The organism is Desulfurococcus amylolyticus Z-533 (assembly GCF_000513855.1).
Taxonomy (GTDB): Archaea; Thermoproteota; Thermoprotei_A; order Sulfolobales; family Desulfurococcaceae; genus Desulfurococcus; species Desulfurococcus amylolyticus.
Genome location: NZ_KI911318.1, coordinates 1,033,856 through 1,259,288, shown reverse-complemented (window position 1 = coordinate 1,259,288; position 225,433 = coordinate 1,033,856). Strand labels below are relative to the sequence as shown.

Annotated in this window: 263 protein-coding genes, 17 tRNA genes and 2 rRNA genes (2 of these 282 cut by a window edge); 166 read left to right on the top strand and 116 right to left on the bottom strand. The window is 45.3% G+C overall.

The genetic code is table 11. The features are described 5' to 3' along the window. On the bottom strand, window positions 1–1,394 hold the 5' portion of the coding sequence (locus tag SPHMEL_RS06765; RefSeq protein WP_042667838.1) for a hypothetical protein. Its footprint begins 94 nt before the window's first position; the window shows 1,394 of its 1,488 coding nt (coding positions 1–1,394); its start codon is at window positions 1,392–1,394; the stop codon falls past the left edge of the window. Window positions 1,395–1,532: 138 nt separating this feature from the next. Here SPHMEL_RS06765 and SPHMEL_RS06760 point away from each other — a divergent pair, with 138 nt between their 5' ends. From SPHMEL_RS06760 to SPHMEL_RS06750, 3 genes are read left to right on the top strand one after another with little or no spacing between them, the layout of a single operon-like run. Beyond that, window positions 1,533–1,925 (top strand): metal-binding protein, encoded by a 393-nt coding sequence (locus tag SPHMEL_RS06760; protein ID WP_042667837.1) that lies wholly within the window; start codon window positions 1,533–1,535, stop codon window positions 1,923–1,925. A 29-nt stretch (window positions 1,926–1,954) separates the two neighbouring features. Next, on the top strand, window positions 1,955–2,314 hold the full coding sequence (locus SPHMEL_RS06755) for a hypothetical protein (RefSeq protein WP_012608859.1): 360 nt from the start codon (window positions 1,955–1,957) through the stop codon (window positions 2,312–2,314). Continuing rightward, a complete protein-coding gene (locus SPHMEL_RS06750) occupies window positions 2,304–3,050 on the top strand; it encodes a phosphoglycerol geranylgeranyltransferase (protein WP_012608858.1) in 747 nt (248 codons plus the stop codon). Before SPHMEL_RS06755 ends, SPHMEL_RS06750 begins: the two co-directional genes overlap by 11 nt. Here the strand turns inward: SPHMEL_RS06750 and SPHMEL_RS06745 are convergent. After that, on the bottom strand, window positions 3,031–3,288 hold the full coding sequence (locus SPHMEL_RS06745; protein ID WP_012608857.1) for a MazG nucleotide pyrophosphohydrolase domain-containing protein: 258 nt from the start codon (window positions 3,286–3,288) through the stop codon (window positions 3,031–3,033). The two genes, SPHMEL_RS06750 and SPHMEL_RS06745, sit on opposite strands and share 20 nt — an antisense overlap. A 73-nt stretch (window positions 3,289–3,361) precedes the next feature. On the opposite strand from SPHMEL_RS06745, the gene SPHMEL_RS06740 reads away from it, so the two are divergent. Further along, window positions 3,362–3,541: a preprotein translocase subunit Sec61beta gene (locus SPHMEL_RS06740; protein ID WP_042667836.1), complete on the top strand. Its 180-nt coding sequence runs from the start codon at window positions 3,362–3,364 to the stop codon at window positions 3,539–3,541. Between the two features lie 197 nt (window positions 3,542–3,738). On the opposite strand, the gene SPHMEL_RS06735 is transcribed toward SPHMEL_RS06740, so the two are convergent. From SPHMEL_RS06735 to SPHMEL_RS06720, 4 genes are read right to left on the bottom strand one after another with little or no spacing between them, the layout of a single operon-like run. Beyond that, window positions 3,739–4,671, bottom strand: a complete 933-nt coding sequence (locus SPHMEL_RS06735; RefSeq protein ID WP_198011726.1) for a 3-methyl-2-oxobutanoate dehydrogenase subunit beta — start codon at window positions 4,669–4,671, stop codon at window positions 3,739–3,741. Continuing rightward, window positions 4,650–5,831: a pyruvate ferredoxin oxidoreductase gene (locus SPHMEL_RS06730; protein WP_042667835.1), complete on the bottom strand. Its 1,182-nt coding sequence runs from the start codon at window positions 5,829–5,831 to the stop codon at window positions 4,650–4,652. Before SPHMEL_RS06730 ends, SPHMEL_RS06735 begins: the two co-directional genes overlap by 22 nt. A 1-nt stretch (window position 5,832) precedes the next feature. After that, window positions 5,833–6,114 (bottom strand): 4Fe-4S binding protein, encoded by a 282-nt coding sequence (locus SPHMEL_RS06725; protein ID WP_042667834.1) that lies wholly within the window; start codon window positions 6,112–6,114, stop codon window positions 5,833–5,835. A gap of 3 nt (window positions 6,115–6,117) precedes the next feature. After that, on the bottom strand, window positions 6,118–6,699 hold the full coding sequence (locus tag SPHMEL_RS06720; RefSeq protein ID WP_042667833.1) for a 2-oxoacid:acceptor oxidoreductase family protein: 582 nt from the start codon (window positions 6,697–6,699) through the stop codon (window positions 6,118–6,120). Window positions 6,700–6,840: 141 nt separating this feature from the next. Between SPHMEL_RS06720 and SPHMEL_RS06715 the strand changes: the two genes are divergently transcribed. Continuing rightward, the gene (locus SPHMEL_RS06715) at window positions 6,841–7,596 is read left to right on the top strand and encodes a DNA polymerase sliding clamp (protein WP_042667832.1); all 756 of its coding nucleotides are present in this window, start codon (window positions 6,841–6,843) and stop codon (window positions 7,594–7,596) included. Window positions 7,597–7,613: 17 nt separating this feature from the next. On the opposite strand, the gene SPHMEL_RS06710 is transcribed toward SPHMEL_RS06715, so the two are convergent. Further along, the gene (locus tag SPHMEL_RS06710; protein ID WP_084322175.1) at window positions 7,614–7,886 is read right to left on the bottom strand and encodes a hypothetical protein; all 273 of its coding nucleotides are present in this window, start codon (window positions 7,884–7,886) and stop codon (window positions 7,614–7,616) included. An 84-nt stretch (window positions 7,887–7,970) separates the two neighbouring features. On the opposite strand from SPHMEL_RS06710, the gene SPHMEL_RS06705 reads away from it, so the two are divergent. Then, a complete protein-coding gene (locus SPHMEL_RS06705) occupies window positions 7,971–8,345 on the top strand; it encodes a hypothetical protein (protein WP_051401026.1) in 375 nt (124 codons plus the stop codon). Between the two features lie 40 nt (window positions 8,346–8,385). Here the strand turns inward: SPHMEL_RS06705 and SPHMEL_RS06700 are convergent, their stop codons facing one another. After that, window positions 8,386–8,730, bottom strand: a complete 345-nt coding sequence (locus SPHMEL_RS06700) for a hypothetical protein (RefSeq protein ID WP_042667829.1) — start codon at window positions 8,728–8,730, stop codon at window positions 8,386–8,388. 162 nt (window positions 8,731–8,892) lie between these two features. Here SPHMEL_RS06700 and SPHMEL_RS06695 point away from each other — a divergent pair, with 162 nt between their 5' ends. The 38 genes from SPHMEL_RS06695 (at window position 8,893) to SPHMEL_RS06510 (ending at window position 36,736) form a co-directional block, all read left to right on the top strand. Beyond that, window positions 8,893–11,691, top strand: coding sequence for a DEAD/DEAH box helicase (locus SPHMEL_RS06695; RefSeq protein ID WP_042667828.1), 2,799 nt, complete (start codon window positions 8,893–8,895; stop codon window positions 11,689–11,691). 82 nt (window positions 11,692–11,773) lie between these two features. Then, window positions 11,774–13,723, top strand: coding sequence for a phosphoadenosine phosphosulfate reductase domain-containing protein (locus SPHMEL_RS06690; protein WP_042667827.1), 1,950 nt, complete (start codon window positions 11,774–11,776; stop codon window positions 13,721–13,723). Window positions 13,724–13,875: 152 nt separating this feature from the next. After that, window positions 13,876–14,706, top strand: a complete 831-nt coding sequence (locus SPHMEL_RS06685) for a putative RNA uridine N3 methyltransferase (RefSeq protein ID WP_042667826.1) — start codon at window positions 13,876–13,878, stop codon at window positions 14,704–14,706. 80 nt (window positions 14,707–14,786) lie between these two features. Further along, window positions 14,787–15,977, top strand: coding sequence for a 50S ribosomal protein L3 (locus SPHMEL_RS06680; RefSeq protein ID WP_042667825.1), 1,191 nt, complete (start codon window positions 14,787–14,789; stop codon window positions 15,975–15,977). Between the two features lie 9 nt (window positions 15,978–15,986). Further along, window positions 15,987–16,805 carry a 50S ribosomal protein L4 gene (gene rpl4p, locus SPHMEL_RS06675; protein ID WP_042667824.1) on the top strand — a complete coding sequence of 273 codons (819 nt, stop codon included), beginning with the start codon at window positions 15,987–15,989 and terminating at the stop codon, window positions 16,803–16,805. After that, window positions 16,802–17,071 (top strand): 50S ribosomal protein L23, encoded by a 270-nt coding sequence (locus SPHMEL_RS06670; protein WP_198011725.1) that lies wholly within the window; start codon window positions 16,802–16,804, stop codon window positions 17,069–17,071. Before rpl4p ends, SPHMEL_RS06670 begins: the two co-directional genes overlap by 4 nt. An 11-nt stretch (window positions 17,072–17,082) precedes the next feature. Further along, the gene (locus SPHMEL_RS06665) at window positions 17,083–17,802 is read left to right on the top strand and encodes a 50S ribosomal protein L2 (RefSeq protein ID WP_042667823.1); all 720 of its coding nucleotides are present in this window, start codon (window positions 17,083–17,085) and stop codon (window positions 17,800–17,802) included. A gap of 94 nt (window positions 17,803–17,896) precedes the next feature. Continuing rightward, complete coding sequence (locus tag SPHMEL_RS06660; RefSeq protein ID WP_042667822.1) at window positions 17,897–18,814, top strand: AAA family ATPase; 918 nt, start codon at window positions 17,897–17,899, stop codon at window positions 18,812–18,814. Next, window positions 18,798–20,708, top strand: a complete 1,911-nt coding sequence (locus SPHMEL_RS06655) for a VWA domain-containing protein (protein ID WP_042667821.1) — start codon at window positions 18,798–18,800, stop codon at window positions 20,706–20,708. The genes SPHMEL_RS06660 and SPHMEL_RS06655 overlap by 17 nt, the downstream gene beginning before the upstream one ends. Before the next feature lie 36 nt (window positions 20,709–20,744). Continuing rightward, on the top strand, window positions 20,745–21,188 hold the full coding sequence (locus tag SPHMEL_RS06650; protein WP_012608838.1) for a 30S ribosomal protein S19: 444 nt from the start codon (window positions 20,745–20,747) through the stop codon (window positions 21,186–21,188). A 13-nt stretch (window positions 21,189–21,201) separates the two neighbouring features. Then, window positions 21,202–21,675: a 50S ribosomal protein L22 gene (locus SPHMEL_RS06645; protein ID WP_042667819.1), complete on the top strand. Its 474-nt coding sequence runs from the start codon at window positions 21,202–21,204 to the stop codon at window positions 21,673–21,675. A 2-nt stretch (window positions 21,676–21,677) separates the two neighbouring features. Then, entirely contained in the window at window positions 21,678–22,349 is a 672-nt protein-coding gene (locus tag SPHMEL_RS06640) for a 30S ribosomal protein S3 (RefSeq protein WP_042667818.1), read from the top strand. Then, window positions 22,330–22,584 (top strand): 50S ribosomal protein L29, encoded by a 255-nt coding sequence (gene rpmC, locus SPHMEL_RS06635; protein WP_420865881.1) that lies wholly within the window; start codon window positions 22,330–22,332, stop codon window positions 22,582–22,584. The genes SPHMEL_RS06640 and rpmC overlap by 20 nt, the downstream gene beginning before the upstream one ends. Beyond that, window positions 22,581–22,859 (top strand): ribonuclease P protein component 1, encoded by a 279-nt coding sequence (locus tag SPHMEL_RS06630; RefSeq protein ID WP_012608834.1) that lies wholly within the window; start codon window positions 22,581–22,583, stop codon window positions 22,857–22,859. Before rpmC ends, SPHMEL_RS06630 begins: the two co-directional genes overlap by 4 nt. A gap of 6 nt (window positions 22,860–22,865) precedes the next feature. Beyond that, the gene (locus tag SPHMEL_RS06625; protein ID WP_042667816.1) at window positions 22,866–23,216 is read left to right on the top strand and encodes a 30S ribosomal protein S17; all 351 of its coding nucleotides are present in this window, start codon (window positions 22,866–22,868) and stop codon (window positions 23,214–23,216) included. After that, entirely contained in the window at window positions 23,216–23,644 is a 429-nt protein-coding gene (locus tag SPHMEL_RS06620; RefSeq protein WP_012608832.1) for a 50S ribosomal protein L14, read from the top strand. The genes SPHMEL_RS06625 and SPHMEL_RS06620 overlap by 1 nt, the downstream gene beginning before the upstream one ends. A 13-nt stretch (window positions 23,645–23,657) precedes the next feature. Beyond that, window positions 23,658–24,059 carry a 50S ribosomal protein L24 gene (gene rplX, locus SPHMEL_RS06615; RefSeq protein ID WP_012608831.1) on the top strand — a complete coding sequence of 134 codons (402 nt, stop codon included), beginning with the start codon at window positions 23,658–23,660 and terminating at the stop codon, window positions 24,057–24,059. A gap of 2 nt (window positions 24,060–24,061) precedes the next feature. Beyond that, window positions 24,062–24,820, top strand: coding sequence for a 30S ribosomal protein S4e (locus SPHMEL_RS06610; RefSeq protein WP_042667815.1), 759 nt, complete (start codon window positions 24,062–24,064; stop codon window positions 24,818–24,820). Then, window positions 24,820–25,383 (top strand): 50S ribosomal protein L5, encoded by a 564-nt coding sequence (locus SPHMEL_RS06605; RefSeq protein ID WP_042667814.1) that lies wholly within the window; start codon window positions 24,820–24,822, stop codon window positions 25,381–25,383. The genes SPHMEL_RS06610 and SPHMEL_RS06605 overlap by 1 nt, the downstream gene beginning before the upstream one ends. Before the next feature lie 9 nt (window positions 25,384–25,392). After that, window positions 25,393–25,557: a 30S ribosomal protein S14 gene (locus SPHMEL_RS06600; protein WP_042667813.1), complete on the top strand. Its 165-nt coding sequence runs from the start codon at window positions 25,393–25,395 to the stop codon at window positions 25,555–25,557. Between the two features lie 12 nt (window positions 25,558–25,569). Continuing rightward, window positions 25,570–25,971 carry a 30S ribosomal protein S8 gene (locus SPHMEL_RS06595; RefSeq protein ID WP_042667812.1) on the top strand — a complete coding sequence of 134 codons (402 nt, stop codon included), beginning with the start codon at window positions 25,570–25,572 and terminating at the stop codon, window positions 25,969–25,971. A gap of 11 nt (window positions 25,972–25,982) precedes the next feature. Then, window positions 25,983–26,537 (top strand): 50S ribosomal protein L6, encoded by a 555-nt coding sequence (locus tag SPHMEL_RS06590; protein ID WP_042667811.1) that lies wholly within the window; start codon window positions 25,983–25,985, stop codon window positions 26,535–26,537. Further along, on the top strand, window positions 26,534–26,947 hold the full coding sequence (locus SPHMEL_RS06585; protein WP_042667810.1) for a 50S ribosomal protein L32e: 414 nt from the start codon (window positions 26,534–26,536) through the stop codon (window positions 26,945–26,947). Before SPHMEL_RS06590 ends, SPHMEL_RS06585 begins: the two co-directional genes overlap by 4 nt. A 1-nt stretch (window position 26,948) precedes the next feature. Next, window positions 26,949–27,407, top strand: a complete 459-nt coding sequence (locus tag SPHMEL_RS06580) for a 50S ribosomal protein L19e (RefSeq protein ID WP_042667809.1) — start codon at window positions 26,949–26,951, stop codon at window positions 27,405–27,407. Window positions 27,408–27,422: 15 nt separating this feature from the next. Then, on the top strand, window positions 27,423–28,013 hold the full coding sequence (locus SPHMEL_RS06575; RefSeq protein WP_042667808.1) for a 50S ribosomal protein L18: 591 nt from the start codon (window positions 27,423–27,425) through the stop codon (window positions 28,011–28,013). 5 nt (window positions 28,014–28,018) lie between these two features. Next, window positions 28,019–28,663, top strand: a complete 645-nt coding sequence (locus SPHMEL_RS06570) for a 30S ribosomal protein S5 (RefSeq protein WP_173361978.1) — start codon at window positions 28,019–28,021, stop codon at window positions 28,661–28,663. A gap of 11 nt (window positions 28,664–28,674) precedes the next feature. Then, window positions 28,675–29,163 (top strand): 50S ribosomal protein L30, encoded by a 489-nt coding sequence (locus SPHMEL_RS06565; protein ID WP_012608821.1) that lies wholly within the window; start codon window positions 28,675–28,677, stop codon window positions 29,161–29,163. A gap of 11 nt (window positions 29,164–29,174) precedes the next feature. Further along, window positions 29,175–29,642, top strand: a complete 468-nt coding sequence (locus tag SPHMEL_RS06560) for an uL15 family ribosomal protein (RefSeq protein ID WP_012608820.1) — start codon at window positions 29,175–29,177, stop codon at window positions 29,640–29,642. A 409-nt stretch (window positions 29,643–30,051) separates the two neighbouring features. Beyond that, window positions 30,052–31,476 (top strand): preprotein translocase subunit SecY, encoded by a 1,425-nt coding sequence (gene secY, locus SPHMEL_RS06555; protein WP_042667806.1) that lies wholly within the window; start codon window positions 30,052–30,054, stop codon window positions 31,474–31,476. Between the two features lie 2 nt (window positions 31,477–31,478). Further along, window positions 31,479–31,934, top strand: coding sequence for a hypothetical protein (locus tag SPHMEL_RS06550; protein WP_042667805.1), 456 nt, complete (start codon window positions 31,479–31,481; stop codon window positions 31,932–31,934). A 64-nt stretch (window positions 31,935–31,998) separates the two neighbouring features. Continuing rightward, window positions 31,999–32,271, top strand: a complete 273-nt coding sequence (locus SPHMEL_RS06545; protein ID WP_042667804.1) for a 50S ribosomal protein L34e — start codon at window positions 31,999–32,001, stop codon at window positions 32,269–32,271. A gap of 28 nt (window positions 32,272–32,299) precedes the next feature. After that, on the top strand, window positions 32,300–32,857 hold the full coding sequence (gene cmk, locus SPHMEL_RS06540) for a (d)CMP kinase (RefSeq protein ID WP_012608816.1): 558 nt from the start codon (window positions 32,300–32,302) through the stop codon (window positions 32,855–32,857). Window positions 32,858–32,885: 28 nt separating this feature from the next. Then, window positions 32,886–33,176, top strand: coding sequence for a 50S ribosomal protein L14e (locus tag SPHMEL_RS06535; RefSeq protein WP_012608815.1), 291 nt, complete (start codon window positions 32,886–32,888; stop codon window positions 33,174–33,176). Between the two features lie 69 nt (window positions 33,177–33,245). Further along, window positions 33,246–33,515 carry a hypothetical protein gene (locus SPHMEL_RS07580; protein ID WP_042667803.1) on the top strand — a complete coding sequence of 90 codons (270 nt, stop codon included), beginning with the start codon at window positions 33,246–33,248 and terminating at the stop codon, window positions 33,513–33,515. Between the two features lie 18 nt (window positions 33,516–33,533). Beyond that, the gene (locus tag SPHMEL_RS06525) at window positions 33,534–34,304 is read left to right on the top strand and encodes an RNA-guided pseudouridylation complex pseudouridine synthase subunit Cbf5 (RefSeq protein WP_042667802.1); all 771 of its coding nucleotides are present in this window, start codon (window positions 33,534–33,536) and stop codon (window positions 34,302–34,304) included. Then, entirely contained in the window at window positions 34,301–34,882 is a 582-nt protein-coding gene (locus tag SPHMEL_RS06520) for a class I SAM-dependent methyltransferase (RefSeq protein ID WP_042667801.1), read from the top strand. Before SPHMEL_RS06525 ends, SPHMEL_RS06520 begins: the two co-directional genes overlap by 4 nt. A gap of 5 nt (window positions 34,883–34,887) precedes the next feature. After that, window positions 34,888–34,971, top strand: a tRNA-Ser gene (locus SPHMEL_RS06515). A gap of 529 nt (window positions 34,972–35,500) precedes the next feature. Next, window positions 35,501–36,736, top strand: a complete 1,236-nt coding sequence (locus tag SPHMEL_RS06510) for a S8 family peptidase (RefSeq protein WP_042667800.1) — start codon at window positions 35,501–35,503, stop codon at window positions 36,734–36,736. On the opposite strand, the gene SPHMEL_RS06505 is transcribed toward SPHMEL_RS06510, so the two are convergent. Beyond that, window positions 36,728–37,618, bottom strand: a complete 891-nt coding sequence (locus SPHMEL_RS06505; protein ID WP_042667799.1) for a hypothetical protein — start codon at window positions 37,616–37,618, stop codon at window positions 36,728–36,730. The two genes, SPHMEL_RS06510 and SPHMEL_RS06505, sit on opposite strands and share 9 nt — an antisense overlap. Before the next feature lie 57 nt (window positions 37,619–37,675). Next, a complete protein-coding gene (locus tag SPHMEL_RS06500; RefSeq protein WP_269479115.1) occupies window positions 37,676–38,125 on the bottom strand; it encodes a pyroglutamyl-peptidase I in 450 nt (149 codons plus the stop codon). A gap of 130 nt (window positions 38,126–38,255) precedes the next feature. Between SPHMEL_RS06500 and SPHMEL_RS07615 the strand changes: the two genes are divergently transcribed. Next, on the top strand, window positions 38,256–38,456 hold the full coding sequence (locus SPHMEL_RS07615; RefSeq protein WP_051401025.1) for a P-loop NTPase family protein: 201 nt from the start codon (window positions 38,256–38,258) through the stop codon (window positions 38,454–38,456). Between the two features lie 102 nt (window positions 38,457–38,558). On the opposite strand, the gene rbcL is transcribed toward SPHMEL_RS07615, so the two are convergent. Beyond that, a complete protein-coding gene (rbcL, locus tag SPHMEL_RS06490) occupies window positions 38,559–39,896 on the bottom strand; it encodes a type III ribulose-bisphosphate carboxylase (RefSeq protein ID WP_042667798.1) in 1,338 nt (445 codons plus the stop codon). A gap of 122 nt (window positions 39,897–40,018) precedes the next feature. Between rbcL and SPHMEL_RS06485 the strand changes: the two genes are divergently transcribed. Next, entirely contained in the window at window positions 40,019–40,486 is a 468-nt protein-coding gene (locus SPHMEL_RS06485; RefSeq protein WP_042667797.1) for an archease, read from the top strand. On the opposite strand, the gene SPHMEL_RS06480 is transcribed toward SPHMEL_RS06485, so the two are convergent. Beyond that, window positions 40,475–41,041, bottom strand: coding sequence for an archaemetzincin family Zn-dependent metalloprotease (locus SPHMEL_RS06480; protein WP_042667796.1), 567 nt, complete (start codon window positions 41,039–41,041; stop codon window positions 40,475–40,477). The genes SPHMEL_RS06485 and SPHMEL_RS06480 overlap by 12 nt on opposite strands. 70 nt (window positions 41,042–41,111) lie before the next feature. Further along, window positions 41,112–41,184 (bottom strand) — tRNA-Phe (locus tag SPHMEL_RS06475). A 137-nt stretch (window positions 41,185–41,321) separates the two neighbouring features. Between SPHMEL_RS06475 and SPHMEL_RS06470 the strand changes: the two genes are divergently transcribed. The 3 genes from SPHMEL_RS06470 to SPHMEL_RS06460 all read left to right on the top strand — a co-directional run bounded on the left by SPHMEL_RS06470 (window position 41,322) and on the right by SPHMEL_RS06460 (window position 43,906). Further along, window positions 41,322–42,047 (top strand): nucleotidyltransferase family protein, encoded by a 726-nt coding sequence (locus SPHMEL_RS06470; RefSeq protein WP_051401024.1) that lies wholly within the window; start codon window positions 41,322–41,324, stop codon window positions 42,045–42,047. Between the two features lie 2 nt (window positions 42,048–42,049). Next, on the top strand, window positions 42,050–42,595 hold the full coding sequence (dcd, locus tag SPHMEL_RS06465) for a dCTP deaminase (RefSeq protein WP_042667795.1): 546 nt from the start codon (window positions 42,050–42,052) through the stop codon (window positions 42,593–42,595). A gap of 75 nt (window positions 42,596–42,670) precedes the next feature. Further along, window positions 42,671–43,906 carry a glycosyltransferase gene (locus SPHMEL_RS06460; protein WP_232216790.1) on the top strand — a complete coding sequence of 412 codons (1,236 nt, stop codon included), beginning with the start codon at window positions 42,671–42,673 and terminating at the stop codon, window positions 43,904–43,906. A gap of 510 nt (window positions 43,907–44,416) precedes the next feature. On the opposite strand, the gene SPHMEL_RS07455 is transcribed toward SPHMEL_RS06460, so the two are convergent. Together SPHMEL_RS07455 and SPHMEL_RS06450 are read right to left on the bottom strand one after the other, a co-directional pair. Then, entirely contained in the window at window positions 44,417–44,872 is a 456-nt protein-coding gene (locus tag SPHMEL_RS07455; protein WP_042667793.1) for a hypothetical protein, read from the bottom strand. Window positions 44,873–45,355: 483 nt separating this feature from the next. Further along, window positions 45,356–45,465: transfer RNA gene (locus SPHMEL_RS06450), tRNA-Glu, on the bottom strand. Between the two features lie 110 nt (window positions 45,466–45,575). Between SPHMEL_RS06450 and SPHMEL_RS06445 the strand changes: the two genes are divergently transcribed. Then, on the top strand, window positions 45,576–46,580 hold the full coding sequence (locus SPHMEL_RS06445; protein WP_042667792.1) for a zinc-dependent alcohol dehydrogenase family protein: 1,005 nt from the start codon (window positions 45,576–45,578) through the stop codon (window positions 46,578–46,580). Between the two features lie 2 nt (window positions 46,581–46,582). Here the strand turns inward: SPHMEL_RS06445 and sfsA are convergent, their stop codons facing one another. Genes sfsA through SPHMEL_RS07395 form a run of 3 tightly spaced genes read right to left on the bottom strand, consistent with a single transcriptional unit; the run spans window position 46,583 to window position 47,812 of the window. After that, the gene (sfsA, locus tag SPHMEL_RS06440) at window positions 46,583–47,308 is read right to left on the bottom strand and encodes a DNA/RNA nuclease SfsA (RefSeq protein WP_042667791.1); all 726 of its coding nucleotides are present in this window, start codon (window positions 47,306–47,308) and stop codon (window positions 46,583–46,585) included. Continuing rightward, a complete protein-coding gene (locus SPHMEL_RS06435) occupies window positions 47,277–47,642 on the bottom strand; it encodes a hypothetical protein (protein WP_156915452.1) in 366 nt (121 codons plus the stop codon). Before SPHMEL_RS06435 ends, sfsA begins: the two co-directional genes overlap by 32 nt. 2 nt (window positions 47,643–47,644) lie before the next feature. Further along, the gene (locus SPHMEL_RS07395) at window positions 47,645–47,812 is read right to left on the bottom strand and encodes a hypothetical protein (RefSeq protein ID WP_156915451.1); all 168 of its coding nucleotides are present in this window, start codon (window positions 47,810–47,812) and stop codon (window positions 47,645–47,647) included. 487 nt (window positions 47,813–48,299) lie between these two features. On the opposite strand from SPHMEL_RS07395, the gene SPHMEL_RS06430 reads away from it, so the two are divergent. Continuing rightward, window positions 48,300–48,375, top strand: a tRNA-Gly gene (locus SPHMEL_RS06430). 700 nt (window positions 48,376–49,075) lie between these two features. Here the strand turns inward: SPHMEL_RS06430 and thyX are convergent. From thyX to SPHMEL_RS06405, 4 genes are all read right to left on the bottom strand, one after another. After that, window positions 49,076–49,975, bottom strand: coding sequence for an FAD-dependent thymidylate synthase (gene thyX / locus SPHMEL_RS06425; protein WP_042667790.1), 900 nt, complete (start codon window positions 49,973–49,975; stop codon window positions 49,076–49,078). Beyond that, window positions 49,975–50,727, bottom strand: coding sequence for an anaerobic ribonucleoside-triphosphate reductase activating protein (locus SPHMEL_RS06420; RefSeq protein WP_012608786.1), 753 nt, complete (start codon window positions 50,725–50,727; stop codon window positions 49,975–49,977). The genes thyX and SPHMEL_RS06420 overlap by 1 nt, the downstream gene beginning before the upstream one ends. Before the next feature lie 42 nt (window positions 50,728–50,769). Further along, window positions 50,770–53,271 (bottom strand): anaerobic ribonucleoside triphosphate reductase, encoded by a 2,502-nt coding sequence (locus SPHMEL_RS07070; protein ID WP_051401023.1) that lies wholly within the window; start codon window positions 53,269–53,271, stop codon window positions 50,770–50,772. A 143-nt stretch (window positions 53,272–53,414) separates the two neighbouring features. Beyond that, window positions 53,415–54,119: a 16S rRNA methyltransferase gene (locus tag SPHMEL_RS06405; protein WP_084322171.1), complete on the bottom strand. Its 705-nt coding sequence runs from the start codon at window positions 54,117–54,119 to the stop codon at window positions 53,415–53,417. Window positions 54,120–54,173: 54 nt separating this feature from the next. Here SPHMEL_RS06405 and SPHMEL_RS06400 point away from each other — a divergent pair, with 54 nt between their 5' ends. From SPHMEL_RS06400 to SPHMEL_RS06305, 21 genes are all read left to right on the top strand, one after another. Continuing rightward, the gene (locus SPHMEL_RS06400; protein WP_014767995.1) at window positions 54,174–54,506 is read left to right on the top strand and encodes a ribonuclease P protein component 4; all 333 of its coding nucleotides are present in this window, start codon (window positions 54,174–54,176) and stop codon (window positions 54,504–54,506) included. Further along, window positions 54,452–54,751, top strand: coding sequence for a YhbY family RNA-binding protein (locus SPHMEL_RS06395; protein ID WP_042667789.1), 300 nt, complete (start codon window positions 54,452–54,454; stop codon window positions 54,749–54,751). The genes SPHMEL_RS06400 and SPHMEL_RS06395 overlap by 55 nt, the downstream gene beginning before the upstream one ends. A 51-nt stretch (window positions 54,752–54,802) precedes the next feature. Next, window positions 54,803–55,276, top strand: a complete 474-nt coding sequence (locus tag SPHMEL_RS06390; RefSeq protein ID WP_012608781.1) for a 30S ribosomal protein S19e — start codon at window positions 54,803–54,805, stop codon at window positions 55,274–55,276. 30 nt (window positions 55,277–55,306) lie between these two features. Further along, on the top strand, window positions 55,307–55,660 hold the full coding sequence (locus SPHMEL_RS06385; RefSeq protein WP_042667788.1) for a DNA-binding protein: 354 nt from the start codon (window positions 55,307–55,309) through the stop codon (window positions 55,658–55,660). A gap of 10 nt (window positions 55,661–55,670) precedes the next feature. Further along, complete coding sequence (locus SPHMEL_RS06380; RefSeq protein ID WP_012608779.1) at window positions 55,671–55,829, top strand: 50S ribosomal protein L39e; 159 nt, start codon at window positions 55,671–55,673, stop codon at window positions 55,827–55,829. Window positions 55,830–55,842: 13 nt separating this feature from the next. Then, on the top strand, window positions 55,843–56,121 hold the full coding sequence (locus SPHMEL_RS06375; protein ID WP_012608778.1) for a 50S ribosomal protein L31e: 279 nt from the start codon (window positions 55,843–55,845) through the stop codon (window positions 56,119–56,121). A gap of 79 nt (window positions 56,122–56,200) precedes the next feature. After that, on the top strand, window positions 56,201–56,890 hold the full coding sequence (locus SPHMEL_RS06370) for a translation initiation factor IF-6 (protein WP_042667787.1): 690 nt from the start codon (window positions 56,201–56,203) through the stop codon (window positions 56,888–56,890). Beyond that, complete coding sequence (gene rpl18a / locus SPHMEL_RS06365) at window positions 56,890–57,150, top strand: 50S ribosomal protein L18Ae (RefSeq protein WP_012608776.1); 261 nt, start codon at window positions 56,890–56,892, stop codon at window positions 57,148–57,150. Before SPHMEL_RS06370 ends, rpl18a begins: the two co-directional genes overlap by 1 nt. Next, window positions 57,147–57,617 carry a prefoldin domain-containing protein gene (locus SPHMEL_RS06360; RefSeq protein WP_012608775.1) on the top strand — a complete coding sequence of 157 codons (471 nt, stop codon included), beginning with the start codon at window positions 57,147–57,149 and terminating at the stop codon, window positions 57,615–57,617. Before rpl18a ends, SPHMEL_RS06360 begins: the two co-directional genes overlap by 4 nt. A 5-nt stretch (window positions 57,618–57,622) precedes the next feature. Continuing rightward, the gene (gene ftsY, locus SPHMEL_RS06355; RefSeq protein WP_042667786.1) at window positions 57,623–58,513 is read left to right on the top strand and encodes a signal recognition particle-docking protein FtsY; all 891 of its coding nucleotides are present in this window, start codon (window positions 57,623–57,625) and stop codon (window positions 58,511–58,513) included. Window positions 58,514–58,530: 17 nt separating this feature from the next. Beyond that, on the top strand, window positions 58,531–58,710 hold the full coding sequence (locus SPHMEL_RS06350) for a protein translocase SEC61 complex subunit gamma (RefSeq protein ID WP_012608773.1): 180 nt from the start codon (window positions 58,531–58,533) through the stop codon (window positions 58,708–58,710). Window positions 58,711–58,715: 5 nt separating this feature from the next. Then, the gene (locus SPHMEL_RS06345) at window positions 58,716–59,207 is read left to right on the top strand and encodes a transcription elongation factor Spt5 (protein ID WP_012608772.1); all 492 of its coding nucleotides are present in this window, start codon (window positions 58,716–58,718) and stop codon (window positions 59,205–59,207) included. Window positions 59,208–59,209: 2 nt separating this feature from the next. Further along, window positions 59,210–59,722, top strand: a complete 513-nt coding sequence (locus SPHMEL_RS06340) for a 50S ribosomal protein L11 (RefSeq protein WP_012608771.1) — start codon at window positions 59,210–59,212, stop codon at window positions 59,720–59,722. After that, window positions 59,722–60,369, top strand: a complete 648-nt coding sequence (locus SPHMEL_RS06335) for a 50S ribosomal protein L1 (RefSeq protein ID WP_042667785.1) — start codon at window positions 59,722–59,724, stop codon at window positions 60,367–60,369. Before SPHMEL_RS06340 ends, SPHMEL_RS06335 begins: the two co-directional genes overlap by 1 nt. A 5-nt stretch (window positions 60,370–60,374) precedes the next feature. Continuing rightward, the gene (locus SPHMEL_RS06330) at window positions 60,375–61,373 is read left to right on the top strand and encodes a 50S ribosomal protein L10 (protein WP_051401022.1); all 999 of its coding nucleotides are present in this window, start codon (window positions 60,375–60,377) and stop codon (window positions 61,371–61,373) included. Window positions 61,374–61,839: 466 nt separating this feature from the next. Next, window positions 61,840–62,163, top strand: coding sequence for a 50S ribosomal protein P1 (gene rpl12p, locus SPHMEL_RS06325; RefSeq protein ID WP_042667783.1), 324 nt, complete (start codon window positions 61,840–61,842; stop codon window positions 62,161–62,163). Between the two features lie 109 nt (window positions 62,164–62,272). Further along, window positions 62,273–64,999 (top strand): alanine--tRNA ligase, encoded by a 2,727-nt coding sequence (gene alaS / locus SPHMEL_RS06320; RefSeq protein WP_042667782.1) that lies wholly within the window; start codon window positions 62,273–62,275, stop codon window positions 64,997–64,999. Window positions 65,000–65,175: 176 nt separating this feature from the next. Further along, entirely contained in the window at window positions 65,176–65,688 is a 513-nt protein-coding gene (locus tag SPHMEL_RS07650) for a TRAP transporter large permease subunit (protein WP_338084909.1), read from the top strand. After that, window positions 65,649–65,723: transfer RNA gene (locus tag SPHMEL_RS06315), tRNA-Arg, on the top strand. Before SPHMEL_RS07650 ends, SPHMEL_RS06315 begins: the two co-directional genes overlap by 40 nt. Before the next feature lie 395 nt (window positions 65,724–66,118). Then, window positions 66,119–67,573, top strand: a complete 1,455-nt coding sequence (locus SPHMEL_RS06310) for a TrkH family potassium uptake protein (RefSeq protein WP_042667781.1) — start codon at window positions 66,119–66,121, stop codon at window positions 67,571–67,573. A 161-nt stretch (window positions 67,574–67,734) separates the two neighbouring features. After that, window positions 67,735–68,154: an EamA family transporter gene (locus SPHMEL_RS06305; RefSeq protein WP_012608756.1), complete on the top strand. Its 420-nt coding sequence runs from the start codon at window positions 67,735–67,737 to the stop codon at window positions 68,152–68,154. Between the two features lie 75 nt (window positions 68,155–68,229). On the opposite strand, the gene SPHMEL_RS06300 is transcribed toward SPHMEL_RS06305, so the two are convergent. The 6 genes from SPHMEL_RS06300 to SPHMEL_RS06275 are packed head-to-tail and all read right to left on the bottom strand — an operon-like array spanning window position 68,230 to window position 71,832. Continuing rightward, a complete protein-coding gene (locus tag SPHMEL_RS06300; RefSeq protein ID WP_042667780.1) occupies window positions 68,230–68,865 on the bottom strand; it encodes a KH domain-containing protein in 636 nt (211 codons plus the stop codon). Beyond that, the gene (locus tag SPHMEL_RS06295; protein WP_012608754.1) at window positions 68,838–69,641 is read right to left on the bottom strand and encodes a serine protein kinase RIO; all 804 of its coding nucleotides are present in this window, start codon (window positions 69,639–69,641) and stop codon (window positions 68,838–68,840) included. Before SPHMEL_RS06295 ends, SPHMEL_RS06300 begins: the two co-directional genes overlap by 28 nt. Continuing rightward, on the bottom strand, window positions 69,638–69,988 hold the full coding sequence (locus SPHMEL_RS06290) for a translation initiation factor aIF-1A (RefSeq protein ID WP_042667779.1): 351 nt from the start codon (window positions 69,986–69,988) through the stop codon (window positions 69,638–69,640). Before SPHMEL_RS06290 ends, SPHMEL_RS06295 begins: the two co-directional genes overlap by 4 nt. Then, window positions 69,985–71,055, bottom strand: coding sequence for a 60S ribosomal export protein NMD3 (locus tag SPHMEL_RS06285; RefSeq protein ID WP_042667778.1), 1,071 nt, complete (start codon window positions 71,053–71,055; stop codon window positions 69,985–69,987). Before SPHMEL_RS06285 ends, SPHMEL_RS06290 begins: the two co-directional genes overlap by 4 nt. Window positions 71,056–71,070: 15 nt before the next feature. After that, window positions 71,071–71,397, bottom strand: coding sequence for a DUF424 domain-containing protein (locus SPHMEL_RS06280; protein ID WP_012608751.1), 327 nt, complete (start codon window positions 71,395–71,397; stop codon window positions 71,071–71,073). Window positions 71,398–71,406: 9 nt separating this feature from the next. Next, window positions 71,407–71,832: a translation initiation factor IF-2 subunit beta gene (locus tag SPHMEL_RS06275; RefSeq protein ID WP_012608750.1), complete on the bottom strand. Its 426-nt coding sequence runs from the start codon at window positions 71,830–71,832 to the stop codon at window positions 71,407–71,409. Between the two features lie 113 nt (window positions 71,833–71,945). Between SPHMEL_RS06275 and SPHMEL_RS06270 the strand changes: the two genes are divergently transcribed. Next, window positions 71,946–73,244 (top strand): tRNA (N(6)-L-threonylcarbamoyladenosine(37)-C(2))-methylthiotransferase, encoded by a 1,299-nt coding sequence (locus SPHMEL_RS06270; RefSeq protein ID WP_042667777.1) that lies wholly within the window; start codon window positions 71,946–71,948, stop codon window positions 73,242–73,244. A 46-nt stretch (window positions 73,245–73,290) separates the two neighbouring features. Here SPHMEL_RS06270 and SPHMEL_RS06265 read toward each other — a convergent pair whose 3' ends face one another. Further along, window positions 73,291–73,824, bottom strand: coding sequence for a hypothetical protein (locus SPHMEL_RS06265; RefSeq protein WP_338084905.1), 534 nt, complete (start codon window positions 73,822–73,824; stop codon window positions 73,291–73,293). Between SPHMEL_RS06265 and SPHMEL_RS07565 the strand changes: the two genes are divergently transcribed. Beyond that, a complete protein-coding gene (locus tag SPHMEL_RS07565) occupies window positions 73,814–74,191 on the top strand; it encodes a hypothetical protein (protein WP_232216827.1) in 378 nt (125 codons plus the stop codon). The two genes, SPHMEL_RS06265 and SPHMEL_RS07565, sit on opposite strands and share 11 nt — an antisense overlap. 73 nt (window positions 74,192–74,264) lie before the next feature. Here the strand turns inward: SPHMEL_RS07565 and SPHMEL_RS06260 are convergent, their stop codons facing one another. The 3 genes from SPHMEL_RS06260 to SPHMEL_RS06250 form a co-directional block, all read right to left on the bottom strand. Further along, window positions 74,265–74,921 carry an NAD-binding protein gene (locus SPHMEL_RS06260; protein WP_042667776.1) on the bottom strand — a complete coding sequence of 219 codons (657 nt, stop codon included), beginning with the start codon at window positions 74,919–74,921 and terminating at the stop codon, window positions 74,265–74,267. 139 nt (window positions 74,922–75,060) lie between these two features. Beyond that, window positions 75,061–75,333: an elongation factor 1-beta gene (locus SPHMEL_RS06255; protein ID WP_042667775.1), complete on the bottom strand. Its 273-nt coding sequence runs from the start codon at window positions 75,331–75,333 to the stop codon at window positions 75,061–75,063. Between the two features lie 11 nt (window positions 75,334–75,344). Beyond that, complete coding sequence (locus tag SPHMEL_RS06250; protein ID WP_051401021.1) at window positions 75,345–75,566, bottom strand: zinc finger domain-containing protein; 222 nt, start codon at window positions 75,564–75,566, stop codon at window positions 75,345–75,347. A 128-nt stretch (window positions 75,567–75,694) separates the two neighbouring features. Here SPHMEL_RS06250 and pth2 point away from each other — a divergent pair, with 128 nt between their 5' ends. Then, window positions 75,695–76,042: a peptidyl-tRNA hydrolase Pth2 gene (pth2, locus tag SPHMEL_RS06245; protein WP_012608743.1), complete on the top strand. Its 348-nt coding sequence runs from the start codon at window positions 75,695–75,697 to the stop codon at window positions 76,040–76,042. Window positions 76,043–76,070: 28 nt separating this feature from the next. Further along, window positions 76,071–77,183 (top strand): tRNA pseudouridine(13) synthase TruD, encoded by a 1,113-nt coding sequence (gene truD, locus SPHMEL_RS06240; protein ID WP_042667774.1) that lies wholly within the window; start codon window positions 76,071–76,073, stop codon window positions 77,181–77,183. A 2-nt stretch (window positions 77,184–77,185) separates the two neighbouring features. On the opposite strand, the gene SPHMEL_RS06235 is transcribed toward truD, so the two are convergent. Further along, on the bottom strand, window positions 77,186–77,683 hold the full coding sequence (locus SPHMEL_RS06235; RefSeq protein WP_042667773.1) for a transcription elongation factor: 498 nt from the start codon (window positions 77,681–77,683) through the stop codon (window positions 77,186–77,188). A 167-nt stretch (window positions 77,684–77,850) separates the two neighbouring features. On the opposite strand from SPHMEL_RS06235, the gene SPHMEL_RS07380 reads away from it, so the two are divergent. Both SPHMEL_RS07380 and SPHMEL_RS06225 read left to right on the top strand, forming a co-directional pair. Then, a tRNA-Trp gene (locus tag SPHMEL_RS07380) sits at window positions 77,851–77,994 on the top strand. Window positions 77,995–78,233: 239 nt separating this feature from the next. Further along, a complete protein-coding gene (locus SPHMEL_RS06225; protein WP_042667772.1) occupies window positions 78,234–79,391 on the top strand; it encodes an ABC transporter ATP-binding protein in 1,158 nt (385 codons plus the stop codon). Window positions 79,392–79,399: 8 nt separating this feature from the next. On the opposite strand, the gene SPHMEL_RS06220 is transcribed toward SPHMEL_RS06225, so the two are convergent. Then, window positions 79,400–79,474, bottom strand: a tRNA-Val gene (locus SPHMEL_RS06220). A 112-nt stretch (window positions 79,475–79,586) separates the two neighbouring features. Between SPHMEL_RS06220 and SPHMEL_RS06215 the strand changes: the two genes are divergently transcribed. The 4 genes from SPHMEL_RS06215 (at window position 79,587) to fen (ending at window position 83,667) form a co-directional block, all read left to right on the top strand. Next, window positions 79,587–79,862, top strand: coding sequence for a hypothetical protein (locus tag SPHMEL_RS06215; protein ID WP_042667771.1), 276 nt, complete (start codon window positions 79,587–79,589; stop codon window positions 79,860–79,862). A 202-nt stretch (window positions 79,863–80,064) separates the two neighbouring features. Then, complete coding sequence (locus tag SPHMEL_RS06210) at window positions 80,065–82,257, top strand: CDC48 family AAA ATPase (RefSeq protein WP_042667770.1); 2,193 nt, start codon at window positions 80,065–80,067, stop codon at window positions 82,255–82,257. A 31-nt stretch (window positions 82,258–82,288) separates the two neighbouring features. Next, the gene (locus SPHMEL_RS06205; protein ID WP_042667769.1) at window positions 82,289–82,549 is read left to right on the top strand and encodes a helix-turn-helix domain-containing protein; all 261 of its coding nucleotides are present in this window, start codon (window positions 82,289–82,291) and stop codon (window positions 82,547–82,549) included. 56 nt (window positions 82,550–82,605) lie between these two features. After that, the gene (fen, locus tag SPHMEL_RS06200) at window positions 82,606–83,667 is read left to right on the top strand and encodes a flap endonuclease-1 (protein WP_042667768.1); all 1,062 of its coding nucleotides are present in this window, start codon (window positions 82,606–82,608) and stop codon (window positions 83,665–83,667) included. A 160-nt stretch (window positions 83,668–83,827) separates the two neighbouring features. Here the strand turns inward: fen and SPHMEL_RS06195 are convergent, their stop codons facing one another. After that, window positions 83,828–84,511, bottom strand: coding sequence for a protein-L-isoaspartate O-methyltransferase (locus SPHMEL_RS06195; RefSeq protein ID WP_042667767.1), 684 nt, complete (start codon window positions 84,509–84,511; stop codon window positions 83,828–83,830). Window positions 84,512–84,571: 60 nt separating this feature from the next. Here SPHMEL_RS06195 and SPHMEL_RS06190 point away from each other — a divergent pair, with 60 nt between their 5' ends. Next, window positions 84,572–85,048: a DUF371 domain-containing protein gene (locus tag SPHMEL_RS06190; RefSeq protein WP_042667766.1), complete on the top strand. Its 477-nt coding sequence runs from the start codon at window positions 84,572–84,574 to the stop codon at window positions 85,046–85,048. On the opposite strand, the gene SPHMEL_RS06185 is transcribed toward SPHMEL_RS06190, so the two are convergent. Further along, window positions 84,980–85,981 carry a class I SAM-dependent methyltransferase gene (locus tag SPHMEL_RS06185; protein WP_042667765.1) on the bottom strand — a complete coding sequence of 334 codons (1,002 nt, stop codon included), beginning with the start codon at window positions 85,979–85,981 and terminating at the stop codon, window positions 84,980–84,982. The two genes, SPHMEL_RS06190 and SPHMEL_RS06185, sit on opposite strands and share 69 nt — an antisense overlap. A gap of 120 nt (window positions 85,982–86,101) precedes the next feature. On the opposite strand from SPHMEL_RS06185, the gene SPHMEL_RS06180 reads away from it, so the two are divergent. Both SPHMEL_RS06180 and SPHMEL_RS06175 read left to right on the top strand, forming a co-directional pair. Then, window positions 86,102–86,929, top strand: a complete 828-nt coding sequence (locus tag SPHMEL_RS06180; RefSeq protein ID WP_042667764.1) for an NAD(+)/NADH kinase — start codon at window positions 86,102–86,104, stop codon at window positions 86,927–86,929. Then, window positions 86,919–87,437 carry an NOB1 family endonuclease gene (locus tag SPHMEL_RS06175; RefSeq protein ID WP_012608731.1) on the top strand — a complete coding sequence of 173 codons (519 nt, stop codon included), beginning with the start codon at window positions 86,919–86,921 and terminating at the stop codon, window positions 87,435–87,437. Before SPHMEL_RS06180 ends, SPHMEL_RS06175 begins: the two co-directional genes overlap by 11 nt. Here the strand turns inward: SPHMEL_RS06175 and SPHMEL_RS06170 are convergent. Next, on the bottom strand, window positions 87,412–88,572 hold the full coding sequence (locus SPHMEL_RS06170; RefSeq protein ID WP_232216789.1) for a PUA domain-containing protein: 1,161 nt from the start codon (window positions 88,570–88,572) through the stop codon (window positions 87,412–87,414). The genes SPHMEL_RS06175 and SPHMEL_RS06170 overlap by 26 nt on opposite strands. Window positions 88,573–88,666: 94 nt before the next feature. Here SPHMEL_RS06170 and SPHMEL_RS06165 point away from each other — a divergent pair, with 94 nt between their 5' ends. Both SPHMEL_RS06165 and SPHMEL_RS06160 read left to right on the top strand, forming a co-directional pair. Then, window positions 88,667–88,984, top strand: coding sequence for a hypothetical protein (locus tag SPHMEL_RS06165; RefSeq protein ID WP_042667762.1), 318 nt, complete (start codon window positions 88,667–88,669; stop codon window positions 88,982–88,984). 12 nt (window positions 88,985–88,996) lie between these two features. Then, complete coding sequence (locus SPHMEL_RS06160; RefSeq protein ID WP_042667761.1) at window positions 88,997–89,218, top strand: DUF2283 domain-containing protein; 222 nt, start codon at window positions 88,997–88,999, stop codon at window positions 89,216–89,218. An 11-nt stretch (window positions 89,219–89,229) separates the two neighbouring features. Here the strand turns inward: SPHMEL_RS06160 and SPHMEL_RS06155 are convergent, their stop codons facing one another. Both SPHMEL_RS06155 and SPHMEL_RS06150 read right to left on the bottom strand, forming a co-directional pair. Further along, window positions 89,230–89,508, bottom strand: coding sequence for a hypothetical protein (locus SPHMEL_RS06155; protein WP_042667760.1), 279 nt, complete (start codon window positions 89,506–89,508; stop codon window positions 89,230–89,232). Window positions 89,509–89,514: 6 nt separating this feature from the next. Further along, window positions 89,515–89,799 (bottom strand): dinitrogenase iron-molybdenum cofactor biosynthesis protein, encoded by a 285-nt coding sequence (locus tag SPHMEL_RS06150; protein WP_042667759.1) that lies wholly within the window; start codon window positions 89,797–89,799, stop codon window positions 89,515–89,517. Window positions 89,800–90,220: 421 nt separating this feature from the next. Between SPHMEL_RS06150 and SPHMEL_RS06145 the strand changes: the two genes are divergently transcribed. Genes SPHMEL_RS06145 through SPHMEL_RS06135 form a run of 3 tightly spaced genes read left to right on the top strand, consistent with a single transcriptional unit; the run spans window position 90,221 to window position 92,643 of the window. Continuing rightward, a complete protein-coding gene (locus SPHMEL_RS06145) occupies window positions 90,221–91,069 on the top strand; it encodes an N-glycosylase/DNA lyase (protein ID WP_232216788.1) in 849 nt (282 codons plus the stop codon). A gap of 21 nt (window positions 91,070–91,090) precedes the next feature. Continuing rightward, complete coding sequence (locus SPHMEL_RS06140; protein ID WP_042667757.1) at window positions 91,091–91,717, top strand: HD domain-containing protein; 627 nt, start codon at window positions 91,091–91,093, stop codon at window positions 91,715–91,717. A 59-nt stretch (window positions 91,718–91,776) separates the two neighbouring features. After that, window positions 91,777–92,643 carry a hypothetical protein gene (locus tag SPHMEL_RS06135; RefSeq protein WP_042667756.1) on the top strand — a complete coding sequence of 289 codons (867 nt, stop codon included), beginning with the start codon at window positions 91,777–91,779 and terminating at the stop codon, window positions 92,641–92,643. An 8-nt stretch (window positions 92,644–92,651) separates the two neighbouring features. Here SPHMEL_RS06135 and SPHMEL_RS06130 read toward each other — a convergent pair whose 3' ends face one another. Then, on the bottom strand, window positions 92,652–93,347 hold the full coding sequence (locus SPHMEL_RS06130) for a metallophosphoesterase family protein (protein ID WP_232216787.1): 696 nt from the start codon (window positions 93,345–93,347) through the stop codon (window positions 92,652–92,654). A gap of 62 nt (window positions 93,348–93,409) precedes the next feature. Between SPHMEL_RS06130 and SPHMEL_RS06125 the strand changes: the two genes are divergently transcribed. Further along, window positions 93,410–93,649 (top strand): hypothetical protein, encoded by a 240-nt coding sequence (locus tag SPHMEL_RS06125; RefSeq protein WP_014767935.1) that lies wholly within the window; start codon window positions 93,410–93,412, stop codon window positions 93,647–93,649. A gap of 2 nt (window positions 93,650–93,651) precedes the next feature. Here SPHMEL_RS06125 and SPHMEL_RS06120 read toward each other — a convergent pair whose 3' ends face one another. Next, entirely contained in the window at window positions 93,652–93,831 is a 180-nt protein-coding gene (locus tag SPHMEL_RS06120) for an indolepyruvate ferredoxin oxidoreductase subunit alpha (protein WP_042667754.1), read from the bottom strand. A gap of 60 nt (window positions 93,832–93,891) precedes the next feature. Here SPHMEL_RS06120 and SPHMEL_RS06115 point away from each other — a divergent pair, with 60 nt between their 5' ends. Continuing rightward, window positions 93,892–94,578 carry a PHP domain-containing protein gene (locus SPHMEL_RS06115; RefSeq protein WP_042667753.1) on the top strand — a complete coding sequence of 229 codons (687 nt, stop codon included), beginning with the start codon at window positions 93,892–93,894 and terminating at the stop codon, window positions 94,576–94,578. A 3-nt stretch (window positions 94,579–94,581) separates the two neighbouring features. On the opposite strand, the gene SPHMEL_RS06110 is transcribed toward SPHMEL_RS06115, so the two are convergent. The 3 genes from SPHMEL_RS06110 to SPHMEL_RS06100 all read right to left on the bottom strand — a co-directional run bounded on the left by SPHMEL_RS06110 (window position 94,582) and on the right by SPHMEL_RS06100 (window position 98,603). After that, window positions 94,582–97,020 (bottom strand): valine--tRNA ligase, encoded by a 2,439-nt coding sequence (locus SPHMEL_RS06110; protein WP_042667752.1) that lies wholly within the window; start codon window positions 97,018–97,020, stop codon window positions 94,582–94,584. A 70-nt stretch (window positions 97,021–97,090) separates the two neighbouring features. Beyond that, window positions 97,091–97,462 carry a hypothetical protein gene (locus SPHMEL_RS06105; protein ID WP_012608719.1) on the bottom strand — a complete coding sequence of 124 codons (372 nt, stop codon included), beginning with the start codon at window positions 97,460–97,462 and terminating at the stop codon, window positions 97,091–97,093. Window positions 97,463–97,472: 10 nt separating this feature from the next. Next, a complete protein-coding gene (locus SPHMEL_RS06100; RefSeq protein ID WP_042667751.1) occupies window positions 97,473–98,603 on the bottom strand; it encodes a radical SAM protein in 1,131 nt (376 codons plus the stop codon). Between the two features lie 411 nt (window positions 98,604–99,014). Here SPHMEL_RS06100 and SPHMEL_RS06095 point away from each other — a divergent pair, with 411 nt between their 5' ends. Then, window positions 99,015–100,172 (top strand): hypothetical protein, encoded by a 1,158-nt coding sequence (locus tag SPHMEL_RS06095; protein ID WP_012608717.1) that lies wholly within the window; start codon window positions 99,015–99,017, stop codon window positions 100,170–100,172. Window positions 100,173–100,187: 15 nt separating this feature from the next. On the opposite strand, the gene SPHMEL_RS06090 is transcribed toward SPHMEL_RS06095, so the two are convergent. The 6 genes from SPHMEL_RS06090 to SPHMEL_RS06065 form a co-directional block, all read right to left on the bottom strand. Continuing rightward, window positions 100,188–101,078, bottom strand: coding sequence for an ATP-grasp domain-containing protein (locus SPHMEL_RS06090; RefSeq protein ID WP_042667750.1), 891 nt, complete (start codon window positions 101,076–101,078; stop codon window positions 100,188–100,190). Between the two features lie 3 nt (window positions 101,079–101,081). Continuing rightward, window positions 101,082–101,414: a hypothetical protein gene (locus SPHMEL_RS06085; protein ID WP_156915450.1), complete on the bottom strand. Its 333-nt coding sequence runs from the start codon at window positions 101,412–101,414 to the stop codon at window positions 101,082–101,084. Window positions 101,415–101,730: 316 nt separating this feature from the next. After that, window positions 101,731–102,636, bottom strand: coding sequence for a hypothetical protein (locus SPHMEL_RS06080; RefSeq protein WP_012608714.1), 906 nt, complete (start codon window positions 102,634–102,636; stop codon window positions 101,731–101,733). Further along, the gene (locus tag SPHMEL_RS06075) at window positions 102,606–103,427 is read right to left on the bottom strand and encodes an S-methyl-5'-thioadenosine phosphorylase (RefSeq protein ID WP_042667749.1); all 822 of its coding nucleotides are present in this window, start codon (window positions 103,425–103,427) and stop codon (window positions 102,606–102,608) included. The genes SPHMEL_RS06080 and SPHMEL_RS06075 overlap by 31 nt, the downstream gene beginning before the upstream one ends. 3 nt (window positions 103,428–103,430) lie before the next feature. Next, a complete protein-coding gene (locus SPHMEL_RS06070) occupies window positions 103,431–104,114 on the bottom strand; it encodes a phosphoribosyltransferase (protein ID WP_042667748.1) in 684 nt (227 codons plus the stop codon). 106 nt (window positions 104,115–104,220) lie between these two features. Further along, window positions 104,221–104,772, bottom strand: a complete 552-nt coding sequence (locus tag SPHMEL_RS06065; RefSeq protein ID WP_042667747.1) for a flavin reductase family protein — start codon at window positions 104,770–104,772, stop codon at window positions 104,221–104,223. A gap of 71 nt (window positions 104,773–104,843) precedes the next feature. Between SPHMEL_RS06065 and SPHMEL_RS06060 the strand changes: the two genes are divergently transcribed. The 5 genes from SPHMEL_RS06060 (at window position 104,844) to ppa (ending at window position 108,765) form a co-directional block, all read left to right on the top strand. Continuing rightward, window positions 104,844–104,928 (top strand) — tRNA-Leu (locus SPHMEL_RS06060). 527 nt (window positions 104,929–105,455) lie between these two features. Next, on the top strand, window positions 105,456–106,595 hold the full coding sequence (gene sucC, locus SPHMEL_RS06055; RefSeq protein ID WP_042667746.1) for an ADP-forming succinate--CoA ligase subunit beta: 1,140 nt from the start codon (window positions 105,456–105,458) through the stop codon (window positions 106,593–106,595). A 2-nt stretch (window positions 106,596–106,597) separates the two neighbouring features. Further along, window positions 106,598–107,473, top strand: a complete 876-nt coding sequence (gene sucD, locus SPHMEL_RS06050) for a succinate--CoA ligase subunit alpha (protein ID WP_012608707.1) — start codon at window positions 106,598–106,600, stop codon at window positions 107,471–107,473. A 278-nt stretch (window positions 107,474–107,751) separates the two neighbouring features. After that, entirely contained in the window at window positions 107,752–108,156 is a 405-nt protein-coding gene (locus tag SPHMEL_RS06045; RefSeq protein WP_012608706.1) for a hypothetical protein, read from the top strand. 81 nt (window positions 108,157–108,237) lie between these two features. Continuing rightward, the gene (gene ppa, locus SPHMEL_RS06040) at window positions 108,238–108,765 is read left to right on the top strand and encodes an inorganic diphosphatase (protein ID WP_012608705.1); all 528 of its coding nucleotides are present in this window, start codon (window positions 108,238–108,240) and stop codon (window positions 108,763–108,765) included. Window positions 108,766–109,091: 326 nt separating this feature from the next. On the opposite strand, the gene SPHMEL_RS06035 is transcribed toward ppa, so the two are convergent. From SPHMEL_RS06035 to SPHMEL_RS06015, 5 genes are all read right to left on the bottom strand, one after another. Further along, on the bottom strand, window positions 109,092–111,131 hold the full coding sequence (locus SPHMEL_RS06035) for a DNA topoisomerase I (protein WP_051401019.1): 2,040 nt from the start codon (window positions 111,129–111,131) through the stop codon (window positions 109,092–109,094). Window positions 111,132–111,159: 28 nt separating this feature from the next. After that, window positions 111,160–112,257: a site-2 protease family protein gene (locus SPHMEL_RS06030; protein WP_042667744.1), complete on the bottom strand. Its 1,098-nt coding sequence runs from the start codon at window positions 112,255–112,257 to the stop codon at window positions 111,160–111,162. Beyond that, the gene (locus SPHMEL_RS06025; protein WP_042667743.1) at window positions 112,214–112,534 is read right to left on the bottom strand and encodes a DNA-directed RNA polymerase subunit K; all 321 of its coding nucleotides are present in this window, start codon (window positions 112,532–112,534) and stop codon (window positions 112,214–112,216) included. The genes SPHMEL_RS06030 and SPHMEL_RS06025 overlap by 44 nt, the downstream gene beginning before the upstream one ends. A 267-nt stretch (window positions 112,535–112,801) precedes the next feature. Beyond that, window positions 112,802–114,451 (bottom strand): thermosome subunit alpha, encoded by a 1,650-nt coding sequence (gene thsA, locus SPHMEL_RS06020; RefSeq protein WP_042667742.1) that lies wholly within the window; start codon window positions 114,449–114,451, stop codon window positions 112,802–112,804. 269 nt (window positions 114,452–114,720) lie between these two features. Further along, window positions 114,721–115,182, bottom strand: a complete 462-nt coding sequence (locus SPHMEL_RS06015) for a hypothetical protein (RefSeq protein ID WP_157857613.1) — start codon at window positions 115,180–115,182, stop codon at window positions 114,721–114,723. 100 nt (window positions 115,183–115,282) lie between these two features. On the opposite strand from SPHMEL_RS06015, the gene SPHMEL_RS06005 reads away from it, so the two are divergent. Beyond that, on the top strand, window positions 115,283–115,633 hold the full coding sequence (locus SPHMEL_RS06005; protein ID WP_012608697.1) for a thioredoxin domain-containing protein: 351 nt from the start codon (window positions 115,283–115,285) through the stop codon (window positions 115,631–115,633). A 13-nt stretch (window positions 115,634–115,646) separates the two neighbouring features. Here the strand turns inward: SPHMEL_RS06005 and SPHMEL_RS06000 are convergent, their stop codons facing one another. The 5 genes from SPHMEL_RS06000 to SPHMEL_RS05980 are packed head-to-tail and all read right to left on the bottom strand — an operon-like array spanning window position 115,647 to window position 119,859. Continuing rightward, window positions 115,647–116,486, bottom strand: coding sequence for a hypothetical protein (locus tag SPHMEL_RS06000; protein ID WP_042667740.1), 840 nt, complete (start codon window positions 116,484–116,486; stop codon window positions 115,647–115,649). Between the two features lie 13 nt (window positions 116,487–116,499). Further along, entirely contained in the window at window positions 116,500–116,823 is a 324-nt protein-coding gene (locus SPHMEL_RS05995) for a hypothetical protein (RefSeq protein ID WP_232216786.1), read from the bottom strand. A gap of 54 nt (window positions 116,824–116,877) precedes the next feature. After that, window positions 116,878–117,804: a metallophosphoesterase family protein gene (locus SPHMEL_RS05990; RefSeq protein ID WP_042667738.1), complete on the bottom strand. Its 927-nt coding sequence runs from the start codon at window positions 117,802–117,804 to the stop codon at window positions 116,878–116,880. Between the two features lie 52 nt (window positions 117,805–117,856). Next, window positions 117,857–118,990 carry an ATP-NAD kinase family protein gene (locus SPHMEL_RS05985; RefSeq protein WP_042667737.1) on the bottom strand — a complete coding sequence of 378 codons (1,134 nt, stop codon included), beginning with the start codon at window positions 118,988–118,990 and terminating at the stop codon, window positions 117,857–117,859. Window positions 118,991–119,019: 29 nt separating this feature from the next. Beyond that, complete coding sequence (locus tag SPHMEL_RS05980; protein ID WP_042667736.1) at window positions 119,020–119,859, bottom strand: class II glutamine amidotransferase; 840 nt, start codon at window positions 119,857–119,859, stop codon at window positions 119,020–119,022. Between the two features lie 128 nt (window positions 119,860–119,987). Between SPHMEL_RS05980 and SPHMEL_RS05975 the strand changes: the two genes are divergently transcribed. The 3 genes from SPHMEL_RS05975 to SPHMEL_RS05965 all read left to right on the top strand — a co-directional run bounded on the left by SPHMEL_RS05975 (window position 119,988) and on the right by SPHMEL_RS05965 (window position 120,630). Further along, window positions 119,988–120,062 (top strand) — tRNA-Val (locus SPHMEL_RS05975). Between the two features lie 209 nt (window positions 120,063–120,271). Then, window positions 120,272–120,371, top strand: a tRNA-His gene (locus SPHMEL_RS05970). 31 nt (window positions 120,372–120,402) lie between these two features. Further along, window positions 120,403–120,630, top strand: a complete 228-nt coding sequence (locus SPHMEL_RS05965) for a hypothetical protein (RefSeq protein ID WP_156915449.1) — start codon at window positions 120,403–120,405, stop codon at window positions 120,628–120,630. Window positions 120,631–120,988: 358 nt separating this feature from the next. On the opposite strand, the gene SPHMEL_RS05960 is transcribed toward SPHMEL_RS05965, so the two are convergent. The 9 genes from SPHMEL_RS05960 to SPHMEL_RS05920 are packed head-to-tail and all read right to left on the bottom strand — an operon-like array spanning window position 120,989 to window position 129,301. Continuing rightward, window positions 120,989–121,372 (bottom strand): NADH-quinone oxidoreductase subunit B family protein, encoded by a 384-nt coding sequence (locus SPHMEL_RS05960; protein WP_232216785.1) that lies wholly within the window; start codon window positions 121,370–121,372, stop codon window positions 120,989–120,991. Then, the gene (locus tag SPHMEL_RS05955; protein WP_042667735.1) at window positions 121,365–121,880 is read right to left on the bottom strand and encodes a 4Fe-4S dicluster domain-containing protein; all 516 of its coding nucleotides are present in this window, start codon (window positions 121,878–121,880) and stop codon (window positions 121,365–121,367) included. The genes SPHMEL_RS05960 and SPHMEL_RS05955 overlap by 8 nt, the downstream gene beginning before the upstream one ends. Further along, window positions 121,877–123,514 carry an NADH-quinone oxidoreductase subunit D-related protein gene (locus SPHMEL_RS05950; protein WP_012608688.1) on the bottom strand — a complete coding sequence of 546 codons (1,638 nt, stop codon included), beginning with the start codon at window positions 123,512–123,514 and terminating at the stop codon, window positions 121,877–121,879. Before SPHMEL_RS05950 ends, SPHMEL_RS05955 begins: the two co-directional genes overlap by 4 nt. Continuing rightward, window positions 123,514–124,389, bottom strand: a complete 876-nt coding sequence (locus SPHMEL_RS05945) for an NADH-quinone oxidoreductase subunit H (RefSeq protein ID WP_042667734.1) — start codon at window positions 124,387–124,389, stop codon at window positions 123,514–123,516. Before SPHMEL_RS05945 ends, SPHMEL_RS05950 begins: the two co-directional genes overlap by 1 nt. 6 nt (window positions 124,390–124,395) lie before the next feature. Further along, on the bottom strand, window positions 124,396–124,677 hold the full coding sequence (locus SPHMEL_RS05940; RefSeq protein WP_042667733.1) for a hypothetical protein: 282 nt from the start codon (window positions 124,675–124,677) through the stop codon (window positions 124,396–124,398). Continuing rightward, window positions 124,674–126,182 (bottom strand): proton-conducting transporter transmembrane domain-containing protein, encoded by a 1,509-nt coding sequence (locus tag SPHMEL_RS05935; protein ID WP_042667971.1) that lies wholly within the window; start codon window positions 126,180–126,182, stop codon window positions 124,674–124,676. Before SPHMEL_RS05935 ends, SPHMEL_RS05940 begins: the two co-directional genes overlap by 4 nt. Window positions 126,183–126,184: 2 nt before the next feature. Beyond that, window positions 126,185–127,702, bottom strand: a complete 1,518-nt coding sequence (locus SPHMEL_RS05930; protein WP_042667732.1) for a complex I subunit 5 family protein — start codon at window positions 127,700–127,702, stop codon at window positions 126,185–126,187. Window positions 127,703–127,712: 10 nt separating this feature from the next. Then, on the bottom strand, window positions 127,713–128,204 hold the full coding sequence (locus SPHMEL_RS05925) for a 4Fe-4S dicluster domain-containing protein (protein ID WP_042667731.1): 492 nt from the start codon (window positions 128,202–128,204) through the stop codon (window positions 127,713–127,715). A gap of 5 nt (window positions 128,205–128,209) precedes the next feature. Beyond that, on the bottom strand, window positions 128,210–129,301 hold the full coding sequence (locus SPHMEL_RS05920) for an FAD-dependent oxidoreductase (RefSeq protein ID WP_042667730.1): 1,092 nt from the start codon (window positions 129,299–129,301) through the stop codon (window positions 128,210–128,212). 160 nt (window positions 129,302–129,461) lie between these two features. Between SPHMEL_RS05920 and SPHMEL_RS05915 the strand changes: the two genes are divergently transcribed. The 6 genes from SPHMEL_RS05915 (at window position 129,462) to SPHMEL_RS07225 (ending at window position 137,952) form a co-directional block, all read left to right on the top strand. Further along, window positions 129,462–130,193, top strand: coding sequence for a phosphoglycolate phosphatase (locus SPHMEL_RS05915; protein WP_232216784.1), 732 nt, complete (start codon window positions 129,462–129,464; stop codon window positions 130,191–130,193). Then, window positions 130,186–130,833, top strand: a complete 648-nt coding sequence (locus SPHMEL_RS05910) for an HAD family hydrolase (protein WP_232216783.1) — start codon at window positions 130,186–130,188, stop codon at window positions 130,831–130,833. Before SPHMEL_RS05915 ends, SPHMEL_RS05910 begins: the two co-directional genes overlap by 8 nt. 347 nt (window positions 130,834–131,180) lie before the next feature. Then, window positions 131,181–132,676: ribosomal RNA gene (locus SPHMEL_RS05905) — 16S ribosomal RNA — on the top strand. A gap of 199 nt (window positions 132,677–132,875) precedes the next feature. Beyond that, a 23S ribosomal RNA gene (locus SPHMEL_RS05900) occupies window positions 132,876–135,972 on the top strand. The 16S and 23S rRNA genes sit together here, the layout of an rRNA operon. A gap of 70 nt (window positions 135,973–136,042) precedes the next feature. Beyond that, entirely contained in the window at window positions 136,043–136,966 is a 924-nt protein-coding gene (locus tag SPHMEL_RS05895) for a geranylgeranylglycerol-phosphate geranylgeranyltransferase (RefSeq protein ID WP_232216821.1), read from the top strand. A 104-nt stretch (window positions 136,967–137,070) separates the two neighbouring features. Further along, window positions 137,071–137,952: a phosphatase PAP2 family protein gene (locus SPHMEL_RS07225; RefSeq protein WP_084322168.1), complete on the top strand. Its 882-nt coding sequence runs from the start codon at window positions 137,071–137,073 to the stop codon at window positions 137,950–137,952. On the opposite strand, the gene SPHMEL_RS05885 is transcribed toward SPHMEL_RS07225, so the two are convergent. The 3 genes from SPHMEL_RS05885 to SPHMEL_RS07375 all read right to left on the bottom strand — a co-directional run bounded on the left by SPHMEL_RS05885 (window position 137,934) and on the right by SPHMEL_RS07375 (window position 139,219). Further along, window positions 137,934–138,008, bottom strand: a tRNA-Pro gene (locus SPHMEL_RS05885). The two genes, SPHMEL_RS07225 and SPHMEL_RS05885, sit on opposite strands and share 19 nt — an antisense overlap. Before the next feature lie 40 nt (window positions 138,009–138,048). Further along, window positions 138,049–139,029 (bottom strand): SIS domain-containing protein, encoded by a 981-nt coding sequence (locus SPHMEL_RS05880; RefSeq protein ID WP_232216820.1) that lies wholly within the window; start codon window positions 139,027–139,029, stop codon window positions 138,049–138,051. Beyond that, on the bottom strand, window positions 139,022–139,219 hold the full coding sequence (locus SPHMEL_RS07375; RefSeq protein WP_156915448.1) for a hypothetical protein: 198 nt from the start codon (window positions 139,217–139,219) through the stop codon (window positions 139,022–139,024). The genes SPHMEL_RS05880 and SPHMEL_RS07375 overlap by 8 nt, the downstream gene beginning before the upstream one ends. A 102-nt stretch (window positions 139,220–139,321) precedes the next feature. Between SPHMEL_RS07375 and SPHMEL_RS05875 the strand changes: the two genes are divergently transcribed. Further along, window positions 139,322–139,963: a hypothetical protein gene (locus SPHMEL_RS05875; protein WP_042667725.1), complete on the top strand. Its 642-nt coding sequence runs from the start codon at window positions 139,322–139,324 to the stop codon at window positions 139,961–139,963. 18 nt (window positions 139,964–139,981) lie between these two features. Here the strand turns inward: SPHMEL_RS05875 and SPHMEL_RS05870 are convergent, their stop codons facing one another. Continuing rightward, window positions 139,982–140,455, bottom strand: coding sequence for a hypothetical protein (locus tag SPHMEL_RS05870; protein WP_042667724.1), 474 nt, complete (start codon window positions 140,453–140,455; stop codon window positions 139,982–139,984). Window positions 140,456–140,458: 3 nt separating this feature from the next. Then, window positions 140,459–140,698: a hypothetical protein gene (locus tag SPHMEL_RS05865; protein WP_232216782.1), complete on the bottom strand. Its 240-nt coding sequence runs from the start codon at window positions 140,696–140,698 to the stop codon at window positions 140,459–140,461. Between the two features lie 106 nt (window positions 140,699–140,804). Here SPHMEL_RS05865 and SPHMEL_RS05860 point away from each other — a divergent pair, with 106 nt between their 5' ends. Beyond that, entirely contained in the window at window positions 140,805–141,596 is a 792-nt protein-coding gene (locus SPHMEL_RS05860; protein WP_012608673.1) for a DUF2258 domain-containing protein, read from the top strand. Here the strand turns inward: SPHMEL_RS05860 and SPHMEL_RS05855 are convergent. Next, window positions 141,585–142,562 carry a DHHA1 domain-containing protein gene (locus SPHMEL_RS05855; protein ID WP_042667723.1) on the bottom strand — a complete coding sequence of 326 codons (978 nt, stop codon included), beginning with the start codon at window positions 142,560–142,562 and terminating at the stop codon, window positions 141,585–141,587. The genes SPHMEL_RS05860 and SPHMEL_RS05855 overlap by 12 nt on opposite strands. 202 nt (window positions 142,563–142,764) lie before the next feature. Between SPHMEL_RS05855 and xerA the strand changes: the two genes are divergently transcribed. Continuing rightward, the gene (gene xerA, locus SPHMEL_RS05850; RefSeq protein WP_042667722.1) at window positions 142,765–143,769 is read left to right on the top strand and encodes a site-specific tyrosine recombinase/integron integrase; all 1,005 of its coding nucleotides are present in this window, start codon (window positions 142,765–142,767) and stop codon (window positions 143,767–143,769) included. Here the strand turns inward: xerA and SPHMEL_RS05845 are convergent. Then, window positions 143,766–144,233, bottom strand: coding sequence for a hypothetical protein (locus SPHMEL_RS05845; RefSeq protein ID WP_042667721.1), 468 nt, complete (start codon window positions 144,231–144,233; stop codon window positions 143,766–143,768). The two genes, xerA and SPHMEL_RS05845, sit on opposite strands and share 4 nt — an antisense overlap. Before the next feature lie 83 nt (window positions 144,234–144,316). Here SPHMEL_RS05845 and SPHMEL_RS05840 point away from each other — a divergent pair, with 83 nt between their 5' ends. The 3 genes from SPHMEL_RS05840 to SPHMEL_RS05830 all read left to right on the top strand — a co-directional run bounded on the left by SPHMEL_RS05840 (window position 144,317) and on the right by SPHMEL_RS05830 (window position 147,633). Further along, on the top strand, window positions 144,317–145,831 hold the full coding sequence (locus tag SPHMEL_RS05840) for an aminopeptidase (protein ID WP_042667720.1): 1,515 nt from the start codon (window positions 144,317–144,319) through the stop codon (window positions 145,829–145,831). Continuing rightward, complete coding sequence (proS, locus tag SPHMEL_RS05835; RefSeq protein ID WP_051401018.1) at window positions 145,821–147,260, top strand: proline--tRNA ligase; 1,440 nt, start codon at window positions 145,821–145,823, stop codon at window positions 147,258–147,260. Before SPHMEL_RS05840 ends, proS begins: the two co-directional genes overlap by 11 nt. A gap of 124 nt (window positions 147,261–147,384) precedes the next feature. Next, the gene (locus tag SPHMEL_RS05830) at window positions 147,385–147,633 is read left to right on the top strand and encodes a hypothetical protein (RefSeq protein ID WP_042667719.1); all 249 of its coding nucleotides are present in this window, start codon (window positions 147,385–147,387) and stop codon (window positions 147,631–147,633) included. On the opposite strand, the gene SPHMEL_RS05825 is transcribed toward SPHMEL_RS05830, so the two are convergent. The 13 genes from SPHMEL_RS05825 to SPHMEL_RS05765 form a co-directional block, all read right to left on the bottom strand. Then, window positions 147,625–148,317 (bottom strand): diphthine--ammonia ligase, encoded by a 693-nt coding sequence (locus SPHMEL_RS05825; RefSeq protein WP_042667718.1) that lies wholly within the window; start codon window positions 148,315–148,317, stop codon window positions 147,625–147,627. The genes SPHMEL_RS05830 and SPHMEL_RS05825 overlap by 9 nt on opposite strands. Window positions 148,318–148,408: 91 nt before the next feature. Next, window positions 148,409–149,812, bottom strand: coding sequence for a V-type ATP synthase subunit B (locus SPHMEL_RS05820; RefSeq protein ID WP_042667717.1), 1,404 nt, complete (start codon window positions 149,810–149,812; stop codon window positions 148,409–148,411). A 2-nt stretch (window positions 149,813–149,814) separates the two neighbouring features. After that, window positions 149,815–151,569, bottom strand: a complete 1,755-nt coding sequence (locus tag SPHMEL_RS05815) for a V-type ATP synthase subunit A (RefSeq protein WP_042667716.1) — start codon at window positions 151,567–151,569, stop codon at window positions 149,815–149,817. Window positions 151,570–151,628: 59 nt separating this feature from the next. Then, complete coding sequence (locus SPHMEL_RS05810; protein ID WP_042667715.1) at window positions 151,629–151,946, bottom strand: hypothetical protein; 318 nt, start codon at window positions 151,944–151,946, stop codon at window positions 151,629–151,631. 1 nt (window position 151,947) lies between these two features. Then, a complete protein-coding gene (locus SPHMEL_RS05805; protein ID WP_042667714.1) occupies window positions 151,948–152,898 on the bottom strand; it encodes a hypothetical protein in 951 nt (316 codons plus the stop codon). A 9-nt stretch (window positions 152,899–152,907) separates the two neighbouring features. Next, on the bottom strand, window positions 152,908–153,483 hold the full coding sequence (locus SPHMEL_RS05800) for a V-type ATP synthase subunit E (protein WP_232216819.1): 576 nt from the start codon (window positions 153,481–153,483) through the stop codon (window positions 152,908–152,910). Between the two features lie 9 nt (window positions 153,484–153,492). Further along, a complete protein-coding gene (locus tag SPHMEL_RS05795; protein ID WP_042667712.1) occupies window positions 153,493–153,966 on the bottom strand; it encodes an ATPase in 474 nt (157 codons plus the stop codon). Between the two features lie 82 nt (window positions 153,967–154,048). Next, the gene (locus SPHMEL_RS05790) at window positions 154,049–156,022 is read right to left on the bottom strand and encodes a V-type ATP synthase subunit I (protein ID WP_042667711.1); all 1,974 of its coding nucleotides are present in this window, start codon (window positions 156,020–156,022) and stop codon (window positions 154,049–154,051) included. After that, window positions 156,023–156,316 carry a hypothetical protein gene (locus SPHMEL_RS05785; RefSeq protein ID WP_042667710.1) on the bottom strand — a complete coding sequence of 98 codons (294 nt, stop codon included), beginning with the start codon at window positions 156,314–156,316 and terminating at the stop codon, window positions 156,023–156,025. Window positions 156,317–156,327: 11 nt separating this feature from the next. Beyond that, window positions 156,328–156,750, bottom strand: coding sequence for a DUF61 family protein (locus SPHMEL_RS05780; protein ID WP_012608657.1), 423 nt, complete (start codon window positions 156,748–156,750; stop codon window positions 156,328–156,330). Next, window positions 156,747–157,361 carry a V-type ATP synthase subunit D gene (locus tag SPHMEL_RS05775; protein WP_012608656.1) on the bottom strand — a complete coding sequence of 205 codons (615 nt, stop codon included), beginning with the start codon at window positions 157,359–157,361 and terminating at the stop codon, window positions 156,747–156,749. The genes SPHMEL_RS05780 and SPHMEL_RS05775 overlap by 4 nt, the downstream gene beginning before the upstream one ends. A gap of 23 nt (window positions 157,362–157,384) precedes the next feature. Continuing rightward, a complete protein-coding gene (locus SPHMEL_RS05770) occupies window positions 157,385–157,741 on the bottom strand; it encodes a hypothetical protein (RefSeq protein ID WP_232216781.1) in 357 nt (118 codons plus the stop codon). Continuing rightward, a complete protein-coding gene (locus SPHMEL_RS05765) occupies window positions 157,732–158,268 on the bottom strand; it encodes an NUDIX hydrolase (RefSeq protein WP_042667708.1) in 537 nt (178 codons plus the stop codon). The genes SPHMEL_RS05770 and SPHMEL_RS05765 overlap by 10 nt, the downstream gene beginning before the upstream one ends. Window positions 158,269–158,334: 66 nt before the next feature. Here SPHMEL_RS05765 and SPHMEL_RS05760 point away from each other — a divergent pair, with 66 nt between their 5' ends. The 6 genes from SPHMEL_RS05760 to cas4 all read left to right on the top strand — a co-directional run bounded on the left by SPHMEL_RS05760 (window position 158,335) and on the right by cas4 (window position 163,236). Then, on the top strand, window positions 158,335–159,201 hold the full coding sequence (locus tag SPHMEL_RS05760) for a TIM barrel protein (protein ID WP_042667707.1): 867 nt from the start codon (window positions 158,335–158,337) through the stop codon (window positions 159,199–159,201). After that, window positions 159,191–159,775, top strand: coding sequence for an archaetidylinositol phosphate synthase (gene pgsA, locus SPHMEL_RS05755; protein ID WP_232216780.1), 585 nt, complete (start codon window positions 159,191–159,193; stop codon window positions 159,773–159,775). Before SPHMEL_RS05760 ends, pgsA begins: the two co-directional genes overlap by 11 nt. A gap of 59 nt (window positions 159,776–159,834) precedes the next feature. Continuing rightward, on the top strand, window positions 159,835–160,854 hold the full coding sequence (locus tag SPHMEL_RS05750) for a DHH family phosphoesterase (RefSeq protein WP_012608651.1): 1,020 nt from the start codon (window positions 159,835–159,837) through the stop codon (window positions 160,852–160,854). Between the two features lie 16 nt (window positions 160,855–160,870). Beyond that, entirely contained in the window at window positions 160,871–161,905 is a 1,035-nt protein-coding gene (locus SPHMEL_RS05745) for a histone deacetylase family protein (RefSeq protein ID WP_042667706.1), read from the top strand. Window positions 161,906–161,918: 13 nt separating this feature from the next. Further along, window positions 161,919–162,500 (top strand): class IV adenylate cyclase, encoded by a 582-nt coding sequence (gene cyaB / locus SPHMEL_RS05740; protein WP_012608649.1) that lies wholly within the window; start codon window positions 161,919–161,921, stop codon window positions 162,498–162,500. A gap of 109 nt (window positions 162,501–162,609) precedes the next feature. Then, window positions 162,610–163,236: a CRISPR-associated protein Cas4 gene (cas4, locus tag SPHMEL_RS05735; protein WP_042667968.1), complete on the top strand. Its 627-nt coding sequence runs from the start codon at window positions 162,610–162,612 to the stop codon at window positions 163,234–163,236. 61 nt (window positions 163,237–163,297) lie between these two features. On the opposite strand, the gene SPHMEL_RS05730 is transcribed toward cas4, so the two are convergent. Then, window positions 163,298–164,539 carry an MFS transporter gene (locus SPHMEL_RS05730; protein ID WP_042667705.1) on the bottom strand — a complete coding sequence of 414 codons (1,242 nt, stop codon included), beginning with the start codon at window positions 164,537–164,539 and terminating at the stop codon, window positions 163,298–163,300. A gap of 302 nt (window positions 164,540–164,841) precedes the next feature. On the opposite strand from SPHMEL_RS05730, the gene SPHMEL_RS05725 reads away from it, so the two are divergent. Then, entirely contained in the window at window positions 164,842–168,279 is a 3,438-nt protein-coding gene (locus SPHMEL_RS05725) for a glucodextranase DOMON-like domain-containing protein (protein WP_232216779.1), read from the top strand. Between the two features lie 342 nt (window positions 168,280–168,621). Here SPHMEL_RS05725 and SPHMEL_RS05720 read toward each other — a convergent pair whose 3' ends face one another. Continuing rightward, the gene (locus SPHMEL_RS05720; protein ID WP_042667703.1) at window positions 168,622–169,428 is read right to left on the bottom strand and encodes an SAM hydrolase/SAM-dependent halogenase family protein; all 807 of its coding nucleotides are present in this window, start codon (window positions 169,426–169,428) and stop codon (window positions 168,622–168,624) included. A gap of 332 nt (window positions 169,429–169,760) precedes the next feature. On the opposite strand from SPHMEL_RS05720, the gene SPHMEL_RS05715 reads away from it, so the two are divergent. Then, window positions 169,761–170,648 carry a hypothetical protein gene (locus SPHMEL_RS05715; RefSeq protein WP_012608644.1) on the top strand — a complete coding sequence of 296 codons (888 nt, stop codon included), beginning with the start codon at window positions 169,761–169,763 and terminating at the stop codon, window positions 170,646–170,648. An 11-nt stretch (window positions 170,649–170,659) separates the two neighbouring features. On the opposite strand, the gene SPHMEL_RS05710 is transcribed toward SPHMEL_RS05715, so the two are convergent. Both SPHMEL_RS05710 and SPHMEL_RS05705 read right to left on the bottom strand, forming a co-directional pair. Next, entirely contained in the window at window positions 170,660–171,028 is a 369-nt protein-coding gene (locus SPHMEL_RS05710; protein WP_042667702.1) for a DUF120 domain-containing protein, read from the bottom strand. Between the two features lie 64 nt (window positions 171,029–171,092). Next, the gene (locus tag SPHMEL_RS05705) at window positions 171,093–172,919 is read right to left on the bottom strand and encodes an aldehyde ferredoxin oxidoreductase family protein (RefSeq protein WP_042667701.1); all 1,827 of its coding nucleotides are present in this window, start codon (window positions 172,917–172,919) and stop codon (window positions 171,093–171,095) included. Window positions 172,920–173,081: 162 nt separating this feature from the next. On the opposite strand from SPHMEL_RS05705, the gene SPHMEL_RS05700 reads away from it, so the two are divergent. Further along, window positions 173,082–174,377, top strand: a complete 1,296-nt coding sequence (locus SPHMEL_RS05700) for a phosphoadenosine phosphosulfate reductase domain-containing protein (protein ID WP_042667700.1) — start codon at window positions 173,082–173,084, stop codon at window positions 174,375–174,377. A 7-nt stretch (window positions 174,378–174,384) separates the two neighbouring features. On the opposite strand, the gene SPHMEL_RS05695 is transcribed toward SPHMEL_RS05700, so the two are convergent. The 8 genes from SPHMEL_RS05695 to SPHMEL_RS05660 all read right to left on the bottom strand — a co-directional run bounded on the left by SPHMEL_RS05695 (window position 174,385) and on the right by SPHMEL_RS05660 (window position 178,633). Beyond that, window positions 174,385–174,458: transfer RNA gene (locus SPHMEL_RS05695), tRNA-Ile, on the bottom strand. 96 nt (window positions 174,459–174,554) lie between these two features. Then, entirely contained in the window at window positions 174,555–176,117 is a 1,563-nt protein-coding gene (locus tag SPHMEL_RS05690) for a proton-conducting transporter transmembrane domain-containing protein (RefSeq protein ID WP_042667699.1), read from the bottom strand. A gap of 16 nt (window positions 176,118–176,133) precedes the next feature. Beyond that, on the bottom strand, window positions 176,134–176,619 hold the full coding sequence (locus tag SPHMEL_RS05685) for a Na+/H+ antiporter subunit E (RefSeq protein WP_042667698.1): 486 nt from the start codon (window positions 176,617–176,619) through the stop codon (window positions 176,134–176,136). Next, window positions 176,616–177,020: a sodium:proton antiporter gene (locus SPHMEL_RS05680; RefSeq protein WP_042667697.1), complete on the bottom strand. Its 405-nt coding sequence runs from the start codon at window positions 177,018–177,020 to the stop codon at window positions 176,616–176,618. The genes SPHMEL_RS05685 and SPHMEL_RS05680 overlap by 4 nt, the downstream gene beginning before the upstream one ends. After that, on the bottom strand, window positions 177,017–177,754 hold the full coding sequence (locus SPHMEL_RS05675) for a Na(+)/H(+) antiporter subunit B (RefSeq protein ID WP_042667696.1): 738 nt from the start codon (window positions 177,752–177,754) through the stop codon (window positions 177,017–177,019). The genes SPHMEL_RS05680 and SPHMEL_RS05675 overlap by 4 nt, the downstream gene beginning before the upstream one ends. A gap of 2 nt (window positions 177,755–177,756) precedes the next feature. After that, window positions 177,757–178,005, bottom strand: a complete 249-nt coding sequence (locus SPHMEL_RS05670; protein ID WP_012608636.1) for a hydrogenase subunit MbhD domain-containing protein — start codon at window positions 178,003–178,005, stop codon at window positions 177,757–177,759. Next, on the bottom strand, window positions 178,002–178,358 hold the full coding sequence (mnhG, locus tag SPHMEL_RS05665) for a monovalent cation/H(+) antiporter subunit G (protein WP_042667695.1): 357 nt from the start codon (window positions 178,356–178,358) through the stop codon (window positions 178,002–178,004). The genes SPHMEL_RS05670 and mnhG (SPHMEL_RS05665) overlap by 4 nt, the downstream gene beginning before the upstream one ends. After that, window positions 178,355–178,633: an MrpF/PhaF family protein gene (locus SPHMEL_RS05660; protein WP_042667694.1), complete on the bottom strand. Its 279-nt coding sequence runs from the start codon at window positions 178,631–178,633 to the stop codon at window positions 178,355–178,357. The genes mnhG (SPHMEL_RS05665) and SPHMEL_RS05660 overlap by 4 nt, the downstream gene beginning before the upstream one ends. A gap of 188 nt (window positions 178,634–178,821) precedes the next feature. On the opposite strand from SPHMEL_RS05660, the gene SPHMEL_RS05655 reads away from it, so the two are divergent. The 9 genes from SPHMEL_RS05655 to SPHMEL_RS07065 all read left to right on the top strand — a co-directional run bounded on the left by SPHMEL_RS05655 (window position 178,822) and on the right by SPHMEL_RS07065 (window position 185,685). Then, window positions 178,822–179,769: an ABC transporter ATP-binding protein gene (locus SPHMEL_RS05655; RefSeq protein ID WP_042667693.1), complete on the top strand. Its 948-nt coding sequence runs from the start codon at window positions 178,822–178,824 to the stop codon at window positions 179,767–179,769. Next, complete coding sequence (locus SPHMEL_RS05650; protein WP_042667692.1) at window positions 179,769–180,566, top strand: ABC transporter; 798 nt, start codon at window positions 179,769–179,771, stop codon at window positions 180,564–180,566. Before SPHMEL_RS05655 ends, SPHMEL_RS05650 begins: the two co-directional genes overlap by 1 nt. Beyond that, on the top strand, window positions 180,566–181,333 hold the full coding sequence (locus tag SPHMEL_RS05645; protein WP_042667691.1) for an ABC transporter permease: 768 nt from the start codon (window positions 180,566–180,568) through the stop codon (window positions 181,331–181,333). The genes SPHMEL_RS05650 and SPHMEL_RS05645 overlap by 1 nt, the downstream gene beginning before the upstream one ends. Window positions 181,334–181,338: 5 nt before the next feature. After that, window positions 181,339–181,863 carry a DUF998 domain-containing protein gene (locus SPHMEL_RS05640; protein ID WP_232216778.1) on the top strand — a complete coding sequence of 175 codons (525 nt, stop codon included), beginning with the start codon at window positions 181,339–181,341 and terminating at the stop codon, window positions 181,861–181,863. A gap of 70 nt (window positions 181,864–181,933) precedes the next feature. Next, a complete protein-coding gene (locus SPHMEL_RS05635; protein WP_012608629.1) occupies window positions 181,934–182,200 on the top strand; it encodes a 30S ribosomal protein S25e in 267 nt (88 codons plus the stop codon). 105 nt (window positions 182,201–182,305) lie between these two features. Beyond that, window positions 182,306–184,771 carry a thermonuclease family protein gene (locus SPHMEL_RS05630; protein ID WP_042667966.1) on the top strand — a complete coding sequence of 822 codons (2,466 nt, stop codon included), beginning with the start codon at window positions 182,306–182,308 and terminating at the stop codon, window positions 184,769–184,771. Window positions 184,772–184,853: 82 nt separating this feature from the next. Next, a tRNA-Gly gene (locus SPHMEL_RS05625) sits at window positions 184,854–184,929 on the top strand. A 128-nt stretch (window positions 184,930–185,057) separates the two neighbouring features. Then, on the top strand, window positions 185,058–185,387 hold the full coding sequence (locus tag SPHMEL_RS05620) for a helix-turn-helix domain-containing protein (RefSeq protein ID WP_051401017.1): 330 nt from the start codon (window positions 185,058–185,060) through the stop codon (window positions 185,385–185,387). Then, window positions 185,359–185,685, top strand: coding sequence for a hypothetical protein (locus tag SPHMEL_RS07065; protein WP_051401016.1), 327 nt, complete (start codon window positions 185,359–185,361; stop codon window positions 185,683–185,685). The genes SPHMEL_RS05620 and SPHMEL_RS07065 overlap by 29 nt, the downstream gene beginning before the upstream one ends. A 523-nt stretch (window positions 185,686–186,208) precedes the next feature. Here SPHMEL_RS07065 and SPHMEL_RS05615 read toward each other — a convergent pair. After that, a complete protein-coding gene (locus tag SPHMEL_RS05615) occupies window positions 186,209–187,702 on the bottom strand; it encodes a carboxypeptidase M32 (protein ID WP_042667690.1) in 1,494 nt (497 codons plus the stop codon). A gap of 320 nt (window positions 187,703–188,022) precedes the next feature. Between SPHMEL_RS05615 and SPHMEL_RS05610 the strand changes: the two genes are divergently transcribed. The 13 genes from SPHMEL_RS05610 (at window position 188,023) to SPHMEL_RS05550 (ending at window position 197,540) form a co-directional block, all read left to right on the top strand. Then, window positions 188,023–189,273 (top strand): M20 family metallo-hydrolase, encoded by a 1,251-nt coding sequence (locus tag SPHMEL_RS05610; RefSeq protein WP_042667689.1) that lies wholly within the window; start codon window positions 188,023–188,025, stop codon window positions 189,271–189,273. A 208-nt stretch (window positions 189,274–189,481) separates the two neighbouring features. After that, window positions 189,482–191,029 (top strand): proton-conducting transporter transmembrane domain-containing protein, encoded by a 1,548-nt coding sequence (locus SPHMEL_RS05605; protein ID WP_042667688.1) that lies wholly within the window; start codon window positions 189,482–189,484, stop codon window positions 191,027–191,029. Window positions 191,030–191,036: 7 nt separating this feature from the next. Then, window positions 191,037–192,050 carry an NADH-quinone oxidoreductase subunit NuoB gene (gene nuoB / locus SPHMEL_RS05600; protein WP_042667687.1) on the top strand — a complete coding sequence of 338 codons (1,014 nt, stop codon included), beginning with the start codon at window positions 191,037–191,039 and terminating at the stop codon, window positions 192,048–192,050. Beyond that, the gene (locus SPHMEL_RS05595; protein ID WP_232216777.1) at window positions 192,025–193,146 is read left to right on the top strand and encodes an NADH-quinone oxidoreductase subunit D; all 1,122 of its coding nucleotides are present in this window, start codon (window positions 192,025–192,027) and stop codon (window positions 193,144–193,146) included. Before nuoB ends, SPHMEL_RS05595 begins: the two co-directional genes overlap by 26 nt. Before the next feature lie 6 nt (window positions 193,147–193,152). Then, window positions 193,153–193,629: an NADH-quinone oxidoreductase subunit I gene (locus tag SPHMEL_RS05590; RefSeq protein ID WP_042667685.1), complete on the top strand. Its 477-nt coding sequence runs from the start codon at window positions 193,153–193,155 to the stop codon at window positions 193,627–193,629. A gap of 1 nt (window position 193,630) precedes the next feature. Beyond that, a complete protein-coding gene (locus SPHMEL_RS05585; RefSeq protein WP_042667684.1) occupies window positions 193,631–193,903 on the top strand; it encodes a monovalent cation/H+ antiporter complex subunit F in 273 nt (90 codons plus the stop codon). A gap of 7 nt (window positions 193,904–193,910) precedes the next feature. Next, the gene (gene mnhG / locus SPHMEL_RS05580) at window positions 193,911–194,279 is read left to right on the top strand and encodes a monovalent cation/H(+) antiporter subunit G (RefSeq protein WP_042667683.1); all 369 of its coding nucleotides are present in this window, start codon (window positions 193,911–193,913) and stop codon (window positions 194,277–194,279) included. Further along, window positions 194,279–194,518: a Na(+)/H(+) antiporter subunit B gene (locus tag SPHMEL_RS05575; protein ID WP_012608617.1), complete on the top strand. Its 240-nt coding sequence runs from the start codon at window positions 194,279–194,281 to the stop codon at window positions 194,516–194,518. The genes mnhG (SPHMEL_RS05580) and SPHMEL_RS05575 overlap by 1 nt, the downstream gene beginning before the upstream one ends. Continuing rightward, entirely contained in the window at window positions 194,508–195,299 is a 792-nt protein-coding gene (locus tag SPHMEL_RS05570) for an MnhB domain-containing protein (protein WP_042667682.1), read from the top strand. The genes SPHMEL_RS05575 and SPHMEL_RS05570 overlap by 11 nt, the downstream gene beginning before the upstream one ends. Beyond that, on the top strand, window positions 195,296–195,709 hold the full coding sequence (locus tag SPHMEL_RS05565) for a Na+/H+ antiporter subunit C (protein WP_012608615.1): 414 nt from the start codon (window positions 195,296–195,298) through the stop codon (window positions 195,707–195,709). The genes SPHMEL_RS05570 and SPHMEL_RS05565 overlap by 4 nt, the downstream gene beginning before the upstream one ends. Continuing rightward, window positions 195,702–196,202 carry a Na+/H+ antiporter subunit E gene (locus SPHMEL_RS05560; RefSeq protein ID WP_042667681.1) on the top strand — a complete coding sequence of 167 codons (501 nt, stop codon included), beginning with the start codon at window positions 195,702–195,704 and terminating at the stop codon, window positions 196,200–196,202. The genes SPHMEL_RS05565 and SPHMEL_RS05560 overlap by 8 nt, the downstream gene beginning before the upstream one ends. Window positions 196,203–196,212: 10 nt before the next feature. Further along, window positions 196,213–196,551, top strand: coding sequence for a hypothetical protein (locus tag SPHMEL_RS05555; RefSeq protein ID WP_232216776.1), 339 nt, complete (start codon window positions 196,213–196,215; stop codon window positions 196,549–196,551). Between the two features lie 5 nt (window positions 196,552–196,556). After that, window positions 196,557–197,540 (top strand): complex I subunit 1/NuoH family protein, encoded by a 984-nt coding sequence (locus SPHMEL_RS05550; protein ID WP_042667680.1) that lies wholly within the window; start codon window positions 196,557–196,559, stop codon window positions 197,538–197,540. 52 nt (window positions 197,541–197,592) lie between these two features. On the opposite strand, the gene SPHMEL_RS05545 is transcribed toward SPHMEL_RS05550, so the two are convergent. Together SPHMEL_RS05545 and SPHMEL_RS05540 are read right to left on the bottom strand one after the other, a co-directional pair. After that, window positions 197,593–198,627: a deoxyhypusine synthase gene (locus SPHMEL_RS05545; protein ID WP_042667679.1), complete on the bottom strand. Its 1,035-nt coding sequence runs from the start codon at window positions 198,625–198,627 to the stop codon at window positions 197,593–197,595. Between the two features lie 134 nt (window positions 198,628–198,761). Further along, a tRNA-Met gene (locus SPHMEL_RS05540) sits at window positions 198,762–198,874 on the bottom strand. Window positions 198,875–198,979: 105 nt separating this feature from the next. Between SPHMEL_RS05540 and SPHMEL_RS05535 the strand changes: the two genes are divergently transcribed. Next, a tRNA-Arg gene (locus SPHMEL_RS05535) sits at window positions 198,980–199,054 on the top strand. A 412-nt stretch (window positions 199,055–199,466) separates the two neighbouring features. Here SPHMEL_RS05535 and SPHMEL_RS07370 read toward each other — a convergent pair. Beyond that, a complete protein-coding gene (locus SPHMEL_RS07370) occupies window positions 199,467–199,736 on the bottom strand; it encodes a hypothetical protein (RefSeq protein ID WP_156915446.1) in 270 nt (89 codons plus the stop codon). A 208-nt stretch (window positions 199,737–199,944) separates the two neighbouring features. Beyond that, window positions 199,945–200,196, bottom strand: a complete 252-nt coding sequence (locus SPHMEL_RS07560) for a DUF5320 domain-containing protein (RefSeq protein ID WP_042667678.1) — start codon at window positions 200,194–200,196, stop codon at window positions 199,945–199,947. 104 nt (window positions 200,197–200,300) lie between these two features. Between SPHMEL_RS07560 and SPHMEL_RS05525 the strand changes: the two genes are divergently transcribed. The 6 genes from SPHMEL_RS05525 (at window position 200,301) to SPHMEL_RS05500 (ending at window position 205,148) form a co-directional block, all read left to right on the top strand. Continuing rightward, window positions 200,301–200,678 (top strand): DUF134 domain-containing protein, encoded by a 378-nt coding sequence (locus SPHMEL_RS05525; protein WP_042667677.1) that lies wholly within the window; start codon window positions 200,301–200,303, stop codon window positions 200,676–200,678. Between the two features lie 116 nt (window positions 200,679–200,794). Beyond that, complete coding sequence (locus SPHMEL_RS05520; protein WP_042667676.1) at window positions 200,795–202,378, top strand: LVIVD repeat-containing protein; 1,584 nt, start codon at window positions 200,795–200,797, stop codon at window positions 202,376–202,378. After that, complete coding sequence (locus SPHMEL_RS05515; protein WP_042667675.1) at window positions 202,366–203,130, top strand: chromosome partitioning protein ParB; 765 nt, start codon at window positions 202,366–202,368, stop codon at window positions 203,128–203,130. The genes SPHMEL_RS05520 and SPHMEL_RS05515 overlap by 13 nt, the downstream gene beginning before the upstream one ends. Before the next feature lie 80 nt (window positions 203,131–203,210). Continuing rightward, window positions 203,211–203,313: transfer RNA gene (locus tag SPHMEL_RS05510), tRNA-Cys, on the top strand. Between the two features lie 238 nt (window positions 203,314–203,551). Continuing rightward, window positions 203,552–204,586, top strand: a complete 1,035-nt coding sequence (locus tag SPHMEL_RS05505; RefSeq protein ID WP_042667674.1) for a phosphate signaling complex PhoU family protein — start codon at window positions 203,552–203,554, stop codon at window positions 204,584–204,586. Between the two features lie 340 nt (window positions 204,587–204,926). Then, entirely contained in the window at window positions 204,927–205,148 is a 222-nt protein-coding gene (locus SPHMEL_RS05500) for a DUF3096 domain-containing protein (RefSeq protein ID WP_012608602.1), read from the top strand. 49 nt (window positions 205,149–205,197) lie between these two features. Here SPHMEL_RS05500 and SPHMEL_RS05495 read toward each other — a convergent pair whose 3' ends face one another. After that, window positions 205,198–206,523, bottom strand: coding sequence for a TldD/PmbA family protein (locus SPHMEL_RS05495; RefSeq protein ID WP_042667673.1), 1,326 nt, complete (start codon window positions 206,521–206,523; stop codon window positions 205,198–205,200). Window positions 206,524–206,528: 5 nt separating this feature from the next. Continuing rightward, the gene (locus SPHMEL_RS05490) at window positions 206,529–207,962 is read right to left on the bottom strand and encodes a TldD/PmbA family protein (RefSeq protein WP_042667672.1); all 1,434 of its coding nucleotides are present in this window, start codon (window positions 207,960–207,962) and stop codon (window positions 206,529–206,531) included. A 189-nt stretch (window positions 207,963–208,151) separates the two neighbouring features. Here SPHMEL_RS05490 and SPHMEL_RS05485 point away from each other — a divergent pair, with 189 nt between their 5' ends. Further along, window positions 208,152–208,844, top strand: a complete 693-nt coding sequence (locus tag SPHMEL_RS05485; protein WP_042667671.1) for a CdvA-like protein — start codon at window positions 208,152–208,154, stop codon at window positions 208,842–208,844. 46 nt (window positions 208,845–208,890) lie between these two features. Here the strand turns inward: SPHMEL_RS05485 and SPHMEL_RS05480 are convergent, their stop codons facing one another. Beyond that, window positions 208,891–209,454, bottom strand: a complete 564-nt coding sequence (locus tag SPHMEL_RS05480; RefSeq protein WP_042667670.1) for a chromate transporter — start codon at window positions 209,452–209,454, stop codon at window positions 208,891–208,893. 98 nt (window positions 209,455–209,552) lie between these two features. Here SPHMEL_RS05480 and SPHMEL_RS05475 point away from each other — a divergent pair, with 98 nt between their 5' ends. The 3 genes from SPHMEL_RS05475 to SPHMEL_RS05465 are packed head-to-tail and all read left to right on the top strand — an operon-like array spanning window position 209,553 to window position 212,572. Continuing rightward, window positions 209,553–210,938 (top strand): acetate--CoA ligase family protein, encoded by a 1,386-nt coding sequence (locus SPHMEL_RS05475; RefSeq protein ID WP_042667669.1) that lies wholly within the window; start codon window positions 209,553–209,555, stop codon window positions 210,936–210,938. Between the two features lie 15 nt (window positions 210,939–210,953). After that, on the top strand, window positions 210,954–211,652 hold the full coding sequence (locus SPHMEL_RS05470) for an acetate--CoA ligase family protein (protein ID WP_012608596.1): 699 nt from the start codon (window positions 210,954–210,956) through the stop codon (window positions 211,650–211,652). Window positions 211,653–211,663: 11 nt separating this feature from the next. Then, window positions 211,664–212,572 carry a coiled-coil protein gene (locus SPHMEL_RS05465; protein WP_042667668.1) on the top strand — a complete coding sequence of 303 codons (909 nt, stop codon included), beginning with the start codon at window positions 211,664–211,666 and terminating at the stop codon, window positions 212,570–212,572. 7 nt (window positions 212,573–212,579) lie between these two features. Here the strand turns inward: SPHMEL_RS05465 and uppS are convergent, their stop codons facing one another. After that, window positions 212,580–213,365: a polyprenyl diphosphate synthase gene (uppS, locus tag SPHMEL_RS05460; RefSeq protein ID WP_042667965.1), complete on the bottom strand. Its 786-nt coding sequence runs from the start codon at window positions 213,363–213,365 to the stop codon at window positions 212,580–212,582. Window positions 213,366–213,526: 161 nt separating this feature from the next. Here uppS and SPHMEL_RS05455 point away from each other — a divergent pair, with 161 nt between their 5' ends. Then, window positions 213,527–213,913 carry a 30S ribosomal protein S8e gene (locus SPHMEL_RS05455; protein ID WP_042667667.1) on the top strand — a complete coding sequence of 129 codons (387 nt, stop codon included), beginning with the start codon at window positions 213,527–213,529 and terminating at the stop codon, window positions 213,911–213,913. Between the two features lie 50 nt (window positions 213,914–213,963). Beyond that, the gene (locus SPHMEL_RS05450; RefSeq protein ID WP_042667666.1) at window positions 213,964–214,260 is read left to right on the top strand and encodes a signal recognition particle protein Srp19; all 297 of its coding nucleotides are present in this window, start codon (window positions 213,964–213,966) and stop codon (window positions 214,258–214,260) included. 58 nt (window positions 214,261–214,318) lie between these two features. On the opposite strand, the gene SPHMEL_RS05445 is transcribed toward SPHMEL_RS05450, so the two are convergent. Then, window positions 214,319–214,549 (bottom strand): hypothetical protein, encoded by a 231-nt coding sequence (locus SPHMEL_RS05445; protein WP_042667665.1) that lies wholly within the window; start codon window positions 214,547–214,549, stop codon window positions 214,319–214,321. Window positions 214,550–214,919: 370 nt separating this feature from the next. Between SPHMEL_RS05445 and SPHMEL_RS05440 the strand changes: the two genes are divergently transcribed. Both SPHMEL_RS05440 and SPHMEL_RS05435 read left to right on the top strand, forming a co-directional pair. After that, window positions 214,920–215,186 (top strand): H/ACA ribonucleoprotein complex subunit GAR1, encoded by a 267-nt coding sequence (locus SPHMEL_RS05440; protein ID WP_042667664.1) that lies wholly within the window; start codon window positions 214,920–214,922, stop codon window positions 215,184–215,186. After that, complete coding sequence (locus SPHMEL_RS05435; RefSeq protein WP_042667663.1) at window positions 215,183–216,052, top strand: transcription initiation factor IIB; 870 nt, start codon at window positions 215,183–215,185, stop codon at window positions 216,050–216,052. The genes SPHMEL_RS05440 and SPHMEL_RS05435 overlap by 4 nt, the downstream gene beginning before the upstream one ends. On the opposite strand, the gene SPHMEL_RS07060 is transcribed toward SPHMEL_RS05435, so the two are convergent. Beyond that, entirely contained in the window at window positions 216,049–217,302 is a 1,254-nt protein-coding gene (locus tag SPHMEL_RS07060; protein WP_156915445.1) for a hypothetical protein, read from the bottom strand. The genes SPHMEL_RS05435 and SPHMEL_RS07060 overlap by 4 nt on opposite strands. Window positions 217,303–217,377: 75 nt before the next feature. On the opposite strand from SPHMEL_RS07060, the gene SPHMEL_RS05425 reads away from it, so the two are divergent. Both SPHMEL_RS05425 and SPHMEL_RS05420 read left to right on the top strand, forming a co-directional pair. After that, window positions 217,378–217,467 (top strand) — tRNA-Val (locus SPHMEL_RS05425). 166 nt (window positions 217,468–217,633) lie between these two features. Beyond that, window positions 217,634–217,978 (top strand): hypothetical protein, encoded by a 345-nt coding sequence (locus tag SPHMEL_RS05420; protein ID WP_042667662.1) that lies wholly within the window; start codon window positions 217,634–217,636, stop codon window positions 217,976–217,978. Between the two features lie 186 nt (window positions 217,979–218,164). Here the strand turns inward: SPHMEL_RS05420 and SPHMEL_RS05415 are convergent, their stop codons facing one another. Continuing rightward, complete coding sequence (locus SPHMEL_RS05415) at window positions 218,165–218,698, bottom strand: hypothetical protein (protein ID WP_042667661.1); 534 nt, start codon at window positions 218,696–218,698, stop codon at window positions 218,165–218,167. Window positions 218,699–218,851: 153 nt separating this feature from the next. On the opposite strand from SPHMEL_RS05415, the gene SPHMEL_RS05410 reads away from it, so the two are divergent. Beyond that, window positions 218,852–219,541: a UBA domain-containing protein gene (locus SPHMEL_RS05410; protein ID WP_232216775.1), complete on the top strand. Its 690-nt coding sequence runs from the start codon at window positions 218,852–218,854 to the stop codon at window positions 219,539–219,541. A gap of 213 nt (window positions 219,542–219,754) precedes the next feature. Here SPHMEL_RS05410 and SPHMEL_RS05405 read toward each other — a convergent pair whose 3' ends face one another. Beyond that, window positions 219,755–220,900, bottom strand: a complete 1,146-nt coding sequence (locus SPHMEL_RS05405) for a pyridoxal-phosphate-dependent aminotransferase family protein (protein ID WP_042667659.1) — start codon at window positions 220,898–220,900, stop codon at window positions 219,755–219,757. A 375-nt stretch (window positions 220,901–221,275) separates the two neighbouring features. Between SPHMEL_RS05405 and SPHMEL_RS05400 the strand changes: the two genes are divergently transcribed. After that, window positions 221,276–221,683 (top strand): hypothetical protein, encoded by a 408-nt coding sequence (locus SPHMEL_RS05400; RefSeq protein ID WP_042667658.1) that lies wholly within the window; start codon window positions 221,276–221,278, stop codon window positions 221,681–221,683. Here SPHMEL_RS05400 and SPHMEL_RS05395 read toward each other — a convergent pair. Next, complete coding sequence (locus SPHMEL_RS05395) at window positions 221,655–221,870, bottom strand: hypothetical protein (protein ID WP_048058867.1); 216 nt, start codon at window positions 221,868–221,870, stop codon at window positions 221,655–221,657. The genes SPHMEL_RS05400 and SPHMEL_RS05395 overlap by 29 nt on opposite strands. A gap of 85 nt (window positions 221,871–221,955) precedes the next feature. On the opposite strand from SPHMEL_RS05395, the gene SPHMEL_RS05390 reads away from it, so the two are divergent. Continuing rightward, window positions 221,956–223,062 carry a M24 family metallopeptidase gene (locus SPHMEL_RS05390; protein WP_042667656.1) on the top strand — a complete coding sequence of 369 codons (1,107 nt, stop codon included), beginning with the start codon at window positions 221,956–221,958 and terminating at the stop codon, window positions 223,060–223,062. A gap of 4 nt (window positions 223,063–223,066) precedes the next feature. Here SPHMEL_RS05390 and SPHMEL_RS05385 read toward each other — a convergent pair whose 3' ends face one another. Next, window positions 223,067–223,909 carry an inositol monophosphatase family protein gene (locus tag SPHMEL_RS05385; protein ID WP_042667655.1) on the bottom strand — a complete coding sequence of 281 codons (843 nt, stop codon included), beginning with the start codon at window positions 223,907–223,909 and terminating at the stop codon, window positions 223,067–223,069. An 88-nt stretch (window positions 223,910–223,997) separates the two neighbouring features. Here SPHMEL_RS05385 and SPHMEL_RS05380 point away from each other — a divergent pair, with 88 nt between their 5' ends. Next, a protein-coding gene (locus SPHMEL_RS05380; protein WP_042667654.1) for a hypothetical protein crosses the window boundary here: on the top strand, window positions 223,998–225,433 show its 5' portion. The gene runs 94 nt beyond the window's last position; only the first 1,436 of its 1,530 coding nucleotides appear in the window; the start codon lies at window positions 223,998–224,000; the stop codon falls past the right edge of the window.

Sequence of the window (225,433 nt, the reverse complement as noted above, 5' to 3'; positions counted from 1 at the left end):
ACTATGGGTTCTTGTAATATGTATGTCCTGGTGTTGTTAACACCCTTTATTGTGATGGTTTCAGTTGTTGTCACTATAATGCTTGTAGTTGATGTTATCACATATGGAACGGAGAAGGGGTAGTAGATAGTTCTCCTCTCAGTTAATGTGGTGGTGACCGTATATGTATAAGATTCCGTCTTAGTCGTTGTCACTGTTGTCGGTGATGGGATTGTCACAGTGGTTGTCGTGGTTTTCGTGGTCGTGGCTGTCACAGTATAGTATGCCCTACCCCCTGTGCTAAAGGAGTATATTATCCAGGAGTACGAGTTTACCTCAGGCTCTATAACGTATCCCGCGATATACACTCTATCGGAGTCACTGGATGCTTTACCAATAAATAGGAAGCCACCCTGCATCAGGCTTTTGAAAGCCACCGTGTTAAGGTTTTTATCCAATACCTGGAGGTATTGTTTTCTTTCCCCGTATAATTCATTTGTTCCGAAGACATAGATTAATTCCCTGGCATACGCTATTTTAATCGCTGGGGAGAAATCGAGTTTCAAGCTACCAACGACATCTCCATACATGTCGATTTTCAACACGGCCCCGCTATACCCTAGCGTGATATACGCGTACCCGTCTTCATCGAATACTATCCCGGTTGCACCGTAATAACTTGTCGAGCTAATACTGCTTATTCTCGTAAGGTTAGCGCTTAGGATTTCGATCAATAACATATCACCTGAATTATTAAACCCCATCGAGCCAACTACCCATATGTCCCTGGTCACAGGATTCACCCCTATAGCTCTCGGCAAATCACTCATTACACCATTGATACTAGGATTCGCGTTGTACGTAGCTAAGACTACTCCTAGAGCACTGGGATCTCGTTTCTCAACCACCCACTCCTCTCCCCCGGGATCGCTCCCGAACCCAGATACATAGACGTAGCGTCCATCATACGTCACACTCAATGCCCCTGAGGGTGGTTTATAATTACCGAGGTAGCTTTCCATGAGGTTTAAGTCTAGGTCGAAGCCTAGAATAATCCATCTTCCAGCATACCAGTTGGATCCTTCCACCCCTACAACAATTAGTTTATCCCCGGCTACCGTGCAATCACTTAGGAGTAAGGGTTTGCTGTAGCTACTGCCATTCCAGGAGCTAATTAGTGAACCATTATATACGCTCCTCTTCTCGATTACTGCTGGATACCCTATAACGTAGAGGTAATTCCCGCTGACGCAGGTGCTTGTAGCATAACTCGTTGGAGAGGAATTAGAATACTGTATCCATAGTGTATCTGCTATATCGTACACAGTTTCACCAACCATTGTAACGATGGATGAAAGTAGGAGTAGCATTGTAAATATCGTGGCTAGGAAACCTATTGAAACATCTAGGCTCATGCTCCCACAAACATCTAATATACTCCATAACTATATATTCCTTAAGGATGTATTAACAATTTTTTATGGCGATATCCAGGTATCTAGGACTGGAGTGATTGGGAAATATTATATACCTAGTAACAAGTCGTGGGGATCATGGATCTACATGAGACTAGATCCAGGCTCTCTGCAGACTCCACACTGGATAAACCCGGTCTGAGGAAGGATATACTATCCCTTATTTACTCCTATAGATTCACTAAGATAAAGGTGAAGGGTGGAGGTAGGGAAGTATGGATCTATGGCGGCCCTGAGAGAGACTACGTGATCATACCTGGATCTTTCTGTAGTTGTATGGATTTCACTATCAGAGTTGTCTCCCGTGGGGAGACGCCATACTGTAAACACTTACTGGGGCTTGAGGTAGCACGTAGACTAGGTAAGTATAGGGAGATAGAGATGGAGGTGCAGGACGTAATCAAGGTTGTCAGGGAGGTGTTTGCCAAGGGATTCTCGAGGACTCTGCATAGAATACTATATAAATACTGAGCTAATGGTTAGATTAATCGGTGAGTGATATGGGTAGAAGAAGGAAGAAGAGAAAGATTATCAAGAAGGCGGTAAGAATCCCCGTGCTCTTCCAGTGCCCTAACTGCGGGTCTCCCACGTTATCAGTGACATTCAGGAGGGAGGATTCCAGCAGGAAAGCCATAATCTCGTGCAGTAGGTGTGGGCTCTACTATGAGTATAATAATGTGCCCTCGATATACCAAAGCGTCGATGTATACAACAAGTTCATTGATTTATTCGAGGAGGGTAAGATAAGCGTTGAGTTTAAGCCGGTGACAGGGGCTGAGGGGGAAATAGGAGGAGAGGAGATAGTAGAGGAGCTGGAGGAACTCAGTGAAGAAATCGGTGAAGAGCGGGATGAAGAATAAGGTGTTTAATTACATAGTTGGAAAAATAGCGGGAGGAGAGAAACTACACTTTACCCTAATAGACCCTGATAAGGTAAGTAGGCTCGATGAATTAGAGAAGTTAATGGATATAGCCAGTAGTGCCGGTACCGATGCCTTTCTAATAGGTGGGAGCACTAGTGTAACCCCGGAGGAGGCTGGGGCTACAGCTGAAGTACTCAAGAAGAGCGGTCTCCCCGTGGTGGTTTTCCCAGGTAATTTAAATTGTTTAACGCCTAAAGCTGATGCAGTATTATTCATGGTCCTAATGAATACCATGGAGCCATACTACTTAATGCAGGTGCAGGTCCTAGCCGCCCCTTTAATACGTAAATATAGTCTTGAAACCATTCCAACAGGCTACATAGTCTTCAACACTGATACGGCTGTAGGGCATATTGGCAGAGTGTATTCAATACCATACTCGAAGCCCGAGCTTGTTCTAGCATATGCGTTGGCAGCTGAAATGATGGGGTTTAAACTACTCTACCTAGAGGCTGGCAGTGGTGCCCAAAGCCACATACCACCAGCCTTCCCAGGGATCGTTAAGAAGCACACCGAGTTGATCACTATGGTCGGCGGGGGCATTAGATCCCCTGATGCAGCACTAGAGTTGATTAGAGCCGGGGCCGACATCATAGTTACCGGTACTATAATGGAGAAGGATCCTGAGAGAGGGGTAAATATTATAAAAACGATCAAGAAGTACCGGGGCTGAGATACTTCTTTCTAAATGCCTCCTCTAGATCTATATTTACCAGGTTAGCTATGCTGAGAAGCCATGCAAATACGTCGGCTAGTTCTTCCTCAAGCATAGATTTATCCATGTGTAGTAGTGCCTCAGCTAACTCGCCTACCTCCTCCGTGAACCATGTAAAGGTAGCGAATACGCCTCTCGCGTTGTCTCTTTCATAGTATTGTCTCCTAATGTAATCCTGTGCACTCTTTATATCCATTCAGCCACACCATGCCCCTTGACAATATATAAAACCCTCAATGGGGATTAATTATTTCTCGGAGGCGGTGTCCATGAGTAAGAAGGGTAGGCGTAGAAGGGATGTCCCGGGCATGTTTTCGGCAGCTGGACTGGTTAGATATTATGAGGAGAGCGATGTAGGCTTAAAACTAAAACCCCATATATTAATCGCTATTATGGTGGCATTCACGGTTACGGTAATAGTTTTATCGAAGCTTGCCCCCTTGACTTAGATATAGGGTGTATTGTTGTCTCTATATACGTGTTCGATGGGGAAGTCGTTGGGGCAACTGGCAAGCACATCATATATCCATCAAAAGAATACCAGGAAAAACTATCAAAACTACACGGAAAGAAGGGCAAGGTAAATAGTCATAGAGGAAAGCGATTAAAAGTAATCAGAATTGAAGTAATACAAAACCCTAAACGTCTACATATGTTTCTTGATCCACTCCCAGTTTGCATCCATCTGCCTCTTTATCTCGCTTAGCAGTTCTTCCGTTATATTCCTGAACCTACCTTGTAGCTTAATATATTCCTCGATAGGTTTTCTCTTACTTGGATCCATGTAGGCCCTACTCGGGCTGGATATCGTGAGTTTTCCATCATGATACTCGTAGAGTATCCATAATCCTGTTTCAACAGCTAGCTTGGCAATTCTTACTGTATATCTTGGATCGAATCTCCAGCCTATTGGGCATGGTGCATGGAGATGTATGAACTTGAATCCCCTGATCCCTTTTGCTTTCTGTAACTTATTGTAGAAGTCGTGGGGATACCCTATACTTGCTGTTGCAACGTATGATACGCCATGGGCTATCATTATCTTTGCCACGTCTTTCTTGGGCTCTATTTTACCCTTGATAGGTGTCGTAGTAGTCCATGCACCGAGCGGCGTTGACGAGCTTCTCTGTATACCAGTGTTCATATAAGCCTCGTTATCATACATTATGTACAATATATTGTTATTCCTCTCGGCTGCACCGCTTAAACTAGCCATGCCTATGTCAGCTGTACCACCATCCCCTGCCCATGCCACCACCTGGACATCCAGGATACCCCTTCTCTCGAGGGCCTCAGCTGTCCCGGATGCTACAGCCGCTGCCGAGGCGAATGGGACATGTATTATACTTGTCTTCAACGAGTGAAACGGGTATGTTCCCACGACTACTGAGGAGCAGCAGGCCGGTATAACTAGTATCATTTTTTCTCCAAAGACAGCTGAGAGAACCTTCCATGCCATCGGTATAGGGCATCCAGGGCAGGCGGCGTCTCCCGGTAATACCACGTCCCTCATATTATATGGTATAGGGGGCTTGGGTCTACCTGTAGACACATATATCACCTCCTGATCATCACCCATTTAAAGCCGGGTGGTTGGCCATTCTTTTCAACCTCGTCTATGAACTCCTTTGTAAGCTTGTAGAAGTCCTCGGCTGTAACATTGACGCCGGCGATTCCTGCCACGATGTTGGATACATAGGGGGGATTCCTTGTGTAGGTTAGTAATCCACCTGCTAGATCCGTGAATATTGGGCCATATGAGCCGAAGCTTATTGATCTATCGTATACAAGCACTCCTTTACTGCTTCTAATTACCTCCCATATGTCTTCCATTGGGAATGGACGGTAGTATCTTATACGTATTGATCCGATGGGGTATCCTTCACTACGTAGCTTTTCCACTGCCTCCATGAGATCACCACTCCAGGCACCTATTGATATAGTAATGTATTTTGCATCACTGCAGTGGAAACATTCTATAAGTCCACTATATTTTCTTCCAAATAGCTTATTGTACTCATTAGTAACCTCCTTGATCACTTTCTTCGCCTCATTCATTGCCTCCTGTATTCCATAGAAAATATTCTCCGTGTCCTCAGGCATTGTCAGCCCGCCTACTGCAAGTGGGGTACTTCCATCGATAATGTACCCCTGTCTACGGGGACCAAGCCACTCTCTAACCATTGATTCATCAGGTATGTCGACAGGCATTGTAGTGTGTCCTAGTATGAAGCCTTCAAGCCCAACCATGACTGGGAGGTATACCGAGGGGTCCTCACTGATCTTGAAGGCCTGTAGCACTAGGTCTAATGCCTCCTGGTTATCCATAGCGTAACTCATTACCCAGCCTGCGTCGCGTTGATCCATGAAGTCGCTGTGGTCGGGCCATATATTCCATGGGGCATTAATTGTCCTGGATACTATAGCCATAACCATAGGTATCCTGGCCCTGGAGGCCCAGTGTACTACCTCATGCATGTAGAGGAGCCCCTGGCTGCTTGTTGCGGTGAATACTCTGGCGCCGGCTACGGCTGCACCGAAGCATGCAGCTAGTGCTGAATGCTCTGATTCAACCCTGATCATCACTGAATCCAATTCACCGTTCTCTATCATTTCCGAGAGTTTCTCAACTATGCTTGTCTGAGGTGTTATCGGATAGGCAGCTATTACGTCCGGTCTTGCCAGTTTCACCGCGTATGATACGGCGTAGTTACCTGTTAAAGCCTTCTTCATGCCCACACTACTTCACCTCCTCAACCATGCTTATCGCGTTAACGGGGCATACGTCGGCGCATACCCCACATCCCTTGCAGTAGTCATAGTCTATTTTTACACCGGTTTCGGGTTCAACCCTTATAACGTTCACTGGGCAGAATATCTCACACTGATAGCATCGGGTGCACTTGGATTGGTCTACTATAGGCTTGGATGTCCTCCAGAACCCTGTTTTACCAGCGACTCCTATGTCAGGCCTTGTTAGAGGTGGTTGCCCGGTTTTAGGTGGTGTTACACGTATACTCATAGCCTACACCTCGAGAATTAGTTTGGTCTCATGGTAAGCACGCTCGGCGGCTCTCATGTTGAGCTCGCCAGCCTTGCCACCTTCAAAATAATTCATAATCGCTTTCTTAACGCTTTCAATTGTGAGCAGCCCTGTAGCTTTCACGAAGGCGCCCAGCATGCTCGTGTTGACTACAGGCCATCCAGCGATAACTAGCCCTAGGTCTCTAGCTATCTTCGTGGCATCAACCCTGTATATTCTTGCCCTGCCACGGTGGTTAATGCTTTCCGGCAGCACCTTATCCTTCTCAGTGTTCACTACAACTATACCGTTCTCTCTTAGTAAACTCCTCTTAACGACACCTAGATCCAGTAGCCCAGGATCCAGCACGATGATCACGTCGGCCTCATTAAACATTCCGTGTCTAAGTATCGGCTTATCGCTTAACCTGGCGAACGCTGTTACAGGGGCGCCTCTTCTCTCAGCGCCGAAGAATGGGAATCCCTGGCCGTGTTTACCCTCGAACATTGCTGCCTCTACTAGTATATTGGCTGCTGTTACAGCTCCTTGCCCTCCTCTCCCATAGAATAATATCTCATATAGCATTCTATACACCTATATACCGATCGATACAATACATATTTTGGGCTAATAAATTCAACGGTTATGACTACCTATCTATATTGATCCCTTATGGATGAATATATTTTAATCCACGTATAAAATTAGTTATCAGGGGTGGGTCAATTGTTTAAAGCCGTCTACCCTAACGCATCAAAGATGAAATATATCACACAGGCTATCGCGAAAATCACTGATGAGGCACCAATCTACGTGACACAGGAAGGATTAGAGGTCAGGGTATTAAGTCCTGATAAATCGATGCTTAGCATAGTTAGAATACCTGCCATGAGCTTCGAGGAATATAGTGTTGAAGGGGAGGAGTCCTTTATTGTCGCATCAACGGATTTAAACAAGATAATGAGGCGTGGGACAAGAAACGATGTATTAGTTATGGAGCTTGACAGGGCTGGCAATGTGTTGAATATGGTGTTTAGGGATAGGAAAACAGGGCTTGAAAGGGTTTTCCAGCTAGAGCTACTGCCGAGAACACCGGAGCCGGTTCCAGAATTAAACATTGAGCTGGGGGTAGTCGTTAAAATGATGGCTGAAGACTATATGAATATAATCGGGGACTTGAAAACCATCGGTGAGGAAGCAATATTCGCTTATGAGGAAAACAAGCTAAAGATATCCTCCTCGGAGCAACAGAAGGAGTATGTAGGCGTATTCACAGAGGGATCGCCACTCCTATACGTGTATTCATCGGTTGAGAAAGCAAGGGCGGTCTACAGTATTGACCTGCTAGCTGTAACAGTCAAACCGGCTTCGGCATCTAAGCAGGTGACTATATCCTTTGACACGGATAAACCAGTGAAAGTAGAGTATGAGCTAGCTGGGGGAGGCCAACTAATATACTGGGTTGTCCCAAGAGTAGGCTAGCTGGTTAGAGGGGTTATCTAGGCTGAGGGCGTCCTGCTCTCACTGCTTAATTTACCAAGTAGCTCCATTAACAGCCTCCTACGCTCCTCGGGGCTGGCAAGTCTTGGTTGAGCAGGCTTCTCTAGAACGGCTTCAACACGCCAAACCGGTCTAGGGCACTCGCTCCTCTTCGGGCATGATATACAGCACATGGCATCAACTAGTAGGTTCTGGAATAGAGTGCATTGTTTAACAGGTCTGTAGTAGCCGCATACATCACATCTCTCCCAATATATCGTCAATGCTGGCACCCCTGAGTTTAATAATAGCTTATGAAAATATTATAATGATGACGTAAAATACGTTATTCTAGCTGGTTTAAGGTGGTTTCAACTGTGTTGAAGATTTTAATCGACCTAGCTAAAAGCCCTCGGATAGTGCTGGATAAGGAAGAGGCTCTACGGTTGCTCACGGAGTATGCAGTCTTAAAGAAGTCGAGGGATCTAGAGGAGGCGATTAGGATAGTGAGAAATTTCACTGAGTACCTGGGTTACTCTAGGAGGAAGTTCGAGGAATACATTAATGTACCAAAGGATCCGGGGGATGCACTGAGGGGCCGGGTCGTAGTGCATAGGATCAGGTTGTTTATGGATGGTGCTAGGGAGATGGTTGAGATAGTTTTCGATAGAAGAATTAATATCGATGAACTCGTCTTCATACTTAAAAAGATGGGCTTTACCGAGGTTGTCATTGAGGAGCAGAGGATCTAATCTTCTCTCAACCCTAAAGAGCGGGGCTTTCAGTTGTAAGTTACTTTTTCCTCTCCTTCCTGCTTTTCTTCCTCTTGCTTTTACTTGTCTTTCTCTTCTTCCCGCCACCCTTCTTCTTAGCCTTCTTCCCAGTAGTCTCCTTTGAGGTCTTAGGGATGTTCTCATGTTTACCATGGGATGATTGAGTCGGGATTATTTTGGCCAGCTCCTCTATGCTCGCCTCCCCCTTCAGTATCCTACGCCATGTTTTCGTGACATCTAGTAATAGCTTCAACTGCTCTATTTGTACCTCCTTTTCTTCTTCCTCGTATTCTTCCTCAATCATCTCTTCTTCTAGGGCAACGTCTTCCTCGTATTCCGTCTCGTTTTCATTAAATAAAAGCATGACTTACACCCCTCTCTTGTTTAGAAAATGTTTTTATCTAGATTTTAAATTAAGATTATTGATAATATAATTGCAACTGGGAGCCCTAAACCTCGATATGATGTTTCCTGAGCGTTTAAACTGATTTAAAGCTCTTAGATTAAAACGGGTAGCTGAGTAGCCATGAGCGGTATTGTAGAATGCATCAGGAAGCTGGGATACAAGAGTTTCACAGAGCTTCAGAAAAAAGCTTTTGACAAGGTGGCTGGAGAAGGCAGGTCAGTGTTAATACTGGCTCCAACCGGTAGTGGTAAAACAGAGGCTGCTGTGATACCGGTTTTCTACAGGGTTAGAATTGAAAGATTGAAACCCATCGCGGCAATCTACATTACCCCCCTAAGGGCTTTAAACAGGGATATTGAGAGGAGAATCAAGAAGATTGCATCCTGCTTCGGGCTTAGCGTCGCAGTAAGGCATGGCGATACGCCTGAGAGAGCGCGCAGGGAGCTAGCTGATAACCCGCCCCATGTATTAATCACCACGCCCGAGTCGTTCGCGTACATAATTGTCAACGAGAAGCTCCGTCATTACATCGCTAACACAAGGTACTTGATAATCGATGAATTCCATGAAATGGTGAGGAGTAAGCGTGGACTATTATTCCTGACGATGCTATACCTACTCTGGGAGTACCATGGTTTTAAACCATTAAGGATAGCGCTATCTGCAACCCTCTCCAACCCTAGTGAGTACCTTAAACTGTTGACCCCTACGGGTGAAGATGTAGAGGTCATCGGGGATGAATACGTTAAGAAGATGGATGTAAAGGTTGTAATACCCGGTAAACCCAGCTCGCTGAGTCTACTGGGTGACGACTCCGTTGACCCTAGGTTATCCTATATACTGGATGCTGGGAGAAGGTATAATGGGGTACTGGTTTTCACGAACACGCGCTCGCTTGCGGAAATGCTTGGTTCCCTACTGAGGAAACTCATCGGGAAGCATGGTTTAGACCTAAAGGTGGGCGTGCATCATGGTAGCTTATCCCGTAGTCACAGGGAGGAGGTTGAGGCTGGATTTAAACAAGGAGAATTGAATATATTGGTTGCTACATCGAGCATGGAGCTCGGTATAGATATCGGGCACATCGACTTCGTTATCCAGTATTTATCACCTAGACAGTCCTCGAGGCTTATTCAAAGGATTGGGAGAAGCGGGCACAGGCTTAAAGGCATTAGTCGTGGTGTAGTGTTGAGCACGAGCAATCTACTACACCTATTGGAATCCCTGATCCTCGTTGACGAGGCTTTGAGAAGTAAAGTGGAGAGGGAAGAGGTGATATTTAAACCGCTTGATGTCCTAGCATACGCCATAGCACTACTAGTCCTCTTGAATCCTAGTGGCGTCAACAGGGATGAACTATATGATAGATTGGTGAGACATGCTCTATACCGTGATCTATCCCCCGAGGAATACAATGGGCTAATCGAGTACATGGTCTACGCGCACGTCTTAAGGGATGATGGAGGATTACTTAAGCCCACTAGAAAGACCAGGCTTTATGTCTATAGGACATCGATGATCCCTTCTACAAGGGACATCCATGTTGTAGAGGTTTCAACAGGTAAGACCATAGGCTCCCTAAACGAGGAATACGTTATACTGAGGCTTAGGCCGGATGACGTGATCATTCTAGCAGGGGAGGCATGGAGGGTAATAGGATTCGATGATGAAAAAGGGCATCTCTATGTTGAGAAAACAAAGGGCGACTACGCTGAGTCGCTCATACCACACTGGGAAGGCGAGAATATACCGGTTGACACGCGTGTAGCGTTGAGAATCGGTGAAGTAATAGATTATGTAAAGAAGAATAAGAGCCTCCCAGAAGAGCTTAAGAAGCTGTTGGAGACTAATGTGGAGATATCTTGGGGCCTCGCCGAGGAATTGAGCGGGTATAGCAGGATATATGTCGACTACGTGGAGAAAATGAATCTCCTCATCATAAATATTAATGCTGGAAGCAAGGTGAATAGTTTAATACGTGACGTCATCACGTACCTGCTTAGACAGAGATTCCCCATCATGGACTTCACATCGTACTCCTCCCCCTATGCTGTCTTGGTGAGGGTGAAGGGCTATATATACCCGGCTGAATTGATCAATGCTGTTAAAACGATAATCATAAACCTGGGGAAATACATTGACAATAACGCGTTTCTAAGGAGTGTTGTGAAGGATAGCCAGGCATTATACTGGAGGATATACCAGGTTGCCCAGAGATTTGGAGCTATAACGCCTGGGGAGACCAGGGTGACGAAATCCATGCTTAATGCATTGGCTGACACCATTATAGGTGAGGAGGCATTTAAGGAAGTCCTTATAAAGGATTATGACTTAGAGTCGGCTCGGAGCATAGCTTCATTAATTACCGGGGGAGGTATAAGTGTTGAAACCAGGGTCTACGATGACCTAGCTAGGCACCACTTGGAGATACTTGGGTATATTGAGCTACCTATTAGGAAGGATGTTGTAAACATAGATATATCCCAGTACTTAGAGAGACTCCTTGAGAGAGAGCTAACACTACTATGCATTAAATGCGGGTACATCAAGCAAGGCAAGGTGAGGGAGTTACTCGAGTTAGGTAAATACTCATGTCCCAGATGCGGCCTTGCCACGTTAACTATTATTAAAGGAGATGTAGAGGAGGAGAAAGGCATCGTTGAAAAGCTGAGGAGAGGGATGGAATTAAAGGGCGGCGAACGCCGCCTCTTAGACGACCTCGCCAAGAGAGCGGTTATACTTTATAAATTCGGTAAGCAAGCCCTCCTGGTTTTCGCTGGAAGAGGAGTGGGAACCAGTGAGGCCGTAAGAATACTTAACAATGCCTCGAGGGGCTCGGATTTAGTTAGAGAGATATATGAGAGGGAGAAGACATTCCTACGGGTTAAGAAATATATTGACAGCAAGGATGATGAGTAGCCCCATGCATCAACCTGGTTCAACTCAACCTAAATTAGGTTGATTGGATAGATGATAATCTAGGTAAGTCTAGTGATGCTGTATGGTGAGGATCTGGCCTAAAACAGCGAAGATATACTGGGATCCATGGAGAAACATACCTGTTGTCAGGCCTAGGCAGGAAGAGTTGGATTTATACTATGCGGTAAGGCTCAGCGAGCCCGGTGACGCCAGGCCTGTCTTCCCCGGTGACCTGGAGAAGCTCAGGGATGCCATACTATACGAGTATGGGAGCGATAAAGTATATACGAGGTTCTTCAACACCGGCTTTATGCTATTTAATAAGGTCCCGCACTGGGACCTAATGTATGAGATAGTGTCATCGGGAAACGTTCTCGGCCAATTATATTATGATCCATTCAGAGAGAAATGGAGATTTAGGCTGACATACTCCGGAGCATACATTGCTAACGAGGAGGGATTAGTCGATAAAGCTGTGCTGGAGGGGCCGATCTACACTGGTAGGGAGGTTAAGCCAGCTCCGAGTACTAGTATGAGACAATTGATCATCGCAGACAAGAAGGGGAATATAAGGGGTCTTGGGGAGGTATACGGGGATAGTTTAATAGTTGTTAAGACGTTCCATGATACAACAATGCCCGTGGAGACCAGTGGTAAATCAGCCTCTCTCGAAGACGTGTTAAAGCATAATGAAGAGGGCTTGGAGGCTTTAGCTGGGAAATCTATTTCATACCTGAAGAGGCTTAGAGGAAAGTATAGACTCCCAGTCTCAGTCTCATACTCCGGCGGTAAGGACAGCCTTGTCGCGCTTGACCTAGCATACAAGGCTTTCGGAGAGCTTGAAATGGTTTTCAACGATACAGGGCTTGAACTACCTGAGACAATAAAGAATGTGTATGAAGTCTCGGAGAAATATGGTGTGAGACTGCATATTGCATCAGCCGGAGATATATTTTGGAGAGCTGTAGCAGTCTTCGGTCCCCCCGGTAAAGACTATCGCTGGTGCTGTAAGGTCGCTAAGCTGGTTCCAATAGCCAGGTTAACGAGGACTCTATGGCCTAACGGGGCTTTAAACATAGTGGGGCAGAGGGCTTTCGAGTCGCTTGACAGGGCAAAGAGCCCGAGGGTGTGGAGGAATAAGTGGATACCCCACTTAGTATCAACGTCGCCTATACAGGAGTGGAGCCAGCTGGAATGCTGGCTCTACATATTCAAGCATAGGCTACCATACAATAAACTCTACGAGCGTGGATTCGATAGGCTGGGATGCTTCCTATGCCCTTCAAGCGCTCTAGCCGAGTTCAAGGATGTCGAGAAGGAATATCCAGAGCTCTGGGGTAAATGGGGAATGATCCTGGAGGAGTGGCGTGTTAAGCTGAGTCAACCAGCTGAATGGGTGAAGCTGGGATTGTGGAGATGGCTTACACCGGCATCGGCTAAGAGGAGGATTGCTAGACATATTGAAAACTATAGTATGGACTGGAGGAGGGAGTATACTAATAGATTACTGGGGAGCAGTATAAATCTAGTGCCTCTTGAAATAGTGGAGTCGAATAATGAGTTAAAGATATTGTTTAACAGGGAGGTTCTGGCACCAAGCATAAGGGAGGTTGTTAAGGTGAATATGGGTAGGCTGGGATACAGTGTGGAGGAGCAGGGAGACGTGTTCAGGGTTTCATCAGTGAACACGGTTATAACGGTCTCGGGGAGAAGCATTCATGTAAAACCGTCCATGAGTAGTGAGAACACAGAGGATCTTGTAGACCTCCTCAAGGTAATTTATAGGGCATATGGATGCGTTAAATGTGGGAGTTGCATACTCTGGATACCACCAGGCAATGCCATGCTTACACAAAATGGGCCAATACCTTTAAAGAACCTGGATGATAAAACCAGGAGGTTCTACCTGGAGGCATGCCCTATAAGCGATCAACTAGTGGAGAAGACACTGGTACCACTCATACTTGGAACCCCTAAGGCGTTCAAGCGTAAGACTCGTAGAAGGATAATCACTAGTGAACACTATGGCTGAGAACGTATAGTTGTGAAGCATTATTATAAACCTCGGTAATGCTTAAACTGTAGAGGGTGATTTAGATGGGTGGACGGCAGAAAACAACTATTTTCATGATTAAGGAAAGGAGGAGGGAGTCCCAGAGTAGTCAGAAGAAAGGGTAGGGTTAAGTGGCCAGGATAGGTTTAAGCATCGTTCTACCTACAAGCATCCTCTCGGTGGAGCCCACCCTGTTTTTAAAGTCCCTCAGGATACACCAGGTTGCTCGTTGGTCCTCTATATTCGGTGTTAACAGAGTGGTGTTTTACCGTGAATATGAGACATCTCGAGACGAGTTCCGTGAGCATAGAGAGATCATAAGTATTCACTGGAGATACTTCTTCACACCCCCATACTTGAGGAGAAGGCTTGTTCCACGCAATCCCTTACTCCGCTACGTGGGGGCTCTGCCCCCTATAAGGCTCTCAGAGTTCAATGTATCAGGTAAACCGGTTGATGGGGAGGAGAGAATAGGGTTTATTACTCTTGAGGAGGGCAAGCTTACCGCATACTTGGATAACGTTGAGAAATATAGCTTAGTGAATCCAGGTGACTGTAAACAGGGGTTTTCAAGGGTCAAAGTTGTCGATTCCAGGAGGAAGCTTGCTGAGTGTATTGATACAGAGTACTATATTGGTCCATCACTAGTATTCAGGAACTCACTTAGAGAGGCCCTGGATGAGGCTGGTGAGAAAGTATTCATAATTGCAACAGATAAGACTGGGGAGGCACCCTCGTTGAGTAACCTTGCCTCTCTCAAGGGGAGGACGGAGTTGATGCTGTTATTCGGGAGTCCTGAGCGCGATTTATTCGAGATATCACAGGGTGAAGGATTCAACCTATTAGAGTATGTTGACGCAGTGTGGAATACTGTACCGGGTCAGCATGTTGTATCCGTTAGAACCGAGGAGGCAGTTATAATAACCCTTGGACTCCTAAATTACTGGTTGAAAAAAGAGTAGCGTATATAAGTGCTCATACATTATCTAACACTATGCTTTTAAAACCTGTTTACCTATAGAAGCCTTGAAGGTGTTTAGGGATGGGTCATAGGAAGCTGCATGCGCCAAGACATGGCAGTCTAGGTGTAAGGCCAAGGAAGAGGGCTGAAGAGCTGACTCCCAGAGTTAAGAGATGGCCTGAGAAATCATGGTTTGATATACTAGTTGAGAGGCTTGGAAACGAGGCTGCATCACAGGGTGTAGTAGCTAGACCAGTGCTCCTGGGGTTCCCAGTATACAAGGCCGGGATGACTCATGCTATAATAGTTGAGGATAGACCCAACACTCCGGTGACAGGTAAGGAGGTATTTACGCCTGTAACTATACTTGATGCTCCACCGATAGTGGTGCTCGGTGTGAGAACCTACATTATTGATGAGGAGGGATACTTGAAGACCAAGGGTGAGGCTTGGAGGAGCCCCTACGACGCTATTGCAAAAGCTTTCGAGGAGCTCTATGCTGGTATCCCATTGATAGGAATTAGTGTAAAAGATGTTGTGAGGAAATATCTACATGGATTAAGAAAGGTGAATCATGGACTAGTTAGGCCTGAGCCATCAAGTGAATATGGCTTCAAGTTTGTTGCCGAGAGTAGTGAAAGCGAGTTAAGGGATGCTCTTAGCGGTGAGATAGCCGATGTGAGGGTAATAGCTTCAACGATACCGGTGTTATCTGGTATAGGTAAGAAGAAGCCTGAAATAATCGAGTTGAAGATCGGTGGAGGCAGTATAGATGAGAGATTGAAGTATGCCGAAGGCATTCTAGGCGGCTACGTTAGAGCATCGGATGTCTTCATGGAGGGACAGTTCGTGGATGTCATCGGTGTAACAAAGGGTAAGGGTTTCCAGGGAGTTGTAAAGAGGTTTGGTGTCAAGGAGCTACCCAGATGGCATAAGCACAGGAAGGGTAGTAGGAAAATTGGTGCCAGGAGCCCGGGCTTCGGTACTATGAGTGAGCCACCACAGGCCGGTCAAACGGGTTTCCATAGGAGGACCGAGTATAACAAGAGAATACTTAAGATGGGGTTGAATGGGCTGGAGATAACTATTGAAGGGGGCTTCCTACACTACGGGCTTGTTTACGGCCCATATATAATGCTTAAGGGCACAGTATTCGGGCCTGCAAAGAGAATGCTTATACTGCGCCACCCGATTAGACCTAACTTAAGATGGCTACCTCTCTCAGGCCCTAAGATAGCTTATTTAAGCCTTGAGAGCAAGCAGGGCATTTAGGTGGTGGTTATGACTCTCGAGACAATTACTCCATTAGCCTTTAAGGAGAAAATAAAGGTCAACGTATACGGTGTCAACGGCAACGTGGTCGGCGAGATTGAGCTACCGGAGTTATTTAATGTACCAATACGTAGAGACCTCATTAGAAGAGCCTTTCTATCAGCGTTTACTGCGATGCTGCAGCCGAAGGGAAGGGATCCCTTAGCTGGTAAAAGAACCACGGCTAAATACTGGGGTGTTGGATATGGTTTAGCCAGGGTGCCAAGGCTACCCAATGGTACAGCAAGGTTTGTTGTAAGCACTAGAAAAGGACATGCAGCGTTTCCGCCGAGACCCGATGAGAGGATACATGAAGAGGTGAATAAGAAGGAAAGAGTTATGGCTATAATCTCAGCGCTTGCGGCCACCTCGAGACCCGAGCTAGTAAGGGAGAGGGGACATGTATTTACACCTGGCAGGCTTCCTGTGATCATAGTGGATGAAGCCGAGTCAAGTATTTCTAAAACTACACAGGTTAGGGAATACCTGGAGAAGATAGGATTGTGGAGTGATGTAGAGAGAAGCTTGGATGGCATGGGTATAAGGGCTGGTAGAGGTAAGATGAGGGGGAGGACCTACGTGGAGCCACGCAGTATATTATTTATTGTGTCAAGCTACAGTATACCACTTGCGAAAGCTGTAAGGAACCTTCCTGGGGTAGATATAGCGACACCTGGGAATCTAAGCATCCTGCATCTGGCCCCAGGTGGTGTGCCGGGTAGGTTAACGGTTATATCTATGAAGGCTCTTAACGAGCTTGCTTCAAAATATAGGGTGAGACCGCTATGAGTATGGATAGACTATACAAGGTCATTATTAGGCCTCTCCAAAGCGAGAAAGCTTTAACGCTCATCGATAAACAGAACACTTTGACATTCATTGTAGATATAGATGCAAGCAAGACCGAGATTAAGAGGGCTGTCGAGGAATTATTTAACGTCAAGGTCGAGGATGTCAGGACGCTCATTACCCCGAGAGGGGAGAAGAAGGCATATGTTAAACTAGCCCCAGAGTATAAGGCTAGTGAGGTTGCTTCACAGCTGGGATTAATCTAGGGTGGTGATATATGGGTAAGAGGATTATACCTCAGAGAAGGGGTAAGGCTTCCCCGGTATTCAAGACACCTGATCACATACATGTAGCACCAGCCAGATACCCGTTGCTAGACCCCTCTAAAACCTATAAAGCTGTAGTAGAGGACTTAGTCCATGACCCCGGTAGATGGGTGCCTCTGGCCCAGGTTAAACTGGAGACGGGGCTAGTATTCTACGTTCCCGCTGTAGAGGGAATGTATGCTGGTCAAATAATAGAGATAGGTCCTGGAGCCAAGCCCGTCAACGGCAATATACTCCCGGTAGGCACGATCCCCGAGGGAATGCAGGTTGCAAATATAGAGAAGAGGCCTGGTGATGGAGGTAAATTTGTCCGAGCAAGTGGTACATACGCCGTTATTGTTGGCAGAGCTGGCGGTAAAACACAGGTTCAACTACCGAGTGGTAGAGTAATCGAGGTCCCCAACGAGTCCAGAGCCATGATCGGCGTGATAGCTGGGGGCGGTAGATTAGAGAAGCCCTTATTGAAAGCTGGTGCAGCATATTATAAGTGGAGCGCTAAAAGTCGCGTGTGGCCTAAGGTTAGAGGCGTAGCAATGAATGCAGCGTTCCATCCCCATGGTGGTGGTAGCCACCAGCATGTGGGTAGGCCGAGCACAGTGGCACGTAATACTCCACCAGGTAGAAAGGTAGGGCACATAGCTGCTAGGAGGACGGGTAGGAGAAAGGGCTAGTCTTTTCGTAGACATTATTTAATAAATCCCTTTAACTACTTCCTTGTAATTGGATAATGTTTAACGCTTCCACATTATTGAATGGGTTGTAATCATGGTAGCCGATTCCATGGATCTCATTGTTAGAAAGGTTTATGATATATATGGCCAGGTGATTGAGGCTAGGCAACCCGTCAGGGATCCCGAGGGGATGATAAGAGCTTTAAGGGAAGAGTTTAAGCTCGTGGTTAAACCCTATGTTGTTTACCTAACTATCTCAGCCTTCATCAATAACAGGCCCGTCCTCTACGAGGGTCCTCCGGGTACCGGTAAGACCGAGATAGGTGAGGCCATATTATATTTATGGAGCGGTAGGAAACCCTTTATACTCCCATGTAGCGAAAACTATGATGAGTACAGGGTCATAGGGGACTTCCACCCGGCAATAGCCATGTCAAAGGGTTTTAATGAGGAGAGCTTCATACCTAGGCCGTTGCTAGCCGGCTTAATAATGGAGACCGGTGTCCTAATAGATGAGATAAGGAGAAGTAGTGAGGAGTTCCAGAATCTCTTGTTAGATATCATTGATAAAAGAAGGATAATAATACCGGAGTTGAAGAGGGTTTACAGGCAGAATGGATCAGGGTTCCAAGTAGTATTCACAAGCAACCCCTACGATATCGCCCAGGGAGAGCTCAGTGATGCCTTCCTAAGGAGGGTTGTTAGGATAGAGTTCCAGTATCCATCCATGGAAGAGGAGTATGAAATAGTGGAGTTGAAACTAGGTGGCTTAAGCAGTAGGCTCAGTGATGCGGTGATATTTAAGGCTCTTGAATCTGTTAGGAAGCTGAGGAGTAAAGCAGTATACAAGCCCGGGATCTCCGACACGGTTGCATGGCTCACTCTAACCGCGTTGTTATCCAATATCAAGGGTAAGAGCAAGGCTAGTGAGGAAGAACTACGTGAAGCCGGACGGGCTGTGCTCTATAAGAATCCAGAGGATGAGGAATTAGTCAATGAGATACTCGGATAACGTTGAAGAGTTGAGAAGGCTCATCGATGAGAGGATCCGGGTTGAACTAGATGAGCTTAAGGAGACCCTAGGGGAGTTTAAGAAGGCCTCCATCGACAAAGTGGTATTATATATTGGAATGAAGCTTGCCCTCTCAATGATCACCAGTAATCCCATCCTCCTCGCTGAGTTAAGGGGTAAACTGATTGAATCCCTAGGACTCACAGATAGAACGCAGGGTGAGCCAAGCGGTACAGTGGAGTTATTTGCACTGGATGAGAAACTATACAGGAGGCTAGGTAGGACACGGTTTTTAACCATTAGCAGTATGCTCAGCGAGGAGTCTTCGAGGAGAGAGATACTCACATACATATGGATGAGGAAGGCAGGGATTCTGAAGAAGCGATCCAATGGCTCCCTAGTAGTCGATAGAGACGAGTTGTCGAGGTATCGGGCTGGCTCCACATATAGGTTAGAGTTAAATGATATAAAGCGGTTCCTCGGTGAGATACCTAGTAGGCTCTGGAGTAAAGTACTCACCGAGGACTTATTGAATAGTGTTAAGATAGAGGACCTAGTATCTCTAGCCGAGAAGTTCTACGGGTTCAACCATAGCGTGGATAATAGGATAATCGGTGAGTTGAGGAGGCGTATAGTAGAGGGATGGACGCCTTCGTTCAACGATGCACGTAGACTCGAGAAAGTATTAGGGAGGGTTCTTAAAGGGGTTAAAGCGGATATACCCCCGCATCTACTTCAATATATGGATAACGCTGCCGAGTATGTGAAAGGAAAGGAAAGGGTGCTTGTTGAAAGAATAGAGGAGCTCCCATTGAAGGAAAGATGGGGGGTTTTAAGAGGGCTTAGACAAAGGGTGAGGGATGCCGATTTCTATAGGCGCCTTAACCCCTTATCATTAATGGAGTTAAAGAGCCTTGGTAGCCTGGATAAAGCTCTCGCCAGCAAGATAATGCTGGGGGAGGTTATAGGGAGTTATGTGGAGTACATGTTGACCCGTGATACCTCCTTCAAGGTGTACGCCTTATACATCGCTGAGAGGATTGATCCATCTATGCTGGAGCCTATGTACAGGCCAGTGCTCGAGAGTATTATTGTAGGCGATGAGAAGAAGCTATTGTTCCATCTTGGTAGGGGGATGGGCTTCGACCTAATAGAGCTTATCTCGATAAAGCTCACCGAGGAGTATTCCAGGAGTGGAGTCATTGATCAAGCCCTCGTGAAGCGGGCAATAGCCATTGGCATGAGGCTGTTGAACTACATGAAGGGCGGGGAGGGTCATGCGCGGAGGATCGAGAAGACAGGTTTAAGGGGTAGGCTTGACACCAGGGGCACGGTGTATAAGAGGATTCGTTTAAGTAATGAAATAGTCTACAGGAGACATAGGAGAAGGCAACGCATGATAGGCATTGTAGATGTAAGTGGTAGCATGGCTAGGTTCGCTCTATGGTCGATCCTCTCTCTGGCAGTGTTATTCCCAAGCGTCTCATACATAGTGTTGTTTAGTGAGAGAAGCAATGTATATAGATCCCCAGTTAAGAAGACTGCCCGGATGCTCGCAGGCTTCCTAGAGAAACTATATACGGAGGGATTCAAGGGGTATACTAATATATCTGATGCATTAAGGAGAGCCGGCGAGTTAGCTCTGAGAAGCAACTCTAGGACCATGGTGTTATTCAGCGACTTAAAGCAGACGATCCCCGATGTAGACCCATGGATCGTGGCGGGCGAGCTTGTTAAGAAGGGATTGAAGGTGATCATCGTAGTACCACGTAGCATCGAGGAGGAAACTATAGAGAAGTACAGGAAAGAGGGATGCGATGTAGTGGTTGTCGAGAACCCTGAGAACATAGCAAACATTTTAAAAAGGAGGATAAATCTTAAAAATAGAGTCTAGTAGTGTCTATTACGTTAGTGCTTAACGTGTGAGGGGATGATGGATTTGGCGGTGAATTTACAGGATCTCCCGGTGGAATGGAGGAAGTTCAAGTATAGAGGTAAGAGCCTTGAGGAACTCTTAAATATGTCGATGGATGAACTCGTGATGTTGCTACCGGCTAGGCAGAGAAGAAGCTTGAAAAGAGGTTTAACAAAGGCCCAGATAAAGCTGCTTGCGAAGATAAGGAAGATAGCCAGGAACCCTGAGCTAGCTAGGAAAGCCGTGATAAAGACGCATGTAAGGGATATGGTGGTTCTACCGGAGATGGTGGGGTTGACGATTGCTGTGTATAACGGGAAAGAGTTTATCCCAGTTAAAATCACGCCGGAGATGATAGGCCATTACCTTGGTGAGTTCAGTCCCACTACCAAGAAGGTTACTCATGGTGAGCCAGGACTTAAGGCTACGAGGGCAAGTCGCTTCGTAGCCATGAAGTAGAGGTGTTATATGTATGCCTACATGGCATTACTCTGTAAAACTCGAGGATGAATCAAAAATCGCTAAGGCAGTCAGGTATGATATACCTGTCTCGATAAAATATATGCGTGAAATAGCTTACACGCTTAAAGGAATGAAGTTGAGCGAGGCCATCAAGTTCCTCGAAGACGTCGTGAAAATGAAGCAGGCTGTCCCATTCAGAAGGTATCATGGAAAGCTGAGCCATAAGAAGGGTTTAGCTGATAGGTTTAAGTGGCCTATTGGCAGATACCCTGTTAAGGGGGCTAGATATACTTTGGAAGTCCTCAGGAATGTTGAGGCTAATGCTGAAAACAAGGGGCTTGATAAGGATAAACTGGTGATAATCCATATAGCGGCCCATAAAGGGATCACGTTAAAGAGGTATATGCCGCGTGCTTTCGGTCGGGCCACTCCTAAGTTCCGTAGAATGAGTAACCTGGAGGTTATCGTTAAGGAGGTTGGCTAAGCATGGTCGGGCCCCGGGTTAAATCATACTTCCTTGAATACGGGTTGAAGAAACTAATGATCGATGAGTTTCTAGCACACTACTTCAAGGATGCAGGATACGCTGATGTAGAGTTATATAGGACTCCAACGGGCTATCGTGTAGTCATACATGCTGAGTACCCTGGTAGACTAATAGGTAGGGGAGGTAGCGTTATAAAGAAGCTGTCCACGATACTCCAGAATAAATTTGGCCTCGACAATGTTAACATAACGATATCGCCTGTAATAGACCCTGATTTAAACGCTAGGGTGGTGGCATTCAGAATTGTTAGAGCACTGGAGAAAGAGATACCTTTCCGCCGGGTAATGATGTATATGCTTAAAAGGGTGATGGATGCTGGTGCAATTGGTGCCGAGATCATTATAAGCGGTAAGCTGAGGGGCGAAAGGGCAACATATGAGAAGCTCAAGGCCGGGAAAGTGTATAAGGCTGGTGAGCCAGTGGAATACATGGTTGACAGGGCAGTAGTCAAAGCGCTCTTAAAGCCTGGTATATTCGGTGTTGAAGTCGTCATTGTTAAACCAGGTATAAGGATGCCCGACCACGTTGAGATAAAGACCCTGAAACCCGAGGAACTGGAGGCTTTAAAGCCAGCTAAGACAACAGAGGGTGGTGGTAGTGAAGGCAAGTGAGATAAGGAGGATGGCCCCGGAGGAGAGGCTTAGGAAACTAAATGAATTAAGGCTAGAGCTGGTTAAGCTAAGGCTCCAGGCTAAAATGGGTACTCTGACAAATACTGCTAGAATACGGAATGTGAGGCGCGATATCGCGAGGATATTAACGGTGATCAATGAGGAAGGTGGTGTATCCGTGAGCGAGGCAAGCACTACTAGTGGAGAAACTGGTTCAGAGGGTCAGGCGTCATGAGGGTGAATAGTAGGAACATTGCCTACCATGAGCTCATAGGACTGGAGGTCAGGATCCTACAGTATCCTGATCCATCGCTTGTGGGGTTGAAGGGTAAGGTGGTTGATGAGACGTTGAAAACCCTTGTTATTGAGACTCCATCTGGTAGAAGGGTGAGGATTTTTAAGTTCAACAGTATACTCGAGTTCATGCTCCCTGACGGGGAAGCCGTGGTTATTAAAGGGTCTACGATTATTGGTAGACCCTGGGATAGATTGAAAATGGTTTCGAGGTAGGTTTCCATGAGTCAGAGCAGGGTTAATAACATAGGTATAACGGGTATTAATCCCCCCGAGAAAATATGTAATGACCCCAAGTGCCCCTGGCATGGAAGACTTAAGGTTAGGGGAGTAATTTTAACAGGTGTTGTAGCCAAGAAGAAGATGCAAAGGACTGTTGTTGTTAGACATGAGTACTTACACTACGTGAAGAAATACATGAGATATGAGAAACGCCATAGGAACATACATGCCCACCTACCTCCATGCATAGATGTTAAAGAAGGCGATACAGTAGTGATCGGTGAAACACGTTCCCTCGCAAAAACAGTTGCCTTTGTAGTCCTAGGAGTGATCAAACGAGGTGGTGAGTGATGGGTGCAAAGAGAGCTGTAGCCGGTAAACCAGCCTTCTCGAGGCGGAGGGTGAACACTGGCCTCCAAGTGATGTCTATAGCTAAGGCAGCTGATAACAGTGGGGCAAAGGAGGTAATGATCATAGGTGTCCCTGGATACCATGGTAGACTGAGAAGGGTTCCGCCAGCCGGTGTTGGAGACCTAGTTGTCGTGAGCGTTAAGAAGGGTATTCCAGAAATGAGGAAGAAAGTGTTTAAGGCTATAGTGGTGCGTCAAAGGAGACCCTATAAGAGGCCTGATGGTACATGGGTTGCCTTCGAGGATAACGCTGTAGTGATATTGACGCCTGAGGGCACGCCTAAGGGCACGGAGATCAGGGGGCCTATAGCCAGGGAGGCAGCCGAGAGATGGCCCCAGATAGCTAATCTTGCATCAATGATTGTGTGAGGAGGTGTATACTATGCCGTTAACAAATTCTATTAAGCCCGGTAAGCAGAGGAAGCAGTTGGCTTTAATGCCCCTCCACCTAAGGCATAAATTATTTAATGCACCACTCTCAGATGAACTGCGTCAGAAACTTGGCGTGAAGAGGTTGCCGGTTAGACAAGGCGATACTGTTAGGATCATGAGGGGGGAGTTTAAAGGGCATGAGGGGAAGGTTGTAGAAGTCGACTTGAAACGCGTCAGGGTGTTCATCGAGGGTGTGCAGAGAAAGAAGGCTGATGGATCGCCGGTTTACATTCCGATTCATCCTAGTAAAGTCATGATTATAAAGGCTGATCTAAGTGATAAAAGAAGGCTTGAGATAATTGAGCGGAGGAAGGCTGGTACTAGTAGTGAGCACAGTCAAGAGGTGGCTTAGAAATGGGTAGCATGGGTGGTAGCAGACATTTAAAAGCGATCAACGCGCCTAGGTATTGGCCTATACTTAGGAAGGAGTATAGGTGGGTCGTTAAGTCATCGCCCGGCCCACACCCCATATCTAGGTCGCTTCCACTATTAATCCTTGTCAGAGATGTGCTGGGTTATGCTAAAACAGGTAAGGAGGCTAGGAGGCTCATAGCCGAGGGATACTTTAAGATCGATGGGAGAGTGAGGAGAGATTACAAGTTCCCTGTCGGCGTAATGGATGTAATCGAGATCGTGGGGGTCGATAAATACTACAGGGTCATCCCAGTACCAACCAGGGTACTGGGGTTGATTGAGATATCGAGGGAGGAGGCATCCTTCAAGCTGTGCAGGATAGAGAATAAGACCACGGTGAAGAACGGTCATATACAGTTAAACCTGCATGATGGACGAAACGTGTTAATTAGGGTCAATGATCCAAGAAATCCTGTTGAAGACACGTATGATACACTAGGCGTGTTAAAGTTATCAATACCTGTTCAACAAATCCTCGACTATGTCCCCTTGAAAGAGGGTGTTATAGCGATAGTGTCCGGTGGTAGAAACGTTGGGAGAGTGGGTAAGATTGTATCGATACACAAGGGCATGAGGAGATATAGGAGTATAGTCACGCTTGAAGATAAGCAAGGCAATAAGTTCCAGACTAGCTTGGACTACATATTCCCAATAGGTGTTGAAAAACCATTAATAAAACTGCCTGAGGGTGCATGGTAATGAGTATCCTCACACAGGATGTTGAAAGCAGGATCCTCGAGAAATGGAATAGTAATCCAATGCTTAAGCCTTTCATAGCTAAGGTAACAGTTAACATAGGTGTAGGTACTGAATCCGATAGGCTTCCAAAGGCTATGAAAGTGCTTGAGGAGTTAACAGGTGCGAAGCCTGTCCCAAGGAAGGCCAAGAAGACCATTAAGGACTTCGGGATCAAGAAGGGCGATAACATAGCCGTTGTAGTCACGTTGAGAAGGGGGAAAGCTATTGAATTCCTGAGGAAAGTATTCGAGACCATAGGGTACAGAGTAAGGGAGTCAAGCTTCGATGACTACGGGAATGTCAGTATAGGCGTTAAGGAACACATACACATGCCTGGTGTAAGATATGATCCAGAGATAGGGGTATTCGGAATGGATGTAGCCATAACTATTGAGAGACCCGGATACAGGGTGATGAGGCGTAAGCGAGCTAGATCCCGTGTACCGAGGAGGCATAGGGTGAACAAGCTGGAGGCAATGGTGCTTTTAAAACAATTATTCGGCGTTGAAATAGTTAGTGAGTAGGTGGTTTAAATGGCTAAGTATAAACCTCCAAAAATATACAAGCACGGGCGTGGGGTACAGGTTTGCAGGAGATGCGGTTCACGTGACGCGGTCATACAGGCTTACGGGCTTTACCTGTGCAGGCAGTGTTTTAGAGAAGTAGCCTCCGTAATAGGCTTCAAGAAATATGAGTAGGGGTGTTAAGCCATGGTGGTCATGGATACGCTTGCAAATGCTCTTTCAGCAATATATAATGCCGAGATAAGGGCTAAGAAGGAAGTAGTTATATGGCCCGCCTCAAAGCTGACGCTAAACGTCTTAAAGGTCCTCCAAAGGGAGGGCTATATCGGCGAGTTCGAGTACATTGATGATGGTAGATGGGGTAAGATAAAGATACAGTTGCTCGGCAGGATAAATAAGATCGGCGTTATCAAGCCTAGATACCCTGTTAAACACCGCGAGCTCGCCGAGTTCCCTGAGTGGCTTAAGAGATACCTACCAGCATATAATATAGGTGTAATAATAGTGTCAACACCTTATGGTGTCCTCTCTCACAAGGAGGCTGTTGAAAAACAAACCGGTGGGGTATTACTTGCATACTGTTACTAGGTGATGTATGTATGGTCAGGGTGTTTCATGTCGCTGAGAAAGTAGAGATCCCTGAGAACGTCACTGTTGAAGTGGATGGCTTAAGGGTAACAGTTAAGGGGCCCAAGGGCATTATTACAAGGGACTTCAGTCATGCCAGAGGAGTATTCATAAGGCTTGAGGACAGGGTTGTCATCGTTGAAACATTTGTTGCTGATAGGAAGCAGAAGGCCCTAGTTGGGACGATTGCTGCGCATATACGTAACATGATTACAGGTGTTGTAAGGGGCTACCGCTACAAGTTAAAGATAATATTCTCTCACTTCCCGATCACAGTATCTGTTGATGAGAAGAACAAGGTTGTCAGGATAAGGAATTTCATGGGGGAGAAATCAGATAGGATAGCCAAGATATACGGTAATGCCAAGGTGAAGGTGAGTGGTGAGGATATAATTATTGAGGGAGTCGATATTGAGGAGGTTGGGTTAACGGCTGCATCAATTGAGAGGGCTACTAGGGTCACTGATAGAGATAGACGTGTTTTCATGGATGGAATATATATTTATGAGAAGGGTGAGGCCTTATGAGCACGGGGCTGGATCGTTTACTCAGGTTAAGACAGGAAATGAATAAGAGGAGGCCGGTTTTCCTCAGGTATCTATGGTGGAAGAAACCGAAGTTCAAGAACGACCTTAAGTGGAGGAAGCCAAAGGGGATAGACAACAAGGTGAAGCACCAGCTTAAAGGATACCCGCCCCTAGTTAAAATAGGATATAGAGGACCGAGCCTGGTCAGGGGGCTCCATCCATCAGGCTTGGAGCCAGTTGTGATTAATAATCCAAGAGACCTCGAGGGACTGGATCCAGCCAGATACATAGTATACATTGGTGGGAGCGTTGGATTAAGGAAGGCTATTGAACTATACAGGATAGCTGCCTCAAAAGGCTTTAAAGTAGCTAATCCACCTAAAACAACACAGTTAACACAGGGTGCTTAACATGAGTGACCTAACACTCCAGAAAAGATTGGCAGCTGATCTACTTGGCGTGGGTGTGTCGAGGATTAGAGTGGATCCTGGTAGAATAGAGGATATCGAGGCAGCCATAACAAGGGAGGATGTGAGGAGGCTGATCAAGGAGGGGGCTATATGGGTTGCCCCCAAACACGGTATAGCAGGCTATAGCTCCAAGGTTAGGCATAAGCAGAGGGTTAAGGGAAGGAGAAGGGGACATGGTAAGAGGAAGGGGAGTAAGACCGCTAGGCTGGATGAGAAGGAGGTATGGATGAATAAGATAAGGAAGATAAGGAGGTATCTTAGATACCTGAGGGATAGGAAGCTTATCGATGCAAAAACATATAGGAGGCTATATATGCTTGCTAAGGGAGGATACTTTAACTCTCTTTCATCTCTGAAGCTACACCTTAAGGAAAACAATATCTTGAAGGAGGTTAAATAGAGGGGTTGGTGAGGCATGGCTAAGGGTCCCCGGTATAAGGTTCCAAGGAGAAGGAGAAGGGAGGGTAAGACTAATTACTACAAGAGATATAGAATGATTGTATCGGGGCATCCCCGTTTCATTGTTAGGAAGACGTTGAACTATATATGGGTGCAGGTAGCCACGGCTAAGCCAGAGGGGGATGTAATCATAGCTGCAGCCCACTCAAACGAGTTAAGGAAGAGATTCGGGTGGAAAGCAGGTACATGTAATACCTCTGCAGCCTATTTAACAGGGTTGCTGGCTGCTTTAAGGGCCCTTGAGAAGGGGGTTGAATACGCTGTACCAGATATAGGGTTACATAGACCCGTTAAAGGGGCATTAGTGTTTGCAGCTATAAAGGCAGCCAACGATGCCGGGCTCAAGGTGCCAATGGGTGGGGAAGTAGCCCCCAGCGAGGAGAGAATCAGGGGCGAGCACATAGCATCATATGCTAAGATACTGAGGGAGAATGGATTGCTTGAGAAAAGGTTTTCAAGGTATCTAGCCAATGGTTTACAGCCAGAGGACCTCCCCTCGCACTTTGAAGAGGTTAAAAACAAGATCTTGGAGGCTTATAAGAGGTGATAGGTGTGTCCGCGAGCGCGGTTGATAAAGCTGCCTTAGAGAAATGGGTTCCCAGGACACGTGTAGGAAAAATGGTTTTAGAGGGTAAGATAACTAGTTTAAAGGAGGTATTCGATAGAAACCTTCCGCTGCTAGAACCGGAGATAGTGGACTACCTCCTACCCGATTTAAAGTATGAGAGGATCGATACCAAGATAGTTCAGAAGATGACTGATGCAGGTAGGAGAACCAGGTTCCTGGTTGTAGTAGTCATCGGTAATGAAAACGGCTTTGTCGGCATTGGGACCGGTAAGGCTAAGCAATACGTTGACGCATTAGCGAAGGCCATAAGGAATGCCAAGCTGAATATCACCCCTGTGAGAAGAGGATGCGGGAGCTGGGAGTGCAGGTGCGGCGAACCCCATAGCGTCCCATTCACAGTCAGGGGTAAAAGCGGTAGTGTAGAAGTGGTATTGAAGCCTGCACCACGTGGAACAGGGCTTGTAGCAGGAGATGTGGCTAAAGTGGTTTTAAGGCTGGCTGGGCTCAGGGACGTGTGGACGGAGAGTTTCGGCGAGACAAGGACGACGCTTAATTTCGCCAAGGCCGTTGTCAACGCATTATATAACACATATAGATTCGTTACACCGGTTGACTGGCTAAAGGCCTGAGGTGGTGCTGGATGGTTAAGCTTTACGCTATCTTAAGAATAAGGGGGCAGTCCGATACACCGCCTGACGTCGAGTACACGCTGAAACTCCTAAGGCTCCATAAGAAATACCACCTAGTAATATATCCAGCAGAACAACCAGGTCTTGAAGGAATGCTTGAAAAAGTGAAGGACTGGGTTACATGGGGTGAGATAAATAAGCCCACGCTAGTAAAACTGTTCAAGGCTCGTGGAAGAGCCTCCGGCGGCATAAGGATAACAGATGAATATATTGCCAAAGTCTTCGCGGAGCAAGGCATTAAAGATATTGAAGGATTCGCGGAGGCATTATTGGAGGGTAAATTAGTGCTCCACAAGCTTGAAAACATTGTAAAACCGGTTTTCAGGCTGCATCCGCCGCGTGGAGGATTCGATGGATCCAGTAAAAAACCCTTCAATATGAAGGGTGAGCTTGGATACCGTGGTGAAAAAATAAATGAATTAATTGAGAGAATGCTATGAGGTGATAGATTATGGTCGTTAGAAAAGGTAAGAAATCCAGGAAACTCCAGGGTCGCACGAGAACAATGGGTTGGGGTAGGGTTGGGCAGCATAGGAAAAGTGGTTCGCGTGGTGGATTCGGTGCTGTAGGCTTCCATAAGCATAAATACATCTGGATAATAAAGCATGCTCCAAACTGGTATGGTAAACACGGCTTCAGGCCTCGTAGTAGAATCCATGAGAATGTAACCATTAATGTTGGCGAGTTAGATGAATTAGCGTGGAGGCTGGCCTCCAACGGTAAGGCAATCATCGAGGATGGACTAATAGTGTTAAATACCGTCGAAATGGGTTTCGACAAAGTACTAGGCTCTGGTAAGGTTACCAGGGGTTTAAAGGTTATAGCTAGGGAGATAACAGAGGAGGCTAAGAGAAAAATCGAGGAAGCAGGGGGCAAAGTAATACTCCTCGAGGAGCTTGAAGCGGGTAGTGCAACCTAGGATTTCTATATTTTAGAACATCCAGCACTCTTAGCCTGTTGCAGGTTCTGAATTCTTTTTAAATATTTTTGGATTATGTTTTATTCTCTCGGTGTCTTCACTCGCTTTCCTCGATGACTATTACCTTTTACTTTTCTCCCGTGGAGCCTGAATAGTTTCTCCCGGTATTCTCTGGGCGGGTATACGGGGTATTCCACTATTGTGAAGAATGAAGCCGGACGGAGCAGGGGAATAAGAAATAATGGGATGAAGCAGGTAGCCAGAAATATCTACAGGCAATCACAGGAATTCACCAGACCCGAACCCTCCATAATGAAATGAATTTAATAAGCCCCTCACGACTCATTATAGAGTCTAGTCTAGACTAAATATTGGGCTTATACTACAGTGATGGATGGGGGTTTGGGGAATGGGTTTACTCAGGGTGATGGCTAAAATAGCGGATTATCTACCTACAGCGGTTAAGCCGCAGGGCAAGCCCTCGATGTATGAGAGGCTGTTCTGGACCGGTGTGGCTTTAATAGTCTACATGATAATGGCTAATACACCGCTCTACGGTATATCCTATGCTGGACCTGAGCAGATATTATTAATACAGATAATATTCGCGTCCAACAGGGGTACGTTAATGGAGCTCGGTATAGGGCCTATTGTAACGGCAGGCTTGATAATTCAGATCCTTGTGGGTGCTAAGTTGATCAACCTTGATTTAACGGATCCCGAGGACAGGAAGGTTTTCACTGCTTCCCAGAAAACCCTAGCCGTTATACTGGCGGCCTTCGAGGCCGGAATGTACGTCTTGTCATGCAGGTACTGGATGCCTCTGGGTAATCCTGTGACAGCTTGTAGTGCTGGATGGCATGTCCGCTTAATAGTGTGGCTCCAATTATTCGTTGCATCCTACCTTGTAATAGTCCTGGATGAGACGATTCAAAAAGGCTGGGGTATAGGCTCCGGTGTCTCGCTGTTCATACTGGCTGGTGTTGCTACAACTATATTCTGGAATATCTTCAGCACTGTGACTTATCAGGGGCAGCCAATAGGCTTCATACCATACATGATCCAGGTGATAAGCAGTGGTGGTGGCTTAGGTAATGTATTGTTCAGGCCCGGCGGTAGAGACCTTGTTGGACTCATAGCTACTATAGTTATAATGTTTATCCTTGTATACTTGAGCAATATGAAGGTCGAAATACCCGTTACATCACCGAGGTTGCAGAGCATTAAGACCAAGATACCGCTCCAGTTCCTCTATGTAACCAATATACCCGTGTTATTTGTAGGTATACTTTACGCTAACATACTTGTCTTCGCAACATTGTTCAGGGTTTACCTTGCGTCAGTGGTGCCCCCGAGCTTTGTTGACCTATTAGCTAGATACGATACCTCAGGTAGGCTTGTCGGTGGATTAGCATACTACCTCGCATCGCCTAATGGCTTATATAGTGCTCTATCCGATCCGGCTCATCTAATAGTGTATAGTTTACTGGTCTTCATACTGGCAGTCCTATTCGGGTTGATGTGGGTCGAGGTCGCTGGATTAAACCCGGCTGCACAGGCTGAACAATTAATTAGTAGTGGATTCGAGGTTCCAGGGTTAAGAAACAACCCGAAGATTCTTGAGAAAATACTAGCCAAGTACATTTATCCCTTGACAGTGCTTTCAAGCCTTATTGTTGCAGCGATAGCTGTGCTAGCGGATGCATTAGGAGCCTATGGTACTGGCACCGGGATACTGCTGGCTATAGGTATCCTGCAGCAGTACTACGCGTTAATAGCTTACGAGAGAACTCTCGAGGCATACCCGTTGCTAAGGCGCCTTGTGGGAGAGTAGTAATGATCACAACGATTGTTTTACTCGTCTCCATTTCATCAGCCATATTAATATCCCTGCTTATTAAAGCTGTTAGGAATCATCCATATTTCAGTGAAGCTGTTAAGACATACCAGAGTATACAGGTTCCCGAAACCCCTAGGAGCAAGGGGGATGTGAGGAGGCTTAGGAAGTATAGGGCTCTATATAGGTCTGCGAGGAGGAGAATGCTCCTTCTCTTCGTAATACATATATCCGTCTTCTCGCTAGTCTATACGCTGATGATACTAGTCGTCTCGCTAATAGCTCGTTCAACCCAGTACGTGGATATACCCGTGTCGGTACCATTCCTCTCTGGTTTAAACACTGAGAGAGGCATTTACTACACGCATATATACATTATAGCCTTAATCGGCTTCGCTGTACCAATATACCTGGTCTCAAGGAGCATTAGGCTGGAATCAAGACAACCACCCTAGTAAAATTTAAGAACCTCTCGTAAATTATTACTCTAGAGCTAGAAATGCTTATGGTGAGGCATCGATGCCTAGGCCAATGTATAGGAATAGGAGTTGGAGAAGAATTATTGTTAAAACACCTGGCGGAGATGTCAGTGTGCATTATGAGAAGAGGAGGCCTAATGCGGCTAGGTGTGCTATATGTGGTAGACCACTCAACGGGGTTCCAGCTCTAAGGCCGGTGGAGCTCCGTAAACTAGCTAAGACCGAGAAGCGTCCTGAGAGGCCCTATGGTGGCTATATATGTCACGAGTGCCTTGCAAGGGGTATAAGGGAGGCTGTGAGGCAAGCACTCTAACCCCTGTTCCCTCTAGCGGTGTCTTAAATTGGTTAAGATAGTTTTTAGCGGGCCGCCTGGTAGTGGTAAGACGACCCAGGCTAAACGCGTTGCCGAATACTATGGGTTGAAATACTTCTCGGCTGGCTCATTGTTCAGGGAGTATGCTAGGAGAAAAGGGGTAAGCCTGGAGGAGTTGAGTAGGATAGCGTTGGAGGATCCCTCTATAGACCTCGAGATAGATAGGATGACCCTTGAAACAGTTAGGGACAGTGATGACATCGTTATCGATGGGCATCTAGCAGCCTGGATAGTATCTGACATCGTTGACTTAAAGATATATGTTACAGCTCCCCTCACGCTCAGGATACTCCGTGTAGCCGGCCGTGACAACACTCCCCTGGGTAAAGCGTTGGCTGAGACCCTTATAAGGGAGTATTCTCAGAGAAGAAGGTTCATGGAATACTACGGGATAGACATATATGATACCTCGATATTCGATTTAACTATAAACACAAAGCTAATCGGGGTCGAGGAGGCGTTTAACATTATTAAGTCTATAATAGATAAGATTTTAAAAGAGAAACATGGTAGTATGAGTGAATAGTGTTTAAAGGAGTAGAGGGGTGTTTAAAATGCCCGCGATAGAAATAGGTAGGATATGTGTTAAAACAGCAGGTAGGGAAGCAGGCAGGAAATGCATTATAGTAGACATAATAGATGATAACTTCGTCTTAGTAACAGGGCCTAAGTCACTGACAGGAGTTAAGAGGAGAAAGGTGAACATAAAGCACTTGGAGCCCACAGATAAATCAATTAAGATACCCAGAGGCGCTAGTGATGAAGAGGTTTTAAAGGCCATCGGTGAAAATGGTTTAACAGATTATATGGTGGAGCATGTAAAGCCGAAGCTGACGCCTATTTAAGCTGGGTCTCGGCGAAATAATTAATATTTTCTTTAAATATTTTCTCTCCACCAGGGAAGGTGTAGTATAATGGACCTGGTTGAGAAGGGGTTATCCTTCATAGATTACATAACAGCGAGAGCTGGCTACAGGAATGAATGGATAGTACTAAGAGATGCTGAGACAAGCCCAGACCACGGGGTACTACCATATGAGAGAAAGGTAAACGATCACATAAACTACGGTGTGATAAACCTTGATAAACCACCGGGGCCGACGAGTCACGAGGTCGTGGCATGGGTCAAGAAAATGTTCAATCTGGAGAAAGCCGGTCACGGGGGCACCCTGGAGCCCCTTTAGGGGCGGGGAAACCCCAAGGTGACCGGTGTTCTACCAATCGGGCTAGCGAATAGTACGAAGGTCATTGGGAACGTGATACATAGTGTTAAGGAATACGTAATGGTTATACAGTTACATGGGGATGCCAGGGAGTCCAGTGTTAAAATGGTTGTAGAGTACTTTAAGGGCGATATATACCAGAAGCCGCCGCTGAGATCCAGTGTTAAGAGAAGTATTAGGGTCAGGAGGATATATGAAATCGAGTTACTGGAGATCAGGGATAGATTCATACTTGTGAGGGTTTTAAGCGATCCAGGTACATACATGAGGAAACTTGCACACGATATCGGATTAATGCTTGGCACCGGGGCACACATGAGGGAGCTACGTAGAACCCGTACAGGTCCTTATAGAGAGGATGAAACACTGGTTAGGCTGCAGGATATCAGCGAGGCACTTGCATTATGGAGGAGTAGCGGGGATGAGAGATACATCAGGAGGATAATACTCCCGGTTGAGACATCGATAGCTCACCTACCGAAGATAATGATACTTGATACAGCTGTAGACGCAATAGCTCATGGAGCCAATCTAGCTGTACCAGGCATCGCGAGGTTAACAAGTAATGTTGAGAGAAATAAAACTGTAGCTATCCTAACGCTTAAAGGCGAGCTGGTGGCGCTGGGTACGGCGCTATATAGTGCAAAGGAGATAGCTGGGATGAAGAAGGGTGTGGTGGCGAGGACCCGGAGGGTGGTAATGCCTACAGGGATCTATCCCCCCGCATGGAGGAAGGGGCAGCCGGGATGACGCACTACTATAAGCCTGGCCAGCCAGGCGAGAGGAAGCTCTTTTCCTTCACTATTCACGGCTATACATTCGAGTTCATATCTTACACGAGTCTCTTCTCGGGATCCAGCTTGGATGATGGGACAAGACTACTCCTCGAGAACATCATGGTGCCGAGGAGCGGCGTGGTACTAGATATAGGGTGTGGCTATGGAGTGATAGGTATAGTGGTAGCTAAGTTGAACCCCTTGCTCGAAGTATATATGACTGATGTAAACCCATTAGCAGTCAAGGTGGCTCGTTTAAACGCCTCAAGGAATAATGTAGAGGATAGGGTAGTAGTCCTCCAGGGTGATAGGTATAAGCCTGTAGAAGGAATGAAGTTCAATGCCATATACTCCAATCCCCCACTCTCAGCAGGAATGAGGATAGTGGAGGACATAGTTTTAGGAGCTAGAAGATACCTGACCGAAGACGGCTTCGCACAGTTCGTGCTAGCTAGAGGAGGAGAGTACCTGGCTGAGAAAGCAAGGGAGAGTTACAACATCGTCGATGCGAAAAGTAAAAAAGGCTATATCCTCCTATATCTTAAACCATGAGGAGCGCCGGGGTGCCCGAGCGGTCTAAGGGGCTGGCCTTGAGAGCCAGTGGGCTCACGCCCGCGCGGGTTCAAATCCCGCCCCCGGCGTCATCCCTTATTTATTAGATTTTTGGTAGTTACCCTGGAATTACCCCTAAGTTCATGGGAGTTATGGTTTATCTTTTTTCTCGGTGGAGTGTAAAGGGGTTTTAAGCTCTGACCCCTGCCCTAAAGGGCTGGGGTTCCCTTTAGGGTGGGGGTTCCCCGCATCTATTCAGGGTTTACGTTATCTGCGGGGCAGTCGAGGGGATAAAGGAGTTAATCTATACAGCCACAGTGATTGTTGATGAATGTAAGTCGGCGATTACCACAGTAACAGTGGTGGGTGATGCGTTCACAGGGTTAATCCATATTACGATGATTTTTGGAGTGATCGTGGTACTGTTAATAGCGTTGATATTCTATTCATGGTTGAAGGGTAGATATTGTAGATGAATAGTGTTTCTCGGTTTTCCCTACCTACTAGCTCCCCGATATGCTTCTCGGTCAGTGTTATGGATCCGGCTTATTCTCTAGATAGAAAAATTTATAAAGTATCCCACTGATTACTGTATGTGATTTAAATCTGGGTGGGGCCATGGTGTACAATAAATATGTCTTATTAATAGTAGTACTGGCTCTACTATTAATCCCACTAGTATTCTCTAACGAATCAGAGGCGTTAATAGTCAATGGGGGCTCAAACAAGGTAAGAGTAGTGATAGGATATAGGGATGAAACCTCTAGGCAGAACCTGTTGAGGAAACTCGGGGTATCACCAGTGAAAGAGATCAGGGATCTAAAGATACTGGTTGTCGAGATACCTGAGTCATTGATAACCCGTGTTAAAAGCCTGCCGGGTATTAGATACATTGAGAAAGATATAGAGGCCAGGGCTTTCGGCATAAGCGACTATTATGGTGACATCAAGTGGAACATGTACATGATCGGCATAACGGATGTCTGGGACTACTATTATAAATACTATGGCAGGTATACATTCGGTAGGGGAGTAGTCGTAGCTGTCCTTGACACAGGTATTGATTACACCCATCCGGACCTCTATGGCAGGGTTGCATACTGTATAAGGACAACTGGCTCAACCACTTATAGGGGTACTTCACTAAGTAACTGCATGGATGGAAACGGGCATGGAACACATGTAGCCGGGATAATTGCGGCGACTATAAATGGTGCGGGCGTAGCAGGTGTAGCACCAAACGTGACCCTGATAGCGGTTAAAGTACTCTATGACTCAGGAAGCGGGAGCGTTACAGATATAGCTGAGGGAATAGTGGAAGCTGTGAAGGCTGGAGCATACATACTCAGCATGTCGCTTGGTTCCTCAAGCGATAATAGCGTGTTAAGGGATGCATCAAACTGGGCTTACCAGCAAGGCGCTATACAGATTGTTGCAGCAGGTAACTCTGGCGATGGAAACCCAAGTACAGATAACGTTAACTACCCAGCTAGATACCCATGGGTGATAGCTGTTGCAGCAGTGGATTCAAACGGTAATACACCATCATGGAGTAGTGATGGACCGGAGGTTGATGTGGCGGCGCCCGGAGTCAACATATTATCTACGTACCCGAATAAAAAATACGCTTATCTAAGCGGTACATCAATGGCTACCCCGCATGTAACAGGTGTTGTGGCAGTTATAGAAGCCATGAGGTATGCTGCTGGTAAAAGCTGGCTGGGCTTCGACGCTATTTATAAAGTCCTGACATCTACAGCATATGATCTAGGTTCTCCAGGCTTCGACGTTTACACCGGGTATGGACTAGTGGATGCGTACAGCGCAGTCCAATACGCGTTAAGTCTACCCTAGTTTCTCCTCCAATATTTTTTCATGGGGTCTCAGACCCCCAATTCTTTTCACACTCCATGTCTCAACATGGATGTTTGATCTCCCTGGTTCTATTCTCCTTAAGGGGCCAAGGGTCTCTAGCTCCAGGAATCTATCATTAGTGTATACTTCTACACTCGAGCCGAAGTCGGGGTATACAGCGTCTTCTTCTCTGAAAGACTTCTTGAACAAGTATTCCTCCACCCAGTACGCGATCCATGAGGGATTGGCTCTAGCACCTATTTTAACCGGGTTTTTAACACCTGGGTCTTGATGTACTATGATGTAGCTACCTCTAAGCTTAATCCTCGGGTCATCTAGCCTAGTGTACGGCCATGCCACAATAAATCTATCTGGGAGTAGGCCGTGGTGATCCACCTGCCTCGGCTTAAATGGTATTATAGCGAATCCATTACCCCTCATAACTGAGATAGCCCAGCACGAGAACTCCAGTGGCCATCTACCTATATTGATTATTTCATGGACTACTTTCACCGAGTAGTCTTCTTCACCCGGTGTAACACGTATCTTCTTTAAAACATTGTTAGCACGCTCCGGGTTGCCGACGATCTCGATCTCATCTCTCTCAATCCTTAATTCAACTGGTTTATCGTCAAGTGAGTAGGAACGCGGCATGGCTTCAGGCGATGTCCAGAGCCTATGTCCCCCATGTATTTTCCAGGTGCCCTCGGGTGTTTCAATACTGATATCTGGTATTATACTGAATAAATTGAACTCGGGCTTCTCAAGGGGGGCGATATATAGTATCCTGGGACCTATGTCCAATGGTATACCGATCAATAGCTTGTTGATAATGTAGATTCTAAGCCTGTACCCCTCGACTATCTTCTCGATGTACTCCATTGACACGTCCCTCCGGGAAGTTGTTTTTAGTGCGGTGCGTTGACACATCTTATTACTCTAATATCTATATCTAGGGTTATTTTGCCCGGTTGTGTCCCCACTTATTATGGACTCGATGACTACTTTAACCGCTTTGATCATTAATTCGGGACTCATACTCGGCGGAACACTATGCGACTCCATTTTGGCAGCTTGCTCTGGTAGGTAGGGTAGATGGATAAACCCGGCTCTCAAGGGATAGCCATAAGTGTATCCATGATGCAGTAACCCGTAGAATACTAAGTTGCATACATATGTGCCAGCAGTATTGGATACAACAGCCGGCATGCCTTCCTCAGTTAGTTTCCTAACTATCTTCTTTACAGGTATTGTTGCCAGGTAAGCTGTGGGGGCCCTGGGTTCAATTGGTTCATCCTCAGGCTTCACGCCATCGTTATCAGGTATTCTCGCATTCATCAGGCTTAATGCGACTCTATCGATCCTAACGCATTGAGTCCCGGGAGCCAGCCCCAGGGTATCCTCGTGAGGCCGGGTGGAAAATCATCATGAAGGTGATGGAGCTACTGGAGATCAAGGGGTTAGAGAATAGGTTTCCCCACGAGTTAAGCGGGGGCAGAGAGTAGCTATTGCAAGGGCATTGGTTAAGAAGCCGGCGTCAATAGTAGCTGATGAACCGTTTTCAAACCTCGATGAATATAGTGCTGAGAGAGTTCTAGGGGTCTTCAAAGAAATGGCCAAGGATGGGACAGCCATATTAATAACCACTACAGAGATGAAGGCTGAATATGGGGCGACCCGTTACTATGTGCTTAAAGGTGGAAGATTATACGTAGATTAAAAAGCTTTATAGAGTATCAGCAAGGCCCTCTAATAAATAAGGGTAGTGTAAAAATGTATTTACAACTGAAAGCCTCGCCCTTTAGGGCAGGAAGGAGGTCGGCTAGATGGGTTTTGTAAAGCCCCATTTCTCCAGTGCTCTTGCCAGCTCTCTATGTGTCTTAGCGTACTCGTCTAGTGGAATATTATTCATTATTGCCTCTAGTGCCTGTCTAACAGCCAGTGCTCCGGCTCTAGGCCCGTCTGGATGACCTATTACCCCACCACCTATTTGTAGCACCAGGTTTGTACCCAGAGCCTCTATTACTGGTGGGAGGTTGCCTGGGTGTAAACCACCTGATGAGACAGGCATTGCCGGCTTGATGTGGTGCATTGGTTGCTCTAGGTGGTATATGTCATCTGGGTCTGGCTTGAAGTGTATCTCTCTCAGTATTTTAGCGTATCTTATAACGTCTAGCTTCCCGCCTTCGAGTTTTCCTGCCCCGGCTGTGCCAATGTGTAGTTGGTCTATTCCTATGATTCTGTATAATTTAGCCAGCACGTACATTGAGATGCCGTGGTATGGATTCCTGGTGAAGGCTGCATGCATTGCTCTGTGCCCATGTATTGCTAGTCCATACTCCTCTGCTAGATCCCTGATATATGTCAGTGCGCTCCACCCGGTGATCACGACATCAACCATTATGTATGGGTTACCGTAGTCTGCTACAAGCCTCAGCCTCTTCTCCATTTCACGTATATCGGAGGTAATATTGGCGAACCAGACTTTTCTCTCACCTGTCTCTTTCTCTACTTTATCAATAACCTTCATAATGGCCTTAGCTCTGGCCTCGAACCTACAGAAGCTTGGGCTGGTCAGGTTTTCATCGTCTTTTATGTAGTCTAATCCACCGCTTAGCAACTCTAAAGCCAGCTTCTCCACTTCCTCCGGTGAGTAACCCTCCTTGGGCTTCGGCACCGTGCCTACTATAGGCCTATCCTTTACCCCGAATATCTCTCTAACACCATTTAATCCCTTACTGGGTCCCTTAAATGACTCGAGGAATTTCTTGGGGAGATATATGTCCTCGAGTCTTAATCCTTCAACACGCTTCATACCAAATATGTTTCCAGCTATGGATGCCAGCAGGCCCGGTATATTTCCTTCCTCGAATAACTCCACTGGGTATGCTATTTTCACAATCCATGATCCATCGCCAAGGTCTTTGAAGTAGTATGCTTTACCACTCAGCCTTCTAACTCTCCCTACATCGTACCAATTGTAAAGGCTGGTCCACGTACCAGTGCTACTCTCAGCAGCTACGCCCCCTGCAGCGTCCTCAATAGTGAATCCCTGTGCAGGCTTAACCCTGTATACAGCTATTACATCGTTGCTGGGGTCAGGAGTATAGTTCTTGTCTATGTACTCGTGGTATGTTTCAAACTCGAATTTCCCACTCATCAACTTCACCCGTTTTTGTAAAGTTAATTTTATTTATATTAATTAAATTTATCTTTAAAATTGATATTAAGAGATACCATCGCCATTTATTTCTAAGGGTAAATGGGGCTGGGCGGTCTTTTATGGGAGAGGAAGTGATTGCATCGAGAAATGGCAGGTTCGATTTTCTCGAGCACATGAGCGATATATATGTTAGAGCCTATGGTAAGGACATCCTAGAGTTATTCGAGAACAGCGGGTTAGCGTTATTCGACTCGATGACTAATATTGATCACCTTAGACCAGCCGTGGAGAAGAGGCTAGAGGTTGATGGCTTTGACATGGAGAATTTACTATATAAATGGCTTGAGTCCCTTCTGTTATTATATTACAGTGAGAAACTAATGTGCGGAAGCATAGGTGTGGAAGAATTAAGTATTGAGAGGATTAATGGGGATTTATCATACAAGCTCAAGGCACGGGTACTATGTGAGGAATTCAATCCCTTAAGACATGAGGCCAGGGTTGAGGTGAAGTCTCCAACATATAACTTAATGAGGATATTGAAGCAGGAGGATAAGTGGGTGGCTTACTTCGTCCTAGATATTTAACTCTCTTATCCTCCTAGCGCATCCCTCGCAGAAAAACCTCGACTTGGCATCGACTTCCACAACACTATTACTGAAACTCATGACACAACCCTGGTTACTACAGTGGTTTAATCCTAGCAGGTGCCCTACTTCATGCACTACTTCCTTAACCAGTCTATTAAAGTACAGGTTGAAGTCTGGTTGTAAACCATAGTATTCCTGGCGGAGCCTCCTAGTAAACACTAATGCTGTACTATTACCTGGCACAGCCTCACCGAAGACAAAGTTCAAGCCCTCTTCATACCCATCTAAATAGCCTATCCCAATCACTATTGAGTCCTCGTTAACCCCGGCTAACTGAAGGTATGAGCGGATGTGATCTATTACACATCTCGCCAGGTACTGCTTCCTCTCCCAGTTGAAGCATTTTACAGGCGGCTTTAAAACCTCGCTCCACACGTATGCCCCTACTTTAACACCGGCCCTCTTTAATGAATCCACTAGTAAATCCCTTAACGCGTCGAGATACTCGAGTACACCATAGCTTGTTAACGGGACAATGATTATCTTTACCAAGACTTTGACCACCTAGACTTGGATTAGATTACTGAAGAATATAAAGACAGTGGGAGGATGAGTCATGGTATGCCGCCGCGGGGACTTGAACCCCGGACATCCCGGTCTTCAGCCGGGCGCTCTCCCAGCTGAGCTACGGCGGCGCCATTATTAATTGATTAAACAGGGGTTTATTAGGTTTTCTACGAGCCAGAGGGTGTTCGCTATCTTGAGGGAGTTCTGTACTGTGTTAATTATTTTTATCTTACGTCTTGGATGGATACTAATGTGGTGTATTAGAATGCTCGCCGTGATCCTGGCTGGAGGATATGGTAAAAGGCTTAGACCATACACGGATGACGTTCCTAAGCCAATGATCCCGGTTGGGGATAAACCTATCCTGGAATGGCAGATCGAGTGGTTGAAAAAGTATGGGTTTAGGGAGATAATTCTCCTAGTTGGCTATAGGAAGGAGAAGATAATAGAATATATTGGTAGTGGGAGCAGGCTTGGCGTGAGGGTTACATACGTAGTTGAGGATGAACCCTTGGGGACTGGGGGAGCCATTAAGAACGCTGAGCATGTCTTATCCAGGAACGGCACATTCCTAGTTATCAACGGAGATATAATTACCAATCTCAACCCGCTAAAGCTAGTCGAGAAACTTGAGGGTTCAAGGTATCTTGGTGTAATAGCATCGATACCTCTGCCAAGCCCATATGGTGTCCTCGAAATAGAGGATGAAGACAGGGTTAAGGGATTTGTTGAGAAGCCCCAGTTAAGTGACTACTGGATCAATGCCGGAGTATACGCTTTAAACCCTGAGGCTTTAAGATACTTCCCAGAGAAAGGGGACTTGGAGAAAACAGCGTTCCCTGCCATGGCCCGGGATGGAGTGCTAGGTACGGTGAGATATACTGGTGTATTCTGGAAGGCTATAGATACATTCAAGGAGTTAGAGGAGGCGTCCAGGGCGATCCATGAAATATTCCATGAATCACCTCAGCCACTTAGAAGGAGGGAGTAAGAATGATTCTAAGCGACTGGGATATCCGGGTTTACATCGAGAAGAAGCTCCTGATTATAGACCCGTTATTCGATGATACAGTGAGGGAGAATGGAGTGGACTTAAGGTTCGGGGACGAATTCTGTAGGTTCAAGAGGGAGAACAGTGTAGTTGATACCTCGAGGGACGGGGTTGACAACGTGTTAGAGTGCTATAGGGTTAGAGGCGATGGGTTCGTGATAAACCCGTTGGAGCATGTTTTAACCACGACCCTTGAGTATGTTGAGTTCCCCCATGACCTAGTGGGCTTGGTGAATCTTAGAAGTACTTTTGCCCGCTTCGGCTTATACATTCCGCCGACAGTGATAGATGCCGGGTTCAAGGGGAATATAACCATTGAACTCGTAGGTAGCACGGTACCGGTTAAGGTTTATCCGGGTCAGAGATTCCTCCACTTAATACTGGCGAGGACCAGTAGCCCTGTGTACAAGCCTTACACGGGTAAGTATCAGGGACAGCGAGGTGTAACACCGCCCAAGCTCGATAACAGCTCCTCTAAAATTTATTAAATACCAGCTAGTTTCTAATTCATGGTTTTAAACACCGTTTCAACTATCTAAGACTTGATGGTAGAGTGGGTCGGCTTGGTTAATGATCCACTGGCTGTAGTAGGACCATTTACAACCATTATTGGTGGGGCTGAAGTAGTAAAGATACGGGCTTCAATAGTATTGAAGAGGGTTGGCTACAGGGTTCTACTTGCCGGTCTCGCCCCCATTAGGCTGGGGGGTTTTATTACAGGTGTACAGGGCTTAAGCGATGTGGAAGTGTATAGTTTATTCAAGTGGTTTCCACAGGTATTCGGACTCTACCAGATGCAACTTGGTAATATAGTCGTTGAGAAAGCAGTGAAATATCGCAGACCGGACCTGGTCTTCATAGATAACGAGGGCTCTAAGGGGATCGATGAGTTAAAGAGGGTTATCGGCTTTAAGCTGGTTAAATACATTCACTTCCCCCACAGCATCTATGTGGCCACAGAGAATTGTAGTAGTTTTAAGAGCAGGAAGATAGAGTCCTACTGTCGTGATGCTGTATCTTACTCTAGGAAGTACTTCTCAACGGTTTTCTGGAACGCTTACTGGGCTATATACCTGAAACTACTGGAGGCAAGCATCCCTGAAGACCCATTCCTACACACGGATCTCGTTATAACTAACTCGGAGTATACGGGGGATATACTTAGGGAATTATATGGCGTTGAGCCACTAGTATTACATCCACCAGTATACATCGAGGACCTCCTCAGCTGCGGGAGAAAAGGGTTCGATGAAAGAGAGAATAGCGTGGTTATGGTTGGTAGAGTGAGTAGTGAGAAAAGGCATGATGACGTTATAAGAGCTATAGCCTTACTGGAGGAGCGGCCTACGTTGAAGATCATAGGCGCGTTAACAAGGGGAAATATCAACTACTTAACACATCTAAGGAGGCTTGCCGTGAAACACAGGGTAAGGCTAGAACTATACCTTAACGCATCCAGGGAGACGTTGATCGAGAACCTTTGCTCATCCAAGATATTTGTACATGCCACAGTAGGCGAGCACTTCGGTATTGCCGTGGTTGAAGCCATGGCAGCCGGGATCCCAGTTATAGTGAATAGGAATAGTGGGAGCTATAGGGATGTATTAGTCAACGGGTATTATGGGTTAGGCTATTCATCGATAAGGGAGCTCTCAGAGCTGTTGAAGAGCCTGATGCACGATAAGGTGTTATGGAGTAAATATCATGATCTCTCGCTATCTAGGAGTATAGAATACGATTCCAGAGTGTTCGAGAAAGCTCTAGCCGATAAAATACGTGGCCTCCTGGATGCTGGATAGGTAACGTGAATAGGGTGTTTAATCCTGCCGTTTATCCCTAGGTGTTCACTCCAATTATATATGTTCATGGCCGCACCTTATTCTAGTAATAATATGATTGTTGAATCATGTGGATCATGTGGTTTAGGTGTATTCCATGAGTAGGGTTGACACGGTTATACTATTGCTCATTGTATTAGTGGGTATGCTTGTTAGAGTCCCTTTCCTATGGACTACCTGTGGTAGTGACGTGGTTCAGTTCGCTGGTTTCGCAGATACCTTTCTACACCATGGTTTCCACTTCTATGATTACAACTACCTTGAGGCACCCGGCAATAACTGGCCGTATCCATGGAAGTATATTTATGGACCTGTACTCCTCCTCATATTGGCTCCTTTAAGACTTATAGCACCGGATCCTGTGAAGGTGGTCAGGGATCACGGGTTGAATATATATGCCTCCCCATCGTGGTGTGGGATTGTTAAATCTGTCTTCTCATTATTTGATGTTCTAACAGGGATCATGATCTACTATACTGCTAGAAGGATTTTTTCGACGAGTAGGCTGGTGGCAGCGATTGCTTCCTTACTATACTTATTGAACCCGATGACCATATATATCTCAGCGATATATGGCATGTTTGATAACATGGCTTTATTCTTCCTGCTCCTTGGGTTATACATGTACATGGATGGCAGGCATATGTTAGCCGGGTTGTTCATCGCTGGGTTCTCGGTCTCCGTTAAGCAGACTATCCTGCCTTCACTGCTAGTGTTGATTACCGATGTCTTCAAGAAGCATGGTTTATCGGGGGCTTCATTAAAGTATATCATGGTGGTTTTAACAGGTGCATTAGTCCCCTTCACCCCATTCATCATTGCTAGCCCGGGCACGATGGGATCACTGCTTAATGCATTGCTAGAATCATCTAAGCCTGGATATACTGAGCCCGTTGTATATAGTTTCAACGGTTTATCAAGCCTCATCACGTATAATTTCAGGGGTTACATCTGGGTTATTGAGTCATGGTGGGTTTTCTTCACTGTTATAACCCTCTCACTCCTACTACTATACTATAAGCAGGGGAGTACTTTACTCCTATGTGTCTCACTCGCGTACATTGCTTTTACTGCTTTCTACTGGAGGGTGAACCACCAATACCTGGTTCCACTAATAGCCTATATATCTCTGCTACTGGTAGCCGGGGAGAACGCTGTATCTAAGCCCCTCTTATTATTTACATATATATGGATAGGGTTATGGCCTGTGGCGTTTCCCACGAGCTGGTGGAGTCATGTACACATTGAGAATCCAGATGTGAATATATGGAGGCTCCTGGACTCCATTACTCTAATGATCTTTGATCCGGCCTTCTACGTAGCCTACTCGCTTGCCTTAACAACAAGCTTCTACATCATTATAGGATCCACTATGGTGCACTGGTTGAAACAGTTGATGAATAAGAGGAGTGCCGCCGCCGGGATTTGAACCCGGGTCTCCCGCACCCTCTCCTCAACGGGCCTTAGGGTGTCACGGGCTCGAGAGGCCCGCATACTTGACCGGGCTATACTACGGCGGCAGTCCGGATATGAATCATATGGATCAAGGTTTTTAAAACATTACTATCCAAGGTTTAAATAGTGTTTCACAGATTAGAGAACACAGGCTTGAGATTGTAAGGTGTATACGTTGAGAGCGATGGTTCTCTATTCTCCAGCTCCTGTCGAGTCAAGGCCGTTGAAATATATGGATGTCGAGAAACCAAGCCCCGGTAGAGGCGAGGTCTTGATAAGGATCCTCAAATGCGGCGTGTGTAGGACGGATCTCCACATTGTTGAAGGCGAGTTGAAACCTGTAAAGCTCCCACTGATACCCGGGCACCAGGTAATCGGTGTAGTAGAAGATGTAGGTGATGGGGTTGAAGGAGTTAGGAGGGGAGAGCGTGTTGGAGTTCCATGGCTATACTATGCTTGTGGTGAATGCAGGTATTGTAGAAGAGGTCTCGAGAATCTCTGTGAAAATGCTTTATTCACAGGCTACAGTGTGGACGGCGGGTACGCTGAGTACATGGTTGCAAAGGCAGGCTTCATACATAGGATACCTGATGGAATAGATGACACTCATGCAGCTCCATTAATGTGTGCTGGTGCAATAGGCTATAGATCCCTAAAGCTAACGGGGCTTCTTGGTAAGGGTGATGCAACCCTGGGTCTATTTGGCTACGGTGCAGCCGCACACCTTGTTCTACAGGTGGCTAGGAGGCTTGGCTTAAGAGTATACGTGTTCACGAGTAATAGGTGGAAGATAGAGAAGGCTCTCGAGAACGGTGCCGAATGGGCTGGCTCAACAAGTGAGGAGCCCCCGCGTAGACTCGATGCCGCAATAGTGTATGCACCTGTGTCCAGCGTCTTCATTGAGGCATTGAAGAAGATAGATAAGGGTGGGAGAGTAGTATTGGCTGAGATATATATGACTCCAATCGAGCAGCTGGACTACAGCCTCCTATGGCATGAGAAAGAAGTTAAAAGCGTTGCGAATGTAACTAGGAAGGATGTAGGAGAGTTCCTAGAGGTAGCCAGTAGACACGGTGTGAAGCCTGAAGTGAAAACCTATAGGCTTAGCGAGGCCAATGAGGCATTAATAGAGTTAAAGAAGGGGGGACACTTAGGGCAACTAGTACTAGATGTAGCTTAAATCTACTCTTCGCACATACTCCAAAGATCCACTGTTAAATCCGGGTTTTCAAGCACTATGCTGTAGGTTGAGTGGTTAAAGCTTATCGACACAGCCTTAAACAATACTCCTTTAGCTACAGCATCCCGGACAACCCTTCCTATTTCCTTATCGAAACCGCAATACAGCTTAAAGCCTCTTGCACCTGGTACACTGGACACGAACACAACTATTGATTTAACACTTGTTGAGGCTAGCTCGCTGAGAACCCTTATCTGTCTCCTACCTCGCTCAGTGGGTGCATCCGGATACCCGGAATAACCGTTTAGATTCATCACGGCGCTCTTTAACTCAATGAATACCATGGTGTTCCCGCATTTAAACAGGAAGTCTATCACAGCCTGATTAATCCTTATGTTTCTCTTAATAAGGCTACAGGGGTTCAACCATGGTATCAACCCTGACTCGGCTGCCTTCAGAAACGCTTTCTCCTGCATATTGGTATCCAATAGGATTACTTCCTTATTATTGTAGACACCTAGAAGCCTGTGCCTGAGCTTGACACCATTTATATTTATGAGCACGCCCCGCCTCCCGGGTTCGAGTATTCCATATAGCCTGCCGGTGTTGTTGAGGTGTGCCTGGATCAATCCATCACCGGCTTCGACTAACACTGTGAAGCGGTTGAGCCGTTTAATTATGGTGCACTCGAATATCTTACTGGGGTCGAGTGTTAGAAGAGGGTACACTATTTTCTCCCCCCGTAGTTTTCCCCTGTAATAATCCGAGGAGCTCTTTCCGCCAGAGAATAATTAGTGCTAGTATTGTTACCTGCCCGATGTCAGGGGAGACGCTTCCCCCCATATCTGTCTCCTCTAGTATTGTAAATGGATATAATGTGAGTCTTTCGTAATGGGATACATTATATATAATAATATAATGTAACGTAATGAGTATTAGGGCGACTACCGTGAAGAATATTTTCACTAATCCCTTCAACTCGAATAGGGAGAATATGAATAGTAGCACTACTATTAATACACCTATCACTCCACTGTACAAGTATACAGATGGATCCAGCATTATCATTGCACTCTAGGCCTCTCTAGCCCTACACTTGTCAGTATCAAGTACGCTGGATTGAGGCTTATAGCCTTATGCCCTTTGATCCCCAGATTGGAGGAGCGTAGCATCCTTCTCGACTGGGCTCCATGAAGCACAGGTGAAGCTATTAAGCCAGCACCAAGGGTCAACCCCGTTAACGGGATTACAACCGAAAGCCTCGCCCTTTAGGGTGGGGGAGGAGGTCAGAAGTACTCAGAATCACTGTTAGTGGGGGTGCTCTTCTAAAAGATATCTTGGTAATAGAGGTCTCACCACCACTGGTATTGATAAAGGATGTATTTGGGTCTCATCGAGTAAAGGGTCAGATTTTCCGGCTTTCATCACTGCAGGGCTCATGAGACCCTCTTTTCATCACTATGGTAAAGAGTATTCACATCAAGGATTTTAATATATCACCTATGATATAAAGCTTAATAGCTTCATTGAATCCATGTTGTAAACTAGTGGTGTAAACGGTTGAATTACGGCTCTACACCTCGGTAATACTTCCTGGGGTTAAGCCTGTTTATTTTTGTTCAAGTATCCAATACGTAAGACGCATCCTTAATTAAGGAGGGAGTGGTTATTGAATAAGAATGTTTTAAAACCTATCAAGATTCTAAGAGATTATTGGTTGCGGCGGTCGTCTAGCCTGGACTAGGACGCCGGCCCTCCAAGCCGGAGATCCCGGGTTCAAATCCCGGCCGCCGCATATTCTACCCGATGTATCCGGATCCCTTGTACGTTGTCTTATCCATGGAGGTAGGTATTATTGGCTGGGCACCTTTGTTATTTCAACACATGCTTCTTCTATTCGTTTGAAACACCATCCTTCAGCCTTAAAAGCAGGCTTTCAGCTGTAAGCTACAAGCTAGCATTTGGAGGATACTGACTTATATACCGCTGTGAATCTTCTCGACGCTTTCTTGAAGATGGCATCCTCTAGAAAACTGTATTTATAACCACAATCAACGATAGAAAGTGTAATAAGGGCTAGTATTAGATGAGTGTAAGCGTTCTCCGCTCCATAAATGTCCAGCAGTGATCCTATACTGTCCAGGTTTATACTTGTACCGATAGCCTCAGATTGTTGTTTCTGTTTTCATACTTTTAGGTTTATGAAGGTTGGTATAGAACTCTTTTATTGAAGAGTGAGTATGTTGAAAGTGAATCGGGGTGCGGGGGTTTCCCACAGCTATGACCTCGAAAAGCTATGAGGGGCGAGCCGTGGGCTGGGGTCACCCCGAGCGAGCGGAGCCCAGTGATATGGATACCGAGGGCAGTGAAGCCAAGCGCAGAGGACTCGATATCAAACCCTATGAAGCCCGAAGCCCCCCTTTCCACGGCCCGTTATAGGTCTTGGAAACTAGGACCACCGCTAGATGTATAATCACCGATACTGGGTATGAATGTTAAATTATTAAGGCGGTACTTATACATTCCCGTATTTTTTCCCTTGGCACTAGTTCCGGGCATCTCTCCAAGGTGGGTGTGCATGCTCCCTCAAGGTAATCTTTAAGTGTACATGGCTTACTCCTACTTCTATTGTCTTGTAGGATGCACCGTGGGCCAGCGTACTTGAATAATAATGGTTCAACCTTATTCAGCTCACCTAGTATCTGCCAGGCTATGCTGCGTATCTCCCACTGTGCCCTGGCACATGTTCTCAGTGGAATAAATACCTCGATGAGCTCTCTGGCATTCATTGATACAAGTAGCCTGGTTTTCACAGCCTGGGGTAGTAGGTATCTTGCATCCTCATATGGAATCCCGTTGAGGAGTGCCTTATAGTAGGATTTAACTCCTTGTATAATGGCCCTGAGGGATTCTTTATCCTTAAGCCTTACCGTGCTGGGCGGGATTATGAACGCCTCAGCTACGACTTCCAATAACTCGGTGAAACCTGGATCAGCATCTAGGAATCCCTCTATAGCCTCAACGTATTCTCTGAAACCGGCTTCCCGTGGATTTCTGCCGGTGTGCTCGAATATTTTCGTCACCATGTTTCTCAGGTATTTATCACTGTATCTCTGAGACAGCTGTGAGAACGAGGCGTGTCTGTGTCTAACTAGTTGATGACTGCAAACCCTGCTACATATCACTTCGAATATGAATATCGAGTGCTCAAGTGGAGAGCCATGGCCCCGTTTAACCAGTTCCCTGATCCACTCCTCGGTTTTCACATAATCCATATCCCCGGTAATCGAGGTGAAGTCTCTTGGTGATAGGGTGAGCTTTGAAGCAGATGCTATAATCCTACTTGTATCAGGTAAATGTGCAACGAGGAGGGCCCGCGGTAGGTATTTCTCCATTACCTCGGCACCTCTTTAATAAAGGTCTTAAACCCGAGCCTTCTAAAAACACCTGCGACTCCTTCAAGTTCTACCTCGCTGGGCATACAGTATTTATCACACCACTCTACGCTACGGGGATTAGTGAGAGGCTTTGATAGGAGGGGGTTCACAATGACAACGGTATTTTCCACGTGTTTACTGAGGGTAGGCATGATGGATTCCAGTGTCTTCTCCAGCGTCTTGAACGTTAAGTTTTTGGCAACCGGTATCCTAAGCTCGAGGGGGATGTTTTTCTCAACTATGAGTCTCAACGACTCCGTGAACTGTTTAAATAATATATTCGATGCATCGCCGAGGCCTGATAACTCGTCGAAAGGGGTCTTAAGGTCTGTTGCAACATGGTCAATGACGCCTTGATCCACCAGCTTCTTAAGGGGCATGTAAAGGGTTAGATTACTGTTTAAACTAGTTGCCACATCCATCTCCTTAGCCTCCTTAAACAACCATGATAGGCCAGTGTATTGGAGCAGTGGTTCTCCACCGGTTACATGAAGATAGTCTATGAAGCTCCTGCTCGCTGAGAGATCATCGAGGAGCCTACTGATGTCTAGGGGCTTACATATTGAACCCTCATTGCTTGCAAGCCTCCAGTTATGGCAGAATGGACACTTCAAGTTACACATGCAGAGCCATAGCGTAAAGGTTACGGAGCCGTGGACGTCAACTAGGCTGGTATTCTTCCACCCGCTACCAATCAGTTTGATGAGCATGAGAAACCACCAGACGAGAAAATCAAGAAAACGAGTCGGTGTTTAGAAGACGTAGTGATTCCGTGTCCAGAACTCCTTCCTCCTCTGGGGGTTCCAGTTCTTTATTGGCCTATAGTAACCTATAATCCTGCTCCATACCTCGATGTTCTCGTTTCCACATCTCGGGCAGGATTTATATAACCCGGTGTATGTTCTCCCGCATGATGGGCAATATGTTAATGCAGGGGTGAAGCTCCAGTACACGATATCGGTATCCATGATTCTCTTAGCCAGCTTCGCCAATGCGTCTGGCTCGGGTTCCTCGGCTAGAAATATATGCATCATCACGCCCCCCGTGAAGTACTTCTGGACTCTTGCCTCAACCTCGATTCTATCGGGGAGCTCCATTTCAGGGGTATAGTATGGGGCTATACTGGTCGAGTATACAGGGTTATCAGAGTCTGGTAAGTAATCTGCTAGTTCAGGGTATAGCTTCATGTCTAGAGCCGCCATCTTGGGTGAGGCTGACTCGGCTGGGACCTCCTCAACATTCCATGGGGTGCCCGACTCCCGCATCCATCTTCTAGCAGTATTAGTGGCGTGCTCGACTATCTTCCTCATCAACTCTGTTGCTCGGAGCCAATCGCTCCTATTTCCGTCTAGCCAGAGCTTCGGCTCTTGCAGCAGTATGGCGGCTGCCTCGGGTAGCCCTATTAATCCTATGGTGTTGAAGTGCGATGAGGGGAATTCAGGCATATATTCTGTGATCATATAGTAGAAATTCGGGTATTCTTTCAATATTTTCACATACCTAGCTCTAAACCAGTCTACAGCCTCCCTAACCAGCTTCAAGGCCTCATCGTAGAGCTCCCAGAATCTGGTGTCATTACCTCTAGCCTCTAGAGCCAGCCTCGGAATATTGATATCTACAACATTTACGCTCCCAGTTATATCGGGCATTGCCCACAGCCCGCCGAACTTCTGCTTCTCAAGCTTGTTCCAATATTCTTCCCTAGCTTCCTCAACGTCTTTTTTAATCGAGCTTAAAGAGAACGTTAAGCCACCGTTGTATGCGTAGAGAAGCTCGTTCTTCTGAATACTAATCCTGCAGCAGTTGTGGGTTATCACGCCCCCGCTGTGGACGAAGTAGTGGGGCCCATCTACCTCCACGTCGACGAACAGTTCATCGTTTTCAAGCTCCACCTCTTCTATGCTCTTAATACTGACCCACACAACACTTCCTGTCTTCATCCTATGTTTCCAAGCCTCGATTGAGGGGTTTTCCTCATCTACCACTAGCTCGACTTCCCCTTTGAGCTCTACGTATTCACCACTGATTTCCGCCTGTAACACTGGTAGCTTACTGTCTTTCGGTATGTCGTTGGCCTTCCTCAGCTCGTATCTCCTGTGGTTCCTCCTGTAGACCAGTACTGGGTGGTCTGGCGTGGCCACAAAGCCCCTGCCATTACTAAGCTGGACTCTGACGGCTTTCCTAGACTTCTTCACTAGGATTCTCTTCACAGGCCTCCAGCTTACCTCGCCTGTTTCGGGGTTGAACGCCAGCACCTTGAACTCCCTAGCCGGCTTATACCATGTCGCCCCATCCGGGTCCACGGCCTCTACTCCACCAGCGTACTTCTCCACCAGCTCTCCCATCGTCAGCTCGTGTACTTCGCCATCGTTGTTGATGAGTATCTTCTCACCGCTATGCAGGCACATTGCATAACTGGCGTCCGGGTCTACTACCCTAGTGTTTAACCAGTAGAAGCTTCCGCGTTTTGCAGCCGTCTTGAATACCGCTTCATATATCTCTGGATCCTCCCAGAGTAGTTTAGATGTGGTCATTAGGGTGGGAATTGGGAATGTAAATGGTTGCCCTACGCTGTCCCCATTCATATAGTTCTCGAAAAGGGCTAAGAGAAAGATTTTAGCCTCCTTCTCATATGCCCCAAGGGGCTCGGTTTTCTTACCATCGTAGACGGCGTAGTCTCCTTCGAGGGCTTTCCTCGATGCATCCATTATTATCGTGAAGTTCGTGAAGGGGGTTTGCAAACCTATCCTGGTTGGATAGTTTAAATTATAGAGTAGCCTCTGGATATTCTGCTTTACCCCTCGGTAGTCTAATCCATCGCTCCTTATGAATGGACCCGCGTACCACTCGACGCTGGAGAAAGCCTGCGCCCCTGTGAAATAGTGCTGGAGTGTGATCAGGTAGTTAGCCACGTGGTCTACGAATGTGTCGAAGTGTCTTGCTGGACGGGAGATGACTGTAGGGGTCTTCAAGCCTTTCTCAAGTAGCCTTGCCATACTATGCCCGGTGCAGTAGGGTATGTATATGCTCTGGGGTAGTTTGTGAATATATATTAATCCATCCCTATGTGCTTTAAGGATGTGACTTGGAAGCAAGCCTAGTATGTCGCGCTTCATGTATTCCTCGAGCAGGTAGCTGAAGAAGCTGCCTGGACCCATGTATTTATTAGCGTTCTCGTTTACGTCGAGACTACTCCATTTGACAAACTCTATAAAGGGATCTCTTATATCAGTATCAACCTTGCTCGACTGCATAAGGCATCTCCGATAAGGCTTCAAGATAAATACTAGGAAATACAAGATATTTAAGCAGGATTGAGTTGGTTGATGTAACCCACTGGTAGATAACGAAGTTATTATCTCGACTAGGATCTTAACTGGGATTAGTAAATCTGCGTCTAAAGTATGCCGAGTAATCTCTCAGCGCTAGCTATTATCCTTGACACCACGATCCATGTTGCAAGGGGGCCTCTATATATCGAGTAACACTTGACTGCCTGTTTCACAGTGTCCTCCTCGAAGTCTCCATGGGGGAATCCACCTATACCTATGGCGAATCCATTGTCCAATGCCTCCCCAACCACATTGTCGAGGCTACTCTGGACGCAGGATTCACTTAAGAGTATCAGCCCCTTTGCCCCAATAGCCTTGATTAACGAGTCAAGCGGCATTGTCTTGATATAGAGCAACGGCTTCTCTGAGCCTGGTGGAACCTCTCCCTCCTTAAATAACTGCTCCATTAACCCTGTGAACCTATTGTAGTTCCTCGGGATCCTGGTTGATGAATCAATGAAGATAGCGTGCCCCTGTATCGTGTGTATGTATATCTCCATTTTACCGGTTTTATTTAATGGGCTCTCCAACGCCTCTAACAGGCTTAAATGTATGATATCCGGCCTGCCCCGCTTATGCTTCAATGGGAGTTTCTTCATGGCGTGGTAATGTATGCTTACATCGAGTAGTATCTCATGGGGACTTTTCCCTCTTTTACCAGCGTTTTTAAGCACTACTGGGTGTGATGCAATGCTTGGAGGTATGGTCTCTAATGCTGCTTCCACGAGTATTATCTTAAGCCTCCCCAGCTCGATCACCTTTCTCTCCAATTTAATACCGTGGTGGAATATAATTATATAACTCCACCACGCGGGGTCTGGTTCTTGAATAGGGAAAAATATATAAGGGAGATTGCTAGGGAACGGGTGATACTGCTCTACAAGTACTCAGTAGAAAGGGCTAGAGAAGGAGATTTCGAGTTAGCGAGGAGATACATCGAGATAATGCTTAAGATAGCTGGGAAAGCCAGGATTAAGCCTCCCAGGTACATTAGGAGGGGTTATTGCAGGAGGTGTCATATACCATTAATACCTGGTTTAACACTTAGTGTAAGAGTGAGGGGTAGTGGCAAGTCGTCCAGGTTGGTCTATAGGTGTCTGCAATGTGGATGGGTGAGGAGATATATGATAAAGGCCTCAGGGAGAAGATCAAGCTGAGGATAGCCGGTAAAGTCGATGTACAGCTAGGTAAGAATGGGGTAACCCAGGGATTCATTGAGGAGGTCAGGCTAAGGCTCCGGAAACACGGCGTGGTGAAGATAAAGGTGTTGAAATCCTATAGGAGGAGCGAGGGCTTCGATATACATAGACTGGCTGAGGAGATAGCTGGTTTAACAGGTGGGAAGATATACGAGGTCAGGGGCTTCACTATCACGCTTATAAGGGGTGAAGGGGATGGTTAAAAGTATTTTAAAGCATGTAGACTTAGTGATTACAATAGGGTGATTGAGTAAATGGTTACGGCATTAGAGGTTCCAGCTGACAAGCTAATTGAGAGGCTCGTAGAGTATTTGAAAGCAAACGTACCAGAGGTAAAGCCGCCTACATGGAGCATGTTTGTTAAAACCAGCTCGCATAAGGAGAAGCCGCCTACTAATCCGGAATGGTGGTATTACAGGGCGGCGAGCATACTGAGGAAGCTCTATAAAGCCGGTGAACCAGTGGGATTAACGGAGCTTAGAAGAGAATATGGTGGAAGGAAGAACAGGGGTGTTCGCCCCGAGAGAACTGTTAGAGCTCCTGGCAACGCGATCAGGAAGATACTGCAGCAATTAGAGCAGGCACAGCTAGTGAGAAGGACAAGGAAGGGTAGAATTCTCACGCCTCAGGGGAAGTCACTGCTTGATAGGCTGAGCTTCGAGATACTCTCGGAGCTGAGTCGTGCTAATCCAGAGCTTTCAAAGTATCTTCCCCCAACAAGTCATTAATAAGAATATAATTGCCCCGGGGACCACTAGATGCCTTCAGACACTGGGAGCGAATACGGTAACGAGGGATATGATGAGGAGCTTGAGGCTATAAGAAGGAGGAAGCTGGCTGAGCTGCAGCGCCGTATGGAGGAAGAGAAGCAGAGACGTCAAATGATAGATGCAGCACTCAGAAAGATCCTTACACCAGAGGCTAGGGAGAGACTTAATAATTTAAGACTTGTTAAACCAGAGCTCGCGGAAATGCTTGAACAACAGTTAATAGCGCTGGCTCAAAGCGGGCGTGTGAAGATACCTATAACAGATGAGTTTTTAAAGAGGCTTTTATCAGAAATATATGAGCAGACACATAGAGAACCGAGGATAGAATTCAAGAGGAAATAGGTGTTTAAACATGGCTAGATTCAAACACGTTGCCAGGAAGCTTAGGCTTGCAGCTGCTTTGAAGTCTAATAGGGCTATACCGATCTGGGTGTCGGCTAAGACCCGTCTAAGGGTTAGGAGGGGGTTCAGCCTCAGGAACTGGAGAAGGAGTAAGCTTAAGAATATTTAGGGGTGGTTGAGCTATGAGCGAATCCGGGGGTATGGTTAAATCTGTGCATGTAATACCATTGAAGAGGGTATACTTTGGACGCCGCATGAACAGGGCTGATAGAGCTATTAGATTGGTGAGAAAATATGTTGCCAGGCACTTTAAGGATGCTGAAAAAATAATATTAGATCCGGAGTTAAATAAGTATATATGGTCGTGTGGACGCGAGAAACCCCCTAGAAGAGTAGTTGTTGAAATAAGGTTCAATAAGAATGAGAAGGAGGCCAGGGTTTTTCTCAAGAGAGTTAAGTAGCTTGAATACTTAAAGAACTATTTAATCCTCTAGCTATAAATATATTTCTCAGTGTTTCAGGAAGGGTCGGTGGTTTTAATTGGAGATTACCAGGATGAGTTTCTTCGGTAACTCGAATATAGGGGTCTACGCGTATACGAATAGTAAGATGCTGGTTCTTCCCCCTGGGATAGGTAGTAGTGATCAAAGGGAAATGATCGAGGTATTAAAGGTTAAGGGAATAATCGAGTCCAGGATAGCTGGCACAGTGTTGAATGGTGTCTTCATAGCTGGGAACGATAGCGCGATCATTCTGCCGAGGATAATATTCGATGATGAGTTGGGGTCTCTTAGAAAACAGATTAGGGAGCAGGGTATAGATATCGTGCACTATGTCTCGGGCTCGAGGTTCACTGCGCTCGGGAACCTACTAGTATGTAATAACAAGGGGTGTATTGCAAGCACGTTGTTTGAGAGAGATGTTGTAAGGGATTTAAGTAGTGTCCTCGGTGTGGAAATAGTTCAGTTACCCTTATTAAACCTGGAAATACCGGGTAGCCTCCTCGTAGTAAATGACCAGGGTGGGGTGGTACACCCTGATGCTAGTGATGGGGATTTAAAAACCATAGAGGAAATCCTAAAGGTAAGGGTTGAAAGGGCAACCGTGAACGCTGGAATACCGTTTGTGAAGAGTGGTTTATTAGCCAATAACCACGGTATAATTGTAGGAGGCAATACAACGGGTCCCGAGATACTTAGGATTAGAAAGGGGTTTGGAGGTGGGGAGTAGTGGAGGTTAAAACATATAGGGTTACAGGCTACATGTTGATAAGCCATGATAGATACCCTACTTGGCAGAGGTTCACGAAGGATGTAAGAGGTGTAAGTGAGAAAGAGGTGTTAGAGAAAGTATATTCTATACTGGGGAGTAACCATAAGGTGAAGAGGTATCATATAAGAATAGAGAGAATCGAGGAAATAGATCCAAGTGCCTCGAGGGATCCATTCATAAGACAGGTAGCAAACTCTGAGAGGATTGTGAAGCCATGAACTCTGGGAGCGATGCTAAGGAAGTAAAGGAGGCTGGAAGGATTCAATTAGAGGAAATATTAGTGAGGTTTAACGAGTTAAGAGAGTATGCCAATATACTTGCCTCAACAATAAACACTTATCTAACACAGCAGAGAGAGCTGCAACTCGCCTTAGAGACTCTTAAGAACCTGCCTGAGGATGGTGGGGAAGGCTATATAATCCTCGATAGGTTATCCTCAGCGATGATACCTGCAGTAATAAACAAGGAGTGGAGCAAGGGGATACTGGTACACTTAGGGCTGGGCTATTATTTGAAAGCAGATAAGGCTAAAGCGTTGGAGATTATTTCAAAGAGAAGTAGTAATGTTGAGAGAGTACTAGGGGAATTACAGAAGAGGTATAGTGTTGTACTAGAGGAATTAAATAGGCTACAACAGTTGTTATCCCGTGGGTACGGTGGATCTCAGAGCAAGGGTGGAGGATAAGGTAGTTGTTCAAGAAGCTGAGGGAAGTATTCTCCAGGTTTATTGAGACAGCATCATCCCTCCTCTCATCAAGGGAGAAGCTACTGGAGTCGATTGAAGAGCTTAAGCTCAACCTTGTAGCCAATGATGTGGCCTATGAAGTAGCTGAGAACATAGCCTCGGAGTTAACGATGCGTGTTGAGGAGGGATCGATTAAGAGTAGAGAGGAACTCGTAAAGGCGTTAAGGGAGATATTGTTGAGCTACTTCACCGGGTTAAATAACATTGACTTACTCAGTTTGGCTAATAGTAGGAAGCCATTGAAATTAGTCTTTCTTGGGGTTAACGGCGTGGGGAAGACAACCACTATAGCTAAAGTAGCTGTATACATGAGGGAGAACGGGCTTAAACCCCTAATGGTTGCGGCAGATACTTTCAGGGCTGGAGCCCAGGAGCAGTTGAAGATACACTCAGAGAGAACGGGTATCCCTGTTTTCACTGGTAAATACGGCTCGGATCCGGCTGCCCTGGTCTATGATGCAATACAGTATGGATTGAACAGGGGTTTCAACGTCTTCCTAATTGATACAGCTGGGAGAATGCATGTCGACGTTGACTTGGTGAACGAGCTTAAGAAGATTGTAAGAGTTGCCAAGCCCGATGTAAAAATACTTGTTGTAGATGCTTTAACAGGTAACGATGCATTAGAGCAAGCCAGGTTCTTTAATGAGGCTGTTGGCGTTGACTGCGTAGTGGTTACGAAGGTCGACGCCTATGAAGAAGGAGGCGTACCATTAAGCCTAGTCTACATCTTAAAGAAACCAGTGTTATTCATAGGGGTTGGACAGGACTATAAGGATTTAAAACCTTTTAACCCAATCGAATACGTTGAGAGGATTTTAACTGGTTTACAGTGAAATAGGGGTGTAATGACTTGGATTTACGTGAGCTAGTAGAGGCTTGGAAGAGGATTTTACTAATAGCTACGAAGCCCGAGTGGGATGAGTACTGGACCATATTAAAGATAAGCTTACTCGGGCTAGCCATAGTAGGCGGCATCTCATTCGCTATAAGAATGATATTTTACACGTTTCTCTACCCCTACACTGGGTGATCGGCATGAGTGAATCACAGGAGTCCAGTGGAGGTGCGGCGAAGATATACGCGGTGAAAACAACACTGGGCAGAGAACTGGATACTGCTTTAATTATAGGTATGAGGATCGATGAGATGCGGGCGAGGGGAGAGGAAACCAGTATTGGAAGCATCATCATACCTCCAAATGTAAGGGGCTACGTGTTCATTGAGGTTGAGAGGCTAGGCGAACTCTACAAGGTCATCTCCGATATCAGGTATATTAAAGCCGGTAGGCCGATTAAGGTGTCCTACGAGGAATTCGAGAAGCTTTTGAAGCCTAAACCAGTTATAGAGGAACTTAACGTGGGTGATGAAGTAGAGATCACGAGGGGCCCGTTCAGGGGTATGCGTGCCAGGATAGCGGGCATAGATAGAAATAAAAACATGCTTACAGTGAATATTTTAGAGGCCGCTTTCACAATACCTATTACAATACCAGGTGATTATGTTAAGAAGATAAGTAAGGGTGTGTAGGAATGGTGAAGAAAACCATAAGGGTAATGGTTGAGGGAGGGAAGGCTACACCAGGCCCACCCCTAGGGCCTACCCTATCCCCATACAAGGTTAACATACCCCAGGTTGTGAAAGCGATTAATGATGCAACAAAGGATTTTGAGGGGTTATCAGTTCCGGTTGAGATAACAATAGACATCGACACCAAGGAGTTCGAGGTAAGGGTTGGCATACCAACTACAACGGCTCTATTAATGAAGGAGGCTGGTGCAAAGCAGCCTACAGGTGACCCGGCTCATCAGAAGATAGGCAATATATCGTTTGAGCAGGTTGTTAAAGTTGCCATATTGAAGAGGGATTCACTAACAGCTAAAACGCTGAGGGCAGCTGTTAAAACAGTCTTGGGCACGGCTAGATCCATAGGTATAACTGTTGATGGAAAGGATCCGAAGGAGGTTCAGAAACTAGTTGATGAAGGTGTTTACGATGAAATCTTATCTAGGTATGAAGAAGAGTGGAGTAAGGGTGGTCAATAATGCCTGTGTATACTCGTGAATCACTGGTTAACGCCATAGAGAAGGCGCTAGCCCTTGGGAAAGGTAGGAGGTTTAAGCAGAGTGTTGAAATGATAGTAGTGCTAAGAGATATCGATGTGAAGGGGCAGGCTGGGAAAATAAGGGAGTTTATAACGCTACCTAAGGGCAGAGGTAAAGAGTTAAGCGTATGTGTGATAGGGGATGAAGAGCTAGCGGTTAAAGCAAGGGAGGCAGGTGCTAAAATAGTGTTAACGAGTCAGGATCTCCAGGGCTTAAGCAAGAAACAGGCGAAGAAAATAGCTGGTCAATGTGACTGGGTCTTGGTTAGAACGGATTTGATGGCTTTAACAGGGCGTACTCTGGGTCCGGCCCTGGGTCCCAGGGGTAAGGCACCTATCCCGGTACCTGCTTCCGCTAATATATCAGCCCTCATAAAGAGATACATGAATACCGTTGTGGCAAGGGTTAAGGATCAACCGCAGATAATGGTTCCGATAGGTGCAGAAGACATGAGTCCGGTGGATCTCGCTGAAAACGCACTGGCTGTTTTATCAGTGATAGAGCAGAGGCTTCCATCAGGTGCTGGTAACATTGCCAAGCTTGTTTTTAAGACTACAATGGGTATGCCGGTAGAAGTGTACAGGTGATTAATATGTCTCTTACAGCTAGGAAGATACCTGAGTGGAAGATTAAGGTAGTAGAGGAACTCGTTAACCTGATCAAGACCAGTAAAGCTTTCGCTATAGCGGATATAACCGGTATTCCAGCCAACCATATTCAAATGCTGAGGAAGAAGCTGTATGGTAAAGCGGAGTTGAGGGTGGTCAAGCCGAGACTGCTGGAGATCGCTTTAAAAAAGGCTGGCTTGAACCCGGAGCCGTTTAAAGAGTATCTCACTGGTCAAATACTGGTTGTATTCACCAATATGAATGCGTTCGAGCTTGCAATGCTGATGGACGCTCATGTAACTAAATCATACTTTAAGCCCGGTGAGAAAACAGATAGGGAGATAATCATACCTGAGGGTAACACTGGTATACCTCCGGGCCCCATGCTAAGTGTATTCGGAAGGCTCAAGATACCAACCAAGGTCCAGGGAAATGTTGTCTATGTAGCTAAGGATACAGTAGTGGCTAAACCAGGTGATGTTGTCTCTGGTGATCTAGCTAGCCTGCTCCAGAAACTGGGGCTGGCATTAAAAGAGATACGGCTTAGACCTAAGATAGCTTATGAGGGTATTGTTATACCAGGCGATAAACTCATACTAAATCTAGACGAGTATAGAAACAACATTATGGCGGCTCACCTCGACGCCTTAAAGATAGCTGTTGAAGTAGCATTACCGGAGCCAGAAGTACTACCACTAGTTATATCAAGGGCTCACAGGCACGCCTTATCACTAGCTGTGGAAACAGGCTTTATAACACCTGAGACGGCTGAAATGGTATTCTTATCGGCTGTTGCCAAAGCCAACGCTTTAGCAGTTGAGGTAGCAAGGTATGCTCCAGAGCTGGGTATAGAGGTTAAACAGGCTCCAGCACCAGTTAAACAGGAAGGCGAGAAGAAGGAGAAGGGTGAAGAGGAGAAGGAGGAGTCTAAGGAGCTTAGTGAGGAAGCCCTCTCAGAAGGTTTCTCAGCACTATTCGGTTGAGCCTGTTGCGGGTTCTAAATCCTTTCTGAATTCTTGTAAATATTTTTGGATGTGTTTTATCTTCTCGGTGTCTTCACTAGTTTTCCTCGATGACTATTACCTTTTACTTTTCTCCCGTGGAGCCTGAATAGTTTCTCCCGGTATTCTCTGGGCGGGTATACGGGGTATTCCACTATTGTGAAGAATGAAGCCGGACGGAGCAGGGGAATAAGAAATAATGGGATGAAGCAGGTAGCCAGAAATATCTACAGGCAATCACAGGAATTCACCAGACCCGAACCCTCTAGAGGACAAACTAAACCATCTCAAAACACCACGATCAGACCTCTAGGGGCAACGGATGTTGGTTAGGATGAATGTTTGCTGCCTCTAAATTCTTGCCTGGGAGGCATGATGAAGCTTTAAAAGCTACTTTCTAGATTTAAATCCTGCAGTAATGCTTTGAACAAGTGGAGGTGCAGGGTGTATGGAGTATATATATGCGTCTTTATTGCTGTATAAGGCTGGAAAAGAGATAAGCGAGGAAAATGTGAAGAAGGTGCTTGAAGCAGCCGGTGTTGAAGTAGATGAAGTTAGGGTGAAGTCTCTGGTTGCAGCCATTAAAAACATTGACATAGCCAAGGTCCTTGAACAGGCTTCTGTAGCACCTGTGGCAGCTGCCCCAGTTCAAGCGGCCCCAGCGGCTGCGCCTGCTGGTGAAGAGAAGAAGGGTGAAGAGGAGAAGAAGGAGGAGTCTAAGGAGCTTAGTGAGGAAGCCCTCTCAGAAGGTTTCTCAGCACTATTCGGTTGAAAATAATGGCATTGTTTACGAGAGGATAAAGATTTTTAGGATTTTACGAAAACTTAATTTGCTTCCTTACTATTAGGTATCCTAAGTTAGAGAGAGGTTAGTTAAAACCATGTCTAAAAATATAAGCTTCGACTATCTCCGCAGGTATGGCTATGAGAAATACACCTGCAAGAGATGTGAGGAGGGTGTTTTATGGAGCAGGATTCCAAGGGATACTTGCCCGGATAGGCCTTGCAGCAAATATGAGTTCCTCTACAAGGATTATAAAAGAGTGAGGCCCTTAAGCCTCCAGGAGGTAAGGGAGAAGTTTATAGGGTTCCTCAAGTCAAAGGGGCACGGCGTAGTGGATCCCTATCCAGTTCTAGCCAGATGGAGAAATGACCTCTATTTAACCATAGCATCAATAGTGGTATTCCAGCCTGCTGTTACAGATGGTATTGTTGATCCCCCATATAATCCACTAGTTATAATCCAACCATCTATAAGGCTGAGTGATATAGATAACGTGGGGTTAACCTTTGGACGGCATTTAACCAGTTTTGAAATGGGTGGGATGCATGCTTTTAATAAACCGGGTAAATTCGTTTACTGGGTTGAGGGGATACTGGATAACACAATAGAGTTCTTTAATAAGGAGATAGGCATAGACCTCGACGACCTGGTGTTTAAGGAGGGATGGTGGGAGGGCGGGGGTAATGCTGGGCCTGCCCCAGAGGTATTGGTTGACGGCATGGAGTTAGCAACACTAGTGCACATGATGTACAAGGTTGTTGATGGTAAATACGTGGAAAACCCCGTCTTAGTCGTTGACTGCGGGTATGGTATAGAGAGAATAGCGTGGTTCACCCAGAAGACGCCGACAGGCTTCCATGCAATATATGGTAGGCTGGTTAACGAGTACAAGGATGTACTCGGGGTCGAGGAGCCCAGCTACGATGTATTGAAGAAAGCTGTTTACTTGTTGAGCGATAAGGAAATTGGAGGCATACATGAGTATGAGAGGCTACTTCGTGAATTAGGGTTCGGAGACTACGTGGATGAATTCGTGAAGACAATATATTTATATAGTGCTCTAGACCATGCCAGGACAATAAGCCTCATGCTCTCGGATGGTGTGGTTCCATCGAATACTGGTGAGGGATACCTGGCTAGACTCGTGATTAGGCGTCTCCTCAGAAACCTCGCCAGGCTCGGCGTCGAACCCAGCAGGCTCACAGATGTGGTCCAGGAATTACTGGATCGCCAGGTAAAATACTGGAAGAACGACTACATATATGGCAAGTTCGAGAAGCACAGAGACTATATACTGGATGTAGTAACCATGGAGACCTCTAAGTTCATAGATGCCGTCAGCCGTGGAATAGACATCGTCGATAAGCTGCTTAAAAAGAAAAGAGAACTCTTACTGGAAGACCTCATCACAATATATGATTCACATGGAATACCCCCTGAATTCGTTGCTGAAAGAGCCAGGGAACATGGTGTAAAAGTAGAGATACCGGGTGACTTCTACTCTAGAATAGCTCAGAGACATTCCTCTCCAGGCGTGTTGGTGAAGGAGAAGGAGCATGAGTTTCCCGAGGACGTGGTTAAATGGGCCTCTGGATTCCCTGCTACATATAGGGTTTTCCATGAGAACCCGTATCTAACCAGTGTTAATGCTAAGGTGATAGGGGTTAGAGGAAAATACCTTATCCTGGATAGAACGGTTATGTACCCGTGGGCCGGAGGCCAGGAACACGATACAGGCTTCATCGAGGTGAATGGAAGAGGATATGAGGTTGAATACGTTGGGAAAGTTGGCGATGTAATAATACATGTATTGAAGGAGCCCGTGGAGATCAATGAGAATACTATGGTTAGGGTGGTAATAGACTGGTATAGGAGATATAGGTTAATGAAGCACCACACTGCAACACATATTATACTCGCCGCAGCAAGGTATATACTTGGCGACCATGTATGGCAGGCCGGTGCTGAGAAAACCATTGAGAAGGCTAGGCTGGATATAACACACCATAAGTCCCTTACATCGGAAGATGTGAGGAAGATAGAGGAGCTGGCTAACAGGATAATCGAGGACAGAGTGGATCTAAGGTTCCACTACACGGGTAAATTCGAGGCCGAGAACAAGTACGGGTTGAAGATATACCAGGGTGGCGCAATATACTCTCCAATCCTCAGAATAGTTGAGATACCTGGCTGGGATGCACAGGCCTGCTTCGGAACCCATGTGTTTAACACTAGTGAAGTAGGCGGCGTGAAAATAATTAATGCCGAGAGAATACAGGATGGAGTAATCAGGTTGGAGTTCATAGCGTCAACGAGGCTAGTTGATAAAATACACTTACTGGAAAACGAGATCGGAGAAGCCCTATCAATCCTGGGCTCTAAGCAGGGAGATCTGGCTTCTGCTGTAAAGAAGATTAAGAGAGAGTACGATAAGACGCTAGAGGTACTTGATAAATACAGGGATCTCATGGGAAAGACCATTATATCGAAGGCCCTTACCGAGGAGATAAACATCTGCGGCATTGATACGGTATATGTAGAGCTACCCATCAGCGATGAGAAACTAGTTAAACAAGTACTTGAAGAACTCTCACTAAAACACGGGGTACTTACTACCATAGATACTGGCGAACTGATCGAAATAGCGGTTAAACCCGAGAAAGCAGTAAAGAAGAACATAGACTTAAGGAGAATCACAGAGGAGTTAACGGGGAAAGGCATTAAGGGAGGCGGTAAACCAGACCATGTAACACTGAGAAAAACCCGTGACATTAAAAAAGAAGAGGTCATGAATGCGTTAAAGAATATATTGTGTAGACAATAGAGTCCTGCCTGGAATAAAATCAGTTTTATTGCTGTTTTATCAAAACCTCTATATGTATGCTATTCCTGATGGACTTCGATGCTGAGACGGGTGAATATTATTGTTTAGAATTATATCTATCGACCTCGGCACCACGAACATAAAAGGGTGTGTTTATAGAATTCAATGATTCATCCATGGATATAAATATTGTTGAACAGGTAAATATTAGACAGAAACATGTTGAGGATAAGGTAGGAGGCATTTATGAACATGATCCCAGGTACATACTCAGCAATATAGAGGATATAATTAGATACCTATCTTCTTCTCATGGAAAGCCGGATGCTATAGTATTCTCATCATATCTCTTCTCCACCCTATTCATGACGAGCATGGGGGTGTGTTTATTCGTATTAATGGGTACGGTTTTTGAGAAGGCAGGGCTAACGGAGGTAATCGTAGATGCGCTTGAACCACTAGTAGGAAGAGTGAAAGGGGGACTCGCTGTAGTTACTGTACTTGGGTGTGCGTTTTTCGAGTTGCTAACAGGTGCGGTAGCAACTACAACAGCATTCTCTAGGATCATGGGGCTTCATGATAATGGACTAGGTTTTCAATTTAGATTAAAATATATAATTCCCTCTGCTAAGATAATGATTTATCGGCTGGGCCCGTCGCCTAGCCAGGATAGGGCGCCGGCCTTCTAAGCCGGAGGCCCGGGGTTCGAATCCCCGCGGGCCCGCCTTTCCTTTTCAGTCTCCTATTCTAAGGTTTCCAGTAGCTGGTTTCAACCGGGGGATTATCGACTATCATATTGCTACTAGGAGATGCTATATTGATATCATGGAAAACTTGAAGAAGACACTTTAAGCTGGTAGAGTTTTTGCTTAGTTGGATCATCTGATATGAACACCATGGCGTGGAGCTGGTAATGAATATGTGGAATTCATCGGGGTTGATTTCAGGGGATTCCCACTGGTTAAATAGTATTTGGGTCTGAACATCATATTACTGGGTTGAGGTATGAAAGCTTTAATAACATGCTGTGTTTTCATTACATTGTTTTTAAATGCTTATATTATACTTAATGAGATTGGAGATATTTAAACTCGTTGATAGAGATAGTGTGTGGTTTCTATGAAGATGGTGTCTATAGCCACCGGGCTTCTAAGCCTTTTACTGATTGTGGGTTTAATGATATTAAGTGTGCCGATTGTTGATCTACTTAGTGGTGAACCGGTTTCCATGAACTTCCTGTTCTTCTCCATACTCTATATTAGCATAGGCTTCTCCGGTGTCATTGTCTTAACCAGGTTTAACAGTGTTCGTGAAATGGGCTTCCTTGAGGCTTATATTGTTTCAACGGCTTCGTGGCTCGTAATACCGTTTCTGGCTGCATTGCCGTTAATGCGGGAAATCAATATATCGTTTATTGATGCATTGTTTGAAAGTATCTCGGGGTTTACAGGTACAGGGTTTACTGTCTTAAACGATATAGATCACTTAAAGAAGAGTATCAATTGGTGGAGGGCTCTAATGCAGTGGAGTGGTGAGCTAGGCTTCGTAGTCTTCGCAATGGTGATCATACCCTTCTTCTGGAAATTCGGCTATACACTATATGGTTTAGAGAGGCCCGTAAGGGTAATGCGTACCCTTAGAAGTACTGCAAGGAGGATTATAGAGATATACATGGTATTCACATTGGCCGGCATAGTCTTACTCTACTACTCTGGTGTAGATTTCTACGATGCCATCATTCACACGATGACGGCTATAGCTACTGGCGGAATGAGTAATTACTCAATGAATTATGAAGCACTATATGATTATGCACCCTTCAGCGTTATACCCGCTATATTTATTATGGTGATCGGCGGCATGAATTTCCTCGCTTTAAGCCAGCTACTAGACTTTAGATTCAAGGATGTGCTTAGAAGCGATGAGGTTAAATACTACTTTATTTCACTATGCATACTCTCCCTGCTAGCCACGCTCGTTTTCATGCTTCACAACGAGGGTCTCACGTACTCAATTTTGCTCGGATTCTTCAACACTATTTCCGCTATGACTACAACAGGCTTCAATATTGGAAATGTAGCCGGCTTCCCCAACGGGGTGAAAATCATCCTTGTAGTTGCAATGATTATAGGTGGTATGACGTTTTCAACGGCTGGAGGTATAAAAGTGTACAGGTTAATCGTCCTGCTGAGGAAACTCAGCTCATATAGTACGTCAACACTACTCCGTGAAAGGGTGAACCTACATGTGGTAATAGATGGCAAGACACTTGAAGAAGAGGAGGTCTCTGGGGCACTGCTCATAATACTATTACATTTAATTACCGTATTCCTCATAGCATCGATGACAAAGATAGTTTTACCGGGCACGGACTTTCTCGACGCCATATTCGAGGCTGCCTCAGCCACTGGTTGTGTTGGATTATCCACCGGTATAATCTCTTCCTCAACGCCTCTATTGGTTAAAATAGCATTAATGGCTGGAATGTATCTCGGAAAAACCGAGTACTTACCATTGATCGTTCTAACTAGTTACCTAGTACATAGAGGCATGATCAAATCATTCACTAGTTGAAAACATGATATCAAATCAGTTAATTAGTGAGCTGTGTTAGCATTGAACCCTCAGCTATGCGGGCCTCTCAGCACCCCCAATATTCAGGTTCTTACCCGGATTCTCTCTTCATCGGTAATACTTATTAACAAAATAAAGCATACGGCCTCATTGGTGTAAAAATGGAGTCATGGATTATATATGCATTGTTAGATGCTTTAGCGGCTGCATTGGCAACGATACTGGCTAAAATAGGCTTGCAAAACGTTGACTCAATAACTGCGACAGCGCTTCGATCAATTGTAATGACTGTATTCGCTGTAAGCATAATGCTGTACTTCAGGGGTGTAGCCTACGTAGGGAGAATGACGAGTATGGAATACATCTTCATAATTCTAAGCGGTGTGGCAGGCGGTCTTTCATGGATATTCTACTTTCTCGCACTACAAAAAGGTGATACATCTATTGTCGCAATGCTCGATAGATCCAGTATATTATTCATCATATTATTTTCAGTTATACTACTCCATGAAGAACTTACATTGAAGAAGGCGATCTCGGTAGCCCTTATAGCTATTGCACTCTACCTTTTAATAATATAGGAAAGCGATTGCGAAGCAACCTAGGACGACTGGTTATTTGCATGCATTCAGGATGAATGATTGAATATTACTGGCTCAACTATCCCTCTCCTTTCCGCCGGTATCTAATTCAGGCCCCTTCACCCACAGCTCCCGCATCCTGCGTTTCCTCACTGCGAACATCTCCCTTTCCACGTATTTATATACTGTCGCATGAGTTCTACCCTCAACCAGCATCTCTATAGCTGTACGGGCTATGTTAGCTGATTCGTAATCCCCTATTATAGCGACGTAGGGCTCATACACGGATATATAGGTGCCTGTTGCCTCTTCTAGGACTCTTCTAGCCTTCCCATCCTCACCTATTACCCTACCAAGAACCCTCTTAACGTGGTTGGGTTTGTCTCCAACATATTGTCTAACATCTATTACTAATAATATCTGGTCTTCGTCGAACAGTTTAAAAGCCCTCTCAGGGCTGAACCCGTATGCTACAGCTCTAACGATATCCCTGGCCTTCATCAATTCTAGTGAAGTGGTCTCTGGAAAAGCCGGCTCAATTATGACGCTACCGGTCTCAGAGTCAACGGTTAGAATTGTGCGTGTCTTAACCTCTATCTCCTTCTTAACTCTCCCGTTATCACCGAGAAGGACTCCAATCCTTTCCAAGGGGAGTTTCTCGTAGAGCCTAGTTACTCCAGGAATTAATCTTCCTTTTTCATTGTCCTGCATTCTTTAACAGCCTCCAGTATTTCCTCTAGACTATATGTACTTATACCTGTTTCCTCCCTGAAAAACCTGTTTATATTCTCGATGTCCCTGATTAAGAATTCCTCGGAGTTTGGATGGGATAAATCCACTGCTTGGCCAACATCTATTATAGCTATGTCGAGCCCTGGGGTCACAACTATATTATACACTGAGAGATCACCGTGTACTAACCCGGCTTTACAATATATTTTCACTACCTCATCTAATATAAGGTGGTAAACGTGCTTGAGCTCTTCAACTTCCAGCTCCTTGTAGGCTTCTATAAGGAGTGGATATCTATTTCCGTTCTCGCCAAGGAACTCCATTACTAAGACATTGTTCAGGAATGCCACGGGCCTGGGGACCTTTACCCCTGCTTCATAGAGTCTTTTCAGGTTTCTATATTCTTTCCTTGTCCAAACATATACAAGTGTCCTTGTATCCTTGATCTTGACGTCTCTAAAGCGTGGATCCCCCATGATATACTTGTATATTCCCTTCTTGAACTCTGCCGTGCTAGTTAAATATATCTTCACGGCTAGGTATTCTCCATTATACCCTATTCCAAGATACACCCTGGCCTCTTTACCAGTGTTCACGACACCATTTAGCTTCTTAATTATTTTCTTCCTTATTAATTCAATGATAGTCATGACTGTGGCTGTATCAAAGACCTCTTCAACCGTTTCAAAAAGGTCTTTATCTTTTCTACGGGGCTCCTCCTTTTTCCTGAGTAATTTATCTATGTCGTCGCTCATATGAGTTCACTTAATGCATCGATGAACTCCTTCGGCACTACCCCCTTCTCAACCAGTTTGTTTACCTCGTTCTTACCGTACTTATATACTACTTCACCTTTTTCCGTTGAAAAATCCCAGAGCCCCACCAGGATAATATCTCCCTCGGTTATCCATACCTTCCTCCTTAGTTTACCAGGTATCCTTATCTTTCTATCGACTCCATCGAGGCACTTAGCTATGAGATAGTCTCCGCCTAGATGCCTTACTACACCACATATTATCGTCCCCTCATCAGGGTTGGGTAGTGGTATCTCTCCACCATGCTCATCTCCCTGTTTTTGATGCTTCTTACTCAGACACCTCACCCCTCCTTTTTTACTACTAGTTCTCTTTCACCATCACTCAATATTATAACTTTATCACCCGGCTTTAACCCATAATTAGCTGGGGTTAAGGATGCCTCTCTCAACTCACCTGTTTCCTCGTTTAGGAGATATATTGTTGACTTGTCTATGGCTATTACAGTGAATACTCGTTCATCTATATAGATCCCACCGGGCTTTTCGAGCACTCTGTCCCAGTACTCTGAGAGACGAGCTTCCACTTCTTCCCCTGTCTCCAGGATGAGGATTCTAATGACACCGTTTTCAACTTGTTTAACAATACCTAGTTTACCCCTGTATCTCACTATGTCGTTCTCTCTGATTGCGGGTATCCTTACCGATATAGTCATCACTCCGCTCCATTTACCCTCTTGGAAATCGTATTTCGTCGACTTAAACGACTCCGAGGTCTTAGCCCCATATTTCTTTACCAATATGTTAACATATTTCCTCGGGGACACTATATCTTCGAATTTTATGTCTAAACCCTCCCGTAGCTCCATTACTTCGATGATACTTTCACCTATTTCAAGATCACGTAGTAACTCCATGACCTCGCGTCGCAGCCCTTCTATGTTTTCTAGTGGTTCAAACCTCACCTGTACGAGTACTTTATGTGAACCAGTTGTTCTCCTCATGCATTTATCGCAGGTTCTATATCTAAGCTTTGTAATTACTACCTGGTTTACCTTGACAACATGTCTTCCATTGACTTCCATGGTGAATATCGCTTTAACACCATATTCACCAGCGTTGATCTTGTATATGTCGGAAACCACGTCAACCTCGATTACACTTATATTCTCATATAGGAATCTATGGAGATCCGCCAGTAGCTCCCTCCTTATAACCTCCCTTATGTCTAGGGAAGGATGCCATGCCCCCTTAAAATACCATGAACCGCATTTAGGGCATATTGTCAGTTCTACATGAGGGGTTTCCTTGAAGACTCCATGGTACTTTAGGTAGCAATTAACGCATAAGCTGTTGATTAAATCCTCCTGTTTGAATTCCCTCCCGCATTTAACGCAGAAACGAGTATTACTCAAAACATTATACCCCTATTAAATCCTCATGAAAAGAGCTATGGGTATGCCCTTTATTCTTAAAACTGCTTCAGGATGGATTAATCCCATCTCTAATGCAGCCTGGACTATTTGCTCCCCCACTATATTACCGATGGTTGCTGTAGCAAGTATTTTAACTGCTTCCTCGAGATCTAATAGTTCGCCTTTATAGAAGTAGGGGTCAACGTAGAAGTTAGCCTTAATGTTCTCGTCTACTAGGTGTAGTCCCAGAATGTTTTCATCACATGCTGCAATGATTACCTCTCCATCGACAACTTGTTTCTTAACATAGGTCTTAACCCTTTCCTTCCCTCGGTTCTCCATGATTACACCTTAAAATGCTGGAAGAGTTGTCTCAGCACCGCATGCATCGCATCTAAGCACGAATACCTTTCCCTTCTTAGTTAACCTTGTATGTACTGAACCACATGTGCTACACTTAACATACCTCTCTACAAACCTTACTAGTAACTGATTGATTGCCTGCGGATTAAACTTGCCCTTTAATTCCAGTTGGCCAGCTTCATTGATTGAGCCTGGCACATTCAACTCCTTCATGAAGTACCTCTTTAATAACTCTTCATCCCTATTAAGCACGCTGGCTATCTGCCTGAAATTTTGCACAACTGTTTTACTCCCGATGACGAGTACGTCGGCATGGGGCATCTCAAATACTTCGCCGCTCCCACGCTTGCCTCCAAGCTTCTCAAAGGCCCTCTCAACTAGTTTCTCATATCCTGGTAGGCTCTGCCTACTCAATTTACACACCTATGCTCCATGGATGATATAATAGGGTTATATATATGTAATCTTATGAAGAAGCAGGATATCAGGTATCTTTACGCCGGGGATGGCTGGAAACGGGTGCTGGTATGAGGGTGTATATTGAGACCTATGGATGTGCCCTGAATAAGAGCGATGAAGCATTGATGGTGGAGAATATTCTGCGCGAGGGACACGAATTAGTTAACAGTATCGAAGATGCTGATACCCTTATAATCAATACATGTATTGTGAGACTGGATACAGAATACCACATGGTTAAAAGGATAAGGGAGCTGTATGAAGTAGCTAGTAGAACAGGTAAGAAGCTAATTGTAGCCGGATGTATGGCCAAGGCCGAACCATACACGGTGTTAAAGATAGCACCTGAGGCCAGCCTTGTTTCGCCCCAGAATTCTGCCTTGATCACAGAAGTCCTGAAGACGCGGGGTAAGGTTATATTGATTGATGGATTAAGGGAAAGAGATAGAATAGGAATTCATGTAGAAGATAGGATCGCCCCGATACCAATACAGGAGGGCTGTCTAAGCAATTGCAGCTTTTGTATAACCAAGCATGCTAGACGCGTCCTCGTCAGCCATGGTATCGATGCTGTTGTAAAAGCAGTGGAGAGAGCAGTTAGAAACGGGGCAGTAGAGATACAGTTGACGGGTATGGATCTAGGTACATATGGCTTGGACCTCTATAAGACACGGAAGCTTCCGGAGCTGGTTAAGGAGGTGAGTAGAAGAGTCAGTGGTGGATACATGATTAGAATAGGTATGATAAACCCGGAGCACTTACGCTACATCCTTGATGATTTAATAGATGCTATCAATGAATCCAGCAAGGTATATAGGTTCCTCCACATACCTCTGCAATCAGGAAGCAATAAAGTACTTAGTGTAATGCGCCGCAACTATAGCGTGGAGGAGTATATCGAGATAGTTAATGAGGTTAAATCAAGGATACCTGGTGTAAGTATTGCAACCGATATCATCGTTGGACATCCCATGGAGGATGAGGAAGACTTCAACGAGACCCTTAAAGTTATAAGGGAACTAGAGTTTGAAAGAGTTCACTTGGCAGGTTATAGTATAAGACCGCTGACTTATTCAGCGTCACTACCCCAGGTACCAACCAGAGTTAAGAAGGAAAGGGTTCTAAGGGCCCTACAGGTCATAGAAGAGGTTGGCTTGAAAATACGTTTAAAATACGTTGGAAAAGAAGTGGAATGTTTCACCACGGAGCATTCGAATACATGGATTTGTAGGCTTGAAAACTATATCCCGGTAGTGGTAACAGGTAAGAGCGGAGACCCCGCTCTAGATTATGGTAGATGGATCAGGGTGCTCGTAGACAATGCTACATTTTTCGATCTAAGGGGGAGATTCCTGGAGAGTAAGTAGTACTCTACAAAGCTGTGAACGGAGACACTCTACTCCTTTAAAGCAGTTAATCGCTCATCACGTTGATACCGCTGGCTTTACCCTCAAGGGTCTTGGAGAGCGTTGAAACTAACTCGATCATAGCTTTTCTCACATCTTCATCCCTTATAGTTGCTTGAACAGGATAGAGTGTTACAAGGTATTCTAAGCGGTTGTTTGATACTTTAGCTAAAACTATCTTCCTCAAATCCTTGAAACCTGGGTGTCTGTACTCCTCTAACTTCTCTGTGATCTGCCTATCTAGCTCGCTTAAATAGTTCATATTGATGCCCTCACCAGGTAAATCAACAACTACTCTGAGGGTTAACTGTGGAGGCAGCGGCTTGAAGATAGCCCGTATTAACTGTATGTTTGGTATATAATGCTCGACCCCATGTATATCCTGGACAACAGTATTTCTCGACGTTATCTTCAATATTTTACCGGTTAACGGTTTTTGGATACCCGGCATTGATATCTCATAGTACCTATTCTTCAATGGTAACTCCATTTGAAGTATTATCATCGATATATATGAGATCAACGGGTGTATGAAGAGCACTAAGGCTACTAGACCTAGAAGCCCGAAGATTGTAAGTATTCCCCAATACTGTGGAATAAATAGCATGACGGCTGTACTAATCAATATTACCACTAGTACAATATCGATGATCCTTATGGAGATATCTCGTACATTACCTGAAATGCTTCCACGTTCAGAAAGCGAGCTCAGTAATCGTGACGTAATTACCCTTATCAATATTGCTGTCAGCAATATAATAATGAATAAACTAATGCTTGCAACGTTTATTCCCGTGTCCTGGATGCCGGGATTCATCGGTGTGCCTCCCATAATCTATAATTACTCCTTATATTATATACCATCAAAGAAATATATAGAGTTTCCCCGTGTAATAAGGGATCCATGACTACTCCCCTATTAGTGGCTGTGATGAGTTTTGATGGTATGAGATGTGATGAAGCAGTTACTCGCCGAACCAGCTAGCCTTTAATCTTCCTAATTACCTCCTCATTTCTTGCCAGTATAAAGAGGATATTTCCAGGCTTCAATATATCCGAGTGCTCTGGGATCTTGAGTTTCAAGCCATCAAATAGTAATATTATCTTTCCATCTTCCCCTAAATCTATGTTTCCGATACTGCTTTCAGCAACAGGGTCGGCTTCACTTATCGAGACCATTAGCATTTTATCCTCCCCTACGTTTCCGATAACCTTTCCATTCGAGATCGATGAGATTATCTGGGCTATTATATTAGCCACTACAACAGGTTGCACTATTGGTATACCTAGTCCAAGACTGGAAACTAATTCAGCGATCTTGGAGTCTGTGAACCTTCCAATCCTAATAGGGATATTGAATGACTTAGCTATTGCAAGCACCATTAAATTCACTTCATCACTGTTCGTCAGGGCTAGTATGACCGTGATATCCTTCATATTTATCTCGTTATAGATCCCAATATCGGTGGCGTCCCCTTCTAGAACCAGTACATCGCCGATTTTCTCAAAAATACTTCTTCTCCTTGGGTCTTTGTCGACAACGATTACTTCTTCAGCTTCCTCATGGATATTGAAGAGCGTGATGAGATGTTCGGCTACCTTACCTCCCCCAATGATAAGTATCCTTGGCCTAGCCATAGGTCATCACCCTTGTTCCGGCTTCATTGAGATTACCTTCAAAATGGATATATCACTATTTTCATTAATATACGGATCACCTACTTAGAAGAGGATTGATTATTTGATACTGTTTAAGGTTGTTTAGACAAAATCGAATCTAGGACAACCTATTCACATACTCAACCTCGACTTGGCTTACTCCTTGTACCTGGCTTATAAGGTTCTCAAGCGTCTCAGTACCGCCCTCTGTTTGCTCAGGCATTATTATTGCCAGCCTCAATGCCTTTAACCCGAACGCTATTGGCTCTTCATCCCACATCTTTAACTCGTATCCCTCAGGGAGCGCGCTGGCTATTCTCTTCCTTAATTCATCCAGTGGTGTCTCCACGTCTTCGGGTAGTACTCTAACTATTACCAGTACCTGAGCCATCGACCACCACCTCATGGACCTCTGAATCCACAGTTTGGACAAGTATATTCGACTACTAGTTTTCTACATTTTTTACATCTCTTAATTAATACTTTTCCACAGTTTGGACAGTAGAATTCTACACCATACTCGCCTGGCTCCATTAACCTATGGCAGCTATCACATATGAGTGGAGAGGCTGCCTCCTCTATTCTTATCCCTGGCTCGTTCTGCTTAAGCACATACTGCGACATTTAAACCACCTTTTTAAGCGAGACATCTCTATTGATTATGGTTAATGGGATTAAAAATATTAGTCCCTTATTTCCCAATTAGAGCCCATGCTGTGCCTGGTGAGTTAAGTTAGTGTAGGGGTTAACATATGAAACAGGTTATAGTGGTTAGAAGCGACCTGGAGATGAGTAAGGGTAAGATAGCTGCCCAGGTCGCCCATGCATCAGTTATAGCTGCGTTCGAAGCCTATTATAACCATAGAGAGTGGTTTAATGAGTGGTGGAATAGTGGGCAGAAGAAGATAGTTGTTAAGGTAAGAGGGGAGGAAGAGTTGGTGAAGATATATATGGAGGCAATATCTAATGGGTTACCTGCCTCAATAGTGAGGGATGCTGGGTTGACAGAGCTTCCCCCAGGCACAATAACGGCTGTAGCTATAGGTCCAGCGCCCGATGATAGGGTTGACAAGCTAACAGGTGGCTTAAAGCTTCTGTGATGGAATTATTTAAAAGAGGCCCCCTATAATGGATTCAGACACCGGGCGGATATATCCACATCCATTGGACTATGTATCCGGGTTGAAATATTCTTTAACAAGCCTCTCGGTGAATCATGAATATAGAATAACGCCTTCAAGCTTTATAGTCCGTGAAGTCATTGATGAAGGATACCTGGTTAAAAGAGTGGATCTCCATGGTAAGGAAGGATATATTGTTGTAAGGGTTGTAAAGAGAGGTCTTGATACCTTTGAGGCCCTAAGAATACTCTCGAGGAAGCTAGATATCCCGGTTGACAATATTCATTTCCATGGATTAAAGGATAAGAACGCGACTACCACTTCATACTTCTACATTAAGAGACTGCTGGTGGATGAGAGGATTTTCCCTATACAGGGAGACAAAGTGGTTTTCGAGATAGCTGGATACACGAGGTTTAAGCCGGGCAGGGAAATATTCAAGGGTAATGAGTTTGAAGTACTCATCCAAGGCCTTGATGAGCGTCAGCAAGAAGTCATGAAAAGGATCCTCGAGCTGATCAGTAGGCATGGGCTCCCGGCCTACTATGGATACCAGAGATTTGGTGTAAAGAGGTATAATACACATTTACTAGGTAAATACGTCGTAAAAAGACGTGAGAACTATTTCTCAAGAATTCTTCTTGATACCATGTATCCTGGGGAGGATTTGGAAGCCATAGTAAAAAGGATAAGGAGGGATTTCACCGGCTTCTACTATGAGGGTAGATATGTTAGGGCTGGATACAACGGCTTAGGGTTGAAGAATGTTCTCAGGGCTCTTAACGAGATAATTATTGATGCGTACGCCGGATACCTGTATAACTTATTACTCAATAAGATAATTGAGGAGAAGGGATTCATGGATCTCGATAAGGAATACCCTATGCCCGGCTGTATTGAAAGCATTGAATTATATAGTGGTATATTCAGCGAGGAAGGGCTCATGCTAGAGGAGGCGAGGAGTCTTCCCTGCTATTATAGGAATGGGTTGTTCAAACCGTTGAACACACGGATGTCTTGTGCTGGTGATGTATGTAGATTAGTGTTTATGTTGGAACCTGGGTTATACGCTACGATTGTACTGAGGGAGTTATTTAAGGAGAAGCTAGTCTTAAACTAGATTTATTCAAAAATTATTCGGGTTTCAACACCGAGCAGGCTTGATAATAGTTTCTCGTATTCCTCCCTGTTTCTCCCTAATATCCTTCTATCTCTCTTTGATACTCTAACATTAAGCATTTCACTGCCGCTTGGTAGCCATACCTGGTTTACGCCTATCAGTGATGCTGGAGCAATTAGTTGTTCTATTAATCGCTTGACGTCGCCTGTCTCAATAACTACTTTAACCCTGTCCCCCAGCTTCTGTGAGAGTTCTCTCTCCAGCTCGCTTATTTCGCCGGGTTCAAAGCCGTTTCTAAGCATTACTATTACCTGGTTACTGATCCTAAAGGAACGGACATACTCTCCTTTCTTAAGAAACTTTAACTCTTCCTCTAGATCCATGAGTATCCTCATCACTGGTATTTCATCTTCCCTGACAGTACCTGACTCCACCTTCCTTTGGCAGCTGGCACAGAGCACGCCACTCTTCACACATATCCTGTCGAGTGGGTACTTCAAGCCTCATCATCACCGTTTCATTGCTCTGCCTCTATAAAAATAATGGTTCAACTCTTTTTAAATATGGTTCTAACAATGAAAGAATTGTTTATGGGAACACGTGCTGCCCCTGTGTGAAAAAGATTTAAACGCCTTTGTCCAATAACCTAGTATTGATGACTTGTAGTGGGCCCGTAGCTCAGCCAGGCAGAGCGGCGGACGCCTCTGGCGGCCGATGCTCCAGATCACTATGGGTCAGAGCGACCGTTTGGGATGACTGAGGTCTGGAGGGAGTGACCCGTAGGTCAGGGGTTCGAATCCCCTCGGGCCCACTACTTTTATTCTGTAGGAGAATTATGGTGTACATGAATCAGTATGAGTACTTCATGGAGAAACCGAGGCTCTTTATTTCAAGGACAAGTACCACCTACTCTCGTGAATGGTGAGGTAGTGAAGCATAAAAGGCCTGGGTTTGACTAGGTTGATGCAAAATATCTGGGGGTACATTAATCATAATATTTTTAATGGTTGATTTATGTTTTTATATATAGTGGTCTATTGGTGTATCATCGTGCCTAGTGTTAGGCTGGAGAATGTGGTTAAAAGATATGGTAGGATTATCGCTGTAAATAATGTCTCCCTTGTGATCAACGACGGCGAGTTCTTCACTATTTTGGGGCCTTCGGGGTGCGGTAAATCAACGACGCTGAGACTCATAGCTGGCCTTGAATTCCCTGATGAGGGAAAAATATACATCGGGGACAAGGATGTAACGATGACGCATCCGAAGGATAGAGATGTAGCAATGGTTTTCCAGAACTATGCTTTATATCCTCATATGACGGTTTTCGAGAACATAGCTTTCCCACTAGAGGTGAGGAGGAAAGAGCTTGGGTTAACAAGGGAAGATATTAATAAAATGGTTGTTGAAATGGCTAGGTTCCTCAGCATAGATCATTTACTCGATAGAAGACCAAGCCAGTTATCAGGAGGCCAGCAACAAAGGGTTGCACTAGCCAGAGCACTGGTGAGAAAGCCAAAGGTCTGGTTACTTGACGAGCCTTTAAGTAATCTAGATGCCAAGTTAAGACTCTTGATGAGGGCTGAGCTGAAGAAGCTTCAGAAAACACTGGGTATAACCACGGTATACGTTACCCATGACCAGGTTGAGGCTATGACTATGTCTGACAGGATAGCAGTAATGGAGGGCGGCAGGGTTAGACAGATTGGTACGCCTGATGAGCTCTACTACAGGCCTGCTAATATATTTGTAGCAGGATTCATTGGCACGCCACCCATAAACCTGGTAAAAGGCTTATTCAGGGTTACCAACGAGGAGATCAAGGCTGTAAAAGGAATAGGGATAATAGAACCAGTTAAGACGAGGTATCTCCTAGAATTACTCGGTATAAGGGTACCCATAGACCCGACAATAGGTGAGAGGATAGAATCTAAGGGTGTATCCGAGATAGTACTTGGTATACGTCCACAGTACGTTGAAATAGTTGAGGATAATGCTGATAAATCCTTAGGTGATATAAGTGGCGAGGTCTTAGTGGTGGAGCCAACTGGTACAGAGAATATCGTGACTATTAAGATAAGAGAGGAGCTGATAAGGGCTGTGTCACCGGCAAGGATGAAGATACAGATGGGTTCAGTTGTAACGCTTAAGCTAGATTGGAGTAAAGCATTATTATTTGACTCGAGAACAGAGGACCTTATAGCATAAGGAAGTAATGGGCCCGCGGGGACTTGAACCCCGGGCCTCCGCCGTGTCAGGGCGGCGTCCTAACCAAGCTAGACGACGGGCCCTCTTTTGATGACTCATAATATGGTAGACTAATAAATTTTATTATGGTGAAGCGTCTAGGTAATTATTGTGTAGGGGGCGTCATGTGGCTTTTTATAATCAGTGGTGGATTAGATGTCGCTTGACATGCGCGAGGTAGCTCGTACAAAGCTGTTAACCGGTCCCTCAAAGATACTTGTCTTAATGTATATGGGTGCTAAACGTAAAGTAGACTTCATTAAGGCTGGGTTAGGGGCTAGTACAATATACTATAACATGCTCTTCCTGGTCGAGGCAGGCCTGGTTGTTAAGAAGAATGGGGAGTATGTTTTAACCGAGAAAGGGGTGATGCTTGCAAAGGCTCTGTTAGAATGCTTGTTGAAAGCTAAGGATATACTGGGAGGTCTCTAGTTTTCGGTTAAACTACATAGAGGGCAGACTTAAAGAGCTTGAGAACATATCAAAGGGTTAAGAAGCCGACGCCCTCTAATTCAGTGGATTTTCCCCGAGCACCCGGTATTAGAAAGCTTTTTTACGGGTTTAAGAGAGTTAGTTCTACTAGGTGTTTTACCAGCTCTTTAACCATGGGAGAATTACTATATGGTGAAGTATATTGGTGAGAATAGTTTTAAAGGTCCTAGATGCTGATCGCAGGGATTATGGTAAGGGAATTGCCAGGCTCGACCCTGAGGTAATGGAGAAGTATGGTATAATGGATGGAGACCTATTACTCATCGAGGGTGATATGGAGGCTGCTGCGCTAGCTGGAAGCGGGAATACCCAGGATAGGGGTAAAGGCGTTATAAGGCTTGATCCATTGCTAAGACATAACGCTAGAGTTGAAATAGGGGATATAGTGGTAGTTGAGAAAGTAGAGCGTAGATACGCTAAAGTAGTAAAACTAGCACCCACAAACTATCATGCCTTGATCGAGGGTTATGTTTTAGAGAGTATAAGGAGTAAGTTGATAGGTTATCCCCTCATGGAGGACAATGAGATACAGGTCGTGATAGCTGATATGCCGATACCTTTCAAAGTAATCTCCATCAAGCCAAGAGGACCCGCACTAGTCTTTGATGAGACAGAGATATATGTCTTTGAAGAACCAGTAGGCGAGTTTCCTCGCGTCACCTTTGAGGATATAGGTGGGCTTGGAAACATAATAGACAAGATTAGAGAGATGATAGAGATACCATTGAAGTATAGAAAGGTATTCAGAAAACTTGGTATAGAGCCACCTAAGGGGATATTGCTCTACGGTCCACCAGGCACAGGTAAGACGCTGCTGGCTAAGGCTTTAGCTAACGAGGTTAACGCATACTTTGTAACTATTAATGGACCGGAGATAATGAGTAAGTACTATGGTGAATCCGAGCAACGATTACGCGAGATATTTAAGCTGGCTAAGAAGAAATCGAGGAAGAACCCGGCTATAATATTCATCGATGAAATAGATGCGATAGCGCCTAAGAGAGATGAAGTAGTCGGAGAAGTAGAGAGGAGAGTGGTAGCTCAGCTCCTCGCATTAATGGATGGGTTGGAGAGCAGGGGGAATGTAATAGTTATAGCGGCCACAAACAGGCCTAACGCGTTAGATCCAGCTCTCAGAAGGCCTGGAAGATTTGACAGGGAGATCGAGATACCTATGCCGGATAAAAAAGGCAGGCTCGAGATACTCCAGATACATACGCGGAGGCTCCGGGAACTCGGTATTCTCTCGGAGGATGTTGATCTAAATAAACTGGCTGAGATAACCCATGGATACACTGGTGCCGATCTAGCGGCATTGGTTAAGGAGGCAGTGCTCCATGCAATTAGGAGGCAGATACCACTTGATCAACCCAGTGAATGGCCATTACCCGATGCCCTACTCACATCTATTAAAATCACCTTCGAGGACTTCCTCTTTGCCTATAGGAGTATTGTACCAAGCGGCCTACGTGAAATACATGTTGAAGTACCAGATGTCAGGTGGAGTGATATCGGGGGGCTTGAGGAGGTTAAGAGGTCTCTTAGGGAAAACGTTGAGCTGCCATTGAGATACCCGGAGATATATGAGAGATACGGGATAAAGCCTCCAAGAGGCGTTTTATTATACGGACCTCCTGGATGCGGTAAAACCTTGCTTGCGAAGGCTGTTGCAACCGAGAGCGGGGCAAACTTCATAGCTGTCAAGGGTCCGGAGATAATGAGTAAATGGGTTGGAGAATCTGAGAGAGCTATTAGAGAGATATTTAGGAAGGCTAGGCTCTATGCTCCAGTGGTAATATTCTTCGATGAGATAGATGCGATAGCATCCCTGAGGGGTATTGAAACGGATTCGGGTGCCTCAGAAAGGGTAGTTACACAGTTAATAACCGAGATGGACGGTATACAGAAACTCGAAAACGTCGTCGTATTAGCTGCAACCAATAGGCCGGATCTCCTGGATCCAGCTTTACTGAGGCCTGGGAGATTCGATAAACTAATATATGTTCCACCCCCAGACTTCAATGCTAGGCTGGAAATACTTAGAATACATACTAGAAGTATACCTTTGAGCAGGGATGTTAACCTAGTTGAACTGGCCAGAATTACTGAGGGCTATAGTGGAGCCGATTTAGAGGCGGTTGTGAGGGAGACAGTTATGTTGGCGTTGAGGGGGTCTCCATTTATAGAGATGGTTGAGAGGAAGCATTTCATGAATGCTCTGGAGTTAGTGAAGCCAAGTATAAATGATGCAATAATAAAATTCTATATTGAGTGGGGTAATAGAGCAAGGCAAACGCTTCCAAGACACGGTATTAAACCCAGTATATACACGTAGAGTAGTGGAAGTATTTTGGGTGATGTGCGGTATGACCAAGTATAATCCGGGATACTGGAGGATAACACCGCTCTTTAGAGCTATATTGGAGGTGCTGGTGTCTAAACCTGAAGGAATAACCGAAAGTGATCTCGACGAGGCATTAAAGAAGAAATATGGATTAGTCTTTGCTAAGTCAGAGCTGTATCATACATTGATGAGGCTTGAGCTAACTGGATTAATACAGGTTGAACCAGTTGGGAGGGAGTTCTTCGTGAAATTGTCTCCCAGGTTCAATGAGTATATAAAGTAACCTCTTCGAGTTAAATATTTAACACCATGTATATTGATCAGCATAATGGTGTAGATATGGGAGTAGACTTAAAAGACATTATACCAGGCGAAGCTAAAACGGTTATCGAGGATCTCAGGATCCTACATGGCAAGATTATAGTGATAGATGGCTATAACGCATTATACCAGTTCCTAGCTGCAATCAGACAACCGGATGGGACCCCTCTAATGGATAACAACGGGAGGATCACGAGTCATTTAAGCGGTTTATTCTATAGAACCATAAATATCGTTGAGGCAGGGATAAAACCAGTCTACGTGTTTGATGGTAAACCCCCTGAATTGAAGGCGAGGGAGATAGAGAGGAGGAAAGCCGTTAAGGAGGAGGCAGCAAAGAAGTACGAGGAAGCCGTTCAATCCGGAGACCTCGAGCTCGCGAGGAGATACGCAATGATGTCGGCCAAGCTGACAGAGGAAATGGTGAGGGATGCTAAATCATTACTAGACGCAATGGGTATTCCATGGGTTCAAGCACCAGCGGAGGGCGAGGCTCAGGCAGCCTATATTGTTAAGAAGGGGGATGCCTATGCATCCGCCTCACAGGATTACGATAGCTTGCTATTCGGCTCCCCTAAGCTCGTTAGAAACCTGACCATAAGCGGTAGAAGAAAGCTACCGAGAAAAAACGAGTATGTTGAAGTAAAGCCGGAGCTCATAGAGCTCGACAAACTCCTTGTTCAGCTAGGTATAACCCTTGAGAACCTCATCGATATAGGTATACTCCTGGGGACAGATTACAATCCAGACGGCTTCGAAGGCATAGGCCCCAAGAAGGCTCTTCAACTAGTTAAGGCATACGGGGGAATCGAGAAGATACCGAAACCCATTTTGAAGTCGCCGATAGAAGTAGATGTTATAGCAATAAAGAAATACTTCCTTCAACCACAGGTAACAGACAACTACAGGATTGAATGGCATACCCCCGATCCCGATGCAGTGAAAAGAATATTGGTGGATGAACATGATTTCAGTATAGATAGAGTTAGCACAGCGCTTGAGAGATACGTGAAGGCCTTTAAAGAAAATATACGGGGAGAACAGAAAGGTCTCTCTAAATGGTTCAGTAAGCCGAAGTAGTTGGGTTTCCAGGATTTCTGCAGCAACTGTTTCCCGCTCTAAGTCGTTGTAGGTTTTGCCGGGACCGGTTGTGCCTCTGCTCACGCTTCACCGTGGGCATATAAAGACCTATAAAACCCTCAACTCTGAAAATTGTTGATAATCCTGCTTCATTAAGGCTTCAATATGTTGAATCAGTATGCCATCCATACTTACCAATTAACGGTACGAACACACATTCTATTCCATACCTCTTGGTTATCGAACTCCCGTACTTCTCTACTGTGAGTAGTCGTTGGAGATATACATCGCCTACGGGTATGACTAATCTTCCTCCTTCAGCCAGCTGCTCTATTAATGGGTTCGGTACATAGGGGGCGGCGGCTGTGACTATTATTTTATCGAATGGTGCTTTCTCAGGTAGCCCCAGTGTTCCATCACCCACTATCACCGTGACATCACTGCTATAACCAGCTTCCTCAAGGCGCTTTCTAGCATACTCGGCCAGCTCAGGGATCCTTTCTATAGTGTATACATGTCCTTTTTTCCCCTCACCACTCCTTGCAACTATCTCTGCCAGTACAGCTGCCTGATAACCTGAACCGGTTCCCACCTCGAGAACCCTATCGCCTGGGGCAGGGTCCAACTCCTCTGTCATTATGGCTACCATATGTATCGCGCTTATGGTTTGACCGAAACCTATTGGGAGAGGTGTATCAACATAGGCGTACTCCCTTAGATGTGGAGGTAGAAAGAGCTCCCTGGGAACTTTGAGAAGGGCTTTTATGACTTTCTCGCTTTTCAGATAGCCTAGTGAGTGCAGTTCTTCAATAATGAGTCGTTTTTGTTCTTCTAAACCGGACAAATCGTAACCCCTATTTAATTTTCATAGTTAAAATATTCTTAATAGCGGGGTTTAAGCATAATGGTTGAAGCAGAGATTGTATATGCTAGGGGACATCCCAGGATTAAGGCTACTCATGTTACAACCCTTGAAATCAGTAGGGAGGAGTATTTAACTGAGAGAGGGGATTGTATAATAGGTATAGGGGCTGATAGATCCCCTAAGGATTTCTCTAGGGTATTTAAAGAGGCTTTAAGAAGGGATGGCTCTATCTTACTTGCAGTAATCAGGGTTGGAGGTCTCGTAGACATTGTTCTGGCACAGGGTAGTAGTGGACTCATAGTGGATAGCCCAGTTAAACTGATTATAAGGAGAAGTAGCTTCATTGAGCCAGCCACGATAGGTATTAAAGCCAATAAGGCGGCAAGGGATATAGATAGAAGAATCATCCAGATGCTGCGGGATCCTGGCACAGTGCTAGAGTTAAGGTTATATGTCCTTGGGCTTGACGAGGTCGAATCTATATATGCCGGCTCTAGGGGCGTACTCCAAGACTAATTTAGAGCCTTGAATACTCCAGCCCGGGAGCTTCGATCCCAGCTCGATTACTGATGCTTCACGGTCATATGTGAGTATGTAGAGATGTAGTATTCCACCCGGCTTTAAAACAGCATTATATACCTTAGTGAATTCCAGACTCCACCTCGGTAGATTGGCAATCACTCTATCGGCTTTACCATGTATATCCAGGTAATCTATTATCTCCCTTGCATCTAGATTCAATGGTATAATGCCGCCCCTTAACCTCCTATGGTTCAATAATATGTTTTCACAGAGAAGCCTATATGCCTCTGGATTGAGATCATTCGCTATAATCCTCGCTGCTTTAAGGGATGATATATGTATGGGGAATCCTCCAATACCTGTGAAGAGATCCACGACTAGCTCCCCATTTCTAACCATCAACGCTATTCTATGATGCTCCTCCCCGAGCCTTGGGTTATAGTATACTTTCCCCAGGGAAACCTTGAACAAGAGCCCGTACTCCTTTACCACTACAGTATCAATGTGCTCGCCCCATAGGAGTCTCAGCTTAGGTATCCTGTATTTATCCACCGTCTCTTCTTTAACATATATGGCTCTAATATTTGGATGAATGCTTCTCAGCTCCTTGACTACTTCATCTCCACTCATAAAGCCCAGCACGTTTTCTCTGATAATGGCTGCATCCCCTACGAGATCGTATGATGGTACCCGTGTAACATATTTTCTCCGGCTTGGCGGCGGATTACACTGTATGATGTAGTATCGAGTATTACTGAGCAACTCGTTCAAGCCTTCCAGCGTTTTCACAGGTATTATAACATTGCCATTGATTCTAGTTATAAGATAATCCGCGTTAATCAAGTCCTTCTCCCTGAGCCTCCTGATCACCGGCTCAGCTAGGTGTTTATCAATGCTTATACAGAGGACGCTGGTTCCCTGCTCCATCTCATCAACCAGGGCCTCTCACTTATTTCTAAAATATGTATTCAAGGCGATGCTTAAATTTCTCCATGCAACATACATTTAGACTAGCGGGAAATATGAAACTCTATGGATTGATAAGTAATGTACCCTGTTTCATCGGTTCACATAGTCTATAAGCCGACCCGAGAGTGTATTGAGATAGCTAGGAAGTATAGTGGTGTTTTCAGGGAGAGAGGTGTAAGTGTCGAGATCTCAACCGTTGATGATGTAAGCCCTAGGTTCATCCTTAACAAGGATATTGTTGTAAGCATTGGTGGTGATGGAACGATGTTGAGGATATCTATGATGCTTCAAGATGAGAAGAGCATTCCATTGATATTGCCTCATCCATGTGGCAGGAGGAATAATTTCTATGAGGAATCTATGCCAGAGATACCTGTAGTGGTTGAAAGGATATTCAAAGGAGACTTCGTTATACATACATATCCAAGGGGCAGGCTCTGCATAAAGGGCGGGTGTATCGACTTCCTGAATGAAGTAGCAGTAGTGAACAAGGATATGGGTAGAGTCGTGGGGTTCAGGATCTCGGTTGCATCGCCTGGCATACATTCCACATATGAATTTGAAGGAGATGGGTTAATCGTGAGCACGGTACCAGGTTCAGCGGGGTATAATTTATCTGCCGGCGGACCATTGATCACCGGGGATTCCGAGGAGTTGATTATAACTCATTTAAACCCTATGCAGCTGGGTATGCCTTCAATAATCGTACCGGCTTATGCCAGTATCATAGAGGCCTCTTCAAGAGGCTATGCTATACTCTATATCGATGGAGATAAATTAAAGCTACTTGATAAAGGAGAAACTGTGAGAATCACAGGTAGTACAAGCTATCTTAAATTAATCAGGTTCAGCACCGTGTATGAGCGGATAAGAACCGTGTTGAGTAGGAGGAGAATTGTCTACTAGCATAATACACGTAGTTCTAGATACGGGTGGATTACTTGCTAAATACTATAGACTTTTACCACGGCACGTATTCAAAACCTATACTACTGAGTCAGCTGTCAACGAGGTTATCGATAGCGAAAACAGAAACGCGTTAACCGACGCTATTGAAACCGGCTTAATCGAGGTGCTCGAACCAGGAGATTCATTTTATCTAAGGGTTGTAGAGGAGGCTAGAAGAATAGGTGAGATAACCAAGCTTTCGAAAACCGATCTCGAGGTAGCAGCCCTAGCCCTAATGCTTAATGAGCGGGGTAAAGTAGTTGTTGTGACGGATGACTATAGCCTCCAGAACCTCTTACTACATCTTGGGATATCATTCAAGCCCTTAAAAACCAGTGGTATTAAAACCAGCAGGGAGTACAGCGAGTACTGTCCTACATGCGGATACATCCCGGCTCATCCAGGAGAAATAAATTGCCCTATATGTGGGACTCCACTGGTTAGGAGGAAGAGGAAGGCCTCTTAAGCACAGCTATAAAGTGACCTGGCATATCCATGTTTAATGGAGTATATCTGTATCCGATCACGCCTTTATATGTTGTCTTATCAGTGTAAGGCGGGTTCTCAGGTAACTCCACGCATTCCAACCCGAGTTCCTCGACAGCATAGAGTATGTTTTCCTCGTTCTCCTCAAGGGTAAGGGTGCACGTTGAATAAACTATATATCCACCGGGTTTCACTATTAACGCGGCTGTTTTAAGAAACTGCCTCTGATAGCTAGATAGATTCTCCACATCCTTGTAACTCCTGTTCTCGAGTAGCCTCGGTCTAACCCCTAGATTACTGCATGGTGGATCTATCAGAACTTTATCAACCTTACCCAGTAAACTGAAATCGTAGTGGAGGTATCGGGAGTCATGCGGGATAGCGATCACGTTTAAGTCTAAATCCAGGTGGCTAAGATTATTCTTTAACTCGGCGATCTTACCGGGGCTTCTATCAATAGCTATGATCCTCGCACCTCCTTTAGTCAACTGTACTATATGGCTTGTCTTGCCCCCTGGCGATGCGTTCATGTCCACTATTAGTTCACCTGGCCTGGGATCAAGGACTCTAGTGGTAACGATGCTTGGATAGCCCTGGGGATATAATAATCCCTGTTTATAGATATCCAGCTCGCTTATCCTTGGTGCTTTAAAAGGAGATGAGGTGCTACGTGCTACAAGCCCCTGCCTCATTTTATGGAGGCTCTTTGATGACGTAACAGCCTCCAGGCATGCTAGAGGCGTGCCTTGCCTGGTCACAGCTAGTAATTTATCGCCTTCACTGAAGACGCTTGATTTAACCACTCCAGGACGATAGAGGTTGGCGCCTAATATTAGTGAACTAGCTGTCTTATCGTCGACCACGATGTATTTATCTGTGTTACACTCCAATGGAAAAGGGCCCTGGACCACTGTGTAAACAGCTTCTTCAATATATTCGTCCATATATGCTTCAACCCCTCTCTCCCGTAATAGTTCCACTAGTCTATGAGGCGTGGTCTTCACGGTGTTAACCCTTAAGTACATTCTCATAGGAGGAGTCTTCAACTTCTCTACAAGGACGTCGACAATGCTTCCATAGGGTTTAACCAGTAAACTCCTCACCCTCCACGACACCTATTACAACCCATCCCTGTATCCTAGATTAGTGGATCTATATATAGTCAAACTTATTAGAGATTAACCATATATCTACAAGAGGGTGGAGAAAATGGTTTCAACGAAAATATCTGATAAGGAGCTCGACGAGGCATTGATGGAGAAGCAGGAGAAGAAGCCTACAGACGAGAAACAGAGATGGGTTAACAGGATATTAAGAAGTGCTAGACAGTATCATAAGATATGCCCCTACTACGATAAAAGAACAAAGATGTGCTTCCTACTCATGGGTACTAAGTGTGAAAGGGATGGAAAATTCGATGTATGCCCAGTCTTCAAGTCGTTCCTCGAGAAGAAATACGATGAATACAAGTCGAAGAATATGCCGCTACCACTAGACTTCGCTGACGTGGTTGCATCACCGTTTTAAAGGTGTGTTGTAATGAGTGCCAGGAGGTATTACGTGGAGAACCCGGAGAAAATAATGATGGAGTATGATCCACAGAGCGACATATTGTATATAGATTTCGCTGGCAGCGAGCAAGAGGCTGATGAAGAAATACTGAGTGAAGACGGTGATATAGCTTTCAGGATTAGGGAGGGTAGGATACTTTCAATAATGATTATGAATTTCAGTAGGAAGGCGGGGTTTTACCCCTCATAGCTGAAGGTTTTCTACGTGAATCCTCTTTCAAGGATCCTGATCATAGTCTTTCTAGGTGGGAGAACCCTGATGACATCTTCAACTAATTCATCGGTCAATGGATTTACAATATCTATTAACACGGTGTCTTTAAAGACCTCAACCATGATAACAGTACTGTCACCACAATAGTAGAGTTCAAGTCTCTGGGATAACTCGGTGTTTCTACAGCCTATCTCGCTTAATTTACCCCTTAGTTCTCCAATGATGCCTATTCCTCCACTCACATCGATTGTATAGTGCTTTATCACTTAGGCTCACCCAGTGAAGAATTCCCCTATTACTTCATCTATGGTTTCAAGGCTTGTAACAACTACTTTAACACCCATTTCTTCAACTAGTTCTTTATCCTCGCCACTTATTTCTCTAGTGAATAACAACCATGTATCGTATTCCTCGATTAATTCCTCGAGTGCCTCAATCCCCGTGTTTCTAATAGACTTTTCAGGCTTATTCTCCTCAATATTGTAGAGTACTACTTCACTAGCCAACTTGAAACCCGAGATCCTGCCATCCCTCATAGTGAACAACACGTATCTCACTTAAACCACCCTCTGCTAAAGAATATTAAAGTGTTTTATAAACTAGCAAGTTATAGCCTGTTATAACCGAAAGCCTCGTCCTTTAGGGCTGGAATGGAGGTTTTAAGCTTTTTTCCTTAGAGATATTTTGGTGTCCCGGCCGCGGGCGGTGAGGGAGTGCTAACCCTAACGGTTGGGATGAGGGTTAAAGGGCAAAACTACATCTATCTCTAGAGCTCATAAATTACTCTATGAAACCTTGAGGAAATACTTCGACCTGCCCTCCAGATAAAAGATGCATCCCCGAATAGATGGAGGGAACCAATGAACCCCCTAAAGGGAACCCCAACCCTTTAGAGCGGGGAGGAGGTCGGCTCGAATCGTTAAGCAGGGTTAGAGTTTAAGTTAAAGATTATTTTGAGAATCTCTTCTAGTTGATATGGTGGGGGACTTGATCAGGTTTAATCATGAGAGAGCATGCTTCATAGGTAGGAGAATAAGTATGCTTAAACATGTTATTGAGATATTAAGGCGTACCGATCCTCAGTTTAAAGCTGTTGAGTCCCTAATCAGCTCGCGAGGTGTAAATGAGGCATCGATATTAATCATAGCTAATAGTTTAATCAGTTACCAGCTAAGTGTGAAGGGTGAGGAGTATTGGGTCATGTTCTCCCACTACTTCAGTGATAAAGGCAAGAGTGTGGGCTTAAACGAGTTCACTAGTTTCATGGGTTTAAGTGGGAACACTAGGCTGCTGGATCAAAAGAAGCGGAGGCTTGCTAGGTTCCTCTCATCCAGTATTGTGAGAGAGCTTTCGGACGATGGATTAAAATACTGCGTAGATCTCTTGGAGCTAAATAGGCAACTATCCATGCTCTACGGTGGTGACTACTCTAAAACCGTGGTCTTCGCTGTTAAAATGTACAGTTACCTCTGCGAGGCCTCAGGAGTGAAGCCACTTACAGCCGGCATTAAACCCCCATTAGACATGAGGAATGCTTTGTTCCTCTTATCCTCCTGTATTGTTGAGGGATGCGGTGCTGATACTGAATGCGTAGGTAAAATAATGAGTGGGCGACACAGGAATGAGGCGGTTAACGCGTTGTTAAAGGTGTGTGAATGCGGTGGATTAAATTGTATAGAATTAGACGTGTTCACCTGGCTTGTAACAGGAGTTCTAAGAGATACCGGGTTTAATGTCTATAAGTCCAGTAGATTGATCAAAGAGAGATATGGTGTTGAAATACCCGTCGATACTCTACAAGAGATATCTCTATGTGTTAAGAGTTAATGTGTTAAATGGTGATCATGGATGAGTAGTAAGGGTTTACAGGATGTGGTGAACATTCTTGAGAAGATATGTAGGGTATTATATGATAACTCCCTGGATCATGGATGGCCACATATTGAAAGAGTATTGGGCTACTCGCTGAGAATCGTGAGGGAAGGAGGTGTAAAGATCAGCGAGGATCTCCTCAAAATCGCTGTATACCTCCATGACATCGGGAGGATGATAGGTGACCCTCACGCGTATTATTCTGCATTAATAGCTGAAGAGCTATTAGGCGAGCTGGGTTTACCAAGAGATAAGATAGAGACCATTATTGACGCGATAAAAGCACACTCCTATAGCTATAATAAGGCGGGCGAGTACGGTGAATCACAGCTCTCAATAGTTTTAAGTGATGCTGATAAACTGGATGCACTAGGCATTATTGGCTTTATAAGAGTATTCCTCTATGGTCAAAGGCATGGTAGGAGCCTTGGGGAATCGATTAACCATTTCCATGATAAAATATTAGGACTTGAGAAGTACATCAGGCTGGAATACTCTAAGAGGCTTGCTAAGTGTTTGAGTGAGAGGACAAGGAAGCTGTTATGCATGCTCATCGAGGAGCTAGGGCAGGAGTGCAGGGAGGAAGCATGTAGTACTATTTAACCAGGTGAATCACAGTGATTAATATCACCTGTAACAATTATAGTTGAAAGGGGCTGTGTATGAGCCTAGAAGTCGCGAAAATACTCGTGTATGGTGCATTAAATGGCTTAAACACCTATGTAAAGCCTGGCGGCTTACATAGATTGAGACCCGATAAATTATTCGATGAGATAGCATGTAACATTGTTTCAATACTAGACGGCATTGTAGGCGCGTATGAAGAGGGGGAGAGGGTTAGGAAAGGGGAAAAGGCGTTGACAAGCGTTGAATTAGGAAGGATACTGGCTAGAACTTATAGAGAGGCCTATAGGGTTTGTAGTATCGTCCACCCGGGATATTTCACACCTATGCTCATAGCTTCCATGGCACTTGGTTACAGTGGGGTCGAGAGCATTTTAAGCGATCCAGGTAAATTCAAGAGATCCCTTGACTCGATCCTAGCTGGCAATAAATGGGGCGACATAAGGCATTTCATAGACTCATTGAAATCTATTGGTAGAAGCGATATGAATGAACACCTAGCCTCAACGGGGTTGACCCAGGTATCGTTGATTCAGGGTGGGGTATCATATACGGATGTCTTCCGGGCACTGGGATCCAGGTGGCCTGGCTTCATACTCTTGGATCCCCGTGAGAACCTCCTTCTAAACGGCTTGAGGAAACTCGTAGAATACCATAGGAAGCTGAAGAATGCCCATGCTGCAATACTCCTATTGTACCTCGACTTGATTGAGGAGAGGCTCGGTGAACAGTATAGGGAAGGCGTATCTGAGGCGAGGAGGCTGGGGCTCATGGAAACCCATGAAGGGGCAAGGAAACTCTTCGAGCTTGATGTATCACTGAGGAAGAATGGCATTGTTCTAAATGGTTTCGTGGAGCAAGTGGCCAATCTAGCAGCGTTAGCGGCATTAGAGGGGGTTAGATAGTTCTATTACTATACTTCAACCTTAATTATTCTACCTCTGGCTGGTAGAGCGACATTGTATACTTTAACACTATCGATATTAATGCTCTCAACGAGTCCGTTGTGGGCATGTCCATGTATAACAGCCTTTAACACGTTTCTATGGTTTACTATTACATTCTCCATTCTCCTTGATGCAAGGTAGGGGTGTATCGCGAGGTTTTCACCGGTTAAATTCCTGTAGGTCACACCATAATGCGTGACAAGTATGATGGGTAGGTTAGTTGAGGCTGCTTGATTTATCAAGGAGGATATCTTATCTGGTAGATCCCTAAAGTATTTGATAAGTCCGGGCATATTCTTAGCCTGCCATCGCGTTGGCTTATCCAACGCTCCTCTTGAACCCACGGCCACTATTCTACCTGTTAAGGTGTCGATGACCCTGTAATTATCATGTAAAAATATTACGTTGGGATACCTCATTATATACTCTTTCTCTGAGCCTATATACTCTTCATTACCGAATACGGCTGCTACCGGTACGTCTGGATGTACCAAGTTGATTAATTCTATGACGCGTCTGTACTCAGCTATGTTATTGCGCTCGACTATGTCTCCAGCTAATATGAATAGATCCGGCTTACATGTGGAGTTTGCCAGCGCTTTTTTAAATAATTCCAGGTACTGAGGGCTATGAATATCTGATGTAGCGCATATCGTGGTCAAAGCGTTCCCCAATATTTATAAGGACTCCTAAACCTGTTAAGCATTAAAGGGGTGTGAAAGCAATGACGATTGGGCTGCTTAAAGGTGTGAATAGATCTGGTCATAAAGGGTGGACAACCGAGAAATGTGCTATATGTGGTACAACCCTGGACTTTGTACAGGGTTATGATTTAAAGAATATATATTATTGCCCGAAATGCGTTAGCCAGAAGTTAAACGCGTATTTCTGTGCGGCCGATGCTAGAACACTACACTATAAGTGTCCTTATTGTAAGAGTGAACTGAAGCCTTACTACGCATAGGCCTAGTCAAGTATTTCTATAGCATGCACGGGGCATAGGGGTTTACACGCATAGCATTCAATACATTTTGCTTCATCAATCATTATTTTATCTCCTCTAATACTAAAGACGTTTACCGGACAATAATCTACGCAGAGCATACATAGTATGCACTTGGATTGTTCAAGGATGATCCTCGCCAAGCTTAAAACACCACTAGGTATTAGAATATCTATAATGAGTTTAAAACGGTGATTTCACTAATGCTTATAGCCGATCTCCATATACACTCAGTCTACAGTGATGGGAAAGCCAGTCCACGGGAGATAATAAGGCATGCCCTGATTAGAGGTATTAACGTGATCTCTATAACAGATCATGACACGTTTAAAGGCGGGTTAGAGGGATACAGGTTCTCGAGGGAAATAGCCAGGAACACTAGTGACACTAAGATACTAGTGGTACCGGGGATAGAGTTAAGGAGTTATAGCGGGGATATACTTGTCTACTGCGAGAACGATGTAGAGCTTCCCCGTGAAGTCGGCTTACTGATAGATAAGGCTCATGAGAATAATTGTGTAGTTGTGCCAGCCCACCCCTTCGATACTTGGAGGCATGGGTTAGGAGACGTGGTGTACGACTATGATGGATGGGATGCGATCGAGGTATGGAACGCTCACGCATCTAGAAACGCTAATAGGAGAGCTCTGGAGGCTTCGAGGATCATGGGGAAACCCGGTGTCGCAAATAGTGATGCCCACATACCGGAACACGTGGGCTCAGCCTACACCTACATACTTATCGAGGATGCGTCGAGCATAACAGAAGTACTGGATGCCCTGAGAAAGGGACTAGTAAAGCCTCATCAGGGAGGGCTCTCTCTTAAAGACAATGTAGAGAGGATTGCCTGGAGCATCGAGTATAGAGTGAGAAAAATCCTTGGAGACTAATATTTAGGGTGACAAGTATACGCCGCCCCCTACATCAATGGTATTGGAGGGCGCTTCCTCGTAGAATTCTATCTCTTCGAGTTTATGGAGATCCCTCAGTTCCTCTGCTACCTCTTCAAGGTCCTTGGGCAGGTATACCTTGCCCCTTAATGGTTCACTTAGCTTCATATTATTCCTCTTCTTATAGCTCCATATAGCTGAGTTAACATTGACCACTTTCTCAACGAGGTTATGTGGTTGCTTTAAGCGCTCTCTATCTGGCTCCGGAAATCTCTCTAAGTGTATGGATCTCCCATAGAGCTCCCTATATATGGCATCTGTTATAAAGGGCATTATGGGGGCTAGGGCTTTAAGTATTGATTTTAAGGTATAGTGGAGTGTGAACCATGCTGCCTTCTGTTCCAGCTCATTATATTTGCCATCCCTGTTATATGCTCTAGACTTGGTTAACTCGATGTAGTGTGAGGCGAAATAATTCCATGTGAACTGATAGATCTCGTTCACCGGCTCGTATACATCGAGCTCGCTATATGCCTTATCAATCTTCTCAATTATTTTATCAAGGTACGCTAGTGTTGCTTTATCTATTCCCCTTAACCTGTATTCCTTGGGCTCCGGGAAGCTGGAGATATACCTTGCTATATTCCATAGTTTTGTAGCAAAGTATAAACCGGTTTTCAGTGTTTGCTCTGAGAATCTGTAGTCATAGCCTAGTTTAGCACTTATAGCAGCCCAGAACCTAAATGCATCTGCCCCGTATTTCTCAACATATGGATCAGGATCGATAACGTTTCCCTTAGACTTATGCATTGCTTCCCCTTTCTCATCAAGCCCCATTCCAGTGATTCTAACCCATTTGAAAGCAGGCTTCCCGGTCAACTGGTATACTCTTAGAATAGAGTAATATAGCCATGTTCTAATAATATCCTGTCCCTGAGGCCTCAGCGTGTATTTAAATGCTTTCTCAAATAGTACAGGATCCCTTATATAGTGGGTTACATATAGAACACTTATGCTGCTGTCAAACCATGTGTCGAAGACTTTTTTCTCGCCTACTAGGTATTCACGGGGAGCCCCGCATACAGGGCATTTATCCCATGGCGCGGGTTCCCTCCAGGGTCTATAGTATTTACCAGGCTCCGGTAACAGTATTGAACCACATTTACTGCATTTCCACAGAGGGATCTCGGTTGCATAGTATCTATCCTTACTTATCGGCCAATCAGTCGAGACACTGTTGATCCAGTCAACCAGTTTCTTTTTATGCATTAAAGGCTTGAACTCTATTTGATCGATTATTTTTAACAACTCATCCCTGAAATCCAGTTGCTTCAGGAACCACTCCCTCGAGTTCACTATCTGTATCGGTGTCTTACACCTCCAGCACACTGGAATGTCGTGCTTGATTTTCTCTTTTTTAACCAGCAATCCATTCGACTCAAGGATCTCCACTACTTTAGCTCTAGCTTCAGTAAGCTTTAACCCGGCGAGGATCCCAGCTTCTTTGGTTAAGTAACCTTCCTTACTTACTATGATCAAAGGTTCTAACCCCAGATCCCTGAACATCTTTACGTCTCTTTGATCACCGTAACTACATACCATGACCAAGCCAGTGCCATAGCCTGGATCAACCTCCTCGTATTCCAATATAGGCATTTCATGACCGTAGACAGGGTTGATAGCGTGCATTCCCTTGTATTTGACATATCTTTCATCGCCCGGATGATACACGAGGGCTTTACAGGAACGTAGCAGTTCAGGTCTTGTAGTGGCTACTACTATGTGTTCACCAGTCTCCTTAACCTGGAACTTTATATAGTATAGATACGTCTCCTCCTCATTATACTCTAACTCGGCGTCAGCCAACGAGGTCCTGCACCGGGGACACCAGTTAACCGGTCTCTCAGCCTCATATATAAGGCCCCTCTTATAGAGCTCTATAAATGTAGCCTGCGTGATTCTCCTATACTCCTCGCTGTCAGTACCGTTTCTCCAATATTGGAAACTGCATCCAAGCCTCCTCCATACATTAACGAGCTCACCCTCGGCTTTATCGAGGAACTCCCTGCAGAGCTTTAGAAAGTGCTCCCTACCCTCCGGTGTTGCGGAGAGTTCATGTGGATTCACCTTATACGTCTTCTCGACTTGTACTTCCACGGGTAGTCCATTTCTATCCGCGTAGAATGGGACAAGTACATTGTAACCCTTCATTCTAAAGTACCTGGCAATCATATCGATTTGGGTATAGTGGGCGGCTCCACCGACATGCCATTTACCGCTTGCATAGGGTGGGGGCGTATCGATGGCAATGATCTCCCTGTTATCACCTGGATTAAATATGAATTTGTATACTCCTTCCTTATCCCAGGTTTCAAGAAGCTCTTTTTCCCTCTTTAAATCCCATCTTTTCTCACGAATTTTTGGCTCGTAGGCTTGTTCCATGATACTGTCCCTCACTAAATTAGGATATTCCATAGTAAAGAATTTATTTTAATATATTTTAGGATTCCCTCTAACAATCTCCGCGGTGGCACCCTATTATACGCCAGGAGGCCTCGTATAGCGACTCTATATCACTGTATGTCGGCTTTTTTCTGAGCACCCATTTAACATTTATTGTTTCATAGTTATCGTCTACTTTAACACCTATGATTATTATCTTTGATACACTATCTAGATCCACGTATCGATTATCACCGGGTTCTGGTGATAATTCTTTTAGGAGTAGACATGTGTTTTCCACGCATTTTTCTGTGTAATCCGTAAAAATCCATTTACTCCTATATACATCAACTGATACTATATAGGAGTCGCCTTCCTCGACGACTATGACTCTATAATGATCGCTGAAATAGTATTCTGAAACAATACCTGGTTTACTCAATGAAATCGCCTCATGATACCTGTTGATACATTATCCCCAAGCTATCGGCTATCTCATAAGCGGTCTTTAATTCTGATGCGCTAGGTTTTCGAGCTATCTCAGGGTATAACCCGGGGTGTTTCGCTACTATGTGTTCCGGCCTATATTGATCCATGATATTCACTAATGCCCTTGGCGTGTTCGATGCAATCCATTCTAAGACTCTTCTCGTACAGCACTCTACGTGCCCTGGTAAAACCAAGTGCCTTATAATTATATCACTGGAGTCATGTGCTACCTTTATATTCCTAGTTACAATCTCCCAGTAGTTTCTCACCTTACTGAGTCTCCAAGCGCACTCATTATTGCCGTATTTCAGGTCGGGCAGCCATATATCTATTATGTCCCGTAGTAGCGTCATAGCCTCCCCGCTCATATACATGTTGCTGTTCCATAACTGGGGTACATTTACATCGAGGTACCTGAGGCTTTCAAGTATGAATGGTAGATGGGGCGTTGGCTCCCCACCTACGTGATTTATGTTCCTGGCTCCTTTAAGCCTTAGATTCCTCTGTATAAACGCTAATTCCCTTGGTGAAACCCGTTCCCCATCTCTAGCATGTACCTGGCTTATATCCCAGTTCTGACAGAAAACACATTTAAAGTTGCATCCACCATAGAATATCGTCCCGCTGGGTACCAAGGGGGCTTCTTCACCAATATGGTGGAAGAAGCTGTGCACTATGCACTCCCTATCTACCAGGCAGACACCGGGCTTCCCCTTAATCCTCTTAGCACCACATTTCCTTTCGCAGAGTCTGCACTCCTCAATAAGCTTATACGCTATAGCCGTCTTTATATCAAGGTAGCTGTATTTAGGGGTTTCCAGCTCACTGATGTCGAGGCCCCTCTCAACTATATCTCTGAGAAGCGATGCGAACTCCCTGGACGCCTTCTCGTGAATGCTCCATAGTTCATCCAGGGGCATATTATTGTAAGGATCTATATCCACGGGGACCTTCTTCGCGACCATGAATCTAGCTGGCTTCTCGTTTTTCATCACGCTATAATACCAGGAGAGTCTTTCAACTACGATAGGATCGCCCCATACAGTTAACGCGTCAGACCTGTACATGATTAGTGTTTTAAACCAGTCGAACATATATTTCCACACTATTATTAACTCCTGAATTAAGGTCTTTTATTGTTGTCACATTTATCTCTAGGAGCGTTCATAGAATTCGATTTATTCAAGCCTACAATACTATGTCTCATAGGTTATAGCACTTAGATTTCCCTGGTTTCAATGATACTCTAGATACCTAGGGAGCCTGAAGCAGCTGCCACCATGGGGGATGGGTATTAGATTCGGTTTTAATCAGGCTGAGAGCTCTTCTTCACAGCTCCGACGGTTCGCTATTCATCATGTCGATCATAATAATACTGGTGGGTAGTTTATTAATGTGTCCGATGAGTCCGATGGTTTCAAGCATATTGGAACAGTTTCCCCGATTGTTTCAGACGAGCCCTTATTTTTAACTATCGCTATATACCCTCCTTGAGGTGGTGTAATGTGAACTGGAGGATAATCGGGTTAATATCCATAGTGGCATTAATAGTCTCGATAGCGCCATTAGCATCCATACCCATCATCGCAAGCGGGGATCAGGAATCCCAGGATTCAGAGGTAGCCAGTGACATCATCGTTGGGAACAGCACGATGAATCTCACAGTGCCAGCTATATCCATCGATGATGCCTTAAACCTAGCATATATGATGAGGAATATAACGTATGAGCTGTTCATGTGGGAGGTAAACCATAATGTAAGCGTTGCTAACGTGACTCTTAACCTCGGTGATAAATTCCTTGATAAGGCCCTGGAGCTGAAGGATAATGCAAGTAGGAGGGCAATAGTCTTCGCCGTAGTGGCCGCGATACACTATGGCCATGCTCCTTCATTCGCTAATCCAGTGCTGGCAAGGGTAATATACAGTAGCCTTGGCGAGAATAACACCGTGACAGATGAGACTGTAAACGCTGTGATAACTGCATCAAGCGAGTTAAAATCCATACTGTTAAACGCGGTAAGCTACGCTGAGTCAAAGAATTTCAACACCACTTTTACATACTACTGGGTCAGTAAGGGTGATAATCTAACCTCATTAGCACAGCAATACCTTGGAGAAGGCAATGTTACAGCAGCATTCAGGCACGCCATAGCCGGGTACAAGGCTTATGTTAGGGCGTACTCTACACTAGTGAAGACCGTGTTCACCCAGTATCTTAGAGACCTCGGGATAATCAGGGGGAAGCCATTCATCCCTCCAGGACTACTGGATAAGCTACCTCTGGAATTAAGAAGCGAGATAAATGCTAGAGTAGAGAAGGGTGAGATTAAGAGCATAAGGGATATAGTGGGCGAGGTTAGAAAGGAGATACAGAATAGAACTGAGATGTGGAAGGAGAGAGAATACGTTCAGATAGCTAACATACTAGCTTCAGCACTAGAAAAGCTCAGTAAACACCCCGTATTAACAAGGGTAATAATGGGGAAGCAGTTGAGGGATTACTGCTATGATCTAGTGAAAGAGGTAGCATCGAAGACCAATGCCACGGGACTACAACTACTCCAGCTGTCGCTGCAGGAGCTGCAGAACAGGGTTCAGGGAGGATTAAATATACAGCAGGAATTCCAGGGCTCAGTAGTAAAGATCAGGATGAAACATTAGTCTTCTAAGCCTACTCTACTTTTTTATTTTTTCGATAACATATTTTACAATGTAATCGGGCGGATTTACTCCTGTAGCGCTCCTCAACCCCTCCCATTGTGGAAACGCGTTCACCTCTAGAATATAGTATCTCTCGGTACCCTTATCATACGCTATATCGACGCCCGCATACTCTAGGCCAAGTATTTTCACGGCTTTCAAGCCCAGCTCATATACCTCTGGCTCCTCCTTCTCGCTGACAGGTACTCCACCAGCTCCCTGGGCCACATTTGTCTTCCAAGAATATGGGTTAACACGTTTCATGGCACCTATTACTTCTTCGCCAACTACGAAAACCCTGTAATCATAACCCGGCTTCTCAAGGTACACCTGGTAGTAGCTTGGTAAACCTATATTCATTAATCCCCTTGTGACATTAAATGCGAGATCTGGGTCCTGTACTAGCGTGCTCCCTAGGCCAAGGCTCCCCATGAGGGGCTTGTATACCACTATATGCTTGTCTTTAACATACCTCATAGCTGTAAAGGGGTTCTCGGTTACAAGCGTCTCTGGTACGGGAAACCCCTTTAAGTAGAGGTGCAGGAGGCATCTCCACTTGTCTCTAGCGATAAGGGATTTAGAAGGATCGTTGATCACGGGTATTTGTGAAGCAAGTGCCTCGAGAACACCGATTCTCTTCATTAGAGTCTCTAAGCTGGTTATGAAGCCTATTCCTCTTAGAATAGCAGCGTTAACACTTACCTCCTCCGTGGACTGGTACACCTTGATGCCCCCAGGCGTTAACACAGCATCAAGCATCGGTGTCTTCAAGTAAACTGGTTCATGCCCGTGCCTAGATATCGACTCCATTAGTTCAAGTGAGCCCTTCCTAGGCTCTTTTTTATAATCCACAACAGCTATCCTCAAACCCTACACCTTCTCAATTAATGCAGCTAGTATAAGTAGAGCCGAGGATATGCCTGTAGCGGTAAGGGCTGAGGTAAGCGTAAACCCTGAGAGAGCAGCACCAATGATGGAGCCGAGGCATGTTATTAGGATGATCATGTGTATAACACTCTTGCACTCCTTTAAGCTATCCTGGCTCTTAATGTAGATGTAGAAATAGAGTAGTGAGATGAAGAAAACGGCTAGGCCGGCTGCCACGTATGGGAGTGTTAAATTGTATACCGAGATAAACATGCCTATGAATACGCCTGCACCAGCCAGGTACGGTATTTTCCTTGAGTATAATAATTTACTCATACTCATCCTCCCTAACTAGCTTAAAACAGACTGGGTATTAAATAATGATATTCTTACACGTCTAGATATATAGGTTGTTCTTATAGATTTAAACCATTGTGCTTATAAAGCGTGCTCCAGGGTTCGGGTCTGGTGAATATCTGTGATTGCCTGTAGATATTTCTGGCTACCTGCTTCACCCTTCACAGCGGGGGAATACCCCGTATACCCGCCCAGAGAATACCGGGAGAAAAGTAAAAGCAATAGTCATCAAGGAAAACAAGTGAAGACACCGAGAAGATAAAACACATCCAAAAATATCCAAATTAGAAAGGATTTAGAACCCGCAACAGGCTAGATAATTAGCTATTATGGCTAAGTATATGTTGGCTTCAATAGGGTCAGTGTTTAATATTAGTTCGTTTACTCTAGTTTTCCCCACTGCAAGCCTGCTCTTGAGTTCTCTTAGATAATACTCCTCCACACTAGTACCGATTAATAACACGTCCGCTGAGTTAGGTATTGACTCAGGATATTCGTACCTAGCATTCACCCGTCTACGTTTTAATGCGTCAACTAGGTAGCGTGCGGAGGGCTCCATTAACCTACTCGATGATACCACTACTTCTCTATGAAGGGATACCTTAGAGAAAACATCCTTGTAAACCTCTATGAGTTCTCCAGCTATTAAGGTGAAGCCTTCCCTGCTGTGTTCAAATACCCTCACACCTCTCCTGGATAATCTATCCTTATATATACTGGCTAATGCGTGGAACACAGCGATAGCCATTACAAGGGTTGAGTCAAGCTCATCATTGATGCTTGTGTAGATGATGTTATAGCTCTTCAATACCTCCACGATTTTTTTATCAACAGGCTTAGCCACTAGCGCCATATAGGGATGGCTCATTATTCTAGCTATCTGAAGTATGTTAAGTAGGCCTGAATGGTTTGACGTGTATATGATTAAAGGTGTGGGATCCCTGTAGGCCAGCACATATAATGATGTAGATGGAATATCAAGGAGAAGGATTGATTTTTCTTCATCCATGGTTACTACGTGCCAGAACATGCATGATGCTGGTAGGTAACCATGACCGTTGTAGGATATAATGAGCCTGTTTGAGCCTGTCTCACTTAAAAAATTCCTTATATTGTTTGATAGGCTCCTAGCTTCCTCCTCTAGTTTACCTAGTTTACCCAGGTAAGCCCCTACATTAAAGCTGTCTCCAGGCTCCTGCAACAGCTACACTCCTCTCCACGTGGCTCGTCTTTCAATAGCTCTATTATATCCGGTAATAGTCTCTGGATTTTAATAGTGTTCTCTCTCATTGTTTTCATGACTTCCTCGGCTGTAACGGGTTTTTCAGCCCATACATCGTAGTCTGTGACCATTGCTATTGTTGCATAGCATAACTGTGCCTCACATGCCAGGTTGACCTCCGGCACGAGGGTCATCCCTATCACATCGGCTTTAAATACCTCCTTCCAAACCCTACTCTCAGCCCTTGTACTGAATCTAGGCCCCTCTATACATATGTATGTTCCCTTTTCATGTATCCTTATATCTGGGTGTCTCGCGGCTGCCTCGAGTATTTTCTTCCTGAGGTGTTCACAGAATGGGTCGGCCATACTTACATGTGCAACTCTTCCACCCTCGAAGAACGTGAAGTCCCTAACTCCCTTTGTCATGTCTATGAATTGATCTGGTATTACAAAGTCTCCTGGCCTATAGTCTTCCCTAAGGCTTCCCACAGCTGATACAGCTATCACCCACTTCACACCAATACTCTTCAGGGCCCATATGTTCGCCCTATAGTTTATTCTATGGGGCGGTATCTTATGTCCCCTGCCATGCCTAGGTAGGAATGCTATGGTTTTGCCCCGTAGCTCACCGATTATTATGTTATCGCTGGGAGCACCGTATGGGGTATAGACCTTGTACTCTCTTATATTACTTAGACCTGGGAGATCGTATACCCCGCTTCCCCCTATAATAGCTATGCTGGCTTTCACAGAGGGCTCGACCAGCATTTCTCACACCTTCAATAAGTACTTGTCTCTGCCTGGATCATACTTTACGATGTCTTTCTCTAGTAGAATCCTTAGCGCCTCTCTATAATACATATCTCCAACATCTATCCCATACCATTCCTTGAAGCCATCTATTATCTCCTTATAGCTCCATTCTTTTTTACCAGTTTCCTTATATGTTTCGCTCATCATTCTTTTAATGAATTGATAAGTGTCCTCCAGCCTGGTCCAGGGGTATTGGAACCATATCCACTCCTTTACCTCTAAGTAGTAGTAGTCTGGCTTATACTTAGCTACAGGGCTTATCCATTGCAGTGCTGCTGTTTTAACCTCGAGCGGGCTCCAGTTATCCCTTATATAATCCCTAGCCAACCTTAATGTCTCGCCTGTATCCACGATGTCATCCACAACCAGTACCTTCATCCCTGATGCGTCGAGCTTGAAGGGATATTTGAGTACGGCTCTTTCCTCGGCTTTAGCTGCCTCAGTCCAGTGCTGGCTTTGAATACTGGCCAGGTTTTCCACGCCCAGGAAATCGCATATGAGCCTCGCGGGGACGAATCCCCCTCTTGAAACAGCTACAACGAGCTCGGGTTTGTACCCGTTCTCCCTTATAATCCTGGCCAAGCTCATTGACCACTCTACTATCTCATCCCATGTAACTAAATGGGTTCTAACCCTAGGCATTTCTATCACGTAAATATAATAACATATGTATACTTAAAAAGATTAGAACCCGGCCCAGAGAATCAAGGACAGTATACCTTAATAACCTGGTTGGAAGAGTGAACAATTACTTCTTTTCCACCAGAATCAATTTCCCATTAATAGTGAATACTCTCCCACTGTTATGCATGAGTATTCTAGCCTTGTCCAGGTTCCATCCATATCTTACATATAAATCTCTTCTCACATGAATAGCTTTCACACTAGCTATGAATAACACGGATTCTCCAACAGGTACCTTATTCTCCACTATGCATTCTAGTATACCTAATGCTCCGTTAATTCCTGGTGTAGATATATGTTTTGAGGGATAAGGGTTTAAGCCTAGTTCCCTCCATTTATCTCTTTCCCTTCCACTAACGCTTCCAGCTCTATAGGCCAGGTCCGCATGTTCCTCGCTGAGCACGTTTATAGTGAACTCACCCGTCTCAGTGATGTACTCATGGGTAAGGCTTTTGCTCCAAATCGAGACAGCCACTAGGAATGGTTCATCACTGATTGGTGAAACCCAGGAGGCAGCCATAACGTTGAGTCTTCCACTACTACTCCTAGACACTATCAAGTACACCGGCCTTGGATGCAGGACGTGATATTCGCCTGGATCGACCTCAATGTACATCATGCTACATCAGGTATATAAGTATAAAGTGAAAAACATTAAAACCCTGCCATACCATAATTCAAACCGGTGCGGGGGTGCCCGAGCTTGGCCAAAGGGGTCGGGTTGAGGACCCGGTGGCGTAGGCCTGCGTGGGTTCAAATCCCACCCCCCGCACTAAGATTCTGTCTTAAAATCAACTAGGATTGCTGAGGTCAGGATCGCCGGCTGGTTTCACTGACCTCTTCCCTGCCCTAGAGGGCGAGGCTTTCAGTTGTAACAATCTTCTCCACTGCTCCAATACTATTGGGTGTAGTTAATAGTATCAGTGTTTTTCGGTGCAATGATATCTGTTAGTCTTCCTTCGGGTTTTCATCGCTGCTAGGTTTAGCGTTATGTCGACAATTATATGCCTTACTATGAGTATGCTATGGTGAAACACAATCTTCTCTATCCTACTAAGTGTGGCCCTATATTCTACCTGACAAAACATCGCATCGCGATCTCCAAGTATGGGTATCAATTACTATGGGCAGGTATCTAGTGGTTGCTTGAAACACTTGGTTATTTCAGCACCTGGTTAACACATTGTGAATTTTGAACAATGTTGAGTCCTCTAAGAATGATATTATGGCTGGTAAAAGATCGGATCACACATGCGTGCTTTAAATCCTTGCCAAGTATCTTAAACTATGGGGTCCTGTATGAAACTGTATGAGTATGAAGGTAAGGAGATAGCTAGGAAGTATGGTATTGAGACCCCTAGAGGCATCCTTGCAACAAGTGTTGAGGATGTGGATAAGGCATATAGAGAGTTGAACACGGGGACAGTAGTATTAAAATCCCAGGTGCTCGTGGGCGGTAGAGGCCTGGCCGGTGGAGTAAAGAAGGCTAGTAACCTGGAGGAGGCCCTTACGAAGGCGAGGGAGCTCTTCTCGATGAGCATTAAGGGTGAGAGGGTTGAAAAAATACTGGTGGAGGAGGCTGTGTGTATCAGTAGAGAGCTTTACATGTCTCTCACTGTTGATAGGGCTACTAGAAAACTAGTCTACCTTGCCTCAGGTATGGGCGGTGTTGAAATAGAGGAGCTAGCTAGAAAACACCCTGATAAAATACTCAGGATACCCGTAGACCCGTTCATAGGATATAGTGGCTACATGGCTAGGCATGCACTTGGGTTCCTTGGTCTTCAATGGGATAAACTAGGACAGCTCGACAACATCATGAGAGCTATGTATAAAATAATGATGGACTATGACGCGGAACTAGTGGAGTTCAATCCCTTAGCCTACACGTGTGATGGGAGGCTTACAGCGCTGGATGCAAAGATAATCATAGATGATAACAGCTTATACAGGCACCCCGATCTTCAGCCTTTATACGGGAGGGATGCTACCCCCTATGAGAAAGTAGCTAAGCAACTCGACTTCAATTATGTCGAGCTTGATGGAGACATAGGGGTGATAAGTAATGGAGCCGGGTTAACAATGGCCACCATGGACTCGATTCTACATTATGGTGGGAGACCAGCCAACTTCCTCGATATTGGTGGGGGTGCTACGCGTGAGAGGGTCAGGGAGGCAGTTAAAATAGTGGTCACCCATCCAAGGGTCAAGGCAGTGTTAGTCAATATATTTGGCGGTATAACCAGGTGCGATGAAGTGGCCTCTGGAATCGTTGAAGCCCTAAGTGAAACCAAGGTGGCTAAACCCATCGTGGTTAGAATGCTTGGCACCAATGAGGAGGAGGGCAGGAGGATACTTATTGAGCATGGTATAACTGTTTACACGGAGATGGATGAAGCAGTATTAAGGATTATCCAATTAGTCAGGGGGGTGGGCTGAAGATGGGTATAATAGTCGACTCAAGGACCAGGGTACTGGTTCAAGGGATAACAGGTAGGGAGGGTGGGTTCCACACGAAGCTCATGCTGGAGTATGGTACCAAGATAGTTGCAGGTACCTCACCCGGTAAAGGGGGAACATATGTCCATGGGGTTCCAGTGTATAACTCTATAAATGAAGCCATTAGAGAGCAGGGGACTATTGATGCAAGTATAATATTTGTTCCAGCCAGGTTCGCCAGTGACGCTGTCTACGAGGCAGTGGACAATGGTGTTAAAACCATAGTGGTTATCACAGAGGGCATACCTCTACACGACGAACTCAGGTTTGTGAACTATGCTAGAAGCCGTTCTGTCACACTTATTGGACCTAATACACCTGGAATAATGACGGTTGGTGAGGCAAAGCTAGGTATAATGCCATCGCATGTGTTTAAACCTGGTAGAATAGGCATTGTCTCAAGAAGCGGTACGTTAACATACGAGGTAGCTAGGGAGCTTATCAAACAGGGTTACGGGGTTTCAACAGTTCTGGGATTGGGTGGAGACCCGGTTACAGGGTTAGACTTCATTGATGTATTCAAGATGTTCTCCAAAGATGATTCAACAGATGCAGTCGTGTTAATCGGGGAGATAGGCGGCGATGCTGAGGAGAGGTTTGCTAGATTCTACAGTCAGTATGATGGGAGGAAACCGGTTGTTGCATATATAGCTGGTAGAACCGCCCCACCAGGGAAAAGGATGGGTCACGCCGGTGCAATAATATCGATGGGTATAGGCGACTATGCTTCCAAGAGGAGTAGCCTTGAAGAAGCCGGAATACCTGTAGCGGATACCCCGTCACAGATACACCAGTTATTAAGCAAGATCCTTGTATAGGGTTCACCCAAGGTATTTTTAAGGAAAACCTCCTTGGAATACATGATGTGTCATGCTGTTTTTGTTTTATAGTTTGGAGTTTTATAGGCTGCTTAATGTTCTTTCCGCTTTCAAAGCAAAATCTATAAGTACTGGCTCCTTGCAAATTCTAGGCTGGCTCCCTAAATATTATCTAATGCTATGGAGACACAAGGGATTTCGTGGTTAGCTGGTTAGGAAAGATTTATTTATTTGCTTTGATCCCAAATAAATATATCAGGTGGAGCAAATTGAGTATCGTGATAAAGGAGGTTTCTTCATTCAAGGATATATTAAAGATGATAGATGATACAATAGCATTACTGAAACAACAGCTGGCAGAAAACCTGAAGAAACTTGAAGACGCACGTGTGAGGGCTGAACAAGTGAAAAAGTTGAGGGAGACATTCAAGAACCTCTTAGGAGAGGAGGTCCTGGTAAGCGGTAAGGAAATAGATTTGAAAGATGCTAAGATACTTATAAACCCTGATCCACTTACAGAGCTCAAGGCAATAGAGGAGGCCATCGAGAAGATAAACACGACTATTCTAACACTTCAAAACCTCAGGAAATCGCTTGAGCCATGGACCACTGTTGAAGTACCTAGCAGGATAACCGTGGTTGTCAGGGAGGGTATTCCTGTAACAATACTGCTGAAACTATGAGCTTAACTAATAGAGAATACTTTTTATTCTCTACGGTATTTAATCCCTAGAATAGTGTCCGCAATTGGGGGTGCAGGAGTCATGAGCCAATACAGTAAGCTCGGTCCTGGTTCTAAAGCCCCTGAGGAAGTATATGTGGTTATAGAGATCCCGGTTAACAGTGGAGTCAAGTATGAACTGGATAAGGAGACAGGGGTTTTAATGGTTGATAGAATACTGTATACTTCAATGGTATATCCATTCAACTACGGTTTCATACCCGGTACGTTGGAAGAAGATGGAGACCCGGTTGATGTCCTGGTTGTATCAAGCGAGCCTCTAATACCTGGCTCAGTTATAAAGGTAAGGCCTATAGGAGTCTTAGAAACAGAGGATGAAAAGGGAAGGGATGCGAAGATTTTGGCTGTCCCAGTTGATAAAGTAGACCCGAGGTATAGTAATATAAGAGATGTAGGAGACCTACCTGAGGCAGTTAAGCAGAGGATAAAGCATTTCTTCGAGCACTATAAGGAGCTGGAACCTGGTAAATGGGTTAAAGTAGTAGGGTGGAAAGGAAGAGAGGAAGCCTTAAAGAGAATTAATGACGCAATTAATAGGGCCAAAGGCTAACATAGTGTTTTTCACGATTAGAAACCATACCCCTTTCCGTTTCCCGCCTCGGTATGTTGTTTCCGCTTTCATATAGGTTTACTACTGAATTCTTTTATTGAAGAATGTAATCGCATGCATGAATCTATTCCTTAAATCCCTTAATTCAAGATGCACGGGCTCCATTGCGCCAGTGGACGCCCTCAAGCCGTATACAAGCCCAAGCAGGATACAGGGGAAACAAGGATGAAGAGATGAAACCAGCTTATATAAACCTATATGGGACCTGAACTCCTACGGTTTTCCGGTCAGAACAGGTGGACATGTGGATGCTATACTCATGGAAGCTAAGTTAGCTCAGACTCTATAACCTCCTTAACCCATTTACCAGTCAACTTAGACTTCCTTAACTTATCAATATACTCGTTGAAAGTAATGTCTTTCCTTCTACTCCACTCGCCATAGTATTCACGTACTAGTTTAACTGCGTTAGCGTGGTGGCTGCAAAGTCCATTAACGACTCCTTCGCGATAACATGAGCTGACGCGACACTTTCTTGTGTTCTGGATTATTTTCAACCTTAAAGCCAGTTGTTTCCCTGCCTCAATTCTGTTTCTATCAAATTTACCGAGTAGCTCGGTGAGAACCCTTCTCGCCTCCTCCAGTACCTCGCTCCTCTTCTTAACCCCGCTCCTTATGCTGTCCATCTCCTTCTCGAACTTACGTGTTAGTTCGACGCTGAGGAGATCCGGGAAGAACTTCTCGAGGATCTCTACAACTCCAAAGCCTATCTCGGATACGTCTATACCGCTGGATTTTTGGTGTTGGTATAAGTATTTTCTTTCGAAGAGTTTCTCAATTATCTGTGCCCTCGTAGCTTCCGTACCTATCTCAACGCTCTCCATCCACCTTAATAGATCTGTTTTTGTGAGCCTTTTAGGAGGCTTCGTATATGATTCGCTAGCCGTGGCCTTTACAATATTTAATAACTCCCCCTCCTTTAATACAGGTATCTTGCCTGCATGGTAGTTGTGGAAATTATAATACTTCAACCAACCATACTCCTCTATAACCTGCCCCTTTGTCTCGAATACGTATTCGTGTGACGGTGTGGTAGCCTTCACTACGTAGTAAACTATTTTAGCTGGTGGGGCAAACACTGCTAGAAACCTTTTTACTATGAGATCATATATAGCCCACTGCTTCTCTGTGAGTCTTCCTGGGACAACCCCAGTGGGGTAGATTGCTGGATGGGCTGGATCCTCCTTCTCTCCTTCGACGGGGGTTAACACACCTTTGGTCTCAGATATAAGGCTTTCCACAAGGTTCCTATAACTCTTTATCGATGAAATATTCTCCAGTATCCTCCTGTAGTCTAGTGTTGGAGGAAGCTTCTGACTGTTCGTCCTAGGATAGCTTATTAAAGCATCTAGGTATAGTTGCTCAGCTATGGACTGGGTTTCAGCTGGGCTGAACCCGTATAGTCTAGCCGCCTCCTTCTGTAGATCCCCGAGGTTAAATGGGGGTGGTGGATGGAGTATATGGTGTTTTTTCTCAACTTTACTTACAATCAAATACTTGTATCCTCTTATTTTCTCCACTATGTCTCTTGCATCTCTTTCCTTTTCAACCGGGTTACCAGTATACTCTAGCCTTATTTTTTCACCATTCTTCTCCACTGTAATATTTATATTATACTGGGGTAGTGGTATGAATAGGTTTCTCTCAACTACTTTATCTACAACATATTTTAGTGTAGGGGTTTGCACTCTGCCAGCGCTGAGGATTATCCTCTCGCCCACAGCGTCCTCGACAGCCTTCATGAGAGCACGGCTTACATTAATACCCCATATCCAGTCCAACTCATGCCTACATAGGCCAGCCTCTATCATCTCGTAGTCTAGCCTGGTTAAATTATTGAAGGCTTTTCTCAACTCCTCTATTGTTAAGCTAGAAAACCTGGCTCTGAAGGCTTTTCTCTCGTCGCCGTTGAACTTTATTATTAGATATCCTATGACGCTTCCCTCTATATCGTAGTCACATGCGTTTACATAGTAGTCTACTCCACGGCAAAGCTTCCCGAGTACTTCAAGGTACTCCCTTATATATTTCTTGCTTGGATCGGTCAGATGTAGCGGGATCCATTCATAGCTGTATACAGGGTACCCCCTTAGACTTGTGTGCAGCTGGTAGAGGTGTCCCACCGAGCTAGCAATAATTATGCTTGAACTATACGAGTCAACCTCGTAGATGGTAATGGAGCCAATTCTTTTCGCGTTATGAGTAGGGGAGAGGGCACTGGCTATTTTCTTGGCTGCCTTAGGTTTCTCAGCTATAACGAGTATCCTACCCTTTAAATCCCATATCCTTATACTCTTGCTCACCATCTCTCCCCTATCTCTTATACAGGCATTGTTAGGCCGGTAGAGGCATGGTTAGGATCAGTAGCATTACATATAATATCAGGCATAGAGGGCACTTTGAGTCATCATACTGGTTGGCCCAGCCTGGATGCTGTCCCCTGGCTACAAACATGTATATCAATATCATTACGATCCCGAGGCCTAGGTAGAACATGTAGGCCTCGTTGCCTTGGAGAAGCAGCAGTACACTGATCATGAATATTGATAATATGGTTGCCAGCCCAATCCTTGTATGATGCTCTCCACTGGTAAAGGATCTTACAACATGGCCACCATCTAACTGTCCTATTGGAAGTAGATTCAGGAATGTGATGAGGTACATTACGTATGCTATAAAGAGTAGTGGATGCATGATCACAACCATATCACTACTGCTCCGCATCATGAGTAATACTTGGAGAAGCATACTTGAGATAGGCGTATAAGATAGCCCGCCGCTCTCAACCATTTCAATAGCTTTGCTAACCGGGATAACTGGTGATAAGTATAGCCCTATGAGTCCAACTATTGTCGCCGCGATGAACCCCATTAGGGGCCCTGAGATACCTAGTTTAGCGAGGTCTCTTCTAGACGGTGGAAGCATCTTCATAAATATCACTGCACCAAATGTTCCAAGGAATCCTAGCTGTATCGGAGGGGCTGGAATAAGTATGGGGCCCTCTATTTTGAAACCTGATTTCCTGCTGACATATATGTGTCCAAATTCATGGATCAATAATACCACGATGAATAAGGAAGTGTATATTATAGTGTTGAATAATAACTCAGGTAAGGCAATAATACGTCTCTCCAGGCTTAGAAAGGACTCGGATAACCCGTAGCCGGTTAACCCGATCATTATGATCGAGAGAATGGTTAAAGCCAGCTTATACCTGGTGGAACTGGTTTCAACCTTGATCAGCCTAACCACTGGCTGAACTGCCCTTATCTGTATTAGCTGGATGTTATTATCGGAGAGATACTTGTATAAATCAGCAAACACCTCTCTACTCAGGGGCTTATCAAGCACGATATCCAATATTTGCTTCCCATGTATAGTGTACTCCCTATACTCTACGGCTGATACTCCAGCTCTCGAGAACCGTCTCAAGACTTCTTCTAATACTTGGGGTGAGTAGTTTTCCGACTGGAACCAGTTCTTCCCGTCCATTATTCATCCTCCTTATAGACATCGGTAACAAGCCGGTTATTAACTCATTCACAGCGATGTAAACCGGGTCTTTAACCGGTAGATTAGAGACATCTATTATTGGGGGCGCCCCCATTGAGAGCTGTAAGGCTCTAGCTCCAACAACTCTAGCTATCTCAAACCTTGTGAGCCTCTTTGAGAAAACCTCCTCATAAATCCTGGTTACCTCGGAACTCATCCAACCACCTCTTGTTAAACAACTAACTAAGCCAGAAATATTATGTAGGTAGGATAGGACTAATAAAATTATCAGATCGATACATTAGGAATATCCTCCCAGTCCTGAAGTGCAAGGTTTTCAGTCGTAGTGGTTTCCTAGTTGATGTGATGCCTGGATAATGTTTACATTACTGAGCAATATTTAATCAATAACTAATGATAGTTGATTTTAAACCAGGTTATTTCTTATGGTTAAGGAAGTGTACAAAATAAATTTTTAGGTTACCTAATCAAAACTCGGCATCTTTGATTCTTCGCCTTCCTTCTTGCCCTCTTTTTCTTTCTTAACAGGGCTAGCAGCAATGACATCGTCTATCTTCAGTATCGTCACGGCAGCCTCGGCTGCAGTCTTTATCATGGATTCCTTAACTAGTAGAGGCTCGATGATGTTGTTGGTAATAATGTCTTCAATGATTTCGCCAGTTACAGCATTTATACCCGCATACTTCTTACCCTCGCTATGTAATTGTCTTAGCTTCATCAATATGTCGAGTGGCTCCTTACCACTTGTTTCGGTAAGTATTAATGGTATCTCCTCAAGCGCTGAAGCAAATGCTTCTATAGCTAATTGCTCCTTACCACCTATTTTGCTAGCGTATTCCCTGAGCTTCATGGCCAACTCTATCTCTACAGCACCGCCACCTGGCACTATTTTCGGTGTCCTCATGATGTTTCTCAACACGTTTAAAGCATCCTTGAGGCTCCTTTCTATCTCATCCATTACCATGTCGCTTGCTCCACGTACCAGTATTGTTACGGCCTTGGGGTTCTTGCATCCCTCTATGAATACCATTTTATCGTTACCTATCCTTCTCTCCTCTACTAGTGCAGCGTATCCGAGGTCCTCGGGCTTCAGGTCTCTCACGCTACTCACTATTCTGCCGCCTGTAGCCCTCTCGAGTTTCTCGAGGTCGCTCCTCTTAGCCCTCCTTACAGCCAGTATCCCCTTCTTAGCTAGGAAGTGCTGGGCAACCTCATCAATGCCTTTCTGACATACAACCACGTTAGCGCCGACACTAGCTATCTTGTCAACCATCTCCTTCAGCATCTCAGCCTCTTTATCGAGGAAGGCTTTTATTAGCTCGGGACTGGTGATATTGATCTTAGCTGTTATTTCTGGTTTCTCTATCTCTAATGCAGCATCGAGCAGAGCTATCTTAGCGTTCTCAACTCTCCTAGGCATGCCCGGGTGGACAACCTCCTTATCCAACACGATGCCGTAAACCAGCTGAGTATCCAGGACGTTTCCACCCTTCTTTTTCTCTATCTTTACATCATCGACTCTGAAATCATATGTTCCATCAGGCTTGGGCTCGGCTACTGCTAGGGCCGCATCTATAGCTATCTCAGCTATCTTCTTCGATATAATGTCTCCACCAATGTACTTGCTTGAGATAGTGGTGTTAACTATTCTCCTAAGCATATCTTTATCTCTCGGGTTTACTTTAACACTGATCTCGTCCAGTAGCCTTAAAGCCTCCTTCATGGCCTTGGTGTAGCCCTCTATTATTATGCTTGGATGGATGTTTTGATCGAGAAGCTCCTCAGCCTTGGCTAGAAGTGTCCCCGCGAGCACTACAGCGCTTGTTGTACCGTCACCTACCTCAGCATCCTGGGCCTTAGCGACCTCCACGAGTAGTTTTGCAGCTGGGTGCTGGACCTCCATCTCCTTAACTATTGTGGCACCATCGTTTGTAACAGTGACATCCCCGAAGCTGTCTACAAGCATTTTATCCAGTCCCCTGGGGCCTAGACTGGTTCTCAATACCTCTGCAAGGGCTCTTGCAGCAGCTATGTTCGCTCTTAGAGCATCTCTACCAACGGTTCTACGTGTTCCCTCCTTCAATACCAATACAGGTACGCCATATAGCGCCATAACTCTCCACCTACATCATGGTAGAATCCAGTGGTATTTCATGAAAGGACTTCTATATAAACTTTTCTATCATAACTATTTTAATCGATCTCATTGAACCCTGCCGCAACATAATAAAATATAATACCCATGGGAAACAATACGAATAATTTTGAGAGTATGAGATTACACGGATCGGAGGGGGTTCAGGTCTCATATAGGTTTATATAAGCTTGTTTCATCCCTTCATCCCTGTTCCCCTGCATCCCTCTTGGGTTTATCCCTAGGCATCAACAGCTTAGCCTTGCATCATAGCCGTTATGGAGTTTCAGTATAAGGGTTCTACTCTCTAGATCCAGTTTGTAATCGTACCTGTCTATCCTAGCGGTTAACTTCCTTAGAATAGGTTTCTTACTATTCCTCTTCCTAGCAGATTTAACAATTGCTCTAGCATAGCTGTATACATGCTTAGCGTGGTGGGCTCTAAAACCATATACCCTAAGCTCCTTGTAGAACATCTTGTGTAGTGTTTTCATTGATGGTATTGTATCTAGACTCCAAATCCTATTTACAACAATCTGTGTTGCATCACGGAATAGCTTCAGGAATTCTATTATCTTCTCATCGCTGCCCTCGGAACATGTTGTTAAATGCAGTGTTATCAAGTATAGGGGACTACTACGCGTTATACCAGATAAGCAGAGAAAATAGAGATAAAGTAAAGGAGCTCCACGGTAAAAAAGTATACGCAATAATTATACCAGAGGAACAGAGCATCAAACAATATAAACCAACATCAACAACTATAAAACATATAAAAACAAAAACAATTCATGAGGGCAGTAAGCCAGGATGTATGAACTACGTTCAAGAGAAGAGCTTACCCGTGCCATAATCGGGAATGAAGTCGTATTCATAGAGTATTACATTCCAAACAATAGGGACTCAGAAAACCTGACGGCAGCTGTAAAAAGCCTTGAGGAAGATGGTGATTCAAGGATACTCTTTTGCAGAATAAACATGACCGAGTATCCGGAGCTCGTGGAGACACCTAGGGGGATTCCCTACGTGGAGGTCTATTACATGGGTAAAAGAGTCTTTGAACACTATGGGAGTCTAAGCACGGCGGACTTGAATCTACAGGTTCTGAGAAGAGGATTGAGGCAAGTGTTTAGAGAATTAAACATTAGCCTACGTATCTAGCCGGGTATTCAACCTATATTCTTACATCCCTGCTGTTTATTTCCTCAATAATTGAGTTGATCTCGGCACGGGTTAACCTAATAGGGTAGAGAACCCTGCCTCTAGCCTCAGGGCTCTTCGGGGCATATACTCTCAGCGAGTCGACCAGGATGAAGCCTAACTGTAATACTTCACGTAGCTCCGCCACACTGGCTGTCTTTAAGTATGCGTTGAATTTATCGCTGAAGCCTATACTATCTCTAATATACTTTTCCGAGACGGTGGCTCCGCAGACTACGCAAGAATACTCTGGCGAGATACCATTAAAACCACACCTCGGGCACTTCAACATTTCTTTAGGGCCATACTTATTCCATAGGCTCTGAAGCGTTATGATTAACTCTGGTTTATTATATTCCACCGCTAACTTGTAGAGCCTAGATACATCCTTAATCACTGCTCTACCACCATTAGCTATAAGGAATTCAAGTGTAAGTGGTCCAGGTTTCTCGATTGACTCAAGGATTTTCCCAGCTATATACTCGTTAACCAGTTCCCTGTTACGCTGAATCCTCTTCAATACTGAATCAGGACTGGGTCTGCTCGAGTAACCGGAGACAACTGCTTCAACTACCTCCCTCACCACGGACTTAGCTATTTTCTCATCGATATCCAGCTCACTTAAGCCTAGGTAGATATATGCTTGATCAAGTACTTCGTCAACTATTTTACCGGTGTCAAAGGAGCTTTTAGCCTTCTTGGGTCTAGAACGGTTTCCACCGTCAACGACTGTTTTCGCAGGAGTTGATTCCCCTTTATCTTTTCTCCTGCTGTTTTTACGCTGACCACCTTTGCCTCTAGGTATATCAAACACCCCTCCGGGTAAACTATGCTTTGTCAGATATTGCTGTATAGCCTTCTACTTCCTCCCTTAATTCAAGTGTCTTACCTATTAGGTAGCTTAGTATTAATTTAGCATATCCCCTCTTCTCGCGTAGTTTATAGAGGTAGCTTTCGATCTCAGCTGGAGTAGCCTTCCCCTTGAAGACTATGCGCGAGATCTCGTTTGCTATCCTCACTAGTAATTCCTCGTACTCCACATATTGATCTACTTTATCACTATAGTATTTCTCTATGAGTTCATCGATAATGTCGCCAACTACTCTCTCAATTATCTCAGCCATTTCATCGCTACTGTTCCTTCTAGCCACTATATTCACCCACGTCATCACGAGAGACTAATTGATTAACGTGTATTAAATACTTTAATAACGACCTGGCTGTACGGGTTCTATAAGAATCCTCTCGAGATGGCCCCTCCCCTCTGTCTCTGAGTAGACTAGTACACCGGCGTATCTAAGCTCGTAGACAAGTGGTGCGGAGAACACTGTGATGACGCGCCCATTATGTGCCTCCCTATAGCCGTCAACATACTCATGGCTCCGGATTATAACTCCGTCTCCAATTAAGCTAAGTGCTTTCTCCGTGAATCTTGAACCATAGAGGTATCCAGCACCACGGGGCGATGGAATCACGTCTATACCTAGCTCCACTGGATCGCTCCAGAGTACTGATTCTATTGTCTCAGCTGAGAAAGCCTGTGAGCCTATCTCGAACGCGTCCTCGATTGCAGTGCTTCTGATACACCTTAATGGTGGACCCCCATGTACAGCGATAAAACCTCTTCTCCTGTAAGCAATGAGTGGCAGCTTCGAGAATAATTTAAGGAATAACCTGTATAGTGTATGCCCCTCTCCACCGAAGTATTTGATGAGGATATCTGGGAAATCATGGGGATAGGGCTTCAGGAACTCGGGTGGCTCATGATTACCCCTCAGTAATACTACTTTATCCGGGTAGAGCTTCTTCAGTAATAGAAGAAGTGTTATAGACTCTACCTGTAGATATCCTCTATCAATATAATCGCCTAGAAAGACCGCGACACCATTATCAATTATTCTTGGAAACACGTTCTCTAACACCGCGATGAGAGAGTAGAAATCGCCATGTATATCACCAACGAAGGATATACTGGGGGCTTCTAGGAACTCTACTACACCAGGTCTATGTACTTTAAACACGCTTCCATCTATTTCCAGGATAGTTGTGGAAGTATTAATTAGATCGGCCAGCTTCCCTGGGTCACGGGAAATCGATAAGGCCTCTTCAATTAAGTCCCTTAGGCCGGACATTTCAACCACTATTATGAATATTAGCTATAAAGATTAATTTAATTATCCTGGATCAATGAGTGTAGGATGTAACCCTTATCACACGGTATCTACCATAGTCGATGAGAACCCTGTAGTAACCCTCGAGCATTTTATCTACGGCTGGATCACCTGTATCCACGTATAGCTCTCTAAGCTCTCGTATCTTGGATTCTGTGGCGACAATAATTATGTTATCTCTATCTATTAATGAAAGCACCTTAGGAGATAATTGTTGATTACCCCTCCCGAAAATAAAGCCCTGCCCCCCGATAGGGGTGACTACTAGTTTAACACCGCTATAATTCTTCAAGACGTCTAGTAATTGATTCTCCCAGGCATCCTTCACAAGTATTCTGCCGCCTAGAATGACATCTACGCCTAACAGCGTGCAGGTTAAACCCAGTTTTACACATATAGCCTTAACAGTGGAGCCAGGTCCCAGGATATACGGGGTATAGGGATCCATGATTTCTACTATGTATTCAGCTATTGATTCCTTATTTAACTCCTCATCAATCCCACTATAAATGCTTTTACCAGCCTGTATAAGCCCTGGGTATACAGGTGTCTTCAAGTACCCGTAGGCCCGGATAGCTATCTTGTCCTGTCTGAAAGCCTCTTCATCTATATCGAGAACCTCGCGTTCAACGATGATTGTTTCCCCATTGATGAATTTAGCGAGTAGGTCGGCTGCAGCATACGGGTTTAAAGCAAATATGCTACTATACATCTTCACACCGCTCGGTACAGCTATAACAGGTAGCTCCATACCTATGGCAGTATAGATATCTCGTGCTGTTCCATCACCGCCTACGAATACAAGTATATCAACAAGGCCCTTCATTTTCCTGGCTATTAGAATAGTATCCTCCCTCGTGGTCTCCCTGTTACCCACTCCATTAATAACCCTAGCCAGTTTACCTGCATGTATGCTCTTGGAGACCTCTTCCTCACCCATAAGGCCTGGAGCCGTGTATATCTCGAAGCATTCATTACGTAATGCGTTAAGGAACTCTATGGCTCTCTGAGGCGAAACGGGTTGTGCACCTCTCTCCAGCGCTATCTTGTATGCTTCTCCATCAGTTCCCTTTAACCCTACTCTGCCACCCATTCCCGCGATAGGGTTAACTATGAATCCCACTTTCACAATCTTGCTGCATGTCATTAATAATCACGCATAAAGTTTTCACTAGCTTAAAGCTTCGTGATCAACGATATCTCCTTCCCTCTTATACTGTATAAGCCGGGCTCGAGCAACCATGTTTTAAATTGCTCGGACACTTTGCTTGGTAGATATTCTTTAATGGTTATAGAGCCCGCTATAACGGCTTCATCAGACGTATATGCCACTATCTTATAGTAATCCAGGAGAGCCTGTGATGGATTTCCGGCAACTTTGTGGGATATATAGAGGGATGGATTCCTCGAGGTTAATGCGAGTAAGCCGGTGTTATACCCTGAGTTTTCTGGTATATACTTTAACCCCTTAACATACGCGTCTCTAACGCATTCATCAAGATCGTCATTGATGCTTAAGCAATCCCCTATATTACCCATGATGTAGTAGCCCAGTAACTCGGAGTCAACTCTTATCCAGGGGTAAACCCCTAGTTCTCTGGCGAGCTCCTCCTTCTTAGCTCCACCATTATGCGCGAACCATAAGGCGCCATTCTCCATGAGCCTTATGAATGGATGAGTGTACTCAAGCCCGTAGGGCTCGTTTCTAGAGGACTTACGTGAGTGTATTAGTAGATATACTTCTTTATACCTTTGTATCCTCTTATTGATTAAATCCAGGACTCGCAGGCTATTCTCGAAATATATTGGCTCGATCATTCTATGATAGATTACACTGGGGTTATCCCCGTAGCCAACCACGGCTATACCCCATCCATCATCATGGGCACTGTACCTGTTGCCGCTCACCCTTTCTAGATAGGGGTCACGTCTACTGCTCTCGACAAACGCATTTAAGACTTCACCGGCCAACTCTATTTTTTCACCAGTGAACCTGGCTGCTAGGAGTCTACACATCTTGAAGCCACCATTTATATACTCAATAGCACGTAGAGTATAAAATATATTGTCCCACTATAGAGTCGACGTTGATTAAGGCGGCTAAACCATTTATAAAACCCAGCATAATTATTATCCAGTATAGAGGGCCCGTCGTCTAGCTTGGTTAGGACGCCGCCCTCACACGGCGGAGGCCCGGGGTTCAAGTCCCCGCGGGCCCACTAACCTACTCCACCAGTCTTCCTGTTTAAAGAAGGATGTAACTGTGGCCTAACATACTTCTAGTTGACTCCGAGTTACTGGTCCTGCCTACAAGTTTGGGCTTTCTGAGTAAACATTAAAAACCTAGTATCAGCTTTATCAATCTACTTGAGGGCCCGAGCATAGAGCCTGGGAGGCCATGATGAACTGGGGCCACAACTCGAACGTGGCCCGGGTAGCTCAGCCTGGATAGAGCGCCGGGCTGTGGACCCCTCGAGATGAGGAGGGTGGAAACCCGGAGGTCCCGGGTTCAAATCCCGGCCCGGGCCCTTTCCAATAGCCTTAAAATAGGTGTCCCTCGTGGAGTCAGGTAAACCAAGGGAGATATACATACCGATCCATGCATTGCCAACGTGTAATAATTTAACGGATCTATGCCCTAATATAGAGTTAATTAATTTTGAAAAGGATGGAGAGAAATATTGTGTGGCTTACTGTAAAGTACTTGAGAGATATCTAACTAGGTCTACTGTTAGGAAATGTGAGACCCTGTGGAGATCCTGTCCCTTTGCTAGGATGAGCCCCTAGGAATAAAGGATTGTAACTTCTAGGTGGATAGGGGTTTTAAGATTACGTACTCGTTTACAACGTCTATCCCGGTTATTCTCTTAACTATTTCGGGTTCCGTGAGTATTATCTCCACGCCCTTCATTAGCTTGTTGAGGATTTCCCCGGGGAGAATGTCGGCTGCCTCCTCAATGCTTAGTTCCTTGATTCTCCTGCATGATGATATATCTCCCGTGAAGTGCCGGGGGAATAATGTTTCATGATGTATGTATTTACATATATATGCGGCAAGCTTACTCGGCGTACTTTATCTCCCCCTTCACCTTCTTTGATACAAGTCCCTTTATCAACGCGATAGCATATAGGAGGGCTTCAGGCCTTATAGGGCATCCTGGCACATAGTATATCCCGTCGACCTGTATACCCTTTTCATCCAGGATTTTTTCAGGCTCCTCACGCCTCCGATGGTTGAATACGTGTCATGCCATATACCGCCTCCAACACCGCAGGATCCTAGTGCCACTATTATTCTTGGGCGCGGTGCAGCCTCTATAGCGTTTATTACTTTAGGGAGCGTTTCAATAGTTATTGGCCCTGTTAACAATATCACGTCAGCGTGCCTCGGGGACCCTACTAGTTTAACACCGAATCTCTCTGCATCATGGAACGGGGTCAAGGCGTCGAGTATTTCTATATCGCAGGCATTACAACTACCTGTGTTTAAATGGAATACCCATATACTCTTTTTTAAGAGACTATTCAAAGCCGCCCCTCCTCCTTGATAATGCCTTAATGAAGTTTCTTTTCCTGCAATCAGGGCATTTATCCAGGTATTCCTCACTTAAGGACGCGTGTTCCGCTACATAGCGTATTATTTTCTCTGTTGCATAGGTATTGCCGCATGATGCACATACTTTCCTTGAGTGTACTACGTGCGTGTAGAGGTCTGAAATATCATCTGTAGCCAGCTCGAACTCCCGGGTCCCCTTGATTGCGCCTGTAGGACATACGTCTATGCATCTCCAGCAGAATATGCATCTCCCGATGAAATATCTTAGCACTAGTTTCTCCTTATCCTCTATTAACTGTAACGCGTTTGGTGGGCATGCATTAACGCATGCACCGCATCCAATGCATTTGGAGGCATTTATCTCTATTTTACCCCTGAAGTCCGGTGTTACAAGTGGTTCTTCAAACGGATACTTCCTTGTTACTCTTCCTGCTTCACTAGCTATTACTACTAGTTTAACTGGTTTAAGGAGTTTACTCATAGTGGAACACCCCTGTTAAAACTAATTCTCTCCACTCTTCCATTCTCTCTTATAACCATGATTCTATCAGTACATGAGAAGCATGGGTCTATACTGGCTATTGTGAGCGGTGCATCAGCTAGGGATTGATCCCTCAGCATTATCCTCAGCGCTGGGATGTTATTATATGTTGGAGCCCGGACCCTCCACCTATATGGTTTCCCTTTACCTGTCAACACGTAGTGTATATCTCCTCCCCTAGGGGCCTCAACCACCTGGACCCCTATCCTTCCCTCAGGTATCTCATACTTATCAAGCATTATGGGACCCCTGGGTATGGCGTCTAGTAGTTGTATTATTATCGACATTGACTCCTTCACCTCGTCAACTCTAACTAGTGCCCTAGCCATGTTGTCTCCCTCGGTGTAAACCGGGACCTTGAATGATGCATGCTTGTAGGCTGCGTATGGTAAATCCCTCCTGGCATCCCTGTCTACACCTGAAGCCCTTGCAACAGGGCCTTCGACTCCTAGCTTTACGGCCCACTCCTTTGGTAGTACTCCTGTACCTGTCAACCTCTTCTTGACTTGTGGGACGCTTATCGCGACATCTATTATCTTACTGAACTCTTTCTCCAACTCGTTGAGTACTTCAATGGTCTTCTTTCTCTTCTCCTCATTTATGTCTCTCCGTACCCCACCAACCATGTTTATACCATATGTTTTCCTACTCCCGGTTAATGCTTCAGCCAGCTCCATTACCTTTTCCCTTATACGCCACATATGCATGAAGCCGGCATCATATCCAAGGGTGTGGAATGCGACGCCGAGCCATAGTAGGTGGCTGTGCAGCCTCTCAACTTCGAGGACTATGCTTCTAATGAATTGCGCTCTCTCCGGTACATCTAGTTTAGCAGCTTTTTCAACTGCCAAGGCGTAACATGTACTGTGCTCGAAGCCACATATACCGCATATCCTCTCTGCTAGAAAGTTTACCTGTTGATACGTCATTCTGGATTCAGCTAGTTTCTCTATTCCACGATGTACATGGAATCCTCTGTATTTAACGTCTAAGATCCGCTCTCCTTCAACATACAGCTCGAAGTACTCTGGCTCGTGGAGAGCCGGGTGATAGGGTCCTATAGGCACTGGTACCCCGGTTTCCCCAGCCTGCTCTATTTTCTCCGATACCGCATGGAGGTTTAGCCTTTGATCATATGAGAACTCCTTCCTTAATGGGTATACTCCATCGGGCCAGTATGGTGGTAGAACAAGTCTCTCTCTTCTCCTCCCCTCGAATTGTATCCCTAGTAAATCCATTGCTTCCAGCTCACACCAGTCCGCGGCTGGTACCTCGCCAACTATGCTGGGTGCAACCGGGTTATCTCCCTCAAGGTATGTTTTCACTAATACATATAGCCTCGATGAGTCATCCGTGAATATATGTGTCAGCGTGAAGAAGCCGTTTAACGGCCTCTCATCTATTGCGACGCACGTCCTATGTGTTAGTCTGTATTCATTGAACAATGTGGAGGCAGCCTTAACCAGGTTTTCACGGGGTATGTATAAGTGTACCATGTCTCCTTCCACGAGATGCTTGCCGCCTAGTTTCCCAGCTAGCTGGATGTATCTATCTAGAAGCGTCTGGGAATGCATTATTTAATCACCAATAACCCTGTTATAGATATCGTTAACAGGACAATATATACCCTAAATAAGGTGCCTGGAGCAAGATCTATACGGCTCCTCCCAAGCATCACACTGGTTATAGAGTACAGTATCCATATGAAGGGGATAGATACGTTCACCAGGATGAATCTTATCAAGGGGTTCAACGGCATCAACGTAAACACTACTACCGCTGCAAGCATGGATGAAACATATCGCTTCAAGTATATCGAGTACAGGTATAAAGCGAGGACTCTACCACTTAACTCTATAAGTACACCGGATGCGAGCTCTACCTCGGCCTCAGCGATGTCGAATGGTGCCCTACCAGATAGAACATAGGTTGCTGTGGTAACCAATATTATGAGTGGCATAGCGATCACCCAGCCCATAATGCTGGATGGGTGTTGGGAGACTGTGTAGTAGTAGAACAAGGCGAGCCCAGCCACTAGGGAGAACTCGTTCACAAGCGCTAACATGACTTCCCTCATACCTCCGATCTGTGAGTAAGGATTCGAGACTAGGAGCGGCATGGATATGTTTGCGGTCTGTGCCACAGTTACTAATGCTATGGCCACCGGCATTAACAATGAGGTGTTTATCCCTAGTACTGCTATATTTAATACTAGTATCACTGCGAACTCTAGGATTATCGAGAGTACTGTGGTGTAGAATACTAGTGGATACGATGGGAACTCCACAGGCTCCTTAGATAATAGTTTACCTAGGTCCAGCAGTGATTGATGAAGTGGTGGGCCCACCCTACTCTGTAGTATGGCCTTTGTTTTCCGCTCGATGCCATCATATAATACTGGTAATAGGATTGCGAGAGCTACAGCTGTTAAGGCAAGTAATTGCTCCACGGCCCATCACCCAAGTAATATGGTCACAATAACTAGGAGTATTGCTATAAAGCCGAACCATAGTGATGCTAGTAACATAGACTCTATCATGGTGAACTGGAGCTTGTTGAGCCTCCTAGATAAGACGTCGGTGAGGTGAGAGATGTATGGGAAAACCACGTCACCGATATTCGTGAGACTCGATATCAACGTTGGGAGTGTGCCCTTATGTGTTGATTTAAGCTTCTCCATGGTCTTCTCAGCTATTTCTTCAAACCATCTTACTATGCTAGCCCTTATGTAGCTCATTGCTCAACACCTGAGAGCCAGTATTTTGGTTCACCTGTCTTATATATGGGCTTCCTAAACAGTATCCATGTATACATGAGTAGGGAGATTGCTTCTAGTAACAGTAGTGTAATAGCTAGGTAGCCGGGCATGTACTCCATGGATAATGCTATGTATATGATGGGGAGAATGAGCGTGATGAACGCGATATAGTACTCGGAGAATAACTCCTCTTCCATGACTTTTACAGGGGGTTTTACGACTTTTCTGTAGCCCCCTATATAGCATCCAATTATCTTAATACTGTAGAGTATCGAGAACACGGCTACTACAATGATAATTATGCTTGTAAGTAATGGTATAATCCCTAGTGACGGTATGAGCAGTATAATTGTTATTAGAAGCATTAGCTTCATCATGAAGCCGTAAGAGGGCGGTATTCCGGCGAAGTTCATGAATATATTAAAGGCTGGAATGATTAAAGACCGGTATAACTGTCCAAGGTATCCTAGTTTATAAATGTCATAGGTGTTAGCTAATTGATCCATTAACGCGGCATTCATGAATGCATGGGCCTTGACTACTCCATGGTATATTATATAGAAGTATAAAAGATATGATATAAGGGGGTCTCCATAGAGTATTGAAAACGAGTATAGTATGGCTATTACTCCGGCATGCCCTAGCGAGCTATATGCCAGTAGTCTTCTAATATCTTTCTGAAGTGTCGCGGCGAAGCTCCCGTATAAAGCCGTTATCGCTCCCTGTACTAATATGATGTAATTCATGTACCCGGGATATGTGAATATCATCGAGGCTAGAAGCAACCCGAAGACGCCCATCTTTATTATTAATCCGCTCAGTATTGCTGAACCGTGTTTAGGTGCCTCTGGATGTACTATGGGTAGCCATATGTGTAGTGGGAATAACCCTAGTTTTGTAGTGTACCCGATCAATATCAATGTTGCCACCAATGGGTGTATACTGATCTTGTGTAGTGCTAGCGTTGAAAAACTCGTTGTCAGCGACGCCTCTAAACCATAGTTCTGTGCTATTGTTGCCCACATTGTTAGAACAGCCATGTCGGCTGGTATAGTGCTTAACACTATATAGTATATCGCTATCCCATAGTTTTCAGCCCCCTTATCCATTAGAATCACTAGTATCAGTAGCAGGTCTAGTAGTAGCAGCCCAATGACAAATTCCCCGAGTAATCTGGCGTTGAACACTGTGAGCACTGTTACAAGCACGGTATTTAATAGTGATTGCTGATATGATACTTTTCCATAAATTACCCTATAGTACCCCTCCGAGTGCAGGGTTACAGCCACTGATACGAGTGTTGCAAGCACTACGAAGTATTTCTGAAAGTCAAGTAACCCAGCTGGGTTGAATAATGTATCGATTAATGGGAGAGCGAAACCTATTACTCTGAGCACCCTGCTAAGCCTGGTCAGGCTATCACTTGTCGCTGATCCTGTTAACACGAGTATGTATGATGCCGAGGTGATTATACCGTGAATCATACTCAATGCTTAACACCCCTCTCTCTTGCCGCTGTGAGGTACATGAGTACCGTAGCGAGAAGCATCAGGGGTGACACCATTGAAAACAGGAGGATTAAATCCGCTAATTCTTTAAGTAATGGTATCAATACTATTGGTAGGTAGACATTTGATAAGCCGAGGACGAGTACGGGTATCTGGGCTACTCTAGGTATCTCACTGGGTTCCTCTGGGAAGGGTGGGTGCGGCGTGCTAAAGTATATCGTCATGTATTTCACGGCTAGGTATGCTGATATCGCCATATATGTTATGAATCCCACCAGTATCAGTAATCTAGCCGGGTCTAATGCCTGGGATATGATATAGTATACTGAGAGCGCTTTAACCGTGAAACCTATTGTACCTGGTGCACCCATTAATGTGAGCACGGCCAGGAGTCCCCCCATCGATGACAGGGGCAGTGTTTTCGAGAGTCCTCTTATACCATGTATATACCTGGTCCTGTAAGATGCCTCGATCAACCCCATTTCACTAAACAGCGTTACCTTATATGCTGCATGCATTAGTATCGAGAGCCCGAGCAGGTTTTCCATGCCGTTGGAGGGGTTGAGAACATATAGTGCGAAAACCATGCTTATATAGCCGTTTGTCGCTATGGTTGCATATGCGAGTATTTTCTTACCATCCCTCTGGGCAGATACCTGTATCCATCCATAGATAACTGACATGAATCCTAGGATGGCTAAGACCATGGCTAGCTCCATGCTATAGCTCGATAAGTCGACTAGTTTAAGCACCCTGTATAACCCGTAGAAGCCCAGCGGAGTCATTAAACCACTCAGTATCGCTGAGGCCGGTGAAGGTGCTGCTGAATGCGCCCCGGGTAGCCAGAAGTGTAGCGGGATATTTGCTGTTTTAGCTATGAATCCAACGATTAATAGTGGAATAAAGTATATGCTTGCCTCACTGTGAGACGGTATAGTTTTAAACGGCTTAATCAGGAACCCTATGTCCACGGAGGCCATGGTTGCCATTACCGATAATATTGAGACCAGTATCACTGTGAAAACGGAGATCTCGAATGTAAGTGTTGATGTAAGCAGGTATCCTCTCGAGGATCTCAGTGAGCCCTCTATGGAGTGTGCCTCTCCCTCAACGATGAGGTACCATCCAATAATCTCTGCGGCTGACCACATTGCTGCCAGCGATATAAGGTTTGGCGAGCCATAGGTCGCAGCTACAAGGATTACGAATAAGTCTATTACGGTATCGAATCTCCCATGGTATTCCTCTAGCTTGAAATAATATGTTGAATATATGCCTATAATATATCCTAGAACCAGTGTTGTGTAGGCTAGTAGTGTGGGGAAATCATCTATTAAACCACTATTGTACTCGAGATATATGGCTAAACCGGTTAAACCATATGGGATCAGTTTTATGAGAAACCTGGGTAAAGGATTTAAATATGGTCTACTTATGAATATGAGTATTACAAGTGAGAAAAGATAGAGCAGTATACTAGTGGCTAGCGTGTTCACATAGCTTCACCTACAGTGTCTCGAACCTTGCCCTCGCCATTGCTTCAGCTACCTTCTTCTTCGCCTTATCGAATACCAATGCTTCCTCCCCGTATATTATTGCCCCGGCTGGACATATAGAGCTACAGCCTGGCTCCAATCCTTTCCTCCTTTGATCCATGCAGAGGTCGCACTTAGTTGATACCCTTAGTGATTTATCGAGCTCTGGGATGCCGAATGGGCATGCATATAGGCATGCCATGCACCCGATGCACTTGCTTGCTACAACGTACACGGCTCCCTCACTATCCCTGGTCATCGCGCCTGTTGGGCAGACATCTATACATGGAGCTTTAGCGCAGTGCATGCATGAAACGGGTATCTCAATGCCTAGTTCCGTCCTATATACCTTTATATACGGGTGCCCATCATGTATGAAATCGCATGCGGCCTCGCATGCGCCGCATCCTATGCATGTCCCTAGGTCTATTATCCTGTAGTATCTACCCGGGTTCGAACTCATATAGGTCACCTCGCTATTGAAGCAACTAGTTTAGCCTCTATCCAGTTGTGCATGTATTTGGCTGTGTATAGGCCGTTCTTTATTGCTCGGCCCACCTTCGAGGGGCCTGTTACCACGTCTCCAGCCGCGAATACTTTTGGATTACCTGTCTGCATTATATTATTCACTACTATTGATCCATCCTTATTTAGCCTTATCCCTAGCTTATTCATGTAGTCCTCGGACTGGGGTAATGGGGGTGTCGGCGACTCGCCCGTGGCGAATATTACTCTATCTGCCTCGATGATGATCTCCGAGCCTGGTACGGGGATTGGCTGGGGGCGCCCTGTTTCATCCGGGGGTCCGAGCTGCATTCTCTGTAACTTTATGGCTTTCACCGCGTTGCCTTCACTAATTATCTCTACTGGTGAAACCAGCTCCATGAATTCTACCCCCAGCCTCTTCACCCTCTCTACCTCGAATATGCCTGCGGGAGCCTCCTTTATTGTTCTCCTGTATACAAGGTAGGCTTCGGCGCCTTCTTTTGCTGCCTGTTCTGCAGCGTCTATGGCACTGTATCCGCCTCCTATAACTACTACTTTCTTACCTGCCGAAGGCTTTGAATTAACTAGTCCTAGTTCGTAGAGTCTGAATTTATACACGTATTCTAAGGCGCTTTCAACGCCTTTAGCGTTAGCCCCCTGGATCCTCGGTATCTTCGATCTCCATGTCCCCGTTGATAATAGCACTAGATCGTAGTTGCTTATCAACTCCTCTAGGCTGGTCTTCTTCTCGACTAGCTCGTCTCCCTCCTCGTGAGGCATCTCTACTGAGGCGTATACTTTGGTTCTAGTGATGAATCTAACCCCCAGCCTCTTCTCTAGGTCTTTCATGCCCTCTAAGACCCTGTTCCTCGGTATTCTCCAGGGTGGTATAGCGAATATCATTAATCCGCCTGGGTAAGGCTGCTTGTCATATACATCAATGCTGTGTCCCCGGCATGCCAGGTATCCAGTTGCCGCTAGCCCGGCTGGTCCAGCACCTACTATGGCTATCCTTATTCCTGTATCGCTCTGCTTCTCCCTGCACATGAAGGCGAAGTTTATGTAATCAATCATGTTTACACCTCTATGATATATTCAAGTATATAGAGTCTTTAAAATTTATTCAAAACATATATATAGGTACTTATTTCCCACGATATTCTCACCACGCTTAAAACCATGCTAATAAATTTATCATGATTTAGTTGCGATGCATAGTAAATGGGTGATCAGGGTGAGGATAGTATTCACCGATATCGATGGTACTTTAACCATTAATAGGAGGAGTTATATGCTGGCCTTGAAGGCTGTGGAGGCCTTGCGCTTACTCGTTGACAAGGGCGTGATCGTGTCCCTTGTCTCAAGCAATGCATTACCAATCGTGGTGGGGCTCTCTAGATACATTGGGTTAAATGGCCCTGTCGTGGGTGAGTCAGGTGCATTAGTCTACAGTGATGAATGGGGTATTGTGGAGCTGACTAATATGAGTGCCCGGGATGTCTACCTCGACCTGCTTGAGAAGTATGGTGAATACGTTGAGGATTCCTGGCAGAACAGGTTCAGGCTCTACGAGTACGCTTTGAAGATGCGTGGGAAATACCTGGATAGGGCTGGCGAGATAGTTAATGAGATGAAGAGGTATGTTGAGTCAAGGCATGAAGGCTACACCCTCGAGTACAGTGGGTACGCTATACACGTACACGCTAAGGGTGTTGGGAAAGGTGTTGCAGTCAAGTATATCCTGGATAAGCTTGGCATCAGTAGTAGTGAAGCCCTGGGTATAGGTGACAGTGCGATGGATGTAGACTTCATCAAGTTCCTCGGCTACAGGGCTGCGGTCGGCGGCTCTGATGAGGAGTTACTCAAGTACTGTAATATTGTTGCAGAGTCTCCAAGCGGCTTTGGTTTAGCCGAGATTATTTCACGTGTTTTAAACGGGATGGGTGATGAAGATTCCAGTGAGTAGTCTTTTAAACAGTGTCAGACTAATCCTCTTCGACCTGGATGGCACGCTTGTAGATAGCGAGGACTTCATTGTCTGGAGCTTTACCGAGGCAGCACGTCTCACTGGTCTACGCGTCGATCCGTCCATAATCAGGGAGTTGATAGGCTACCCCCTCGAATACCTCCTCAACGAGATACTGGGTGGGGTCAGTGAGGAGAAGGCGAGGGAGTTCATTGAGGTTAGGAGGAGGCTTGTCTGGGAGAACTGGAGTAAACACGTTAAATTATTCCCGGACGTGGTGCCGGTACTAGAATACCTGTCTTCAAAGGGTTATGTACTTGGAGTAGCTTCCTCAAGCATAGTGGAGAGAATAAATGCTTTCCTCAACCACCTCGGTGTATCAAGGTACTTTAACGTGGTTTCTGGAGTGACACCAGGTGTTAGGGGAAAGCCTGAGCCAGACGTGATATTAAATGCGTTGAGGATGACTGGTATGCATCCAGGTGAAACACTATATATCGGTGATAGAGTAGTCGACTGCATAGCTGCCAGGCAGGCCGGGGTCGGGGTAGTGATTGTTAACAGAAGGGGAACAGGGCTATCCACCAGTGGATGCAGCCCGGATGCAGTGGTTCAGAGCCTCATAGAGCTCATCGAATAAAACAATTAATACCCTTATGAAACATAGAGATACATGGCCCGCGGCACTGCCCGGCGGCGGCATCGCTTTGACGCCGAGCATAGCCCGGTGAATGATAAGCCGGTCTCCTGCCGCGGGCACACCATAGTGGGTCTGGAACCAGTCAATGGCCATGTAAATGATCATGAGGCATAAAATATATAAACCCTTATCAACAAGAATAAGATTCCGGACGCTTACAAGAAAACCCAATGGGGATTCAAGCAATCCGGAGGGCGCTTACCCTCCGGAAGCTTGAATCCGACGAGAAGGTGGATGCTGTCCAACCAGGTAATCCAGAAACCTCGGCCTCGCCCCAAGCGGCCGTAACTCCGGTTGATCCTGCCGGTCCCGACCGCTATCGGGGTGGGGCTAAGCCATGGGAGTCGTACGCCCCGCCGCTGCGGGGCGTGGCGGACGGCTGAGTAACACGTGGCTAACCTACCCTCGGGAGGGGGATAACACCGGGAAACTGGTGCTAATCCCCCATAGAGGAGGGGGCCTGGAAGGGTCCCTCCTCGAAAAGGTGTGGCGGGGGTTAACGCTGCCGCACCGCCCGAGGATGGGGCTACGGCCCATTAGGTAGTTGGCGGGGTAACGGCCCGCCAAGCCGATAATGGGTAGGGGCCGTGAGAGCGGGAGCCCCCAGATGGGCACTGAGACAAGGGCCCAGGCCCTACGGGGCGCACCAGGCGCGAAACCTCCGCAATGCGGGAAACCGTGACGGGGCCACCCCGAGTGCCCCCTTACGGGGGCTTTTCCCCGCTGTAGGAAGGCGGGGGAATAAGCGGGGGGCAAGTCTGGTGTCAGCCGCCGCGGTAATACCAGCCCCGCGAGTGGTCGGGACGATTATTGGGCCTAAAGCGCCCGTAGCCGGCTCGACAAGTCTCCTCCTAAATCCTCGGGCTCAACCCGAGGATTGGAGGAGATACTGTCGAGCTAGGGGGTGGGAGAGGCCGAGGGTACTCCCGGGGTAGGGGCGAAATCCTATAATCCCGGGAGGACCACCAGTGGCGAAGGCGCTCGGCTGGAACACGCCCGACGGTGAGGGGCGAAAGCCGGGGGAGCGAACCGGATTAGATACCCGGGTAGTCCCGGCTGTAAACGATGCGGGCTAGGTGTTGGGTGGGCCTAGAGCCCACCCAGTGCCGCAGGGAAGCCGTTAAGCCCGCCGCCTGGGGAGTACGGCCGCAAGGCTGAAACTCAAAGGAATTGGCGGGGGAGCACCACAAGGGGTGGAGCCTGCGGTTCAATTGGAGTCAACGCCGGGAATCTCACCGGGGGAGACAGCAGGATGACGGTCAGGTTAAAGGCCTTGCCTGACGCGCTGAGAGGAGGTGCATGGCCGTCGCCAGCTCGTGCTGTGAAGTGTCCGGTTAAGTCCGGAAACGAGTGAGACCCCCACCCCTAGTTGCGACCCGGGGCTACGGCTCCGGGGCACACTAGGGGGACTGCCGCCGTTTAAGGCGGAGGAAGGAGGGGGCCACGGCAGGTCAGCATGCCCCGAATCTCCCGGGCTACACGCGGGCTACAATGGCGGGGACAATGGGATCCGACCCCGAAAGGGGGAGGCAATCCCTCAAACCCCGCCGTAGTTGGGATCGAGGGCTGCAACTCGCCCTCGTGAACGAGGAATCCCTAGTAACCGCGTGTCAACATCGCGCGGTGAATACGTCCCTGCTCCTTGCACACACCGCCCGTCGCTCCACCCGAGGGGAGGGGGAGTGAGGCCTGGCCCTCCGGGTCGGGTCGAACTCCCCCTCCCTGAGGGGGGAGAAGTCGTAACAAGGTAGCCGTACCGGAAGGTGCGGCTGGATCACCTCCTGCCACTGAGGCCGGGGTGGGGCCGGGGCTGGAATACACCTGGTTGGGCAGCATCCGCCTTCTCACCCAGATGCAACACGGGGGTATTCCCCGTGTGAAGGCGTGAACCCCCTGTTAAACTCAGCGGGGTTATGAGCGCTACAGGTACGCCCATAGGCAGGGGTACTAATCGAATCTATGAGACCCCGCCTCTCGTCCCTTGGGCACGGCGAGGACGCCGCCCGGTGGATGGCTCGGCTCGGGCGCCGAGGAAGGCCGTGGCAAGCTGCGATAAGCCCGGGGTAGGCGCAGGCAGCCGTTGAACCCGGGATCGCCGAATGGGACCTCCCGCCGCGGGCTCTAAGCCCGTGGCACCCGGGAAACCCGCGAGGGGAGTACCGGGTGGGAACCCCCCGAACGGAAACATCTTAGTAGGGGGAGGAAAAGAAACCAAACGGGATCCCCTGAGTAGGGGCGACCGAAAGGGGGAGAGCCCAGACCAAATCCCTACGGGATAACCGTGGGGAGATGTGGGGTTACTGGCTCCACGGCTGGGGTTCGACCCCAGCGGGCCGACCCACTGTAGCCGAAGTGACCTGGAAAGGTCCGCCGTAGAGGGTGATAGCCCCGTAGGCTAAACAGTGGGGGCCCGTGCCGTGGAGCAGAGTACCACGGCTTGGTTTTGCCGTGGGAAGTCGGGGGTCACCGACCTCCAAGGCTAAATACGTCCCGAGACCGATAGCGAACTAAGTACCGTGAGGGAAAGCTGAAAAGCACCCCGCAAGGGGGGTGAAAAGAGCCTGAAACCGGGCGGCTACATACGGCACGGCCCTGAAGGAGTGAAGCCCGCCGAAGGAAACCGGGGCGACCCGGGAGTACAAGGCGGGTGGACCAGGGTCGTGCCGTCCGTCTTGAAACACGGGCCGGGGAGTCCACGGCAGTGGCGAGCCTAAGGGGGTCAAAGCCCCGTAGGCGTAGGGAAACCGACAAGCCCGCAGCCGCCTCAAGGCGGCGAGGGGCGGGGTCCCAAAGGGCCCGGAGTCACTGCCGTGGGACCAGAAACCGGGCGATCTAGGCGGGGGCAGGGTGAAGCCGGGGGAAACCCCGGTGGAGGCCCGAAAGGGTTCTGACGTGCAATTCGTTCCCATGACCCCCGTCTAGGGGCAAAAGACCAATCTAGCCCGGTGATAGCTGGTTCCCGCCGAAGTGGGTCTCAGCCCAGCCCCGCCGGAGGTGGGCCACGGGGTAGAGCTACGGATCGGGGATGCGGAGGCCGAAAGGCCTCGGTCCCCGGTCCAACTCCGAACCTGTGGCCACCGTAGATGGCGGGAGTGGGGTTCCCCGGCGTAAGGCTGGGGGCCGCGAGGGGAACAACCCAGACCGGGGTTAAGGCCCCAAAGTGCCGGCTAAGTGCCAATGCAAAAGGGCGTCCTACGGCTTAGACAGCGGGGAGGTGGGCCTAACAGCAGCCATCCTTTAAAGAGTGCGTAACAGCTCACCCGCAGAGCCGTAGGGCCCCGAAGATTGGTCGGGGCTCAAGCCGGCCGCCGAGACCCCGGGGCACGGCTCCGCTGGAGCCGTGATCCGGTAGGCGGGCGCCGGGTCGGGGCAGAAGTCGGGCCGTGAGGTCCGATGGACCCGATCCGGGTGAAGATCCCGGCGGCAGTAACAGCGAAGAGGGGTGGGAATCCCCTCCGCCGGAAAGGGCAAGGGTTCCTCGGCAACGGTCGTCGGCCGAGGGTTAGCCGGTCCTAACCCGGGCCGTAACACGGACCCGGGGAATGGGAAACGGGTTAATATTCCCGTGCCGCAGGGGTAGGTGCGGCAACGCAAGCCCTGCCTCTGACGCCTCTGGATAGGCGGACTGGAGGCACCCGTATGGGTGCGATCCAGCTAACCGGTGAAGGCCCTGGAGTACCGTAATGGTGAGAAGGGGCCGAAGCCGGGAATGGGGCTCCGTTAGGAGCCTTCCGCCGATTCCAGGGGCCCTTGAAAAGGGGGCAGGGAACGATCCCCTGCGACCGTACCGAGAACCGACACAGGTGCCCCTGGGTTAGAAGCCCAAGGCGTGTGGGGGCTAACCCAGGCCAGGGAACTCGGCAAATTGGCCCCGTAACTTCGGGAGAAGGGGTGCCTGCGGTCTTGGGGCACACCCCTGGGACCGCAGGCCGCAGTGCCTAGGGGGGCCTGACTGTTTAATAAAAACATAGGTCCCCGCAAGCCCGAAAGGGTTTGTACGGGGGCTGAATCCTGGCCACTGGCGGTCCGTGAAACCGGGGTCCAACCCGGCGAAGCGCCGCTGAAGGCCGGGAGTAACTCTGACTCTCTTAAGGTAGCCAAATGCCTTGCCGGGTAAGTTCCGGCGCGCATGAATGGATCAACGAGGTCCCCACTGTCCTGGCCTGGGGCCCCGTGAATACACGGAGCCGGTGCATAGGCCGGCAACCCCCCGCAGGGCGATAAGTCCCCGTGGAGCTTTACCGCAGCCTGGCGCTGGCACCCGGGTTGCGGTGCGTAGCGTAGGTGGGAGCCTGTGAAGCCATGCTTCCGGGCATGGTGGAGGCGTCAATGAAACACCACCCATCGCAACCCGGGTGCCTTACTCCCGGGTTGCCGGGAGGACAACGCCAGGTGGGCGGTTCGGCTGGGGCGGCACGCCCGCGAAAAGATAACACGGGCGCCCAAAGGTCGGCTCAGGCGGGTTAGAGCTCCGCCGTAGAGTGCAAGGGCAAAAGCCGGCCTGACCGGACCCTTGAACACAAGGGGTCCGGCCGGGAAACCGTGGCCTAGCGAACGCTCGTGCCCCCCTCGGTGGGGGCCGGGCATGACAGAAAAGTTACCCCGGGGATAACAGAGTCGTCGCGGGCGAGAGCTCCCATCGACCCCGCGGTTTGCTACATCGATGTCGGCTCTTCCCATCCTGGGGGTGCAGCAGCCTCCAAGGGTGGGGCTGCCCGCCCATTAAAGGGGAACGTGAGCTGGGTTTAGACCGTCGTGAGACAGGTCGGACTCTACCCGCGGGGGGTGCGGGCCGCCTGAGGGGAAGCTACCCTCAGTACGAGAGGAACGGGGTGGCGCGGCCTCTGGTTTACCGGTTGTCCTGGCGGGCAACGCCGGGCAGCCACGCCGCAAGGGGTAACCGCTGAAAGCATCTAAGCGGGAACCCCTCCCCGAAAAGAGGCGGCCTGTCGTCACGGGGTAACCCGTGGCGGCGCGGGCTCCCGTAGAAGACGGGGTTGATGGGGCGGGGGTGTAAGCCCCAAGGGGTTTCCCGAGGGGTTCAGCCCGCCGCTCCCAAGAGCCCGAACGCCGTGGCTTCGCCCAGGGGGCGAGGCGTGTTATGCTACTGCTTGGCGGGGTCTCATAGATTCGGGTATAAACCTTGCCTATGGGCGTACCTGTAGCGCTCGTAATGGTTTTAATTTCCTTCTCTTCGTTATCCAATATATTAGTGGTTGATATGGGTGTTATTGATTATTGTCGCATGATGAGGTTGCCTAACTCCCTGATGAGTGGTTTCGGCGCTATCTTTATGTTATTGATGTTTAGATACTATGATTTCTCTGGCGTGGGCCTTGCGAGGCTTTTGGTGGGCTTTGTAACAGGTTTTACCATTACATCAGCCTCTATGCTGGTTAACGATGTGGTGGATTTAGAGGTTGACCGGGTTAACAAGCCGTGGAAGCCCCTGCCTAGTGGTAAGGCTTCCCCGAGGATCTCGCTTACCCTGGCACTTGTTCTCGTAATGGTTGGTGTGTTATTAAACCTGGTAATTAATATTTATGTAGCGTTGGTTGCAGCAGTATACGCTGTACTAGGACTCAGCTATAGCTTCCTGAGGAGGCATTGGTGGAGCCAGCTCGTGGTAGCTACCTCTACAACGGGTCCCATAATATATGGTTATACCGCGGCTGATGCACCGCCCGGCGATACAGTTGTAGTTGCCGGGCTCTCTCTCACAATATTCATAGTTACATTAGGCAGGGAGGTGTTGAAGGCCATACAGGACATCGAGGGCGATAGAATACAGGGGTATGAGACAATACCATTGAAGACCGGCGTCGAGGCATCCTCCAAGTTACTCGTGATAACAGGGTTCACGGGGCCTCTCACGGGGATTTTGACAGGCCTACTCACGGGGTCCAGCATACTCTACAAGATACTTATCGCTGCAGCCGGCATCCTCTACTTCTACTCTATGATCAAGGCATATAGGTTCCTGGGCATTAAGGAGAAGCTTGAGGAGGCGAGAAGAGAGACCCTGGTTGAAATGTTGATTGGGTTACTTGGCTTCTGGCTCTACAAGGCTTAATCAGCTAGGAGAACGGTCTTCACGGGCTCCGGTTACCGTCATTTCATCATCGAGTAAATATATTATTCTAAGCCGGGGAATATAATATTAGTTCACCAGGAGGAATGATCTTATTGCAGGGATTAAATAATAGGTTTAAAGTACTCCTGGATGCAGTGATAGCCATAGCCCTCGCCTCAACAATACTCTTAAATAACACGGGCGTATGGAGGATGTGGAGCATCCTCGGCGAGGAATACATATACTTGTTCACATGCATATTATTATACTATATAGTAGACCCCTACACAGGCTTATATACCGTTCTCGCTGTAATAGCCTCCGGCTCATTAAACCTGGTGATGAAGTACTCATTCAACACGCCGAGGCCACCAAACCCGTTAGTGGAGGCAGAGGGCCCCGGGTTCCCAAGCGGTCATGCACAGATCTCAACATCATTCTGGGGCACACTCACACTGAAACTAGGGGATAAATACCTCTCAGTAGCCTCAGCACTATTGGTTGCAGGCATATCGCTGAGCAGGATATATCTAAGAGCCCACTACGTAGTAGACGTGGCCGGCGGAATCACTGCAGGGCTAGCTATAGCCCTGATAATTTATTATCTAGGCAGTAGGCTTGAACCTGGGTCAGCATCTATCACGATAGGCGCGGCAGCAATAGCTCTATCATCAACTACACTATTACTTAGGCAATGGGAGCCCACGGCGCTAGGGTTAACTGGAATAGGTATAGCACTAGTAGCCTCAGGCAGGAGGATAAAGGACGTGATAGAGGCGTTAAACACTATGGATATGAGACATAGAATAAAGGCATTAATACTAGTGCTAATAGCTACTGGGCCATTATACCTGGCAGCTAGAACAGGGGGAGTGGCGAGGATAATATTTTTCACCATAATAGGCTTGATAATATTCAATACACCACTGATCCTAGGAAAGAAGACAAGGAATAGGAACACGAATAGTGGGGCCGCGGGGATTTGAACCCCGGGTCACGGGGGCCCAAGCCCCGCATCCTAGCCAGGCTAGACTACGGCCCCTCAGATACTAGGTTTAATAGTGCTTAGAGCTTTTTAACCTTTAAAGCCCGGGGAATATATTATGCACAGACTCCTTATACCTCTTGATACTCCTTGTCTCAAGGGGATCTATACCCCTGAGAACAGCGAGCCTGACGCTGGCCACTCCGAGAACTAGGCTACCGTAGATAAGCTTATCTAATAATGTCTCCCCTCTAAGACTTAACCTATGCCTCCAGGCATTAACCTCCTTGTATATTTCATCCATGAACTCCACGAGCCTGTATCCAGCCTCGTCAACCGGGTCGAAGACTTCAATGATCTTTAAGGGTATACCACTAGGCTCCTCATACCCTACTATATCGTTATGCATCCATTCAGGTGCAACATCTATTTTAACCGGTATCTTACTGTTCTCATTAAACTCGTTCTTACCCCTTAGAGCCAGCGCTTCTAGAGGGGTATGGGTTGCAATAACCAGTAGACCCTGGATTCCATGGATCCACTCGGCTAGCCGGTAAGCCTCTTCCACCGCGTTATCCATGACACTATTTATGAATGACAAGGTTTCCTCAGCATCCCTCTTACCCACCATGGATAACCCGCTCGAGTCAAGTAATCCAAGGATCTTGAAGAGCATTGATGGGAGGGAGGCTCTTGGAGCAAGACCCGTGGGTAGTGGAATATATGGTAATCCATGCTTCAAAGCATAGTCTCTTAGATGACCCCCGCTGGAGACCACCACTATATTCCCCGTCTTCTTAAACGCCTCGATAGTTGCATTTACTGTTTCAACAGTATTACCACTGTAACTAACTGATAAAACCAGTGTCTCTGAGTCAATGAAGCCAGGCGCGTGATGCGATTTAGAAGTATACACGGGGAGGCCTCTACTGGTTTGTGAAAGAGTAGCTAGGAAATCCCCTACTATACCGCTACCACCCATACCGAGTACCACGATCTTGTCGAAGACCCCGGAAACCCTGTATCTCCCCCATTCAAGCAGGGCCTCTCTAATCTGGTTAACCCAGCCCCTATACATCTCCTCCAAGCATGACACCCCCTTCAACCGTTTCCCGCCCACGCTCTAGGTCTTCGTTGGGTGGTTTATCACGGTTCCTCCCCGGCTCCCTCCCCGTAGACAGCCATGGGTCTCGGAGAGCTAAGGGGTCGCCAATAGACTTAAAGAATCTGGCGCTTATAAATTTAAACGGGTAAAGCAAGGAGAGCATTAAGCATCCTGTAAAACCTTCAAACTAGGAACAGATATACAACCTAGTTATTCTTCTTTTAAATGGGTTTGAGATATAAAATAACTATAGCGTGATGGTAGGGTGGATTTAATAAGACTACTTACAAGGGGGTTTAAAGCCGTTGTAAGCCATTATATGGGTATTAAGTCAAGGATAGTGCTCGAGGTATTGAATAATAAACCAGTAGACCCGATCATTATACTTGATCAAAACAGTATACTGAGTAGAACCATAGGGTTAGAGGGATCATCTATACCTGGCATCCATATAAACCAGTTGGTTGAGGCTAGGAAAGGGCTACTCATAGTCTTCGAGCCAGGGGAGGAAATAGAGTTCTATCCCCTAGTAAAAAACTATGGGAACATACTAGTGTTTACAACCCCTGGCTCCAAGGCCAGGATACCCAGGTTCTTCGCCAAGATATATGTCGATAAGATAGATGAGGACACTTACCTTATGAGAATGTGGAAGGGCAGGGTGGTAAGGATATATGTAGACATGGATAGGCTGCGTATAGCTAGTAAACCAGAGGGGGTTTATGGCCAGGTATACGATTTATTGAGGAAGCTGATGATAGAGTATGGTGAGATAACTATTAAAGACGCCATAAGGGCCATATCGCTTGAGTTAGGTGTAGAAAAGGAAGTGGCTAGGCAAATAATCTACAAGCTCCTCAAGGAGAGGTATTTCAGGGTGGTACATGGTAAAATAACCTTGTACTAGTTTAATCGGTAGGAGTCCTCAACTCCATGTGGAGAGGAGGGACTCGTCGAAATATATCTTATAAATCCCAATCTTCTTGAAGATCACGTTGATGTAGTCATCTATAATATTCCTTGAGACACCTATCTTCTCAGCCCTCGAGATAACAATGTTTTCAACGATAGAGTACTTCTTATACTTCTCATTAAGCTCCTTCCAGGGTATACCGGTGAATGCCTTTATGATAACATTATCTATGGGGAGATAACCCCTGAGAATCATGAAGGCTATAATGGGGTAGCCCACATACCCTTTGTAAACAGTTCCATTATCATCGCTATAAGCCCTGAAGACGCCTTGCCCCTCCTCTAGTAGGATAACCCTGTACTTTCTCTCACCAGTACTTGAGGAGACTACAGCCCTACTAGAATCAACTATTTTCACCCGGTTATCCCCGATGCACCCAGCGGCCTCTAGGACCTTGATCCTAGGGGGTCTTGCAAGGAGCTTCAAGACCTATACCACCAGTTTCCTTATTACAAGCGGGTTCCGTGAGATCTCCTCCCCAATACCCTCAATCTTCTGACCTATCCCGAGCCTTAGATAGTTGTCGAGTTCTTTTTCATCAACAAGGACGTAGAAGTCTCCCTCAGAGCCCTCGATATCCCCATGTACATATAGTAGCGGTGAGTTAAATCCATCTAGGTACTCTATTCCCACAACAATACCTGAGAAATTCTTTCCACCACTCAACACCAACACCACTGTATTAAAAGTAGTTTCTCACAGGGTAATAAATCAGTTCAAGGCATTAATTAAGTTAATTAAGCTGAGATAATATATTATTTCTTAGGGATCACTTATGAGTGGGGAGGTAGCCAAAGAGTTAAACACTGGTATCGTGATAGCCGGTGCATATGCTGATAAACTACGTAGAACCCTCTATGCTCAGTTAGCAGGTATCGTGAAAACAAACAAGGAGTTTGCGAGGGAGATTGCGAGAGCATCCGCGGAGCTAAACATGTTGCTCTTCCACGTATTGGTTGAAGGGGTAAAAGTAGATAAGGGAGATGCTGTTAGAATCAGGGTGAAGTACATTATCGATGAGAAAGCCATGAGAATAAAATGGCTATATGATACACTTAAACTAGAAGTATTCAAGAGAGTACCGGATGAACAGGTCGAGAGCATAAAGAACAAGGTAATTAACGAGAAACTAGCTGAGATCCAGGAGAAATATAAGGAAGCACCTACGCGTGAGGAAGCAGAGAGAATCCTGGCTGGGGAGACTGAGGAAACCGTGGTGGAGAAACCAGTGAAACCAGTCGAAGACCCCCTAGATAGGATTATGTCACTAGACCTTGTTGGTGAAACAATTGAGGGAGGCTACCTCTTCAAGATAACCGGGAGGGAGGGAGCCTCGATAGGGCTTGTATCAATGGTTGCCAGCGGTGAAGACGTAGTGTTCGACGCGGTATTACTTGGAGATGGGGAGATAGCATACAGGTATATCGCTAGAACTCATGGGAGGCTCAATCAATACGTTGAAGCCCCCGATAAGATACTCGAGGAGCTGAGGAAGACCAAGCCTACCCAACTAGGTAGGGATGAGGCTTCAAGGCTAATAGAGGAGAAAATGAAGTCACTGTTGTGAAAAGCCTTTAATGGCTTCATCGAGCCTGACGAGAAACTCGTTGAAAAACTCTTTTTTAACCCTGGCTCCTGCAGCGAACGGGTGTCCACCACCCATAACAGGAAGCTCCCTCGACATGATTCTGAGAACCCTGTTTAAATCAATGGTGTTATCTCCCCGTAGGCTCATTACATATGTATCGCCTCGTTCCTCAATGGCTATACCTACCCGTGTACCCCCATATACCCTCGCATAGTTGGCAGCTTTACCAATGCTTCCAGGAGGGTTTACGACATACCCTATTGCTCTATAGACACGGATATTCTCCTTGACCCATACCCGTAGCTCTTCATCTCGTTTAGCCTGCTCCAACCCTCTTTCAACAATAACTGGATTACTGCTTGGAATGCTATTTCTAGATAAATACTCTACTATTCTCCGTTTGAACTCATAGTCACGCCGAGTTCCCTCCAAGGCCTGGATTAGTATGCCTGCCTCGAGGTATATGGACCTCTTATCCCATTCGGTCAGCGTTCTTTTAACCCATTGGGTTTCATCGAGATAGTCGCCTATGGCTCCGTATAGTGCTATCCGAGAGTATTCTGGGTCCAGGCCCCTCTCGTGAAGGAATATATATGTCAACTCAGAGGCGGAGCAACAAGTATTATGATATACGTTAACTCTATCCATATCATTAAGCCTGGTATTGAGGGGTTCCGGGTGGTGATCTATGTAAACGACTTCACCATATCTTCCTCTCTCCTCGAGTAGTCTCAGGACCTCCTCAGCATGCACCTCGTTCAAGGCTATATCAGCAATAAATATGTTGTCGCCATTCCTCGTGAACTCCCTGAGATCCCCTAGTAGTCCAACCGGGTGTGTGAAAAAGACTACTGGTTCCTCCCTAGCCTTGTAGAAATTATAGGCCAACGCCCCCGAGGCTACACCATCACTATCGCCATGAACAAGTATCACGCGCCTAGGCATGGTACCACTTCCTGCTTGAATACCTGGATAAAGGTCAGCCCCGCGCGGCGTCTTCATCCCATTCAAGGGTTTAACCTGCCACGCATCTTCATCCCATTATTGTTATTTGATTACAGCAGGTAATAATGTTTAAACCATCGTATTAGTAGTAGCCCTTTATCTTAAAACATGATAATAGTGGATCCATTGGCAGGGATTTGTTTTGCCGGGCAGAATAGAACTTGGTAAAGCGCCTCAAGGTATGCTGGATTTAAGCAATAAAGAGATAGTGGAGGAGTTTAAGGCATCTCTTGAGGCATCAGGAGCATCAGAAGAGACGGTAAAGGCGTATCTATCTGCTATCAAAGACTTCCTTGGTTTCATCGGGGATAAACCGTTAAGGGATGTAACTTTAAGGGATATATTGGCATGGCGTAATGATCGATTGAGAAACGGGTTTCCAAACAGGAAAATAAGTGATAAGGAGAAATGGCTGGTTACACTCCATTACTATACCTTGTTCCTTAAGAGGTTTTTTGAATGGCTTGGAGTAAATATAGTTGTGACACCGGTAAGGAGGCCCCACGCCAGCATTAATGTGTTGAGCGATGAAGAGGTTGAGAAACTCTATAATGTTGCTAGGACCCCACTGGATAAACTAGTATTGAGATTACTTGTTGACACTGGCCTCCGTAGCCGTGAGTTATTGGGCCTCCGTGTTGAAGACGTTAATTTCCATAGTAGAGTGATAAAGGTTACTTCGGCCAAGTACGGTAAGGAGAGGTACGTCGTAGCTACAGAGGAAACCTTCAAGATGCTTGATGCCTGGATAAGGCTCAATGGGTTGATGCCTGGAGACAGGCTCTTTAATTTAACATATAGTGGATTATATAAGAAGTTAAAGAGATTGGCTACACGGGCTGGAATAGCCCCTGAGAGGGTTAGACCACATGTATTAAGACATACATTTGCTACGCGCGCCCTGAGAAGAGGCCTCAGCCTTCCAGCACTCCAGAGGTTACTGGGTCACTCGGACATTAAGACTACGCAGATATACCTTCATCTCTCAGTAGAGGACTTGAAGAAAGAGTATTATGAGAAAATGGATAAGCACCCCGAAACCAGGGTAAGACGATGCATTAGATGTGGTAGGGAGCTCCCCTTTGATGCGTTATATTGTCCATACTGTGGTAGTATGCAACGAGAGGCGGCCTCTATTGAGTCTTAGGCCTCGTCGATCAACCTGGCTATAATAACCCTTGGGATATCTTTGTAACCAGGGTTTTTCTCACGGTATCTGGTAACCAGTGCTTCTCCATCACTAACTGGGTAGGTGTCCTGGTAACCCTCTATATCCTTGATGACATCCTCGTTAAATACAGCGATAAACACCGGGTTAACAGGTATGCTCCACTTTTCACCACTATACTTGACTCTAAGCAGCTCCTCGAGGAACTTTTGGTCGTCCTCATATTTACAGTTTAATACGACCCTATAGTATTGAGTAATATAATGTGCGATAATAATGAAGGCCAGCTCATTGTTCTTAAACCCCTTAAATACGCTGATTTCACTGTGATCTTCCATGACAGCGTGGGGGCCGGGCTCTATCCTATATCCCTTGCCAACCAGAATATCCAGTAACGCATCCAGGTTCTTAACGTTTTCCAGCTCTAATATATTGGTTGTCATGCATACTCCCCTTGAAACAGTATTCTTCAATGTAAAATACTATATCCCTTATTAAAGATGAAACCTATAAGAGAGGGTTGAAAGTGGTCGGGGTAATCAAGCCGGGCTCAGCCTCTGAGAAAAAGTTTCTTGAAACCCTCAGGGAGACGCTGGATGAGTACTTTGACTGGGTAACAATCTACGAGACACCAGTGCTGAGATGGGACTGGAGTAAGTGTGTTATCGAGATAAATGGTGAGGAATATAAGTGTAGACCACTACCGTACACGCTCACAGGGGTTGGTGAGGGCAGGGGTCTAACAGCTAAAGGAGTGAGCAGAGAACTGGGGGGCAAGGTGCTCCTCCATGAATATCCCTCTAATATCCATGAGCTCAGATTCATTGTAGGCGAGGCATTGAAGAACGGTGCAGAGGCTATAGTGTTCATGTATGAAGGAGGGAGACCATGGGATGCCGCAGTATTATCTAGTAGTATACCGGTCTTAAAGCCGGATACCCCGCCAGGGATCCCTGTCGTAGTCCTCGAGTCTAATCCTAGGAGGATGAGTGGTTTCAATGGGGAAAGAATACGTGTTGAGACAGAGGCGAGGATACATGATGGGGTTGGGAGGACGATGTTAGCAGGGATGAGTAATGGTGATAAAGTTAAAGTACACGTGTCCACACATCATGATGGGATCCCAGATGATAGTGAATATATAGGTAAATACATTGAATTACTTAGAGACATCTTAACTATCGCAACCAGGCATAGTAATGTAGAAGTTGTTTTTGTATCGTACACGGCGAAGGAGATAGGCGATCCCCAGTTGAATAGTTATACATGGTCCTGGGGCTCTAGATACCTCTTAGAGATCCTTGAATCAAAGAACCTGCTGGATAACACCCTCCTAGATATAAACCTGGATTTTAAAGGAGATGTTTTCGAGATAATAGATAACCCGATACCGCTTCTCCCCAACCCAGACACCGTGAACAAAGGTAAAACACACTTCGGCTTCGATAGCCTAGCATACCTGAATCATGGGATTCCCTCGGTAACAATCTCAGGGTTAAGCCCGGGTAATGTGGAAAGAGATATATATAAAGATATAGGGTACGTTATCGAAGCCCTCCTTAAAATAGTAGAGGACCCCCAATCAATGCTTAAAAGGCTATGGAGTGAACTGGTTAAAAAGCATGATGCAGCCCCCTTAGAGTACAGGAATTCGGTGACAAGGATTTATGAATCCAGTAGGTTCACCGGGGTTTCCAACGCTGTCAAGGCTCTAATTACCTATACATCTGCTTTAGCCTCACTATATGTAATTGCAGGCGGCGAATTTCACTCATGTATAACCCATGCGCCCCTATATTCGCTTCTCGGGGAGTATATGAATAGAGTTGAGTATAGGCTTGGGGAAAGGGGGAGGATAATTGTGTGGAGCCTCGATAACATAATACTGGATGCAGGGGTAAGACTAGAGCCAAGCCTGATAAACAGTATCCTTAAAAGAATAGAGTCCTTCATGCTTATTAAGATTGATGAATTGTTAAATAACATACTAGAACTACAGGTATGTAGGAGAAGTATACAGGGTGCAAGCGATGAGCATTAGGAAAAGCATTGGGATAGATAAATATGAAAACTTCCCCGAGTGGTATCAGGCAGTATTAAAGGAAGCCGGCGTCATCGATATAAGATACCCTGTTAAAGGCATGTATGTATGGATGCCATACGGATTGAAAGCATTGAGGCTCACCCAGAGGATAATAGTGGATCTCCTCGAGAAAACAGGACACCAAGAGGCATACTTCCCTACAATGGTGCCAGAAAGCGTGTTTTCACGTGAAAAAGATTTTCTACAGGGTTTCGGAGGAGAAACATTCATTGTTGAGGGAACAATGACGAGGAGGTTTAATGAGAGATTATTCGTTAGGCCAACCAGTGAAACAGTAATGTATTACATGTGGAACATGTGGATAAAGGGGAGGAAGGATCTTCCATTGAAAATGTATCAAGTAGTAAACGTGTTCAGGTATGAGACAAAGATGACTCATCCAATACTAAGGGTAAGAGAGATAATGGGCTTCATAGAGGCTCATACGGCACACCACTCGAGAGAAGAGGCCGAGAAACAGATAATCGAGGCCATAGGGATATATAAGGAGTTCTTCAGTAGGCTTCAGCTACCCTACTTCATAGTCAAGACACCTCCATGGGACACGTTTGCTGGTGCAGAGTATAATTACGACTTCATAACGGTTATGCCTGATGGAAAAGGCCTCGAGCTAGGTAGCGTTATAAATCTAGGGCAGAAATTCGCTGGGGCATTCGAGATAAAATTCATGGATACTGATGGAGAAGAGAAATACGTCTACCAGACATGTTATGGTGTGAGCGAGAGAGTTCTAGGCGCGGTTATAGGAATACATGGAGACGAGGTAGGATTATTCTTCCCGCCAGAAATCGCACCAATACAGGTCGTCATAGTGCCAATAATGAAGCCTGGTGAAAAAGAGATTCTTGAATACGCTTTAAAGATAGGAAGCATGCTGGAGTCACATGGCTTAAGAGTCTTCATAGACAGCGACCTAGAGCATACACCTGGATGGAAATACTATTACTGGGAAATGAAGGGAGTGCCAACCAGGATAGAGGTAGGGGCTAGGGAGGTTGAGACATCAACAGTAACCATTGCTAGGCGGGATAAAAGAGAGAAGCAGGTAGTTAGGCTAGAGGAGGTCCTTGAAACCCTCCGCAAGATATGGTCCGAGATAAACGAGTATCTGAGGATTAAGGGGTTGGAGCACCTTAAGAAGAAAACAATATTCTTGCCGGATTATCCTGAGAATAAGGGGTTCAATGGATTAATCATCGCTCCCTGGGATGGAAGCAAGGGATGTGCTGAGGAACTCGAGAAAGAGACGGGCAAGAACGTCCTCGGAGAGATAGTCGAGTCCCCGATACCTCTCCCTTCACCTACCCAGTACATGGCGTGTAGTAATAAAGCTGATAGATATGCCCTGCTAGGTGTAACATATTAGGCCCAATGGATTTCCAACTAGCTGACTATATTCTTGATTAGAAAGGATTAGAAAAACGGAACCATTAACTTTTAAAGTCCATAATTAAATCCTTTAATTAGTAAGCGTTTCCCAGGTGGTATAGATGAGTGAATATATAAAGCAGTTAAAAATACAGATAGCAAGCAAAGTACCTGGTGTAAAATTCCAGGATAAATCAGCGTTAGAGGTAATGATCTTAAGGGAAGGTAAAGCCGTCTTAACAATAAGGGATGAAAAAGACTATGTTGTATTAACAACATCCGATGGGAACTCTTTTAAGTATGATAAATGGTATACCAAGCCGGAGCATCTTGCGGACACGGTAAAAGTATATATTGAGAGATTAAAGTAGTAGGTTTTTTTCAACCAGTTTAATCCTCAAAGGCTCGAAGTATCCCTCAAACTCGGAAACAATGCTTTTCTCACCAGTAATAACCAACTTATACCTAAACAGTGGTGAATCAACAACAATGGTTTCAGCATCACCGCCCTCAAAAGATGGGTTAAATCCGTATTTCTCCGCTAGTTTAACTAGTCTCTCAACATCACTCATTGTTATTTCCCTACCCAGTATATCCAGGGGTATCCCCATGCTCGTTATGGATGTAACGAGGAACCTGACACCATAATCTAGTAATTCCTCAAGGTAGCTACGGGGGTCTCTGCCCCATAGTGGGGTATATAATTCGAGCCCTAGTTCATCCGCGATAGCCTTAAACCTAGTTCTCTGATAGTTGCTGACTATGGCCCCAGTCACAAGTATCTTTATACCATACTTGTCCCTGACTCTTCTAAGCAGATTTCTCAAGGCATCTAACTCTAGTTTCTCATCGTAGACACCAATGGATTCAAGCGGTATGTTTAGAGAATATGCTTGCGCCTGGACAACGTTGAAGCTTGGTTTATGGTAGAGCATAGAGTACTTGTAGAGTGGTATAATAGTTGAGAGAACTGCCACTTGATGCCCTGCTTCAACTGCCTTATGCAGGGCATATGTTGAATCCTTTCCACCACTATAAAGAACGGTGGCCTTCATTAATTGCCACCGTTAAACATGGGATTATTGAAAAACGGTGTTCATAGTAAATTATTTCTATTAGGTGGAAGGATTGTATACGCGTATCCAACTATGGGTTGCCACCTTTATATTTGGGATGATATTTCCTTATGTATTCTACTTTAATCATCTTTAATTCTTCTTCGGGTAGAATAGCTAGAAGCTCCCATCCCTTATCCAGCGTCTCCTCTATCTTCCTCCGCTCATATTCTCCCTGTCCAATGAACTCCCTTTCAAACCTGTCAGCAAACTCGAGGTACTTCCTATCCCTCTGAGTAAGTGTTTCCGTACCAACTATTACGGAGAGCTCCCTCAGTCTTATACCTTCAGCATAGGCGCTTATTAACTGCATAAATACATTATTGTGGTCCTCTCTTGTCTTTCCTTCACCAATTCCATCCTTCATCAACCTTGAAAGACTCATTAGTGGATCGAATGGTGGATATATACCCTTCAACCATAGCTGTCTCGAGAGAACTAGCTGACCCTCTGTTATATACCCTGTGAGATCCGGTATTGGGTGTGTAATATCATCATCTGGCATGGTGAGTATTGGTAGCTGTGTTATACTACCCTTCTTACTGTGGACGCGCCCGGCACGCTCGTATATTGTTGCCAAATCAGTATACATGTAGCCAGGGTATCCTCTTCTACCTGGGACTTCTTCTCTTGCGGCACTGAGTTCTCTAAGGGCTTCACAGTAGAAGGTCATGTCTGTTAATATTACAAGTACATGCATGTCATGCGTCCACGCTAGGTGCTCAGCTATGGTTAATGCTACACGGGGTGTTGCAATTCTCTCTATGACTGGTGAACTAGCTGTATTGATTAATGCAACAGTTCTCTCAAGGGCACCGGTCTTCTTGAAGTTATCTATGAAGAACATTGCATCATCATATGGTACTCCTATAGCTGCAAACACTATGGCGAACTTCTCCTCTTTACCGAGAACTCTTGCCTGTCTAACTATCTGGGCGGCGATCCTATTATGGGGTAGGCCTGAGCCGCTGAATATTGGGAGTTTCTGCCCTCTTACAATACTGAATAATCCATCAATAGCTGAAATACCGGTTTCAATGAACTCTGAGGGCGGTAACCTCGAAGCTGGGTTCAATGGCGCCCCATTTATGTCGAGATAATCCTCCGGGATGATCCTTGGACCCCCATCTATTGGCCTGCCTAATCCATCAAATATTCTTCCAAGCATGTCGATGCTTACAGGTATTTTAAGCGTCTCCCCGCGGTACTTTACTCTTGACCTAGATAGATCAACGTCGGCTACTCCACCAAATACCTGTATTACTGTCACCCCTTTACTGACATCTATTACCTGTCCTAGTTTCACCTCGTTTGTTGGAAGCGTTACCTCTACTATTTCACCATATGTTACACCAGGTATTGTCTCAGCCAATAATAGTCCTCCCTGTGCTTTAAGTAGTTTACTTGAGATCCTCGTGGTTAATTTCACCGACATATCTAACTCTCCTCCCTAAGATTCTTGAATTCTTCCTCCATTTCTATAAGTATACTATCAAATTCCTTGGTGTTATCTCCAAAAGGTATATGTTTCATTCTAGCAATTCTCTCCCTTATCTTCATGCCGCGTATTTTCTCGAATGGCACTCCCAGCTTTATTGCTTCGAGAGCTTTCTCGTAGAACTTATCTATTATTGTAGCCATCTTAACTGTTTTAACAGGGTGGGAGAAGACATCGACGAGGCTAAGCGCATCTTGCTGTAGGAAGTCCTCTCGTATAATCCTAGCTACTTCAAGGGTGAGCCGATCCTCCACAGGTAGCGCGTCGGCTCCCACCAGCCTCACTAATTCCTCTAGCTCGGTCTCTCTCTGCAGGATCTTCATGAACCTCTCCCTTAGATACGGGTATTCACGGCTTATTTTAGACCACCATTCTGTTACATTATCTATATATAGGCTGAAGCTGGTTAGCCAGTTTATTGATGGGTAGTGCCTTCTATACGCTAGGTTAACGTCTAATGCATATAATGCCCTGATAAGCCTTAGAGTGGATTGTGTAACTGGTTCACTGAAGTCTGCTCCAGGCGGTGACACTGCACCCATGATGGTGAGGCTGCCGGTTCTCTCAGCTGAGCCAATGGTTTTTACGTACCCGCTTCTCTCGTAGAACTGTGCCAGCCTTGATGTCAGATAGGCTGGGAAGCCTTCCTCACCCGGTAGCTCCTCTAAACGCCCACTGATCTCTCTCATCGCCTCAGCCCACCTGCTAGTTGAGTCGGCAACGAGGAGGACGTTGTAGCCCATATCCCTATAGTATTCTCCAAGTGTAATACCTAGGAATATACTTGCCTCCCTGGCTGCGACAGGCATGTTGCTGGTGTTAGCTATGAAGATGCTTCTCTCCATCATTGGTTTACCGGTCTTAGGATCTATTAGCTTGATGAAACTGTTTAATGCGTCAGCCATCTCGTTTCCTCTCTCGCCGCATCCGATGTAAATCGTTATATCTGCCTCACTCCACTTTGTAACGGTGTGAAGCAGGACTGTTTTACCTGTGCCAAAGCCTCCCGGCACAGCGGCTTTACCGCCTTTAGCTAATGGGAATAGAAAATCTATAACTCTAATACCTGTAATGAACGGCTCTCTGTGCTCTAATTTCTCCTTGTAAGGCCTAGGTCTTCTAACAGGCCATTTCTGGAGCATTGATACTTCTTTACCGCTTATCTTGGCAATAGGCTCTACTATACTGTAATCTCCTTCACTGGCCACCCATTCAATAACCCCGTTAATTCCTGGTGGAACCATTATATAGTGTTTAACCACCTCTGTTTCATTAACGTAACCTATGAAGTCACCCTCGACAACTTTATCACCTGGTTTGACAAGTGGGATGAAGTGCCATTTTTTATCACGTGGTAAAGGAGTCGTCCTGACCCCCTTCCTAACGAATATGCCTGAAAGTGCCTCGATGACTGGTAGAGGGCGCTGGATTCCATCGAATATGGATTTTATCAGGCCTGGCCCTAGCTCAGCTGATAATGGTTGCCCGGTAGGGTATACGGGGTCACCAACTTTTAACCCTGTGGTATCCTCGTATACCTGTATTATCGCCTTATCGCCCTCTACCCCTATGGCCTCACCAATTAATCTCTCCTCACCTACCTCGATTACCTCGTAGACGCTTACACCTCGCACGTTTTCAGCTACTACAAGGGGGCCTGAAACCCTATGTATTATCCCTTTATGCATACTCATGACGATTCGCCTTTACCAGAGTAAACATATTTACAGGTATTTCTATTAGTCGGGAAAGATTATATAGGTATTTCGATGCCCAGGTATTTCTTAGCTATCTCGGCGTAGTATTGCCTAATATCGATCCCAGCCAGCTCCACTGGCTTATCGAGTTCAACCACGAGTATCCTGTTTTCATCCACTAACTCCAGGAGCCCCCGGCACTCACTGAGCACTTGTTTATAGGTGATTAAGACTGAGTATTTGCCTATAGTGGGGCGGAGTTTTTCAATTATTTCACTACAATTACCATTATATACTATTGAGGAAGCACCCCCAGCAACACCTATTAGGGATAAGTACTCATCACCTATAACTAGTATTTCGCCTCTGTACAATTCAAGTCACCCATTTACTAATGAATGCCGAGGCCTCTTGTCTATATAAGCCGGAGCCGGCCACTGTGAAAACAAGCTTCAAAAACACGTATTGGCCAAGTAGTTTAAGCATGAGCCTACAGGTTTTTTCAATGACTGTTTTCTGAAGTATGAGGGATGCAAGATAGTATAGACCCGTATAGACACCTAGGTCTAAGGCCTCGATGCCACTTGAGAACTTTAATGAATCGTTTATGGCTTCTGAGAAAACCACCGCGAACGGCCTATCCTTGGAGAGCATGGCGCTTACCTCCCTGATACTTTTTCCACAGTTCTCGTAAAAATCAGCCGGATTAAGCGAGAAGACCCTGGGCTGGAGCTGCCTTACTTCTGGATATAATATACAGGCTTTAAGCAGCTGTATATCATGTAGTAGGTTGACTAGAACGCTTAACTCGTAATACTTTAGTTTATCAACCTTCATGGCTAGACTGTCTAAAGCTCTAATTATCTGTTGTAACTGAATACTTCTCTTATTTATGTATTCTTTAACCAGTCCATGTAGCTCTACTGGTAGAATCTCTTTCAGTATATAGATATTCATGGGATCAGGGATTTCCGGTATTAAGAGCGGTAGGGGTGAAGCCATTAGTGGAGGCTTAACTCCAGCGGTGAGTGCGTTTAGGGATAAGTAAAGATCTAGTGAGCTAAGTAGCCAAAGTATTTTATCAGTAATAGATCTCTCCTCATTCTTGGCTTGACTGAATAATGATTGCAATATGCCTCTATAGCCTTTATCTAATGCATTATATACATCTATGAGGGATATCCTGTGAATCCCCGCTAATTTACCTATTTCACTAGCTAGGAATTTCTCACTGAGATAACCAATCGCTGTCTCTAGATTCTGTGATGACAATATATTAATGTAGTCGCTTCTAGTAAAAAACAGCTTGGAGGATTCGATTAGCATGGGGATGCATCAGCCCCACAGTATTCTCCTGACCTCATTTAGATACTTGTTCTGGAACTCCTTGAACCGGGATTCATACGTGTTATCCACTATTATACCGCTGGCAGACTCAACTATTATTCCACCCTCTATATTGTCTGCCTCTATTGAGACCCCTGTTAATCCCAGCTCAGTAACTACCTCCCTAGCTGTCTCCAGGTCTCTTCTACTAACAATAAGTCTTCTAGGTGAGTCAATGACTTTCATAGATTCGGTGATCAGGTTTTTGAGGGAGGCTTTGACATCGAATCCGCGGCTTCTTATAACACTGTATGCTTGATTCAATATGTCTGAAATAATATTATCTACTTCCATCGATATAATGAATCTCGCCTCTCTTACAGCATCTGAAACAATGTTGTTTGCCTCCTTCTCTGCCTCACTAATAATCCTTATTCTTTCTTTCTCAGCTTTCTCTCTCCATAAGGCTTCAGCCTCCCTTATCTTCCTCTCTGCTTCTTTCTCAGCCTCCTTCACTATCTCCTCTGCCCTAGCCCTTGCCTCCTCGAGTAACCTGGCTTTTATCGCCTCGCTTTCCAGTGCCACCAATTATTGTCACCCAAGTAAGGATAGACCGAGAATCGTGAATACTATGCCTAATATACCCCATAGCTCTACATATGCTGCAAGCACGATCGAGTTCATGAGGTTGCTGCCCTTTGTTCTAGGTAACTCAGCAATACCGTTGGCGCATATTATTCCCTGTGCCCAGGCAGATAGGTATTCAGCTAGGAAACCAGCTAGCCCGATGCCAATTAATGCGAGTGCTTTCGTCATGTTAATGCTGTCCAATGGTAGGTTAGGTATATACATCAGCATTATATAGATCATTTGTATTAAACCATAGAAGGTCTGAGTCATTGGTAGTGCAGCCAAGATTAATACATTCCTGAACTGAGTTGGGTCCTCTGCTAGAACCGATGCACCTATACTGGCCGCATGCCTCATACCTGTTGTTGAACCAGTGATACCGCCAGCTAATGGTAATGCTGCTGCTAAATACATAAGCCCCATGGCTAATGGATCCATTTAACCACCCTTATACGCAAACTGGTTCTTATATAGATCCAATCTGGGGATTAAAAACAAATTCAATAATCTTTTATCTTTTCTAAGAAACCACGATACGTTTAAACGCAACTATAGAGAATGGATTGTACTCGCGTCCCGAGCCATCGTAGAATTTCATAAGGAACTCGAGCATACATAGCCTCAGCGAGTGCACGAATGCACCCATCTGTGAGAGAACCATCACCAACAGGTGTATCAGTAATAGCAGTGGTGCCGATACAATGTATGCTACCATAGCCCCGGCTACACCAGGTATAATCGTTGTCAATCCATTGATAACTAGTTTAACCATTATATTGAATGAGCTAGCCATATAGAAGCTTGCAAGGCTAACACCGGCTAGTCTAACATAGCTCATGACATCGCCGAGGATGCCTGTGAGCTGGAATATCCACATTAGGAATCCAAGTCCCCTCATCGATAAGTAGTTGCCTACGATAACTATCACGACGCCTAGCAATGTTAGATATAATAGTATTTTCTCCGGTATTAACGTTAAAAATGGTACCTCATACCTGAAGAACACCTTGAGCACGTAGGGGATTCCGAATAGCTCTGAGATAAATAATCCAACCTCGTTGAGGAGATCTCCTCTCCTCCTCTCCCTAATGAACTTCATGGTGGCCAGAACATGTGCTATGTTAATATGTATCAGCCCTATTAACAAGGCCAGCTTTATGAACTCCACTGGTTGACTAAACACCGTTAGGATTGCCGGTATATTTATATTTAATATGGAGGACGATAGATCACCGAAGAATGAACCACTGAGTAATCCAAGTACTAGTGAGATGATATTGGAAACTATGAGGAGGCCCTTGAACTCTTTATAAGCATTACTATACGGGTTCTCAACTAGTTTATCCATGATTAATAAAATAGATATGAAACCGGCTAAGGCGTATCCTGCATCAGCATTCATTATCCCGAAGAAGAATGCGAAGGAATACATGATCAATGGCGTGGGATCATGCTCCCAGTAACTGGGGACTCCGTAAAGCCTTGTTACGAGTTGGAAGTATCTTATCACTCCCTTGTTATTAAACTTTGTGGGTGGGTTATCAACGCCTCTCACAGGATCCCTATACTCTATGAGGATGGGAATATTTATCTTCCTTATAAGATCCTCTAGTATTCTAACAGCATCACGGGGGAGCCAGCCTGTTACAGCTGATAAGTGCTTCAGATCAGTCGTTATCCCGCTTACTTTATAATATTCAATATAGTTCTCCACGATTAAGAGATACTTACCCAGGATTTCTCCATGAGACTTGATCTTTTCAACGATTTTCCCTTCTAGGCTTTCATCCTCCTCGCTTAGCTCGGTTATCTTCTTTCCAAGATACTCTTTAAGTAAGCCGATTGATTTATGTGGCTGTATGAACTCTAGTAGTTGTCTACCGGGATACCATATCCCCATAGAGGATGCTAGTGAGAGCAGCTGGTTTAAATCCTGTGACGAAACATATACTATAATGGATACTTGTTCCTCATCGATCTTAAACGAGTGTGCAGCTTTAATCAAGCCGGGTTTTTCTACTAGTTCATTGATTGTTTCCCGCTTACCTGTTAAAAGGATTGATGAGAGATGCCTACCCTCATAATATATCTCAGTGGTCTCCATGGTGTCTGGTAGAGGGTTTATGGCTGTCTGAAGCATTTTAAGGGAGTCAAGTGTCTCCCTCACATGTTTCAATTTACTCTCTAGTAATGCTACTTCGTCTTGCAGGCTAGCTACATCCTTCTCTATCCGGCTTATCTCGATCGATGATAGCTCCAGGCCTGTTATAGATACATTTATAGCTAGGCCCTTAGCTTTCTGGATCAGTGAGTTAATACGTTCTCTAAGAGACTGTAGTCTTTCATATTCTCTCACTATCTTCTCTGCTTCAACTGGTTCTATATCGATAACCCCGGCCTCCTGTAGTAAACGTAGCGCCTTCTCTTTATCAGCTTGGAGGAAGGCCGCATTTATTTTTACCATTTCACTGGGTTTGCTTAATAAGAGCCCCATCTATAGCCCCACCACGGTTTTAACCACGTATTCAACTACTTTTCTTACTCTCTCCTGTGGGATATTTCTTAGGTTTTCGGCGTCTTTCTTGGCTTTCTCAATTATTTCGTCATGCTTTACTCTGGCACTAGCTATTAGGGCTTCGGCCTCTCTCCTATATTCCTCAACTGGTATTGGACGCTTCAGTATCTCCTCTGCTTTTTTCTCAGCCTCCTTCAGTATCATTAACTTCTTTTTCTCAGCCTCCTTAATGATCGCATCTATTGACTCATCGACATCCTTAATAGATGACATCCTTGAACACCCTAAACAAGGTTAATTGATGTGCCGGGGTTTAAGAGTATTGTTGTAGTGGTTCTTAATATCCGTCTTAGCTCTAAAATATGCGCGCGGCTGAGGAATAGTGGAGTAGTAGGATTCCCTATATTCATTACTGAAGCAATTGCTTTAGCCCCTATTTCATCCCTTACGACATATATACCTTCCCTTTCTCCGGGTATATACTCTATTACTATAGGTAGTTGAAGACTGCATGCGTCATCAGCTAGGATATCGCGTAGCCTTCTTAATTCACGGGGATCCAATACATGTTGGCTTCCATCCCTAAGAACTATGTATGGTATCTCCATCTTGAGGAGCTCGCATAAATTCTTTCTCTCATATGGGGCATGCTTATTAACCAGCCTCAACTCTTCACTCAGAAATCTCTCAATATAGTTATTGCTCATTTCTCCCTCCTCTCAAGGCTAGCTTTAACCCTCTTCAATCTTGCCTTTTCTTCCCTCTCCCTTTCATCGAACTTTAACTGGAGTATCTTTATAGTGGACTTGAGCCTGGGTATTAAGATGTAATCTAATGCGTTTACCCTTCGCTTGGTTGCCCGTATCTCCTTACCGAGAGCCCTTAAAGCATACTCTGTTTTCGCGAGGTCTAGGACTTCCTCTATGAATCTGGTTGACTCCTCTATGAAGTCGTCGAAGGGAGTCTTTACGGTCTTCTTCTCAGTATTCTTCACTAGTATGGCTGTCTTGGTTTTAACCCCCATGATGTTTTCAGTGCCTACTACACAGTTATTTTTCGGCACTGTTTTCTCCAGCAGGCTATATATGTTCTCGCCGTAGACCCCTGAAAGCATGACAGCCCTAGAGTTCAAGTTAATAAGTAGGGTGCTCACGCTCTGCCTCTTGGACACTCCCTCTTTAAGGAGGGCTAGGAACTCATTAGTTAAAATGATGAGTCTCTCACGCAGTATCCTCTCAACCTTCACGCTTATCTCGAGCCTTCTCTTAAGCCTTATCAACTCGATCTTGGTGGGACGCACTCTCTGGAGGCTTGACATGGCTTAAGCACCATGTCTACTGGCTAATCCGGTTTCTCCACTATTTTATACAGGTAAAACTCAAATGTATTCTCTCCTTTTATAAGCCTGTATAACACGTAAACCAATGGCTTATCTGCTTCACTAGCGTAGAGCTCAGCGATAACGAGCTGGTTGCATGCCTCCTCCTCCGGAAAGATGTTACAACCACTATCGCTGAGTATGGATGCTTCAAGCCCTAGAGGCTCGACGAGGTCGTTTATCATCACCGGTAGCCTCTCCATTAAGTAGTCTTCGAGTACATCTATTAATTCCCGGGAAACCCAGCCGCTCCCTCCCTCGAATACCAGTCTCATGGATAGGATTCTCCTGAGCGTATCTAAATCGGTGCTCAAGCACATCCACCCCTCGAGCAGTACAGGAGGATTAGGAGAGCGGTTTTCATATCGTTTATGACACCAGAGTAAACCATTTTAACAGCCTCTGATAACGGTATCTTGAATGGCTCAAGGACCTCGTACTTCTCGGGTCTAGCGCCCCGGTACTCTAGGTTGGCTGCATAATATAAGTGTATTACTTCGCTGCTGTAGCCTGGCGAAGGAGTATAGGAGCCCAGTCTCACTAATTCCCCTGGATAATAGCCTGCCTCCTCCTCTAGCTCTCTCCTGGCCGCCTCCTCAGGTGTCTCACCAGGATCTATGACGCCGGCTGGGGCCTCTATTATAATGTCATTAAGGGGGGCTCTGAATTGCCTCAGCAAGATTACCTCATGACTCCCTAGGATTGGTAGTACGGCCGCTGCCTCAGGGAACACGACGATATCCCTTGCGAACTCGTCGCCGCTGGTTTTTCTATAGTATCTCCTGACAACATTGAATCGAAGCCCTTCAACCAGTAATTCTTCCCTTAATACTAGTGGCTTATCCATGGTATTCACTTCCACTAGGTTAATAAGTGATGTATAAGTGGATTAATTAATGAGCAGGGTGGTTTAATGCCTAAATTCTGGTTTGGGCCAGCCGGTAAGCCTATAGGTCTCAAATCAATGGATATAACTGAGGCCCCAGCATTTATAAGGAGGATAGGGTTAAACGCTATGGAGTACGAGGCTGTTAGAGGTATTAATATAAGTGATGAAAAGGCGAGAATACTTGGGGAAGCCTCTAGAGGCCAGGGAGTAAAGCTTAGTCTGCATGCACCATACTATATCAACCTAGCCGGTAGAGAACAAGTAGTAAACTCCAGTATCGAGAGGCTGACGGCCTCTGTAAGGATATCTTCAGTAATGGGTGCATATATTGTGGTATTTCACCCAGGCTACTACAGGGACGCTCCATCTAAGCGTGGAGCTGTTGAAAAGATTATCAGGAATCTCTCAAGGGTTGTAGAGTATAGGGATCAACAAGGCTTCAAAGATGTATGGCTTGGACCCGAGACCTCGGGTAAGATAAGCCAGGTTGGAGACCTTGGGGAGGTAATAGAGATCTCCAGTGCTCTCAAAGGGGTTAGACCAGTCATAGACTTTGCACACTTATATGCCAGGTATATGGGTAGACTCGTTAGGAGTAAAGAAGATATTGTGAAAATAGTTGACGTCATAGAGAAGAAGCTTGGAAGAGAATACCTTAACCCATTACACACGCATTTCTCGAAGATAGAGTTTAACAGAGGTGGGGAAAAGGAGCACCATGCATTAGGTGAAGAGAAATATGGCCCCGACTTCAGGATCGTGTGTGAAGCTCTGTGTGAAGTAGGGGTGGATACGGTGGTTATTAGTGAGAGTCCTTTGTTGGAGGAGGACTCGTTAATCATGAAGAATACTTGTATTGAGGTATGTGGTGAAAGATGCGTTGTTGAATAAGTTGCGCGATAAGCTGGCCGCTATTGTGAATACTGTAGCGAAACCCTTCATAGTTATAGGTGTACCACCAAATGTCCTGACAGCGTCTTCAATGATGATATTGCTAATAGGAGCTTTCTTCTTCGCTTTCTCAACTGATATCCTCCTTTACCTGGTATTCATTACAGTATCAAGCATTCTAGATGCCCTTGATGGAGCTGTTGCAAGAGCCATGGGTAAAGCGAGCAGATTTGGAGCATTCCTAGATTCCACTGTGGATAGAGTGAACGATGCTATATTAATATTATCCCTCGGATTCCTGAGATTAAACCAGTTATACATACTGGTGTTCCTAGTGGCTTCATTCCTAGTAAGCTATATCAGGGCTAGAGCTGAAAGCCTGGGTGTGGGGTTAGCCGGCATAGGATTAATTGAAAGACCTGAGAGAATCCTCGGTGTTATCCTGGTGCTAGCATCATATAGGGTGTCTCCTCGGCTAGCTGAAGCGCTCCTCTTGGTCTTAACCATTCTCTCGGTTGTAACCGTTGTTCAGAGAATTATGCAGGTATATAGGCGTATTAATGCCGGTAATTAAAGTTTTAATTATCATTAAATACTATCTAAGGCAATGACAACAGATTCGAGGTGCTTACCATGTCTGAGAATATTAAGAGAGTATTTGTGGCGGGTGACTGGGACGCCGATGGTGTGGTTGCAGCCGCGCTCATCGTATATAGTCAAGAGAAGATCGGCAAATACCCCCTTGAATCCAAGGCTGTGGTCGACAAGGTACCTTTAGACCCGGATAAAGCCAAGTATTTCCTGGCTAGTTTTAAAGGGGGATATGATTTAGCGGTCTTCCTGGACATACCATACAGCGAGTATCTTGGTAACGCTATGAAGATGATGAAGAATCACTTCGGAGTCTCTCAGATAGTATTCATAGATCACCATATAACAAGCCTGCAGAAGGCCAGGGAACTCCAGGCGTTAGCCGATATCGTGGTGATCGATCATAAGATGCCCACGGCTGGGCTGGTCCTCTGGGAACTCGAGAAGAAAGGCATCAGTGTCCACCAGAGATTAAGGAGTTTTGTCGAGGTAGTTAAATACATGGATATGGGGAAGAGGGTGCCGGAGCAATACATGAAGTTATTCGAGTTAACCAAGATGTTCTCGAAGGCTTTAACCGTTATAAGAGATGAAACCCTATGGGCTAAGATAGTCGAATGGCTTGCCACACCAGCTCCCCTACCAATGCCTCTTGATGAGGCGTTGTGGGGTAAGGTCAAGGCAATTATAGAGGAGAGGGATAAGGAGGTGGCTGATAAGGCGATGGAACTAGCCGTTGGCGCTATTAAAGTAGGTGATTTCCGCTTCATTGACGCGAGGAATGAGTGGAAGAAGAGAGGGGTTACCGCGCTTGCTTCAAAGCTTTCGACAATACTTAAGGCACCAGTACTACTACTAGCTGGGACCAATAGAGAGTACACCCTCCTAGTTATAAAGGCGTCTCATGGTAGGGCCTACAGGATAGCTAAGTATCTTGTTGGGGAGGGTGTAGCATTAGATATAGCCGGGCATCCCAACCTAGCTATAGTGAGATTACCGAAAGACCTGGAGAAGCAAGAGCTGATTAAAATACTGTATCAAGCCGTATACTACTCCACATAACCTGCAGGAACATGCCATGATCAAAATACTCGTCTCGGAAAACTCTATGCATATGCATGTATCGAGGGAGCATCACCCTGAAAATCCTGAGAGAATAGTGAGGGTAATCTCAGCGCTCAAGAGGCATGGCATCAGATATGAATTACATGATGCCGGCTGGATGGATATCGGTGAGGCATTAAGCATTGCTAGAAGAATACATAGCAGAGGATACATCGATAAAATACTGATGTTATCGAAGAAGGCGCCATTAAACATAGACCAGGATACATATCTATCTAGTGACACTTTGACTCTAGCACTGGAAACGCTTTACACATCATACCTAACGGCTCTAAACTTGGGTAGGGATATCGTTTTCTACATAGCTAGGCCTCCTGGTCATCATGCTGGATACCGTGGGAAAACCAGGAGGGCTTATACGCAGGGTTTCTGCATATTTAATAATGCTGTGGCTGCTGTACATGGTCTTATTGATGGGGGATTCAAGAATATAGGGGTTCTCGACTTTGATGCCCATTATGGTAATGGATCCATGGAGCTGCTCTATACAAGTAGAATACTCCAAGTTGATCTACACCAGGATACCCGTTCCCTACCGGTTTTCCCCTGGAATCCCAGCAAGATAGGGGCTGGTGATGGATACGGGTATAAAATAGGTATTCCCCTAGAACCCGGTACGGGCGATGACTCCTTTGTCCAGGTACTAGGCATGGTGGGGAGGATTATTGAGAAATATAATCCTGAAGCACTTGTAGTATCAGCTGGCTTCGACGGCTTTATCGGGGATGGTTTAACTGATCTAGTGTTAACCGAGTATAGTTATTACAGGATCGGCCATATGATCCAGAGCCTCGGTACACCGGTTATAATAGTCTTGGAGGGGGGTTATTCAAGGGGGCTTGATAAAGGATTGGTAGCGTTTATACATGGGCTCGCTGGGGCGAGGGTTACTTATACGTCGGGAAGGAGTCTTCAGGGCGGGATTGCCAGGATCAACCTTGCAAGGGCGAATAAAATAATTAGCCGGGTTGAGAAATACATCGTGTAGAAAGGGTTAAACCATGGACACTGGTAGAAAGAACGCAACAGTGGAGTCCGAGGTCAAGCTACAAGTATTAGTGGACATAGAGGTTATTGAGAAATATCTGGCTACCCATGGCTTCAGAAAGGTGGATGAGTGCCGTGAGAAAGACATTTATTTCAAGCATCCATGCAGGGATCTCGCTCTAAGCGATGAGGCCGTTAGGCTACGCCATCGGGTCTGCGTGAATAGTGGAAGACATATAGTCTTAACATATAAGGGGCCAAGGGAGAATAGGGAGGGCGTGATTAAGACTAGGAGAGAGATCGAGGCCTATTTAACACCGGATAATGCCTCCTCTATTATCGAGATACTGGATAAAATAGGGGTATCACAGCTAATATCATTCGTGAAAAACAGGGATATATACAGGGGCAATGGCCTGGAGGCCTCAATAGATGAGCTTAAAGGGGTCGGGTATTTCCTCGAGGTTGAAGCAAAGGAGCCCCATGCCATTCATCTGCTCGATATCATTGTAAGGGATTTATCCAGCATGGCTAAACCTATTCAGGAGACATATCTCGAGATATGCCTGAAAACAGGTAGATGCATAGAAGAATAACGTCCAGTAATCAGCCTTAACAGAGATACTCAACAATACTGGTGTTCGTAGAAATATTAATATAAAATTGAGGGGGAATTCTGAAAACACTATGGTGGAGGGGTTGGAGATGTATAAAGCGGCCACGGTTATTACAGAAGCTCTTTACAGGCGTGTAGTGGGAGAACAAGTCGAGAAGATGAGCGAACTGAGGAATACTGATATAATATATGTAACAGACCTAGTTGCTTGCAGCCATAAGTATCACTTAAGAAGAAAATATCCGGAGCTCACGATCAGCTTCGAGCCATCCTCTGTGCTCGGGATCCTTCTACATAAGGGATTAGAGGAAGTACTTATGAGTGAGGGATATGAGGTTGAGAAAAGCATAGAGACATATGTAGAGATAGGGAGTAAAAGGTATATTATTAAAGGGAGGCTCGATGCCTATAACCCAAATACTAGAGTAGTTGTTGAGATAAAAAGTTCCAGGTCTTCGAAGGATCTTCCAAGAGGGCATCATGTGGAGCAGTTAAACATTTATCTAAACATGCTGAATGCGGAATCAGGCATCCTAGTCTATATAACACCCGATAAAATAGTAGAGTATAGTATTCAACGTGAGAAAATAGATCTGAAGAATCTTGTGAAGAACGTAGTGGACGATATTGTTCACCCACGTTATTCATGGGAGTGTAATTACTGCATATTTAAGAAGATATGTACATACTATGTGGAGGAGCAGAAACTCCAGTGATGAACTCGGGAAGACTGAGCATAGCAATGAGGATGGTCTTGAGTACTGAGTTCTTTACTGATTATGAGTGTATGTATTCCTTTAAAGCCAGCGTGAATAACAGGTATATATACATGAATGCGATCATGCTTAGAATGCATGAAGCTAGTATGCTTTTAAGCGGCCCCAGGCCCACATATAGTAGTCCACCAATATAGTTTGCAAGCGCTGCACCCATGTTCTCCAGGAATCTTTGAACACCTGTGGCCCTGCCACGTATCTCCATCGGGAGTATCTTGGTTAGTATAGCGGAGATCAATGGTCCCACTAACGCTCCCCCAATAGCTCCGAAGATCGTGCCTATAACCAGGGGAAGTAATGGATTTGTACTGATGAGTAGTGGTGTAGCGTATAATAGGTATGATATAGTTGACAATGAACCAGCCAAGAGGATCACAGTTAAATAGTTCTCGCTGAGTAATGAGGCCAGGATTATTGATGCAGCTATAGAGGATGCTGTTCCCACAGTGTTGATGAACCCCCATTCAGTATTAGTAACTTCCAGTATTCTAACAGAGTATATTGATCCATATGTATTCCAAACAGAGGATGCCAAAGGCGAGATGAACCCGGTGAATAAGTAGATTAGGATAACGTATTTAACCGTCCTGTACCTGAATAACTCGGCTATATCATTAATTATGTTGAAGTCGCCTCTATTATTCCTCAGATTAATGGTTTCCCTGAGACTCCTAGCTCTGAGGAACAAGACTATTAGACTCAAAGTCCCGGATAGTATAAAGCCGTATCTAATTCCTTGAACACCATATACATCATATAGTTTCCCGCCGAGTACAGGCATGAAGAGCCATGGAATACTGGGGAAGACGTTCAACGCGATGAAGCCCTTCAACTCCTTCCTGGATGGAAGGGAATCCATTACTATAGCCGTTAAAGCCGGTTGGTAGAAATGGATGGCTTCATCTATCACCCATATAATTGCCAATTGATTCCATGACTGTGCAAAAGCATATGCGAATTGAATAAGCGAGACAAACAATGTTCCAGCCAGAATAATTCTAACCCTTCCAACCCTATCGGTTAACACCCCTCCCAGGATAGTGAATAAACCCAGTGCAACCATACCGGTGGATTTGACAAGGGCTATCTCGAAATCCCCTGCTCCAAGACTCTTAGCGTAAAGAGAGAAGAAGGGCTGGACAAGCGCGCCGCTTAAACCATAGAGAAACCATGAGATAGCCATTACTAGCACGTTTCCTCTTAGGACACCTAGTAGATCCTTGAACCCATTAATCATGGACATCAATAAGCACCCATAATGATACTCAATTGATTCCCCAAGGTTTTAAAAAAATACATATTTTTAACTTGACATATGCTGGTAGGCCAACAGAATAATAAATGATGAGAGGATAGCGTGGAATCCAATAGCACTTAATGAAGTGCTTCAAGCAATATCATCTCTATGTGAATCCGGTGGGAGATAAGTTGTTTATCTCGGATTGCCTCGGGTCATTGAAATAATATATTTTATTCTTCTTTCATGGATTATTTAAATTTAGATTTAAAATAGATTTGTTATTTATAATCGTATTTATATGGAGCGTGATAAAATTGAGGAAGTTAATCCTGGCTACCATATCACTACTATTAATCACATCAATACTTCAACCACTTGTACCAATAGTTAATAGTGCCGGCGATAAAATATATGTTGCAATTGTATGGCATTATCATCAGCCATGGTATTATAGTGTCGATGAATCATACCTTGTCTTACCATGGGTTAGAATGCATAGTGTTGGAAACTACTATAAGATGGCACACATACTCTCAAAGTACCCTGATATAAGGGTCTCCTTCACCTTCTCCGGGTCCCTGCTCGAGCAATTAATCGACATGGTTGAAAACAATAAGATGGATGTCCGCGAAATCATATCCTGGAGAGTGGTCAATGGAACTCTAAGCAGGGAAGATGTATTCAAGATGCTTCAGATTCCGGGTGGATTCTTCGATGTGAACTGGGGTAGGATAGTTGATAAGTCACCACGATTCAGCGAGCTACGGTCACTAGCTCAGTCAGCGTGGTCGCAGTGCTCCCAGATAACGCGGTCTGAAAGCGAGTTGATGAACTGTATAGTAGACAGGTTCACAGGTGGTAATTTAAGTAGCCAGAACGTGGTTGACCTAGCGGTATTATTCAACCTGTTATGGATAGACCCGCAGGTATCACAGGAAGAGTATCCCGAGGTATATTCATTAATGGAGAGGGCGTATACTTCAAGCCAGCCAAACTATACTATAAATGAATTGAGAATTGTTCTGAACACGCATAGGGATATCATGGCTAAAATTATCCCAGCATATAAAGAGCTAGCCTTAAAAGAACAGGTGGAACTAGTACCAGTACCATATAGCCATCCCCTTGCACCCATAATAGCTGATCTAGGGTTCTCGGAGGATTTGGAAATACATATTTCTGAGAGCATGAGGTTGTTCAAAGAGTATTTTAATGTAACACCGAGGGGTGTATGGCCAGCTGAGGAGGCTGTGAACGAGGAGGTGCTCGAAGCATTTAAGAGAGCTGGTGTTACTTGGACTATAACAGATGAATCCATACTAGGGAAAATCGGTGTCAACACTGGTGATATAAACGTTCTAGGGATACCATGGTACATTGATTTCCAGGAGGGCAGAATATACGTGGTCTTCAGGGATACAGAGTTAAGCAACCTGATTAGTTTCCAGTATAGTTCACAGAGCTACACTAATGCTGTCAACGACTTCATTAACAGGGTACTATCACTTAAAGCTTCGGCAAGCGGTCCGAGAATAATCGTGGTTGCATTGGATGGTGAAAACCCCTGGGAAAACTATGAGAGATTCGGGGACTTATTTCTTAACGAACTATACAGGCGTCTCTCAGAGTTACAGGCACAGGGAGTATTAGAAACCATTACACCGGGCTCATTCATAGACTTGTTCCCTAATGTGGCTCAGCCGCTGCCTTTAAAGACATATGTATACCTCGACATAGCTGGTAAGGATATTTCCAATATACCGGGAAATAGCTATGGGGATGGATATAGTGAGCTGCCGAGGAAAGCAGTCCAGGCTCATATACCTGAAGGCTCATGGTCAGGTGGGGAAGTGGCTACCTGGATAGGAGATAGACAGGAGAACATTGCATGGATGTGGCTTGTTAAAGCAAGAAGCGAAATAATGAGGAAGCTGGGTATCCAAGACTTTAAGTCTATATATGTACAATACCCGGAGATAGCCCGCAGCCTCTTAAAGGCTGAGGCTAGTGACTGGTGGTGGTGGTACGGTGGCGATGGTGGTGGTTCTCCACAGACCTTCGATCCATTATTCAAGGCTTATCTAAGGAAGGCTTATCAACTAGCCGGTTTAACCCCACCGGACTACCTGGATGTAACGGCTTACCCTGATGGAACTCCTATAGGCGTGTTAAACACTAATGTTCCCAGGCCCTCCACGTATACTCCAAATATTGATGGAATAATAGAGCAGCAATGGTATAAGGAGATCTCTAATGGCAATGGTCTTAGAATACCTGTGGGCCAGGTATTAGACTCCTTGTTAATACTGGTGGAGCCAGGTAAACTATACTTTGCGCTCAACCTCACCACTGTAGATACCCGGGGATTAAGGATAGGGATATATTTCTCATCACCGTCGACATCTCTCTCGCCGTTCAACCCAGGTTACCAGGTCTATCCAAGAAATAGTAGGGTAGACCTAGGAATATACCTTGTTAAAGAAATATTGGTAGATGTAGCTGCGAGAACCGTAACGATATCGAATGCCAGTGTTAATGACTGGAATGAGGTCTGGAGAGGGAACGTAAGCGTAAATGCCGGCGGCTCATCCACTACTGCTGAGTTCTCTATCGATACAACCGAGCTTAACCTACCTGAAGGGGCTACAACGTACCTAGCGGTTGTGCTATACAGCGGTGATAATGTAACTGAGTATTCATCTAGATTCGGCTTAGTATATCAACTTCAAATACCGCGCGGAGCAATTAGTGGAACAATAATATTTGAGATGAATGATCCAACTGGAGACGATGACGGACCAGGGGGATACGGGTACCCGGGTAACTCCGTGTTTAAGCCAGGAGTCTTCGATATGACTAGGTTTACCGTGATTGATCAAGGTGATAAAATAGTGTTCAAGGTCATTTTCAGAGACCTAGGGGGCAACCCGTGGAGTGGGCCTAACGGCTGGAGCCTGCAACAGGTGCATATATATATACACACCCCCTTGGGGGCTAAGGGTAATAGTACTACCATTGGTTTAAACGCTGATATAGCAGAGGGTTACGAATGGCATATGGCTATAATACTTGCCCCTGGCTGGGGTAGTGATCCTATTCCAGTGGGGGAGAAATCTGCTATATACTACTATGATAAAGACAAACCCGTTGTCCAGGATAGCGGCTTCAAGGTCTATGCCGACCAAGCTGGTAACAGTATCATAGTAGAGGTCTCTAAGTCCCTACTCTATGATGTAGAAGACATTAAGAAGTGGGTGTACATTGTCGCCGTGACTAGTCACGATGGATATGGTACGAATAAGATAAGAAGCTTCAGTCCTAGCGGAGGCGAGTGGTCGGTAAGCGTGCCATCAAACTACTCGGTGGCCATATTGGCCGGCGTTATTCCATACATATTAGACGTGTTAGCGCCAACACCCGAGGAGCAACACAGTATGTTATTAAGCTTTGACCTAGCCGGTAAGAAGCTTGCCCAGTTAAAAGGCTATGGGGCAACACCTGTAACAATAACAACAACCCCGGTCACGACTACCACAACTACAACGACTACTACAGCGACAACAACTACGACCACTACCACAACGACTCCTACGACTACAACAACCACCACCACAACTACTACGACAACACCTATTCAACAACCATTGTTAAACATGGGGCTACTGGTTACACTAGTAGTGGTGATCATAGTAGTTGCAGCAATACTTATATACTTGTTCAGAACCAAAACAGGAAAATCCTAGTTTTTCCTAGTTTTTTAAAAAGCCTGTTGCGGGTTCTAAATCCTTCCTTTACAGATGTGACCTCGGAATAGATGCAGGGAACCAGTGAACCACCCTTTAGGGCTGGGAAGGTCAGATGATGGGTAATTCATGTTCGCCTCGGTATGTTGTTTCTGCTTTCATATAGGTTTATTATTGAAGAATGTAATCGCATGTATAAATCTCTTCCCTAATTCAAGATGTAGAGTGCCAGTGAACACCCCTAAGCCAAATGCAAGCCCAAGCAGTATACAGGGGGAACAAGGATGAAGTGATGAAACCAATTTAAATAAACCTATATGAGACCTGAACCCCATGGTTGAGCTATGATAGTTTTTTGAAAAAGAGCCTTGAGCCCTGTATGATGCCAAATACATCTGCAGCGCTTCCATTATTCACCGCTATCTCCAGGTATCCCCATGAATTAATATAGCAGGCCACCTCGCCTGGGTTAACGATGCTGAAACTTGTTGTAAACACGCATTGGCTTTTTCCTCCTTGATGTATTATCTCTACTTTATCACCAAGCTTAAGAATAGAGCATGCTTCATCCTCATTGATGTTTGTCATTACGTTACCATAGATATCAATATAGAGTGTATATCCCTCGATCAAGTCATCACTGATTCTAGGAGGTTCAATTCTGATTGTTTTCAATGAGTCAACAGGTATCTCGGTACCGATCGCCTCGAGTGGTATACCACGGCTAATCCATGCTGCCACAGGGGCGAAGATGTCGCGTCCATGGAACGTATGTGATACATCGCCCAACCTGTACCTGGAGTTGGAGATGTCAACCACCCTCTTAACTCCATCTTTTAATGCCAGGAGGCTTAGGCATCCGTTATCTGGTCCAACAAGTATGTAATTACTTGTCTCCACTACTATAGCCCGCCTGTTACTGCCGACGCCTGGATCCACGACAACCACGAATATTGTGCCCGGAGGGAAATACCTGGCTGAAACCATGAGTACTACAGCTGCCTCAATAATGTCATGGCGATTTATGCCATGGGTTAAATCCACTATTTCAACATCCGGGTTGATACTTTTTATAACTCCCTTCATCACGCCTACATATGGATCCTTATACCCGAAGTCGGTCATCAAGGCGATAATCCTGTTACTCATAGTGCCCACCATGTGGCTAAACCATTATGAAGTAGCCATATAATTATCCTATGCGAGAGCCCTCGGACACAGTATTCATCACTGCATAGATCAGTTTATCCGCTGCACTTCATTGGGCACTTCTTGTTATTTATTACTCCTATTCAGACCAGATAAATGTGCCGGTCGAACGCTACAATGGTTCATCACAGCTCAGGCCGCCCGTCGAATCCATCCCGGCACAATATTTTATAATTATCGTTCCACCTTAATATTTTGAATAATCATTATTGTTATTTTGGTTAATCAGTATATTAGTTGGTTTATAATAGGGATCAAGTGGGGGTTATCTCATGAGCGAAGGCATCAGGGTACTGCTAAGTAATCTATGGTTCCCTAGCAGGGATGGGGTTGTAAAAGGTGTAATATTTCTGGAAAACGGTAAAATAGGGTTTATTGGTGAAACCCCTGAACCAGAACATGAATTAAGCGAGCTACAATACGACTTCCAGGGGCATGCTATAGCCCTTCACGGCTTTAGCGCTATAGTAGACCTAGTGGAATACCCGTTTAGGAGACTAGGCATCAATGATTTCTCAACTCTATCAAGACACGAGCTTGAGAGGCTCGCAGAGGTGGGGTTTGCAAACGCCTTAGCAAACGGGATCACTATGCCGATAGTGTATACTGAGCACTTAAAACCCGTGGAGAAAATATCGAGGGAGCTAGGCATAAAGGTCGTGATTATTCATGAAGGGGAGGTTGTGGAGAAGAGCGGCTTATACTATTTACTCGTGAAAGAAGGCAACATATATTTCAATGATGAGAAGATAGGCGTGTTAAGCGATATAACCTGTTCACCTCAGAGGATCACTGAGAAGTGTAGGATGATGGATTTGAGAAGTACCGGTTCCACTATATCATCTCTCTCAATACTATATGAGAGCGGGGTGGACTCGGGAAGACTCTATAGAATACTTGTAGAACCCTACAGGATAACCAGGGTTGGAGAGGGGGTTATAGATGTAAACGAGATTGCGGATCTACAGGTCATCGACTTAGGGAATCCATTGAAGGCATCCATTATCAGGCATGAAGACGACTTCTGGGCAACAGTGTCCCGCTTCATGGATCCCGATATAGTTTTCGTTAATGGGGAGTCATACTATGAAAGAGGAGAACACCTTGTTGTACCCGTTAAAAATATAACTGGTATTCTCGACAAAATCTCCATTAAGTAAAAATCTAGACGCTAGTCTTCTACATATATCTCAACTACGTCTCCTGTTTTAACACCGAGTGATTCACGTAGATTATGCTCTGATATAACCTCGATAATGTTTAAGGCATGCCTGGTCTTTAATGGTTTAATAATGTACACCGGTATATTCTTGATTCTAGCTTTGACGGCAAGTACTTTACCATATACCTGGCTAGGTGGATCCACCTCGATGTATTTATAGTCCTCTATGTTGAAGAATCGCGGCTCAATTAACTCTATGTTTAATGTACCTGGGTAGGGATTTATCCCGAGGATTCTAAGGAACCTGTCGCGATATTGATAGACGTATCTACTTCCCTCACCAAGCCCGGTGACGATTCTACCCTTGAGTCTATGCATTGAGATACCCTGGGTTATACCGGGGAGTTATAGATAACTTGTTTAAAAATAAAATATTAGGTATCTACCGTAGCTTCACAATGTCCTCTAGAACAGGTATTGTGAAGTCTAGCCCCAGCTTTATGAGAGTCTCCTTCTTTGGGATACCGTTTTCATCCCAGCCACGTATTTCATAGTATATCTTTAACATTTCACTGTATTTAGAGATATCTAGGTGTGAGCCTGCATACGGTCCTTTTGTAAGTGGGTGTTTAAACCATCTGGTAGGCGGGTAGTCCATCGAGCTACTCCAACCCATGTATTCGCGTATCCAGAATGCCCTTATCAACGTGTAGATCCTGTTGGCAGAAACGCCTATATCGTCGAGGCTCCATTTTAAACCAGTTACAGCTGAAAGGAATCTTGGATAATACTCGAGGTCGAGGCCTACTTCAACCCATGGAAGCCTACATGTTGTCAGCGACTCAAACATTCCTCCACGCATGTTTTGCAGGAAGATTAAGCGTTCAACCTTGTCCCTGCTATACGATGATCTATCTGTTCTAACTTCGTAGCTTATTATCCAGGCATCCTTGTGGTGGGCCCCGATAGAAGATGTGCCGTATGCTAGGGCCATTCCGGGGGTTGTGTGACAGTTGTATGCAGATACCTCTAAACCCTTCACATGCATGGCGAAATCGAGTGCCTCACCGCCAATACTCCTCGCCATCCTCATAACTCCTTCAGCTATGAATGCTCCCAGCCCGCGTCTATATGCCGTATCAATGGTTATCTCTCTCACGGCTTTGAAGTCTCCCCATTCAACTCTCTCTTTGACTAGCCCTCTCTCGCTAGCTTCCATATAGAACCCTATCGAGTTGCCTAGACTTATGGTATCTACCCCTAGTTTATCAGCTAGCTTATTTATCTCGGCAACCCTTTTCAAGTTCTCTAATAATATATTACTGCCCAGCATCGCTACGTTCTCATAGTCTAGTTCGCTCTCCTCTCCTACGTCATCACTAACAACATTACCGCACTGCATGTTACAGTAAGGACATCCCCTTCTATCTATCTTCAGTTTTTCCATTAAATCACCGCTTATGGTTTCATACAGCTCCCACATACCCTCCCTAAAGTTCATTGTGGGTAGGACACTGTTTTGATGACTCCACTGTATTGTGGACATTGTGCCTTGTCTCATCCAGTAATCATAGTTATCGCTACCCTGTATCTTCTTATAGGATTCCTCAGATATTTTTCTAAGAGCCTCTTTATCGGCTATAGGTGGCTCCATGTTTCCCTTGATCACTATCGCCTTCAGCTTTTTGCTGCCCATTACAGCACCCATGCCTGGGCGCCCTCCGCTTCTCCCCTTCTGGGAGATCACTGTGGCGTATCTAACCATGTGCTCTCCCGCCGGCCCGATTTCAAGTATGCCAATGTTTCTACCATGTTCTCTAACCAGTTTTTCCTCAGTAGTGAAGGTGTCAAGCCCCCATAGATCCTCGGCACTTCTGAAATCTACTTTACCGTTTTCAATATAGAGGTAGACGGGTTTCTTAGATGCCCCTGTGATTATGAGTGCATCGTAGCCGCTGTGCTTTAAGTGGTGGCTGGCCATGGAACCTATATTGCCATCCCCATAGCCATTTGTCAGCGGGCTCTTAGATGCTACAACTAGTTTACCACTACTAGGTAATGGTAGCCCTGAGAGAGGACCGGAGGCCACTATTAATGCATTATATGGTGATAACGGATCCACCCCGGGAGGGATTAGATCCCATAGGAGTCTAACCGCTAGGCCTCTTCCACCGATGAATCCATGTAGTATCTCTGGCTCTATGCTCACCTCTTTTACCTTACTTTTGGTTAAATCTATTAGTAGTGCCTTACCCCACCAGCCATACATATACATCACAATAGATATTAAACGCCTTTAGAGATATAAACTTTATAGCTCTGTATAATCTGGGCGAAATCTGTGATTCCTGTGGGGATCCCCCCAGCTTTAAATACTGTGTAGAGATCGCTATTATACCCTGATAGTGGAAGCTGCGTAGAAGTGGTATTCATGGGTAACGACGTCATCATTGATGAGGGATGGGTGTGCTGGGATAGCAAGAGGAATGCTCCCAGATTAAACTGTAGGAAATGGAGGATGAGGCATGATTACTGGCTGGCGGGTTTATTCGAGAAGAGGCTTGTAGAGGAATTAATCTCAGCCGAGTTCAAGATCCATTACCGTCTTCAAGATAGAAACGTGCTCATCCACCGTGCACCTAATCCCTCGTCACGGAGCATGTTAGCACTAGAGGTATTCGCTGATGGTGTGAGACTGGGTGTAGTGGAGTATAGGATGGGAGAAAGATGGATGATCCATCCTAGCGGTGGGTTAGCTAGTCTACTCAACAGTCTAGGTGCATACAGTGTTGAGGTGGAGCCCGGCCATGGGAGAAAGCTGAAAGGCAAAAAAGTGAAGGTAGTTGGGGATGTAGATGGTCTGCGATGGATTCTATTAGACTTAGACAAGTATATTGGTGTTGCAAGGGTTATTGATGCATCGAAGAAGATTGTCAAAGTAAAGGATGTAGCACCGAAAGGGTTCAAGCCCCTCCCAGCTACAGGTATTATACAGGCTGTAGAAGCTAATAGAGGCCTGCTTGAGACAGCCGTCAACGAAGCTGTGGGCTTCCTGAAGAAAACACTAGAGAATGTTATGGATGGTATAGCGGTCTCCTATAGTGGTGGGGCTGATTCAACAGCTTCACTAGTTTTATCTCAAGAGGCATTAGGCCATGCAAGGATAAAGGTGGTCTATGTAGATACAGGCATGGATCTACCCGGTGTCAAAGAATATGCTCTAAGAATACTTGATAAACTCGGCTTAATACCCTATGTAGTGTCTTCGGGATTGGATCCACTCAACGAGATTGCTTCTCGTGGACTACCCACGCGCAATAACAGGTGGTGTACGAGAATACTGAAACTTGAACCCTTAAGGAGATTCTACAGGGAACATAATATAAGATTCGTTATCGACGGATCTAGAAGCAGGGAAAGCAGTAGTCGAGCCGAGATGCCGAGGATAGGTAGAAATCCCTTAATACCTGAAGTCACAAGGATATTACCGATCAAGTGGTGGAGTAGGTTACTGGTTCAATTATACATAGTGAACAGGGGAATAGAGTTAAACCCCTTGTACAATGAAGGCTTCACCAGGCTAGGCTGTATACTGTGTCCTGCAATGCATCCACACGAACTTGAATTATCCTACACCAAAAATAGATACTGGTTTGAGAGATTACGGGAGGTTACGGGTCTCTCGATAAACGACGTAATGATGCATCTTTACAGTGAGAAACAATAATTGATTATGGGCCCGGCGGGATTTGAACCCGCGTCCTCCCGGTTATCAGCCGGGCGCTCCACCAAGCTGAGCTACGGGCCCCAGGTATCCACAACATGTATAATGGAATTTAAAAGTTTTCCGGCTTTTAGCCCTCTGTCGTAATATGTTGTGCCTGGATAAACCAGGTTTCCCAGGTTAAATTAGTGATGATGCTAGTTGCTCCATGTATTTCACGACGTCTGCAACCTGGTCGACTGACTCCATGAATAATGCATCGAAGAAGTCTTGGCGAAACAGGAGTAATATCCCCACGATCGATGTGAATAACGCGATGGCCAGGGTTGATGCTTCTGAAAGCAGGAACCTTTTTCCAATAGTCTTCCTTGTAGGTGCCTCGAAGACCAGTATGAAGAATAACCTCATATATGCTAGTAGACCTATAGCGCTTGCAATCAGCATAACTATAGCGAATACAGGGTTGTAACTGAATAACGCGTTGTATAGGAGTAGCTTGCCTAGGAAGCCTGGGAGAGGCGGTATCCCGGATAACGTGAGCAGGGATATAACGCTGGCTACTCCGGGTATGATATGAGTCTTAAATGACCCGGCTAGCTCATTTATCCTACGGCTACCGGTGTATTTTATCAGTAAGCCCATGCTCAGGAAGAGGGTGGATTTCGCAAGCGAGTGTACCACAGTGTAATATAGGAATGCCAGGATACCGAATGGGCTTAAGATCCCTATACCCATGAATATATAGCCTGTATTCATGACTGTGGAGTAAGCTATCATTCTCTTTACGTCTTCCTGGATATTCATTAGTAAAGCACCTATAATCGCTGAGAAAGCCCCAGTTAACACGATTAGGAACGATATAGCGTCCCTAGCCGGGGTTAATGAATCCAGTACGCTTCCACCATATATCAGGTAAAGGATTTTATATAGTCCCACAGCACCAGTGTTAACCACTAACCCACTCAGCATTGCTGAAACAGGTGACGGAGCTGCTGGATGAGCATCAGGTAGCCAAAAGTGATTAGGGAATACACCGCTTTTAATGCTGAACGTCCAGAACGAGATAGCCATGATTAAACCTATTGACACGGCATCGTAGCCTGTACCCATATACGTTATTGAGCTCCCCCGGTATCCATGCGTCTTCAACGATAAATCTATGAGGTTCAGGGATCCATATACATTATATATTATTGCCAGGGCTAGAAGGTAGAGGGTTGTACCCATGGCCCCCACGAAGGCGTATTTTATACCTGAGATTATCGGGCCAGCCCTGTGCCTGTAATACATTACAAGCCCGTAGGATGATACACCCGTGACCTCCAACATAACGAATAAATTGAAGACATCCGATGTCATTATAACACCCAGTATGCCTGAGAAAACCCCTAACATAAGTGTTACATACCATGGATACCCATCATCCACTATGTATTCCACGCTGTACACCATGATCACGGTTAGGACGAGGCTTGTGGTTAACACCAGTATCCCTGTTAATTTATCAAGCGTATAGGTTATTCCGAGTGGTGGAGGCCACCCGCCCATGAGATAGGCTTGGGGGGCATCACTCTCATATGCTTGAATAAACCCCAGTATCGATAATACAAGTGTGATAAGGGTGAATAATACCCCGTGAGCAAATACCGTGAGCCTGCTCCTGGAAACCAGGTATACGAGGGGTGTGAGAAATGCGCCTAATACAGGTATAAAGGGTATTAAGCCGATTACATGTGTGCCCATCTAATCACCTGCTATCTTAATCAAGTATTTTCGAAGCATAAGTCTCGAACTCCTCGCTTATCGAGCGCCTAGCCTCTAAGGGGTCCTTGGTTGATACGTCAATCCAGTTCACGTAGAAGAAGCCATCTCTCTCGTCGATGACAACGGTACCTGGAGTGTTTGTAATGGAGTTCGCCACGAATAGCCTAGCGTATTCTGAGGTGACTGTTACCGGTATTTTAACTATGCCGGGTTTAATATTCATATTGAAGATTCTTTTTACAACATCCATATGTGACTTGAACTCTATTATCGTGATGTACTTGAAAAAGTAGAATATTAGTAGGATGAGCCGCTGGGGCTGGAGTATTTTACTTGGATTCCTAATTAAGTACTTGCCTGTAACTAATCCGGTGATGGCGCTTACTAATAGTCCTGTAGCAATATCGTATGGTGTGAGGCTGCCTGCTACGAGTATGTATACCATGAATACTAGTAGGGCTGCTGCTAGCTCCTCTATCATTCCTCAGGCACCTCCTTTAACGCGGCTTCCACTAGCTTCCTAGCATCGGTTGTGCCTTGCAGCTTATATGCTTGTATTATGCCGAATGCTATCAACGCGTTCACAGCCATACCTATAACTATGCCTGTTAACACGAGGGCTTGGGGCAAGGGGTCCACGGCATGTTGTCTTAAATACTCTAGGTCTTCACTGGTTAGACTCGTGAATATAGGTGGCACCGATGGATAGACTATTCTATACCCTATCATTATGAATATCACGAACACTGTGTCAGATAACATGGTTAGCGATATCAGCTTTTTTACCAGGCTTCTCCTATACACTATGCCGTAGATCGAGATCAGCGAGTTTAAGACTATTACTATCAACAATATAGACCAGGCAAAAGCCTCGGTGCTCACTTCTCCTCACTCTCCACTCCTGCTAATGATAGATAAATGAACACAGCTGTGAAGCCGGAGGCTACAGCTATATACTCGAATAAATTGTAGAAGAAGAGGCTTCCACTGGTAAGCATTCCAGCTATGTGTGAGGGGTAGAAGCTGATATTTGATACAAGTGGGAGGTTTTTTAAAACCGGTAATAACGCCACGATCCCTATCGCTGTAAGGGCTATTCCACGGGTTGCTATTAGTTTCTCAGAGGTTATATTCATATTAAGCAGTGAATACACTGAGAAGACAGGTATGATGAGTAGGAATGCCACGGCAAGTGTTGAACCACCTTGGAAACCTCCTCCTGGTGTTAGGTGGCCGTGCAAAGCTATACTAGCTGATGCACCTACAATCATTACTGCTATTATTTTGGTGGAAGTCTTGGCGATGCCTGTAAGGCCGATCCCCTTCATTGTTGAAGCCCTGGTTTTAACCCCTCTGAAGACGCTTAACCCACCTACAATGGCCAGGAAGAAGACGGCTGTCTCATACACCGTGTCTAAGCCTCTATAGTCCCACACGATTGCTGTGACGGCTTCAGGGCTCATGGAGGAGTATGGGCCGAAGTAGGTGTTCTCTATGTAGGTGAGTCCTAGAGTCTTGATTGTGGTGGGTGGATTCAACAGGTTAAGCCATGCTAATACCAGTGCACTTATAATAGTGAAAACCAGTAATACTATTAAAACCAGGTATCTATCCATGTTTACACCTCGTACTTCTCGGTCTTGCTAATCACGTATACTAGTACTGCAGAGTAGATCCCAACGGATACAGCAATATAGGTTAACACTATGTCAGTAGCGGCGAAGACGTGTAATATGATGCTGTATGCTATGCTTTGCCCAGCCGAGAAGCCTATTGCCTTCAATAGATTCTTCTCGGTTACAGCCAAGTAAACAAATACGAGGCTTAGAAGACTGCTGAATACAAGTAGAAGTATTGTCAGGATCACTTCTCATCCTCCTCGAGGGCATCGTATACCGGGTTCCATTCAATGCTCTTGGACTTGTGTGCAGCATAGGCGAGGATATGACTACCAACCGGCGCGATTATAAGTAGTATTATGGCTGTTGCAAGGGCACCGCCTGCAATAATGAATCTACCATTTAACTCAGGTAAGCCAAGCGCGATTAATGAGACGCCGAGTAGTGGGAGGACAGCTCCATATATAGTACCTATCGTCGCGGCGTGAAGCCTCACGTAGAAGTTTGGGAATCTTAAGAGCCCTATTGATGCTATGAAATCGAATACTCCGCCGATGACTAATAATGCCGAGCCAAGCCAGAATAAAACAGCCTCGATCAAGCCTCCACCTTCCTTAATGCAAGGTATTTTGATACAAAGACGTCGAGTAAGTATGCCCATAGGGAGAGAAGTAGTGATGGAGTGATCATTATTGGCGAGCGATAATAAAGGGCGATCAATGCTAGGAACACGGCGAGGTCATACGCTATACAATCTATGGCTAAAACTATATCAGGTATTGAGGGGCCCTTGATAGCTCTCAGCGTATAAAGTATAATAGCTCCCAGATAAAATGGTGCCGCAATTATCGTCAAGTATTCTAGATACTCAAACATACGTTTTACCCATTTTCTTAGAGAATTCCCCCGGTATAAATATTTTTGTGAGATACCAAGTATCTGGGCTTGTAAACCAGCCTGAATACTTCACGCATATGATTCAATGGCTGAAAATCATAAAGTTTAAAGGCGGAATTAATTATAATTGGTCAACTCTATGTAAAAATCAATTTAGGGTTTTTGAAATGAGTGGAATCCACGCGGTTGAAATACGCTCTTTTACTAAGAAATTCGGTGATTTCACAGCTGTCGACGATTTAAACCTGGATATATATGAGGGGGAGATCTTTGGTCTCCTTGGGCCAAATGGCTCTGGTAAAACAACGACCTTGCTCACCATAGCCACTATATATAAGCCTACAAGCGGCGACATATACGTGTATGGACACAGTGTTACACGGGAGGATTACGCTGTAAGAAAAATCACTGGGATAGCCTTTCAGGATCCGAAAGCACTCTGGGTGGATAAACCATATGATCTATTAATGTGGCATGCAAAGGTAGTAGGCTACAGTGGTGAAGAAGCTAGGAAAGTAGTAAGGGAGGTCATGGAAACCCTGGGGCTCTGGGAGCACCGTAATAAATACTTCTACCAGTTAAGCGGGGGTACCCGTAAAAAAGTGGAGCTGGCTAAAGTATTGATTCAAAAGCCGAGACTTGCAATACTGGATGAGCCAACGGCTCAAGTAGATGTCTTGGCCAAGCATGCTTTATGGAACATAATAGAGGGGTTGAAGAAGGAGGGTACGACTGTTATACTTGCAACCAACGATATGTTTGAAGCTGAAAGGGTGTGTGAGAGGATAGCTATAATATATAAGGGCCGTCTAAGAGCGCTTGGAACGATCAGCGAGCTCAAGGATATGATTCCAGGCGGCGACGTGGTGGAGATACAGGTTAACAATGATAAACTTCCTAATAATATTGTAGAGAGGCTTAATGAGTATGGTAGAGTAGAGTTTAAGAACGGAGTTCTCAGAGTATACCTTGAGAAAGGAGAGGAGAAGGTAGTAGACATAGTGGATTTATTAAAGAAGAATAATATCACCGTGTCAAGGCTGATGATCAAGGAGCCAACCCTTGACGATGTGTTCACATATTTAACAGGAGCTAGTCTCAGGGGAGAGGGATAGTGTTCTTTCTTAGTGATCTAAGAGATTTAATCCATGTTATCGAATGGGATTTAGAAAGACTCAAGACGCAGAAAGTCTTCGTTGCAATGAGGCTTAGCTGGTTTGTGATCCAGGTATTCATATTTGCAAGAGCCATATCCCTTATAGTTAGACAGTTAACCGGGGTAAACTACTATGAATTCTACCTGCTAGGAGTATATGTGTCGATACTGTATTCAACAAGCATATCAAGGGGATACGTGATAGCGGATGAATTTGATGATGGAATAGTCGAATATCATTTATCTCTCCCTATTAAAAGAAACATCTTCGTGCTGGGCAGGATACTTGGGTGCTCCCTGGCTGCATTATTATTCACATTACCCATGATGCTTATTGTATTAATCGCTGTGAACGCTTTAAACCTAACCGGCTTACTCGTTTCAATGATAATGGCTTACATATTCTCCATAGGCGTAGTTGGTTTAGTTATACTTGTGGTGTTAAATGTGAAATCAACCGATGCAACCGATATACTCTTCGGCACCATTGACGCTATACTGGTAAGGCTGAGCAGTATATTCTACCCATTACCTATAATACAAGCAATAGGGATAGCCCCTTACTATTATGCAGCGCTATTCAATCCATTAACAAGCATCGCAGATTTCATAAGGCTCCTATTCATACCCGAGTTCACGCTATACACCGTCTCCCCATACGCACTAGTACTTTACATCCTGGGTTTCAGTATCGGGATGATTGTACTGGCTATGGAGCATTACACTAAGAAGCTTGAGGCGGGTGGGTGGAAGTAATGTTGGGGGATGTCAGGCTAATACTATTTATTGCACAAAGGGATTTATCACGTTTCTGGCGGTATAAATACTGGCTAGCTGGCCAGGTAGCTATGAACCTGGCCGATATACTTATCTTTGGATTAATCTTCAGGGGGATAGTTAATCCAGTACTTATACCGGATTACATAAAGTTCATCACGCCAGGGATCCTAAGCCTCTCAATATTTATTTCATCCTTCAGTATTGGCAGAGAGGTCGGTATAGAGCTGAGAAGGGAGGTTACATTATACCTGGTTTCACTACCGGTTAAGAGAACAGTGCTAGCGATCGGACGCATAGTAAGTGGGGTGCTTAGGGGCTTAATTTACCAGTTTGGCTTCCTATTATTTGCTGTGATAATACTGGGGATGCCGTGTTTAACTAGGTGGCTATATATACTTTATACATCTCTTCTACTAGCTACTGTAATGGCTAGTCTCTCTATTTCGCTCTCAACTGTCACAAGGGACTTCAACTTACAGGCTACAATAAGATCGCTTATGTACAATATACTCTTCTTTGTCTCAAATATATTCTACCCTGAGACAGTTGTGAAGGCTAGGCTGGGGTTTGCATCCCCGATAGTCAATTACTCTCCCTTATCCATGGCTACCAGTATATATAGATGGAGCTTCGGCTACATTGAAAACATAGATCTCGCCTACAATGCTCTTGGGCTTCTCGCTTGGACAATAGTGATATTTATCTTAGCGTACAAGCTATATATTAGAAACCTGGTTGGGTGAGGGGTATGATGACTAGGTACCTGCCCCTAGCCTCGGTAATAATACCTCTTATATGCATACTTGCCTCGATGGCGTACTCTCCATGGTTCAATATATTTGGCAACGCTCTCAGTGATCTAGGGCACGCAGTTAAAAGCAGTGTAGCCCCCTTGTTTAATATAGGACTCATATTTGGAGGGCTTTCAGCATATACTACAGCCATTGTGTCACAGCGTATAGATAAACACTACAATATGGTGCTCATGTATACAGGTGTCTCATTGATCCTAGTCGGAGTATTTGATGAGGTATATGGCTTGCTCCACTTTATTGTATCAGTCTTATTCTTCATTGGGATAGCGTTGTTTCTGTTGCTAGCAAACTTGAAGGAGAAGATGAAGATTGTTAAACTATACTCGGCGATGGCACTAGTTGTAATAATAATGGTTTGGGCTATTCACTTCGCATATGGGGTGCCGAGGGGAGCGGCTATACCAGAGATTACCTCTGTCGCGTTATTCGCCCCAGTCTACCTCTATATATATTGGTAAGTGGCATCTTTGAATCTCTGAAATAGTTTTAAACCTTAAATAGTACTCATATAGGAATAGGTGATTACATATGTCAGAGAAGAAGAAGCCCGCCCAGCAAGCATCCAGTAGTAAAGAATTCAGGGCGAACATATTTGAGCCTACAGAGGACATCCTGAAAAGACTTAAGACAGCGGTATCCAAGCAAGGGGTAAAATACTATACACCATACATACTCGCCCAGGAGCTCAATATTAGAGTGAGCGTTGCCAGGAAGATACTCAGGGAAGCCGAGAAGAAAGGAATACTTAAACTATATTGTGGTGGCAGGAGAGCCCCGATATATGTTCCGGCTTAATACTGGTTTTCAATTGCTACATAGGGAGGCTCCACTAGCATATCTCTCCATTCTTAACTAGGTTTTTATTTTGCCAACGAATATATTTATTAGGGTGTAATTATGATGGGTGGAAAGTCTGTTGCAACTATCTTATTAATGTTCCCGATGCTCCTCTCAATAGCATCCATACTAATATATCATGTGCCGGGAGTAGTGGGCATATACCAGCTACCATTCCCAGATGCAAGGGTCGTAGTTACAAGTGTGGTGGATGGTGACACATTAAGGATCGCGCCAGCAATAATGGTTGCAGGCGATTACAGGGACACTGTTAGGCTAGCTGATATCAATGCCCCCGAATTAAATACCACTGAGGGGCAGGATGCACTCGGTAATCTAACCTACCTGGTCACTCAATATGGACCAGTCGTCTACCTCGACATAGACTCCATTAAAGGCGTCGATATCTACGGTAGGATAATCGCGGTAGCCTATCTCAGATATAATTCAACACACTTACTCAACATCAATGAGTGGTTAGTGGAAAACGGGTATGCCCAAGTGTATAATTTTACAGACAACGAGTTCGACCCCAGTACATGGAGTCTATACGAGGAATACTCGGACAGCAATGACAGCTCTCCCACGGTATCATCGACAACGATAACTACTTATAATCCTGGATATTATTCATCACATAATGGATTCATGTATACTGGTTACAGTGGAAGACATGTATTCGCAGTGATGGAGGAATATAACTCAACGAGTAACAAACAGCCTAGGGTGATGGCCTGGATAATGAATCCTGATGGAATTGTTTACGCACCAACTATTCTCACATGCTACAATGGATCAAGTACAAGCGGATTCCAGGGCTTCGTTAGCACCGCATCAAATAGTAGTGGTGTACTAGTGCTATGGAGCCAGTATGAGGATACTATTGGTGGAACAAAGTATCAGAGAAGCCTAGAGTACGCGTTCATAAACTATAATGGAAGTATTAATGCGCAAGGATATATAGGTATCGAGAGCTACCAGTATGCCCCGGTGGTGTTCGGACTACCCGGTTACGATGGATGGCTTGTATCATATATTACGACTATAAGAGATAGTACGACAAACATCTATACTAGTTATGTTAGGCTTGTGGGTATTGATAGTAGTCTAGGCTCTCCTGCAACCCTCTTGAATTCAATAGTACTGGCCTCTCAAACCGGCGTTAATCAAACAGTCAACGCTACAGCAGTCGGTTTCGAGTATCTCTCAAGGGTTATGGTTGACACTTTAAGCGGTAGGGGTGTGATAGTTGCTAGGGGCTGGAACCCCGATACTTGGCATGACATAGGACTTGTAATGTACTATGTAAACTCCTCGGGTATGCCGGATCTAGTCTGGATACCGGTTGATACTAGGCCTGGGTCTCAGGGACCTTCGCCTATCTTAGCTAGTCCTTCGTATTCGTATTACTATAACGCATTATACGGTAATATCCATGCAGCCATGAGCACTAATAGCTCGGTATCCCGTGTCCTCGTTGTATACAATGGCACTAGTACTACACTGGATTACTTCGTCTACGATGTAACAAATAATATTACTGTGAAAGCACCAAGCATCTTGGCTGGTGGTCTACGCGATAACTACTCCTATTACCCCTATGTCATACCCCTCAATGGAGATGGATGGATTGTAGTATATAGTGATGGCTATGGCAACTACAACGCGACTCTAGTAGACTTTAACGGTAACATAGTTAAGAGCGTACCAGTGGCTACAAGCATAGACTGGGTTAGAGGGCTCTATGACCCCGTTGAAAAAACGGTTCTCCTAACCTTTAGAGAGAAGATAAATAATAATACTGTGATAGCGTACTATAGTCCTGATTTAACACCATCGAATTACACTGTGAAAACCTGGAAGACAATTCCACTTTTCCCAGTAATGGTTGCTAATAACAAGTTATTGATCCTAGGGGTTGGAAGCACTATAATAGTCACTGTTGAAGGAGTCTATAACAAGCCTAAGATACTCACTCCAACCACAACCACTACAACAACTACAACCACTACTACGACCACTCCCACTACGACTCCTACGACTACAACAACTACCACCACAGCAACTACGACTACTCCCACCACTACAACCACTACAACGCCGGGTATGACGACAACGGTGACGAGAACGGTAACCCAGGTTGTGATAGTGCCTACGACTATTACATCGACTATAATTGTAACTAATACTACTACGGCCACAGTAACCTCCACTGAGACCGTGACTCAAACAATTACCACGCCTATCACGTTAACCACTACTAAGACTGAGACCGTGACTCAAACCACTACCCAGCCTGTAACCACCACTGTGGCCAAGACCGATACCACTACAGTCACTGTTAAGGAAACAATTTCAACCACGATGACTCAGATATACACGACCACGGAGACTGAGACCATGACTCAAACCACTACCCAGCCAACTACTATAACTGTGAAAGAACTCGACTATACTACATCAATAGGCGTGGGTATAGGTGTAGCCGTGATTCTAGCCTCGCTACTCTACTATATAACACGTAGATGAATCAATGGAGTAACCTAAACATGGATCCGGTAAATCATGAATTTTTATAAATTCAACCATCATAATCTATTTATACAGATGAGCGGCGGTCGTCTAGCCTGGACTAGGACGCTGGCCCCCCAAGCCGGAGATCCCGGGTTCAAATCCCGGCCGCCGCACTCCCCTTTTTAAATACCTTTAATTATTGAAAACGCTGGAAACAACATTAGATTCAACTAACGCCGGATACGGGCTCCTACCTGTAGGCTATTGTAAATTTGTAGATAACTTAGATACTTGGAGCATTATGGGCGAGCACTATCTAGGTACAACCGAGTTTGCTAGAATTCTTGATGTGTCTAGGGTTACTGTGATTAAGTGGATTAAGAGTGGTAGGATTACTGTTTATAATGTTAACGGTAGGTGGGGGATCCCGTATAGTGAGGTCGAGAGAGTTCTCAAATGTGTTCAAAGGATTAAGCGTGTAGTGATATACGCTAGAGTATCTAGCAGTACACAGAGGAGTGATCTCGATAAACAGGTTGAAGCCCTCAAGCTCTGGGTCAGTAAGAATATTCCTCAAGCAGAGTACATAGTCGTCAGCGATAGTGGTTATCGGCAATGTTTACAAGGGTAAGAAGAGGCTGGTTGAGAAAACCAAGAAAAATAATTTGAAGCATAGACTGCACCAGTGGAGTATTGTAAGACTCGTAGAGGTTTTAAACGGTGAGCCAGTACATGTTGTAGAGGTTTCAGAAGCATACCCGGCGTCAAGAGACCCGTTCATAGGCAAACCCATAGCAAGATACACCCCCTCTATGATCCGCATTGCGGTGAGAGGGTGGAAGAGGGTGAAAGTAGCTAAAGTCCTATTGAGACTAGCTAGGCTAGGTAATGGATTAACCCTAGATAGAGACGTTATTTGGAGCTATTAACACCGGGTTAAGATATTTCTCCTCAGATGGGAGCCCCATGTAGTCTAGGTGAAGCAAGAGAGCCCAGGCCAGGGGCTAACCCCGCTAACGGAACTACAAATATTAAGAAGTATTTAAAACCACCATTAGCGGGAAACGCAACTATGAATGGGACCACCATTGCCAGCAGGTCAACCATCGTGTTCTTGACTGTAGAATATTTTCTTTCACCCTGTAATACACCGGGTTATTAAGTTAGTAATATGCCGGTTCCTGAAGTCCTATCCTACCTAATAGAGTAACTCTTTGAAGTCGATAAATGACAGTTTAATAGTGGTAATATGAGTCCTGTGGTGTCTGCTAGATCGTTCAGGAAATCTGCTTCAACACTGAGAAAGCCCGGCTTGACGCTGTTAGCAGGAGAAGGAGTATTAAGGCAGTATTCGATGGCAAGCTTAGCTCAACTTGGCCTTAACAGGATTCAATCCCTAAATTTCATCCAGCTTTGAGTATTCTGCGTAGAAAAACTTTAAACTTTAAGAGATTACCCCACGTATTTCTCTTTCAAATATTTCACTAGTGGTTCTACCGAGTATTCCTCCCCGAAGACCATTCTGAGAAGCTCTTTAGGTGGGTATGTCCTACCGTACCTGTGAATCATATTTTTCAACCATTCTCTTATAGACTCGAATTCTCCCCGAGAGATCTTCTCGGATAATTTCAGTTTTCTCTCAATATGGTACCTAAGCTGGGCTGCTATAATGTTTCCTAGAGTGTATGTTGGGAAGTAGCCTATCGAGCCCATACTCCAGTGAACATCCTGTAGAACTCCTTCACTGTAAGTCTTAGGTTTAACGCCAACCAGCTCCTCCATCAGGCTGTTCCATAGTTCAGGCAGGTCATCGGCTTTAACTGAGCCTTCGATCATCAGCTTCTCAAGCCTGGCTCTCAATACTATGTGGAGGTTGTATGTGACTTCATCAGCCTCTGTGCGTATGAGGCTTGGTCTAACAGTATTGAAGTATAAGTAGACTTCCTCAGGCGTGAATCTGCCTACCGACGGGAGATTCTTTCTTAATATAGGATATATGAGCTCTACGAATTCACGGCTCCTACCGATTACATTCTCCCAGAAACGGCTCTGCCCCTCATGAACGCCTAAGCTCGCGCCTTCGGCTAGGGGAGTGTATTTCAAGCCTGGATCGATCTGCAACTCGTAGAGAGCATGGCCAAACTCATGTATAGTGCTCAACAGGCTCCTCTTGAAGTCGAACCCTTCATACCTCGTTGTAATTCTGACATCGTCTAAGCCGATGGATATTGTGAAGGGGTGTGCTGAGACATCAAGCCTAGACCTCTCGCCAATAGGAAAGCCCACAATCTTCAGGACCTCTAAATTGACCCGCTCCATCCAGTCTCTCTCATACCGTTCGTCTTCCAATGGGTGTTTCTGAGGGAATCTGCCCTCATGCACGACACTACTCAGCAAGGCTTTCAGCTCTTTAGCCAGGGGCTCTAAAATTCTATCCACGTCTCGCGTGGTCAAACCCTCCTCGTATAAATCCAGCAGAGCATCGTATGGGTGCTCCTTCCAGCCCAAGTAATCCGCTTTCTCTCTCGTGAGCTTGATTATTTTATCTAGGTAGGGCTTGAACTTCTCATAGTCGTTTGCTTCTTTAGCCATCCTCCAGGCATGCATCGCCTCCTGAGTCGTCTTCTCTAGTTCAGCTAAGAGTCTTGGAGGTATCGCCTTCATAATCCTTATCTCACGCTGGAGTACTCGAACAACACCCTTCTCATAATCATTCAACCCCTCTAAGCCACTCGCTTTATCGACGAGCTGTACAAACTCGGGTTTGAGTATTAACTGCTGGGCAAGAAGGCTGAGCTCGGCTCTGGCAATGGCCCTCTCTTCCACTCCTGCCTTAGGCATATAGGTCTCGCTATCCCAGCCCATTAGAGATAGTGCATGACCGATGGACCATATCTGCCTATACCTTTCAATTATCTCCTTCACGACCTCGTTTTGGAAGTACATAGCCATAACCACATTATCTTAAACGTGCCTCAACTTATATTCTTAATCCTTAAACAAAAATATAGAGTAAGGAAGGAATAATCGGATTCCAGCCTGTTGCGGGTTCTGAATCCTTTCTAAATTCTTGTAAATATTTTGGATGTGTTTTTATCTTCTTGGTGTCTTGTTTCCAAACGGGTTCTAAATGTTTTGGAAACAGCCGGTCTCCTCCCAGTCCTAAAGGAGCTTATTAACATTATAACTAGAAGCTCCTTCATAAGGATGTCTCTATATCCACTTTTTAATTAGTGTCGGGATCAACGTTGTATATGGTGATGTGATTGCTTAATAAGGTGATCGCTAGAATAGATTCTATGCGGGATGAAATGGCCAGGACTCTCTCCGAATTGATCAGCATACCGGCCATCGGGCCTGATAATGGTGGTGAAGGCGAGTACGATAAGGCTGCTAGATTGCTTGATATAATCAAGGACTGGGGCTTTACAAAGATAGAGAGGTATGATGCTCCTGATCCCCGTGTTAAACACGGTGTAAGACCCAATATTCTAGCATACTATGAGGGCAGCGACCCTAATGCGTCTAGGCTCTGGATGCTTAGTCATCTCGACGTTGTTCCTCCAGGCGATTTATCCAAGTGGACTGTTACTAAGCCGTTTGAACCCGTTATCAGAGACGGTAAGGTTTATGGTAGAGGCAGTGAGGATAATGGGCAGGCAATTGTTTCATCCCTTTACGCTGTAAAAGCCCTCATGGAGCTAGGCGTGAAACCTAGAAGAACAGTGGTGTTAGCCTTCGTCAGCGATGAGGAGACTGGAAGCAAGTATGGCCTGGGATACCTGGTGGAAAAGCATAGGGAGTTGTTCAGGGACAATGATCTCGTCCTGGTACCCGATGCAGGTGTACCCGATGGCTCCTTCATAGAGATAGCAGAGAAGAGCATCCTATGGGTTAAAATAAGGATTACTGGTGCACAGACGCATGCTAGTACCCCGCACAGGGGTATTAATGTCCATGCTGTTGCATCGAGGATCACAAGCAACCTGTACAGGTACCTATATAAAAAATACTCGGAGAGAGACGAGCTCTTCGATCCACCGCTCAGCACTTTTGAGCCGACTATGACGTTCAACCCAAGTAACGCGCCGAACATTATACCGGGAGAATATGGTGTTGTATTTGACTGCAGGATACTCCCTAAGTACAGTATAGATGATGTATTAAGAGATATGAAAAATACTTGTAAAAACACGATACGCAGATTCAAGGGTCTAGCTAGTGGAAAGCCAGGTTTCAATATAGAGGTTCTCCAAAGGCTTGATGCCCCAGCTCCCACGCCAAAGGATAGCGAGATAGTGAGGCTACTTGAAAGAGCTTTAAGGGAGGTAAGGGGGATTCAGCCACGTGTAGGAGGTATTGGTGGAGGAACAGTTGCAGCGCTCTTTAGGAAAATCGGGTTACCTGCGGCTGTGTGGAGCACTATTGATGAAATGGCTCATCAGCCAAACGAGTATGCTAAAATAGATAACCTAGTCAATGATGCCAAGGTAATGGCTGCTCTGATGTTGTATTAATCACCAGCCCGGTTTAAACCTAAACCCGGTCTCCCTAATCAAATCATTTTTCCAGGTGCTTCCTAGTTTCGAGTGAGAGCCCAATCTTTTTGAGGGCTAAGAAGGGACAGGGCTTGATAGATTTATGTATGCAATGGTGTATTGGAAACATTTATATATTCCCCATATTTTTAGTTAGACCTGGCTAACGTTAGGTTTGGTGAATATAATGCCATGCAGTTTACCCGTGGAGGCGCTACCAGCTTTAACTGTTTACTTATTGATAGGTGGCTCTTTCACGCTCATATTATTTAAGGCTTTAAAGGTGAGGGCATCTATTCTACGTGTTTACAGTGGTTTGTACCTTGTTTTCGCGGCTGCTTCAGCGTTGCTAATATATCTCGAGGCAAGGAGAGGCGTTTTAATCTATGTCGTTGGAGGCTTTCCCTCATTGATAGGCATAGCTTACGAGGTTGACTTGTTCTCTGCATCGATGGGATTAATCATAGCTGTACTCTCACTGGCTATGTACCCGCTTCTAGGCATCCTTGACTTGAATCTCAACGAGTACACTATGTCTCTCTACCTGGGTCTGGTTGCAGGGCTCCTTGGTGTAACTTATACGGGCGACTTATTCAACTCATTCGTCATGCTGGAGGTCTTCACCATATCTATGCTTGGATTGATTGCGGCAAGCAATACTGTTAGAGCCTACAAAGCAGCATTAAGGTATGGGTTGCTGGCATTTGTAACGGGCCTTATTTACTTCCTCGGGGCTACTTTAATGTATTTTGCTGTTGGAGCATTAAACATGGGTTATATAGCTACATGGAACACCCGGCTCTTTATACTGGGTAAAGCCATATATGCCTCTCTACCTCTTGAAAGCGTTATACTATTCATACTTATACTCATGACATGGAGCCTTATCGCTGAGGAAGCTCTAGTACCTCTACATTTCTGGCTTCCCGAAGCCTATAGCGTGGCTTCTCCAGCTATAGCCGGCCTACTAGCCGGGGTTGGTGAGGCAGTTGGCTATTACTTGCTGCTGAGGCTTTACTATACATTGTACTCGGCGATCCCGGAGCCCGTGGCCTTAATGCTCAGGGTTCTTGGAATGATCACAATAATTGTCGGTGGATTCGGCATCTTATACTCGGATAGATTGCTCAGTATAATATCGTATAGTGTAATACTTGATTCCGGATATATAGCGATAGCAGCATCTCTGGGTCCATCGGGTGTTCCAGTAGTATTAGCATATGTTGTAGCTCATGCTGTTGTGAAACCGCTTCTCTTCATTACTAGTGGATGGGCGGTCTCCAACAGAGGCGGTGATAAACTAGGTGATTTACAGGGAGTCTTCAGGGGAAGCAGAATAATGCAGCTTGGATTTGTGACGGGTGCTGTGGCAGTTATAGGTATACCTCCAACGGTATTGTTCTCAGCAAAGCTGGAGCTCTACATCAACTTATTTAATGCAATGGGCACTGATCCATCACTCCTATTATTACTGATTGTGGCCCTATTAGGAAGCGGGCTAGCCTTAGCCGGCTTCATTAAGGCCGTGTCAGTGACTGTTCTCTCATATAGCGATAACATAGGGAAGCCCAGAGGGGTGGTTGAAGCCTACGTTTTAGTCTTCACGATAATAGTGGTTGCTCTTGGAGTCGCATATAGTATCATGGCCCAGGGATTCATTGAGCCCGCCTCTCAATCACTTATATACGAGAGGTTCAACTACGTTATGAAAGCCCTTTCAGCTATCGGGAGGTGAGTATGAAATGCTTGAGAGGATTGCTAGATGGGCTTACGCTAGAAGCCTCTGGATGATACACTACTGTTCGGCATGTGGAGCAGTAGAGTTCCCGCCATTAGTAATGGCGCCTCTTGACTGGGAGAGATATGGTTATATGCCAACCCCCTCACCACGTCAGAGCGATCTATATATAGGTATGGGTTATCTAACAAAGAAGACAGTCAAACTTGTTTTAAACATGTACAGGCAGATGCCGGAGCCCAAGCTTGTATTAGCCGGTTGCAACTGTACTTCAACAGGTGGACTATACTGGGATAGCTATGCGACATACAAGAGGCTCGACGACTTCATCGAGGTAGAGGGATGGGTACCTGGTTGTATGCCGATGCCCGATGATTATTTATCCATGATCGAGTATGTTAGGAAAGATCTCGGTAAGCGCCCGTTAAACGCTTACGTGTCTAAGATAAAACCAGATGCGTTCAAAAAGATAAGTGAATGGGAGGAGCTTGAGAAACAGTGGAGGAGAGAATACGAGGAGAAAATCAAGGAAGACTCATCTAAGCCCGTAAGCTACGAGTTCAAGGAGACCTACCCCTCATGCTACGAGAAAGACGAGAAATCAAAGATATGTAAGACTAGTGTAAACCCGGAGAAGATCAGGGATGCACTAATGGATTTAAAGAACAAGGGACATGTACTCTTCGTAAATATTAACACGGTAGATTATCCGGACAAGGGGGTCATCGAGGTATACTATGTACTCGAGAACCCCTCTGATGGATCACAGGTATGGGTAAAGACATATGCGAAGAGGGCTAGCCCCGAGATAGATTCAGTCCACGATATATTTCCGCTGGCCAAGTACATTGAGAGAGAAGTATACGAGTTCATGGGGGTAGTATTCAGGAATAATCCCGAATTAAAGAAGTGGATCCTAGACGGTAACTGGGAGGGGCCGCCCCCATTAAGGAAAGATGTTGACACAGCTGGTTTCGTTGTGAAAACAATGTATGGAGGGTATAAGTATGGCAGGTAAAGGTAGACTCGTAGAGATCTACTTTGGTCCGCAGCACCCCGGTGCACCGGGTAATATAGCATTTAAACTAACACTTGACGGTGAAAGAGTAGTCAACGTGGAGACTATACCTGGCTTCCTTCACCGTGGATTCGAGAAAATGATGGAGAATAGAACCTGGGAGATGAATGTTGTTCTAAGCTACAGATTCTGCGTTGAAGATCCCGATCCCCTTGAAATAGCCTACGCTATGGCTGTTGAGAAAATACATGGGGTTGAAATACCTGAGAACGCTAAATATATCCGCATGATACAAGCAGAGTTCTCCAGGATTGCATCCCATCTCTTCTGGTCTCACTTCATAGGTGGAAGCACCGGATTGAGGACACCTGCTTACTGGGCTCTAGTAGCGCGTGAAGAGATATTAAAGTGGTTTGCCAGGTTCGCTGGACACAGGGTCTACCATAATATCAGTGTACCCGGTGGAGTAAGATATCCGCTTCCAAAATCCTTTGTAGAAGATACCCTTAGATTAACGAACTTCGTCGAGGAGAAAGTGAGAGATGTTGAGGCAGCACTTTTAAAGAATAATATATTCCGTGATAGAACTAGAGGCGTTGGCAGGTTAAGCAGTAAGGAGGCATTAGAGCTAGGGATCACAGGACCGGTGCTAAGGGCAGCCGGGTTACCTTACGACCTGAGAAAGGTTACACCATATCTGAACTACGACAAGATACAGTTTGAGGTACCCATAGTACAGAATGGCGATGCATATGATAGAAGTGTCCTGAGGTTCCGTGAGATATATGAGAGTCTGAAAATAATACGTGAGAGCGTTAAAAGAATTGATCCCGAGGGAGGTTTACGCGTTAAACTACCTTTAACTGTTCCACCAGGCGAGGGCATTGCAAGGGTCGAATCAGCTAGAGGAGAATATATGATACACATTATAAGCACCGGGGGGAGAAAACCCTACAGGGTCAGGTTGAAGAGTATGTCGTTACCATTGATGACCACCGTGGTAGAATATATAGTGAAACGCGACGAGGTCACAATAGCAGACTTCCCCATTCTACTCGCGTCACTAGATCCATGTGCACCAGATATCGACAGGTGATAGTGAATGGTTGTAGCCTCGATCTCAAGCTCGCTTAAATACCTTTTAAGGAAGCCGTATACGAGGCAGGTTCCCAGAATAGATAAACCGTTTAAAACTCCGGTGACTAGGGGTAGTCATGTACTAGATATGTTAAAGTGTACCGGGTGCTCAATGTGTCAGCAGGTGTGCCCCGCTAATGCTATAGACATGGTTACGGCTGATGGCGATTACCCACAGAATCCACGCAAGAGGTTTCCAAGAATTGATCTCCATAAATGCACATTCTGCGGCCTATGTGTAGAGTATTGCCCATTTAACGCGTTATCGATGACTACTGCTACAGGTTACGAGTTATTCACAGTGGATAAATCAACCCTGTTGAGGCAGCCAATCGAGTTAAAGCTATTGTCAAATGCGAGTATAACCATTACTAAGTCTCACTTCACTCTACCATATAGTAAATCCTATCAACAAGGATCCGGAGATAAGGAGGTGTCGTAGAATGGTTGAATATGGGCTTTTAGAGTTGTTTCTACCATTCATGGCAGGCTTATTTACTACTGCAATGATAATATATTCAGCCAGGATTCTGACATCGAAGACTCTACCAGACGCTGTTCTAGCTGTGGATGCCTTATCAGTGGATCTAGTGGTGATCCTAGCCATAATAGCGCTATACTACAGGTCGCCACTACTTCTCATAGGTGTAATACCGTTGGCGGCATGGATTTTCCTGCTTGATCTAATTATAGCCAGATACCTATTGAAGAGGTGAATGGATAATGATTGACTTGATCCTGTTCTACATAGGGCTGGGTCTCACAATAATTGGAGGAGTACTCGATATAATAGCGTCAATTGGCTTCTTTAGATTGAAGGACTTTTATATGAGGCTGCATGCTGCAACAGTAGGCGCTATTGGTGGTGGCTTCTACCCATTGATAGGGCTTGCCATTATAGCTTTGTCACTAGATGTAGACATATATTTCAAGGCATACATGTCTGGAGTCTGCCTAATAGCAGCAGTACTGATAGCTCTTGGAACCCCGGCTGGCTCCCATATCCTGGCTAGGGCAGCCTATCATAGTGGGGAAGCCAAGCCAATTATTACTGTTGATAGATTAAGGGAGGATAAGGGGGGTGACGGGTAGTGATATTTCTCGCAGTCATTAGTCTAACATTAGCATTCATCGCTACACTGGCTGTGTTGAGGGAAAGGGATGTTTTGAAAGCCGTTGTCTACTCTAGTATAGAGTCGGTGTTTTACGCGGTGGCATTATCATACTTCCTTGCACCGGATCTCCTTATAGCATACATCGCCATAGGGCTTGGAGTAAACAGTGTACTGTTTGTATATGTGTTAAGCAAGGGTGAGAGATATGAGGAATAACTATGCATCCATAATAATACCTGTTATTCTATCTATATTGGTAATAGTGGTATTAGTGTATACAGGGCTCGCCAGCTATGATGCACAGATTCTAACCGGGTTAGCCCAGATATATCTAGGTAACGTGGTGTATCCAGGCTCACCGTGGACCTCTATTAGCACCGAAGTGGTAACTAGTGTTATATGGGATCAGAGAGGCTTCGACACGTATTTTGAGACAAGTGTATTATTCCTGGCAATAGTGAGCTCTATGCTTGTTTTGGAGAAAACCAGTATACGTGGGGGAACCTCGGCAAAGGAGATGACTATTATAGTGAGGACCGTGTCAATGTTTATCGTGCTAATCATAGTGGTGGTCAGTGTATCGATAGCACTGCATGGTCATTTAACGCCTGGCGGAGGCTTCCAGGGCGGCAGCATCTTCGTCATTGCACCGCTTGTAATGCTATTAGTCTTTGGAAGCAGTGTACTCGAGGAGAAGGGATTCACCAATCGTAAGCTACTTGGAGTTAGGTCTCTAGCGGTGTCACTTATATTTCTGCTTGGCCTGGTCCCGGTCATCTATAGTTTACTGGGCTCCGTAAACGCGTATCTCTTCCAGAACCTCTATAAGCCGGGATCGCTGTTCAGCTTCCCCGCGGCAATACAAACCCCGTTCGGACAGGTACTTCTATCCGGTGTACTATTCTGGCTTAACCTATTTGAGTTCCTAGCTGTTTCAACCGGTTTCACTCTAGCATTAATGTATTTAACCAAGGTCTTCGAAGGTGATGCTGTGTGAGCCTTGAAACATATATATGGTACTACATGGTGGCTGTAATAGTGTTAACAATATCTTATTCTCTATACGGTATTGTGACGAGGAGCCACATAGTTAAGAAAATGATCTTCATTACGATACTTTCAGACGCTGTCTACGTCTTACTAGTCTTCATGGGATACAGGATCAATGCATCCATGCCTCCAGTATATCCAGGTGGAACACTGTTGAACCCTAATCTACCTGGGTCCCCTGGTGATATAGAGTCATTTATCAGTAGATCTGTTGATCCAGTGCCTCAGGTTCTTATAGTTACAGGTATAGTAATAGGTCTAGCTCAGCTCATTTTTCTCTCTTCCATATCATTGAAAATCGCTAAGGCTACTGGCACGCTTAATATTAAGCGTTTAGAGGTGGAGGAGAATGAATAAGTCATCTATTCTGTTGGCTTTATTACTTAGTATAGTAGTCTACCTGGTCTATACAGGGGTATTCGATGTTATCGAGTTAACATTAGCCATTGTAATCGGCTTGGTTGTTGCATATATATTCAAGATGGAACTTACCGCCGGGTTGAGAGGAGTATCTATTAGAAGAATCATGCTTGGAGTATACTACTTGATCAAATACTTCACCATCATAGAGGCCAAGGCACACTGGAGTGTAGTAAAGGTCATCCTCTCCAGGAACATTGATGTACAGCCAGCAATAGTTAGAGTTCCATACAGGGTATCAAGTGATTATGGCGTGGTCTTTATAGCGAACAGTATAACCAATACCCCTGGAACAGTAGTCGTTGACCTGGATCAAGAGAAGAAGGTCTACTATGTACACTGGTTGACACCCACAGATATAAGCGATGAGGGTGCTTATAGGGAGGTCTCCTCTGAGTTCGAGAAATACCTCAGCAGGATATTCGGGTGAGGTGGTCCAGGTGGATATACAGGCATTCCTACTACTCATACTGCTTCAAACAGTTTTTACGAGTTTCATAGTATATATGGTATTTTATGTCTTCTTCCAGAAGGCAATAGCTAGCAGAGTACCTAGCCTCCGTGATGAAGTCACCGAGCTACCTGTAATGGGGGGATTCATAGTAGATAAAGTGGAGGTGCCTTCTATTACGGAGATAGTTGTCGATATATTGAAGAGGGCTTGGGGACGTGGTAGTAAGGTGCTGGAGAGGAGTATTGCATCGTATTTATCGGACTGGTACTTCATAGGGCTTCTACTACTAATCGCATTAGTTGTTGTGTTGCTTATACTTGGGTGATCGATATGATGGATCCAATAATATTCCTTATACAAGCCCTCATATATCCAGGCCTATTATTCACAATAGCATTCATAATATTTACACAGTGGCTCAGTAGAAAAATCACCGCCAGGATACAGTATAGAAGAGGGCCGGTTTACGTTGGTCCAGCTGGACTACTTCAACCATTAGCTGATTTATTGAAGCTTGCAATGAAGAAGGACCTGGTCAACAAATATAGTTTAAGAGCAAGCCCGCTTATCGTGATATCCATTGTAATAGGTGCATTGATAACGGTGTTCTCGGTAACACCAATCGCGATAAAACCCTTATACGCCGATTTCGATATAATTATACTGTTATACCTGTTACTATTAATACCGTTCGGACTAGCCTATCTAGCCGTAGCCCATCCAAACCCGTATACTGTAATAGGTGCTGGACGCTACATAGCATTATTATTCTCTAGTGAACCAGCCTACGCTATCTCGATGCTTGTACCAGTAATAATCGCATCGAGATACTTTAATGCAGGATATTCGCTCTACCCTACATCACTGGTATCTCCCCAGCTCTGGACTATTAACCCGTTGAAAACGCTCTCAATGGTACTGGCATCTATTGCGGGTTTCCTAGGGTTGATGAGTATATTAATGATTAAACCCTTCGATACCCCGGAGGCTGAGTCGGAGCTATACTGGGGTATATTCACTGAGTTAGGAGGCCCTAGGCTAGCTCTTGGATTCTTCGCTAAGTTTGCTGAGAAAATAGTCTACCCATTAATATACGTACTACTCTTCCTTGGAGGAGCCTGGCCGTTCAACGGTGACTGGATACTGGGAACGCTTGTAATACTGGTTAAGACGACAATAGTATTTGCTGTGTTAACAATAATCGATGCCTCGCTGCCACGTTACAAGCCTGAGCAAGCAGTGAGATATCTATGGAAATACCTCTATCCATTATCAATAATATCCCTTATCTTAGCGCTAGCCCCTTGGAAATGACTAATAGTGAAACAAAGACTTCCGGGGACTTGAGTTTTTACTGGACCCGTGGTCATGGTGGATTATTGAAAAACCATGATAGGTCTGCTGGTCTTCTTCTCCTAATGCCACCATCCACTAGTGCATGAGCTATTATTGGTAAAGCTATTGTAGCATCAACGTAGACTACTTTCTTTTTAGCCTTAGGCGACACCTTGCCCCAGCTCACGGCTTCCTCTAGGGTTGCACCACTGAGTCCTCCCCACTGTGGTGCATCGGTTGTGAACTGTACAACATACTCTAGGCTCTTGTAATAATCATGTTTGCCCTCCTCGTACTCTCCTATCAAGGTTTGAGCTACTGTTACAAGGTTTACATAGTCCTTTGGTACTCCTCCCCCAATATATATTGCTGAGAGCTTACTAGCCCTTCTACCTATCTCTACTATATGGTAGAAGTCTCTCACCATGTCCAGGATTATCCTGTGTCCCCTCCTATATGCTAGGAGAGCGCCCATACCGTAGCCGCTGTCAACTAGGGCTGGTGAGAACACGGGTACCTTGGCTCTGTATGCTGCAGCTACAATGCTGTTAATTCCTTTTTCATCCAGGTATTTCCCGAATTCGTGAAGGAACTCGGCCGTACTGTAGGTTTTTCCAGCTGGTAGGGTTTCAATAAATTCCTGTATTAGCTTCTCCATTTTCCTATAGTCCTCCTCGTTGGCAACGGTATCGTAGAATCTATCATACTTATATCTGAGGAGTTCTTCATCGTTGACGCAGGGATGTGTCTTATAGTATTTGAAGCCCATGGCTTCATAGATGTCTTCGCTTATTACAGCACCAGTCGAGACCACTACATCAACATATCTCTCCTCTACAAGCCACTTAATGATCCTCCACATACCTGCAGTACTCATGGATCCAGCGAGCCCTAGGAACACGAGGTTATCTTCATCGCTAAACATATCTATAAGGACACGGTATGCCTCGCCTAGACTCCTACCCTGGAACGCTGTATCAGCCATTTCAAGGAGAAGCTCATGTATGCTCCTACGCTTAACACTCAGGCTCTTAACCTCACCCATCACAAAGTATGGGGCACCCATGATCCATGCCTCCAATACAAGAATTACAAAATTATAAAATAAAAATAAAACATGTAGCTCAGACCGCTGAAAGACCCATCACCAACTCAGCATCTGGCGGTCACATCACGGCTTTAGTAACTTAAAGAACAAGATGCCGCCGCCGGGACTTGAACCCGGGACAACCGGATCTCCCCTGGGCAGACCTCGGTACGGACCCGTGAACCCGTATGAGTCCGGCGCTCTAACCAGGCTGAGCTACGGCGGCATCATTTAGTAAACATGGAAAAGCCAGGCTTATAAGCTTAAACAATACGAGCAATAAAAACACTTATAATCCCTAAACAACTTAAAGGATAATGCTGGATGGGAAGGGCCCGTCGCCTAGCCAGGATAGGGCGCCGGCCTCCTAAGCCGGAGGCCCGGGGTTCGAATCCCCGCGGGCCCGCCTTCCCTTTTCAGACACCTGATTAAAAACACTGATAGAGATCGTTCAATTTTCATGATTCCAGCTGGGTTCGGCTTCATAGAACACTTACAGCTGAAAGTCCGCCATCCAGAGTGAGAGGGGATCAGATATAAGACCTTGAAATAATGTACTCGGAGCTTTGCTTTGAGTGATTGGCATGATGCATCCGCGGATAAGAGTATTCATTATCAATGCCCAGGGTCTATCATGACATATTTGCTCTCAGACTTCCTGGTTTTTATGTCTAGTGTAGTAGGGTTGCCGGAAGACTGGTATCTTGCGCTAAGGGATCTCGGGGGACAAACACTTTATCATAAACGGTGTCGATGTAGCAGAATACTTTATTTAGAGATGATCGGTGTTGAGAAATATGTTGGCTGAAGCAGTAAGCCTAGGGGAGGTTTCTAGGTGCAACTACAATCATATTATGGAGAATGTAGAGGCTGTGAAGAACTGGCTTCTCTCTTCTAGAGGGTTCCCCAACATACTCAAACAGGTGGTGCTCTAGGCTCAAGGTCTTGAAACCCGAGGAAACATACTCGGAGTACTGTGTTAGGGATAGCAAGTGTATCGTCATAGTAGGCGATAGAGATGTTGAATCCGAGTTGCGGAGCCTGAAACCCCGGCGTTCATGGGAGCAGCATAACCTATGCCTACCCATTGAAACAGTGAAGCACGCTACTACTCCAGGCCGCTTACAAAGCCTTAGGCATTAAAAAGAATCTCCCATACGAGATCTGGTTCTATAGGCTTGGATGCTATATTTGACCTTCGTTAAGAGGCTGGGAGGTTGAAATTATAGAAAAGCAATGAAGCATTTAAAAATATAGATTTAAAAGTATTCGAAGAATTCCTAGGAAGGCAGCATACTACTTCGAGCTCTTAAGCTGGTTAAGCCTATCTTCAATATACTTCAGGGTATCCTGTAGGTATGCCTTAAGGTTCTCTAGGTAAGCTATCTCAGCTTCTCTCGTCATAGTTGGGGTCGCCGAGTACGGATACACTGGGGGTGCTCCTCTATACCCCCACCACAGGACCCATCCCGGCCTCATCCATGGAGGTAGATGGCTCCAGGGACCGTGGCCTGGCCAAGGGCTCCAGTATTCTCTCCGCCATCCCATTTGGAACACCTAATTTTGAAATATATTTCAAAGGTTTTTAAACTTAACTCTCTAAATAATTTATAGGCTCTAGGAAATCATTAGTCTAAGCAGGTATAATAGTTATGAACGGGTTTAAAGGCCACGGTTGTAGAAAGGGCTGGAGGGGCGGTAGACCTCCAGTTCCGAGAAGGGTTGAATTCTTTTACGGGAATATCGTTTTCATCCCTTCTACACTATACTCCCCGCATAGCGTGCTCAACGGTATAGTATTGTTCCACGACGAGCTAGAAGCGTTTAGACTAGCCTACCTAGAAGGGTTGAATGTTAGAGAAGCGTCTGCGAGAATGAATGTCTCGGAAGCAACATACTGGAGGATCCTTGATTCTGCTAGGAGGAAGATAGCTGAAGCACTGGCTTATACAAAACCAATCATTATCCTGCCGCGAGAGCCACCCCAGGAAACACCCCCTGATATCGAAGGGGATGAGAAAAAATCTTAAAGGATTTGGAAAGAAGGTTTACCTTCTACTACCTGTTTATTGAGAAATGATTATGTGACCAGTGGAGATGAATGCTTATAGAGTAGTAAAGATAGATACTATGATGGGGGATAAGATTGCATCTTAAGGGTGAAATCATTACATGTATTGTTATAGTGATTATTATAGCTTCCATAATGGCTTTAACTAACCCCTACCATGCCCAGGCATGGGGAGCACCCGGAGTTGAAGTGCTCTGGGTACAATACAGTAATCCCAGCAGCGGCAGTGACGGTCCTTATGCAACATGTCTTGCTAATGATTCATTAATAGTGGTTGGCTACGATTCTATACCAGGTGGTAAACAATTCAGGATTGAGGCACGAGACCCGTGGACTGGACAGCTTAGAAATAACTGGACATATAACCCGGGCTACGGATACGAGGGATTATGGGATTGTGATGTAATGGGGGGCTACATCTATTCTGTAGGCTACGGATACCCTAGCTACGTTTTGAGAGTTGACCCAGGTTTAACGAGCTATGTGATCAATAACGTGGGGGGATGGGCTACATCTATTACTAGTTATAATGGCTATCTCTACGTAGGGGGATTTGACTGGATTGCGGGCAACCAGGTTTTCCGTGTGGAGAAGCTTAACGCAGACCTCAATACGGTTGACACATATATCTCGCAGGGTTCAAGAGATGTCTTCGCCACTTTACACAGTCTAGGAGTAAACCCTGTTACAGGACAGTTATGGGGTGTAGGTTACATCTCTAATCCGGCTAAGGGGATTTTAGAGTGGTGGATCGAGATCGTGGATCCGGAATCAATGACACTGGTTAAAACCATTAGGCCAGGAATACCTGGTAGGGCGTATGCGGTGTTCTTTGATGGTGATGGTTATGCGTATATTATAGGGGACGGGGACTATATAGTAAGGTTTAACAGGAATGGAGACCTCGTTAAGAAGATTAACCTAGGAGTTCTCTCGCTCAGCCTTTATAAGGGTGGCCTGGTAGGCGACCTAGTGGTTGTTGCCGGAGAGGAGAATAATGGTGGCTATTGGAGACATGTAATCTACTTGCTTGATAAGGATTTAAACTCCATTGGTAACAAGACTCTGAGCGGGAGTGTAGACTCGTATATGTATACTGGTAAGCTCTGGATCAATGGAAGCAGGGTCTACCTGGCGGGCTATGATAACCAGTTGGGAAACACCAGGTGGGTCATATACTCATTCGAAGTAGTTGGAGCCCCTATTACTACTGCGACAACTACTACAACCACTACAGTAACGAATGGGGCGGTCTCACAGCCGGTAACTATTACTAAGACGGAGACAACCACGGTGACGCAGGTGAGTACTGTTACTTTGACCAAGGACTCACCTACTATATTAACCACCACTAAGACGGAGACTATCACTATTGAAAAAACAGTATCAACGACCTTAACTGTGACACAAAGGATTACGGTGGCCGGGAACATTACCAACATAACTTCTGTAGGGGATAATGCTCCGATGATCATAGTGGTAGCTATCGCATCCATAATAGCTGTGCTCACCATATTTGTATTAAAGGGGAGTCGTAGAGATGCAACGACGAGGGCGACAGGTATGCAAAGATCTTTTCGCCATGGTATCCGTTTTCGATGTAAGTCTATTCCCCATATAGGTAGAGCCGGAGAGTGTAGAAGCCTGTGCAGGGTCTAAGCGATAGGTTGAGGCTGGCTTCGAGGAGGGATGTAGAGCTACGTGTAAGGGATCTCCTGCATTTCTATAGTAAAGAATACGGCTCAGCTATCTTCGTTGGGGAGAGGACTTATACTCCTCGGAGTCTCGTACTTACCCAGGGCTTCATTGAGTCCGATAAGCTTGGATTGGTCTTGAGATCTGTTTTATTTGGGATGTATCAGGTCCCCATAATAGTTGTAACGGGCCTGGGTGGACTTCACTATGTTGTGGATGGTCATCACAGGGTTATAGTCTACGCATGGCTCGGATGGAGGATACCGGGCTTAACGATCCTTGTTCCAAAATACAGGCCTAAATTAGCTAAATCCATAATTGAATTAGATTCAGTGAACCCGGTTGACACACCCCAGGAGCTTATATGTTGGAGACACATCGTTAACACGGTTAGGTTTCTTGAGAAACAATATAATACCTTGGCAAGGATATGGGTTGAAACTATTAGTATAACGCTTCTTAAGCCAACGCAACCCCCTATACCAGGACCCGAGCCCCATGCATTGTCGCTACATTGCCCACCCCTCGTATACAAGTATAACCAGGAGTATTTCGTCATCGATGGTCATCACCGCATCTGTAGAGAAGTACTTAGTAGTGGCAAAGAAGTAAAGGCGTTAGTGTTCACCATCGACAATCTTGAAATAGGATTATTGAAGACAGCTAGGATGCTTGGGTATGACGAATTCAATGAGAAGTATTGTTCAGGAGGATAGGGACTAAGTGATGAATTCTATCACCAGTTTATCCACAGCGTCTCAATTTATAAGGTCTTATAGTATAATTATATCTAGAAGCCGGGGTGGCCGAGCGGTCTAAGGCGGCGGGCTGCAGGGCTAACCTTGGCAAGGGGTTCACGGAAACCCGTTTACTCGCGGGTTCGAATCCCGCCCCCGGCTCTAGTTGCTGATATCTCATGCTTTATGGGTGAATAGTTTTTATATCAAATCTCTTAATGTTATGAAAATATTTTATAGATGGATATGGTTATTGAGTAAGATATGGTTATGCTTGTACTTTACTCGGATTCCATATTCTTTTACCTACTTGATAGTAAAGTATATATAAGTCTGTAATAATTGATCTTAAAATTAATAGACACATATAATTGGTTAAACTAAAGTGGTGGTGGACTACATGGTGGGTACTGAGAGAAGAAGGGTGCAAAAAACTGGGTCTTCATCATATATAATAACTCTACCTAAGGAATGGGTTGACGCAGTGGGGTTGAAGAGCGGTGACTACGTAAGCGTGGAGAAATATGGCGATAAACTGGTGATAATACCTCCTTCAACAGAAGCGGTTCAAGTAAAGTCCACTATTAAGGTTAGCCCCGAGGTAACCGTGGACCAGGTATTTAGGATGCTCTTAGCGATGTACCTTTCAGGATATAGTACTATAGTTGTGACATTCGATTCCAGAATACCTGATCCAGCCAGGTTTATCAGTGAAGTAAAGAATATGGCTAGGATAAAGCTGGCGGGTGTTGAAGTGGTCGAGGAGTCATATAACAGTGTGACATTCAAGATTCTCCTGAATATCAAGGAGCTCCCACTATTAAGTGCTGTGAGGAGGCTCCACTTAATAGTCAACAACATGATCGAGGATGCGAAGACATTATTGAAAACAATGGATGGGAACGTGGCCTACGCTATAATACAGAGGGATGATGAAGCCGATAGATTCCACCATATGATTGTGAGAGAATTAAGCATGGCACTACTCGATGTAAGGATACAGCATGAGCTAGGAATAAGTAGCATTGTGGAAGCATTAAGCTATAGGATTATAGCGAGAAACCTGGAGAGAATAGCGGATCACATCGTTAACATAGCTAGAAGAATACTGGCCATGAAGAAGACTAGTGGGGCAGATATAGTGTATGAACTAATGGTGAAGGCATCAGACCTCTTCAATAAGGCCATGGGGTCGCTATATAGTTTAAGCAGAAGGGATGCCGAAGAAGTAATTCAAACCGCTCGTGTACTAGTAGATGAAATAGAGAAAACAATATATGAGAAAATAATAAACTCAACGCTTCCAGATAACGAGAAAGCCGGGCTTACACTAATATGTGACAGTCTTAGAAGAATCGTGAGGTATTCTAATGGAATAGCTGAGTCAGTATTAAATATAAAGGCAGCTAAAAACCCATCCGTTGAGGTAAAATAATACTCCCCAACCCAGCTCTCCACCCGGGTCTAATCTTTTAACCACATCCTTCCCTATGCTAGGGGAAAGAGTCCTTGAACCTTGAAGGGCATTGTGGATATTAGGTTATGGAATAAAATTTAAAACAAGTATTAGCCATAGTAGCTAAGTGATGTGACCCCGGTGCCCATGTAACACCCCCGCGTAACGGGGCGGAATGAACATGGGTCGGGTCACTCCCGGCCTCACCACACCCTTAGTCTCCTAGGACATTATTTGACTAGTATCCGGGCCTCTGATCTATATTTTGATGTTTATAAATCGAAAGTAAGAGATCATAATATTAATAGGGTGAGATGATATGGCTGAGGAGAAGATACAGGAGTTGATGAGGAAATATCTTGGGGTCAGTGTGCCAAGACTGTTAATAGGAATAATAATGCTAGTATTCGGATTCTTAATACTGGTGAAACCTGAATTATTGGGAATACTTGTTGCATTATACTTGATAATTGATGGTATACTAGTTATATTTGATGAGTATATTAAGAATAGAATAGCTGGAAAAGTGGTAGCCAGTTAAAAATTAATCGTGATTCAATGAAGCAACGCTATATTAAAGACTACTCAAACTAAATAGTGTGTTTTGAAGTATTTACCCCTCTTACTAATATATATGGCGCCCTGGTTGGATAGCTTATTTCCCACCATTTCACATCGTATCTCTCCTTTGTTAGCCCATCAATATTTCTTAATATGTTCCCGAGTTTATCAGCTATCCTTATTTTTCTCACAGCAGTCTTTATCTCGCCGTTCTCGATAAAGAATAATGCATCCCTCGTTATGGTTGAGAATTCTCCCTCAACATAGTTCTGGAACCTAGTATACCAGTTATTGTTGATCAATATCCCTTTCTTAACCTCACTAATTAACTCCTCGAGCCTGTAATCTCCTGGTTCCACTATTAGATTCCACGGCTCTGGTGAGATCCATCCAGCGTTACCGGTGGTTGATGCGCTGAATTTCGCGGCTGTTTTAGAGTTGTGGAGTATTGTTGCCAGTATCCCTTTCTCTATGATGGGCTTCCTTATAGTGGGTACTCCCTCTAGGTCGAAGCCCCTGCTACCCGGTAACTCGGGTTCGTGTGGGTTATCTATAAGAGTGAATTTCTCAGAGGCTACCTTATCACCTGGCTTGTTCTTTATAAACATGGACATCCCGGTGAGGATGCTGAAGCCTGAAGCCATGTATGATATGTAGTCTAATAGGTTCCCGAACACCATTGGGGAAAGTATTAAATCATAGATCCCGGGCTCTATGTCTACCCTACTCTTGGAGTCGACAGCATACCTCGCAGCTATCCTGGCCATCTCGGCTAGTTTATCTCTCCTAAGCTTTGTGGAGCAGGTGCTCCATTGACCACTACCTTCTTCCCCGGCGAATGCCCGTATATATGACTCCATTGATGTATATTCATGCATCCCCTCGAATCCTTTTGACGACGCTATGTATTCTTTCTCATGCTTTAGGTCGATCATTCCAGCTATATAATCTATTCTCTCCTCATGCGCTGTGTTAATTACTTCCTCAGCTAAACTCGATGGATCCTCAATGTACTTATCGATATTCTTATCAACTAGGTTACCTATTTCAACTGGTTTACCGGGTTCTGGGAGAGGAGCGTAGAGCTCGGATTCCCTGAGCTTGTCGGCTATCGAGAATAATTGGTTCAAGGTGTATTCTGTCCCACTTGGATCTAAGCCTCTTACCTCGGCTATAAATATCCTCTTATCTTTTACAAGGTATAAACCTATATCGAGGCTCCTCCAGTGTTGCACCACGCTTGGCTCGCTGTTAGCTATCTTGGTCATCGTTCTCTCGGATTCAAGCACTCTAACGATTGCCTCCTGGAACCCCTTATCAAGGGCCTCCTTTAATATCCTCTTATATATCTCCATTCAAATCACCCCACAGTACTTCTAAGCCTTATATTCTTAAGCTTCACATTCGGGCCTCCAAACCATACGGGTACGCCCTGGGAGGGTTCGCCTTTACCGCATGTACCAGCGTAGAATTCCAGGTTTCTATCTACTCCATCTATGCTACTATAGAACGACTTCGTGGTAACCTCCAGCACCGGGTTTCTAACATATCCCTTTAACTCTCCATTCTCTATCATGTATGCCTCCAGCCCGACATACCTCTGACTCCACCGTTCATCATCGATGTTCCACTCCATGTAAGACTTAATATATACTCCTCTCTTAACCGATTCTAAGAGTTCTTCAAAGCTCATGTCCCCTGGTTTTAAATACGTATTCGCCATTCTAATAATAGGTTCACTGGCGTAGTCCATGGCTCTAGCTGCTCCATTACTTCTAGTATTATAGAATGGGGCTGTGAACCTGTTTTGCAGGTGCTCGTATATGACTCCCTCTTTGTAGAGGTATCTAGCTCTAGCTGGAACGGCTTCATCATCGTATAGGTAGAAACCATAGCTTCCAGGTATGGTTGGGTCATCTATGACTGTAGCGTATTCATTACCTATCCGGGAACCCTGCATACCTGGCTTTATGAAGCTTTTCCCAGCCTGGGCTGCTTCCCGGCCCATTATTCTATCTGCTTCACTCGGGTGCCCGCATGACTCATGGACAACTAGCCCGACGATCTCGCTTCCCACGATAACGTCTACCGGGTCTGTGGGGGGTGGCAGAGCCTTGAAGAGGATTTCTTCGTATCTACCTACTTCCTCAGGCAGCTTCTCATGGAGCCTCCACTTCTCAAGTAGCTCTAATCCACCGGAGCCCCCCAATTGCTCCCACCTCTGTAGACTGCCCTTCGCAGGCGACGTCACCACCATGTTGTAATACATGGTTATCCTAGGAATACTTGACTCCACGTATCCGCCATCACTATTGACTATTATCTTCTCCTCAGTCCACTCGTTATATGTAACAGTTAACACGGGGATACGTGCCTCCTTAGTGGAGCCCTGTATGTTTCTCCACAGCCCCGTCATATAGTTGACTTTTTCATCTAGCGGTATTGAGTCAAATGGTTTTCTAGCTACAACGGAGTACCTGGCTCTTCCAAGCCTTGAGTCGTCTTGTTTCAACGGCTTCTTCATGAGTTGAGATACTGCCTTCGCTAATGAGACGGCTTTCTCCACAGTCTTTCTTACCCCATCCCTAGTTAGCTCGGGTGTTGCAGCAAACCCGAGGGCCCCGTTTACTACGACTCTGACAGCTATACCTCTACGGCTCGTAATGCCGGAGCCCATTACATTTCCATTTCTAGTATAGATAGTGAACCCGTTGATCCCGTGGTACCTTGCTTCACCATAGGATGCGCCTAGATCGCTGGCTAATTTAACCGCGTATTCAACAAGATCCAGCAATGTTTACACCAAAGAACCATATATTGTTCTCAGAATAAAAAACTTTATCCCCTCGACTATTCCACAAATAAAAGATGCATTCCCAAATAGATGCAGGGAACCAGTGAACCACCCTTCAGGGCTGAGAAGGTCAATTTAGACCCTTGGTTTTTAAATCATTGCAACTGGATAGTTTACCAGGTGTATTGTATGCCGGGTCTAACAGTTGAGAAAATCGATGAATACCTTGGTAAGCCCGTGAATGATCCATACGGGAGACGAGTGGGATACATAGTGGGATTCTACAGTGACTCAGATGGTAACATTTCATCCCTAGAGGTAAGCTTCAACGACTTTGATTTTAAGCAGGTTGAAATAGAGAGGTTCAGGTTCGAGAACGGTAATATAATTCTGCTACCTGAATGGGAATACATGGCCACAGTACTCGAGAACAGGTTGGAGAGGGTTAAGAAGCGTGCTGCAGCCCTTGAGGAATTAAACAGCAGGAAGGAGATACCGAAGCACACCTATGAGGAATTCAAGAAGAAACTAGAGGAGTCTCTGATAAAGCTTAAGGAGGACTCGAAAAACGTTAAGGAGGTACTCAGGAAGAGAATGCATGAAATAGAGGACATGATAGTTGAGCTGGAGAAAACTGTAACGGCTGTAAAGGTAAGCTATATAGGTGGTGAAATACCGGAGAAAGCATATAAGGCATCCATGGATCACCTCAGGAGAAACCTGGATATCTTGAGCTCCGAGAAAGCCAGTGTTAAAAACCACCTGGATAGAATAGAGGCGTTGGAGAATCTACCAGTGGATACAGCAGTTAAGGTTAGCGTTGCTGCTGAGACACCGTCTAAATCACAGCAACCGATACCAGTTGTGGTTGTTGAGTCTTAGCGGTGTTTTAAGCAGTATTTAGCATAAGAAAAACACTGCTTCGACACTATATTCCGAAAACATATTTTAATAGCACGCTTACCAAGGCAGATACTATTATCACTATTATTGGGTGCTGGTTCCCGATATACAGTAGTATGAACGCCGCTATGAAGATTGCGAAGGCTATCAGATTTAGGCTAAATCCTGCTGAAGTCAGTAGGGTGGATTTAGCCACTTTTATAAATGCATATAGTATTAATGCTACCACAGCCGCATTAATACCTCTAAACACTATCCTAACCACATCATTACTCATGTAGGGTCTGAGAGATGTAACTACAGTAAGTATCACCAGATATGCTGGTAATACAACACCCATTGTAGCGAGAATAGAGCCCGGTAGACCTCCCAGGGAGTACCCTATCCATGTGGCTGAATTTATTGCTATGGGACCCGGCGTGCTCTCAGCTATTCCTAGGAGGCTGGTGAACTCTTCATCAGACACCCAACCCTTTATTTCAACGAGCTCCTTATACATTAAGGCTATACCACCGTATCCGCCTCCAAACATGAAGAAGCCTATCTTCAGGAACTCTAGGAATAACTCCAGTAAAGTCACATTACCCACAGTTCCCACCTGTTTTCAGTATTTACTTTGAATACAGTATTTATACCTTGGCAGCATTTAATCTAGGTAGAAAGATTATATTAGCAGGGGGCGTCCCAATGCTCGACTCATTCTTCAATCCAAGGAGTGTCGCGATAGTAGGTGCAACGCCAAAGGAGGGGAAGGTCGGCCGGGTTATACTGGAAAACTTCATTAAGAAGTATAAGGGAAGAATATACCCCGTAAACCCCGGGTACAATGAGATCATGGGCTTGAAATGCTATAGAAGCGTGAGTGAGTTACCGGAGACACCGGATCTAGCTATCATTGTTGTACCTGCTCCAAGCGTTCCAGAGGTGCTCAGGGAGCTCGGTGAAAAAGGGTGTAAGACTGTAATAATAATAAGCGGTGGCTTCAAGGAGACTGGGACCCCTGAAGGCGAGAGGCTGGAACACGAGATAAAGGAGTTGGCGGTGAAATACGGTATAAGAATAATCGGTCCCAACTGTATTGGTATCTTCGATAATTGGAGCGGTGTTGACACATTCTTCCTTCCAGAGGAGAAGATGAAGCGGCCTCCCAAGGGATATGTTGCCTTCATTAGTCAAAGCGGCGCCTTCGCATCCGCTCTCATGGATTGGATGGCCTATAATAATATTGGTGTTTCAAGGGCTATAAGCTACGGTAACAAGATAGACGTGGATGACATCGACTTACTTGAATACCTCGCCGGCGACGATAAAACAAGGGTGATACTGGTATACTTGGAGGGTTTGAAGAATGCCCGTGGAAGAATGTTCATTGAAACGGCTAGGAGGGTTAGCAGGGTGAAGCCTGTACTCGTGTTCAAAGCCGGTAAAACCAGTCGTGGAAGCCTTGCAGCGGCAAGCCACACGGCTGCTTTAGCTGGTAATTATTCGCTATATAGATCAGCGTTTAAGCAGGCAGGTGTAATAGAGGTTGAAAGCTTCGACGAAATGATGGATGCTGTAAGAATACTACTGGATCAACCATTGATGAATGGTAACAGGGTCTATGTGGTTACGGACGCTGGCGGTGTCGGGGTAATGTTAACCGATGCGCTAACAGTCCAGGGTTTTGAGCTGCCTAGGACTCCGCCGGACTTAAAGGAGGAGCTTAGGAAAATACTGCCGCCTCACTGTATCGTGGAGAACCCGATTGATTTAACAGGAGATACAGATGATGAGAGATATATAAAGGTACTTGAGAAAGTATTGCCACGTAGCGATGTCGATGCAGTGGTTGTAGTGGCGCTTCCACAGGTACCAGGGATAAAGGGTGGTCTGGCAGACTACCTCATAGAGGCCAAGAATAAGTATATGAAGCCGGTTATAGTTATTTCAATAGGTGGAGAGGAGGCAATTAAGCTGGCTAGGAAACTACAGGAGAACGGGGTAACCGTTTTCGAGTCGCCTGAAAGAGCTGCTAAAGCACTTAAAGTATTATATACTTATAGTAGAATAAAGTCCAATATACAAGGATAACAGGGTTGAGGATGTATGTCTCCACGTGACATATTAGCTGCAGCACTTAAGGAAAAAAGGTTCAAACTATTGGAGCATGAGGCGTTCCAAATAATTAAATACTATGGGATCCCATCCCCGGAGGTAGTGGTTGTTAAATCACCAGCAGAGGCAGTGGAGCTAGCTGATAAAATAGGGTATCCAATAGCGTTGAAAATAGTGTCCCCGGATATAACACATAAGAGTGATGTAGGCGGTGTGAAACTAGGGCTCAAGAGTAGAGAGGAGGTTGGAAAAGCGGTTGAAGAAATGCTTAGAACAGTGTCTCTTAAAGCACCAAATGCTAGACTAGTGGGGGTGTTAATGTATAACATGGCTCCACAAGGACTCGAGGTAATTGTTGGCGGGGTGAGAGACGGCATATTTGGGCCAGTAATAATGTTCGGGCTGGGCGGTATATTCGTTGAGGTATTAAAGGATGTTTCATTCAGGATAGCCCCTATTACAAGGAACGATGCATTGGGAATGCTTAATGAGATCAAGTCGTCGAAAATACTCGAGGGCTACCGTGGCCAGCCGCCAGTCGATAAGGAGGCCATAGCTGATATAATCGTTAAAACAGCTAGATTAATGGAGGAGAACCCTGAGATAGAATCAATAGATTTAAACCCGGTGATGGCCTACCCTAAGGGGGCTATAGCTGTCGACGCGAGGATCATACTTAAACAGGGTTAATGGGAGAACTAATGACGCAAACAAGTATTGAGGAAATACAAAGAGAAATAGAAGAAGCATCAAAGCAGATCAGTGAGGTAAGAGAGAAGATAAAGACGCTGAAGGAGCAGAGATACCGGTTAATAAATGAGTTGAAAACAGAAAGAGCCGAGAAGCAGAAGTATCTCGGTGAGCTGAGGTCGCTCAAGGAAAAACTAAAGAATATTAGAGAGGCGAGGAAACGCCTCCTTGAAGAGTATAAAAGGCTAGCTGAGGAGAGGAGGAACAAGATAGAAGAGTTGAGGACGCTGAGAGAAATACTTGTTATGAAACAAAACGTCATCCAGAACATGTCGCGGGAGGCGAGGACGCCATCTAATATACTGAGAGAGGAGATCGAGAGGCTTGAATGGATGCTGCAAACTAGGGTCTTATCAATTGAAGAAGAGAACAGGGTAATACAGAAGATAAAGAGGCTTACATCGCTGCTGGAGAAAGCCGAGAAGCTGAGAAAAGAGAAAAATGAAATATTAGAGGTTAAGGCATTCTATTCGAGCCTCAGGATCCAGGTAAAAGACTTAACCAGTAAGCTCAACAATATGAGGGGGGAAATAGGTAGGCTTACAGCTGAAAGGGATAAGATCAAACAACAGTTGAATGAACTAGTGAAAAAATACCTTGACTTAAAGAACGATATACAGGTTAAGCAGGACTCGGTTAACGCTATATCCAAGGAAATCGAGGATTTAACCAATAAGCTCAACGAGTTAAGGGAGAAGGTTAGCAACCTCAACAAGGAGCTGGAGAAGGCTAAACTGGGCATGGTTTTAAACATGAAGAAGCAGGAGATCCTGGAGAAGGCAAGCGGTAAGAAGCGTTTGACAATCGACGAGCTCAAGATAATATATGGCGAACCGGAGGATTTCATGGAGGAGCAGTAAGACAATATTATCTACCAAACCTTCTTTCACGCCTCTGGTAACTTCTAATGGCTCTCCAGAAATCTATTTTACGGAATTCCGGCCAGAATACATCACAGAAATATAGCTCACTATAGGCTGACTGCCATAGTAGGAAATTACTGATTCTTTCCTCCCCGCTGGTCCTGATTATTAGATCCGGATCTGGTGCTCCATTAGTGTAAAGGTATTTGCTGAATAGTTCCTCATTGATATCTTCAAGGCTTATTTTACCCTCTAACGCCTCTTTCACAATAGCTTTTACGGCATCGATTATCTCATGCCTGCCGCCGTAGCACAACGCTATGTTTAGCTGGAATGAATCATACCTGGCTGTCTCCTTCTCTAATTCACTCGCCAACACGACTATATCCTCTGGGACTAGATCCAGTGACCCGAATACTTTCACCCTGACTTTCCTCTCATGTATCTCCCTCATGTTCTTTAACTCGGCTAATCCCTTCCTGGCTAGGTTAAACAAGTATTCTCGTTCACGCTCATCTCTGAATCTGCAGTTTTCAGTGCTCATGGTGTATATTGTTACATACCTTATTTTTAGCTCCCATATCCATTTAAGGACTTCTTTTATTTTCTCGTATCCATAAACATGCCCCAGTGAAGGGTCTAGCCCAAGTCTCTTCGCCCACCTCCTGTTTCCATCTGGAATTATACCTATATGTCTTGGAAAAGGCCCTCTGCGTATCTGCATCCAAAGCCATTTCTCATATATTTCATAAACCGGCTTTAAGACACGCGGGCTCAGCTTGTATAACATGTTGATTAGAAATCCCTGTAGTTCGTACAATTCATTTGACCCCGATATCACTGTTCTCCATATTGAGTATAATAATTGTTAAGGAATATAACTACTGCTCTGCTCACAAAACATTTATAACCAGGTAATACTTGTTTTAACTAGAATACAGGTGTTTAGTGATGTCTCACTATCAGGGTAATGATTTAAGAAAACCAACAGGTGGATTGAAAGGGGAGAAAAGGGGTAAGAGAAAATATGAGCTAGGCTCCCCGCCGGTAAACACCACTCTAAGTAGCAGCGAGGAGAAGATACACGTGAGGACGCTTGGAGGAGGGGTAAAGTATAAGTTAAAGAAGGCCTTATACATTAATGTTGCGGTACCCGATGACAAGACGGTTAAGAAGGTCAAGATACTGGACGTCGTCGAGACACCATCAAATCCGCAGAACGCCAGGTTTAAAATTATCTCGAAAGGCACAATAGTGAAAACAGAATTAGGACTCGTAAAGGTTACATCAAGACCCGGACAAGACGGAGTCTTGAACGGGATCCTCCTTAAGAAGTAGGCTGGGAGGGCCCTCGGATAGGATAATCACCAAGTATCAAGGGGGATTTTTTGAGTCGGGATAACAAAGGTAGGAGGATCGTTGTATACCCGGCTTACATAGACTCGAAAAAGAGCCGTAGTGAAGGAAGGAAGATATCTTTAGGCAAGGCTGTGCCAAATCCTAGTATCAAGGAAATAATAGAGGCCTCGGAGAGACTCGGGTTAAACCCCTTGTACGAGGAGAAACACTACCCGAGGCTAAAAGAGGGAAAAGGGCGTGTCTTGGTTGATAAGAAATCAGGGAAACTAGAGATCCTCCGCATGATTGCCGATGAGATTAGAAAGATGCGGGGGATAACTGGTTGAGAACCAATGGACTATATTCATTGTTTTTATCCAAATACCTCTGAATGGGGTTCAGGTCTCATATAGGTTTATATAAGCTTGTTTCACCCCCTCGTTTTTGTTCCCCTTGTATCCTGCTTGGGCTTGCATACGGCTTAGGGGTGTTCACTGGCACACCGGAGCCCGTACATCTTGAATTAAGGAATTTAAGGAAGAGATTCATGTATGCTACCCTATCCCTGTCTCCGGTGAACCCGTGCTCCGGGTTCTTGAGGATCCTGTGGTCTTCTAGAATCAGCCTCTGAAACACCTACACGGCAAAAAGTATATGCAATAATATAATAATAGCAGAAGACTAACACCAACACATACAAACCATTATAAAACCAGAAACAACTTGGCGAGGCTCATGGTTTAAGCTTTATGCTTCTAGGAAATGGTTTTCAGCTGTGAATCTCTGAGGGGTGTGCTAGCGATATATAGAGTTTGATGTCTGTATATTCCTTAATAGTGAAGTATTTAATTATATGCGTTAATGTATTATTTTATTGTTGAGCACTTTATTTAAAAACCCATGTATTACATATTTTTTGAATAATGTAGTGTTTATATGGTATACGCCTTATATATGAACTATGAGTTTAAAGTAATATAGTGATGGTAATACCAGAGTGATACTTATGAATAAGCTTGGTATGGTAGAGATTTCTACCAGGGATGGATTCCTCATTGTAAAACCCTCTACACGGGACGTCTTAAAACTAGTTAATTCCTCAGTATATGATGAGAACAATAGAAGAATAGGCAGGATAGTAGATGTTATCGGTAGGGTTGACGACCCCAGAGTAGTAGTGAAGCTAGAGAGCAAGGATCTGGCCCCCTCCTCCACGATCCTCTACTATTATCTAGCCTCCCAGAGAAAGTATAAAAGGGGTGAGAGACGTTGAAGTGTCCCAACTGTGGCGGCACAAACATAATATTCGATCCAGATTCAAACAGCTATATATGTCAGTCATGCGGCTTCGTGTTTAATGAGAAGCCTATCTATCAGGGTTTCGAGGGCTTCTTGAAGAATAACAATACCCCACGGTACAGTGGCATGTTTACAAACATGGTTCATGACCATGGTGTAGGAGGGACTGAGATATCTGGTTGCTTCATGCAACACCTGAAACAAGGAAGGAGCTGGGTTAGAGTTAACAGTGAGATAAAGGTTGAGAAGAAGGATAGGAAGCTTAAAAAAGCGCTACAGGAGTTAAACGAGTATCTGAAGCTCATTAATCCTCCGCCAGCTGTAAAGGAGACAGCTGCAAAACTTGTCCATGAAGCGGTAAAGGATAAGAATTACAAGGAGAGTACATTGAGAAAGATAATCATAGCAGCTATCTATTTATCGTATAGGATTAATGATACCCCTAAGTCTTTAAAGGTATTTATATCAGAGCTAAACGTCGATGAGAAAGACTTATGGGAGGGAGTGAGGTTAATACGTGAATCTAATAGCAATATAAAGATTTCCAGGGAAAACTTTGATCCGAGGCATTACGTGGGTTATATTATACGCAAGCTGAATGCTCCACCGATCGTTGAGACTATGGCGAACTATATTATATCAGTGACCGAGGAACAGGGATTTATAAGCGGTAAAAGCCCGACGAGCCTGGCAGCCGCAGCAGTATATCTAGCAGGGATTCTCACCAATAATAAGAGGAACCAGGTTGAGGTTGCTGAAACCGTGGGCCTTAGCGATGTAGCTATAAGGAACGCGTATGGCTCAATCATAAAAGACGTTGACATAGAGGTTTTACTTTAAGCACGAACATTAAAGTAGTCTATGGATGTACCAAGCAACTTGGCCGCTGCCACTAGATCATCTATATAGTCCCCTATTATTAAGGCATAGTGATTCCCAATACTCTCTCTAAGGATCTTCTCAGCTCCAAGCAATTTAACGCGGACCTGTGTCCTACACATGTTCTCACTCCACTCATGCCTCTCAATATAGCCTACACCGAGTCTGAGAGTGGAGACCTTGTTGTCAAGCCTGTAAACAGTCACCTTGTCCCCCACTCTATAATCCACGCGTAAGCTGACTCCAAGCCCTGATTCAAAATGCGTCACTAATGTGTAGCCACCTATTATTGGAGACGTGCAGTGTGCGAGCACTATGCTGTCACTTGTGATCTCGGCTATATTAGCCATAAAAACCGGTTTCAACGTAATCCACTCGCCTAGAGCCATCGAGATTAATAGTGGTATGTCTCCCTCACAAGACGCTGGTATAAGCATTGTGTTGAATAGTGCTAGGGCAAGGCAGGACGTCGTCTTTAAACGGGGTATTATATCAAAGCATTTTATTGTGAATCCATCGAGGTTGTAACGGGTGATTAAGGCTTGTAATGCCTTATATAATCTAAGCGCTTTAGCCACTTCTTCACTGGTGACAAGTGTTTCATGGGCTCTTCCAAGTATATCATTTATCTCACTCGCATTCACCACTGCCTCGTTATATGCCTTGATCAATTCCTCGGTATCTATGTATGATAACTGGAGATCCATGAGGGATTTTAAGTATTCACTGCCTACCCTGCTGTAGATAAGCCAATCGCTTATACCTCCTATCACACCCAGCTTAGCTTTCCTCAGCCTACATACCGCCGAGTATATCCTTGACAACCTCTCCACTAATTCCACTAGATGTTCTATGTCCCTGTAACCGGTAACCATTAAGGGTTCTCTCCCTTGTTCTCTATGGTATGCGAGGAACTCTATGGTGGCTGGCAGGCTATTATATTTATTATTGTAGAGCAGGGCAACACTGCGTGAATTATTAGCAATCCCCTGTAATATGTGCTCTGTACCCCCTGTTGCAACTATAATGATACTCAGATCACAGGCAGGATACCTGGCTATATTAGACTCGGTAACTAAGCCTATTAACCGTGGACCACGTATCTTCTCGGCGAGCTGTCTCAGAATCTCCTTAGCCACATTTAATCCAAGCATAGAGGAGGCAATTGAGACGCATACATCGTGTAGACTGCTTTGTGGGATAGAAGACAAGCAATCACCCGGTTCTCCACATTGATAATATATTGTAAAGAATTTTTAACCCCGGTCTATCCATATAATGAGGAAGGGCCCGTCGTCTAGCCTGGTTAGGACGCCGCCCTTACAAGCCCGGTTTGAGAGAGGCGGAGGCCCGGGGTTCAAGTCCCCGCGGGCCCATTCTAACTATATGTTGTTCCAACGGTGATCAGGGGCAACCCCTCATACCCACTGCTTCTACACTTACCACCAAAAACAAGATAGAGAATAAAGAGATTGTAAACCTAGAGGTACTAACAGCAGTAACAGCACAAGGCTACAAAATAGCTGAGGTACCGGCACTATCTTGGCTAGGGGTAGGATAGAGTACGCGGGTAGGAGCACAGCAATAGGAGTTAACAGTATAGAGGCCGTAGACCCGCTTGCGAAAAGCAGGAGGTTGCTCGTAGACGTCGAGGAGAAGGGTGGTTTTAAAATAGTTTTTGCCTCACTAACACGGCTGAGAGGCCCTCTCAGGAGGAGTAGGTTTAAGAGCATGGTTTCAACATCTTTCAACGTATTCTCAACACCCACCTTCCCATACCTTGTGTCAAAATGCTTGCTCCAAAGCAAGGAAATTCCTCGGCCTACTTACAGCAATACACAGGAGCTTCAACGAGACGATAGTATACTCGAAGACAGTATGGGTTAAATACGGTGAGAAGCCCGGGCCGCTCTAGCAGGGTATGTAAAATACGCTTTAAACAAGGTAGACGGATTTGATGCATGCTTACTAGGCGACCTAGGTGAAACGGTGTCTAAGCCTAATGCCCAACATGGGGTAAGCATCTGCTCTCGTAAACCCTCTCCTAGAGTCGTGAAAAGCTCTAAGCGTATCCTATGTCAACGGCTGGAACGGGCTCTCACTGTATAGGCCTTTGATAACCAGCTGGAAAGACCCTGTCCCCTCTGCTTCGCCCCAAGTGATATCCAGGCTCGCCCTATACTCTCCCCCCGATATCCTCACAGGCGTGTCATACCCTGGTATAATAACCATCACTCTGTAGCATGTAGTGTTTACCACGAGTAGGCATGGCATGCTAATGCTTACGCTCGAATTACCCGTCAACGGCTTGTATACAGGCTCGAGCCTGAGGACACCGTTCAATATGATTCTGAAACCCTTATCTAGGATACTGCTGTAGGCTTCAACCTTGAAATAGCCGTCTCCAGGTATTGTCACGGTGCCTAAGTCTATTGTTCTAGAACCGCTGGACGCATTGATCTCGATCTCAATGCTCCTCTCAAATATCGGCCGGGGCACGTTTACAGCGCCTCTGATGTTTACAACGAATATATTGGTTATTGAAGCAAAAGCTATAAAACCCGCTAGTGCTAAGCCTACCGCAACTAGTATAATCCTGTAGAACAAGTTTAAGCCCCCATGATAAAACTTAGGAAACAGCCTTATATAACTCACTAGTATACCCCTCTTATACAAAACTATTAATGTAATATGCTGGGCTACCTTGTCAAGTTTTTAAACCCCTCCTGTAGTAGTGTAATATTGTAATATGTGTTACAGGTGGAAGCCTTGAGCGATGAATACAAGAAACTGGTTGAAGAACTAGTCTACAAGGTGAAAGTCGAAGTAGATTCTCTCGAGGCTAGGGTTAGAGAAGCTATCGAGAAAGGGGATAGGGAGGCAGCTCTAAAATCCCTCAGGGAGGGCGTGGAGAATGTTCTTAGGGAAATAGCCGATTCCACGAAGAAGCTTGAAGAATACGGGGGTAGGGTTGAGAATAGTGTTCTCGAGAAAGCTCTAGAAGACTTTAGAACAGGGCTTAGGCAACAGCTCGAGAGGGTAAGGTCTATTGTTGAGACAGTGTCGGAGAGGTACGGTAGGAGAGCTGTAGAATCCGCTTTAAGCGTCAGCGACACTATCTCTAGGAGCCTCGCCGAGATAGCGTCTACTGCTACAAAGCTCGCGCAAGACCTTGCTGAAAGGGTTGCCGAGGTAGTAGGCAGGATAGCTAGGCTACCCGGGACTACGCTAGTTGTATCTGCGAGGGTTAGGAAGGAGGACATGGAGGTAATAGACAAACTCGTAGAAGCAGGAGTATTCAAGAGCAGGAGCGAGGCTATAGCCTACTTCACTAGGAAAGGTATTGAAGCGAGCAGGGATTGGATTGAGAAAGCCCTTGAGAAAGCAGAGAAGATTAGGGAGCTTGCGAGAGACTTGAGGAAGGATGTCGAAGAATACTTGGAGAAGTAGCCCTAACTAGCCCTGTAGGACATGGTTCGGGTCTGGTGAATACCTGTGATTGCCTGTAGATATTTCTGGCTACCTGCTTCACCCTTCACAGCGGGGGAATACCTTGTATACCCACCCAGAGAATACCGGGAGAAAAGTAAAAGCAATAGTCATCGAGGAAAGCGAGTAGAGACGTCGAGAGAATAAAACGTGTTCAAAAATATTTACAAGAATTCAGAACCTGCTGACGGCTGTAAGTACCTCCTTCAGGTTCCTGAATAAGTCCTCTATATCCTTCTCGGTTATATAGCCCATGTGTCCTATCCTGAAGGTCTCGTCTTTCACCTTACCATATCCTTTAGCTATTTCAATGCCTCTCTTTCTAAGCTCCTCGTATATCACTGGCCCCTTGACTCCGGGGGGATTATATACAACTGTTATTGTAGGGCTATAATAGCCTGGTTCTGCGAAGAGTTTTAAGCCGAGTTCCAGCACACCCCTCCTAATCTTCTCAGCTCTCTCAGCATACATTCTAAGCCATGCTTCTCTCCCACCCATCTTCTCAACTATTCTCAGTGCGACGTTGAGGCCTGCTATTTGTGGAATTGGTGGCGTCGTTGGCGTAGACCACTGTTTCTCAAGGAACTCCTTTATCTCCAGTAGGTCAAAGTATAGTCCTCTCTCGGGTATCTTTTTCGCTTTCTCAAATACTTCCTCGCTTACAGCAGCCATAGCGAGGCCTGGGGGAACACCAAATGCTTTCTGGCTACTGGCGAAGACTAGGTCTATGCCCCATTCGTCCACCCTGATATCAGCTGCACCCATAGCTGAAACAGCGTCAACGAAGAGTAGTTTACCATGTTCCTTCACCACCTTGGCCAGCTCTTTCAACGGGTTTAATACTCCTGTACTGGTTTCATTATATGTTATCGTGACTGCCTCTACATCAGGGTTCTTCTTTAGCGCGTCATCCAGCTCTTCTGGTATGACTGGTTTACCCAGCGGCTTCTCCAATACTATTGGTATCCTGCCATTCCTCTCAACAGCCTCCTTATACCTGTTCCCGAACTCACCTATCACTGTTACAAGCACCTTACCTCTAGGGGTAACAGCGTTTCTCACACTAGCCTCCATGAAGCCTGTACCACTTGATGGTATCAGTAAAACAGTGGCTTTTCTAGCAAGGAGGAAGTCGGCGAGCCTTTTAACGGTATCCTTGTGTAATTCCTGGTATTCCTTACTCCTGTGGCTTAATTGCTGTATCTTCATGGCTTCAAGGACTTCTGGAAAGCATGCAACAGGTCCTGCTGTGAATAGCTTCATGGGTTTAGGCCATAGGATTTTCTCCACTTCCTTAACAACATCCATGTAGCTTGTCATATATTCACACCTATGTGAAAAGGTATTGTCAAAACCTAGTTAAATAGTTTATTCAGGAGTCCCAGTCGCTCCACCTACATCATCAACTCAGTACGTCTCTGCCCGGTCATCCCGGATCCTCGCTATGTGTAAACTCCTTATTTAATCATCGTGACAGCATTCCCCCAAGGAAGACCCTGTTTCTAGAGATGCTTCAATAATATTAAAGACTAATCGTCTACAAGACACCGGGCAATTCGGAGCCTGGTTAAATGAAGCTGAAAGCTTATAAGTTCATTCACCACTATAAGACATTGGTCCCCATGATAGCGGCATCAAGGTAGTTTACCCAGAGTTCCTGTTTAGTCATGGATCAATTTATGGGAGGATACAGCTATGGAGGTATACCTGGAGCTACGTGGAAACCGCTGGATACGTGTAACAGGCAGGTTGAAACAGGTGGTTGTATCTAAGGGTAGGAAGAGCCTTAGATACGTGTTAGTTGGTGAAACAGTTGATAAACCCCCATCTATCAAGGGCTGGCACTCAATGAAGGTACCTGCCGGCGGACTTAACAAGCTTATCCTCAAATTAATTGAGGAGAATACAGGGCACATAGTTGTGTTTGGGAGGAGTGAAGATGGCGAATATGTTGCTAAAACGGAATCAATGGAGGCTCTTGAACTGGTTAGAAAAACTATTAGAGAGGTTCTCGTAGCTAAGGGTAGAACCATGCAAAGGGATTATGGCTTAGGCGAGGAGTCTTTAAAACAGTCTAATGTTGTTGGGAAGGAGGAGGGGTAAAAGTCTTTTTAATACTTATAGCCTCACCGCTGCGTGTTATCTCTATTCTCTCTACCTCTAGCTTGAAGCCGCAGATAGGACACCTATAGTTGAAGTATGCCTTCACTGTACCATCGCTAAGTTTCTCGGACTCCAAGACAAGTATCATTGTATTATTGTCTTTAGGACACTTTACCTCAATGCTCAAGTATATCACCACGCATTCACAATACCTCCATAGTTTATATTTGTTTCAAGCATTAATAACTCATTGATTACTAGGGTTGAATGATATGAGTAGGGAATTAAGGATAGGGAAACTCGTAAGTCTCATGGAGTCCCATGGATTACAGGACATAGTATTGGTCTCCCCTGAAAATATAGAGTATTATACTGGTGTGGAGACAGTGGCTGATGCCACGCTACTGCTACATGCGACCAGAGGTGGAGGTGTAAGTATATATGTCCCGCTCCTCGAATACTATAGATACAGGGATTCACTTCCGGGAGAAGTAGAGGTATATGCCTACTCGAAAACCCTGAAGCCTAGTGATGCAAGGATAGTTGAAAAAGACTACAGGGAGATCCTGAAGGAAATAATCGATAAAAGCAGTAAGATAGGTATTGACAAACAGCTTCAAGACACCCCGATCCAGCAGGAAACCCACAGCGATAGAGTAGTCGATATCTCAGGAGACGTGTGGAAGCATAGAATGATTAAGGACGAGAAGGAAATAGAGGCCATCAGGAAGGCAGTTGATATAACCATAAAGGGGATAAAGACGATCCAGGACAATATATCGGAGGGCGTTACAGAGGCCGAGCTCGCAGGTTTCTTTGAGGAAAGAGTGAGAAGGGAAGGAGTGAAGAAGTACGCGTTCGACCCAATTATAGCATTTAAACCAGGTAATAGCTATCCCCATATTCTACCAGGTAGTAAGAAGCTGGGTAGGAGAGATCTCGTGTTAATTGATGTGGGTGTTAAATACAGGGGTAGATGCAGTGATTTAACGAGGATGATTACATGGGGCAGACCCACCCCTGATGAAAGAAGGAGCCTGGAAGCAGTAGAGGAGGCGCTCTGGGAATCCATTGACAGTATCTACCCAGGCATTAAAGCTGGTGATGTTGCTGAGAAAGCTGTTAAAAAACTTGAGAAATACGGCTTACATGAGAGATTCATACATGGGTTAGGCCATGGAATAGGTATAGCTGTACATGAACCCCCATATCTTAGGCTTGGAGGCTCGACACTGCTTGAGCCAGGGATGGTCTTCACTATTGAGCCGGGCGTGTATTTTAACGGTAGGTATGGCGTGAGAATGGAGGAAGATGTATTGGTGACCAGGAAGGGTGTTAGAGTGCTTTCACACAGGCTTAAACCATTGCTGATGCTATAGTTTTTCAACTAGCGAACCATTTTCTCCTTATTTCATTAATTATTGAATCGTTACTTGGGCCAATTACAAGCCTCCTTACTATCTCCACTTTATCTACCCGTATACTATTCAGCGATGGTTCAACTAGTATGCTACTCCCTAGCTTTACAGCTGCCACTATTGCTAACGCTACATCGGTGTTTCTCAGCCGCCCTGTTAGAGAGATGAAGTAGTCTATTAATCCAAGTGATGCCAGGGTGGACTCGATGGATGCAGAGCCCATTATCCTTAGCTTAAAGCCTTCTCCTTGATTGATGACCATATCCCTTATAATTGAGAACTCCTCTACTCTATTAAAGTAAGCTGATACAATTCTATGTTGTCTTCTATTGATCGATACTCGTTTCTCATAAACCTTATTGTCATACATGATCTTGCTATCTATATACTCTATTTGAATATTGTTGAATACATCAGCTACCACGCCATATATGGCTTCGTGTATTAGTGGAGGCGGGCCAGATCTATTAACCGTATATAGCGTCATAGAAATACTTGCAAATGGTATTTGTGATACATAGTTGAGGCTTCCATCAAGGGGATCGAGTAGTACTATGTAATCAGGGTTTTCTCTCAGCCTATATAATCCCTTCTCCTCGCTGACTACCCATATGTTTAGCCCGGATTTACTGAAGGCGTCGACAGCATATTCCTCCGCCATGAGGTCTATACGCCTCGTTATATCTCCTGAAACCCCCTCCCCAACTACAGTAGCGTACCCTGGGTCCCCGTAGTGCTCACGTAGGAGCGATTTCAGCTCGTCGATGATTTTTTTAGATGTCTTGATCATCTCATCTGATCCATGCATTGCTTTTACCACCTTTGTAATTTTAACCCATCTAGAATCATTATTATTTATTTAGTAAGGTTGGATAATGATTAAATAGGTGTCGCTTTTGTCGCATTATTTAAGAACGCACGACCGGTTGGATGAAGCCAGTGAGATATTTGCAGATCCATTAAATCTGGCGTCATTAATTAGAAAAATCAGTATTGTTGAACCCGAGAGAGAATTACCGTGTAGTGAAGCGGTTGATACACTGGGTAAAATTGGCGAGAGATTCTTTAAGGAAAAGAATGACTTAGTCTACGCTGTCATAAAATATGATCGAAGGAGGAAAACCCTTAGATTCATAGTAGTGGGAAACATAGTGCTCGCCGTAGTGGGTGAGGCCCCAGGAGCCGTTGTGAAAGGCGGTGAAGCATATAGAATGCTTCTCGAGGCTGCATCATATCCTAAAACCACCTGTAGCATTGTAATAGGGAGATTGAGCCAGGATGATCTACCTCCCTTATTAAAGAGCATCCTGGAGTATGCCTTGAAAACCAGGATTACTTTCCCCGATGCATGGATCAATAGGGCGATATATGGATTCAAGGTAACCGGGATACTGGACGAGGATGAATATAGTTTTAAGCTACATGCAGTTGACCCTGAGGGATCCCAGTATATTATTGAAATACCGAAACTGGAGCAGGTAGATAATACGGGGAAACTATTTCTAAACACGATTGATGCATTAAACTACCAGTTCTCCCTAAGATCTATTCAGTACCCAGCCGGCGTCGGGGCAGATGCGTTAAGAAAGCTAGTCGGCTTCGCTAAGTATATGGGCCAATGCGTAGGCTTTATAGCCGGCCAGCACCCCCTCGATGAGAAAACATATCTTGAGCTCCCTCCATGCATTATTAAATCACATAGTGGCGGCGTAAACCTTGAGAGGAAGATCAAGGAATCCCAGTTAAACACTGAGGAAGCACTCTTCGTTCTCCATAGGTTAACCGGGTTGGCTGCCCTCATGAATACGCTTGGCTACGGGTTGAATGCTCTAAGACTTAGAGATGTATGGCTAGTGGAGGACCCGAGTGAGCCACTAGGCTATAGGCCCGTTGTTGAGTATTGCACTAATCTCCAGAGGCTCGACTCTCCTTATAGAGGGTTATACAGGGGGCTTGAAACCATTGATCCCCTTATACTACTCACTAACAGGATTACACCGGCGGGTAATTTATTCATGGCTTCCTCCATGATCCTACAAGCCTTAACGAATAAACCTATCCTACCACATCTCCAGTTAAACAAGCTAATATCACGTATCCTCTTCAATATAGAGACCCCCCTCTTACAAGGCGAGGGATTGGAGGAATACACGAGCAACTCGAAAACCATTATCGAGCAGCTAGCACGAGGAGAGACAAGAATTGAGGAAGCCCTACCTAAGCTATGGGAACCTGTTGACGAATATCTCGCAATGTATCTCGAGTCTCTAAAAGGTAGGATCAATGGAAAAATCCTAGAATACCTAACAAGGGCTCTAAGCATTAACCCTGA

Coding starts and splice junctions, on each gene's coding strand:
- SPHMEL_RS05920 (WP_042667730.1), bottom strand. CDS start 129,301: ATGATTGATTACATAAACTTCGCCTTCATGTGCAGGGAGAAGCAGAGC.
- SPHMEL_RS06330 (WP_051401022.1), top strand. CDS start 60,375: ATGTCTCTTACAGCTAGGAAGATACCTGAGTGGAAGATTAAGGTAGTA.
- cyaB (WP_012608649.1), top strand. CDS start 161,919: ATGGACACTGGTAGAAAGAACGCAACAGTGGAGTCCGAGGTCAAGCTA.
- SPHMEL_RS05595 (WP_232216777.1), top strand. CDS start 192,025: ATGGAGGGTATAAGTATGGCAGGTAAAGGTAGACTCGTAGAGATCTAC.
- rpl12p (WP_042667783.1), top strand. CDS start 61,840: ATGGAGTATATATATGCGTCTTTATTGCTGTATAAGGCTGGAAAAGAG.
- SPHMEL_RS05790 (WP_042667711.1), bottom strand. CDS start 156,022: ATGGGGCTCTTATTAAGCAAACCCAGTGAAATGGTAAAAATAAATGCG.
- SPHMEL_RS07580 (WP_042667803.1), top strand. CDS start 33,246: ATGGACCTGGTTGAGAAGGGGTTATCCTTCATAGATTACATAACAGCG.
- sucC (WP_042667746.1), top strand. CDS start 105,456: ATGAAACTGTATGAGTATGAAGGTAAGGAGATAGCTAGGAAGTATGGT.
- SPHMEL_RS06745 (WP_012608857.1), bottom strand. CDS start 3,288: ATGGATATAAAGAGTGCACAGGATTACATTAGGAGACAATACTATGAA.
- alaS (WP_042667782.1), top strand. CDS start 62,273: ATGTCTAAAAATATAAGCTTCGACTATCTCCGCAGGTATGGCTATGAG.
- SPHMEL_RS05765 (WP_042667708.1), bottom strand. CDS start 158,268: ATGGATAAGCCACTAGTATTAAGGGAAGAATTACTGGTTGAAGGGCTT.
- SPHMEL_RS07375 (WP_156915448.1), bottom strand. CDS start 139,219: ATGCTCTCCTTGCTTTACCCGTTTAAATTTATAAGCGCCAGATTCTTT.
- SPHMEL_RS05935 (WP_042667971.1), bottom strand. CDS start 126,182: ATGATTCACGGTATAATCACCTCGGCATCATACATACTCGTGTTAACA.
- SPHMEL_RS06035 (WP_051401019.1), bottom strand. CDS start 111,131: ATGGTGAGCAAGAGTATAAGGATATGGGATTTAAAGGGTAGGATACTC.
- SPHMEL_RS05830 (WP_042667719.1), top strand. CDS start 147,385: ATGAGTGAATATATAAAGCAGTTAAAAATACAGATAGCAAGCAAAGTA.
- SPHMEL_RS06545 (WP_042667804.1), top strand. CDS start 31,999: ATGCCTAGGCCAATGTATAGGAATAGGAGTTGGAGAAGAATTATTGTT.
- SPHMEL_RS06215 (WP_042667771.1), top strand. CDS start 79,587: ATGTCGCTTGACATGCGCGAGGTAGCTCGTACAAAGCTGTTAACCGGT.
- SPHMEL_RS07560 (WP_042667678.1), bottom strand. CDS start 200,196: ATGGGATGGCGGAGAGAATACTGGAGCCCTTGGCCAGGCCACGGTCCC.
- SPHMEL_RS05760 (WP_042667707.1), top strand. CDS start 158,335: ATGCCTAAATTCTGGTTTGGGCCAGCCGGTAAGCCTATAGGTCTCAAA.
- SPHMEL_RS05465 (WP_042667668.1), top strand. CDS start 211,664: ATGACGCAAACAAGTATTGAGGAAATACAAAGAGAAATAGAAGAAGCA.
- SPHMEL_RS05485 (WP_042667671.1), top strand. CDS start 208,152: ATGCCGGGTCTAACAGTTGAGAAAATCGATGAATACCTTGGTAAGCCC.
- SPHMEL_RS06605 (WP_042667814.1), top strand. CDS start 24,820: ATGAGTATCCTCACACAGGATGTTGAAAGCAGGATCCTCGAGAAATGG.
- SPHMEL_RS05675 (WP_042667696.1), bottom strand. CDS start 177,754: ATGGATAGATACCTGGTTTTAATAGTATTACTGGTTTTCACTATTATA.
- SPHMEL_RS05645 (WP_042667691.1), top strand. CDS start 180,566: ATGTTGGGGGATGTCAGGCTAATACTATTTATTGCACAAAGGGATTTA.
- SPHMEL_RS06680 (WP_042667825.1), top strand. CDS start 14,787: ATGGGTCATAGGAAGCTGCATGCGCCAAGACATGGCAGTCTAGGTGTA.
- SPHMEL_RS06650 (WP_012608838.1), top strand. CDS start 20,745: ATGATGGATTTGGCGGTGAATTTACAGGATCTCCCGGTGGAATGGAGG.
- SPHMEL_RS06575 (WP_042667808.1), top strand. CDS start 27,423: ATGGCTAAGGGTCCCCGGTATAAGGTTCCAAGGAGAAGGAGAAGGGAG.
- SPHMEL_RS06595 (WP_042667812.1), top strand. CDS start 25,570: ATGGTGGTCATGGATACGCTTGCAAATGCTCTTTCAGCAATATATAAT.
- SPHMEL_RS05795 (WP_042667712.1), bottom strand. CDS start 153,966: ATGGATCCATTAGCCATGGGGCTTATGTATTTAGCAGCAGCATTACCA.
- SPHMEL_RS05570 (WP_042667682.1), top strand. CDS start 194,508: ATGAGGAATAACTATGCATCCATAATAATACCTGTTATTCTATCTATA.
- SPHMEL_RS06535 (WP_012608815.1), top strand. CDS start 32,886: ATGCCCGCGATAGAAATAGGTAGGATATGTGTTAAAACAGCAGGTAGG.
- thyX (WP_042667790.1), bottom strand. CDS start 49,975: ATGGAGAAATACCTACCGCGGGCCCTCCTCGTTGCACATTTACCTGAT.
- SPHMEL_RS06140 (WP_042667757.1), top strand. CDS start 91,091: ATGAGTAGTAAGGGTTTACAGGATGTGGTGAACATTCTTGAGAAGATA.
- SPHMEL_RS06115 (WP_042667753.1), top strand. CDS start 93,892: ATGCTTATAGCCGATCTCCATATACACTCAGTCTACAGTGATGGGAAA.
- SPHMEL_RS06335 (WP_042667785.1), top strand. CDS start 59,722: ATGCCTGTGTATACTCGTGAATCACTGGTTAACGCCATAGAGAAGGCG.
- SPHMEL_RS05730 (WP_042667705.1), bottom strand. CDS start 164,539: ATGTCCATGATTAATGGGTTCAAGGATCTACTAGGTGTCCTAAGAGGA.
- SPHMEL_RS05585 (WP_042667684.1), top strand. CDS start 193,631: ATGGTTGAATATGGGCTTTTAGAGTTGTTTCTACCATTCATGGCAGGC.
- SPHMEL_RS05690 (WP_042667699.1), bottom strand. CDS start 176,117: ATGGGCACACATGTAATCGGCTTAATACCCTTTATACCTGTATTAGGC.
- SPHMEL_RS05655 (WP_042667693.1), top strand. CDS start 178,822: ATGAGTGGAATCCACGCGGTTGAAATACGCTCTTTTACTAAGAAATTC.
- SPHMEL_RS05815 (WP_042667716.1), bottom strand. CDS start 151,569: ATGAGTATGCATAAAGGGATAATACATAGGGTTTCAGGCCCCCTTGTA.
- SPHMEL_RS06070 (WP_042667748.1), bottom strand. CDS start 104,114: ATGCCTAGGGTTAGAACCCATTTAGTTACATGGGATGAGATAGTAGAG.
- SPHMEL_RS06250 (WP_051401021.1), bottom strand. CDS start 75,566: ATGTCGCAGTATGTGCTTAAGCAGAACGAGCCAGGGATAAGAATAGAG.
- SPHMEL_RS06695 (WP_042667828.1), top strand. CDS start 8,893: ATGAGCGGTATTGTAGAATGCATCAGGAAGCTGGGATACAAGAGTTTC.
- SPHMEL_RS06310 (WP_042667781.1), top strand. CDS start 66,119: ATGAAGATGGTGTCTATAGCCACCGGGCTTCTAAGCCTTTTACTGATT.
- SPHMEL_RS06075 (WP_042667749.1), bottom strand. CDS start 103,427: ATGCTGGTCGAGCCCTCTGTGAAAGCCAGCATAGCTATTATAGGGGGA.
- SPHMEL_RS05700 (WP_042667700.1), top strand. CDS start 173,082: ATGGGTAACGACGTCATCATTGATGAGGGATGGGTGTGCTGGGATAGC.
- SPHMEL_RS05525 (WP_042667677.1), top strand. CDS start 200,301: ATGAACGGGTTTAAAGGCCACGGTTGTAGAAAGGGCTGGAGGGGCGGT.
- SPHMEL_RS05820 (WP_042667717.1), bottom strand. CDS start 149,812: ATGTCGGTGAAATTAACCACGAGGATCTCAAGTAAACTACTTAAAGCA.
- SPHMEL_RS06760 (WP_042667837.1), top strand. CDS start 1,533: ATGGATCTACATGAGACTAGATCCAGGCTCTCTGCAGACTCCACACTG.
- SPHMEL_RS05560 (WP_042667681.1), top strand. CDS start 195,702: ATGAATAAGTCATCTATTCTGTTGGCTTTATTACTTAGTATAGTAGTC.
- SPHMEL_RS06025 (WP_042667743.1), bottom strand. CDS start 112,534: ATGAGTTCCGAGGTAACCAGGATTTATGAGGAGGTTTTCTCAAAGAGG.
- SPHMEL_RS06135 (WP_042667756.1), top strand. CDS start 91,777: ATGAGCCTAGAAGTCGCGAAAATACTCGTGTATGGTGCATTAAATGGC.
- SPHMEL_RS06380 (WP_012608779.1), top strand. CDS start 55,671: ATGGCTAGATTCAAACACGTTGCCAGGAAGCTTAGGCTTGCAGCTGCT.
- SPHMEL_RS06600 (WP_042667813.1), top strand. CDS start 25,393: ATGGCTAAGTATAAACCTCCAAAAATATACAAGCACGGGCGTGGGGTA.
- cas4 (WP_042667968.1), top strand. CDS start 162,610: ATGTATAAAGCGGCCACGGTTATTACAGAAGCTCTTTACAGGCGTGTA.
- SPHMEL_RS06660 (WP_042667822.1), top strand. CDS start 17,897: ATGGTAGCCGATTCCATGGATCTCATTGTTAGAAAGGTTTATGATATA.
- truD (WP_042667774.1), top strand. CDS start 76,071: ATGGATTCAGACACCGGGCGGATATATCCACATCCATTGGACTATGTA.
- sucD (WP_012608707.1), top strand. CDS start 106,598: ATGGGTATAATAGTCGACTCAAGGACCAGGGTACTGGTTCAAGGGATA.
- SPHMEL_RS06205 (WP_042667769.1), top strand. CDS start 82,289: ATGACCAAGTATAATCCGGGATACTGGAGGATAACACCGCTCTTTAGA.
- SPHMEL_RS06420 (WP_012608786.1), bottom strand. CDS start 50,727: ATGCTCATCAAACTGATTGGTAGCGGGTGGAAGAATACCAGCCTAGTT.
- SPHMEL_RS05825 (WP_042667718.1), bottom strand. CDS start 148,317: ATGAAGGCCACCGTTCTTTATAGTGGTGGAAAGGATTCAACATATGCC.
- SPHMEL_RS06665 (WP_042667823.1), top strand. CDS start 17,083: ATGGGTAAGAGGATTATACCTCAGAGAAGGGGTAAGGCTTCCCCGGTA.
- SPHMEL_RS06690 (WP_042667827.1), top strand. CDS start 11,774: ATGGTGAGGATCTGGCCTAAAACAGCGAAGATATACTGGGATCCATGG.
- uppS (WP_042667965.1), bottom strand. CDS start 213,365: ATGTTATACAAGCTGAGCCCGCGTGTCTTAAAGCCGGTTTATGAAATA.
- SPHMEL_RS07650 (WP_338084909.1), top strand. CDS start 65,176: ATGGATATAAATATTGTTGAACAGGTAAATATTAGACAGAAACATGTT.
- SPHMEL_RS06560 (WP_012608820.1), top strand. CDS start 29,175: ATGGTCGTTAGAAAAGGTAAGAAATCCAGGAAACTCCAGGGTCGCACG.
- SPHMEL_RS06725 (WP_042667834.1), bottom strand. CDS start 6,114: ATGAGTATACGTGTAACACCACCTAAAACCGGGCAACCACCTCTAACA.
- SPHMEL_RS06065 (WP_042667747.1), bottom strand. CDS start 104,772: ATGTACATTGAGGTCGATCCAGGCGAATATCACGTCCTGCATCCAAGG.
- SPHMEL_RS05880 (WP_232216820.1), bottom strand. CDS start 139,029: ATGTATAGGGGCTGGGTTAACCAGATTAGAGAGGCCCTGCTTGAATGG.
- SPHMEL_RS06280 (WP_012608751.1), bottom strand. CDS start 71,397: ATGGAGAACCGAGGGAAGGAAAGGGTTAAGACCTATGTTAAGAAACAA.
- mnhG (WP_042667683.1), top strand. CDS start 193,911: ATGATTGACTTGATCCTGTTCTACATAGGGCTGGGTCTCACAATAATT.
- nuoB (WP_042667687.1), top strand. CDS start 191,037: ATGCTTGAGAGGATTGCTAGATGGGCTTACGCTAGAAGCCTCTGGATG.
- secY (WP_042667806.1), top strand. CDS start 30,052: ATGGGTTTACTCAGGGTGATGGCTAAAATAGCGGATTATCTACCTACA.
- SPHMEL_RS05705 (WP_042667701.1), bottom strand. CDS start 172,919: ATGTATGGCTGGTGGGGTAAGGCACTACTAATAGATTTAACCAAAAGT.
- thsA (WP_042667742.1), bottom strand. CDS start 114,451: ATGGCGCTATATGGCGTACCTGTATTGGTATTGAAGGAGGGAACACGT.
- SPHMEL_RS05950 (WP_012608688.1), bottom strand. CDS start 123,514: ATGCATTCCCAGACGCTTCTAGATAGATACATCCAGCTAGCTGGGAAA.
- SPHMEL_RS05640 (WP_232216778.1), top strand. CDS start 181,339: ATGATGACTAGGTACCTGCCCCTAGCCTCGGTAATAATACCTCTTATA.
- SPHMEL_RS05470 (WP_012608596.1), top strand. CDS start 210,954: ATGTCTCCACGTGACATATTAGCTGCAGCACTTAAGGAAAAAAGGTTC.
- SPHMEL_RS05630 (WP_042667966.1), top strand. CDS start 182,306: ATGGGTGGAAAGTCTGTTGCAACTATCTTATTAATGTTCCCGATGCTC.
- SPHMEL_RS05385 (WP_042667655.1), bottom strand. CDS start 223,909: ATGCATGGATCAGATGAGATGATCAAGACATCTAAAAAAATCATCGAC.
- SPHMEL_RS06295 (WP_012608754.1), bottom strand. CDS start 69,641: ATGAGCGACGACATAGATAAATTACTCAGGAAAAAGGAGGAGCCCCGT.
- SPHMEL_RS05770 (WP_232216781.1), bottom strand. CDS start 157,741: ATGTGCTTGAGCACCGATTTAGATACGCTCAGGAGAATCCTATCCATG.
- SPHMEL_RS06360 (WP_012608775.1), top strand. CDS start 57,147: ATGAACTCTGGGAGCGATGCTAAGGAAGTAAAGGAGGCTGGAAGGATT.
- SPHMEL_RS06720 (WP_042667833.1), bottom strand. CDS start 6,699: ATGCTATATGAGATATTATTCTATGGGAGAGGAGGGCAAGGAGCTGTA.
- SPHMEL_RS05980 (WP_042667736.1), bottom strand. CDS start 119,859: ATGTGTAGACTCCTAGCAGCCAGGTTCACTGGTGAAAAAATAGAGTTG.
- SPHMEL_RS05855 (WP_042667723.1), bottom strand. CDS start 142,562: ATGCCTAGGCGCGTGATACTTGTTCATGGCGATAGTGATGGTGTAGCC.
- SPHMEL_RS05785 (WP_042667710.1), bottom strand. CDS start 156,316: ATGTCATCTATTAAGGATGTCGATGAGTCAATAGATGCGATCATTAAG.
- SPHMEL_RS05400 (WP_042667658.1), top strand. CDS start 221,276: ATGGAGGTATACCTGGAGCTACGTGGAAACCGCTGGATACGTGTAACA.
- SPHMEL_RS06110 (WP_042667752.1), bottom strand. CDS start 97,020: ATGGAACAAGCCTACGAGCCAAAAATTCGTGAGAAAAGATGGGATTTA.
- SPHMEL_RS06630 (WP_012608834.1), top strand. CDS start 22,581: ATGAGGGTGAATAGTAGGAACATTGCCTACCATGAGCTCATAGGACTG.
- SPHMEL_RS06620 (WP_012608832.1), top strand. CDS start 23,216: ATGGGTGCAAAGAGAGCTGTAGCCGGTAAACCAGCCTTCTCGAGGCGG.
- SPHMEL_RS06435 (WP_156915452.1), bottom strand. CDS start 47,642: ATGCTGGATCCATCTGTATACTTGTACAGTGGAGTGATAGGTGTATTA.
- SPHMEL_RS07565 (WP_232216827.1), top strand. CDS start 73,814: ATGAAGAGCACTAAGGCTACTAGACCTAGAAGCCCGAAGATTGTAAGT.
- SPHMEL_RS05390 (WP_042667656.1), top strand. CDS start 221,956: ATGAGTAGGGAATTAAGGATAGGGAAACTCGTAAGTCTCATGGAGTCC.
- SPHMEL_RS05720 (WP_042667703.1), bottom strand. CDS start 169,428: ATGAGTAACAGGATTATCGCCTTGATGACCGACTTCGGGTATAAGGAT.
- SPHMEL_RS05895 (WP_232216821.1), top strand. CDS start 136,043: ATGGGCGTACCTGTAGCGCTCGTAATGGTTTTAATTTCCTTCTCTTCG.
- SPHMEL_RS06625 (WP_042667816.1), top strand. CDS start 22,866: ATGAGTCAGAGCAGGGTTAATAACATAGGTATAACGGGTATTAATCCC.
- SPHMEL_RS06005 (WP_012608697.1), top strand. CDS start 115,283: ATGTATGAACTACGTTCAAGAGAAGAGCTTACCCGTGCCATAATCGGG.
- ppa (WP_012608705.1), top strand. CDS start 108,238: ATGAGCCAATACAGTAAGCTCGGTCCTGGTTCTAAAGCCCCTGAGGAA.
- SPHMEL_RS05845 (WP_042667721.1), bottom strand. CDS start 144,233: ATGACAACCAATATATTAGAGCTGGAAAACGTTAAGAACCTGGATGCG.
- SPHMEL_RS06505 (WP_042667799.1), bottom strand. CDS start 37,618: ATGGAGTACATCGAGAAGATAGTCGAGGGGTACAGGCTTAGAATCTAC.
- SPHMEL_RS07370 (WP_156915446.1), bottom strand. CDS start 199,736: ATGGGTAGGCATAGGTTATGCTGCTCCCATGAACGCCGGGGTTTCAGG.
- SPHMEL_RS06550 (WP_042667805.1), top strand. CDS start 31,479: ATGATCACAACGATTGTTTTACTCGTCTCCATTTCATCAGCCATATTA.
- SPHMEL_RS05620 (WP_051401017.1), top strand. CDS start 185,058: ATGGGCGAGCACTATCTAGGTACAACCGAGTTTGCTAGAATTCTTGAT.
- SPHMEL_RS05775 (WP_012608656.1), bottom strand. CDS start 157,361: ATGTCAAGCCTCCAGAGAGTGCGTCCCACCAAGATCGAGTTGATAAGG.
- SPHMEL_RS05990 (WP_042667738.1), bottom strand. CDS start 117,804: ATGTCCGGCCTAAGGGACTTAATTGAAGAGGCCTTATCGATTTCCCGT.
- SPHMEL_RS05685 (WP_042667698.1), bottom strand. CDS start 176,619: ATGATAGAGGAGCTAGCAGCAGCCCTACTAGTATTCATGGTATACATA.
- SPHMEL_RS06125 (WP_014767935.1), top strand. CDS start 93,410: ATGACGATTGGGCTGCTTAAAGGTGTGAATAGATCTGGTCATAAAGGG.
- SPHMEL_RS06510 (WP_042667800.1), top strand. CDS start 35,501: ATGGTGTACAATAAATATGTCTTATTAATAGTAGTACTGGCTCTACTA.
- fen (WP_042667768.1), top strand. CDS start 82,606: ATGGGAGTAGACTTAAAAGACATTATACCAGGCGAAGCTAAAACGGTT.
- SPHMEL_RS06740 (WP_042667836.1), top strand. CDS start 3,362: ATGAGTAAGAAGGGTAGGCGTAGAAGGGATGTCCCGGGCATGTTTTCG.
- SPHMEL_RS05440 (WP_042667664.1), top strand. CDS start 214,920: ATGAATAAGCTTGGTATGGTAGAGATTTCTACCAGGGATGGATTCCTC.
- SPHMEL_RS05635 (WP_012608629.1), top strand. CDS start 181,934: ATGTCAGAGAAGAAGAAGCCCGCCCAGCAAGCATCCAGTAGTAAAGAA.
- SPHMEL_RS05745 (WP_042667706.1), top strand. CDS start 160,871: ATGATCAAAATACTCGTCTCGGAAAACTCTATGCATATGCATGTATCG.
- SPHMEL_RS05925 (WP_042667731.1), bottom strand. CDS start 128,204: ATGAGTTCGAACCCGGGTAGATACTACAGGATAATAGACCTAGGGACA.
- SPHMEL_RS05955 (WP_042667735.1), bottom strand. CDS start 121,880: ATGAGTAAACTCCTTAAACCAGTTAAACTAGTAGTAATAGCTAGTGAA.
- SPHMEL_RS05615 (WP_042667690.1), bottom strand. CDS start 187,702: ATGTACTTCCAAAACGAGGTCGTGAAGGAGATAATTGAAAGGTATAGG.
- SPHMEL_RS06470 (WP_051401024.1), top strand. CDS start 41,322: ATGCTCGCCGTGATCCTGGCTGGAGGATATGGTAAAAGGCTTAGACCA.
- SPHMEL_RS05710 (WP_042667702.1), bottom strand. CDS start 171,028: ATGCATAGACTCAAGGGTAGAATCGTCACCGGGCTTGGTGAGGGAAGT.
- SPHMEL_RS06520 (WP_042667801.1), top strand. CDS start 34,301: ATGACGCACTACTATAAGCCTGGCCAGCCAGGCGAGAGGAAGCTCTTT.
- SPHMEL_RS06340 (WP_012608771.1), top strand. CDS start 59,210: ATGGTGAAGAAAACCATAAGGGTAATGGTTGAGGGAGGGAAGGCTACA.
- SPHMEL_RS05405 (WP_042667659.1), bottom strand. CDS start 220,900: ATGACAAGCTACATGGATGTTGTTAAGGAAGTGGAGAAAATCCTATGG.
- SPHMEL_RS06085 (WP_156915450.1), bottom strand. CDS start 101,414: ATGAGTAAATTATTATACTCAAGGAAAATACCGTACCTGGCTGGTGCA.
- SPHMEL_RS07070 (WP_051401023.1), bottom strand. CDS start 53,271: ATGCAGTCGAGCAAGGTTGATACTGATATAAGAGATCCCTTTATAGAG.
- SPHMEL_RS05495 (WP_042667673.1), bottom strand. CDS start 206,523: ATGGAGATATATAAGAGGATATTAAAGGAGGCCCTTGATAAGGGGTTC.
- SPHMEL_RS05545 (WP_042667679.1), bottom strand. CDS start 198,627: ATGGGTGCCCCATACTTTGTGATGGGTGAGGTTAAGAGCCTGAGTGTT.
- SPHMEL_RS06395 (WP_042667789.1), top strand. CDS start 54,452: ATGTGGATGGGTGAGGAGATATATGATAAAGGCCTCAGGGAGAAGATC.
- SPHMEL_RS06585 (WP_042667810.1), top strand. CDS start 26,534: ATGAGCACGGGGCTGGATCGTTTACTCAGGTTAAGACAGGAAATGAAT.
- SPHMEL_RS06390 (WP_012608781.1), top strand. CDS start 54,803: ATGGTTACGGCATTAGAGGTTCCAGCTGACAAGCTAATTGAGAGGCTC.
- SPHMEL_RS06300 (WP_042667780.1), bottom strand. CDS start 68,865: ATGCAGGACAATGAAAAAGGAAGATTAATTCCTGGAGTAACTAGGCTC.
- SPHMEL_RS06180 (WP_042667764.1), top strand. CDS start 86,102: ATGTACCCTGTTTCATCGGTTCACATAGTCTATAAGCCGACCCGAGAG.
- SPHMEL_RS06305 (WP_012608756.1), top strand. CDS start 67,735: ATGGAGTCATGGATTATATATGCATTGTTAGATGCTTTAGCGGCTGCA.
- SPHMEL_RS05940 (WP_042667733.1), bottom strand. CDS start 124,677: ATGAGCTACATAAGGGCTAGCATAGTAAGATGGTTTGAAGAAATAGCT.
- rpl4p (WP_042667824.1), top strand. CDS start 15,987: ATGACTCTCGAGACAATTACTCCATTAGCCTTTAAGGAGAAAATAAAG.
- SPHMEL_RS06565 (WP_012608821.1), top strand. CDS start 28,675: ATGGTTAAGCTTTACGCTATCTTAAGAATAAGGGGGCAGTCCGATACA.
- rbcL (WP_042667798.1), bottom strand. CDS start 39,896: ATGAGTGGGAAATTCGAGTTTGAAACATACCACGAGTACATAGACAAG.
- SPHMEL_RS06640 (WP_042667818.1), top strand. CDS start 21,678: ATGGTCGGGCCCCGGGTTAAATCATACTTCCTTGAATACGGGTTGAAG.
- SPHMEL_RS05985 (WP_042667737.1), bottom strand. CDS start 118,990: ATGACATGCAGCAAGATTGTGAAAGTGGGATTCATAGTTAACCCTATC.
- SPHMEL_RS06185 (WP_042667765.1), bottom strand. CDS start 85,981: ATGGAGCAGGGAACCAGCGTCCTCTGTATAAGCATTGATAAACACCTA.
- SPHMEL_RS05590 (WP_042667685.1), top strand. CDS start 193,153: ATGGTTGTAGCCTCGATCTCAAGCTCGCTTAAATACCTTTTAAGGAAG.
- SPHMEL_RS06190 (WP_042667766.1), top strand. CDS start 84,572: ATGGTTGAAGCAGAGATTGTATATGCTAGGGGACATCCCAGGATTAAG.
- SPHMEL_RS06100 (WP_042667751.1), bottom strand. CDS start 98,603: ATGTTCGACTGGTTTAAAACACTAATCATGTACAGGTCTGACGCGTTA.
- SPHMEL_RS06375 (WP_012608778.1), top strand. CDS start 55,843: ATGAGCGAATCCGGGGGTATGGTTAAATCTGTGCATGTAATACCATTG.
- SPHMEL_RS06750 (WP_012608858.1), top strand. CDS start 2,304: ATGAAGAATAAGGTGTTTAATTACATAGTTGGAAAAATAGCGGGAGGA.
- SPHMEL_RS06670 (WP_198011725.1), top strand. CDS start 16,802: ATGAGTATGGATAGACTATACAAGGTCATTATTAGGCCTCTCCAAAGC.
- SPHMEL_RS06700 (WP_042667829.1), bottom strand. CDS start 8,730: ATGCTTTTATTTAATGAAAACGAGACGGAATACGAGGAAGACGTTGCC.
- rplX (WP_012608831.1), top strand. CDS start 23,658: ATGCCGTTAACAAATTCTATTAAGCCCGGTAAGCAGAGGAAGCAGTTG.
- SPHMEL_RS06270 (WP_042667777.1), top strand. CDS start 71,946: ATGAGGGTGTATATTGAGACCTATGGATGTGCCCTGAATAAGAGCGAT.
- SPHMEL_RS05505 (WP_042667674.1), top strand. CDS start 203,552: ATGGTGGGTACTGAGAGAAGAAGGGTGCAAAAAACTGGGTCTTCATCA.
- SPHMEL_RS05715 (WP_012608644.1), top strand. CDS start 169,761: ATGAGCGAAGGCATCAGGGTACTGCTAAGTAATCTATGGTTCCCTAGC.
- SPHMEL_RS05805 (WP_042667714.1), bottom strand. CDS start 152,898: ATGCTAATCGAATCCTCCAAGCTGTTTTTTACTAGAAGCGACTACATT.
- SPHMEL_RS05780 (WP_012608657.1), bottom strand. CDS start 156,750: ATGAGCAATAACTATATTGAGAGATTTCTGAGTGAAGAGTTGAGGCTG.
- SPHMEL_RS05455 (WP_042667667.1), top strand. CDS start 213,527: ATGTCTCACTATCAGGGTAATGATTTAAGAAAACCAACAGGTGGATTG.
- SPHMEL_RS06755 (WP_012608859.1), top strand. CDS start 1,955: ATGGGTAGAAGAAGGAAGAAGAGAAAGATTATCAAGAAGGCGGTAAGA.
- SPHMEL_RS06385 (WP_042667788.1), top strand. CDS start 55,307: ATGCCTTCAGACACTGGGAGCGAATACGGTAACGAGGGATATGATGAG.
- SPHMEL_RS05860 (WP_012608673.1), top strand. CDS start 140,805: ATGAGTGGGGAGGTAGCCAAAGAGTTAAACACTGGTATCGTGATAGCC.
- SPHMEL_RS05475 (WP_042667669.1), top strand. CDS start 209,553: ATGCTCGACTCATTCTTCAATCCAAGGAGTGTCGCGATAGTAGGTGCA.
- SPHMEL_RS06590 (WP_042667811.1), top strand. CDS start 25,983: ATGGTCAGGGTGTTTCATGTCGCTGAGAAAGTAGAGATCCCTGAGAAC.
- SPHMEL_RS05605 (WP_042667688.1), top strand. CDS start 189,482: ATGCCATGCAGTTTACCCGTGGAGGCGCTACCAGCTTTAACTGTTTAC.
- pth2 (WP_012608743.1), top strand. CDS start 75,695: ATGAAACAGGTTATAGTGGTTAGAAGCGACCTGGAGATGAGTAAGGGT.
- SPHMEL_RS06345 (WP_012608772.1), top strand. CDS start 58,716: ATGAGTGAATCACAGGAGTCCAGTGGAGGTGCGGCGAAGATATACGCG.
- SPHMEL_RS06165 (WP_042667762.1), top strand. CDS start 88,667: ATGGTTTCAACGAAAATATCTGATAAGGAGCTCGACGAGGCATTGATG.
- SPHMEL_RS06645 (WP_042667819.1), top strand. CDS start 21,202: ATGCCTACATGGCATTACTCTGTAAAACTCGAGGATGAATCAAAAATC.
- SPHMEL_RS05660 (WP_042667694.1), bottom strand. CDS start 178,633: ATGTTTGAGTATCTAGAATACTTGACGATAATTGCGGCACCATTTTAT.
- SPHMEL_RS07455 (WP_042667793.1), bottom strand. CDS start 44,872: ATGAGGCTTGATAAACCGTTGAAACTATATACAACGGGCTCAGTATAT.
- SPHMEL_RS06160 (WP_042667761.1), top strand. CDS start 88,997: ATGAGTGCCAGGAGGTATTACGTGGAGAACCCGGAGAAAATAATGATG.
- SPHMEL_RS06485 (WP_042667797.1), top strand. CDS start 40,019: ATGGGAGAGGAAGTGATTGCATCGAGAAATGGCAGGTTCGATTTTCTC.
- proS (WP_051401018.1), top strand. CDS start 145,821: ATGAGCATTAGGAAAAGCATTGGGATAGATAAATATGAAAACTTCCCC.
- SPHMEL_RS07225 (WP_084322168.1), top strand. CDS start 137,071: ATGATCTTATTGCAGGGATTAAATAATAGGTTTAAAGTACTCCTGGAT.
- SPHMEL_RS05500 (WP_012608602.1), top strand. CDS start 204,927: ATGGCTGAGGAGAAGATACAGGAGTTGATGAGGAAATATCTTGGGGTC.
- SPHMEL_RS06610 (WP_042667815.1), top strand. CDS start 24,062: ATGGGTAGCATGGGTGGTAGCAGACATTTAAAAGCGATCAACGCGCCT.
- SPHMEL_RS06655 (WP_042667821.1), top strand. CDS start 18,798: ATGAGATACTCGGATAACGTTGAAGAGTTGAGAAGGCTCATCGATGAG.
- dcd (WP_042667795.1), top strand. CDS start 42,050: ATGATTCTAAGCGACTGGGATATCCGGGTTTACATCGAGAAGAAGCTC.
- SPHMEL_RS06260 (WP_042667776.1), bottom strand. CDS start 74,921: ATGGCTAGGCCAAGGATACTTATCATTGGGGGAGGTAAGGTAGCCGAA.
- SPHMEL_RS05750 (WP_012608651.1), top strand. CDS start 159,835: ATGTCTGAGAATATTAAGAGAGTATTTGTGGCGGGTGACTGGGACGCC.
- SPHMEL_RS06735 (WP_198011726.1), bottom strand. CDS start 4,671: ATGGGTGATGATCAGGAGGTGATATATGTGTCTACAGGTAGACCCAAG.
- SPHMEL_RS05550 (WP_042667680.1), top strand. CDS start 196,557: ATGATGGATCCAATAATATTCCTTATACAAGCCCTCATATATCCAGGC.
- SPHMEL_RS06580 (WP_042667809.1), top strand. CDS start 26,949: ATGAGTGACCTAACACTCCAGAAAAGATTGGCAGCTGATCTACTTGGC.
- SPHMEL_RS06255 (WP_042667775.1), bottom strand. CDS start 75,333: ATGGCTCAGGTACTGGTAATAGTTAGAGTACTACCCGAAGACGTGGAG.